The sequence below is a fragment of the Methylomusa anaerophila genome (assembly GCF_003966895.1).
GTDB lineage: Bacteria > Bacillota > Negativicutes > Sporomusales > Sporomusaceae > Methylomusa > Methylomusa anaerophila.
In genome coordinates, this window is sequence record NZ_AP018449.1 from 230,685 (window position 1) to 461,370 (window position 230,686).

232 protein-coding genes, 1 tRNA gene and 4 pseudogenes (2 of these 237 only partly in view) are annotated in these 230,686 nt (G+C 44.7%); 34 read left to right on the plus strand and 203 right to left on the minus strand.

The window, feature by feature from the left end:
- The 17 genes from nifS to MAMMFC1_RS00980 form a co-directional block, all read right to left on the minus strand.
- A protein-coding gene (gene nifS, locus MAMMFC1_RS00910) for a cysteine desulfurase NifS (RefSeq protein ID WP_126305684.1) crosses the window boundary here: on the minus strand, window positions 1-1,109 show its 5' portion. It extends 91 nt beyond the left edge of the window; the window shows 1,109 of its 1,200 coding nt (coding positions 1-1,109); its start codon is at window positions 1,107-1,109; its stop codon lies beyond the left edge, outside the window.
- A gap of 202 nt (window positions 1,110-1,311) precedes the next feature.
- Window positions 1,312-1,503, minus strand: coding sequence for a hypothetical protein (locus tag MAMMFC1_RS00915; RefSeq protein WP_126305685.1), 192 nt, complete (start codon window positions 1,501-1,503; stop codon window positions 1,312-1,314).
- 1 nt (window position 1,504) lies between these two features.
- On the minus strand, window positions 1,505-2,215 hold the full coding sequence (locus tag MAMMFC1_RS00920; RefSeq protein ID WP_232035599.1) for a class I SAM-dependent methyltransferase: 711 nt from the start codon (window positions 2,213-2,215) through the stop codon (window positions 1,505-1,507).
- Window positions 2,216-2,285: 70 nt separating this feature from the next.
- A complete protein-coding gene (locus MAMMFC1_RS00925; protein ID WP_126305687.1) occupies window positions 2,286-2,840 on the minus strand; it encodes a flavodoxin family protein in 555 nt (184 codons plus the stop codon).
- Between the two features lie 405 nt (window positions 2,841-3,245).
- Window positions 3,246-3,842, minus strand: a complete 597-nt coding sequence (locus MAMMFC1_RS00930; protein WP_126305688.1) for a GrpB family protein — start codon at window positions 3,840-3,842, stop codon at window positions 3,246-3,248.
- Between the two features lie 178 nt (window positions 3,843-4,020).
- On the minus strand, window positions 4,021-4,842 hold the full coding sequence (locus tag MAMMFC1_RS00935; RefSeq protein WP_158618589.1) for a GNAT family N-acetyltransferase: 822 nt from the start codon (window positions 4,840-4,842) through the stop codon (window positions 4,021-4,023).
- A 21-nt stretch (window positions 4,843-4,863) separates the two neighbouring features.
- Window positions 4,864-5,001, minus strand: coding sequence for a hypothetical protein (locus tag MAMMFC1_RS21215; protein WP_158618590.1), 138 nt, complete (start codon window positions 4,999-5,001; stop codon window positions 4,864-4,866).
- Entirely contained in the window at window positions 4,998-6,698 is a 1,701-nt protein-coding gene (locus MAMMFC1_RS00940) for an Lhr family helicase (protein ID WP_126305690.1), read from the minus strand. Before MAMMFC1_RS00940 ends, MAMMFC1_RS21215 begins: the two co-directional genes overlap by 4 nt.
- Window positions 6,646-6,828, minus strand: coding sequence for a hypothetical protein (locus MAMMFC1_RS21220; RefSeq protein ID WP_158618592.1), 183 nt, complete (start codon window positions 6,826-6,828; stop codon window positions 6,646-6,648). The genes MAMMFC1_RS00940 and MAMMFC1_RS21220 overlap by 53 nt, the downstream gene beginning before the upstream one ends.
- Window positions 6,829-7,005: 177 nt before the next feature.
- Window positions 7,006-8,103 carry a hypothetical protein gene (locus MAMMFC1_RS00945; RefSeq protein WP_126305691.1) on the minus strand — a complete coding sequence of 366 codons (1,098 nt, stop codon included), beginning with the start codon at window positions 8,101-8,103 and terminating at the stop codon, window positions 7,006-7,008.
- Window positions 8,081-9,103, minus strand: coding sequence for a pyruvate kinase (locus MAMMFC1_RS00950; protein WP_126305692.1), 1,023 nt, complete (start codon window positions 9,101-9,103; stop codon window positions 8,081-8,083). The genes MAMMFC1_RS00945 and MAMMFC1_RS00950 overlap by 23 nt, the downstream gene beginning before the upstream one ends.
- Before the next feature lie 13 nt (window positions 9,104-9,116).
- A complete protein-coding gene (locus MAMMFC1_RS00955) occupies window positions 9,117-9,806 on the minus strand; it encodes an HAD-IA family hydrolase (RefSeq protein WP_158618593.1) in 690 nt (229 codons plus the stop codon).
- A gap of 21 nt (window positions 9,807-9,827) precedes the next feature.
- The gene (locus tag MAMMFC1_RS00960) at window positions 9,828-10,355 is read right to left on the minus strand and encodes a phosphoribosyltransferase (RefSeq protein WP_126305694.1); all 528 of its coding nucleotides are present in this window, start codon (window positions 10,353-10,355) and stop codon (window positions 9,828-9,830) included.
- Complete coding sequence (locus MAMMFC1_RS00965) at window positions 10,352-11,278, minus strand: radical SAM/SPASM domain-containing protein (protein WP_126305695.1); 927 nt, start codon at window positions 11,276-11,278, stop codon at window positions 10,352-10,354. The genes MAMMFC1_RS00960 and MAMMFC1_RS00965 overlap by 4 nt, the downstream gene beginning before the upstream one ends.
- Window positions 11,279-11,902 (minus strand): AAA family ATPase, encoded by a 624-nt coding sequence (locus tag MAMMFC1_RS00970; protein WP_158618594.1) that lies wholly within the window; start codon window positions 11,900-11,902, stop codon window positions 11,279-11,281.
- Window positions 11,895-13,160, minus strand: a complete 1,266-nt coding sequence (locus tag MAMMFC1_RS00975; RefSeq protein ID WP_232035600.1) for a hypothetical protein — start codon at window positions 13,158-13,160, stop codon at window positions 11,895-11,897. The genes MAMMFC1_RS00970 and MAMMFC1_RS00975 overlap by 8 nt, the downstream gene beginning before the upstream one ends.
- A gap of 4 nt (window positions 13,161-13,164) precedes the next feature.
- Window positions 13,165-14,196: a hypothetical protein gene (locus MAMMFC1_RS00980; protein ID WP_126305698.1), complete on the minus strand. Its 1,032-nt coding sequence runs from the start codon at window positions 14,194-14,196 to the stop codon at window positions 13,165-13,167.
- 174 nt (window positions 14,197-14,370) lie between these two features.
- Between MAMMFC1_RS00980 and MAMMFC1_RS21915 the strand changes: the two genes are divergently transcribed.
- Both MAMMFC1_RS21915 and MAMMFC1_RS21920 read left to right on the plus strand, forming a co-directional pair.
- Window positions 14,371-15,297: an IS1634 family transposase gene (locus tag MAMMFC1_RS21915; RefSeq protein WP_197723880.1), complete on the plus strand. Its 927-nt coding sequence runs from the start codon at window positions 14,371-14,373 to the stop codon at window positions 15,295-15,297.
- 19 nt (window positions 15,298-15,316) lie between these two features.
- On the plus strand, window positions 15,317-15,979 hold the full coding sequence (locus MAMMFC1_RS21920; RefSeq protein WP_197723881.1) for an IS1634 family transposase: 663 nt from the start codon (window positions 15,317-15,319) through the stop codon (window positions 15,977-15,979).
- A gap of 889 nt (window positions 15,980-16,868) precedes the next feature.
- Here MAMMFC1_RS21920 and MAMMFC1_RS00990 read toward each other — a convergent pair.
- From MAMMFC1_RS00990 to MAMMFC1_RS01005, 4 genes are all read right to left on the minus strand, one after another.
- A complete protein-coding gene (locus tag MAMMFC1_RS00990; protein ID WP_126305699.1) occupies window positions 16,869-18,161 on the minus strand; it encodes a class I SAM-dependent methyltransferase in 1,293 nt (430 codons plus the stop codon).
- A 144-nt stretch (window positions 18,162-18,305) separates the two neighbouring features.
- A complete protein-coding gene (locus tag MAMMFC1_RS00995) occupies window positions 18,306-19,331 on the minus strand; it encodes a tyrosine-type recombinase/integrase (protein ID WP_126305700.1) in 1,026 nt (341 codons plus the stop codon).
- Window positions 19,321-20,301 (minus strand): tyrosine-type recombinase/integrase, encoded by a 981-nt coding sequence (locus tag MAMMFC1_RS01000; RefSeq protein WP_126305701.1) that lies wholly within the window; start codon window positions 20,299-20,301, stop codon window positions 19,321-19,323. Before MAMMFC1_RS01000 ends, MAMMFC1_RS00995 begins: the two co-directional genes overlap by 11 nt.
- A gap of 118 nt (window positions 20,302-20,419) precedes the next feature.
- A complete protein-coding gene (locus MAMMFC1_RS01005) occupies window positions 20,420-21,490 on the minus strand; it encodes a tyrosine-type recombinase/integrase (RefSeq protein ID WP_197723882.1) in 1,071 nt (356 codons plus the stop codon).
- A gap of 205 nt (window positions 21,491-21,695) precedes the next feature.
- Between MAMMFC1_RS01005 and MAMMFC1_RS01010 the strand changes: the two are divergent.
- Window positions 21,696-22,276, plus strand: a pseudogene (locus MAMMFC1_RS01010) (IS66 family transposase); the annotation flags it as partial.
- Window positions 22,277-22,385: 109 nt separating this feature from the next.
- On the opposite strand, the gene MAMMFC1_RS01015 reads toward MAMMFC1_RS01010, so the two are convergent.
- The 36 genes from MAMMFC1_RS01015 to nifB form a co-directional block, all read right to left on the minus strand.
- Entirely contained in the window at window positions 22,386-22,646 is a 261-nt protein-coding gene (locus MAMMFC1_RS01015; protein WP_126305702.1) for a phosphopantetheine-binding protein, read from the minus strand.
- A 415-nt stretch (window positions 22,647-23,061) separates the two neighbouring features.
- Window positions 23,062-23,613 (minus strand): aminotransferase class I/II-fold pyridoxal phosphate-dependent enzyme, encoded by a 552-nt coding sequence (locus MAMMFC1_RS01020; RefSeq protein WP_232035601.1) that lies wholly within the window; start codon window positions 23,611-23,613, stop codon window positions 23,062-23,064.
- A 27-nt stretch (window positions 23,614-23,640) separates the two neighbouring features.
- Entirely contained in the window at window positions 23,641-24,630 is a 990-nt protein-coding gene (locus MAMMFC1_RS01025; RefSeq protein WP_126305704.1) for an ABC transporter ATP-binding protein, read from the minus strand.
- A 58-nt stretch (window positions 24,631-24,688) separates the two neighbouring features.
- The gene (locus tag MAMMFC1_RS01030; protein WP_126305705.1) at window positions 24,689-25,486 is read right to left on the minus strand and encodes an ABC transporter permease; all 798 of its coding nucleotides are present in this window, start codon (window positions 25,484-25,486) and stop codon (window positions 24,689-24,691) included.
- Window positions 25,487-25,489: 3 nt separating this feature from the next.
- Complete coding sequence (locus tag MAMMFC1_RS01035) at window positions 25,490-26,278, minus strand: ABC transporter permease (protein WP_126305706.1); 789 nt, start codon at window positions 26,276-26,278, stop codon at window positions 25,490-25,492.
- Window positions 26,279-26,302: 24 nt separating this feature from the next.
- Window positions 26,303-27,124 carry an aminoacyl--tRNA ligase-related protein gene (locus MAMMFC1_RS01040; protein ID WP_126305707.1) on the minus strand — a complete coding sequence of 274 codons (822 nt, stop codon included), beginning with the start codon at window positions 27,122-27,124 and terminating at the stop codon, window positions 26,303-26,305.
- 21 nt (window positions 27,125-27,145) lie between these two features.
- Window positions 27,146-28,276, minus strand: coding sequence for a nucleotidyltransferase domain-containing protein (locus MAMMFC1_RS01045; RefSeq protein WP_126305708.1), 1,131 nt, complete (start codon window positions 28,274-28,276; stop codon window positions 27,146-27,148).
- 16 nt (window positions 28,277-28,292) lie between these two features.
- A complete protein-coding gene (locus MAMMFC1_RS01050) occupies window positions 28,293-29,459 on the minus strand; it encodes a MalY/PatB family protein (protein WP_126305709.1) in 1,167 nt (388 codons plus the stop codon).
- Window positions 29,460-29,528: 69 nt separating this feature from the next.
- On the minus strand, window positions 29,529-30,650 hold the full coding sequence (locus MAMMFC1_RS01055; protein WP_145987592.1) for a hypothetical protein: 1,122 nt from the start codon (window positions 30,648-30,650) through the stop codon (window positions 29,529-29,531).
- Between the two features lie 963 nt (window positions 30,651-31,613).
- Window positions 31,614-32,006 carry a hypothetical protein gene (locus MAMMFC1_RS01060; RefSeq protein WP_126305711.1) on the minus strand — a complete coding sequence of 131 codons (393 nt, stop codon included), beginning with the start codon at window positions 32,004-32,006 and terminating at the stop codon, window positions 31,614-31,616.
- A gap of 165 nt (window positions 32,007-32,171) precedes the next feature.
- Entirely contained in the window at window positions 32,172-32,639 is a 468-nt protein-coding gene (locus MAMMFC1_RS01065; RefSeq protein ID WP_158618595.1) for a DEAD/DEAH box helicase, read from the minus strand.
- A 21-nt stretch (window positions 32,640-32,660) separates the two neighbouring features.
- Entirely contained in the window at window positions 32,661-33,380 is a 720-nt protein-coding gene (locus MAMMFC1_RS01070; RefSeq protein WP_145987593.1) for a hypothetical protein, read from the minus strand.
- 263 nt (window positions 33,381-33,643) lie between these two features.
- Window positions 33,644-34,195 (minus strand): DMSO/selenate family reductase complex B subunit, encoded by a 552-nt coding sequence (locus MAMMFC1_RS01075; RefSeq protein ID WP_126305714.1) that lies wholly within the window; start codon window positions 34,193-34,195, stop codon window positions 33,644-33,646.
- Between the two features lie 14 nt (window positions 34,196-34,209).
- Window positions 34,210-36,801, minus strand: coding sequence for a molybdopterin-dependent oxidoreductase (locus MAMMFC1_RS01080; RefSeq protein ID WP_126305715.1), 2,592 nt, complete (start codon window positions 36,799-36,801; stop codon window positions 34,210-34,212).
- A gap of 22 nt (window positions 36,802-36,823) precedes the next feature.
- Complete coding sequence (locus MAMMFC1_RS01085) at window positions 36,824-37,525, minus strand: TorD/DmsD family molecular chaperone (RefSeq protein ID WP_126305716.1); 702 nt, start codon at window positions 37,523-37,525, stop codon at window positions 36,824-36,826.
- Complete coding sequence (locus MAMMFC1_RS01090) at window positions 37,525-38,124, minus strand: pyruvate kinase alpha/beta domain-containing protein (RefSeq protein WP_126305717.1); 600 nt, start codon at window positions 38,122-38,124, stop codon at window positions 37,525-37,527. Before MAMMFC1_RS01090 ends, MAMMFC1_RS01085 begins: the two co-directional genes overlap by 1 nt.
- Before the next feature lie 597 nt (window positions 38,125-38,721).
- Window positions 38,722-39,231 (minus strand): NUDIX hydrolase, encoded by a 510-nt coding sequence (locus MAMMFC1_RS01095; protein ID WP_126305718.1) that lies wholly within the window; start codon window positions 39,229-39,231, stop codon window positions 38,722-38,724.
- A 42-nt stretch (window positions 39,232-39,273) separates the two neighbouring features.
- Complete coding sequence (locus MAMMFC1_RS01100) at window positions 39,274-40,017, minus strand: class I SAM-dependent methyltransferase (RefSeq protein WP_158618596.1); 744 nt, start codon at window positions 40,015-40,017, stop codon at window positions 39,274-39,276.
- Window positions 40,018-40,063: 46 nt separating this feature from the next.
- Window positions 40,064-40,645 (minus strand): NUDIX hydrolase, encoded by a 582-nt coding sequence (locus tag MAMMFC1_RS01105; protein ID WP_126305720.1) that lies wholly within the window; start codon window positions 40,643-40,645, stop codon window positions 40,064-40,066.
- A gap of 357 nt (window positions 40,646-41,002) precedes the next feature.
- A complete protein-coding gene (locus MAMMFC1_RS01110) occupies window positions 41,003-42,388 on the minus strand; it encodes an S-layer homology domain-containing protein (RefSeq protein WP_126305721.1) in 1,386 nt (461 codons plus the stop codon).
- A gap of 810 nt (window positions 42,389-43,198) precedes the next feature.
- Entirely contained in the window at window positions 43,199-44,077 is an 879-nt protein-coding gene (locus tag MAMMFC1_RS01115) for an ABC transporter ATP-binding protein (RefSeq protein WP_126305722.1), read from the minus strand.
- Between the two features lie 57 nt (window positions 44,078-44,134).
- Window positions 44,135-45,652: a nitrogenase component 1 gene (locus MAMMFC1_RS01120; protein ID WP_126305723.1), complete on the minus strand. Its 1,518-nt coding sequence runs from the start codon at window positions 45,650-45,652 to the stop codon at window positions 44,135-44,137.
- Window positions 45,653-45,673: 21 nt separating this feature from the next.
- Complete coding sequence (locus MAMMFC1_RS01125; protein WP_126305724.1) at window positions 45,674-47,014, minus strand: nitrogenase component 1; 1,341 nt, start codon at window positions 47,012-47,014, stop codon at window positions 45,674-45,676.
- Between the two features lie 48 nt (window positions 47,015-47,062).
- Window positions 47,063-48,142 carry a uroporphyrinogen decarboxylase family protein gene (locus MAMMFC1_RS01130; RefSeq protein ID WP_232035602.1) on the minus strand — a complete coding sequence of 360 codons (1,080 nt, stop codon included), beginning with the start codon at window positions 48,140-48,142 and terminating at the stop codon, window positions 47,063-47,065.
- A 378-nt stretch (window positions 48,143-48,520) separates the two neighbouring features.
- Complete coding sequence (locus MAMMFC1_RS01135) at window positions 48,521-48,964, minus strand: hypothetical protein (RefSeq protein WP_126305725.1); 444 nt, start codon at window positions 48,962-48,964, stop codon at window positions 48,521-48,523.
- A gap of 90 nt (window positions 48,965-49,054) precedes the next feature.
- Window positions 49,055-49,609, minus strand: a complete 555-nt coding sequence (locus MAMMFC1_RS01140) for a C40 family peptidase (RefSeq protein ID WP_126305726.1) — start codon at window positions 49,607-49,609, stop codon at window positions 49,055-49,057.
- 68 nt (window positions 49,610-49,677) lie between these two features.
- A complete protein-coding gene (locus MAMMFC1_RS01145) occupies window positions 49,678-52,872 on the minus strand; it encodes an efflux RND transporter permease subunit (RefSeq protein WP_126305727.1) in 3,195 nt (1,064 codons plus the stop codon).
- Between the two features lie 12 nt (window positions 52,873-52,884).
- A complete protein-coding gene (locus tag MAMMFC1_RS01150; protein ID WP_126305728.1) occupies window positions 52,885-54,186 on the minus strand; it encodes an efflux RND transporter periplasmic adaptor subunit in 1,302 nt (433 codons plus the stop codon).
- 31 nt (window positions 54,187-54,217) lie between these two features.
- Entirely contained in the window at window positions 54,218-55,516 is a 1,299-nt protein-coding gene (locus MAMMFC1_RS01155; RefSeq protein ID WP_126305729.1) for a TolC family protein, read from the minus strand.
- Between the two features lie 650 nt (window positions 55,517-56,166).
- Window positions 56,167-56,637: a hypothetical protein gene (locus MAMMFC1_RS01160; protein WP_126305730.1), complete on the minus strand. Its 471-nt coding sequence runs from the start codon at window positions 56,635-56,637 to the stop codon at window positions 56,167-56,169.
- Between the two features lie 166 nt (window positions 56,638-56,803).
- On the minus strand, window positions 56,804-57,922 hold the full coding sequence (locus MAMMFC1_RS01165; RefSeq protein WP_126305731.1) for a sensor histidine kinase: 1,119 nt from the start codon (window positions 57,920-57,922) through the stop codon (window positions 56,804-56,806).
- Window positions 57,915-58,613, minus strand: a complete 699-nt coding sequence (locus MAMMFC1_RS01170; protein WP_126305732.1) for a response regulator transcription factor — start codon at window positions 58,611-58,613, stop codon at window positions 57,915-57,917. Before MAMMFC1_RS01170 ends, MAMMFC1_RS01165 begins: the two co-directional genes overlap by 8 nt.
- Window positions 58,614-58,906: 293 nt before the next feature.
- Window positions 58,907-59,689 (minus strand): ABC transporter permease, encoded by a 783-nt coding sequence (locus tag MAMMFC1_RS01175; RefSeq protein ID WP_126305734.1) that lies wholly within the window; start codon window positions 59,687-59,689, stop codon window positions 58,907-58,909.
- Between the two features lie 6 nt (window positions 59,690-59,695).
- Window positions 59,696-61,123 (minus strand): FAD-binding oxidoreductase, encoded by a 1,428-nt coding sequence (locus MAMMFC1_RS01180; RefSeq protein WP_126305735.1) that lies wholly within the window; start codon window positions 61,121-61,123, stop codon window positions 59,696-59,698.
- A 75-nt stretch (window positions 61,124-61,198) separates the two neighbouring features.
- Entirely contained in the window at window positions 61,199-62,377 is a 1,179-nt protein-coding gene (locus MAMMFC1_RS01185; RefSeq protein ID WP_232035603.1) for a pyridoxal phosphate-dependent aminotransferase, read from the minus strand.
- A gap of 20 nt (window positions 62,378-62,397) precedes the next feature.
- Entirely contained in the window at window positions 62,398-63,639 is a 1,242-nt protein-coding gene (gene nifB / locus MAMMFC1_RS01190; protein ID WP_232035774.1) for a nitrogenase cofactor biosynthesis protein NifB, read from the minus strand.
- On the opposite strand from nifB, the gene MAMMFC1_RS22160 reads away from it, so the two are divergent.
- Window positions 63,559-63,756: a hypothetical protein gene (locus tag MAMMFC1_RS22160; protein WP_232035855.1), complete on the plus strand. Its 198-nt coding sequence runs from the start codon at window positions 63,559-63,561 to the stop codon at window positions 63,754-63,756. The genes nifB and MAMMFC1_RS22160 overlap by 81 nt on opposite strands.
- Here the strand turns inward: MAMMFC1_RS22160 and nifH are convergent.
- Window positions 63,753-64,628 carry a nitrogenase iron protein gene (nifH, locus tag MAMMFC1_RS01195; RefSeq protein WP_126305741.1) on the minus strand — a complete coding sequence of 292 codons (876 nt, stop codon included), beginning with the start codon at window positions 64,626-64,628 and terminating at the stop codon, window positions 63,753-63,755. The two genes, MAMMFC1_RS22160 and nifH, sit on opposite strands and share 4 nt — an antisense overlap.
- A 524-nt stretch (window positions 64,629-65,152) precedes the next feature.
- Between nifH and MAMMFC1_RS01200 the strand changes: the two genes are divergently transcribed.
- The gene (locus MAMMFC1_RS01200) at window positions 65,153-66,328 is read left to right on the plus strand and encodes a MalY/PatB family protein (RefSeq protein ID WP_126305743.1); all 1,176 of its coding nucleotides are present in this window, start codon (window positions 65,153-65,155) and stop codon (window positions 66,326-66,328) included.
- On the opposite strand, the gene MAMMFC1_RS01205 is transcribed toward MAMMFC1_RS01200, so the two are convergent.
- From MAMMFC1_RS01205 to MAMMFC1_RS01350, 31 genes and pseudogenes are all read right to left on the minus strand, one after another.
- Window positions 66,323-67,501: a trans-sulfuration enzyme family protein gene (locus tag MAMMFC1_RS01205; protein WP_126305745.1), complete on the minus strand. Its 1,179-nt coding sequence runs from the start codon at window positions 67,499-67,501 to the stop codon at window positions 66,323-66,325. The genes MAMMFC1_RS01200 and MAMMFC1_RS01205 overlap by 6 nt on opposite strands.
- A gap of 195 nt (window positions 67,502-67,696) precedes the next feature.
- Entirely contained in the window at window positions 67,697-69,061 is a 1,365-nt protein-coding gene (locus tag MAMMFC1_RS01210) for a B12-binding domain-containing radical SAM protein (RefSeq protein ID WP_126305747.1), read from the minus strand.
- 56 nt (window positions 69,062-69,117) lie between these two features.
- On the minus strand, window positions 69,118-69,903 hold the full coding sequence (locus MAMMFC1_RS01215) for an ABC transporter ATP-binding protein (RefSeq protein ID WP_126305749.1): 786 nt from the start codon (window positions 69,901-69,903) through the stop codon (window positions 69,118-69,120).
- A 57-nt stretch (window positions 69,904-69,960) separates the two neighbouring features.
- Window positions 69,961-70,815: an ABC transporter permease gene (locus tag MAMMFC1_RS01220; RefSeq protein ID WP_197723883.1), complete on the minus strand. Its 855-nt coding sequence runs from the start codon at window positions 70,813-70,815 to the stop codon at window positions 69,961-69,963.
- A 68-nt stretch (window positions 70,816-70,883) separates the two neighbouring features.
- Window positions 70,884-71,891 carry an aliphatic sulfonate ABC transporter substrate-binding protein gene (locus MAMMFC1_RS01225; protein WP_126305751.1) on the minus strand — a complete coding sequence of 336 codons (1,008 nt, stop codon included), beginning with the start codon at window positions 71,889-71,891 and terminating at the stop codon, window positions 70,884-70,886.
- A 61-nt stretch (window positions 71,892-71,952) separates the two neighbouring features.
- On the minus strand, window positions 71,953-72,417 hold the full coding sequence (locus tag MAMMFC1_RS01230) for a hypothetical protein (RefSeq protein WP_126305753.1): 465 nt from the start codon (window positions 72,415-72,417) through the stop codon (window positions 71,953-71,955).
- A 110-nt stretch (window positions 72,418-72,527) separates the two neighbouring features.
- Window positions 72,528-73,781, minus strand: coding sequence for a radical SAM protein (locus MAMMFC1_RS01235; protein WP_126305756.1), 1,254 nt, complete (start codon window positions 73,779-73,781; stop codon window positions 72,528-72,530).
- A 136-nt stretch (window positions 73,782-73,917) separates the two neighbouring features.
- Window positions 73,918-74,274 (minus strand): Na-translocating system protein MpsC family protein, encoded by a 357-nt coding sequence (locus MAMMFC1_RS01240; RefSeq protein ID WP_126305758.1) that lies wholly within the window; start codon window positions 74,272-74,274, stop codon window positions 73,918-73,920.
- A gap of 569 nt (window positions 74,275-74,843) precedes the next feature.
- A complete protein-coding gene (locus MAMMFC1_RS01245; protein WP_126310373.1) occupies window positions 74,844-75,884 on the minus strand; it encodes an ABC transporter substrate-binding protein in 1,041 nt (346 codons plus the stop codon).
- A 65-nt stretch (window positions 75,885-75,949) separates the two neighbouring features.
- A complete protein-coding gene (locus tag MAMMFC1_RS01250; protein ID WP_197723884.1) occupies window positions 75,950-77,212 on the minus strand; it encodes a radical SAM protein in 1,263 nt (420 codons plus the stop codon).
- 20 nt (window positions 77,213-77,232) lie between these two features.
- Window positions 77,233-78,069, minus strand: a complete 837-nt coding sequence (locus MAMMFC1_RS01255; RefSeq protein WP_126310375.1) for an ABC transporter permease — start codon at window positions 78,067-78,069, stop codon at window positions 77,233-77,235.
- Window positions 78,070-78,207: 138 nt separating this feature from the next.
- On the minus strand, window positions 78,208-79,260 hold the full coding sequence (locus tag MAMMFC1_RS01260) for an ABC transporter substrate-binding protein (RefSeq protein WP_126305760.1): 1,053 nt from the start codon (window positions 79,258-79,260) through the stop codon (window positions 78,208-78,210).
- A 32-nt stretch (window positions 79,261-79,292) separates the two neighbouring features.
- Window positions 79,293-79,586, minus strand: coding sequence for a hypothetical protein (locus MAMMFC1_RS01265; protein WP_126305762.1), 294 nt, complete (start codon window positions 79,584-79,586; stop codon window positions 79,293-79,295).
- A gap of 158 nt (window positions 79,587-79,744) precedes the next feature.
- Window positions 79,745-79,954: a hypothetical protein gene (locus MAMMFC1_RS01270; RefSeq protein ID WP_232035604.1), complete on the minus strand. Its 210-nt coding sequence runs from the start codon at window positions 79,952-79,954 to the stop codon at window positions 79,745-79,747.
- Window positions 79,955-79,973: 19 nt separating this feature from the next.
- Entirely contained in the window at window positions 79,974-80,132 is a 159-nt protein-coding gene (locus tag MAMMFC1_RS21670; RefSeq protein WP_162499701.1) for a hypothetical protein, read from the minus strand.
- Between the two features lie 163 nt (window positions 80,133-80,295).
- Window positions 80,296-80,469, minus strand: coding sequence for an SMR family transporter (locus MAMMFC1_RS22805; protein ID WP_126305766.1), 174 nt, complete (start codon window positions 80,467-80,469; stop codon window positions 80,296-80,298).
- A pseudogene (locus tag MAMMFC1_RS01280) lies at window positions 80,399-80,614 on the minus strand (TetR/AcrR family transcriptional regulator); the annotation flags it as partial. The gene MAMMFC1_RS22805 and the pseudogene MAMMFC1_RS01280, both read right to left, overlap by 71 nt.
- 68 nt (window positions 80,615-80,682) lie before the next feature.
- On the minus strand, window positions 80,683-81,282 hold the full coding sequence (locus MAMMFC1_RS01285; RefSeq protein ID WP_126305770.1) for a Uma2 family endonuclease: 600 nt from the start codon (window positions 81,280-81,282) through the stop codon (window positions 80,683-80,685).
- 83 nt (window positions 81,283-81,365) lie between these two features.
- Complete coding sequence (locus MAMMFC1_RS01290) at window positions 81,366-82,682, minus strand: nitrogenase component 1 (RefSeq protein ID WP_126305772.1); 1,317 nt, start codon at window positions 82,680-82,682, stop codon at window positions 81,366-81,368.
- Window positions 82,666-84,147 (minus strand): nitrogenase component 1, encoded by a 1,482-nt coding sequence (locus tag MAMMFC1_RS01295; RefSeq protein WP_126305774.1) that lies wholly within the window; start codon window positions 84,145-84,147, stop codon window positions 82,666-82,668. The genes MAMMFC1_RS01290 and MAMMFC1_RS01295 overlap by 17 nt, the downstream gene beginning before the upstream one ends.
- Before the next feature lie 359 nt (window positions 84,148-84,506).
- Window positions 84,507-85,169 (minus strand): Crp/Fnr family transcriptional regulator, encoded by a 663-nt coding sequence (locus MAMMFC1_RS01300; RefSeq protein ID WP_158618597.1) that lies wholly within the window; start codon window positions 85,167-85,169, stop codon window positions 84,507-84,509.
- Window positions 85,170-85,340: 171 nt separating this feature from the next.
- The gene (locus MAMMFC1_RS01305) at window positions 85,341-86,534 is read right to left on the minus strand and encodes a radical SAM protein (protein ID WP_126305778.1); all 1,194 of its coding nucleotides are present in this window, start codon (window positions 86,532-86,534) and stop codon (window positions 85,341-85,343) included.
- Between the two features lie 94 nt (window positions 86,535-86,628).
- The gene (locus MAMMFC1_RS01310; RefSeq protein WP_197723885.1) at window positions 86,629-87,663 is read right to left on the minus strand and encodes an ABC transporter substrate-binding protein; all 1,035 of its coding nucleotides are present in this window, start codon (window positions 87,661-87,663) and stop codon (window positions 86,629-86,631) included.
- 66 nt (window positions 87,664-87,729) lie between these two features.
- On the minus strand, window positions 87,730-88,512 hold the full coding sequence (locus MAMMFC1_RS01315; RefSeq protein WP_126305780.1) for an ABC transporter permease: 783 nt from the start codon (window positions 88,510-88,512) through the stop codon (window positions 87,730-87,732).
- Window positions 88,513-88,536: 24 nt separating this feature from the next.
- Window positions 88,537-89,352 carry an ABC transporter ATP-binding protein gene (locus MAMMFC1_RS01320; RefSeq protein WP_126305782.1) on the minus strand — a complete coding sequence of 272 codons (816 nt, stop codon included), beginning with the start codon at window positions 89,350-89,352 and terminating at the stop codon, window positions 88,537-88,539.
- A gap of 30 nt (window positions 89,353-89,382) precedes the next feature.
- Window positions 89,383-90,729 carry a nitrogenase component 1 gene (locus MAMMFC1_RS01325; protein WP_126305784.1) on the minus strand — a complete coding sequence of 449 codons (1,347 nt, stop codon included), beginning with the start codon at window positions 90,727-90,729 and terminating at the stop codon, window positions 89,383-89,385.
- 1 nt (window position 90,730) lies between these two features.
- Complete coding sequence (locus MAMMFC1_RS01330) at window positions 90,731-92,152, minus strand: nitrogenase component 1 (RefSeq protein WP_126305786.1); 1,422 nt, start codon at window positions 92,150-92,152, stop codon at window positions 90,731-90,733.
- 17 nt (window positions 92,153-92,169) lie between these two features.
- Entirely contained in the window at window positions 92,170-93,045 is an 876-nt protein-coding gene (locus tag MAMMFC1_RS01335) for a nucleotide-binding protein (protein WP_126305788.1), read from the minus strand.
- A gap of 591 nt (window positions 93,046-93,636) precedes the next feature.
- A complete protein-coding gene (locus MAMMFC1_RS01340) occupies window positions 93,637-94,050 on the minus strand; it encodes a NifB/NifX family molybdenum-iron cluster-binding protein (protein WP_126305790.1) in 414 nt (137 codons plus the stop codon).
- Between the two features lie 93 nt (window positions 94,051-94,143).
- Window positions 94,144-95,481: a nitrogenase component 1 gene (locus MAMMFC1_RS01345; protein WP_126305792.1), complete on the minus strand. Its 1,338-nt coding sequence runs from the start codon at window positions 95,479-95,481 to the stop codon at window positions 94,144-94,146.
- Window positions 95,482-95,484: 3 nt separating this feature from the next.
- Complete coding sequence (locus MAMMFC1_RS01350; RefSeq protein WP_126305794.1) at window positions 95,485-96,987, minus strand: nitrogenase component 1; 1,503 nt, start codon at window positions 96,985-96,987, stop codon at window positions 95,485-95,487.
- Between the two features lie 584 nt (window positions 96,988-97,571).
- On the opposite strand from MAMMFC1_RS01350, the gene MAMMFC1_RS01355 reads away from it, so the two are divergent.
- Together MAMMFC1_RS01355 and MAMMFC1_RS01360 are read left to right on the plus strand one after the other, a co-directional pair.
- Window positions 97,572-97,985 carry a MarR family winged helix-turn-helix transcriptional regulator gene (locus MAMMFC1_RS01355; RefSeq protein ID WP_197723886.1) on the plus strand — a complete coding sequence of 138 codons (414 nt, stop codon included), beginning with the start codon at window positions 97,572-97,574 and terminating at the stop codon, window positions 97,983-97,985.
- 174 nt (window positions 97,986-98,159) lie between these two features.
- On the plus strand, window positions 98,160-98,531 hold the full coding sequence (locus MAMMFC1_RS01360) for a hypothetical protein (protein ID WP_126305796.1): 372 nt from the start codon (window positions 98,160-98,162) through the stop codon (window positions 98,529-98,531).
- Window positions 98,532-98,618: 87 nt separating this feature from the next.
- On the opposite strand, the gene MAMMFC1_RS01365 is transcribed toward MAMMFC1_RS01360, so the two are convergent.
- From MAMMFC1_RS01365 to MAMMFC1_RS22550, 5 genes are read right to left on the minus strand one after another with little or no spacing between them, the layout of a single operon-like run.
- Window positions 98,619-100,289 (minus strand): ABC transporter ATP-binding protein, encoded by a 1,671-nt coding sequence (locus tag MAMMFC1_RS01365; protein WP_126305797.1) that lies wholly within the window; start codon window positions 100,287-100,289, stop codon window positions 98,619-98,621.
- Between the two features lie 3 nt (window positions 100,290-100,292).
- Window positions 100,293-101,135, minus strand: a complete 843-nt coding sequence (locus MAMMFC1_RS01370; RefSeq protein ID WP_126305799.1) for an ABC transporter permease — start codon at window positions 101,133-101,135, stop codon at window positions 100,293-100,295.
- A gap of 22 nt (window positions 101,136-101,157) precedes the next feature.
- Complete coding sequence (locus tag MAMMFC1_RS01375; RefSeq protein WP_126305801.1) at window positions 101,158-102,123, minus strand: ABC transporter permease; 966 nt, start codon at window positions 102,121-102,123, stop codon at window positions 101,158-101,160.
- A 26-nt stretch (window positions 102,124-102,149) separates the two neighbouring features.
- Window positions 102,150-103,751, minus strand: coding sequence for an ABC transporter substrate-binding protein (locus MAMMFC1_RS01380; protein ID WP_197723887.1), 1,602 nt, complete (start codon window positions 103,749-103,751; stop codon window positions 102,150-102,152).
- A gap of 2 nt (window positions 103,752-103,753) precedes the next feature.
- A complete protein-coding gene (locus MAMMFC1_RS22550) occupies window positions 103,754-103,882 on the minus strand; it encodes a hypothetical protein (protein ID WP_269471855.1) in 129 nt (42 codons plus the stop codon).
- A gap of 386 nt (window positions 103,883-104,268) precedes the next feature.
- On the opposite strand from MAMMFC1_RS22550, the gene MAMMFC1_RS01385 reads away from it, so the two are divergent.
- A complete protein-coding gene (locus tag MAMMFC1_RS01385; protein WP_126305803.1) occupies window positions 104,269-104,700 on the plus strand; it encodes a DUF134 domain-containing protein in 432 nt (143 codons plus the stop codon).
- 56 nt (window positions 104,701-104,756) lie between these two features.
- Here MAMMFC1_RS01385 and MAMMFC1_RS01390 read toward each other — a convergent pair whose 3' ends face one another.
- From MAMMFC1_RS01390 to MAMMFC1_RS01435, 10 genes are all read right to left on the minus strand, one after another.
- On the minus strand, window positions 104,757-105,956 hold the full coding sequence (locus tag MAMMFC1_RS01390; protein WP_126305805.1) for an iron-sulfur cluster carrier protein MrpORP: 1,200 nt from the start codon (window positions 105,954-105,956) through the stop codon (window positions 104,757-104,759).
- Window positions 105,957-105,981: 25 nt separating this feature from the next.
- Window positions 105,982-106,350, minus strand: a complete 369-nt coding sequence (locus MAMMFC1_RS01395) for a NifB/NifX family molybdenum-iron cluster-binding protein (RefSeq protein ID WP_126305807.1) — start codon at window positions 106,348-106,350, stop codon at window positions 105,982-105,984.
- A complete protein-coding gene (locus MAMMFC1_RS01400; RefSeq protein ID WP_126305809.1) occupies window positions 106,347-107,294 on the minus strand; it encodes an ATP-binding protein in 948 nt (315 codons plus the stop codon). Before MAMMFC1_RS01400 ends, MAMMFC1_RS01395 begins: the two co-directional genes overlap by 4 nt.
- A complete protein-coding gene (locus tag MAMMFC1_RS01405) occupies window positions 107,291-108,142 on the minus strand; it encodes a nucleotide-binding protein (protein WP_126305811.1) in 852 nt (283 codons plus the stop codon). The genes MAMMFC1_RS01400 and MAMMFC1_RS01405 overlap by 4 nt, the downstream gene beginning before the upstream one ends.
- 107 nt (window positions 108,143-108,249) lie before the next feature.
- Window positions 108,250-108,507, minus strand: a complete 258-nt coding sequence (locus MAMMFC1_RS01410) for a DUF5320 domain-containing protein (protein ID WP_126305813.1) — start codon at window positions 108,505-108,507, stop codon at window positions 108,250-108,252.
- A 292-nt stretch (window positions 108,508-108,799) separates the two neighbouring features.
- Window positions 108,800-109,447: a 4Fe-4S binding protein gene (locus MAMMFC1_RS01415; RefSeq protein WP_126305815.1), complete on the minus strand. Its 648-nt coding sequence runs from the start codon at window positions 109,445-109,447 to the stop codon at window positions 108,800-108,802.
- Between the two features lie 418 nt (window positions 109,448-109,865).
- Window positions 109,866-111,893, minus strand: a complete 2,028-nt coding sequence (locus MAMMFC1_RS01420) for a TonB-dependent receptor (protein WP_126305817.1) — start codon at window positions 111,891-111,893, stop codon at window positions 109,866-109,868.
- A complete protein-coding gene (locus MAMMFC1_RS01425; RefSeq protein WP_197723888.1) occupies window positions 111,890-112,048 on the minus strand; it encodes an FmdE family protein in 159 nt (52 codons plus the stop codon). Before MAMMFC1_RS01425 ends, MAMMFC1_RS01420 begins: the two co-directional genes overlap by 4 nt.
- Before the next feature lie 262 nt (window positions 112,049-112,310).
- Complete coding sequence (locus MAMMFC1_RS01430; RefSeq protein WP_126305819.1) at window positions 112,311-113,135, minus strand: class I SAM-dependent methyltransferase; 825 nt, start codon at window positions 113,133-113,135, stop codon at window positions 112,311-112,313.
- 269 nt (window positions 113,136-113,404) lie between these two features.
- Complete coding sequence (locus tag MAMMFC1_RS01435) at window positions 113,405-113,983, minus strand: class I SAM-dependent methyltransferase (protein ID WP_126305821.1); 579 nt, start codon at window positions 113,981-113,983, stop codon at window positions 113,405-113,407.
- 260 nt (window positions 113,984-114,243) lie between these two features.
- Here MAMMFC1_RS01435 and MAMMFC1_RS22555 point away from each other — a divergent pair, with 260 nt between their 5' ends.
- Both MAMMFC1_RS22555 and MAMMFC1_RS01445 read left to right on the plus strand, forming a co-directional pair.
- Window positions 114,244-114,468: a putative sulfate exporter family transporter gene (locus MAMMFC1_RS22555; protein ID WP_158618598.1), complete on the plus strand. Its 225-nt coding sequence runs from the start codon at window positions 114,244-114,246 to the stop codon at window positions 114,466-114,468.
- Window positions 114,455-114,910 carry a YeiH family protein gene (locus MAMMFC1_RS01445; RefSeq protein WP_126305825.1) on the plus strand — a complete coding sequence of 152 codons (456 nt, stop codon included), beginning with the start codon at window positions 114,455-114,457 and terminating at the stop codon, window positions 114,908-114,910. The genes MAMMFC1_RS22555 and MAMMFC1_RS01445 overlap by 14 nt, the downstream gene beginning before the upstream one ends.
- Here the strand turns inward: MAMMFC1_RS01445 and MAMMFC1_RS01450 are convergent.
- Window positions 114,884-115,795, minus strand: coding sequence for a LysR family transcriptional regulator (locus tag MAMMFC1_RS01450; protein WP_126305827.1), 912 nt, complete (start codon window positions 115,793-115,795; stop codon window positions 114,884-114,886). The two genes, MAMMFC1_RS01445 and MAMMFC1_RS01450, sit on opposite strands and share 27 nt — an antisense overlap.
- Window positions 115,796-115,914: 119 nt before the next feature.
- Here MAMMFC1_RS01450 and MAMMFC1_RS01455 point away from each other — a divergent pair, with 119 nt between their 5' ends.
- A complete protein-coding gene (locus MAMMFC1_RS01455) occupies window positions 115,915-116,673 on the plus strand; it encodes a sulfite exporter TauE/SafE family protein (protein WP_126305829.1) in 759 nt (252 codons plus the stop codon).
- A gap of 37 nt (window positions 116,674-116,710) precedes the next feature.
- Here the strand turns inward: MAMMFC1_RS01455 and MAMMFC1_RS01460 are convergent, their stop codons facing one another.
- The 3 genes from MAMMFC1_RS01460 to MAMMFC1_RS22810 all read right to left on the minus strand — a co-directional run bounded on the left by MAMMFC1_RS01460 (window position 116,711) and on the right by MAMMFC1_RS22810 (window position 119,392).
- Complete coding sequence (locus tag MAMMFC1_RS01460) at window positions 116,711-118,396, minus strand: FAD-dependent oxidoreductase (protein WP_126305831.1); 1,686 nt, start codon at window positions 118,394-118,396, stop codon at window positions 116,711-116,713.
- A gap of 244 nt (window positions 118,397-118,640) precedes the next feature.
- Complete coding sequence (locus MAMMFC1_RS01465; RefSeq protein ID WP_126305833.1) at window positions 118,641-118,916, minus strand: metal-sensitive transcriptional regulator; 276 nt, start codon at window positions 118,914-118,916, stop codon at window positions 118,641-118,643.
- 263 nt (window positions 118,917-119,179) lie between these two features.
- Complete coding sequence (locus MAMMFC1_RS22810; RefSeq protein WP_126310379.1) at window positions 119,180-119,392, minus strand: 4Fe-4S double cluster binding domain-containing protein; 213 nt, start codon at window positions 119,390-119,392, stop codon at window positions 119,180-119,182.
- A gap of 136 nt (window positions 119,393-119,528) precedes the next feature.
- Here MAMMFC1_RS22810 and MAMMFC1_RS01475 point away from each other — a divergent pair, with 136 nt between their 5' ends.
- Window positions 119,529-120,455: a helix-turn-helix transcriptional regulator gene (locus MAMMFC1_RS01475; RefSeq protein WP_126305835.1), complete on the plus strand. Its 927-nt coding sequence runs from the start codon at window positions 119,529-119,531 to the stop codon at window positions 120,453-120,455.
- A gap of 64 nt (window positions 120,456-120,519) precedes the next feature.
- Window positions 120,520-120,882, plus strand: a complete 363-nt coding sequence (locus MAMMFC1_RS01480; protein WP_126305837.1) for a RidA family protein — start codon at window positions 120,520-120,522, stop codon at window positions 120,880-120,882.
- Window positions 120,883-120,925: 43 nt separating this feature from the next.
- On the opposite strand, the gene MAMMFC1_RS01485 is transcribed toward MAMMFC1_RS01480, so the two are convergent.
- Both MAMMFC1_RS01485 and MAMMFC1_RS01490 read right to left on the minus strand, forming a co-directional pair.
- Window positions 120,926-121,627: a 4Fe-4S double cluster binding domain-containing protein gene (locus MAMMFC1_RS01485; protein ID WP_126305839.1), complete on the minus strand. Its 702-nt coding sequence runs from the start codon at window positions 121,625-121,627 to the stop codon at window positions 120,926-120,928.
- 28 nt (window positions 121,628-121,655) lie between these two features.
- Window positions 121,656-122,456, minus strand: a complete 801-nt coding sequence (locus tag MAMMFC1_RS01490; RefSeq protein ID WP_126305841.1) for an amidohydrolase family protein — start codon at window positions 122,454-122,456, stop codon at window positions 121,656-121,658.
- 144 nt (window positions 122,457-122,600) lie between these two features.
- Between MAMMFC1_RS01490 and MAMMFC1_RS01495 the strand changes: the two genes are divergently transcribed.
- On the plus strand, window positions 122,601-122,942 hold the full coding sequence (locus MAMMFC1_RS01495; protein ID WP_126305843.1) for a winged helix-turn-helix transcriptional regulator: 342 nt from the start codon (window positions 122,601-122,603) through the stop codon (window positions 122,940-122,942).
- Between the two features lie 83 nt (window positions 122,943-123,025).
- Here the strand turns inward: MAMMFC1_RS01495 and MAMMFC1_RS01500 are convergent, their stop codons facing one another.
- The 4 genes from MAMMFC1_RS01500 to MAMMFC1_RS01515 form a co-directional block, all read right to left on the minus strand.
- Window positions 123,026-123,661, minus strand: coding sequence for an MBL fold metallo-hydrolase (locus MAMMFC1_RS01500; protein WP_126305845.1), 636 nt, complete (start codon window positions 123,659-123,661; stop codon window positions 123,026-123,028).
- Between the two features lie 132 nt (window positions 123,662-123,793).
- Entirely contained in the window at window positions 123,794-124,942 is a 1,149-nt protein-coding gene (locus MAMMFC1_RS01505; RefSeq protein ID WP_126305847.1) for a cystathionine gamma-synthase, read from the minus strand.
- An 11-nt stretch (window positions 124,943-124,953) separates the two neighbouring features.
- Window positions 124,954-126,357 (minus strand): pyridoxal-phosphate dependent enzyme, encoded by a 1,404-nt coding sequence (locus MAMMFC1_RS01510; protein ID WP_126305849.1) that lies wholly within the window; start codon window positions 126,355-126,357, stop codon window positions 124,954-124,956.
- Between the two features lie 222 nt (window positions 126,358-126,579).
- Window positions 126,580-127,218 carry a class I SAM-dependent methyltransferase gene (locus MAMMFC1_RS01515; RefSeq protein ID WP_232035605.1) on the minus strand — a complete coding sequence of 213 codons (639 nt, stop codon included), beginning with the start codon at window positions 127,216-127,218 and terminating at the stop codon, window positions 126,580-126,582.
- Window positions 127,219-127,384: 166 nt separating this feature from the next.
- On the opposite strand from MAMMFC1_RS01515, the gene MAMMFC1_RS01520 reads away from it, so the two are divergent.
- The gene (locus MAMMFC1_RS01520; RefSeq protein ID WP_126305851.1) at window positions 127,385-128,209 is read left to right on the plus strand and encodes a helix-turn-helix domain-containing protein; all 825 of its coding nucleotides are present in this window, start codon (window positions 127,385-127,387) and stop codon (window positions 128,207-128,209) included.
- A gap of 5 nt (window positions 128,210-128,214) precedes the next feature.
- Here MAMMFC1_RS01520 and MAMMFC1_RS01525 read toward each other — a convergent pair whose 3' ends face one another.
- The 6 genes from MAMMFC1_RS01525 to MAMMFC1_RS01550 all read right to left on the minus strand — a co-directional run bounded on the left by MAMMFC1_RS01525 (window position 128,215) and on the right by MAMMFC1_RS01550 (window position 133,991).
- Window positions 128,215-128,997: an ABC transporter permease gene (locus MAMMFC1_RS01525; protein WP_126305853.1), complete on the minus strand. Its 783-nt coding sequence runs from the start codon at window positions 128,995-128,997 to the stop codon at window positions 128,215-128,217.
- An 8-nt stretch (window positions 128,998-129,005) separates the two neighbouring features.
- On the minus strand, window positions 129,006-129,809 hold the full coding sequence (locus tag MAMMFC1_RS01530) for an ABC transporter permease (protein WP_126305855.1): 804 nt from the start codon (window positions 129,807-129,809) through the stop codon (window positions 129,006-129,008).
- Window positions 129,806-130,783 (minus strand): ABC transporter ATP-binding protein, encoded by a 978-nt coding sequence (locus tag MAMMFC1_RS01535; RefSeq protein ID WP_126305857.1) that lies wholly within the window; start codon window positions 130,781-130,783, stop codon window positions 129,806-129,808. Before MAMMFC1_RS01535 ends, MAMMFC1_RS01530 begins: the two co-directional genes overlap by 4 nt.
- 88 nt (window positions 130,784-130,871) lie before the next feature.
- Window positions 130,872-132,242 carry an MFS transporter gene (locus MAMMFC1_RS01540; protein ID WP_126305859.1) on the minus strand — a complete coding sequence of 457 codons (1,371 nt, stop codon included), beginning with the start codon at window positions 132,240-132,242 and terminating at the stop codon, window positions 130,872-130,874.
- A gap of 302 nt (window positions 132,243-132,544) precedes the next feature.
- Entirely contained in the window at window positions 132,545-132,811 is a 267-nt protein-coding gene (locus MAMMFC1_RS01545) for a hypothetical protein (RefSeq protein WP_232035606.1), read from the minus strand.
- A gap of 241 nt (window positions 132,812-133,052) precedes the next feature.
- Entirely contained in the window at window positions 133,053-133,991 is a 939-nt protein-coding gene (locus tag MAMMFC1_RS01550; protein ID WP_232035607.1) for a hemagglutinin repeat-containing protein, read from the minus strand.
- A 6-nt stretch (window positions 133,992-133,997) separates the two neighbouring features.
- Between MAMMFC1_RS01550 and MAMMFC1_RS01555 the strand changes: the two genes are divergently transcribed.
- Window positions 133,998-134,207, plus strand: a complete 210-nt coding sequence (locus MAMMFC1_RS01555; protein ID WP_126305865.1) for a hypothetical protein — start codon at window positions 133,998-134,000, stop codon at window positions 134,205-134,207.
- 672 nt (window positions 134,208-134,879) lie between these two features.
- On the opposite strand, the gene MAMMFC1_RS01560 is transcribed toward MAMMFC1_RS01555, so the two are convergent.
- The 3 genes and pseudogenes from MAMMFC1_RS01560 to MAMMFC1_RS22170 all read right to left on the minus strand — a co-directional run.
- Window positions 134,880-135,359 (minus strand): SMI1/KNR4 family protein, encoded by a 480-nt coding sequence (locus MAMMFC1_RS01560; protein ID WP_126305867.1) that lies wholly within the window; start codon window positions 135,357-135,359, stop codon window positions 134,880-134,882.
- A gap of 14 nt (window positions 135,360-135,373) precedes the next feature.
- Window positions 135,374-137,041: an HNH/ENDO VII family nuclease gene (locus tag MAMMFC1_RS22165; protein ID WP_126305869.1), complete on the minus strand. Its 1,668-nt coding sequence runs from the start codon at window positions 137,039-137,041 to the stop codon at window positions 135,374-135,376.
- Window positions 137,042-137,236: 195 nt separating this feature from the next.
- A pseudogene (locus MAMMFC1_RS22170) lies at window positions 137,237-137,908 on the minus strand (hemagglutinin repeat-containing protein); the annotation flags it as partial.
- Between MAMMFC1_RS22170 and MAMMFC1_RS22175 the strand changes: the two are divergent.
- Window positions 137,867-138,106 carry a hypothetical protein gene (locus tag MAMMFC1_RS22175; protein ID WP_126305875.1) on the plus strand — a complete coding sequence of 80 codons (240 nt, stop codon included), beginning with the start codon at window positions 137,867-137,869 and terminating at the stop codon, window positions 138,104-138,106. The pseudogene MAMMFC1_RS22170 and the gene MAMMFC1_RS22175 overlap by 42 nt on opposite strands.
- 33 nt (window positions 138,107-138,139) lie before the next feature.
- The gene (locus MAMMFC1_RS22180; protein ID WP_232035608.1) at window positions 138,140-138,280 is read left to right on the plus strand and encodes a hypothetical protein; all 141 of its coding nucleotides are present in this window, start codon (window positions 138,140-138,142) and stop codon (window positions 138,278-138,280) included.
- 567 nt (window positions 138,281-138,847) lie between these two features.
- On the opposite strand, the gene MAMMFC1_RS01585 is transcribed toward MAMMFC1_RS22180, so the two are convergent.
- The 11 genes from MAMMFC1_RS01585 to MAMMFC1_RS01630 form a co-directional block, all read right to left on the minus strand.
- Window positions 138,848-139,156, minus strand: a complete 309-nt coding sequence (locus MAMMFC1_RS01585; protein ID WP_126305877.1) for a hypothetical protein — start codon at window positions 139,154-139,156, stop codon at window positions 138,848-138,850.
- A 16-nt stretch (window positions 139,157-139,172) separates the two neighbouring features.
- A complete protein-coding gene (locus tag MAMMFC1_RS01590) occupies window positions 139,173-140,498 on the minus strand; it encodes a hypothetical protein (protein WP_126305879.1) in 1,326 nt (441 codons plus the stop codon).
- A gap of 233 nt (window positions 140,499-140,731) precedes the next feature.
- Window positions 140,732-141,931 (minus strand): IS110 family RNA-guided transposase, encoded by a 1,200-nt coding sequence (locus MAMMFC1_RS01595; protein WP_456299288.1) that lies wholly within the window; start codon window positions 141,929-141,931, stop codon window positions 140,732-140,734.
- Window positions 141,932-142,127: 196 nt separating this feature from the next.
- Window positions 142,128-142,439, minus strand: coding sequence for a hypothetical protein (locus MAMMFC1_RS01600; RefSeq protein WP_126305881.1), 312 nt, complete (start codon window positions 142,437-142,439; stop codon window positions 142,128-142,130).
- 115 nt (window positions 142,440-142,554) lie between these two features.
- Window positions 142,555-142,791, minus strand: coding sequence for a helix-turn-helix domain-containing protein (locus MAMMFC1_RS01605; RefSeq protein ID WP_158618599.1), 237 nt, complete (start codon window positions 142,789-142,791; stop codon window positions 142,555-142,557).
- Window positions 142,792-143,131: 340 nt separating this feature from the next.
- Complete coding sequence (locus MAMMFC1_RS01610; protein WP_174234356.1) at window positions 143,132-143,680, minus strand: site-specific integrase; 549 nt, start codon at window positions 143,678-143,680, stop codon at window positions 143,132-143,134.
- Window positions 143,681-144,121: 441 nt separating this feature from the next.
- Window positions 144,122-144,766 carry a hypothetical protein gene (locus tag MAMMFC1_RS01615; protein WP_126305887.1) on the minus strand — a complete coding sequence of 215 codons (645 nt, stop codon included), beginning with the start codon at window positions 144,764-144,766 and terminating at the stop codon, window positions 144,122-144,124.
- Window positions 144,726-144,899 (minus strand): hypothetical protein, encoded by a 174-nt coding sequence (locus MAMMFC1_RS21230; protein ID WP_158618600.1) that lies wholly within the window; start codon window positions 144,897-144,899, stop codon window positions 144,726-144,728. The genes MAMMFC1_RS01615 and MAMMFC1_RS21230 overlap by 41 nt, the downstream gene beginning before the upstream one ends.
- Window positions 144,900-146,523: 1,624 nt before the next feature.
- Complete coding sequence (locus tag MAMMFC1_RS01620; protein WP_126305889.1) at window positions 146,524-147,054, minus strand: hypothetical protein; 531 nt, start codon at window positions 147,052-147,054, stop codon at window positions 146,524-146,526.
- 12 nt (window positions 147,055-147,066) lie between these two features.
- On the minus strand, window positions 147,067-157,773 hold the full coding sequence (locus MAMMFC1_RS01625; protein WP_126305891.1) for a two-partner secretion domain-containing protein: 10,707 nt from the start codon (window positions 157,771-157,773) through the stop codon (window positions 147,067-147,069).
- Between the two features lie 27 nt (window positions 157,774-157,800).
- Window positions 157,801-159,561, minus strand: coding sequence for a ShlB/FhaC/HecB family hemolysin secretion/activation protein (locus MAMMFC1_RS01630; RefSeq protein ID WP_232035609.1), 1,761 nt, complete (start codon window positions 159,559-159,561; stop codon window positions 157,801-157,803).
- Window positions 159,562-159,754: 193 nt separating this feature from the next.
- Between MAMMFC1_RS01630 and MAMMFC1_RS22815 the strand changes: the two are divergent.
- A pseudogene (locus MAMMFC1_RS22815) lies at window positions 159,755-159,871 on the plus strand (transposase); the annotation flags it as partial.
- 36 nt (window positions 159,872-159,907) lie between these two features.
- On the opposite strand, the gene MAMMFC1_RS01635 reads toward MAMMFC1_RS22815, so the two are convergent.
- The 8 genes from MAMMFC1_RS01635 to MAMMFC1_RS01670 all read right to left on the minus strand — a co-directional run bounded on the left by MAMMFC1_RS01635 (window position 159,908) and on the right by MAMMFC1_RS01670 (window position 167,590).
- On the minus strand, window positions 159,908-160,381 hold the full coding sequence (locus MAMMFC1_RS01635; protein WP_126305893.1) for a GNAT family N-acetyltransferase: 474 nt from the start codon (window positions 160,379-160,381) through the stop codon (window positions 159,908-159,910).
- Between the two features lie 181 nt (window positions 160,382-160,562).
- A complete protein-coding gene (locus tag MAMMFC1_RS01640; protein WP_126305895.1) occupies window positions 160,563-161,099 on the minus strand; it encodes a pyruvate kinase alpha/beta domain-containing protein in 537 nt (178 codons plus the stop codon).
- Between the two features lie 197 nt (window positions 161,100-161,296).
- Window positions 161,297-162,316: an epoxyqueuosine reductase gene (locus MAMMFC1_RS01645; RefSeq protein WP_126305897.1), complete on the minus strand. Its 1,020-nt coding sequence runs from the start codon at window positions 162,314-162,316 to the stop codon at window positions 161,297-161,299.
- Between the two features lie 56 nt (window positions 162,317-162,372).
- Window positions 162,373-163,446 carry a histidinol-phosphate transaminase gene (gene hisC / locus MAMMFC1_RS01650; RefSeq protein WP_126305899.1) on the minus strand — a complete coding sequence of 358 codons (1,074 nt, stop codon included), beginning with the start codon at window positions 163,444-163,446 and terminating at the stop codon, window positions 162,373-162,375.
- A 132-nt stretch (window positions 163,447-163,578) separates the two neighbouring features.
- A complete protein-coding gene (locus MAMMFC1_RS01655) occupies window positions 163,579-164,829 on the minus strand; it encodes a GNAT family N-acetyltransferase (protein ID WP_126305901.1) in 1,251 nt (416 codons plus the stop codon).
- Window positions 164,830-164,914: 85 nt separating this feature from the next.
- Complete coding sequence (locus MAMMFC1_RS01660) at window positions 164,915-165,448, minus strand: HD domain-containing protein (RefSeq protein WP_126305903.1); 534 nt, start codon at window positions 165,446-165,448, stop codon at window positions 164,915-164,917.
- A gap of 150 nt (window positions 165,449-165,598) precedes the next feature.
- Window positions 165,599-166,378, minus strand: coding sequence for a methyltransferase domain-containing protein (locus tag MAMMFC1_RS01665; protein ID WP_158618601.1), 780 nt, complete (start codon window positions 166,376-166,378; stop codon window positions 165,599-165,601).
- Window positions 166,379-166,432: 54 nt separating this feature from the next.
- Window positions 166,433-167,590, minus strand: coding sequence for an aldo/keto reductase (locus MAMMFC1_RS01670; RefSeq protein WP_126305907.1), 1,158 nt, complete (start codon window positions 167,588-167,590; stop codon window positions 166,433-166,435).
- A 292-nt stretch (window positions 167,591-167,882) separates the two neighbouring features.
- Between MAMMFC1_RS01670 and MAMMFC1_RS01675 the strand changes: the two genes are divergently transcribed.
- Entirely contained in the window at window positions 167,883-169,142 is a 1,260-nt protein-coding gene (locus MAMMFC1_RS01675) for an MFS transporter (RefSeq protein ID WP_126305909.1), read from the plus strand.
- A 21-nt stretch (window positions 169,143-169,163) separates the two neighbouring features.
- On the opposite strand, the gene MAMMFC1_RS01680 is transcribed toward MAMMFC1_RS01675, so the two are convergent.
- From MAMMFC1_RS01680 to metK, 4 genes are read right to left on the minus strand one after another with little or no spacing between them, the layout of a single operon-like run.
- Window positions 169,164-169,736 carry a nitroreductase family protein gene (locus MAMMFC1_RS01680; RefSeq protein ID WP_232035610.1) on the minus strand — a complete coding sequence of 191 codons (573 nt, stop codon included), beginning with the start codon at window positions 169,734-169,736 and terminating at the stop codon, window positions 169,164-169,166.
- Window positions 169,737-169,795: 59 nt separating this feature from the next.
- Window positions 169,796-169,984 (minus strand): hypothetical protein, encoded by a 189-nt coding sequence (locus tag MAMMFC1_RS22185; protein ID WP_145987595.1) that lies wholly within the window; start codon window positions 169,982-169,984, stop codon window positions 169,796-169,798.
- A 21-nt stretch (window positions 169,985-170,005) separates the two neighbouring features.
- On the minus strand, window positions 170,006-170,341 hold the full coding sequence (locus MAMMFC1_RS01685) for a uroporphyrinogen decarboxylase family protein (RefSeq protein ID WP_126305911.1): 336 nt from the start codon (window positions 170,339-170,341) through the stop codon (window positions 170,006-170,008).
- A gap of 35 nt (window positions 170,342-170,376) precedes the next feature.
- Window positions 170,377-171,582 carry a methionine adenosyltransferase gene (metK, locus tag MAMMFC1_RS01690; RefSeq protein WP_126305914.1) on the minus strand — a complete coding sequence of 402 codons (1,206 nt, stop codon included), beginning with the start codon at window positions 171,580-171,582 and terminating at the stop codon, window positions 170,377-170,379.
- Between the two features lie 471 nt (window positions 171,583-172,053).
- Between metK and MAMMFC1_RS01695 the strand changes: the two genes are divergently transcribed.
- The 3 genes from MAMMFC1_RS01695 (at window position 172,054) to MAMMFC1_RS01705 (ending at window position 175,575) form a co-directional block, all read left to right on the plus strand.
- The gene (locus MAMMFC1_RS01695) at window positions 172,054-172,551 is read left to right on the plus strand and encodes a DUF6803 family protein (protein ID WP_126305916.1); all 498 of its coding nucleotides are present in this window, start codon (window positions 172,054-172,056) and stop codon (window positions 172,549-172,551) included.
- Between the two features lie 249 nt (window positions 172,552-172,800).
- Window positions 172,801-174,273, plus strand: coding sequence for a nitrogenase component 1 (locus tag MAMMFC1_RS01700; protein WP_126305918.1), 1,473 nt, complete (start codon window positions 172,801-172,803; stop codon window positions 174,271-174,273).
- Entirely contained in the window at window positions 174,274-175,575 is a 1,302-nt protein-coding gene (locus tag MAMMFC1_RS01705) for a nitrogenase component 1 (RefSeq protein ID WP_126305920.1), read from the plus strand.
- A 23-nt stretch (window positions 175,576-175,598) separates the two neighbouring features.
- Here the strand turns inward: MAMMFC1_RS01705 and MAMMFC1_RS01710 are convergent, their stop codons facing one another.
- Both MAMMFC1_RS01710 and MAMMFC1_RS01715 read right to left on the minus strand, forming a co-directional pair.
- The gene (locus MAMMFC1_RS01710; RefSeq protein ID WP_126305922.1) at window positions 175,599-176,426 is read right to left on the minus strand and encodes a class I SAM-dependent methyltransferase; all 828 of its coding nucleotides are present in this window, start codon (window positions 176,424-176,426) and stop codon (window positions 175,599-175,601) included.
- Between the two features lie 255 nt (window positions 176,427-176,681).
- Window positions 176,682-177,287 carry a MerR family transcriptional regulator gene (locus MAMMFC1_RS01715; RefSeq protein WP_126305924.1) on the minus strand — a complete coding sequence of 202 codons (606 nt, stop codon included), beginning with the start codon at window positions 177,285-177,287 and terminating at the stop codon, window positions 176,682-176,684.
- A 224-nt stretch (window positions 177,288-177,511) separates the two neighbouring features.
- Between MAMMFC1_RS01715 and MAMMFC1_RS01720 the strand changes: the two genes are divergently transcribed.
- Window positions 177,512-177,922 (plus strand): hypothetical protein, encoded by a 411-nt coding sequence (locus tag MAMMFC1_RS01720; RefSeq protein WP_126305926.1) that lies wholly within the window; start codon window positions 177,512-177,514, stop codon window positions 177,920-177,922.
- A 115-nt stretch (window positions 177,923-178,037) separates the two neighbouring features.
- Here the strand turns inward: MAMMFC1_RS01720 and MAMMFC1_RS01725 are convergent, their stop codons facing one another.
- Both MAMMFC1_RS01725 and MAMMFC1_RS01730 read right to left on the minus strand, forming a co-directional pair.
- Window positions 178,038-178,574, minus strand: a complete 537-nt coding sequence (locus MAMMFC1_RS01725) for a hypothetical protein (protein ID WP_126305928.1) — start codon at window positions 178,572-178,574, stop codon at window positions 178,038-178,040.
- Complete coding sequence (locus tag MAMMFC1_RS01730; protein WP_126305930.1) at window positions 178,574-179,107, minus strand: hypothetical protein; 534 nt, start codon at window positions 179,105-179,107, stop codon at window positions 178,574-178,576. The genes MAMMFC1_RS01725 and MAMMFC1_RS01730 overlap by 1 nt, the downstream gene beginning before the upstream one ends.
- Window positions 179,108-179,282: 175 nt before the next feature.
- Between MAMMFC1_RS01730 and MAMMFC1_RS01735 the strand changes: the two genes are divergently transcribed.
- Window positions 179,283-179,975 (plus strand): metallophosphoesterase, encoded by a 693-nt coding sequence (locus tag MAMMFC1_RS01735; RefSeq protein ID WP_126305932.1) that lies wholly within the window; start codon window positions 179,283-179,285, stop codon window positions 179,973-179,975.
- A 101-nt stretch (window positions 179,976-180,076) separates the two neighbouring features.
- Here the strand turns inward: MAMMFC1_RS01735 and MAMMFC1_RS01740 are convergent, their stop codons facing one another.
- The gene (locus tag MAMMFC1_RS01740; RefSeq protein ID WP_126305934.1) at window positions 180,077-180,778 is read right to left on the minus strand and encodes a cytochrome c biogenesis CcdA family protein; all 702 of its coding nucleotides are present in this window, start codon (window positions 180,776-180,778) and stop codon (window positions 180,077-180,079) included.
- Window positions 180,775-181,329, minus strand: a complete 555-nt coding sequence (locus MAMMFC1_RS01745; RefSeq protein ID WP_158618602.1) for a TlpA family protein disulfide reductase — start codon at window positions 181,327-181,329, stop codon at window positions 180,775-180,777. Before MAMMFC1_RS01745 ends, MAMMFC1_RS01740 begins: the two co-directional genes overlap by 4 nt.
- Window positions 181,330-181,448: 119 nt before the next feature.
- On the opposite strand from MAMMFC1_RS01745, the gene lgt reads away from it, so the two are divergent.
- On the plus strand, window positions 181,449-182,243 hold the full coding sequence (lgt, locus tag MAMMFC1_RS01750) for a prolipoprotein diacylglyceryl transferase (RefSeq protein WP_126305938.1): 795 nt from the start codon (window positions 181,449-181,451) through the stop codon (window positions 182,241-182,243).
- A 260-nt stretch (window positions 182,244-182,503) separates the two neighbouring features.
- On the plus strand, window positions 182,504-183,484 hold the full coding sequence (locus tag MAMMFC1_RS01755) for a metal-dependent hydrolase (RefSeq protein WP_232035611.1): 981 nt from the start codon (window positions 182,504-182,506) through the stop codon (window positions 183,482-183,484).
- Window positions 183,485-183,577: 93 nt separating this feature from the next.
- Here MAMMFC1_RS01755 and MAMMFC1_RS01760 read toward each other — a convergent pair whose 3' ends face one another.
- The 4 genes from MAMMFC1_RS01760 to MAMMFC1_RS01775 form a co-directional block, all read right to left on the minus strand.
- A complete protein-coding gene (locus tag MAMMFC1_RS01760) occupies window positions 183,578-184,243 on the minus strand; it encodes a TerC family protein (protein WP_126305942.1) in 666 nt (221 codons plus the stop codon).
- 153 nt (window positions 184,244-184,396) lie between these two features.
- Window positions 184,397-185,773: a VWA domain-containing protein gene (locus MAMMFC1_RS01765; protein WP_126305944.1), complete on the minus strand. Its 1,377-nt coding sequence runs from the start codon at window positions 185,771-185,773 to the stop codon at window positions 184,397-184,399.
- A gap of 46 nt (window positions 185,774-185,819) precedes the next feature.
- The gene (locus MAMMFC1_RS01770) at window positions 185,820-186,659 is read right to left on the minus strand and encodes an AAA family ATPase (protein ID WP_197723979.1); all 840 of its coding nucleotides are present in this window, start codon (window positions 186,657-186,659) and stop codon (window positions 185,820-185,822) included.
- A gap of 89 nt (window positions 186,660-186,748) precedes the next feature.
- The gene (locus MAMMFC1_RS01775; RefSeq protein ID WP_126305948.1) at window positions 186,749-187,939 is read right to left on the minus strand and encodes a metal-dependent hydrolase family protein; all 1,191 of its coding nucleotides are present in this window, start codon (window positions 187,937-187,939) and stop codon (window positions 186,749-186,751) included.
- Window positions 187,940-188,113: 174 nt separating this feature from the next.
- Between MAMMFC1_RS01775 and MAMMFC1_RS01780 the strand changes: the two genes are divergently transcribed.
- The 5 genes from MAMMFC1_RS01780 (at window position 188,114) to MAMMFC1_RS22565 (ending at window position 190,492) form a co-directional block, all read left to right on the plus strand.
- Window positions 188,114-188,189 (plus strand) — tRNA-Ala (locus tag MAMMFC1_RS01780).
- A 156-nt stretch (window positions 188,190-188,345) separates the two neighbouring features.
- Window positions 188,346-189,221, plus strand: a complete 876-nt coding sequence (locus tag MAMMFC1_RS01785) for an AraC family transcriptional regulator (RefSeq protein WP_126305950.1) — start codon at window positions 188,346-188,348, stop codon at window positions 189,219-189,221.
- An 81-nt stretch (window positions 189,222-189,302) separates the two neighbouring features.
- Complete coding sequence (locus tag MAMMFC1_RS01790; protein ID WP_126305952.1) at window positions 189,303-189,704, plus strand: hypothetical protein; 402 nt, start codon at window positions 189,303-189,305, stop codon at window positions 189,702-189,704.
- Window positions 189,652-190,116, plus strand: coding sequence for an aminoglycoside 6-adenylyltransferase (locus MAMMFC1_RS22560; RefSeq protein WP_197723890.1), 465 nt, complete (start codon window positions 189,652-189,654; stop codon window positions 190,114-190,116). The genes MAMMFC1_RS01790 and MAMMFC1_RS22560 overlap by 53 nt, the downstream gene beginning before the upstream one ends.
- Window positions 190,007-190,492 carry an aminoglycoside 6-adenylyltransferase gene (locus tag MAMMFC1_RS22565; protein WP_197723891.1) on the plus strand — a complete coding sequence of 162 codons (486 nt, stop codon included), beginning with the start codon at window positions 190,007-190,009 and terminating at the stop codon, window positions 190,490-190,492. Before MAMMFC1_RS22560 ends, MAMMFC1_RS22565 begins: the two co-directional genes overlap by 110 nt.
- Window positions 190,493-190,551: 59 nt before the next feature.
- Here MAMMFC1_RS22565 and MAMMFC1_RS22570 read toward each other — a convergent pair whose 3' ends face one another.
- The 3 genes from MAMMFC1_RS22570 to MAMMFC1_RS21090 form a co-directional block, all read right to left on the minus strand.
- Window positions 190,552-190,773, minus strand: a complete 222-nt coding sequence (locus MAMMFC1_RS22570) for an HAD family hydrolase (RefSeq protein WP_126305954.1) — start codon at window positions 190,771-190,773, stop codon at window positions 190,552-190,554.
- Between the two features lie 215 nt (window positions 190,774-190,988).
- Window positions 190,989-192,215, minus strand: a complete 1,227-nt coding sequence (locus MAMMFC1_RS01810) for an ATP-binding protein (RefSeq protein WP_126305956.1) — start codon at window positions 192,213-192,215, stop codon at window positions 190,989-190,991.
- Between the two features lie 117 nt (window positions 192,216-192,332).
- Window positions 192,333-192,644 carry a hypothetical protein gene (locus tag MAMMFC1_RS21090; RefSeq protein ID WP_232035612.1) on the minus strand — a complete coding sequence of 104 codons (312 nt, stop codon included), beginning with the start codon at window positions 192,642-192,644 and terminating at the stop codon, window positions 192,333-192,335.
- A 199-nt stretch (window positions 192,645-192,843) separates the two neighbouring features.
- Here MAMMFC1_RS21090 and MAMMFC1_RS21235 point away from each other — a divergent pair, with 199 nt between their 5' ends.
- Window positions 192,844-192,987, plus strand: coding sequence for a hypothetical protein (locus MAMMFC1_RS21235; protein ID WP_158618603.1), 144 nt, complete (start codon window positions 192,844-192,846; stop codon window positions 192,985-192,987).
- 98 nt (window positions 192,988-193,085) lie between these two features.
- Complete coding sequence (locus MAMMFC1_RS21240) at window positions 193,086-193,226, plus strand: hypothetical protein (RefSeq protein WP_158618604.1); 141 nt, start codon at window positions 193,086-193,088, stop codon at window positions 193,224-193,226.
- Between the two features lie 48 nt (window positions 193,227-193,274).
- Here the strand turns inward: MAMMFC1_RS21240 and MAMMFC1_RS01820 are convergent, their stop codons facing one another.
- The 44 genes from MAMMFC1_RS01820 to MAMMFC1_RS02030 form a co-directional block, all read right to left on the minus strand.
- The gene (locus MAMMFC1_RS01820) at window positions 193,275-194,159 is read right to left on the minus strand and encodes a CvfB family protein (RefSeq protein WP_126305960.1); all 885 of its coding nucleotides are present in this window, start codon (window positions 194,157-194,159) and stop codon (window positions 193,275-193,277) included.
- Window positions 194,156-194,527, minus strand: coding sequence for a ribosome silencing factor (gene rsfS / locus MAMMFC1_RS01825; protein WP_126305962.1), 372 nt, complete (start codon window positions 194,525-194,527; stop codon window positions 194,156-194,158). Before rsfS ends, MAMMFC1_RS01820 begins: the two co-directional genes overlap by 4 nt.
- A gap of 155 nt (window positions 194,528-194,682) precedes the next feature.
- On the minus strand, window positions 194,683-195,693 hold the full coding sequence (locus MAMMFC1_RS01830) for an LCP family protein (protein ID WP_232035613.1): 1,011 nt from the start codon (window positions 195,691-195,693) through the stop codon (window positions 194,683-194,685).
- Between the two features lie 352 nt (window positions 195,694-196,045).
- Window positions 196,046-196,612 (minus strand): bis(5'-nucleosyl)-tetraphosphatase (symmetrical) YqeK, encoded by a 567-nt coding sequence (gene yqeK / locus MAMMFC1_RS01835; RefSeq protein ID WP_126305964.1) that lies wholly within the window; start codon window positions 196,610-196,612, stop codon window positions 196,046-196,048.
- Between the two features lie 184 nt (window positions 196,613-196,796).
- Window positions 196,797-197,078 (minus strand): RNA recognition motif domain-containing protein, encoded by a 282-nt coding sequence (locus MAMMFC1_RS01840; RefSeq protein WP_232035614.1) that lies wholly within the window; start codon window positions 197,076-197,078, stop codon window positions 196,797-196,799.
- Between the two features lie 108 nt (window positions 197,079-197,186).
- Window positions 197,187-197,807: a nicotinate-nucleotide adenylyltransferase gene (gene nadD, locus MAMMFC1_RS01845; RefSeq protein ID WP_126305968.1), complete on the minus strand. Its 621-nt coding sequence runs from the start codon at window positions 197,805-197,807 to the stop codon at window positions 197,187-197,189.
- Between the two features lie 126 nt (window positions 197,808-197,933).
- A complete protein-coding gene (locus MAMMFC1_RS01850; RefSeq protein ID WP_408631236.1) occupies window positions 197,934-199,202 on the minus strand; it encodes a glutamate-5-semialdehyde dehydrogenase in 1,269 nt (422 codons plus the stop codon).
- Between the two features lie 40 nt (window positions 199,203-199,242).
- Window positions 199,243-200,370 carry a glutamate 5-kinase gene (gene proB, locus MAMMFC1_RS01855; protein ID WP_126305970.1) on the minus strand — a complete coding sequence of 376 codons (1,128 nt, stop codon included), beginning with the start codon at window positions 200,368-200,370 and terminating at the stop codon, window positions 199,243-199,245.
- Window positions 200,371-200,393: 23 nt separating this feature from the next.
- Window positions 200,394-201,665 carry a GTPase ObgE gene (gene obgE / locus MAMMFC1_RS01860; protein WP_126305972.1) on the minus strand — a complete coding sequence of 424 codons (1,272 nt, stop codon included), beginning with the start codon at window positions 201,663-201,665 and terminating at the stop codon, window positions 200,394-200,396.
- Window positions 201,666-201,845: 180 nt separating this feature from the next.
- Window positions 201,846-202,073 (minus strand): Spo0B domain-containing protein, encoded by a 228-nt coding sequence (locus tag MAMMFC1_RS01865; protein WP_126305974.1) that lies wholly within the window; start codon window positions 202,071-202,073, stop codon window positions 201,846-201,848.
- A gap of 135 nt (window positions 202,074-202,208) precedes the next feature.
- Entirely contained in the window at window positions 202,209-202,520 is a 312-nt protein-coding gene (gene rpmA, locus MAMMFC1_RS01870) for a 50S ribosomal protein L27 (protein WP_126305976.1), read from the minus strand.
- Between the two features lie 6 nt (window positions 202,521-202,526).
- On the minus strand, window positions 202,527-202,847 hold the full coding sequence (locus MAMMFC1_RS01875; protein ID WP_126305978.1) for a ribosomal-processing cysteine protease Prp: 321 nt from the start codon (window positions 202,845-202,847) through the stop codon (window positions 202,527-202,529).
- A gap of 375 nt (window positions 202,848-203,222) precedes the next feature.
- Window positions 203,223-203,534 carry a 50S ribosomal protein L21 gene (rplU, locus tag MAMMFC1_RS01880; RefSeq protein WP_126305980.1) on the minus strand — a complete coding sequence of 104 codons (312 nt, stop codon included), beginning with the start codon at window positions 203,532-203,534 and terminating at the stop codon, window positions 203,223-203,225.
- Between the two features lie 172 nt (window positions 203,535-203,706).
- The gene (locus MAMMFC1_RS01885; protein ID WP_126305982.1) at window positions 203,707-204,414 is read right to left on the minus strand and encodes a TIGR03936 family radical SAM-associated protein; all 708 of its coding nucleotides are present in this window, start codon (window positions 204,412-204,414) and stop codon (window positions 203,707-203,709) included.
- Window positions 204,414-206,264, minus strand: a complete 1,851-nt coding sequence (locus MAMMFC1_RS01890; protein ID WP_126310387.1) for a TIGR03960 family B12-binding radical SAM protein — start codon at window positions 206,262-206,264, stop codon at window positions 204,414-204,416. The genes MAMMFC1_RS01885 and MAMMFC1_RS01890 overlap by 1 nt, the downstream gene beginning before the upstream one ends.
- Window positions 206,265-206,906: 642 nt before the next feature.
- Window positions 206,907-207,779 carry a M50 family metallopeptidase gene (locus MAMMFC1_RS01895; RefSeq protein ID WP_126305984.1) on the minus strand — a complete coding sequence of 291 codons (873 nt, stop codon included), beginning with the start codon at window positions 207,777-207,779 and terminating at the stop codon, window positions 206,907-206,909.
- Window positions 207,780-207,882: 103 nt separating this feature from the next.
- Window positions 207,883-208,650 (minus strand): M23 family metallopeptidase, encoded by a 768-nt coding sequence (locus tag MAMMFC1_RS01900; protein ID WP_126305986.1) that lies wholly within the window; start codon window positions 208,648-208,650, stop codon window positions 207,883-207,885.
- Between the two features lie 119 nt (window positions 208,651-208,769).
- The gene (gene rodA, locus MAMMFC1_RS01905; protein ID WP_126310388.1) at window positions 208,770-209,876 is read right to left on the minus strand and encodes a rod shape-determining protein RodA; all 1,107 of its coding nucleotides are present in this window, start codon (window positions 209,874-209,876) and stop codon (window positions 208,770-208,772) included.
- 232 nt (window positions 209,877-210,108) lie between these two features.
- The gene (gene minE, locus MAMMFC1_RS01910) at window positions 210,109-210,387 is read right to left on the minus strand and encodes a cell division topological specificity factor MinE (RefSeq protein WP_126310389.1); all 279 of its coding nucleotides are present in this window, start codon (window positions 210,385-210,387) and stop codon (window positions 210,109-210,111) included.
- Between the two features lie 35 nt (window positions 210,388-210,422).
- Window positions 210,423-211,214, minus strand: a complete 792-nt coding sequence (minD, locus tag MAMMFC1_RS01915) for a septum site-determining protein MinD (protein WP_126305988.1) — start codon at window positions 211,212-211,214, stop codon at window positions 210,423-210,425.
- 18 nt (window positions 211,215-211,232) lie between these two features.
- Window positions 211,233-211,874 carry a septum site-determining protein MinC gene (gene minC, locus MAMMFC1_RS01920; RefSeq protein WP_126305990.1) on the minus strand — a complete coding sequence of 214 codons (642 nt, stop codon included), beginning with the start codon at window positions 211,872-211,874 and terminating at the stop codon, window positions 211,233-211,235.
- A 186-nt stretch (window positions 211,875-212,060) separates the two neighbouring features.
- Window positions 212,061-212,546 carry a rod shape-determining protein MreD gene (gene mreD, locus MAMMFC1_RS01925; protein WP_126305992.1) on the minus strand — a complete coding sequence of 162 codons (486 nt, stop codon included), beginning with the start codon at window positions 212,544-212,546 and terminating at the stop codon, window positions 212,061-212,063.
- Window positions 212,543-213,442 carry a rod shape-determining protein MreC gene (gene mreC / locus MAMMFC1_RS01930; RefSeq protein WP_126305994.1) on the minus strand — a complete coding sequence of 300 codons (900 nt, stop codon included), beginning with the start codon at window positions 213,440-213,442 and terminating at the stop codon, window positions 212,543-212,545. Before mreC ends, mreD begins: the two co-directional genes overlap by 4 nt.
- A gap of 172 nt (window positions 213,443-213,614) precedes the next feature.
- Window positions 213,615-214,649: a rod shape-determining protein gene (locus tag MAMMFC1_RS01935; RefSeq protein WP_126310390.1), complete on the minus strand. Its 1,035-nt coding sequence runs from the start codon at window positions 214,647-214,649 to the stop codon at window positions 213,615-213,617.
- A 27-nt stretch (window positions 214,650-214,676) separates the two neighbouring features.
- Window positions 214,677-215,366, minus strand: a complete 690-nt coding sequence (gene radC, locus MAMMFC1_RS01940) for a RadC family protein (RefSeq protein ID WP_126305996.1) — start codon at window positions 215,364-215,366, stop codon at window positions 214,677-214,679.
- Entirely contained in the window at window positions 215,363-215,938 is a 576-nt protein-coding gene (locus MAMMFC1_RS01945; protein ID WP_126305998.1) for a Maf family protein, read from the minus strand. Before MAMMFC1_RS01945 ends, radC begins: the two co-directional genes overlap by 4 nt.
- A 96-nt stretch (window positions 215,939-216,034) precedes the next feature.
- Entirely contained in the window at window positions 216,035-216,322 is a 288-nt protein-coding gene (locus MAMMFC1_RS01950; RefSeq protein ID WP_324332298.1) for a DUF4321 domain-containing protein, read from the minus strand.
- A gap of 30 nt (window positions 216,323-216,352) precedes the next feature.
- Window positions 216,353-216,865 (minus strand): Gx transporter family protein, encoded by a 513-nt coding sequence (locus tag MAMMFC1_RS01955; protein WP_126306000.1) that lies wholly within the window; start codon window positions 216,863-216,865, stop codon window positions 216,353-216,355.
- A 14-nt stretch (window positions 216,866-216,879) separates the two neighbouring features.
- Window positions 216,880-217,275: a NusG domain II-containing protein gene (locus MAMMFC1_RS01960; RefSeq protein ID WP_126306002.1), complete on the minus strand. Its 396-nt coding sequence runs from the start codon at window positions 217,273-217,275 to the stop codon at window positions 216,880-216,882.
- A 92-nt stretch (window positions 217,276-217,367) separates the two neighbouring features.
- A complete protein-coding gene (gene rnfB / locus MAMMFC1_RS01965; protein ID WP_232035617.1) occupies window positions 217,368-218,228 on the minus strand; it encodes an RnfABCDGE type electron transport complex subunit B in 861 nt (286 codons plus the stop codon).
- A 30-nt stretch (window positions 218,229-218,258) separates the two neighbouring features.
- The gene (locus tag MAMMFC1_RS01970) at window positions 218,259-218,837 is read right to left on the minus strand and encodes an electron transport complex protein RnfA (protein ID WP_232035618.1); all 579 of its coding nucleotides are present in this window, start codon (window positions 218,835-218,837) and stop codon (window positions 218,259-218,261) included.
- Window positions 218,837-219,502, minus strand: a complete 666-nt coding sequence (rsxE, locus tag MAMMFC1_RS01975; RefSeq protein WP_126306006.1) for an electron transport complex subunit RsxE — start codon at window positions 219,500-219,502, stop codon at window positions 218,837-218,839. The genes MAMMFC1_RS01970 and rsxE overlap by 1 nt, the downstream gene beginning before the upstream one ends.
- 11 nt (window positions 219,503-219,513) lie before the next feature.
- A complete protein-coding gene (locus tag MAMMFC1_RS01980; protein WP_126306008.1) occupies window positions 219,514-220,092 on the minus strand; it encodes an RnfABCDGE type electron transport complex subunit G in 579 nt (192 codons plus the stop codon).
- 5 nt (window positions 220,093-220,097) lie between these two features.
- On the minus strand, window positions 220,098-221,072 hold the full coding sequence (locus tag MAMMFC1_RS01985) for an RnfABCDGE type electron transport complex subunit D (protein WP_126306010.1): 975 nt from the start codon (window positions 221,070-221,072) through the stop codon (window positions 220,098-220,100).
- A 12-nt stretch (window positions 221,073-221,084) separates the two neighbouring features.
- Window positions 221,085-222,407: an electron transport complex subunit RsxC gene (gene rsxC / locus MAMMFC1_RS01990; protein WP_126306012.1), complete on the minus strand. Its 1,323-nt coding sequence runs from the start codon at window positions 222,405-222,407 to the stop codon at window positions 221,085-221,087.
- 47 nt (window positions 222,408-222,454) lie between these two features.
- Window positions 222,455-222,874, minus strand: coding sequence for a SoxR reducing system RseC family protein (locus MAMMFC1_RS01995; protein WP_126306014.1), 420 nt, complete (start codon window positions 222,872-222,874; stop codon window positions 222,455-222,457).
- A 578-nt stretch (window positions 222,875-223,452) separates the two neighbouring features.
- Window positions 223,453-223,854, minus strand: a complete 402-nt coding sequence (locus tag MAMMFC1_RS02000) for a biotin/lipoyl-containing protein (protein ID WP_126306016.1) — start codon at window positions 223,852-223,854, stop codon at window positions 223,453-223,455.
- A 76-nt stretch (window positions 223,855-223,930) separates the two neighbouring features.
- Window positions 223,931-224,197 (minus strand): hypothetical protein, encoded by a 267-nt coding sequence (locus MAMMFC1_RS02005; protein ID WP_126306018.1) that lies wholly within the window; start codon window positions 224,195-224,197, stop codon window positions 223,931-223,933.
- Window positions 224,198-224,243: 46 nt separating this feature from the next.
- Complete coding sequence (gene mmdA / locus MAMMFC1_RS02010) at window positions 224,244-225,773, minus strand: methylmalonyl-CoA decarboxylase subunit alpha (protein WP_126306020.1); 1,530 nt, start codon at window positions 225,771-225,773, stop codon at window positions 224,244-224,246.
- A gap of 176 nt (window positions 225,774-225,949) precedes the next feature.
- Complete coding sequence (locus tag MAMMFC1_RS21245) at window positions 225,950-226,102, minus strand: hypothetical protein (protein ID WP_158618605.1); 153 nt, start codon at window positions 226,100-226,102, stop codon at window positions 225,950-225,952.
- 454 nt (window positions 226,103-226,556) lie between these two features.
- On the minus strand, window positions 226,557-227,198 hold the full coding sequence (locus MAMMFC1_RS02015) for a redox-sensing transcriptional repressor Rex (RefSeq protein WP_126306022.1): 642 nt from the start codon (window positions 227,196-227,198) through the stop codon (window positions 226,557-226,559).
- A gap of 266 nt (window positions 227,199-227,464) precedes the next feature.
- Complete coding sequence (locus tag MAMMFC1_RS02020) at window positions 227,465-228,694, minus strand: O-antigen ligase family protein (protein WP_232035620.1); 1,230 nt, start codon at window positions 228,692-228,694, stop codon at window positions 227,465-227,467.
- 189 nt (window positions 228,695-228,883) lie between these two features.
- Window positions 228,884-230,164 carry a bifunctional folylpolyglutamate synthase/dihydrofolate synthase gene (locus tag MAMMFC1_RS02025; protein WP_126306024.1) on the minus strand — a complete coding sequence of 427 codons (1,281 nt, stop codon included), beginning with the start codon at window positions 230,162-230,164 and terminating at the stop codon, window positions 228,884-228,886.
- 287 nt (window positions 230,165-230,451) lie between these two features.
- Window positions 230,452-230,686: the end of a valine--tRNA ligase gene (locus MAMMFC1_RS02030; RefSeq protein ID WP_126306026.1), read on the minus strand. The gene runs 2,414 nt beyond the window's last position; 235 of the gene's 2,649 nt are visible here — the last part of the coding sequence; the start codon falls outside the window, past its right edge; it ends in the stop codon at window positions 230,452-230,454.

Below are 230,686 nucleotides of genomic sequence, written 5' to 3' on the forward strand. Positions count from 1 at the left end.
AGCACATAGTCAATATCCTTCTCCGTTGTGCCACTTCCCAAAGTAAGCCGGAGCGAACCGTGAGCCACTTCATGGGGGAGGCCGATTGCCAGTAATACATGGGACGGATCCAGCGATCCGGAAGTGCAGGCGCTGCCGCTGGAAGCGGATATGCCTTTGTTATCCAGCAGCAAGAGCATCGATTCGCCTTCAATAAATTTAAAACATATATTCACATTTCCGGGCATTCTTTTCTCGCCGACCGGCCCATTTAATTTGCTGTATGGTATACGGGAAAGTCCTTTAATCAATTTATCCCTTAACTGCACCAGCCGCTTGTTTTCCGTGTCCATTTCCTCTACCGCCAGCTCAAGAGCTTTTCCCAGCCCGACAACGCCGGCAATGTTTTCCGTACCTGCTCTTTTGCCTCGTTCCTGCCCGCCGCCATGAATGAGACTTTCTATTTTTACGCCTTTGCGAATATAAAGCGCCCCTACTCCCTTGGGTCCGTAGAATTTGTGGGCAGCCAGCGAAAGCAGATCAATATTCATTGCTTGTACATCGATCGGCACGTGTCCTACTGCTTGTACCGCATCCGTATGAAAATATACATTTCGTTCGCGGCATATTTGGCCGATTTCCTTTATCGGCTCAATTGTGCCAATCTCATTATTCGCAAACATGACGGAAACCAGTATTGTTTTGCCGGTAATCGCCTGCCGCAGCGTATTTAGGTCAATAAACCCTTCGGCATCGACAGGGAGATAAGTCACCTCAAACCCATTTTTCTCTAAAAATTCACAAGTATGTAGAACGGCATGATGCTCAATCTTGGTAGTAATGATATGATTTCCCCGGTGCTTATTGGCAAAAGCAATGCCTTTCAAGGCCCAGTTATCAGCCTCGGAACCACCGCCGGTGAAAAAAATCTCGTCTTTGGCGGCAGCGTTGAGAGCTTTTGCCACTTTTTCTCTGGCTTGGTCGACAGCCTGCTCGGTCACCCGTGATATAGAATAGATGGAAGAAGGATTGCCATAATAAGTATTTAAATATGGGAGCATTTCGTCAAAAACTTGCGGTTTAATGTAGGTTGTTGCGGAATGATCCAGATATACCTGCTTGTCACTCATATTTTGCATCTCCTTATTGTTTTACTGCATTTAATAATCTATCCTGTTTATATATGTCGCCTTAAAGAATTGACATCCGGGTATTAGGATAAGCTGAGGTTAAGCGACAGCGTCGAAGCCGTTCCTAATACCCGGATATAATTTCAATTCTTTAAGGCGTTCCATATAGATAGATCTACTGCTTCACCAGATTGCCAGCAGTTTACTTGATATTAATTATAACAAATCCTATCGGCATTGTCAACATTATTGTCATCTTAGTAATAGACGCCATGGAAAAAATTTCGGTCAGGAAAGCCAGAATCTGGGCTTGCACCAGTACATCCGGGCTGCTGACCGCCTCGTCAAGGACAATCAGCTTGAGGCGCAGGGAAATGGCCCGGGCGATATACACCTTATTTCTCGGTCAGCACGAAGCGGAATATATACGACTGTTCATACGTCGCCTGCATTCGGTCGGCAATGCTTAAATAGCCGCTTTCCCTGCGGGACAAATCAACGAAACCCGAATGGCGGCGGCGCTGAATCCCGGCCTTGAAGCCCTCGGCGGCAAACGTTTCAACGATAAAGTCCAGGGTATGGGCATTGGACTCCACCAGGCTGTTGCGGTTAATCCACTCGGTAAAATGCGTCAGACTGGGATTGCCATTCATGTCCGTATATGTGGCATAATACACTCCGCCCGGTTTCAACACCTGTTTTACTTTCCAGGCATGGGTTTTCAGGTCTTTGATCAAATAAATGACGGCTTGGCTGATAACCAGGTCAAAGCGGTTGGCAAGCTGCTCCGGCGTCGTTGTTGCCAGATAAGTCAGCGGCAGATCCCCTTTGCGGGCATTGGCAACCGCAATGGATTCCTGCGCCAGATCAATCCCCACACCTTCTTTAAACGGTTTTGCCTTATACAAATGCCGTAAAAACCCACCCTGATTGCAGCCGAAATCAAGCACCGCCATCTGAGAAAGATCCTGTTCCTGAATTAAGCCAATCACCTCCTGCCAGCCGCTGAGATGCCTGTCTTCCATTTGCTGCTCGCCTTCGGCGTGGTTTTGCCACCATACATCATAAAGCTTGTCTGCCTGTACCATGTTTTTTCCCCCATTCATGTATAATTAATATGGCCTGGTCCACACCCAGCATCGCAGACAGGGCCAGCGTATAACGCCGCCGCCCAGTTCATCTTTTGAAACTGCGGACAAGGCTTTTAGCGGCTTCCTTAATAGTTTCCAGCTTGTATTCCCGATTTCGCCTGGTAATGTTGATAAAGTCAAACTTAACTGCTCTTACCTGGTCGGCGAATTTTTCCATAGAAGTTAAACATGAAATGCAGCCGTTGCCTGTGCCGCCCGCTGCCGCCACACAAATCACTGGTTTACCTTCTATCAGACTAGCCTCTGTATTCCGGGCCTCACACCGGCGCAGGCGGTCAAGGAAGGCTTTTGCAGACTCACTCATTTCTCCCCAGTATACCGGCGTAACCAGTACAATCCCTTCCACATCCTTAATTGAACTATGAATCTCCTGGAAGCTGTCGTTGACCTGGCAGGTATGCTCTTTCAAACATGACCCCCATCCGTTGCCGCAAGCTTGGCATTTCCCGACATTCAAGCCATTCAGGCTTACGATGTTGACTTCCGCTCCCTCGCTTTCAGCCCCCTGTTTGGCTATCTCGCCACAAGACGCGGTTAACCCCTCCTCGTTAGGGCTGCTGGTAATAATCAGAATTCTCATCCACAGTCACTCCTATCCCTAAAATTAAAGGCTGCATTCCAAAATCGTGGAATACAGCCTCTAGTCTTATTGACTAGTCAGTTGCTCGCAACTCTAATTTAGATTTTATTACAGATTAACATATTTTTCAATATTCTACCTCTTGTAGTTTAACAATTTATTATAACCCCTAACGATTGAAGCGGCAAATTAAGAATGGTATTACAAATCATCTATACCCGCCTTGAAGGCTATTAGGTTAACTCTCCCTGTATTTCATAATCCAGCAAAGCATTATCGAAAATACAATAAAAGCTTAATAAGACAATTCCCATGCCGGCATCTATAAAAATCCATCTTGCCGACAACCAATCAATGAAGATACCGGATAAAGCACTAGCTATCGCACATAGCACGCGCCCCGATTTAAACGTCAGTCGGGCCTGGCTGCCAACCGCTGCCGGAAGCCCATTCCTCAGCGGCGCTCATGATTATATCACATATTGGATCCTTAATTTCAACATAGACCATGCGGTCGGAGTCACATCCGTGATACTTGGCCAGACGACGCTTGACTTCAGCATAAGCATTGGCAGCCTTAAGATGGGAACGAAGATAATCCCGAAAGAGCAATGCATATCGTTGATTTGGGCGCCCAATAACTCTAACATGAAGATGAGTATTTCGTTGTTCAGTTGAAGATCTAAAGTAACGTTTCTCCCAGTCGGGGTCCGGAGGATACGTTCCGGAAGGACCGTGGTACGCCGGACAGTGGTCGAAAACAATTTCAGGCTGCAGCACATAGCCGGCAGATTCAATGGCAGTTTGAACAGCGCTAAAAGATTCGAAAGATTGAACCGTCAATTGAATGTCAATTATATCCTTTGCTGCCAAACCGGGTACAGAAGTCGATCCAATATGGTCGATCCTTACTGCCAGTTCGCCCAGCGCATTTCGTAAAATGGCGCCTATCTTTTTGAATTCTTCCGCCCAGCTTTCTTTATAGGGAATAATCGCTATCATTTATGCGCGCCTCCTCCGCCTCGCAGGACGAAAAATCTCCCGCAATTCATCCTATAGTTTTAGAGTTTACAGACCACTAGAGGCTGCATTCCAAATTATGGAATGCAGCCTCTAGCAGATTGGCTAGTCGGTTGCCCGCAACTCTACTTTAGATTCTATTACACGCAGTAATATTTTGTCAATTATTACTGCCATATAGATTATTGTTGATATTTTGATTTTGATCCAATTTGTATACCTCGTAGCTCCCTTTGCAGGTATAACCTACCTTTTCAGCCAGTTTACGCGACATGGTATTGGCTGCATCCCAATGTGGTTCCATACCGTTTTCCAAACAGTGTAATACCAGTTGTGCGGCTGTAAGGAGCGCAAAGCCTCTCCTTCTATACTTTGGCTGAGATATTATACATATTTCTATACCTTTTTTACATACAAGAGCAGTGGTACATGCCGATACAACGTTATTATCAACTATAGCGCAGTAGCCAAAACCTTTTTCTATAAAATGCTCAGGAGAGTTATAGTTAATAAAGTGAAACTTATTTAATGAATCACGATTCATCGCATGAGCTTTTTTCAAGTCAATTCTTGTTATTATACTGCTGTTCGGATTACTGTCAATTATTTGTCTTAGATGACTTTCTCTCAGACTTTCACTTGAAAACGAATAGCGTTTAACAGAATATAGATTGTCTTTATGTATCTCTTTTAATAAGTCTAACCAATCGTCATTTGCCGGTTGTACAGCATATTTCGGTAATAAACCTTTAACAAGCTCCCTGGCTGAAGAACAATTTGCGTCCCCGCCAAAAAATGTAAATGTACCTTGAATAATCTGCACAACTTTAGGATTCTCTTGGTTGTCAAGGACAATTTGAATATTGCCGCCGGCTTGTCCTTCCAGGATACTATCAACCGACATATCATAACACCTATTATTCACTAATAGGCACTCGACTTTATTTCTATTTTCCGGAGTAACTTGATATAAAGTAACCATTCTCATAACCTCCTTTTCGGTTTAACCTTCACGCCAAAGTACTCCTGTAAAACCATTAGTTCTTTTTAACAAAATAAATCTCATTCCCATTCCGATTACGATGAAACTGCGGTTGCCAGCAAGTTTTGCCCATACTCCGATTGCCAGTACTGAAATCATCGTATGACGGATTTCCCTTGTTTTTCGTAATATTTAAATTCCTTAAATAATTCAATTCCTCTATATGACGACTGAAAACCCAACTCCCTCATTTGTTCGAAAATAGGTGACGTATCTATATCCTGTCCTTCTTCCTGCCAGTACAAAGTCGAGATGGTGGAATGTTCAATCCAGAGCCGCCGGTTTTGAAATGTTTCGACAAAGTCCTTGATTGCTCCTACCAGAACCTCCTGTTCCTCGGCAACAGGAACGATGATTTTTCCATACTGCCTTACCATTAAAACCGGACGGCCATTGTAAAAGACCACCGCTGTTCCGGGATTCCGCGTTACTTTTACCCTATCCTCTTCATCTTGAAAGAGGGGGAGAAGATTCACCGGGTCACACGCTGCTATCGTGATAAAACCGCTATTTTCTAAAGATGCTTCATGTAAACGCAGACTTTCGATGACTTCATCTTTGGCATACTGAATCCCAGAAATTTTTTCCAGGAAGACACCCCGCTTCACGCCGCTAAAGAACTCACTCTGTTTTAGAAACTCATACACTTCCGTCCATTTGACCGGGGGCTTTTCAAACTGGATGATCTCTTTGGAAAGAATGCCGTATCTACCCAGCAACATAGAAACATAGTATTGCAGCTGCTCACGATCATCCGCACTCTTTGACCAATGAATCACCGACCATCTCCCGGTTTTAGGGTTTGATCCATACTTAACCCATAGATTTTTCTTCCTCACTTCCTGATAATACCGGACCGGAGAAAAGAGATCGTTGGTCACGAGTCCTTTCCAGACAAGACCTTCTACGCTATGCAAGAATTCGATTTGATCCATCTTTAGCTCCAGGGCGTATTCGTAGGTAAATCCGGCAGGTCGTGATTTAAGCAGTTCGTACACTCTCCGTTCCGGCTCCGTTATTGCCGGATCAGGCACACCGAAGGAGATGATCCGGGCAAAGTCTTCCCCCGGATAAAAAGCCACTTCTTTGGTCTTTTGGCGCAAGCGCCCAATCCAGCGTATGACTCCCATGGAACAAAGGGAATCCAACAGTTTCGGATCATACTGTTTCACCCGGGACGGCAGAACAGAATGCTCCCAGTACTCAACAGGTAAAAAGAGGCCCTGCAGCTGTTTGATCACCGCTTTTAACTGCTCCTCGCCCTGTTCCAGATTCTCATTGACCCTTTGAAATTGACAAAGAAAAGAAAGATATGTTTCCGGCCGCTTTGGCTTAATATCCAAGCGTGCCAGTTCCACTGTCTTCCGCCGGATTCGTTCATAAACCTTACTGTGGCAATAGATCACCGCTGCCGCCTTTTTGCTCTCCTGCAGCCGCACAACTTCACCCAGCATGATCAACTTTTTTAATGTTATCTTCAACAGCTTCGCAGAGATGGCATACTGTTTTTGAATATTTTGTATTGTAAACGGCCCGCTAAAGCGAATCCACCGTCTGAGAATACGCATCGCCGCGGCAACCGGGTCGGGATCAATTCCCATAATGTAGCTGCTAATCCAATCGCCCGCCGTCACTTGCCGCTCCTCGCCCGGCAGCCCTAACCGGATCATAACCTTATAACGCTCCAAATCCATTGCTTTACAATACAGGGGAAAATCTTCAACAGCAATCCAATATTGTTCATCACGCTCGGTGAGTTGCAGCCGCATCAAGCGCCGCAAGAGCTTTCGCGGCATAGGGCTCGGCTTTCAATTCACCGAGGGAGAAAATAAAGTAATACAGGTCATTCACGTTTTTTATGCTTCGGTCATACTTTTGGCTCAGCAGATCCTTCGTCACAGCTTGAATGGCCCGTTCGTCCAGCAAGGCATACTCGCTTGCGTTCTGGTGCTACTGTGAAATAATCATGGCAGTCCATAGTGATTGCCTCCTCATTGGTGATGGTTGTGTGGAAACTCCATTCTACCATGTGAGGAAAAGTCACCATGGACTTTTTTCTTAGGTGTTCAATTTCATTTTACAATCGGCCTTTTAAAAACTTTGCTAAGCTCTAATATGACTATTAAATATATCATATTTAAAAAATTTATTTAAGTGATCTATCTCTGACCATTTTATTAAAATAAAATCAATATCGTCCAGATGGTCGTAATATTTATAATCTATATTTGGATAAAACCACCCCAACCATCTAGGCCTTTCCTCAAGTTCTCTCATTGTTAAAACAAAAGAGTCAATAATTCTAATCTTATCCACGTTATCAACAACTTTAGTTGTCAACTTATCAATTTCCTTATCATATTTAACAATTATAATTTTTCTTAAGTAAACGTCGTTAAATTTTGGAGCTAGATTAAATAACTTAAATATATCTCGCCACTGGAAAGTAACTTTATTTCTTTTTGTCCAACAGCCACTTTCTTCCTTCTTTTCAACTTGCTTCTGTGTCTGTTGAAATCTTAATAGTATACCTGGCAAAATTCTAATCTGTGTAGGAATTGAATAGATTTTTGACCGATTATTTTGAGGAAATAAAAGAGTATTTTCAAAAGAGTACGCATAATACTTATTACTCATCGCACTTAGCAAAGTAGTTGTTTTTCCATCACCAGATTGACCAAGTATGAGTGCTCCATCACCAGTACCATTCGTAATTGCTGCTGCATGCAATACCAAGGCTCCTTGTTTTTCCATATATTCTATTAGAAGTTGGTTTCGTACAAATAAAACAATTTCTTTACTGCATTTCTCGGGATTAGGATTAATTACTTTAATTTCTCTTTTTAAATCATCTATCTCAAAAATTGAGCCACTTTGCTCGACATATACTATTCTTAGCTTATTATAATAGCCATATTTCCCTGTAACAAAATTGTCAGAGTACTCACCTTTTCGTAATATTATATCTCTATCTAAATACGATTTATATTTTTCAGAACTGTAATCATATAAGTCTTGATCACTATCGTAACAAACTGTCGCAAACACTTGGGAACTATATTCAAGTCGGGTGCTAACACCATAAAATTCCCCAAGGTAATAACAAAAAGCTTCGTATAAATTATTGTTTCTGTTTTCTATCTCTACATAATAATTATGAACTCCAACATAAAATCTATTAATATAAGTCACCACCTTCATATTGCATAATTTCTATTACTTCCTTGATAAATTTTAAAACCCGTTCAGGGGTAGGGTTTCTAGAAGTTTCATCACATAACATAATTCCATCAACATTATCCAAAAGCATATTTGTAAGATCTAACACATCAGATCGCTGAGGAATATAAGACTTAGATAGACTTTCAATAATCTGAGTTGAAATTATAATTCCCTTATGATTATTTTTAACTATTCTTGTAAGCTTTTTTTGATTAATTCCTAATTTTGTAATCGGCGTGCGTACACCCAAATCACCTCTGGCCATAATTAACGCATCAGAAACTTGAGATATCTGATCTGCATTATCAATTCCTAGTTGAGTTTCGATTTTTGAAATTATCAGTGGTCTCCATGTTCTGTTCAATTTCAATTTATATGTACAATCCGTTAGCTGACTTGCACTCTCTACAAATGAAAATGCTATGCAATCAGGCTTCCATTTGTTTAGGATTTGAGAGTATTCATCATATTTTTCATTCATTATTACTTCACAATTAACTGAACTATATTTTTTTATGTATCCACTATTGATAAATTTAACTACAATAGTATATTCATCAACAATCTTCAGCACTTCAAAAGCAACTTGTCCATCGCCAACCGTAATAATTTGATTATTATTAACGAAATTACCAAGTTTACAGTAATTTGTTTGCAAACAATCATCGGAAAACTCAAAGGAGCAGGATGATGATTTGATAATTTTTATATCTCCAGAAGAGACACAAAGCGTTGGCGTTCGAAACTCGCCGAATCTAACCTTTTGGGCTGGAAACGGAATATCAATTAAAATTTTTTTTGAATTATAATTAGAAATAACGTCTTTGGCGACCTCAAGTTTATTATCAAAGTTATCAAAATCATTGCTACGGCCTAAATTGTATCTTAATATGTCCGCTCCATTAAGTAGAATATTATTGATTTTGTTTTTGTCGGTAGCACCCGTACCTATTGTTGCAATAATATATGGGCGTGTCATATCATACACCTTCCTACGAGATAATATTAGTAATATCCTTAAGCGAATCCGAATGATAGCGAGCTCTCATGTCATAATTATGAACTAATATTGCATTAATACCAGCATTCTCAGCTCCAATTACATCTGCAATCACGTCATCCCCTATCATCCACATTTCCTGGGGACTCCCTGACATTTTTTTTGCAGAATTATATATCATCTCATTTGGCTTTTCGTAACCTATGTTCGCAGAAGAAATAACAAATTCCATATATGTCCCTAATTCTAACGAATCTACGATCTCTGGTAATTCCGGGATATGATTGGACACAATGGCCTGCCTCCATCCCCTCATCTTAAAGTTCTCAAGAACATTTATTGAGTCCGTAAACAGCTTATAATTAACTGGACTGGAATATAATTTCCGAGCTTCATGTGCATAAATTTTTGCTTTAGCAGAAAAGCCCAGTCTTTCAAATACATAAGTAAATACCCCTTCTACATACTCCCACCAACGGTTAGATTGATTTAAATGTAAATGAGGCTTATTTGAGTGATGCCAGGGAAGGTTTCCTTTAAGATGATTTAAAATTTCTTGCTTCTTTACTATATGTTGATTCTCATTAATATTTAGCACCTCTAAAAGAGCGCCACTAATTCTCAAAGTAGAAAAGCCAAGAGTATTTTCAAAATCCCAAAAAATTATTCTTGAGTTATCCAAATATATTTCCCCCTTCTTCATTTATACTTGGAACACGGTGTAAAGTTTCGCGTCTCTATTTTCTAATAGTATTCTACCGTTTCTCCCATTTTCGATATAAGCTACAAAACAATTAACTACAAATCCTTTTGAATTTAATTCTTTATACACATTCAAAAAAGTATTTCCAGAAGTAATTTCATCATCAACGATACATATTCTTTTATTTTCAAACATAGAATTAATATAAAAATATAGATTTTTATTCCTTGAATGTTCTTCAGTTACAATTATCTCGTTTGGTAAGGATAGGCGATTTTTGTAAGCTATTTGTAGTGGTTTTTTTAGTTTTTGAGCTAAAATAAATGCTGGAATAATACCACGTCCCGCTAATCCTATTATTAAGTCAATTTGGTCAGAATTCATTTTTGAAACAAGAATATCTGAAGCCTCATCTAACAATTTATAATTAACCGGAAATAACGCCCCTTCAATATCACTATTAATTTTCATTCCTATTCCAGATGAATTATAACCTTTGATCTTCTCAATTTGAATCTGCGGAATCATATAGTATTTACCCCGGTATAGTTTTCTAATGCTCTATTTATTAGATTATTATTTATATGGTTATTATCACATTTTAAACATATCTCCAAGAAGTTTCCAGCTAAATGTTCTTTTCTGACTTCTGAATATAGACTGCTATTAATGATGTCCCTAATATGATTATTATAAACATTTCCCAAATTCAGTTGGCCATCATAATCCATACAACACAAAGGTACATCTCCATTCCAATTAATCGTAAAAGAATTCCATAATCTATGACAGTAATTATATTTCAAAGCATTAATATTGCTTGTTGCAAAATTATGGGTTATAAGTTTTTTTCTTATTTGAAATCCCAAATTGTCTAAAAATTGTTCAAATTCTTCTTCTTCTTTTTGAGTATGGTCGGCTCCAATCATATCAACTATAAGTCTCTCTTTATAATTGCTCCTAGCAATTTCATTTAAATTATTTTCAATAACACCAAAATCTCTATTTCTTGTCTTTTCAAATTCAGTTCTAGGGGAAAGTGACAAAATTATATAACTAATTCCAGCCTCACATAACTCATTGAATAAATTAAAATTAAGTAAAAAACCATTAGTATGAGTATGAACTTCAAATCCTAATTTAGAAGCAGCCTGTGTTCTATCTACCAATTTTTCATCTAAGAGAGGTTCTCCCATATTTCTTATATCAATTGTTTTTATACCAATCTCTTTAGCCTCTTTAAGAATTTTATTGAATAAATCGTCCTTCATAAAGCCTTTTTTTCTTTTCATTATTTGATGTGCACAAAAAGAGCATTCAAAATTACAGCAATTAGTGATTTCAGGTCTTAATTCAATATGTGAATAATCTTCTAAAATCTCGCTTTTACCTAATGTTTCTTTGAAATATTCATTTTGTTTTGTATTAGATATTAGTATTTTTTTATACATTTAAACATCTTCCCTTCTAAAGTTATATAAATTATTTAACTCATCAAAATATAAAGAATTATAGACAACCCATTCATTTGCCATTTTCTTATACTTTGCCACTTTTAACGGTTGAATAACATTTTTTGAATTATAATATAAATAACATGTATCAAAATTAGAGATTAAATCAGAAAATTGGTTTAACAGTAATAACTGTTTTGTATATATTTTTTCAATACTTGTAACTTGTCCAATAAGTTTTTCCCTTTTAAATGCTCGTTCAACAGCTAATGATACGTCTGTATGGCAATAATAATTAATTAAACTATAATTGTATTTTTGACAAAGATTTAATATACATTTATATCTTGAACTTATAGAACAATGGTCATAAATTATATTATATTTATTTCGAATACAGTTTATCAAAATTCGATAAGCGTAACGTACAGCTATTTTCATTGATTTTTTTTCAAGCTTACTAAAGATATCATCATGATTTATTAAGATAAATTGATCTTTAAGAAACAACTGTTTAATCAAAGTAGTTTTACCTGAAGCTGGAATTCCTGATAAATTTATTAGAATTGGTTTTTGTTTATAATTTCCTTTTATTAAATAATAATGAATTAAATCATTCAATTGATATACCATATATTTTGTCCATAAATTTTTTATTAATATAATCTACAGTTTCGAATAAAAAAGAAGTTTGCATAGGAAATCTTGCTCCTTTTTCACAAACAAAAGCTGCTAATTTTATACGTTTTCTTTCTAGTGAAGCTTGAGTAGAATTTATATGTTTATGAGTATGAATTAAAATTGGAATAAACCCCCCCCCAAGAAAAGAATTACTACAAATAATAATTCCACCATTAGTTTCTAACATAAAAGATTTCCCAAGTATCACATCTCTTCCAATAAAAAATATACTTGGATTACTTGTCGTATGTTCTGCTATAAAAGCACCTGAATTTAAACCCAATATAACTCCTCTAGAAATTTTTAAAACAGCTTTGTAAAATTTAGATTTTAAAAATTGCATTGAAAAATCAGGTAAATTAAATTCATTTAATTGCAAACAAATTTTACATAATTCTGCTATTGAATAATTTTCCTCTCCAAAAGAAGCAACTTTTTGATCCCATTTCACTACATAATCAGACCAATTAATTAAAGAATTGTTCAAATCTATTTGAATAATTCTTTCTCCTTTTGCAGAATAAATTCCGACTTTAAACAAATCATAATTTCCAATTTGCAACTTATTAATTATTTTGGATAATATTAATACTGTTGATTCTTCCATTTTGTAAGCAATAGCTTGATTAAATATATAAAATATATTTTTAATGTCTTTTGGAATATCTATTAAATGATCAACTTCATTAGATGGAAATTTTAATTTTTCATCCCATTTCTTATCCTTTTTTATATTGAAATTATTAATGCGTTCTTTAAATTTATTAATATCACTATTTTGAAGTTCAATTATACCTGAATTTATTGCTTCAATGAGTAAAGTTGCTAATTCTAATTTAAAATCAAATGTAATTAAAGCATTATTTAAAAGTATATTATTAATAATTATATTTTTTACTTCACTTATCTTTTGTTTTTTTTTCAAAAATTCTTTCAATATTTCTATAGAATAAAAATTTAATTGTTCATTACCAAATAATACCCACGAATCATCATATAATTCTCTATTACTTAAAACCTTATTTATTGCATTAAGTGAAGAATTTAATATTTCTTCATTATTTATAATAAAATTATAAATATTATCCCATAAATTTAAAGGTAAAGAAGCATAATCAATAATATTTTTGGGAGCTGTTATTACTAATTCAATATTATCTGAAGTTATATTTTTATCATATTGATGAATAATATTCATAAGATTAATAGCAAATTGTCTTTTCACATTCCCACATTTCCTTTCCAATTATTTGTTTTAGCTTAATTCCAGTATTTAAATACCGTTTTAACCTATCATTATTAATTTTTTCATTTGTATTTAACTTAATTAAATAATCTAGCAACATAGTATACATCATATCATCATTTTCTATACGCTTTTGATATATAACTTCACCATAATTATTCAATTCAGTGAATCCATATTCGTTTGAATTTGGATTTGAATAATTAAATATAATAGAAGTTTTATCGGAATAATCAATTTTCAAAAATCTTTTTTTTTGGGGGTAACTTAAATTTGATACCAATTTGAAAATCGTTTTTAAATTTGAAAAGTGTACAGTTCCACTATTATGATTTTTCAAGATTTGATTATTTATAATTAAATCTGACGAGCTTGAAAAAGTAATTTTTCCCAAATTGCCAAATAAATAATTACAAAGATAAATCATATGAGGAAACTCTAATTGCCAAACTAATGGTGCTTTCCCATTATAAAAACCGCGTTTATTCAAAGAATCAGTTAATCTATTTTTGGAAAACTCTATTGTAACATTATCAGGAAGGGATGCTTTATTTTTTAAATAAAGCATCCCTTCTTTTGTAACTTGTGAATATAAATAATTCTCAATAATGAAAAGTTGTATTTTCGAAAAAATATTTTTAAGTTTATTAGATTCAACAATACATGGTTTTTCCACAATTAATTTGGTAAATCCAAAGGAAATAATATTATCCATAATGTCTTCAATAATTGGCGCTGGAACACAAATATCTACAATACTATTGGGACTTACTTTATAAAGTAAATCTTTAAAATTAGAATAAAATTCAATTATATCTATTTTTTTATTATCCAATAAATTTGTATTTATATAATTATTTTTTTGAGGATCAAAAATATATATTTTATTAATATTGATTTTATTGATTTTATTGTTTTTAATTATTTTTAAATATGAATTTAAATGTAAATATCCAGCCTTTCCAGCACCAATTATTATAATTTCCATTTTCAAATTCTCCTTTCTGAATTAAAAAATGAATGAAGCATTCCATAAAACCTGAGTTCCCGTAAAGTGTAACGATGCAACATCAGACAACACCAGATAAACAGCGGGATTATGGCATTTCTCGTTGCCTCTCTCCTCGTTATATATTATAATATATAATGAGGAGAGATTGCGATGGCTAGGATCTATCAGACAAACAAGAAGACCGGGATTACGTATGCATACTCGAATGAAGCGTATTGGGATAAGGAAAAGCAGCAGTCAAGAGCAAAGAGAAAACTTATAGGGAAAGTTGATCCTGTTACCGGCGGGATCATTCCAACACGAGAACATAATAAATCTAAAGCGTCAATCCAAACTGGGGCAATAAAACCAGGACCTGTTGCAATGATGAAAACGCAACGGAGTTTCTTCGGTGCAAGCTACCTGCTTGATGCGATCGGAAAAGAGACGGGTGTCGAAGCCGATCTAAAAGCCTGTTTTCCTGATCGATACAAGAAGATATTATCCATTGCCTACTATCTTATCCTGGAAGAGAACAACTCCCTTAGTCGTTTTTCCCACTGGCAGAAGTTGCACATTCATCCTTATGGAGACGATATCGCGTCCCAACGCAGCAGCGAGCTTTTTCAGTCCATCGACGAGAAGGCGCGAATGTCTTTCTTTGAAAAGCAAGGCAAACGTCGGATTGAGAAGGAGTATTGGGCTTTTGATATTACAACGATCTCCAGTTATTCTGAAGTCCTTAAGCAGGTCAAGAATGGCAAGAACAAGGAAAACGACCGATTACCTCAGTTGAATCTAGCGCTCCTCTTTGGTGAAGAATCCGGGCTACCCTTGTATTATCGAAAACTCCCCGGAAACATCAACGATGTAAAGACCATAAAACAGTTGATGCATGAGTTCGATGTCATGGGCTATAAGAAAGTCAATGTCATCCTGGATCGTGGTTTCTACAGCAAGAAGAATATTGATGAACTCTATAAAAATCATCAGAAGTTCGTCATAGGAGTCAGGCTGGGACTAAAGTATGTTAAGGAAATCATGGAAGGGGAACGGGAGAATCTTAAACTTCTGGGGAAACCTACAGACGCAATTTAGCGCTTACGGCCTTTGTAGGATGATTGACTGGGAGTATGAGCAGGAACGACCGTACAAGGGGGATGTCCTGACCGCTAAGCGGAGAGCCTATCTTCTACTTTACTATAGCCCCGAGAAAGCCGCAAAGGACCAGGTGGACATGAATAACTATCTGACGAGTCTGTTTAGCGATCTGAAGGAAGGTAGCGAACGGGAATACTGCGCCAAAGATTATGCCAAATATTTCGAAGTCACCCAGACGCCTAAGAGAGGCCGACAGGTGAAACCCCGGGAAGATGTTATACGGGAAGAAGCCAGGAATTATGGCTACTTTGCTCTGTTATCTAATGAGGTCAAAGACCCCTGCGAGGCACTGTCATTATATCGAAGCAAAGACATCGTTGAAAAAGCGTTTGGTAATCTCAAAGAACGATTGAATTTCAGAAGAATGCAGGTGTCCTCTGAATTATCCTTAAACGGGAAATTATTTGTTGAGTTTGTAGCATTGATCTATCTGTCCTATGTGAAGAAGAAAATGCAGGATGCTAAGCTGTTCGAAAAGTGGACAATGCAAGGTTTGCTGGATGAACTGGACACGATAGAGCTGTTTGAGGCACCCGGATACGGTCGTGTCCTCGGAGAAATCACTGCAAAGCAACAGGCTCTCTTTGAAGCACTAAGTGTGAAATGTCCCTCGTTATAAATTTCGGGAACTCAGGATAAAAGCAGAGGCGTCTTTTCCTTTCTCTATGATACTGCCATTATATCTGTCAACTTTTGGACAGGCAATACCATCAGCTTTCCGGCCTTTTGAATCAGCGGCAACAAAAAGGGTCATATTCCATTTTTACAGGAATATGACCTCTTATCTTTTGTAAGTCAGTCATTAAATACAAAATATCATATCTTTTATATTATCAGGCATTTAACATTTTTTTACATATAGTTTATATTATGTATTATATATGGAATTATCACCAATTTCAACCACTTTTTATCGACAACTTCTTATCTGTACTTACATATATTTTTATAAAATGATAAATTTATCTATATTCCGACTCAATTGATACCAGTCTATTTGCTCAACCTGTAAAAAAAATAACCCAGATGTAGAATGGTACTATATTTTTTGATGTTTCAGTTATTAAATTTGCGGATTATGGGCACCTGCTATAGCGTAGTATTTTTAGATGATTTCACTTCATAAATCTACCGCCATATTCTCTCCTGCTTGATTTCTCTGTTTTCCATCCTTGTCTTCGGGAACATAAACCATTTCCTTCCATCGTCCACAACCTCAGGCCCCATCTAGCATTAAGCCATGTGTTTCCTTTCCACCCAAACTACGCACTCGATGTGCGTTTTGATAGATAGATAATACTAATACGCGAAATGATTGAGTTTTGCGAAAAGGTGCACCCCCCCCCCCCCCAAAAATTGAGTGGGGGGTATTTTTCATTAGGAATTAAACCTTACGCAAAAATCGCTATTTTTCCATACGCAACTAGATTTTCAATAATTTTTTTTTACAATATCTTTTCGCTCCATTATTTCCCATCTTCCATTATATAAATTATAGTTAATCAATCTTAAACATTTCGTTTATAGATATTTAAGCCATATTGATATTTGTATTTTTTTAAATTAATTACCCTCTTTTTCTTCTTATTAATTTCAATTATTACATCGTACCTAAATTTGGTAAGCTCATTTTCTATTGAATAAATTTTATTATAAAAATTAATTTTTCTTATAAAAAGAATCTCAAGTTGTAAATCACAGAAAAATTCTTTCGAAAGAAAAAGTTCTTCATTTAAATCAAGTTTTGTATTGTATTGAGGATGATTTTTCTTAAATTCAAATAAAGAATTCATAAGATCTGATTTTTTATTTAAATCCATAACATCACCAATAAATATAATTCCTTTTTCCCCCAAAAGCTCAATTAATAATAAAAGTATTTTTCTCAAATAATTGACTCCACTAAAGCAGTGAATAACACTATTCATAATGGCAATATCAAAGTTTTTTTCTTCTAAATTCCTTATTTCATGAGCCGGAACGCATTGCAATTTAACATTGCTCAGGCCTATTTCCGCAGCTTTTTGTATATTTTTTTCAATTGCAATCTCTGACAGATCAGTCCCAAGATACATACCCACATATGGCGCAATCTTAAACATACTGATACCCGAAGCACAACCTACTTCTAAAATTTTTTTATCCTTATTAAGGTATTTTTCAAGTTTAAGAAATATATTATTTGCATATTCATCCATTTCTGGTTTAGAAAAGTATTCCCTTGTGTAACTATTAATCCAGCCCCCACCTTCTATTTCATTCTTTGCATTCATGCCTACTAATTCCCATAGTTTTTTATTCATAAGTTTGCTATTTTGAGGCTCATTTTGATAGACATCTGCTGAATCAATGCAAATGTAGCTTTTTACAGATGGACATTCCCATAAAAGTTTGTTAAGTATTCTCAAATATTTTTTAACTGAAAGAATCACATTTATATTAGCTTTATTTATTACTCTAACTATTTCTTCAAATGTTATCTTAGATTCAATCAATTTAAATTTTTGTCCATTTTTTTTCAAAGTTAGAATTGAGATAATCTGACTGACGGAACCATATTCATCAAAAATTGCAATATTTTTTTTATGAGTTTTAGGTTCACAAGTTAAAATATAATCTTCAAGTACATTGCATATTCTGTCAACTTTCTTAAACGTTAAATTTGAGGTTTCATGAGCTAATGCAATTTCATCAGGATATTCTTTAACATAATTACTAAACTTTTGAATATCAAGAATACCTCCATTTTCACTATATTCTTTTTCCCAAACTCCTAACGGATCTATTTCTAATCTGCTCATATTCCCACCGTTCTTTTGCCATCTCCCTGATAAATTTGCTTAATCATCCCTTATCCCAGATGTATGATTATCCGAGAAAGTATGCTTAAAGCTAAAAAGATAGGTAAAGTTTTAAAACCTTCTCAGATAATCATAATGAAACAATCAGCGTAGAAAATCAGGCACCTCATTGCCACGAACAGTGCTATGATCAGCATTGGCTGGTATTGAGAACCACCGCTCATTCCATTCCTTCAAATGCTTATCCACAGTATTCTGAGATATCTCAGCATAAATCTGAGTCGACTGTAATGACGAGTGCCCCAGAAAGTTCTTAATCACAGCAAGCGGGACACCTGCTTCTAACATATGGCTTGCTGTCGAGTGCCTCATTGAATGGGGCGTATAACTGTTATCAATAAATAAGCCAGGATTCTTCTGCTTTGCTATCCAGACATATTTTTTGAAGATTTCTTCGATGCAGAATACGGTCATCTTTTCGTGTGTCTGGCTGGAGAATATATGCCTTTCCGGAAGCGATGCTATCTTCCTGTGATCAATGTAACCCTTCAAGAGAGTCGCGCATGCATAAGAAATCCCAATCCTTCTCTTTTTGTGTCCCTTTCCAGTGATGTTAAGAGAAGCGCCTCTTTCCGAGAATTGAATGTCCTTCACAGTAAGGTCACATATTTCCTGAGCCCTTGCGCCACTAGCATACATGAGACTCAGAAGCACTTTGTCCCTAAGACCGATCACATAGTGATCGTCCGGAAGCCTCAGTAGGATTGTGACCTCTTCCCTTGTGAAGATCGCCCGATTCTTATGTGTGGCCTTCTTCATCGGAATCCTTGTGACACTGCTTCTGAATGTCGATGCAGCTGCGGAATCCCTGTTTTGTGCATAAGAGGAGAATGACGCAAGTGCTGACAGACGCTGGTTCTTGGTGGTTGCACTACATCCTCGGGACTTTTCAAGCCACGACAGGAAGTCGATCATTGTCTGGTAATCGAGAGCCTCAAAAGATATCTGGTCAGCTGAGATACCTTTCTCCTGATACATATATTTCAGAAGCAGTCTGAAAGCTGCTTTGTACGATTTTATCGTATTCGGGCTGGCACCTACCGCACCCGGAAGGTATTCTGTTACAAAACTGTTCAGCAGTTCAAGAAATGGGGAGGCTTTACGTTTCATACGCCACCTCCGGAAATACATCTGCTGAATAATCAGAGAACAACTCCATCGCCTCAGGAAACAGTTCACTGCTGAACTTCATATATTTTTCGGTTTCCTGTAGGCTGTCATGCCCAAGGTATATGGAGAGATAAAGTACCGAATCATCGATCCTTCTCCCGGCTTTTACTGCAGCAGCAAAGGACTTGAAGACGAAAACATGACGCATGCAATGCAGGCAGGGACCGCGTTCATGCTTTTTCCGTCCAGGAAAAGATATCTCCGCAAGACGGAGTATCTTCTTAAACCAGTGCTGAGTATCCTTCGGCGTCATTGATTCATCTTTTCCAGAAATGGGAAACAGCCAAGCATCTGGAACCCCAACGATTCCCATTGCCAGACAGTAACGTTCCAGAATCTCAGTCAACAAAGGATTCATCGGCACTAGACGCTGCCTGTCACCTTTTGTATGCCTCATAATCAAGATCCCACCAATCAGGTCGACATCCTTCATCTTTAAGGCAAGCGTCTCTCCTATCCGGAGCCCGCAGCCATACATGAGCCTGATGACCATAGGAAACTCGTACTGAATCAGCGGATTCTTCTTTGTGTTTGCGACATCAAGGTTGTCTGCCTGTAGATATATCCGGTCCAGTTCCTCATCCGAGAAGATATATGGGACATAGTCATCAGCGACCTTGGGTATCGGAGGAATGTAAGCGGTAATCCCGATACTGTTAAGGTACTTCATAAAAATACGTATGACTATGACCTCATTTGCTACGGAACTGCTCTTTCCGTTCAGGGTATGAATCCAGTTATTAATCAGGGTTTCTGATACGAACTTTTCATTTGTATATCTAGCTGAAAACGTATCAAAATCTGCAAGATAATGACAGTCATGGGCATATGCGCTCTTACTGAGTGATGCCTGTCGCAAGGTCAGAAAATCTTCAAGCTCTTTCCGGAAGGGGCTATTGAATGTCCTCATAACTGCCACCTCCCTTCCAGAAACTCTTTGAAACAACCGGAAGGTGCAGGAGGTTCAATAGCATACTCGCGAAGCCTCTCGATATCAACCCTTGCATAGTGCTTGACGGCATCAGGGTCTATATGTCCAAGGATTTCCGTACTACATCGTATGACACCAGATGGTTTATCATTGAGCTGGCCAGAGAAGAACGAAACACATGGGGGCCATGCTTCTTATCAGTGATATCGATGTCGGCTTTACCGAAATATTTGTTAGTCTCGAAGCGGACTACAGAAGTAGTTATCTTCTCGAATGGGGCATTTGCTCTCAGGAATACATAAGGCTGACCTGATTCCGGCCTTCCATTCTTAAGATAATCAGCTAATGCAGTTTTTACTGCCGGGATCATGGGAAGGACAAGAGGCTCATTCGTTTTTTCCTGTGTAATACTGATAGTGTCGTTACCGAAGTCAAGCGACGAAAAAGTGAGGTTTGCTATATCGCCGGATCTCATATCAAGCCGAGTTGCGAGAAGCAGCATCGCATAATCGCGTTTTCCGATTTTGGAGTTAGTATCTATCGTTTCCTCAAAACGGTTGACTTCATCCTCTGTATAGGTACTCGGAAGGCGAAACGCTCTTTTAAAATGAGGGATGATAGTTGAGAAATCATGATTTATCAGACCGGCATAATTCAGATACCGCAGAAACATCCTGATGACAGCCCATCCGTCTTTGTTGTTCTGCATGAGGCATGCCCTGCCAATGATGGCAGCATCCGCACCCCTAAGGTCATGGCATCCAAGGGATTCGAGATGGCAATAGAATTCCCGAAGGGAATAGCTCTTTCCAATGATTGTTGATTCCCTGTTTCCATCATCCCTGCATTTCTGCAGATATGCATCCATCAATGTGGTGTAGCTTTCGGGCAACGGGGTGAGTTCCGGTTTTCGCTGGATTTGATACTTATCAACACAGTAATCATCTAAGCGATGAATGACTGTATTCATGTATTGCCGATTGCCTTTGCTGAGCGCATGCGTTGAAAGATAATCGTCAATAAATTTCTGGCCGACAGACGGGTCATAAGTGACGATGTCATTCGCGATCATATATCGCTCAAGCTGGTTCAGCTTCCGGTGATAATTATTGATGGTGTCATTTCCGTAGGCCTTGCCATGAAGTAGTTTCAGTAGACCCTTCTTCAATGAATCAAACGACTGGCATCCGTATTGTCTTGTACTCATAACTGTCTCCTTTCACAACAGAAATATCAAGGTACATTTCTATTGTAATAGGAGAAGGATTATTTGAGAAAAATGACGAAAATACAGCAGTTATGCAGCCTGCGCATAATCTCCTCGGATAATCATATATCTGGGATAATGTGCCTTATCTTACTTCTCGAATAGGGCACACCTGCGAAGGTATTTTGTAGATGCTCTCCCGAAGGACACGAAAAGTCCGACAGCTACCTTTGCCAGCCAAGGCATTGAATACTGCAATAAGCTATTTGAGATCGAAAAGGCTCTTAAGGATCTCAGTGGCGAAAATCGAAAGATAGAGCGTCTGAAACAGGAAACACCTGTTTTAGATGCCTTTTGGGCGTGGGTAGAATCCGCGAGAGGAGAGGCAAACTTCTGCCAAAATCAAAGTCAGCCGAAGCCGTAAACTATGCCCTCAATCATAAAGAAGGTTTGATGAACTACCTTCTTTATGGAAATTGCTCCATCTCGAATAATCTCGTCGAGAACAGTATACGTCCTTTCACGGTGGGACGCCGAAACTGGTTGTTCAGCGGAAGTCCCAGAGGTGCGGCTGCAAGCGCAATTGTTTACAGCATTGTTGAAACGGCCAAAGTCAATGGCCTCAATCCCTATAAATACTTGAAATTTATTTTTAGTGAATTACCCGGCGTTCAGTTTGGACAACATCCTGAATTCCTTGATGATTATCTACCATGGAACCCCGAAGTTCAACAACTCTGCAAATAGGGCAATGCCTTGAGTATATCTCGGGTATTGCCTTTTTTCTATCCACTATGTTATTAGGCGCTTACGATAAAACAGGGTAGATCAACCTGCATTGCGCTCATATTGCGATCTATAATTCTAATCCCACACGCTTCTCTATGAGATTGACTAAACTATTAATGTTTTCAAAATTACTCAAGTCAAGTTCAATGTAATCAAACTCAAATTCAAATTCCTCTTCGCAATATATAATAATGTCTACAAAACCAAGAGAATCAACTCCATATTCATTTGATAAGGATGCATCGAGATTAACATTATAAAAATTATGTATAATATCTTTTTGTATTAAATATTTTACAATTTTATTTGTTATATCTTCTCTTTTCATTATCGCTTAACCATCCATTCTGCAAATGATTGTTCTTGAATACAGTTATAATAAATTACCAAATTATGTTCGTTCTCTTTTATGTACATAATATAGTTTTTTAATTGACCATGTTATCCACCTCTAATATTTTTACTATGCCAACATAATGAAAGCAAAGCTGTGACTTTTAACAAAATGAACCTTACCGTAGGAAGCTTCTGTGAATTCGAGCCTGAGAGATTAAATTCACTTCTCAAAGCTATAGAATATAGAAGATTTATATCTAAGGATAGTCTAGTATTTCATCAATTTATATTATTCACGGCTATCTCTATTCTTTTTAGCCCTTCCGTTAAAACCGATTGAGGACATGCAAAATTCATTCTTTGAAAACCTGAACCATCCTCACCAAATGATTTTCCATCATTTAATTTTACTTTCGCGTAATAGGTGAAAAAATTCTTGAGTTCATCAAGATTAATCCAATCTCTCTACAGTCAAGCCAAGCCAAGTATGTACCTTCCTGTTTGATAACTTTAATTTTTGGAATTTTCTCAGAAATGTATCGAACCATATATTTATAATTTTTTTCCATATAATTTAATACATCTTCTAACCACTCTTTACCATATGAATAGCCTGCTTCAGCTGCAACAATGCCAAAAATACTAGGCTCATGAACTCCAGCTAATTTAAGTTGTTTATTAAATTTTTCACGGATCTTTGTATTAGGAACAATTGCATATGATGCAGATAATCCAGATAAATTAAATGTTTTACCTGCTAACATAAATGTAATAGAAGTTTGTGCTATTTCAGATGACAAAAAAGCTATTGGAATGTGTTTGTATCCTTTAAATACGATATCAGAGTGAATTTCATCAGAAACTAATATCACGTTATAATATTCGCAATTTCTTTCTACAACATCTTTTCGTTCCATTATTCTTAAACACACCTCTATTTTCACTATTTTCTTTTCCAAAATCCTACGGATCTATTTCTAATCTGCTCATATTCCCACCGCTCTTTTGCCATCTCCCTGATAAATTTGCTTAATCATCCCTTCAACTCCCGGTTCCTCTACAGTCAGATCCAAGATTTCGTATTTTTTCATTAATTCCGCAATAATCTCGGAAGGGGATAAATCATCTTTATTGAACCTCAGCCACTTTTGGGGGCCATTTTCTTTCATTAAGACGACGTGATTCATGGTTAAATTAAAATCATTCTCCTTGATTTTAACGACCAGAGTCCGGTACTTGCCTAACCTTTCCCGCATCGTATCCAGATTGCCATCGTAAACGATTTTTCCATTATCAATAACAATCGTTCGCGTACATAACCTCTCAATATCGCCTATATCATGGGTCGTTAGGATGACGGTTACTTTTTTTTCTCTATTAATAGTAGTAACAAATTCACGTATTTTCTCTTTAGCGATCAGATCAAGTCCGATGGTAGGTTCATCCAGAAAAAGAATAGGCGGATTATGTACCAATGAAGCTGAGAAATCAGCTCTCATTCTTTGCCCAAGACTCAGTTGTCTGACCGGCTGGTTTAAAAACTCGCCAATTCCTAATACATCATGAAATAATTCAAGGTTTCTTTGATAGGCTTGCTTGGGTACTTTATAGATATGCCTTAATAGATTAAGGGAATCAATAACGGGCAGTTCCCACCAAAGCTGGGTTCTTTGTCCGAAAACTACTCCGATGTTTTTGGCATGCTCTTTGCGTTTTTTATGGGGAATCAACCCGTTAACTGATATTTCACCTGACGTGGGTACTAAGATTCCGGTCAGCATTTTTATGGTTGTGGATTTGCCTGCTCCATTGGGTCCAATATAACCTACTATTTCCCCTTTGTGAATTCCAAACGAAATTTCATCCACCGCTTTTTTTATTTCAAATTGATTGCTAAATAAATAGGAAAATACGCCCTTTTGTTGTTTGGTAATTCGGAATTCTTTGCACAGTCGATTGACTTTGATAATATCCAATAAACTCTATCCTTTCATGGATTGTCGCGAGATATGCAGACGATTCTTATTAAATTGCCTAACTGCCGACACTTTGGTATTTTGATATTCCTGTATTGGTTATCCACAACGACAGGAGCAATATAAACAAGCCAACAACCGGAGTATAGAGATAAAAGCCGTTTTGCTCACTTGGTTTATCCAATATGTACAAGGCGGGATAATAGTTGATAAACGCCCACGGCAAGATATAAGTTAAAACGAATGAAATACCACCGCCAAAAATAGATACCGGATAGTTAATAAAATTGCGCAGCGTGAAAAACAATACATTGCCTAAATTCATGGATTTTTTCAGCCAAAAGCTTAACGATCCGAAAATAATCATCGCCCCGGCCTGGATCAAAATTCCCCCAATGATGCAAACCAGCAGTACGATAATTTTATAAGCAGTCCAATCTATCCCTAAGCTAAAAATACTTGCTCCCAAAAATATTCCCGAAACAATAATTTGACCAAAACCCGTCCAATCAAAACCGTAGAACAACATGCTGATAAGAGGATGTAAAGGACGAATCAAGAATTTATCGAAGTTCCCGTTATTTATATTTTCGCCCAGTTGGTAATAATGTTTCCAAAGTGCAGTAGTAGCTACCGCATAGGAAAACAAATTCAGCGCCATTAAAAAAACAAGTTCCTGGTAATTCCAGCCGGCGACTGATTGAAATCGATGCGTCAAAATCCAAATGGTTAGATACATCAATAAATAGGTATAAAAGTTGGCAAAGATGCCACTGATGAAATTCGCTTTATATTGACTATCCGCTTTAATAAAATAGCCAATGTGAAGACCATACAGTTTTAACAAGTACAGCATCGTCTAACCTCCCTGTATGATCAGCTTTTTTATGCCCGTCTTCCACAAATAGAATGTCCCGAAGCCGAGCAGCACAATCCAGGAACAGGCCGCCGTAAGGTTAAAAAGCAACTCGCCGGTAGATATTTTATTGACAGATAAGCTTTGAGGAAATTGATATAGAAGCTGAAATGGAAGAAAATAAGAGATTTCTCTTAATACGTCCGGAAAAAACCATAAGGGAATGACCCCTCCCCCCAGGATACGAACAGTATCCCGGAGTATTCTGACAAACCACCCCGCGTTTAAAAACGTAAAATGCAGCAAGCCAATCATATAATGCAGCAGCCAATAGATAATGATGTTTAAGACCAGCGCAACCATCAACAACAGGACATTGAGTAAACTTATTTTTAATCTAAAATTTAAAACAATCACGGCAAATATAATAACCGCTATGCCTTTCGCAGCAAAGCCGCTGAGTGTATCTCCCAGGGTTCGGGAAAACATGCCGGCCGCAAAATTGTAAGGTCGGAGCAGTTCCAGAGAAATAGAACCGTCCAAAACTTTCCCTCCTACTTCTCGAGCAACTGTATCCGTATACAGAAGACTTAAAATAATTCCCATGATTTGATAAGTAATCATATCATGAAGCGACAACTGGCTTATGCGATAATCCCCATACAGCGATCTCCACAAGTAAATTTGAACATACAAAGCAATAATGCTGCCCAAAATACTAATTAGGGTATCCAAACGGTAAGCAAGTGAATTTTTCAAGGCTATTTTCATGATTTCATAATAGGTTCTCATCTGTTCAACCTCAAATACTGCTTTTTAATAGGTAACTTTGTCCAAATGAATGTTATTTTCATTGATTACAGCTAACCAACGTTCTAAGCCAAATCCCACACAGCCTGTTACAATCTTGCCTCCATCATCAAAATTGAATGCTTTGCTAAAATGAGTATCATGAAAATTAAATGAGGCAATCGCTACTTGTTTTTCTTTAATTTGTAATGATAACTCGTGTTTTAGTGAGTTTGCTTTTTGCAGCTTAGCTTTAATTATATTTTTTTGCGATGGATAAAACTGATCATTAGCTTCAATAATATCAGCAGATAATCCTAATTTTTGGGTAAATTCTAGTGCCAATTGTTTTGTCTTTTCTAATTGCCTCAGCACATAATCACTAGCTCCAACAAATACAATTTCCCTGACAGTAAAATCCCACAGCCGAGTAATCCCATCAAAATTACCATGTTCATATCTATACACTCTAGCAAGGGTTGTAATTGCCGTATTTTCTTTAATATTGTCTCCTTCAAGCATTGGGTATATATGTAAGCAAGCAGCCGGGGTAAGATATTGTTCTTTCATAGCAATATACTCATCTTTCACTTCAGAATCTGTGGCAACGTTAGGATAAAACTCCGGTTTCACAAAACCTGCTACCGTAAGATGCTGAGGAAATGAAGAAAAATACCCGCATTTTTCCAAAACATTTCTATTTATTAATGCAGGGACATGATATTCTTGGCCTCCCTGAGCTAGTATCCAATTTTTAAAATAATCATCAATGAAATTTAAGGTTTTGGTTGAATCACTTGAAAAACATAGGTAACTGTTATCCAAGTAGTCCTGGTGAAAACAACACATTATATCTCCTCCACAGATGAATTATAAAATTCCTTTTCTTTTTATTTCAAAAAATTTCTCTTTTATCTTAAACATCCTATCGAATAAATCAAGTTCCCAGTATTTAGATACTCCATCTTTATCATAAAATTCATTAATAACCATTTGATTGATATTTAGATTAATTAAGAAATCGTCAGGCACAATATTTCCAAATAAAATATTTACTATTTTTAAAGAGTAATATATAGGTTTTTCAATTTTATTTTCAATACAAATATCATATAATTTGATCCATGATATATTTTCACTAATAATTAGTTCATGCAAATCACAAAATTTATATAAAGAAATTTCAGCTTTATCCCTCAGCCAATTTCCTTCCCAACAAAAGTTAACTGCTTCTCCATAATGATGAGCACACAAATGAATAATTTGATATTCAGCAGACAACATATATACTTTAGAATGATTGAGATCTATTAATCGACTTTCTTTTATTATTTTTTTGGTATCAAAAAAAAATTTATTTTTATTTTTTATACTCCCATTCCAAAATACACTAAAATTGATATCAACATGAACAGGAATGCCAGAGTTATCATTAATTTTTACATGAGGAAATATTTCATGGCTTGTGAGCCTACGATTTAATTTTTCATCTTTAGTAGCAGGTATTATTTTGCGCTTAACTTTATCATAAGTTCCTTGGATAAATCCGCTTTCTTCTAATATTTTTGTTACTATGGATATATCGTCCATATCAACGAGAAAGTCAATATCTCCAAATTGTCTAAGAGAAATATCTTTATAAACGAATGGCGCCAATATTCCTCCTTTTAACATAACTGCTTTTATTTCATGATTATAAAATTGTTTGTTGATAATATCTATTTCGGTATAATAAATTATGTTTTTTCTCTTTACATGATCGCAAATTGATTTCATGGCATTATATACATTTATTTCTATAGAATTAATTAAATTAAGCTGCCAAAAAGTTTTCAGTACCAGAGGCGTTACTCTATGATGACAACAATAATATAAAAAAGTTCCCCAATCAATTTCGTTATTGATAATTATCTCAGTTATTTTACTTTTATCTGACTCTGTAATGTTTAATCTTGAACTATATAATACGAGTTCCGCCTCTTTATTAGGTTCAAAAGGCATAGTTTTATACTCCTTTTTATATACTAATTTTATTTACAGCCAGTTGAATTCTATTTAATGCTTCTATTAAAATTACTCTGGAACATGCGAAATTTATTCTTTGAAAGCCAGTACCATTTTCACCAAAAGCTTTCCCATCGTTCAACTTTACCCTAGCTTTATTCGTAAAGAAATCGTTTAATTCGTTGCAATCTATATTAATTTTCCTGCAATCAAGCCATCCCAAATATGTACCTTCTTGATTAACAGCACGTATTTCCGGGATTTTTTCTGAAAAAAATTTAGACATAAAATCATAATTATTCTGTAAATAATCTAAAACTGCTTCCAACCATTGTTGGCCATAAGAATAGGCCACTTCTGCAGCGACAATTCCAAAAATATTAGGTTCGTGAACTCCTGTAAGCTTCAATTGTTTTTTGAATTTTTCTCGCAGAGCAGAATTGGGAGCAATTATATAAGATGCACCTAAACCAGATAAATTAAAGGTTTTACCAGCGGACATAAATGTAATAGAATTTTGCGCTAATTCAAAGGACAATGAAGCAATTGGAATATGTTTGTATCCTTTAAAAACAATATCCGAATGAATTTCATCTGAAATTATTAAAACATTATATAGCATACAAAGTTCTCCAAGTTTTAAAAGTTCATCTTTTGTCCAAACCTTTCCAATAGGATTATGAGGGCTGCAAAGAATGAATAATTTTACACCTTCAGAAAGTTTTTTCTCGAAATCGTCAAAATCTATAGCATAATTCTCTTGTAAAATCAATGGACTTGTTACTAATTCCCTGTTATTAAGAGTAATACTATAGCTGAATGAACCATAACAAGGTGTTAATATTAAAATTTTATCACCAGGATCCGTAAATGCCGGAATAATATTACGAATTGAAGCTGTAACCGTATAACTATATAATAACCATTCTTCATCTATATCCCATTCATGGCGTCTATTGATCCAACTTTTTATAATCTTCTTAAATGTATCTGGCACACCAACGTATCCATACAACCCGTGTTTAGCTCTTTCAATAATTGCATTTTCAACAGCCTTTGGGGAATAGAAGTCCATGTCTGCGATTGACATAGGCAGGATATCATGCTGCTGAAAATTAAAGTCCCACTTAAGTGACCATGTGTTTTTACGATTAATAATCTCATCAAAATTTCTCGACATAATTATCTCCCCCTTTACTCAACTTATAATGATGAATCAGCTGATATAATTGTTTTGGGATATGTTCTGTCACTTAACGATATTACGTAAGTCATAAAAAGCTTTTTCTTCTAGTATTGAAAGGTTATTGATTTCATCTGCAATGGAATCCAAAGTTTGCCTGCTTAATCTGTTTACTTTAAATCCTTTTAAAAAAATAATTTTTATATTATCCCATTTGTTTCGAATTTCATAAAAATCGTTAATGAAAGGAGACAACTGGTTGGCATCAAAATTCCTAACAAAGTACTGCAATACTTTTGCAAATTGTTTACGTGCTCTCCCAATATTCATTATTCTATCCAGCAAAGGAATATCTGCTAAATACAAATCACTTAATCCATTTCTTTCACTGTTTAAGTCCAAATCTACATTTTTCAAATGAAGAGCCAATTCTTTCATATTTTCAAAAACATTTTCAGTAAAAATATTTTGATTAGTATATTCAAGCGATCGCTTTATACTTTTTTTCCAATCAAAATTGTTTCTCGGACCACTTTTATCTCCTTTTTCAAGCAAATTTAACTTTTTACAGCCATATATAATATCATTGAATGTAGCAAAAACAAATTTATTATCCGTATTTTTCTCTTTGCAATAAACAATTTTTTTATCAAAATCTATACCTATGATTATGATGTTATCGCAATCCTCGGGATGTATTCGTTTGTCTGGATAACGCGACTCTTTTTTATACTTTTTCGACCAGGGGCACCAATATAAATTCGTACCTACTATGACTGGCTTGTTCTTTAATAATTCATTATGAATTATTTCAATAATTTCATTACTAAAATCTTGAGAGGTATCAATTTGTTGAAATTGAATAGAAAAGAATGAATTTAAAATATCTTTCATTTTATCATTTTTCCTACCTATCCTAAGACCAATCGGGATATCGCTATTTTCTGAATTAAACCAAAATGACCAAGTATATAAAAACAAAATTTTGTAATCCAATTTATACCAATTTACGATTGAACAATAAAGACTCTGACTACACGAATTTTCTGATTCTATTAAATCAAAATCTAATATCATTTTGTTATCAGCCCCAATTATTTTATACATTTGTGTTATAATATAAATAGCAAAGGTGAATAGCATAAAGCTATTTGTTGCTACTAGCCCATAAATCATCATTTCCGCCAAGAAGCCTATGATTTATGGATTTTTGTCGTATTTTTATTCTGAATTACTCTAAAGTCTCACTTTGGGGTGATAATCTTACAACCACTTTGCTATTTTATAACAATTGTAAAATTTAAAATTACATTCATATACGTCAAATTTTTGTATTGTTCTCTTCCGCTTCTTAAAAATTGTTGCTAAATTTAAAGAGGTCATATTCCATTTTTACAGGAATATGACCTCTTACCTTTTGCTAAGTCAGTCATTAAATACAAAATATTGTATCTATAATGTTATCAGACAAAATTTCAATGCAAATTGGCATTAATAGAAAAAACAGTTTACATTATGTATTATATCTGGAATTATCATCAATTTCAACCATTTTTTATCGACAATTTCTCATCTGTACTTACATATATTTTTACAAAATGACAAATTTATCTATATTCCAACTCAATTGATAACAGTCTATTTACTCAACCTGTAAAAAAATAACCCAGATGTAGAATGGTACTATATTTTTTGATATTTAAGTTATTACCAGTTACCAGTAATATAGTTCACTGCCGACTAATCTTGAAAAGGCAAAATGCTATGCGATTACGCACATAGCGAGGAATTGATAGTTTTGCGGAAAAAGAACAAGCGCCTGCGTTGGGCACTATATTGAACATATGTAAAAACTCCGCAAAGTGTCGATCTCCTGCTAAAAAACAAATTTGCGGATTATGGTGTTACCAGCCGGATTATTTGGCGGCCAATCACTCAGAATTAGTAGCGGCTAGATGAAAGTGGCGGTTACCATAAAGCCGAAAAATAGATTCAAATAGTTAGCGATCATCGCCCGAAACCCAGCCCGTACGCATTGTAGTGGGGATAAGCTGTCCACAGAATGCGCACAGGCAAAGTTTACGGCATAGTATTACCGATCACCCGGTATGGCTGAAACGCTCTACAAGGGTGAGGATGTCGGAACCTGAGCTAACTGCTTATCGTAATACGCACAATAGCTATGCAATAGTGACGGCATCTCAGGCATTCCGCTTGCAACGCAGCTTCGTTGTTGCCTACAGCCCAAAGCCTTTCAAGAGATATGATACAGTGCTCCAATATGCAATTGATGTTAATATAGTCACAAGATTTTTTGTGATTTTCCAGCGATTTGATGATCTTTACGAGCAGTTCGTCGCAATCATAAATATGAGCCATTTCATAAAGCAAGTCTTCGTTTTGGGTCAATATCGCCAATTTCGCATGGGCCTTACAGGCGTTTCTGCCCAGGTAAGTGACCGTAGAAACTGTTTGTTTCAATTTGGGGTCCCACTTGGATTCGCGTAAATAATAAGTTCCGTTGGCCCGTTTTTCAATGTACATAGTCACAACCTCCCGTGTGACTATGAGGGCTATTAAACACCAAATTCATTTTCCACCACCACCCGGACCATATGATCATCAATTAATTGTCGTTTGGTCATGGCTGCGTTTAAGAGGGTGGCGGAACAAAGGTTGTTAATCTTTCTGGCGATACCGCCTGTTGCCTCATGAATCAGGGCGACAGCCCCTTCGGTAAACAGTGATCAGAATATCCGGTGGATTTGTCAATAACCCTCGCCGTTCTTTTGGCGATGTATCCCCCGTTCTAACTGCAACCTTGATCGCCGGCAGTGGAACCGAAGCATGTTTTGCCGTCTCCTCAATCCCCTTGATCGGGATCTCCAGATTCCGGTAAATATCATTGTTTAAAGCCTTTAACGGCGATATGTACACCACTCGGAATCCCGGATTTTTTCCCTGAGTGATTTTCTTGGTTTGGTACATGATATCCAGGCATTTTAAAAATGCGGCTATGGTCTTCCCAGACCCTGTAGGAGCGCAAATCAACACATTTCGGCCCGCATTGACTTCCGGCCACCCCAGCTCCTGCGGCATACTGGGGCGGGCGAAGGTATGTAAAAACCACTCTTTGACTATTGGGTGAAAACTCTCCATACATGCATAGTCTGGCATAACCGGCCTCCAAAACATCCACTAGGAATCTATTGTAAAACCTCCAGTTGTATCCTCGTTAAATACTGCTTCATACAGTAAGGTCGGCGGTTCTTTCTTAATGACTCGACTTTTCAGCTCATATCCGGCGATAAAATCCTGCAACTCTTTTTCTTTATTAAAAGCTTCTTCCAATGTTTTTGCCGTTTTCTCAATCTCCAGCAGCAAGGGGTATTTGAGAATTGGGCATGACAGTAGTTTGAGTGATAAATCCTCATACTTACCGGTTAAATTAGTTCCCGCAAATGACATAAACTCTTCATATCCCAGTGATCTCAACACTTCATCCACATTGCCGGGAGTAACCAAAACGCCATTTCCTTTCAGAGTTTTTACTATTGAACTATCCTGAATTCCATCCGTTATTTCCTCATCTTGTTCAATCCGGATATTATACAATTTTCCTATATCAGGTTCTTTGTATCCCAAAAAATTTTTTTTGCTATTGTTCCAATTAATTTCCGAGACTCTAAGTAATTTGCCTGATTTAAATAAGTCTAGGCCATAGCTGCCTGTTTTCCATTCTATTTCATTATCTAAACTTTGTTTTAAAAAAGGCAAGGCAATCATGGCTTCATCGGGATTATCAAAGTAAACTCTGGTTTCTACTTCATAAATAACATTATTATTCATAGAAAAATCTTCAGCCCTTCGTTTAGAAATAAGTGCCAACTTATCACAGTCAATTTTTAAAGGCTGCATTCCGCAACCATGAAATGCAGCCTTCAGCTGGATTACTGGTCAGTTGCCCGCAACTCTAATTAGATTCTATTATATTTAGATATTTTGTCAATGGCCGCTTCCATATGTTGAGAAAATACGGGAGCAAGAACGGTGCAGAGATGGAGTGAAAAATAGCCATAAAATGTAAAACTGCAAGATGCAAAGACCCCGCAATACAGTTTCAAAGTATCGCAGAGTCTTTTTAGTTGCAAGTGTTGTATCCGGTGCCCCTGACCAAAGGATTAGCGCCGGGCTTGCTTGTTAGGCTTAATGGCCAGCGAAGGGGAAGTTAGGGAGGAATCCGGCAACCCCTTCACATCGGCGGTGCCGCCATACTTCTTTTTTAGATCTTTTATATCGCCATATTGTAAGGTCCGCATCAAACAAGCGTCCACACAAGCCGGATTTTCCCCTTTATCGATTAAATCGGCACATAAGTCGCATTTTCCTGCTTTACCTTCTTTGGCAATATATTGAGGGGCTTTATACGGGCAAGACCGGATACACGCCCCGCAGCCGATGCATTTTTTTCTGTTTTGCGTGACGATACCGTCCTGGGGGCGCTTGGCAAGAGCACCTACGGGGCAGCTTGGCACACACTTGGGTTTGGCGCAATGGTTACAGGAAATCGCCAGGGGATACGCCCAGGGATCCGGATATTTGCCGCCTTCGAAGTAATCGACTTTACGGAAAAGGACGCCCACTTCCAGGTTGTTTTTATCCTTGCAGGCAATCTGGCAGGTTTTGCAGCCGGTACAAACAGTCATGTCATAAAAGAAACCTTTTTGTGCCATATCTCTCACACCCTTCATAAAACAATTCGCTGCGGCCACTCCACATCAGGCAGGAGCTCTTGGTCATATTTCTCCACTTTCACGTTGCAGGAATTGGCGCCCATGTGGCCTTGGCCGGTGGGAATCCCGCCTTCAAGAATATTGACATTGCCGCTTTTATCCACGCTATTTTCCTCATCAAGCTCAATCCAGGCGCCCTGACCGAGGGTTACCACTCCGGGCATCATCCTTTCCGTTAGATACAAAGGCCGGACGACGACACCGTGGCGGCTGGCGATTTTAACGATATCCCCCTGTTTCAGGCCCAAACTCCTGGCATCGCTGGTATTCATGATAAATTCTTGCGGGAAAGCTTCCCGCAGCCAGGGGACATTGTCAAAGAGGGAATGCGTTCGGCGGGGATAATGAATAGTATATAACTGAAGCGGGTATTCCCCTTTTACTTTGTTATTCCAATCTTGAAAAGTGTCCTCGTATCCTTCTTCCGGTTTCTCATATTTGGCAATCGGCGCTTTAACCGTCCACCCGTAGCTGGTGATTTTATCGGCCAATTTTTGGGAGTGAATCTCAATTTTTTTACTTGGCGTCGCCCGCGGATACTTCTCAGGATTATTGCGGTAATCCTCCAATTCGGTGAAACCGAAATGATCGCCCGGTGCCCGTTGTACCTGATAAATCCCCTTTTCCCGGAATTCCCGGAATGCAATCCGTCCGGTTTGCGGTTTGCCGGTAACCCCCAATTCTTCGATATCTTCTTCCGTAATCGTAACAAGCTTTTCATAATCTTGGCCGTTATCGGCAATAACCATGGCGCCGGCAGCCTGGTTAAATACTTGTTGTTTCAATGGAACGGGGTCGATTTGTTTTGCATCAAGACCCAAACGTTTGCCGATTTCCACAGCGACCCAAATATCATCTTTGGCTTCAAAGACGGGATCCACCACCTGACTGAACCACAGAAGAATTTCGCGGTTGCTGCTAAAGGAAGTGCCGTAACCGATAAAACCGCCGTACTTTTCCCACTGCGTGGTTATAGGCAGCACAATATCCGAAAATTTTGCCTGCGTATTCAAATTGAAGGCCTGAGTTACCACGAATTCCAGTTTTTCCCGATGGGCTTCGATACCTTTGGCGGCGCCCATTTTTTGATTGAGGGTGGCCACTGCGTCATAATAGACGCAACGGATGTCAATATCTCGCCTGTCATTCTTGCCGGCGGTGTATTTTCCCGTTAACACGGCATCCCATAACTCATTCTGATTGATAGATGAAGTTAGAGGGTTTTTGATTGCCGGAACTCCTGGGTCGCCGGCTTTGACTAAACCAGGACCGGCATTGCCGGCGCGATTATGGCAGCTTAATCCCGTTCCGGCACCGGGAACGCCGATATTGCCGGTCATGCAGGCTAGGGTTATAAATGCTTGCGCCGTTTGCTCGGCCCGATGCGTCCGGGTGGAGGCGCCGCCGCAGATGACTGACGCCGGTTTTGTCGTAGCATACTCAATGGCCAGCCGCCTAATCTTTTCGGGAGCCACGCCGCAAATTTCGGCTGCCCATGCCGGTGTTTTGGGCTGGCCGTCCTCAATTCCTAATACATAGTCCTTAAAATTTTCTTTCGGATCCGCTCCTGCCGGCATATGGCCGGCGTCAAAGCCAACAGTACATTTGTTGAGAAATTCCCAGTCAATCAGAGGCCGTGCCGGTGAATCCTCAGTAATCATCACATACGCCATCCCCAGCAATAACGCCGCATCGGTAGCCGGCCGGATGGGAATCCATTCATCCGCCAGTACTCTGGCTGTGTCGGTGTAGAAAGGATCAATGAAAATAAATTTTGCGCCGGCCTTCCTGGCCTGCAAAAAATTGTACGCCGGGTTACCCCCCGAACTCCAGGCCGGATTTGCTCCCCACATAATGATCAATTTGGATTGTCTCAGACGCAGCCGGTCGTTGCCGGTGCTTGAGTACGCATCCCCATATGGTCCCATGACCGCCGGGCCTACGTCAACCCAAGTGCCCCAGGAGGTGGAACCCCAGGAGGTAGTATAACCGCCAAAAAGAGATAAGGTCCGTTCCATCCCTTGCCTGACCTGCCCCAGGATGGCCTGATTACCGTAGGCCGCCTTGATACGCTTCAATTCATCGGCCACAAGGTCTAATGCCTCGTCCCAGGAAATTCGCACCCACTCGTCCCTGCCGCGCAATTCCTTATTGCCGCCGCCAGGTTGCCAATGCTTCCGCTTCATGGGATATTTAAGGCGGTCAGCCCCCAGAACCTGCTGCCGCTGCGCCCGCCCGCGCCAACAAGCTCTTTGTTGCGGAAAATCAGGCGAATCCGGGTGCGTATCATCAGTTTTTTGCCGGACCACTACCCCGTCTATTACGTAAGCTTTGAGTACACACCGTCCGCCGCAATTGTGCCAGCAGGCGGCGTTAACCCACCGGCCTTCCTGATTGATTCCGTTTGCGAAAGCAGCTTCCGCCCGGAAAAGTCCGCAAACGGGAAATGTCATGACGGCAACGGTACCGGCAACGGCTGTTCCGGTCATTTCAAGAAAAGTTCGACGGCTAATGGGATAGTACTTCGCTTTTTCCAACAGATTCATACCATTATCACCTCCGTAATCATTAAGATTGGATCACCTCAACATTGATCAGTTCCCCGAGAGCTTCGAGATCAATCTGCAGATAACCGTCCAGAATGGCCGCCATTCCCTGGTAGAAACCTGTGCCGGCATGTTGACGGATATCCCGGGCTAAAGCCGGTACCCAGTTTAATAGGTGATTTTTTAAAAACAGCTTGCTGTCGCGGAGAATTTCCCGGATTTCCGGTGATTGGGCATTGGACTTCTCTCTGGCCAGACAGGCCAACTGGTACATAAAATCCAATTCAAGACCCAGATGATCATCCGCTTCCTGGCGATAGTTCCTGGGTAAAAAACCGTATTGGAAATAAGCGCACCGGACCGCAAAGGTTGATTCCTGAAAAAGCAAACGTTCCTCAGACAAATAAGCCGACTCCCAAAGCGGCGCCGGCAACTGGTAAGGGCCAATGAACAACTTGGTGTAATCCCAACGCAACCGGTCATAAATCTTCTCATTCAAAACATCATACTCCCGCAGGTAATCCGCAACCTGACAGACTCCCCGGCCAATCATTTCACTTTCCCGGGAAAAAGGGAAATCTTCCATCAGACCTGCTTTCACTATGGTCTTCAGGTAGATTGCAGAAGGTTCCTCCAAAAATATCCGGCGTAAGAAATCATAGGCAAAAATTCTAACGTCCAGGGCAGGGTGAATATGCTCCCACTGGGGTTGACTCTGAATCATTATCTCGCGTTTTCCTGCGCTAATTTTTCTTTTACTTCCTCTATGTTCAGCGGATTAAGAGGCTTGCAAATAATTTCGTTGACGCGAAGGTTTTTAAAACTTTGGGAAGAAGCTGCCTGTATTACTAGGGCGGTGTCTGCTCCCTTGCCCGTCCCGGCCACCGCTATCACCTGTTCGCCGCTTTTTAGCAAGCCTGCATCTACGGCCGAAAAAACTATTTCAAAACAGACTTTAAATCCCTGGGAAAAGGTACGCAGCAGATTGGCTAGGAGAGTAGGGGTATTGGATCCGTACAATTGATCAGTATGAAAAAGCATGGTGCCAAAGTGCACTTCATGTCCGGATTCCCGCAGAGTTTTAGTTAATTCCGGGGGAAAACGATTTTCTCTTTGCTTAAAATCAAACTGATGCGGCACTACAATCAATTTAACGTCTCTGCCGGCAAATAAATCCAAAGCTTTTCGGGCCGTGGCGCCGGTTGTGGAAGCCAGCACCACACTCTGAATTCCCGAATCTTTCAGTCTTTCTTGAACCAGGTTAAAAGTAATTTCAGTATTCTCCGGTGTAATCTCTTCGAAATAGACAATCTTTCTTTCCATAATTTTTGATTTTCTCTCCTTCCAAATAAAATAAAACAGGCTGTATTCCAAGTTAATGGAACACAGCCTCCAGCTTTTTGCCAGCCAGTTGTCCGTTAATTCAAACTCCATAATGCATTTAGAGGAAATAGCAGTATAATTTAGAACTTATTTCCGTATTAGCTTAGTCCAAATTATATTACACATCAAGATTGTTGTCAATATTTAAGAAAAAAACTTGTATATTCAAGAAAAAGTATAATCCTGGCGGATCTTTTGTCAACTCTTTTTAGTGATTAAATAACCCAGTCCGGAATATTATCTTGTTTAAATTCCTGAGGAGCTTGACCTTTAAACAGCAATTCCGGGTGATTGCTTTAGTACTTTGGTTGACGTCAGGTTAGGGTATACTTAAAATTGACAGTATGCTATTACTATGGATTTAATTCTCCTCAGCAAAGAATGCGGGGGCAATTCATTAATCAGTAATAATCTATACATAACACTATCAAATTTCGGGCGTTTAGGCTTACAACCCCGAAATCGCAAATTATAACCGGCTGAAGTTCTACGTGTTTGGCAAGCCATTTATTATTAGTCATAAACCCTTCTCCTCAGTTAAATTGATTGCCCCTGTATATTTTTTAGAAAATTGAGGATTATTTGTTTATAGTTATCCTCGCGGTATTCCGCCGAAAAAATGATTTTTATCATGTCGTCGGCACTCACGAATTTAACCGCATCAACCTCGCCAGCCTGCATTACCACATCCTCCAGGGAAACATCTATAGAGGTTGCCCAAATATCGATAAAGTTACTTTTTCTTTTGAGTCTGGCTATCATAGAAAGCTTTTTATGAGAAAGGGCAATTCCCAATTCTTCTTCGACTTCACGAACAGCTCCTGTTGCGCTATCCTCGCCGGCTAGTACGGCTCCACCGGTCATATCCCACATGCCGGGCAGCACGCGCTTGCTCAGTGAACGCTTCTGAATTAAAAATTCCCCTTTGGCATTGATAAGGTAAACGTGTACTACCAAATGATATTCTCCCTCGCGAAACGGCTGACCCCGCTCAATTGTTCTGCCTGTTTTATTGCCGTTCGCGTCTAAAATGTCCCAAAGCTCCATGTTACACCTCTGTTCAAACCTATACTTCTCTCGATAAAGTATTTACACTTCGCCAACATAGCTATGAGTATTATTTAATAATAAGATCTTCCCATTGATGCTATATTTTTCAAACACTGCCGTCAAACTATCAATAAACGTTCTAAAGTTTTTGTCTTTTTTGTTCAGAGCGTATGATGCAGACAACGTATTGCCAATATAACTTTCCAGCGATAATATGCTATTGTTTTCAAAAATCCTGTAATCATATTGTCCCTTCCGGAAAAAGGCATTACATTTTTCGGCGTTTTCGCTAATACCCTTATAATCAGGACAAAGCTTGCTGCATAACTCGTTATGTTCTTTAATAAAATTATTACTGCTGTCCCGTGTATTCCATACTAAAATAACCTTGCCGTTTGGCTTTACTATCCGCTGAAACTCTTTTTTAGTCTTGTCAGCATCAAACCAGTGAAATGCCTGGGCGGCAGTAATGAAATCAACGCTTTGATCGGGTAATGCCGTATCCTCGGCACTGCCGTTAACAGCCAAAACACTGTCATAGCCTTGGCAGTAATCTATACAGGCAGCCCGCATATTTGCATTTGGCTCAACCGCATAGATGGTTTTTACCTTGTCGGCAAGCTGCTTGGTAAAAATGCCTGTCCCAGCACCAACATCAGCGACAACTGCGCCTGAAGATACACCAACGTCCTTCACAAGATAATCAATAAATTCCCGGGCATAAGCCGGACGATACTTGACATAGTTATCTACCCGGCCGGAAAAACGCATTTTACTGTCCATCCTGGTTGCCCCCTTATATTTTCTGAACAATGCCGGCTGTAATCGGCTATGCAAAATCCGCATCCACCGGCGCTCCGTTCGTTCTGGTTTGACGGTATCTCTCGATAATATGCGCATCGGCTTCAAAAGCCATTTCCGGCAGCGGACCGGCCAGCGGAAACCATTCCACCGCTGCCACGTCATCGCCCGGTCTAAGTTCTCCGTCTATGGCCCTGGCTAACAAGACGACTACCAATGTATGTAAATTTACGGCCAAATAGTTGGACATAACGCTGAGGATTGATTGAATTTTTACCGTAAGCCCGGTTTCTTCCCGTACCTCGCGTCTGGCAGCCGTAAGAAAGTCTTCATCGAATTCAATAAACCCGCAGGGCAGGCACCACATTCCCGCCTGAAAAGCGCCCTCCGCCCGTTTGCCCAACAATACCTGATCCTCTTTTACAATTAATACGGATACTGCCGGGGCAGGATTTTTATAATGTATAAAGCCGCATTTCAGGCATGCGCTCCGCCGGCGTCCTCCCTCCTCTGTTTCAGCGCATTCCGCGCCGCAGGAAGGGCAATATTTAAAGTCACTTGTTTCATTTGATTCAAGTTTATAAGAGACAAAAACCTGTTTATTTCTCAATGTATTTTCATTCTCCTTACGTGGCTTTTCTCTCAACAATGAAAAATATATGGTTGGAACAGAAGAAAAGCCAATTGAAAAGAGATCATTTTCTTTTGTAAAAAGAAGATGATCTCCAGCAACCAACCGGTCAATCCAGATAGTATTAATTATTTTTTATTGTAATACACTATTTGGCAATTGTCAAGTTAGTGAAATCGCCAGTGAAATCACCAAACAATGTACTTCTTCACAAATATTTTCTATATGAAACGCATTAAAGAAAAGAATTGAAATTAGCGAGAAATTACAAACACTTTGAATATGTCAAAAGGACTGTCTCATTGCCTAAGACAGCCCTTTTGACATATTCAACAATTAGAAGCGGTAATTGGTGATGAACTGATAGCCGTCTTTATAGTCGTCGAATGCAGCCCCCGACTGATTTTTATCATAGGGCTTGAGTTTGTAGTATCTGGCTTCAAAGTCGGTATTTTTGGCTATGGTAACATTGACGCCGAGGCCAAAGCCTTTTGCACCGTCCCCGGCTGTATAAACGTTGGTGTCCCAGTTATAAGTGCCATTACTGCCGGCAATATTTAGGTTATGGCCGAAATTCGCAGAGTCAATCGCCCAGTTGCCCAAGCGGAGATAGTCAAGGTACAGGAAATAACTGCCCGGCTTTTGGAGGTTTTGAGTCTTCCACTGCAATCTTGTAAAGAACCCGTTCTTTTCCGCATTGGAAGGAAGATTGGCGGCATTGTTTCTCACACCTTCAGCGATAATGGTGAACTGACCGGTTCTAAAGGTTGTGCCGTAAGCCAACTGTTTGAACTTGTAACCGGTTTGTTCAGGCTGGAGGGCATTCAGGTAGCCGAGAGTTACATTGGCATTTTTATCAAATTGGTATTTTAGGCTGGCCAAAGTCACATTGACGCTGGTAAAAGCTGAACCAGTATTGCCAAGAGAATTTTTCCAGTTGCTGGTTAAATCGGCGTAACCGGCAGATAAACCGAATTTGCCAAATTTCTGGCTGATGTAGAAACCGTCAATTGCGCCAGTCCCCCACAGCAGTTGGTTTTGACCAAGGGAGGCGGCAGAGGAGAACGGGATAAAGCGACCTACCTGTACGGTGGTATCGCCTCTATTCCATTCAAATTCAGCCCGATCAACCGATACCGGATCGGTACCGGAAGTTTTTATGCCTGCGTTAACAGCGCGATTATTGCTTCGGTTTGAGGCCTCCAGCCGGCCCAAAAAATTCAGATTATCGGCCACGTTTGCGGTCAGGTTCACACGGATCCGCTCCTCAAAACGGGTCGGAGCAGATTTGCTGGTATTATTAGCTGCTAGCCCCCAGTTATTTTGATAACGAATACGGGCGTCACCGGTGAATTTGATGGAAGAAGCATTCTTCTCCAGGTTGGCGACGCGAACTCCCAAATTGTTCAGTTCGGTAGCAAATTCTGCTTGAAGTTTATCCAAAGCAGCCTTGGTTTCAGCGTCGGCTTTTTCCGAGTTAGCCAAAGCTTTAGCGACGATAGTAGCAATTTCGTAACGGGTAAGGGCTCTGTCGCCTTTGTAGGTGCCATCGCCATAGCCGCTGACTAAGCCGGCTTTAACCAGTTTGTTAACAGCGTCATAGGCCCAGTGCTGGGCGGGAACGTCCACGAAAGGATTGGCGGGAGCAGCCAGCGTGGTGCCGACAACGCTCAGACTCAACGCGGCTGCAAGAGCTAAAACAAAATTCTTTTTCTTTTTCATTTTTTATTCCCCCTTAAAAATATGTAAGATTTCAGATACCAGTTAAGCAGTTTAAGAGGGTAATGCCTATTGAGCGTCCAGGTTTTCCTCAATAAATATATACCCTTTTTTTGCTCAACCTATCTTACCGCCGACCAAGGAGCCGCAATAACAGCATCCTCCCCCCCTTTCTTATTCAGCCTTGGTTTTTTTGGCGAAAGACCGCATAGTTTAGGCTAAGTAGAAATGAAAAACTATCATGAATCTATGTCACATTTTGTAAATTAATCTAAAGATAAAAATAACTCCCCTTGCCAAAACCTTGCATGAGGAGGTTAAACGGTGCTATACTTATAGCAAGGTAGACCTCTTCTCTGAGGTTTGCTGGGCAGGAAGTCGCTCAACTCTTGGTCGGGGCGGGCGGCTTCCTTTTATTCCGGCGAAAGTATTCCAGATAATTCCAGGTATATAATAAAAAAATACCTCCGTCATGCCAAACCTTGCATGCGGAGGTTAAACGATGCTATACACATAGCAAAGTAGACCTCTTCATGAGGTTTGCTGGGCAGGAAATCGCTCAACTCTTGGTCGGGGCGGCGGCTTCCTTTTATTCCGGGTTGAAATTTCTTTGATAAAAATAAGAGGCCGTATTCCAAGTTGATGGAACACAGCCTCCAGCTTTTAGCCAGCCAGTTGTCCTTTGTTAAACAATTTGTTAATTAAGGTCAAAAAGATTATATCACACATTTAGATTATTGTCAATATATAGAATAACTTATTCTGTATATTTTGTGCAACATTTTGTTTTAGCATCCTGATGATTCAGGCAGTTTATAACGCAGCGGATGAAGATATGGATTCGGCTATACTGGAATCTGCCGGCTTGGCCTTCTTTTCCTGGGATTGCTCATTCTGCAGCAACTCCCAAACCTTATGCCGTATCCAGCCGAACTCGGCTGACGAACGGATGCCGTCGCGGGGCCTGGGCAGATTAATGGTGACTATTTCCTTAATGGTGCCGGGATGGGCGGTCATGACCGCGACCCGGTCGGCCAAAAACACGGCTTCGTCTATTCCGTGGGTAACGAAAACAATGGTCTTCTTAGTCTTTTCCCAAATACGGAGCAACTCTTCCTGCAAGGTCTCTCTGGTCTGGGCGTCCACGGCCGCAAACGGTTCATCCATCAGCAGGACTTCCGGATCATAGGCCAAGGCCCGGGCAATGGCCACCCGTTGTTTCATACCGCCCGACAACTCGTGGGGATAACGGTCTTCAAAGTTTTTCAACCCCACCAGTTCAATGTACCGCTGACTAATTTCCTTTCTCTCTTTGGAAGGAACTTTTTTGATTTCAAGACCAAACTCCACGTTTTTTCGTACTGTACGCCACGGAAACAAAGCGTAGCCTTGCAATACAATTCCTCTGTCCAGAGCCGGACCGGTGATTTTTTTGCCATCCATAAATATTTCGCCGGAACTAGGGCGCGCCAAACCGGCAATCATATCCAGAAAAGTGGATTTGCCGCAACCGCTTGGTCCGACGATTGCCAGAAATTCACCTGGCTTTACGGTGAGGTCTAATTGCTTGATAGCCTCAAATTCAGTGGGTTTGTCATCACCATTACGTTTGATCTGAAACACCCTGCGAATATTACGGGCAACAATTTTGGCGTCTGTTATCGCCAAAGGCCCTGTTTGACTGACCGACATCTACCTCAACTCCCTTCTTTGCTAATAGGACGAAACATATGATGATTTTGGCCAAAACTATGCCCGTATCTGCAGATCTCCTTCGTCAATGTAGGAAAATGCATCTTTCTTATACCAGTTGTCAAAATAGGGCAGCTGACTGTTGGCGCCTAAGCTACGGTTAAAAGAGGGGTTTTTGAGTATCCTGGCCACCCGTCTGGCAAATTCATAAATACCGGCGTAGCCCAGGAACAACTGGCTCTGATGAAATAAAGGCGCACAAGGAATCCCCTGCTTGGCCGCCCAGACATTGCCGCCCACATGACCGACAAATAGGTCGGGCTTTAATTTGGCAATAAGGTTTGCCTGTTCAAAAGGCTGTCCGGTGGCAACATTAAACGTTGCTTGCTCGATGGCTGCCTGCTCATCCAGCATTTCGTCACCAAACTGGTCGTAATGGTACGCCCTGAGTCCTACCACTTCAAACCCCAGATAAGTCAGCAGCTCGGCATTGGCGATAACGCGGATCTCCCCGCCGCCGATCAAGGCGCGTTTCCCTTTGAATATTTCCCGGAAGGGGGCCAGCCCTTCTTCCAGAAGTTTTACTTCCTGGTCAATGAATTGCTGCGCTTGCTTCTCAATGTCAAAAAATTTGGCTATATCCAACAGCCAGCGATTGGTGTATTTTACTCCAATCGGGATGGTGCGAAGAATAAACGGAATGTTGAATAAAGTTTTCAGATGTTCGGAAAAGTAATCGTCATGAGTAGCGCAAATACTTACGTTAAGGGCAGACTCCGTAGCTTTTTGGAAGTCCTCGGGATGAGCATAGCAAGGCAGTATATTCAAATTCAAATCCAGCGCTTTCAGCAAGCGGACCAGTTCGTATTCGTCAATTCGGCTCATGGACGAAACATTCAACACATTGATCGTACGGCTGGCCCGGTATTTTTCCTGTAAAATTTCAAACTCATCTCTTGTATCCTGCACTTGGGCCGGCTCGGTTGTAATCAAACTGCGCAATATGCCGTGGTATACGGCGTCATAGGCGGTTGCCGCGATTTTGGTTTTGAACCCTTCGCAGTGCACCGGTACAATTTTGGCCTCTACTTCTTTTTGCGCCTGCTCCACCACGCTGTCCACATCATCGCCGATAATAGCCGGTACACAACTGTTGACAATGACGATGGCGCTGGGACGGAATTCCTTATCGGCATAAAGAATAGCTTCCCGCAAATTGTTTTCCCCGCCGTTGATAACTTCATTTTCACCCAAATTGGTGTTGACCCACAAGAGGCCGCGGGAAGTGCTGTCCCTGAGTTGTTTGAAGTTTTTATTGACCCCGGCCTGGGCCAGACTGCCGCCGGCGCAGCCAATGGGTCCATGGACGATAACCACGATATCACGGATGGTATTTATAATGGCCAAACTTAAGTTTAACTGACATATCTGGGTCTGGGCAAATTTTCTGTCGATGCCGTTCAGGCAGCCCTTTCTTCCTTTATCCACCAGGCTGCAGCAGGAGCCGCCATAAGCGCTGCAGGCTTTCAACCTGTCTTCCCGCACCGGCGGCGCTTTTTCTCTAATGTAATCCATTTAATATTTCCCCCCTTGTTTTTATCTGCTCCCTACTAAAAGTCCCAGGGCATCTTCTACCAATCGCAGGGCGCCGCTGTACCCTGCATACGCCCGGTCAAGCACAATCCGGTTGGAAATGGGATAGGACACGCTCAAATGAGGAGCGCCAATGGCTTCGGCGAAGTCCCGGTCCAGACTGCTGCCGAAAACAAAGGCCGGACTGAATGAATTGTAATAGCGGGCGTTATTATTGCGCGGCCATACGGAATTCAAATGTTTATGGACATTGGTTGTGTCGGTGTCAAACACCACCTTGGGCCGGATGCCGGAAGCAAAGTCGTTGAACCGGCTGACCACCAGCCGCTGCTCTTCCTCGCTAAGAACATCGGTAATGACCACCAATTCCGGCAGCCATCCCAGATCATCGGCCAGAAATTTTGCCAATGGCTGGGCATAATTGGCGTCGGCTACCACTACGCAATAGCGCTGTAAATCCAAATCATTGTAGACATCGCCCAGTCGTTCCACATAACCGTAATAGCGGGCTTTTTCGTCGGCAACCACCTTATCGACAAATTTTCGTTCAATCCCGAGGGCTGCTCCCACTTGGTGCAAAAATTGTTCCGTGCCGGCAGGGCCGATGGGCAGCGGTACGACGATATACGGCACGCCGTGAGTTTCCTCGAAAATTTTGGCCGGCTCAATCCCATACACATCCGACACCACGATATTCAAACCGGCTGCCGCCGATTTTTTCAGATTCTCAATGGTTTCTCCTTCGCCAAAGAAGGTGTTGACTTTATATCCCAATTTATTAATTAATGCTTTCAGTACGTTTAAATTTCCCTTCCAAAATACATCCTGGATGGGAACAAGACCGAATAAATTGACCGTTTGTTTGTCTTTTACCGGGTTCTTCTCGACAAACTCGGCGAACAATTTGTTTAAAACAATATCATACCCTTTAAAGGAATTGCCCTTAAAGCCGCCTGTCTCGGCGGCAAATACCGGTTTGCCCTGCTGCCGGAACCGGTTGGCTACAGAAATGGAGTCGTCGCCGATTATATCCACCATGCAGCCGGTAACTACAAAATACAAGTCACCGTCAACCACATCCAGCGTATTGGCTATTTGCTCCTCCAACCGGTCTTCGCCGCCAAATACGATGTCCTTTTCATGGACATTGGTGCTTGGCAGCGCTTGTCCGGCGCAATAGCCGCTGCCCAGATAACCTGTCGCACCATTGAGGGCATTGGCAAAGTTGCCGCCGCAGCCGGCCGACGCATGGAGAATGGATATTGCCCTGGGCAAGGCTTTCAGGGTCGCAACCGCACCTCCCATGGTGCAGAGATAACGTGGTCTTTCAACAAATCTGCTCATTCATTTGCCTCCATGTAATTCCATGTAATTCCATGTAATATCAAATCTTTAGTTCAATCTTTCAGGATCGATCGGATATCTGCCATACTCTCTTGCCGCCCGGAAGATGGCATGAATGTTCTCAACCGGGGCGCCCAAAGGCATTCCGCAGCCAAGCGCCAGTATATAACCTTTCGGATTGTCATGCGCCTTGCGCAAACATTCCTTGGCGTCGCGGATCACGTCGTCCGGTGTTCCCAGATACATGGTCGCTGTCGGCTTGACATTCCCCAATATCGCCACCCGGCCACCGACTTCCTGTTTAGCGGCCGCCAAGTCGACGGTATCATCCAGACTAAGGATGCCGGCCCCGGTATCGGCCATATCCTGCCAGATTTTTTTGGTGTTGCCGCAGATGTGCAGCGACGGGGCTTTGCCGGTTAATTCCGTAACGATCCTGGTCAAGTCGCGTAAATAAGGAAAAGCAAATTCGCGAAATTGTTTCGGGCTGATCAACGTGGCCGAAGCAGTAGGATCAGCTATATTTATTGTAGCGCCCAGTTTCGCTGCTTCTTTCACATAGACGACAGTACTATCCAAGGCAAACTTGAGCAACCGGTGGACAAACTTAGGATTGTGATAAAGGTCCCGCAGAAAGGCTTCTGTTCCCCGGATATTAGCGGCTGCGGTAAACGGTCCGCCAACGTTGCTAACCACCGGGACGCTTTCTCCCAAACGCTCACCCAAAATCTGAAGAGCGTTTAAGTGTACCGGCAGGCGCCCCCGGGTCCAGGGGTCGGGAATTTCAAGCCGGTCTAAATCGGTATATTGTCTTACTGCATGCTCGGTGATGTATGGCGAATTCTCCGCTTTTGGATATACAACCTTACTCCCGGCAGCCTCGGCAATTCCATGGAGTCCCGGGCCGGTGCCCACCGATTCGGCACCGAACACCCGGTGGGCTTCAATTTGAGTCCGGGCTGTGTATTCAGCCGAGAAATAGCTTTCCCAATGATTAATTCCCGCCAGTTTCCCTGCTTGATGGCTGGCATTGATACTGCATGGCACCCTGTCATACGGCTTGCCGGTCAATACTGCTTCCAACCGCTCTCTCGGCGTCATTTCATCATGAAATTTTGCCGCACCCACTTTTTTGCTCCTCCTTTACAATAGCGCGTACAGCGGACCGGTTTCCGGCAAATAAAAAAGGCAAAGACGGCTTCCTTCAAGGAATCCTTCTTTTGCCTTCAGTATTTGCTACTGATCAGTCAAATCCGCTCTATGCTGCTGTCAATCGCCGTCTTTTGCATTCCTCGGGATCTCTAATCCAGTCGGACATGCACGGAGATTAAAAGAAAAAGACTAAGACGTATCTCCAAACGGATAGCCATCTTAGCCTTCAGTCCTTCTGATCAGCTAGTAATAATAAAAATTTTATCTTGCCCTTAATTATACTGATTAATATCGATTTGTCAATATATATTAATTTTATATATTAATTTTCCCTTATTATCAATCATCTTTTCTTTAATTGGAGGAATGGTGATTGCTGTGGTCCATCCCCCCAGGTGGGGGCGTAGAAGCATCAGCCGGCGATGCCTGGTTGTCAGTCTGAGCGTTGGGATCTACTGAATTCACCAGGTCCGATATGATCTGGCGGAATTCCGGGTCATTGGTCAGCATCTGTTTCATCATCGCCTGCATTTCAGGCTGCTTCATCATATTTTTCATGGTCTTCTGCATTTCGGGACTTTTCATCATTTCCAGGCACTGTTTCTGCATTTCCTGCGCATCCATCATGTTGTGGTCCATGGCTCCCATCTGACCCTCATTCATCACACAGTCCTGCTTGGCAGGAGGCTGCTCAGCGCTTTTTTCCGCCGCCCTCCCGATGTTTGTGCCAAAAGCCAGTCCCATGGCGGACACTGCAATGAGACCGCCCACAATCCAACCTGTTATTTCTTTGCTCATAATAAAATTCCTCCCTTTTTTATTTATACATTCGAATCGTAAAAAACCTTATCTTTCTTTATCCTTTTTTATCCTTCTTCACAGTTATTTTTACAATACCCTTTTGGCCCCGTAATAACGCTGCCCAAAATAGTTGTCATTCATATCCCCGATAGCCACCACGCCTTTAGAGAAAGAAGTATGGATAAACTTATCGTTGCCCATATAAATACCCACATGAGAGGCTCCTGGCTCATAGGTAGTGAAATAAACCAAATCCCCTGGCTGAAGGGCCGATATGGCCACCGTTTTTCCCACCAGAAACTGCAGGTCGGCCGTGCGGGGCATGGTAATACCTGCCTGACGAAATACGTACTGTACCAGACCTGAGCAGTCAAATCCCTGGATCGGCGAAGCACCGCCCCAGACTACGGGATAACCGAGCAGTTCGTTAGCTGCGGACAATACTTGCCCAGCCTGCCCCGGGGCCAGGAAACCGGTTCGGCCCGTCACCTGCCGCTCATCGGCTACCGGCAAGGTGGCTCCCGACAAAATGGAATCCAGCGATTCAATAAACTGGCTGTAACCGGAGGCCGGAGCAGCCTGAACAATTCCTGGGCCGCTGAGCAATATCCCGGTAAACAGCGCAAGCATCAACTTTTTCACGCCTCGCTCCCCCTGTCGAACCGGCTAATGTTTCATTGTTTGTTCATAGTAGAGACCTCCTGAATTGTTTATAAATTCATTTTGGGTTCGACCGTTGTCTTTGCGGCGCTGCCGGCCAATCGTTTACGTTCCTGCCGCTCATTCCAGACGTAATAGATACTGGGCAGAACCACCAGGGTCAACAGGGTGGCGGTAACCAGGCCGCCTACCACAACAGTGGCCATGGGGCGCTGGACTTCGGCCCCGGTTCCACTGGTGAAGATAAGGGGGAATAAGCCGAGGCTGGCTACCAGCGCCGTCATCATAACCGGACGCAGCCGGGCGCTGGCGCCTTCGATAATGGCTTCCTCCAGGGACTTTGTCTCCCTGAGGTGCTTAATATACGTCACCATGATAACTCCATTCTGCACAGCGATACCGAAGAGGGCAATAAACCCGACGGCCGCCGCCACCGTAAGGTACATGCCGGTGGCATAAACGGCTACAATGCCGCCCACAAGGGAAAAAGGAATGTTCATTAGGATAAGAAAAGCATCCCGGGCCGAATTAAAAGTTATATACAGGAGGAAGAATGTCAACACGATAACCGCCGGCACCACCATCGCCAGGCGGGTTTTAGCCCGCTGCTGATTCTCGTATTGTCCGGTCCATTTGATGGAATAGCCGGGGGGAAGCTGCACTTTTTCCTTAATTACCTTGTTGGCCTCATCCACGAAGCTTACGACGTCGCGTCCCCGGGTATTTAGCTGAACAATAACCCGGTAGGCGCCGTTTTCGCTGCTGATCATGGACGGACCGTCCACTACCCGGAACTGGGCTACTTGACCCAAAGGCACGTACGCCCCGCCCGTTGCGGCGGCATTGGCGGCGGCGTCACCCATACCGCCCATTCCGCCTCCGGCGGCAGCTTTGGCCGTACTGCCGCCGGCCACGGGAATGAGGATGTTTTGCATGGCGTTGATGTTTTCCCGGTTATCCCGGTTGTAACGGAGCAGTACGTCAAAGCGCTTCCGCCCTTCGATGGTGGTGGTGGCTGTCCGCCCCCCCACCGCCAGTTCCAAAGCGTCCTCTACATCATTGATGTTGAGTCCATAGCGCGCCACTTTGTCCCGGTCCACCTCCACCTCCAGATAAGGAGCCCCGAAGACGCGTTCAGCCAGAAGATCGCTTACTCCGGCTACGCCGGCTAGCGCTTTTTCAATTTCAAAAGCTTTTTGCTGTAATACCTTCAGATCTTCGCCGTATAGTTTAATCCCAAGTTCGGTACGAACACCGGTGGTTAGCATGGACAAACGACCGGCAATGGGCTGGGTAAAGGCTAAATTCAGACCGGGAATACCGGCCAGTTTAACCATCATTTCCTGCTCGATAGCAGCCTTGGTGTACCCAGGCCGCCACTGGTCCTTGGGCTTTAACGTCACAATGGTTTCAATCATATTGACGGGTGCCGGGTCCATGGCCGACTCGGCCCGGCCTACCTTGCCCGCCGACATGTCCACTTCGGGAATTTCCATGATGAGTTTATCCATCCGTTTGGCCGCTTCCACCGCTTCCGTCAAAGATACGCTGGGCAGCATGGTTGGCATGATCAGGAAGGTACCTTCGTCCAAAGACGGCATGAACTCGGTGCCAATTAAGGGCAACAGGGAGAAACCGGCAATCATGACGATGAGTGCTGCGGCGATAGTGGTCTTGCGGTATTTGATGGCCGTCTTCACAACCGGCAGATACCAGTGATGCAGTTTTTTGACAATCCAGGTATCTTCTTCTTTGATTTTTCCCCGCAGGAGTATGGTGCAGAGCACAGGAACCAGCGTAAAAGCCAGAAGAAGCGACCCGGTCATGGCGAAGGTTTTGGTCCAGGCCATGGGGGTATAAAGTTTGCCTTCCGTCCCGGTCATGGTGAATACCGGCAGGAAGGTGACGATGATGATGGTAATCGAGAAGAAGATGGGGGCGGCCACTTCTTTGGCCGCTGCCAGCGTCACGTCCACAATATTCCGTCGCCCGCCGTCTTCGGCCAGATGGCGGTAGATGTTCTCCACCATGACGATGGCTGCGTCGGTCATAACGCCGATACCAATGGCAATACCGCCTAAGGACATCAGATTGGCAGAAAGATGGATGCCTTTCATCCAGATCAGGGCAATCAATATTCCAATGGGAATGGCACTGGTGACGATGAGACTGGAACGGATATTGCCTAAAAAGACCAACACGATAATGGATACCAGGATGAATTCTTCAATTAAGGCCCGGGTCAGAGTGCTTGCCGCCTTTTTGACCAGGTCGGTCTGGTCATAAAAGGGCGTAATCTTCATACCCTCGGGTAAAGTCGGCTGGATTTCGGCGATTTTTGCTTTTACTTGGTCGATAACGTTCAGTGTGTTTTCGCCCATCCGCTGGATGACAATGCCGCCGGCCGCTTCCTGGCCAAATTTGGTGAGCACGCCCCGTCTAAAGTCCGGGCCAAGAGTTACCCGGGCCACATTTTTTACGTAGACCGGTATGTTATTGTTTTGTGTTATCACAATATTTTGGATGTCATCAACCGATTGCACCAGCCCGAGGCCGCGGATAACGTATTCCTGGCCGTTTTGTTCCACCACCTTGGCGCCGATGTTGGCGTTGCTGGCGCTGACGGCGCCAAACACCTGCCCGACACTCACCCGGTAAGCTTTCAGCAAATCCGGGTCGATATTAACCTGGTACTGGAGCACATAGCCGCCGATACTGGCCACTTCGGCCACGCCGGGCACGGCGCTCAACTGCGGTTTGATGAAGAAATCTTCCACGGTTCTAAGTTCCGCCAGGTTATGCCGGTCGCTTTCCACCGTGTACATGAATACCTGACCCATGGGGGTACTGACCGGACCCAGGGATGGTTGCACGCCCCGCGGTAAACGTGGAATAGCTTGCTGGACTTTTTCATTTACCACCTGCCGGGCGAAATAAGTGTCGACATTATCTTCAAAGATAACGGTAACCATGGAAAATCCGAAGGAGGAAGACGAACGGACATCCTTGACCTTGGGCAGGCCGCGCAGCGCCGTCTCCAGCGGATAGGTCACCTGATCCTGCACTTCTTGCGGCCCCCGTCCCATCCAGTCGGCGTAGACCAGTACCTGGTTTTCGCTTAGGTCCGGAAAGGCGTCAATGGGTGTGTCCAGCACCACAAAGCCGCCGTAGACAATTAAAAGTGCCGCAAAAGCCAGGATAAGAACCCGGTTATTCAGTGAGATTTCAATCAGCTTATTGAGCATAATTCATCCCCCCTATTGGCCGGTGTGGCCGGTGTGACCACTGTGTTCAGCGCCCGAAGCCGCCGGAGGGGCACCAGGTATGGCCGGTGCAGTTTGGGTTCCTGCCGCCGGAGCCGGCGCCGCGCCTGAGGAGGCGCCGCTGTGGCCGCCATGGCCGGCATGGCTGCCGAACTGGCCTAGCTGGGTCTGAGAATCAATCAGGAAGGCCGCAGCCGTCACCACGGTGTCACCGGGAGATAAACCGGAAAGAACCTGGATATAGCCGTCGGCTTCCTGGCCGGTAACAATATCCCGTTTGACAAAGGTGTCTTTTCCCTGGGTCACATACACGATTTTGCGCGTACCGGTATCCAGGAGACTGGAAACAGGAATTACCAGGCTTTCGGGTAAAGGTACATTTATGACTGCGTTAACAAACAGGTTGGGTTTCAGTTTTCCCGCCGGGTTGTCCATTTCCACCCGGACTTTCACCGTGCGGGTGGCGTCATCCAAAACAGGGTTGATAAAAGTCACCCGCCCGCTGAATGTTTCGCCGGGATAAGCATTACTGGTGACACTGACCTCCTGACCGACTTGAACGCCGGCAATATCTTTTTCGTACAAGTCGGCGTACATCCAGACGGTGGAGAGGTCAGACAGGGTATATAATTTTTCGCCTGGCATGATATACGCGCCAGGGAGCAGCAGTTTCTCCATAACCGTGCCGCCGAACTGGGCCCGGACGGTCATGTAGGTGTTGGACTGGCGTGTGTGTTCAAGGTGGGCGATGTCGCCGTCCGGAATTCCCAGTAACTGAAGCTTACGCCGGGCGGCGTCAAGCAGGCGGTTGTTGATTTGCACCACATCTTTGCCGGCGCCCCTAAGTTTTTGTACACTGTCCAAAGCCAGGATATACTCTTCCTGGGCCGCAATATAAGTAGGACTGTATACGGCGGCAATAGCCTGTCCCGGGGCGATATAGTCTCCTTCCGCCGTAACGTACAATTCATCTACCCGGCCTTCCACCCGGGACGTGATGTACGCCCGGCTGCTCTCATTCAGCGCCACCTTGCCGGTGGTCTTGATTTCTTTGTTGAGTTGCCTGGCTACTACCTGAGCCGTTTGCACTCCGGCCAGTTGCCTGGCCTGGGCATCCAGCCGGACCGTATCGCCGGCCACTGCCGCGCCGGCCGTCTGGTGGGCAGAATGGTCCACTGCGCTCACTGCCGGCTTATTGTGTACATACATATAATAGCCCGCCGCCGCACCGGCTGCCAAGATTCCGGCGGCCACACCGATGATCATTCCCTTTTTGGTGCGTAGTGTCTCGATCATGCTGTCATCTCCGTTCTGTTGATTCTGTCAGTTAAGGCAGCGTTCCGCCTGTAAACAGCGGTTTGCCGACGGCTTTTTCCAGATTGGCGGCCGCTTTCTCGTAGTTTATCCTGGCTTTATAGTAGTCGAGTTTAGCGTTGCGCAGGGCATTGAGGCTATCCAGCACAGCCATAAAATCCACTTTGCCGTTGGTATAGCTGACGATACCGGCCTGGTAGGTTTGTTCGGCCTGAGGGACAATGGTGTTTTTATAGAGATCAATCTGCCGCCAGGCCGTCTGTGCGTCAACCAGCGCCATCTGGATATCCAGCGCCGTCATGTTCTGCATATTGGTCAGTGAGGCTTGGGCGGCGTCCTTATTGGCAGCAGCGGCTTTGATCTGACTTTGGTTTTTTCCCTGCCAGATGGGCAGCATGACCATAAATCCGACTTTCCAAGTGTCCGGCTGGGTTTCCATCTCGGTTTGTTTTCTGTCTTTATAGGCGATCTGGAATTCATAATCCGGCAGGGTTTGCTTCTTGGCCAGGTCTATGCCGTTTTGGGCCATGTCCACCTGATATTTCATTCCTAATACGGCCGGCTTTGTTTCCAGCGCTGTTTTTTGCAATGCCGTTAGATCAAAGTTAGGAGGCGGAGCGTTAAATTCTTCCTTTACAGTAAGCACAGCATCCGCCCCACGGCCCATGGCGGTATTCAGTTTGGCTTTAGTCACAGCTTCCATGGAAGCCATGGCGAGCAAATCGGTGGTCATTTTGGAAAATTCGGTCTGGGCCCGGAGGGTATCCTGGAGAGGCACCATACCGGTGGAGTAATTAATCTGGGCGATCTGGACCAACTGCCCCATAAGCTGCTGGTTTTCTTTGCCGATCTCCAGGGCCCTGGTAGCGTACAGCAGGTCATAGTAGGCCTGTTTGGCGGCAGTATAGACCTCCACCTTTTTATCTAAAAAGTTGGCCTCAGCCATCCGCGCATCACTGGCGGCCATCTTGCCCATGGCCTTTAATTTGGCCGGGTTCATAATCTCCTGGGTCAGGCTGTATTCGGTCATCATGGCGTCAAAAGGATTTAAGTTGTTATTGGGAATATCATCTTTCATAATACCGAGTTTGGGATCGGGCCAGGCGGTGGCCGCAGGAATGCGGGCCGCTTTTTCATCCCGGCGTTTCTGGCTTTCCACAACCGCCGGATTATTTTTCATAGCCGTATCGACTATTTGATTAAGAGTTAACGGTTCCTGTGTTTCGGCGGCCATGAGCGGTGATATCACACTAAAACTCAGCAAAAAAGTCAATACAAGCGCTTTTTCTTTTAGTCCTTTTCCTGTTTTCATTGTTCTCTCCTTTCCCTGGTTTTCTTCCGGCTTAAGTCCTGTCCCTTAGTATACATTTAAATTATGAAGATGTTATGAAGATACTTTGAAAAACTTCTGAATTTTTCGCCGGACACACACCGTCATGTCCTGGATGCTGTGTAGCAGTTGGTTCTTATAAATCTGAAAAATGCCGAAGAGGCGGTGCCAATGTTTCTTGACACCGCCTCTTCGGCAGTAATTACATTTTCATTATCTTGCCAGGCGACACCAGCATATGATCGTCGCTATATTGATCATCTTCCGGCGCCTTCACAACTGCTATTTTTTTGTCAATCAATTGCCGGTTTTTCGTGAAATTCCTTTACTATGAATACCTTCCTGATTATTGTTTTGCATATCTAATCCACTCCTTTCGCAATTTCTAATTATCTAATATAATAGCAGAAAAATATGAATTTCCTGTGAATATTAAAGCGGAATAACTTATTTTTTGACCTGCCTTTTAAGGCTGTGCCATGATAAGCTTTACGATTTTCCTGGAGAAATCCTCTATAGTTAGGATGGAGATACCCAGTTCCGGGGGGTATTCGACAAAAAGAACCAGCCTTCAAATTGAATGGCTGGTTCCACCGCTGTTTTGAATTCAAATTGTGTTGTGCATGAGAATCTTAATCCTTCTTGGTAATGACTCCGTCAGTTTTGGTATAAACTACCCCGTCTTTGATCCAGCCCTCAACGCTATGGCCTCCGACTACCTGTTTGTTATATAAAGTAGGATTGTGGTCAATCACTTCATATCGGGGACCGCTTTTACCTCCTTGGCGGCCGACCTTTATTGTTTCGAGATCCTTATTGATGCGATAAGCCTTAGTAACGTTTCCGTCAACTTTGGTGTAAGCTACCTTGTCTTTGGTCCAGCCTTCAACAGTATGGCCTCCGACTACCTGTTTGTTATATAAAGTAGGATTGTGGTCGATCACTTTATATCGGGGACCGCTTTTGCCTCCCTGGTGGCCGACCATTATTGTTTCGAGATCCGGTTTAATTTTGTTTATTTCCGGAAGAACCTGATTGGCCGAAGCCACGCCTGCCACCATCATGCTCATTAGTAAAGATGCGGTTATAAAAGTCTTTTTCATTTTCACTACCTCCTTGATTTTTTTGATTTTTTTGTTTTCTTTACCCATATAATACCGCGATAATATGAATATCCAATGAATAACCTATGAAAAACTTGTGTGTTTTTAAAGGACAAAAATACTACTCCCAGGCAACGCAAGGCTGCCTGGGAGTCTTAAAAGCGCTTTAGAATTTCACGTTAGTAGTAACGGACCGGCATGGCAAATACAGGTAAAATATAGTCCCGGCGCCCGGAGTACTCTCCACGGCTACCCTGCCGCCGTGAAATTCCACCAGTTGTTTTACGATGGCCAGTCCGAGGCCTGAACCGCCGCTTTTTCGGTCCCGGGACTTTTCGCTGCGGTAAAAATGATCGAAAATGTATGGCAGGTCCGCCGGCGCTATGCCGGGGCCATTATCTGCCACCGTTATTTTGAGCCATTCTTGGCCTGTGCTTTTTTCACTGGAGGTAGTTACTTTAATATCCCCTTCGTCGTGAGTGTAGCGTAACGCATTTACAAAGATGTTGTAAAATACCTGGCTAATCCGGTCAGCATCTACCGTTATTTCAGGCAATTTATTGTCCAGATTGCAAACAACCGTTATTTTTTTCTCCTCAATTGTGGTTTTCGTTAACTGAATTGTCCTGGTGATAAGCTGGTTGATGTTGGTAAGCTGCATATGCAATGAGAGTTGACCAACTTCCGCCAGGGAAAGATCTCTCAAGTCGGTAATCAAACGGTTCAATCTTATAGTTTCCTCATGCAGCGAATTCACTTCCTCCCTGTTCATATTAATGACACCATCCAGCATGCCTTCCAGATGGCCTTTGATAATGGCAAGGGGAGTTCTTAATTCGTGGGCAATATTGGCCAATAACTGACGCCGTAAGTTCATATTGTTCTCCAGTGTCTTGGCCATCCGGTTAAATATTTCGGCTAGATGCCCAACCTCATCTTTTGATTCAATGGGAACCCTTTGTTGAAAATTGCCCTTTTCTATCTCCTCGGCGGCAACGCTAATCCGCCGGAGCCGTACGGTAATGCTGCGGGCCAAAAAGTAGCTTGCCGCCAAGCCTATCAGCAGCAGAACCGCCCCGACCCAGATTAATGACTGGTGAACAGACGCCAGAAAGGTGAGTTCCGCCTGACCCATTGGCTGCATTATACCGCCACGGCCCATAACTATCAAATACTCGCGAAATAATTGGTTCATTTGTAAATCGGCAAGAAAAATAAGTACAAAAACGGTTAGCGCGATAGACAAAAACATCAGCCCAGTAATGCGGTAGACAATGCTATTCATCCTTAATCGCCCCGGCTAGCTTATACCCAATCCCGTACACCGTCTGGATATAAGTCGGCTCTTTCGGATTTACTTCCAGTTTGCGCCGCAGGTTCTTGATGTGGGCGTCAATAGTGCGTTCATACCCTTCGAACGAATAGCCGTGGGCTTGCTCGACTATTTGCAGACGGCTGAACACTTTACCGGGGTTTGCCGCCATCATCTCCAATATTTTAAACTCCGTGGGGGTAAGCTCGATAAGTTCTCCATCCCGGGTAACCTGATACATCTCCAAATTGATGGTGAGACTGCCGACTTTAATCGGTTCCTTGCGCACAACCGCCCGGTTGGTGCGGCGCAGGATGGTTTTGGCCCGGGCTACCACCTCCTTGGGGCTGAAAGGCTTAGTGACATAATCATCCGCCCCTAATTCCAAGCCTACCAGGAGGTCACTTTCATCATCCCGGGCGGTAAGCATAATAATCGGCATGTCGTTATCCTTGCGGACTCGCCGGCATACTTCCCAACCGTCAATACCAGGCATCATCAAATCAAGCACCATAATGTCGGGCTTATGTTCTTTAACCGCCATTAGCGCGTCCACCCCGTCAGCAGCCGTGTACGCAATATACCCGTCTTTTTCAAAATATGTCTTTAAAAGTTTAACCAGTTTGGCATCGTCATCCACAATTAGTACCGAATGCTGTGCCATGTTGACCGTCTCCCCCGTTAGTCAGCCGTTTCTTTTTATTATCGCTATGTCTTGTTCTGATCTTGTTCTGATATAGTTATTTTAGTATACAGAAGTAATATGAAAAACTTATGAAGAAATTATGAAAAACTTATGTATATTACTAATTTCGCAATGTCTTAAAACTCATTAACCTCCGCAAAACCATGGCCCGGCAATAGCCGGGCCATCTCATTCCAATGGGTTTATGTTTAATTAATTATAAGTACAATATATCAAAAAAAAGTCAGCTTGTCAAAAAGTGGAATATATTTTCATACTACAGCGGTTTCTTCTTTCCATCTGGTAACTCTTTTTTCAATAGCTACCAGAGTATAATTCACTATCAGTCCCAGCATCGACATGGTTATTATGGATGCATACATCCTGGGAATTTGGTACTTAACTTCGGCGTCGTACAGCAAAAATCCGAGACCGGCACTGGCACCTATCATCTCGGCGGCTATCAGTATTAAAATGGATGTTGTCGCACTCAGGCGTATTCCTGTGAATATTGAGGGAACAGAGGCGGGTATTATTACCTTTACAAATAGTATAAAAGGTGACGTACCCATGGACTTTGCCGATTTTATCAACAGCGGATCAACATTTTTCACACCGGCAATGGTATTCAAAAGAATTGCCCACTGCACGCCCCAAAAGATGATAGCTACTTTTGATAACTCCCCTATGCCAAAAAGAAGAATAAACACTGGAAAAAGCGCCAATGTTGACGTCTGCCTGAAGGTCTGCAGTAAAGGATCAATAAGATATTCAAATCCCTTAAACCAGCCAATAAGCAAACCCAACGGAACGGATACCGCCAACCCCAGGCTGAAACCCAGAATGGAACGGCGGAGGCTGACGTAAAGATGCTTAAACAATTCACCAGTACTTATCAAATCAATAAACGCAGTGAAAACTTTGGAGAATGGGGGAAGAAAGGTTGGATCCGCCAAGCCGATACGCGGCGCTACTTCCCAAATGAGCAAAAAAACTGCTACAGCAAGTAAGCGGTAAGATACTTGCAGTATCCTCTTTATCCAATTATGGACCATAGTAAATTACCTCATCTCTGTAGTTATATCTTTATCTACATCAAAGATTTTTCCCGGGTTCAGGATAAGGTTGGGGTCGAAAGCTTTTTTTACAGCTTTCATCAGTTCAAGTTCGCATGGCTGGATAACAGAACGCAAAAACTGTTTGCGTTTCAGCCCGATTCCATGCTCCCCGGATAGGCGGCCGCCAAGAAGATAGGCCGTTCTATACAGTTGTTGCCGGAATACAACAAGCTGAGCCTCCCAATCAGACAGCGGGACGGCTCCGGGCAGGATGCGCAAATGCATATTGCCGTCACCTGCATGACCGGCAATACGGTATTCAAAATGAAACTCGTTAACCAGAGCCTGAAGCTTCTCAATAAATGTCAAAAGTTCATCCACCGGGACAACGATATCCTCAGAAGCGCCAACCGGGTTCCCGGCCTGTATCGCCTTCCCCCATATCCTTCGCGCCTGCCATATTTTCTCTCCCTCAGCTTCCTCAATGCTTATACAACCGTAAGAATGACAAATTTCCTTAAGGCGGCCTTGTTTTTTCGCTAAATCGGCCGGATCCTGCGCCTCAAATTGTATAATCAGGCAGTCGCTTTCATGGCCGGCAAATGTGTTTTCCCGCTGGTAACGTTCAATGTCTGTTACTGTCTGCCTGTCCATCAGTTCCACCGAAATAGGATCAATTTCACTGTCTAACAATATCCCGACTAAATTAACAGCCGTAGATAAATTAGGAAAGGTTGCTAAAAAATTGGGTAATAACGGTGCAAGCCGCTGGAGTTTGAGCGTTACCTGGGTAATTATGCCCAAGGTACCCTCAGAACCGATAATCAGTCTAACCAGACCATACCCTGTGGCGTTCTTTTTCAAGCGTCCACCCAGCGTGACTATCTCGCCCTGCGGGGTTACTACTTCCAATGCATATACCTGATCGGCAGTGACCCCGTACTTTACAGCCCGGTTGCCGCCGGCATTAGTCGCCACATTCCCGGCGATAACGCAGTCATCACTGCTGCAAGGGTCCCCGGCATAAAGCAATCCATGTTTCCGGGCTTCCTGCTGTATTGTTAGTGTACGGACTGCCGCTTCCACTACCATATATCTTGCTGCCGGATTAATTTGAATAATCCGGTTCATGCGGCGTAAATCAATGACAATGCCTCCATTCACAGGTACTGCCCCTCCCGCCAGTCCGCTGCCGCCGCCACGGGGTGTTACGGGAATAAGTTGCCTGTTGGCCAGACGGACAATTTCAGCCACCTCCCCGGTGCTGGCCGGAAAAACAACCGCCTCAGGTGACTGCGACGGACCATCTTTGGTACCGGCATCATATGCATATTCAACCGGGACGTCCGAACCGGAAAATACATGATCGCTGCCGACAATTTTTCGTAATTCGGATAAGATTTCACCCGTAATTTTTTGGTAAATAGGCATTGGGTACCCCTTCCCGATCTCACCATTATTTGTATTTACTCAGGTCATGGATTGTCTCGAATTCCTTTAGGCTGATCAGTTGCCATATTTAATTCGCTCAATATGTTCAAGTCTTTGGAGTGCCTTATGTAAAGTCTCCTCCGTCTTGCAAAAGGCAAATCTCAATATCAGCCGCCCTCTATTGGGATACACCCGGTAGAAGCCCGATAATGGAACGGCCGCCACGCCAATTGTTTCGATGAGATGTTTGGCAAAAGCCACGTCATCGGACCAACCAAAGCGGCTAAAATCCGCCAAAAGAAAATACCCTCCCTGCGGCAGCAAGCATGGAATGCCTAAATGTTCCAGTCCGTTGATTAATAGATCGCGCCTGGTTGTATACTCACTTTTTAACTTTTGATAATAAGAGCCGGGCAGCCGGATGGCTTCAACAGCCGCCTCCTGCAACGGGGCGGCGGCACTAATTGTCAAATAGTTATGAGCTATCCTGATACCCTGGGTAAGCTGCGGCGGGGCTACGACATAGCCGAGCCGCCATCCTGTAACGCTATAAGTCTTGGAAAAGCCATTAACAATAATGGTCCGTTCTCTCATGCCGGCTATTGTCCATAGCTTTGCCGGCGTAATCCCGTCAAAAACTATTTCATCATAAATTTCATCGGTTAAGGCCGCGAGGTCATGCTGCCGGCAGATATCCGCCACAATGGCAAGCTCGTCAGGGTCAAAAACTCTCCCGGTAGGATTATGGGGTGAGTTTACAATAATAGCCTTCGTTCGCGGTGATAAGACTGCCGCAAGGGCATCACGTTCAATTCTGAAATTGGGCGGTCTGAGCTCAACATATACCGGCTTACCCCCGCAAAGAACAACGTCCGGCGCATAGATGGTAAATGCGGGCTCCAAAATTATAACTTCATCACCCGGATTAACAATTGTCAAAAGCGAAGCCGCCATTCCTTCCGTCGCGCCACAGCAGACGGTAATCTCTGTTTCCGGGTCAAATTGCCCTCCATGTTGCCGGTGTAATTTCCCGGCAATACCTTTCCTCAATTCCTGGATGCCTTGTGAAAGAGCGTATTGATTGTAATCAGACTGTACTGCCGCTACAGCGGCGGCTTTTAGTTCCACCGGCGCCGGAAAATTCGGTGTCCCCCCGCCCAGGTCGATTGCGTTCCGGCTTTTGGCTAAAGTGGCAATCTCCCGAAATACAGGCAGTTGCAGGCCTCGAACCCGGTTAGCTAGAGATACCGTCATACACATCTTCCTTCTCTATGTTAAAGTGCGTTATCAGCTAATTGACTGGCAGCATATCGCAAACCATTTTCCACTGTGTCGCAATACTCTACACTATATACTCCGTGTCTGCGCAGTTGCTCCTTGGCCTGATACCCGATACGCATTGTCAAAACCGCATCACAGTCCTGCAATGTCTGGAAAACTCTATCCCGGTTGGTGTCTTCCTCATCGCATTCCGTCATGCCCTGGCAATATTGATCCGCTGTCCGGGTCTCCGCCACATGAAATTCCTGACCATCGCCCTGATAAATAAGGAACTGCGATGCGTGCCCGAAATGCTGATCAACTATTTTGCCGTGTTTGGTTGTAACCGCAATCTTATATTGCTTTCTTTCCAGGATTTGTGCCGCCGTCTCGGCCGGCGGACGGTTGCACATGCGAAATTCCTGCGAGCGGTCTTCATGCAAAAGTCCTACAGCGTCGGCCCGGCATTGCCGGCAATGCCGCATTTGCTGAATGTCAAGCTGACAAATATTCCGCATCTCATTGATTTCTTTCATACTGGTTTGGGGATAATCTTCAAACGCACTGCCGGGGGCGGGAATCAGGGGCATAATATTGGTAATAAACGCTCCCAGTTCTTTTACTTTTTTAACCAGATCGGGAATATGGCGGTCGTTGATCCCTTTGATCAGGACGATGTTGACTTTTACCAGCACCTCATGTTTAGCCAGGTATTCTATGCCGGCCAGCTGGTTTAGCGAAAGCAGCTCGGCTGCCTTGGCCCCTTCATATTTTTGTCCTTTGTAGGATACATGTTTATAAATTTTGGCGCCGATTTCCGGGTCCAACGCATTGGCGGTAACCGTAACATGATGAATGCCAAGATCAACAATTTCCGGGGCATATTCCGGCAGCATCAAGCCATTTGTGGATAAACAAAAAGTAACGTCGTTATCGATTTCTTTTATCTGTTCGATAGTTTCGCGGGTAAATTGCCAATCAGCCAGTGCATCGCCGGGTCCAGCTATCCCAACTACACTAAGTTCGGCAATTTGTTCTTTAACCCACTGGAATTTTTCCTTAGCAAGTTGCGGTGTCAAAACCTCGCTGGTTACGCCCGGCCTGCTTTCGTTCACACAATCAAATTTACGGTTGCAATAGTTGCACTGAATATTACACCTGGGGGCCACAGGTAAATGAATGCGGGCATATTTATGATGCGCATCGGCGGAATAACATGGATGCTTTTTCGTTCTCTCCAGAAGGTCCTGACTTATGGTGCCCGGGCAAACGCAAGCCATGATTTTCACCTCTTCCTTTTAAACATGAAGGCCACAGAAACAGTCTCATTTCTGCAGCCTTCAGCTCATCTGATCAGCTTTGCTGCTTTTTAGATACCGGCAGCTTTGCTGCGTACTTCTCCTGTCTCCATCGCCAGCAATTGGTCAGCCCATTGGGCAGCCCATTCTCTTAACTCGGATGTGGTCAAAGGCGACGGTACTTTGGATACGGTGGTTTCTACCACTCTTTTCGCCAATCTGCTGTAAACCTTGGCCTGCTCCGAGTTAGGCGCGGATTCTATTGTGGTTTTTCCCTGAAGTTCCGCCTGAGTAACTGTTACTGAGCGAGGAATGTATTCCACGACTTGAGTCTTGGTTCGATTCACAAAGTCATCCACGATTTCTTTTGCATAAGGGGCGTTGATGGAGTTGGCAATTAAGCCGCCTAAAAGAGCGCCGCCCGAATTGGAGTATTTCTGAATTCCTTTAAACAAGTTGTTGGCGGCATAAATCGCCATAAAGTCAGCCGAGGATACGGTGAACACATGCTCGGCAATTCCTTCGCGAATGGGGACGGCAAAGCCGCCGCAGACCACGTCTCCCAAAACATCATAAATGACCACATCCAGGTCCAGTTCGTCATATACTTTTAGCTGTTTTAAAAGTTGTACTGCCGTAATAATGCCCCGGCCGGCGCATCCCACCCCGGGAGCCGGGCCGCCGGCCTCCACGCAGTAAACTCCATTATAGCCTTTAAAAATCACGTCATCAGGCTTTACCTGGCTTTTCTCCCGCAAAGTATCGAGAACGGTGGGAATGTAGGTGCCGCCCCTTAAAGTATTGGTAGAATCCGCCTTCGGATCGCAACCAAACTGCATCACTTTATAACCCAGTTTGGATAAAGCCGCGCTGATATTGGAGGTAGTGGTAGATTTACCAATGCCGCCTTTGCCATAGATTGCAATTTGTTTGATTTTTTTGCTCACGTTGTGTCCTCCTGTCATTTTTTGTAAAATAAAAAAGGCCAGACAACATTTCTGGAGAAATGTGTTCTGACCTTTGGTCTTTTACCAATCAGTCATGCAGTTCATTACCTTTTCCATATTATACTTAATATTTTTCAAAAACGCAAGTTAATTTCAATAATCTTAACACTGCCAAATGATTCCGCTACTCATTTAACTAATTTCTTGACAAGTTCCGTGGCTAATGATAGCATGAAAAAAATAGCACCTTCATTTTAGGTAATTCCATATGCAATGGCTGATCAGGAAACTGAAGGCAAGTATAGGTTATAACAAACTATAAACTATGCTTGGCCTTTTTTGTTGAGCGAGAGCGAGAGAATAGTTCCAAACGCCCATCTGCGTCGTTGCCTGAAATTTCGCGTCCTCAACGTACACAATTCGTACGCCTCCGGCCTCGAAATCCCAGGCGCCTAGCATCTGAACATTTTGAACTATTCTCTTTGGAATAAGGAATCAAAATCTATAGAAACAGGGTGGTTAATTTGAAGGCAGTATGTTTTGATGATGTAGTAGACCGTAAAGGCAGCGGCAGCGCCAAATGGGACGATGCCGCCAGGCTTTTTGGCTCGGAGGATGTTTTACCAATGTGGGTTGCCGATATGGATTTTCCGTCTCCTCCCGCGGTGCTGGAAGCGCTTGCGGCCCGGGTTCAGCATGGGATTTTCGGCTATCCCTCCCCCCATTCCTACGCGTATGACGCCGTTGCCGACTGGCTTGACAAGCGCCTTGACTGGAAGGCAGATCCCGGTTGGATGGTCAGTACTCCCGGCGTGGTTACAGCCATTACTTTGGCTGTGCAAACCTTTACCAAGCCGGGTGACAAAATTATCATTCAGCCGCCGGTATATCCGCCGTTTTTTTCCTGCGTGTTGAATAATAACCGGACTTTGATTGAAAATCCTTTGATTCATCAGGCGGGAGAATACCGGATGGATTTCGACGACCTGGCAAATAAAGCGCGGGATGCAAAAATGCTGATTTTGTGCAGCCCGCACAATCCGGTTGGCCGGGTCTGGTCACGCCCGGAGCTGACCACTTTGGCAAAAATCTGCGCGGATAACGGGGTTTTAATAGTGTCGGATGAAATCCACGGCGATCTGGTATATGCCGGCTATCGCCATATCCCTGTGGCGTCGCTGGAATCCGCCATTCCAAATCAGGCAGTAACTTTCATCGCCCCCAGCAAAACCTTTAATACCGCCGGTCTGTATACCTCTGTGGCCATTATCCCCGACAACAACCTGCGCCGTGAATTTGCCAAAACCGCCCAGCTACTGGGAATCGGTAAAAACAACGTATTCGGAATAACAGCCCTGGAAGCCGCTTACCGGTATGGCGCTCCCTGGCTGGACCGTTTATTGCCTTACCTCGCCGACAACGCCCAATATCTTACCCGGTATATAGCCGATAATATTCCGGCAATCAAAGTCGATAAGCCGCAAGGCACCTTTTTGGCCTGGTTGGATTGCCGCGACTTAGGGCTGGCGCCGGCTGCCCTGGCCAAATTTTTTGTGCAAAAAGCCAAAGTGGGGCTTAATGACGGTCTGACCTTCGGCAAACAGGGAAGCGGTTTCATGCGTCTCAATTTTGGCTGCCCCCGCCCCGTTCTCACGGAAGGACTTCACCGGATCAGGCAAGCGGTTTCTTCCCAATTATAATCCGCATTTCTCGAATGACTGTTTCAGGTCGGCAATAATATCAGCGGCTTCTTCCAGACCTACACTAAATCGAAGATGACCGTTTTTAAATTCCGCGGGATAGAAGTGATTTCTTTCATCATCCGGGCCGACATAGACAATGAGGCTCTCATCATGGCCGATGGAAACAGCCGGAACAATTAGCTCAAGGGAGTTAACGAATTTATTGTGGGTAGCTGCATCGGCCTTCAGACCGAAAGAGAGAACTCCCGAATACAGGCTCATTTGTTTTTTCGCAATTTCATGCTGCGGATGGCTTTCCAGGCCGGGATAGGCAACAAAGGCCACCGACGGATGCGCCGCCAGAAACAAGGCAACTTTCATGGCGCTTTCGCTATGTTGTTTCATGCGCAGCGGGAGAGTTACTACCCCGCGCATAATCAGCCAGGCGTTAAAGGGGCTGATAGCGCCGCCCAGATTAACCATTGCCTGACGTTTTATCTGGTCAATCAGTTCCTTGCGGCCGATGACGGCACCGCCCATGGAATCCCCATGACCATTAATATACTTCGTTAAACTATGTATAACAAGGTCGGCTCCAAGTTTGAGAGGCTGTTGTAAAAAAGGAGTGGCAAAAGTGCTGTCAACCGTAAGTAACGCTCCCCCAGACTTGGCAATTTTCGCTATTTCAGCAATATCGCTTACTCTTGTCGTAGGATTGCCGGGGGTTTCAATATGAATAATTTTTGTATTGGGACGTAATGCCTTCTTAATTTCCTCCAAATCGGCAGTGTCTAAAAGAGTCGTTTCCACGCCGTATTTACCGGGAAAGTACTCTTGCAGCAGTCTGTAGACGGCAATATAGGAAACGTTGGAACAAATGATGTGGGCATGCTGGTCCAAAAATGTAAAAAATACCCCGGCCAGGGCAGCAACGCCGCTGGCCAGCACTACGCAGTCCTCACCGCCTTCAAGGGCAGCCAGTTTTTCTTGCAGATAGATCTGGTTCGCTGACGTATTTCTGGTATAAATCAACTGATTCGGATCACTCCAGTTAAGCGTTGACGCATCTTCCGGCAGCCGATAGCTGTTTGCCATCGTGATCGGGCGCCTTATGGCGCCTGTTTCTTTATCAATGCCGTTCCCCACGTGGATACATTTTGTCCGGAAAGAAATCTTTGTTTTGTCAGCCATGATTCACCCTCTTTTCCTCTTAACGCTTCTGAACAAACAAATAAGACCAGGGAAAATACCCAATTGTATCTTCCCTTGGCCTTCATTTTTATGATCAGCCATTACAGAGCTTAAACTATATATCAATTTCGAATTTTATAATATAGTAATACTATTTTAGGACAATGTCAATGCGGTTTTTGTATTTCATTATACTTAACCTGCTGACGGAATCATTGTGCCGGTATAAAAGTATTCATTGATTTCCCGGTAAAGCTCTTTCAACCGCTCTGAGGGAATTTTGCAAATCCCTTCGTACGTTTCCGTAAAATGAATGCGCTCGTAATCAAGCTGATACGGTTTGATTGTACCTGCTTGCACCAAATCATCGTAGAAAGTCGAGCCAGGCAACGGACTGTATATACTCCAGGTGCTGCGGTCCAACTTGAGCTCTTTAGCCAGCTCAAAGGTCTTGACCACATCTTTTTCCTCCTCGCCCGGAAGACCGATCATAAAAAAGCCAAAGACTTTTACATATTTTCGGGCCAGCTTAACCTTTTCCTTAATCTGGTCCACGGTTATCCCTTTTCCCAATTTGGCCAGGCTCTGCGGCGAACCGGATTCGATTCCAAGGTCCACTTGCGTCAGGCCGGCCCGCTGCATCAGTTGCAATTCTTCTTCATTTATCAGGTCAATACGCGTGTTGGCCTGCCAGGCTATATCCACCTTACGCTCAATTAAAATTTGGGAAAAGTCTCTGGTCCATTGGCGATTAAGATTCAAAATACTGTCTTTAAACCAAATACCGTCCAGATGGTATTTATTTTTCAAACCGATAATTTGATCTACAACCAGATTGGCTGATTTTACCCGCCATTTTCGTCCCATTGTCTGATGCACTGCGCAAAAACTGCAGGGAAACGGACATCCTCGGGAGACAAGCATGGAGACTCCGCGTATATCCCGCAATAATTGGTTATGCTGGATATACCGTTCAACGGGGAAAGAATCATAGGCTGGCGCCGGTAAACTATCCTGGTCGATAATTAATGTCTTTTCCTTAATAACGCTTTTGTCACCTTCGCGGTAACATAGGCCGGCAACGTCCGCAATGGAACTGCGGCCTTCCAAAGCAGCGACAAGTCCGCCTAAAGCCTGTTCGCCTTCGCCGCGGATAACAAAATCAACACTGTCGTTCGCCAGCACCCCGGCAGGATCAAGGGTGGGATGCACTCCCCCCAGGACAACTTTCGCCGCCGGGGCCGCTTGCCGGGTTAAAGCGGCTACTTTCAGCGCTGCCGGCAGCGTGGTGGTCATCGCACTTACTCCTACCAGACCGGGCTGGCGGTCGGCTATCGTCTTAGCCAATTCGGCGCTATCCATTAACAAACCTTGCATATCAATTAATTCAACCTGATAGCCTTGTGTTTTCAGATAGGCATAAAGGGAGGCAAGTCCCAACGGTGGTTCAAAGGGGGCAACGTAAAGGTTGCCGCCCTTAACCCAGTCAAGGTAACTATTATATCTGTTACTGAATTGTTGCCCATCATAAAATGCCGGATTAACCAATAGGATTTTCACACATCCATCCTCCTTCGCGATTCACTGTTTAGGTATGCACCACTCTCTACTCTTGCTTAAATTGCATAGACGAAAGGCTTGTCAGTTTCAGTAAAAAATTCTTTAAAAATCAACTTGCGAATTTGAACAAACTCGTAACTGCTGCGGTCACGCGGCCTTGGCAGTTCAACCGGAACAATCCTCTTAACCGTTCCCGGCCGGTTGGACATGACCACAATTCTGTCCCCCAAATAAACAGCCTCATCTATATCATGAGTCACCAAAATCATTGTGGTCCGCTCTGTTTCCCAGATGCGCAAAATCTCTTGCTGCATCTGAATTTTGGTCAAAGCATCCAGGGCGCCGAAAGGTTCATCCAGCAGCAAAACTTCCGGCCGGTTGATTAGCGCCCTGGCAATAGCCACACGTTGCGCCATTCCCCCTGATAATTGGTGGGGATAGGCTTTTTCAAAGCCGGTTAGACCAACCAGATCAATATGTTCCTGAACCATTTTATCTTTTTCCGTTTTTGAACCGTCTTTCAAACCAAAAGCGATGTTGCCCTGTACCGTAAGCCAGGGCAGCAACCGGTGTTCCTGAAAAACGATACCCCGATCCAGTCCCGGTTTCGAGATTGGCTGCTGCCCCAGAACAACCACGCCTTCATAATCCTCCTCCAACCCGGCAATAACCCGCAGCAAAGTACTTTTACCGCAGCCGCTGCTGCCCACTATACTGACGAATTCGCCGCTATGAATGTCAAGATCAATGTTTTCTAAGACACTCACCGTACCTGCCCGGCTGGTAAACCTTTTATTAATGCCCTGGATTGTCAAATTGCCGCCGCCAAACGTCCCACTCATTACGTCACCCCCGACCGGATTTTTGCTTAACTATTCACCTTAAGGTGGGAACTGCAGTTAGTCTCCCGCATAGGTTGTTTTCCAGACAATCAGCCTGGTCTCCAGCCTTTTCAGCAAATCATCCATCACCTTGCCGATTACGCCGATGGTAATCATTCCGACCAGCACAACATCAGGCTGCGAAAGTTGCCGCGCATCGTTGATCAGGTAACCGATACCCTGAGTAGCCGCGATCAACTCCGCTGCCACTACGCACATCCAGGCCACTCCCAGTCCTACTCTAAGTCCGGTCATAACGGCAGGCAGCGCCCCGGGAATGACCACCTGGCGAATAAATTTTCCCTTGCTCACTTCCAAAACCCGGCTCAGTTCAATAAATTTGCTGTCGGTCTGCCGAATACCGTCCAAGACATTAATCAATATGGGGAAAAATGCCCCCAAAAAGATAATATAGATTTTCGACGGCTCGCCGATGCCGAACCACAGAATAGCCAGTGGAATCCAGGCAATAGGCGGAATAGGTTTGACCACTTGAATCAATAAATCTGTTAAACGATCTAAGACTTTGGACAAGCCGATGCCGATACCCAGTACAATACCCGTCAAGGCCGCCAATCCGAACCCTTCCAATACACGTAAAATACTCACCCCAATATGCTTTAGCAACTGGCCGTTGCCGGCAAGTTCCAGGAAGCTGCGGGCAACCTTCGTGGGCGGCGGCATTGTAACCGGTTTTATAATACCAATCTCAAAGAGCAGTTGCCATATAACCAGCAGCAATACCGGTAAAATTACAAACTGCACCGATTTCATCAACTTAACTTTCTGCAGCGAATTTACTATACTCAATGACCGTGGCCGCAACTGCAGCCGCATACCGGCTGCCCGTAAACTTTGTTCTTTCTGCGGCATAATTATCAACCTCCTCTCAATTTATCTGATTCATAAGAGGTAGAAACAGCCTCCACCGGCCTGACAAGTCACTGAATGCCGGCTGCTTTCAGATAGCTGGAATCAATAAACGCGTTTATATCCACCGGCGATTTGATAATGCCGGCATTGCGCATAAATTCTTCGCCAAGCTTCAACTCTTGAATGTCGTCGTCATGCAATACGGGACTATAATCAAACTTCGGCAGTATTTTCACCAACTGTTCCGGCGATATTTTAACTTCATCAGCAATTAATTTAGCAGCTTCCTGGGGATTGGACTTAATAAATTCACTGCCCCGCTGATATGCTAACAGAAATTCTTTGACAATTTCCGGATTTTTGACAGCAAAATTGTTGGTAGCAACTATGACCAATAGGCCCTTTTTAATCCCGGTACCATCAACCAGGACTTTAGCTGTTCCCTGATCTTCCAACCTGGTAATCAACGGCTCCCATATGGCAGCGGCGTCAATATCACCTTTGGCCAAAGCTGTGGCACTATCAGCCTGACTTAGATTAAGGAACTGGATATCGTCAACTGTCAGGCCGTTGTTCTTCAAGACCAGCACCAACAAGTGATGGGCAAATGACCCTTTAACAACAGCTACCTTTTTACCCTTTAAATCCTTAGCCGAAGCGATTTTTGAATCTTTGGGCACCACTATTGCCAGTCCTTGCGGTGCGGCGGCGCAAAGTCCGACAATCCGGGTATCCTGTCCTGCCGCTTTTGGAATAATTGCCGCGGAGTCTCCCAAAAAGCCGATATCCTGTTGCCCGGCGGCAAAGGATTCATTCATCGGCGGCCCGGCGTCAAAAGAACTCCATTTGACCGTTACACCGGCTTGTTTAAGTTTGTCTTCCAGCCACCCCTGTTTTTTGGCAACGAAGATAGGTGCATACGCGGGAATAGGCTGGGTGGCGATTCTTAGTTCTTTGGCTGTTATGCCGGCAGTATTGTTAGGTTGTTCCTTAGCTCCGCTTTCTTTGCCGGTGCTGCAGCCGGTAAACAAAATGACAGACAGAATAAGCATTAAAATGAACTTTAGCTTTTTCATGGCAAACAGTCTCCTTTACCTATTAATCTTAAAATAATCCCTTATCGCCCTGACCCGGGATTCACCTTGCTAACCGGTCCAGGTGTATAAAAATAGGATGCGCTTCCTCCTCCCGGGACTTCCGTACTTTGAATGTTTGGTTGCGCACTTCTTCCGGCTCGATTATCCAAACAGCGGCCAGATCCACATCGCCCAGCTTTTCACGGATACTCACATAATGTTTTTGAAATATCGGGCCGGCCACGACTGCTTTAATTGGGCTGCCGGTAATTTGATAACTAATTCCGGTTTTACCTTTAATGGCTATGGATACTTTCTTTTTAAACCAGATGCTGCGCACCAGGTTCTTGTTGGTTACGGAGGATTCCAGCAACTCAAGATAAACCAGATTGCCATTTTCGTCGGCATGAATTGTCTGTTTTATGACCGCATGCGGAACTCCCTGGGCGTCAATTGTCGCCAATACCTTCACTGTTTCCTTATCCGCAAGCAACTCAGCAACTTCATTATCAAGCTGTACAGCCATTGTTTTATCCTCCCTTAAACTATCTATTATTTACTAAAGCTTGGATTGTCCCTAACTGCCTAAAAGATGACGATTGTTCAGCAGTTCCCCTCTTAATGCGAGTAGTCTCGTTACAATAATCTGGACAAGTCAGTGTCGGGATGATTGCCGCAACGCCGGTAATCATCATAATCAATCGGCAGGTTATATTTCACTCTGATCTCATGCAAGCCTTTCGCCAGGCGAACGAAATACTCCAGCGAAGGATTTTTCTGATCACGGAAATCCGAACCCGGCTTGGGTACCCAGACAATATATACACTGTTGACACCATGGCCGGCCAGATGCTCCGCCTCTGCCAAAGTTGACGCAAGGGCTTCCTCTTCGCTCTTAAATCCCCGGGGCTGAGCCAACTCCACCCCGCCGACGATACCGGTGCTGACGTTGCCGCGACCAAAGATATCCACGGACCGGATCAGGCGGTTTTTCCATTCTTGATAACCGATCCATTCTGCTTTCCCGGGGCAAATCCAGTTGAATAGCTCCTCATTTAACACTTCCAAGTCGGAAGTATAACTGGTAAGACCGGTTTCCTCATAGAGCCGCGCCAACTGTTTTTCATTAAAAGATGTGGCAATTAACTGGCTGGGAAACTTCTTGGATTTGAAGTTTTCGCCGATAGCCTGCAATATCTCAATATAAAAATCCACCTCCTGATCGAAAGGCTCCGGCCCGTTGGTGTTGGACCCGGACGTAAGGCAAATGCCGGTAAATCGCCCAGGTTCTTTTAATGCTTCCCGAATGGTCTCCGAAACATCACGAGGGTCCAGTTTGGAAGGAATACCCAGTTCAGATCTCTGTTGTTTAAAATGAGTCACAATATCGCAATAGCGGCAGCCTTTGTCATTGGCCCAAAAGTGGCAAAACCCGGACTGAAACACATTTAACCGTTGTGGCCGCGCGCTAACAATGTAACTCATCGGAATGCCTGAACCGGTTTTTTTGTCGTAGTAAGCCGGCTTCGGCCAGTATTCCACCTCTTCCAATACCTGTTTATTATCCGTCAGCACCGTTTTACCGTCCACAACATCAACAATATACGGGTTCTTTTCCGGCGGTGTCGGATCAACAATTATCGAAGTACCGTCCCTTAACAGCAAAGATTCGGGAACAGGAGTAAGTTTAGCATCACGGGAACCGAAAATATAAGGACTGCGCACCTGGTGCAGTGAATTATCCATCGCCTTTAAGGCACGGTCGGTATAATGTACTCCCCGGCGCTGGACATCAATTTTTAAAATAATGAGCGCCGGTATTTCCGGATATTTAGCGATAATTTCATTCAAAGTTAATTCGGCCTTTGCCTTTGGTAAAATAACAGCCATTTTCCCATACCCCCTAAATAATTTTATTGTTTTTATTTGTATATAATAAAAAAGAACAGACTACTACTCGGAAGTAGTTACCTGTTCTTTGTTAAGAAGAATAACTATGACAATGATAGATTCGCCTTGTCAGGCTTTAATCCAAATATATTGTCCAGCAAGCTAAGTTTCTTTCCGGAATCCAACTGGGGAAAAAAAATCTGATTTTCTTCTTTAGTATCAACTGAAGAATTTCTTCAATCCCATTGACACATTTAGTTACATACAAGCAACGATAGACCATAACCTTATCCCAGTGCCCGGATTCCACAATCAATTCCTCAGCTTTGGTTAAAAATCCGTCAATCAAACAAATTACTGTATCATTGGCTATTTTTACTTCTATCTTTTTTGGCCCCCTGCTAATTTGTTCTTTGATAAATTTGGCGAATTCTCTCTCCAGTTGTTGCTCCTTAGAAGCAAGATTCCGCCCCGGATATTGTTTAATATCCATCAAACACCCCCCAGGTAAGGAAAACCGTTAACGCTACCCGCCCTTTGCATTCAGCAATTGGCCCTTGGCTCATAAAAAATTTCTAACCGACAAGGGCGCCAAGGGATTTTTTAGTTATCCCTGTTAGGATTAAACAAATTCGATACCGATAAAAAGAAAAGGCCAAAGAGTTAGTTATATACCAACTTCTTTGGCCTTTAGTTTTTTTCTAATCAGCCGTATATTCTTTTTAACATATTATCATTTTGCAAACCCTTTGTCAATAATATCTGCTATATTTCCATATTTTTAATGTTTGCTATCTGTATGTATCCAGTACTTTGTCATAGATATCCTCTATGACACTACCTGTAAGTACTAATTTGCCAAAAAAAACAGAGCTCTCTAGTCAGCCTATTTGCTTGACTAGCAGAGCTTTTTCAACTTATTTTACTGCAAAACTCAGGTTTCTGGTTTAATCAATTATCATGCCATTATATCGCTGCTGATACCGGCAATCCATTAATAGTAACGGCAGCATGACTCACAGCCTCCCTGAGCAGTTTTTGGCTCTGACTTGTGACACACTGTCAGCGGTCACGAAACGGATTAAAATCATTTGTATACACACTGCTCACTTTTACCTGGCCTTCTTTAAGTTTTCCTTCCTGCACCAGCCAGTCAATCCAGATTTTAAGATCACCCTCGGAAATTACGCCGCCTTTGCTGGCTATGCCTGTATGCCGCCAATATTTTACCCCTTCAGTATTTTCATTACGTTTTCGCTTGTTAATAATATTTTCCATCCTGTCTACAACTTCATCCCGCGGCGTAGTATTCGCCCATTCAATAGCTTTAGCCAGCCCTTCGACAAATTTTTTGACCGTGTTAGGGTTCTCTTTAATAAACTTTTCCGACATAACAAGGCAACTGGAATTGAAATTACCAAATAGTTGATAGTCAGTAACAACAGAACGGACACTACCCCGTTCCATGGCTTTGTCCCGCCAGAAACCTGTCATAAAGGAGGCTTCAACCTGCCCCTGCCGCAGGGCCTGTTCGGTATTGGCCGGTGGCGTAACAACCAGTTCTACTTTACGAATTTCATCTTCTGTTAAACCCGCTTTACGCAGATACGATTTAATCATAACTTCATGGTGGGCACCAAGGGTATTAACGGCAATTTTTTTGCCGATTAGATCCCGGGCCTCTTTGATCGGGCTGTCTTGCAACACAACCAGCGACCCATGCGATTTTTCATTCACGCCATTACTGCTAATAACTGCTTTAACCGGCGCATTGGCTGCTTTCAAGCCAATAACTGAACCGGTAAAAGCCGAGCCAAAATCAATATCACCGGTTGCCGTCGCCTGGATGTCCTGCGGGCCGCTGATGGTATTACCAACCCATTTTAGCTTAATAGGAGCTAAATAGCCCAGGTCTTCCGCCAATTCCGCCAGTGTAACCTGGCCCGTCCAGCCCTGGTAGCGCAATTCAGTTATCTCCACTACACCCGGAGTAGCGCTCTTGGCCGCCTTTTCATCTTTCTGTCCGCAGCCTGCCACAGCAAACGCAGTTGCCAGAACCAGCGCCAATAAAACAATATTCCTGCTAAAAAGCCTATGGTACATAGCGATCACATACAAAACCCTCTTTCTAATTGTACTTGCACCGGGAATTTTATCTCCTACAGTTTCTACAGCTGAGGAAACTTGTACTGAGACAATTGAAGACCTTCAAATTGTTCGGTTTCAATCCGGTAAGCATCATGTATTGCGGTACTGTTGGCCGAACAATCATATAACTGGTCGATTGTAAACCCATATTTACGATGAATGGCTGCTGCCTTTTTGGTCAAATCAAAATGCCATGCCGTTTCAGGTGTCCGGTGTCCTTCGAGCTTGGACCCCGGATTGGGGCACCAGGCGCCGGCAAAGCAAATCACCCCTTTGGACGCAAGATATTCCACACCTTCAAGAATAGACTGCTTTGGTTCAATGCCGGCCACGATATTAGAACGAACTTTCCCTTTGCCAAAGACCTCTGCGGCATATTCCAGCGCTTTCACCCAGTTAGTCCGGCCACCACAGCGCTTCTCCTTCCCCGGGCAAATAGCTTTGAAGATGTTCTCCTCCCAAATCTCAATATTCAAGGCGATAGTCCGGTAGCCGGCTTCTTTATATTTTTCCACACCACGATAATCCACCGGAGCGCCAATGACTGCCGTGCCGTTGAAATCATCAAGCCCCGTGAGTTCCTTTATTTCTTCCGCTACATCGGCATAGTAATCCAGTTCCCGGCGTTCCGGGATAAATCCACCAGTAACATTGACATGATTGCCACGCCCTTGCTTATAGGCTGCAGCTACAACCTCGGCTACCTGTCGGGGAGTTTTTATGAAAATGTTTTCCTGGCTGTAGGCTCCGGCAGTTGAATTAATATTGCAATACAAGCAATCTTCGTCTGTTTCCTTTAACGCACACTCATTACTATAGCAAACACCTACGCCACCCTCCGGAATAAACGCAGCGATATGTCCGAACGGTTCCCCGTCGCTGGTTTTATAATCAAGCAACTCCGGTCGTTTGTAAAATTCGATTTCGGCAATTCGCTCTTGCTGTTTATAGATAACCGGCCTCCCGTTTTCCGCAACCAGCCGATACTTGGATTGCGGATCCCAGCGAAAATTAACCCGAAGCCCGTGCGGCAAATAGAAGATAGCAGGCAGTAAAAAGCCTGAGTGATGGGCCTTATCCATATCAAAAAGGATATGAATTTGTTCCTGGTACTTTGTACCGATTTCGAACTGTTTTACATCATCGGCCTTAAAGCTAATGCCCTCGACAAACAGTTCAATTTTCAGTTCAAGTTCTTGATATAACGCTTTCTTAATGGCTTCTTGCGAAATATCCCCGTTATAATTATCCATTTCATTTTTTTTCACAGTAGTTATTGACATGATTCTTCACTCCTAATCTTTTAAATACTAACCTCGGGTTTCCATATGGTAAACTTTTTTTCCAAATAAATCAGCGTTTTATTCACAAGCAACCCAATGATAGAGATCGTTATAATCCCGGCATACATATTGGGAACTTGGAAGCTGTATTGGGAATAAATAATCAAATAACCAAGACCGGCTTTGGCGCCAATCATTTCAGCCGCCACCAGTACCAGAATGGACGTGGCTCCTGACAGCCTGATCCCGGTAAAAATTGACGGAACGGCTGCGGGTAAAATAACCTTATAAAAGAGTGTAAAATGGGATACTCCCATGGACCGGGCTGATTTAATCAGTAAGGGGTCAACATTTTTCACCCCGCCGATGGTGTTCAACAGGATAGGCCAGGAGCAGGCGTAAACTACAATGGCAATTTTGGACACTTCGCCGATTCCCAGTAACAAAATAAACAGCGGGAATAAGGCCAGGGCCGCGGTATTTCTAAAAGTTTCGACAAGCGGATTTAATACCTCGGAAACCACTTTATACCAGCCCATGGCAATTCCAAGGGGGATACCATAAGCTATGGCCAAAAAGTACCCGCCCCAGGCCCGTACCAAACTAGATATAACATGATCAGCCAATTCGCCTGACTGCAACAGTTGCCACCATGCTTTAAGTACATCTGATAGCGGCGGAAGAAAGGTTCTATCAGCCAAGCCTGTTTGCGGTGCTACTTCCCAGAGAATAAGCAACACTAAAATCGCCACAGTTTTTTTGAGCAATGTACCAGCCAGTCTAAATCCCTCGATTCCCCTAATTTTATAAGCCGTATTTTTTTCCTGTAAAACACCAACTACTCTGACATTAGTCATCATCTGCCACCTCTTTCTGTTCTCAAATTAAATACTGCAGGCCACATTATTTCTAACGGAATTACTGGCCTGCAGTATTTTCTGCTCAGCCCACTCTCTACGCTGACCTACCACCAGCGGCAAAATTACATCAACTTATTATTTTTCATTGACATACGGATTGAATTCATTTGTATATACATCCGACGGTTTAATCTGGCCTGCCTTAAGCTTACCCTCTTTTACCAACCAGTCAATCCACATTTGTATTTCCGTATCGGAAGCCAGGCCGCCTTTGCCCGATACCCCTGTACTCCTCCAATAATTTACTGTTGAAGCATCTTCATTTCTCTTTCTCTCTTTAATGATCTTCTCCATACGGGCAATCACTTCTTCCCGCGGAGTAGCTTTGGCCCATTCGATTGCTTTAGCCGTTGCTTCAACAAATTTCCTCACAGTATTGGGGTTGTCCCTAATAAATTTTTCAGTAAAAACATAGCCACCGCCGGTAAATTTTCCGAATATGTCATAATCAGTGAAAACTGTGCGAACACCGCCTCTGTCGAAAGCTTTGTCTTTAAACATTCCGCCTAAAATCGCCCCGTCAACCTGCCCTTGCCGTAATGCCTGCTCGGCATTTACCGGTGGTAGAACCGCTAAAGTAACCTGCTTGATTTCTGCTTCTGTTAAACCTTGTTTACGCAAGTACTCTTTAATGATAAATTCATTATGCGCAGCGGGAGTATTAACGGCAATCTTTTTACCAATAAAGTCACGCCCGTCCTTCAGTGGACTATCTTGATTAACCACCAAAGCATAATAAGATTTATCATCCACACCATAGTAACCAATAACATATTTTATTGGTGCATTTGAAGCTTTTAAATTTACAATAGCCCCGGTAAAAGCGCCACCAAAATCAATATCTCCGGTAGCTACTGACTGGATATCCTGCGGTCCACTGATGGTATTTCCAACCCATTTGAGTTTTAGTGGGGCCAGGTAACCCAAGTCCTCTGCCAATTCAGGAAATAGTACCTGGCTGGCCCAACCTTGATATTTTATTTCAGTTTTCTCCAATGCGCCTTTATCATTTTGCACTACCGCATGTTCTTCCTTTTTACCGCAGCCTGCCAATACAAGCATAATCATTAGAGCTAACAAAATTAAAACAGCAACCTTGCTTCCCAAAACTTTTGTACGCATGTTCATCGGTAACGACCTCCTCTTCAGTCTTTGGTTAATTATTTATAATCGACAAGATAAGGCTGGTACTCGGGAGGTGTTGGACTTGATAAAATAAAGGTACCGTCACGCAGGGTTAGAGATTCCGGCAGCGGCAACAATTTACCGTCACGCGATCCAAAGATACTGGGAGCTTGAATCTGGTGTATCGTCGGATTGACATGCTCAAGTGCCGCAGCACTGTAGGCTACGCCTCTGCGATAAACGTCAGTCTTAAGAATGATTAATTCAGGAATATCCTGATATTTTTCTACAGTATGTAGATAATTTTTTCGTTGGCTGGATTTTGGCATACGCCTCATCTCCTTCTGATTCTTATTACTTTTGGTAATACTTGCAAGCGCTTTTATTTTCATACGTTTCACTGCGATTCTGGGTAGTTTAAAAGAGGCTCTTACCTTTTGGGTAAGAGCCTCCGTAAGTCCTACGGTCAGCCTGATATTTTTAAATTTTACTTTACCGATTGCAGATTGCTTTCAGCATTTACTCCAATATAACCGATAGCATTGTACTTGTGGGCATATATTGATGCCCCTAGGGCTCCAGCATAGGTTGGATCCATTTTAGTCTCGCCTATTTCAACGCCGAGAAGCTCTTTTAGCGCAAGTTTCATGCCAATATTATTAGAAACTCCTCCTGTGAAAATAAAGGTTGGCTCCATGCCGATTCGATTCAGTAAATTACGAATACGCCGGGCAGTGGCATAATGAATCCCTGCCGTCCGCACGTTTCGTGCCTTTGGCCTTAAGAGATATTACTTCAGATTCGGCAATGACCGGAAAATAAAGCCGTTCTTCCAGCGTCAATGCGAACGCCAGTGCGGCAATCCCGTTTTTCATTCTCTGTGGTGTCGCTTATGCAGCATGGGAGTCTATTTGGTAAAAAAAGCCAAGTAATTCCTTAGTGGAATGACTTGGCCTGCAGTATAATAATCTGCTCAGCATGTTACTTGATTGCCCTACCATAAAAACAGGATACAGATCGCCCATTTACCGACGTTTACTAATCTCTTAGAAATATTATATTTATAATAGCAGCTAACTGTCCCCATGTAAGTCGCCCACACGACACGATGGGAGCAGCATATATCATTTTTGTAAATCCATCAGACAGTTTCATTAAAGTTGTTCCGCAAACTTCCAGCAATATGGCGATACCCAAAAATACCCATTGCATTTAATTTGTCAGCAACCGACTCATATTGAACAGATATTTTTTCCCATTGCTCCCACCATTCCAAAAAGCATTGCTCAGCTAAATGCAGAAATAACCCCTCCTTATTCTCAAAATGGTAATACAAATTGCCTTTGCTGCATCCCGTCGCAGCAACGAAATTTTTATCGAACTACACTGCCCAAAATACCGACAAAAACAAAAAGCAGGCTGCACTTAGCCCTGCTTCTGTGTTTCCGGAAATATGTCTTTAAGGTTTATTTGCAATTCGGGGAAGATTATTGGAGTTATAGTATTGTCGCGGCTGAAATACTCTGATTCTCTATATTTGGATAGTTCCTCATTCAAGTAAAGCCTGCTTATTATCTGATGTACCGGATCCACGATCCAATATTCCAAAACACCGTTTTGTTCATAGAGTCTGCGTTTCTTAATGATATCAATGCTGGCTGTTGCGGGTGACAGAACTTCAATAATTAGATCCGGACTGCCTTTGCAGCCTTTCTCTGTGATATTAGACTTATCACAAATCACCGTTATATCCGGTTCTACTGCATAAGTATTTTTGTCATTGCTGGTTTGTTTATCGAAGGTAACGCCAAAAGGCGCTATGAAAACCTCGCATGTTTTACCTTTTAAATTTAAATGGTTGGCAAATTCATTAAATAACCTGCCTACAATTCTTTGATGCTCGGTTGATGGCGGAGCCATCATGTATGCTACGCCGTCAATAATCTCCCACCGTTCATTCTCGGGCCAATTTAGGTAGTCGGCATAAGTATAAACTCTATCATTCCTGATGGCGTTACTGCCCATGTTCTCATCTCCCCGAATCGTCCTTTCCCTTAGTATAACAAATTATTGGAAAAGTAAATAGGAGCAAAGCCATGATGCGTTTGTTATCTGTATGTATCCAGTACTTTGTCATAGATATCCTCTATGACTCTAAGCCCCCCGTTGTAACCGGCATAGCCGCAATTTAAAATCAGCCGGTAAGCAACAGGGACACTGACTATCAGAAGATCGGCGCCTATCTCGCGGGCCAAATCCCTTTCCCAGCCGCTGCCGAGAATCAATGCCCTGTGTTTGTGGGCATCGGCCCTGATTTCTTCTTGAATAGCACCGGCATCCACTAAAAAACCAACCGTAGCCGAACGCAATTCAGAGATATTTTTAAACTGCTCTTGAATAGCCGCCTGAAATTCTTCCGGCGTATCATCAACAATAAACTGCCTGGCCGGAAGAATGCCAAGCTCGTTCAGCAGATATTTGGAAAGGCCGACAGCGTAAGAAGCATCTAGAATTGTATAAAACCGCCGGGGCAGGCCGTATCTGAATTCAAGCATGAAGTCGGCCATTCGCTCAATATGCATGTAGAACTTTTCTTCTTCCTTTTTTATAAAAGCTTCCGTTTTATCTTTGTCAAGAGCGGCAAAATCAGCAACCTGCCGCAAAAATTTCGTTGTTTCCACCCCGCCGATTGGCAGATAGGGAAAATGAATATAGGATGTGCCGTATTTATTTTCCAGATGTTTGGCAATCCCCAGACCCGGCCAGGCGCTGACAACAATATTAAACTCGGCCTGCGGGATGGTCTTCCACTCCTGTACCCCCCGGGATTCTGAACCAAAAAGGATATTGACTTTAAGTCCGATGCCTTCCAATATTCGTTTGATTTCTTCCAAATTACCGTTCCAAAAGGGATCTTGATAGGGAATAGTGGCGAATACGTTGGCCAGACCTTTGATTTTCCCGGTCCCCGCCTTGAATTTGTCCACATATTGGTCGATAATCGCCTTAACCACCGTCTCATGGCTTACATAATTATTGCTTTTGAAACCGCCTGTTTCCGCATATACAATCGGTTTATCCAGGTCTTGATATCTACTGGTTACTTGTCCGATGTCGTCGCCGATAATATCGGAAGTGCAACCGGTGAGTACTACATAAAGGTCGGCATCGATCACCTTAAAGGCGCCTTCAATCACGCTTCCCAATTTCTCTTCGCCGCCAAAAACAATCTCCGCTTCACTGGCGTTGGTGCAAGGCACGGTGTTCCCGCCGGCATAGCCTTCGCCTTGTCCCAGCAGCCTGTTGATTTTGTCACCGCAGCCAGGACCGGAATGCAAAATAGGCACAGCTCTTTTTATGGCTGTTACCGACTGTTGCGCGCCCAGCGCGCATGAATATCGCGGCTGCTCAATAAAACCCGACATCTAGGTCACCCCTGAGAAAAGAGAATGGATTTTGCTCCAACCACCATTTGCGGTAAGGCATGGTACTGTGTTTGGCAAGATTAGTTACAAATTCTTTATTATCAAGGGTTTCCAGGATTCGTTCCGCATAATTGAGCACCCCCTGATAGCCAAAGCCGAACTGCTCATCCCCGATTAAAAGAGTCGGAATCCCCAGCTTTGCCCCCCACAACGTCATGCCGCCGTGCCTGGCAATCATGATGTCCGGTCTCACCCTGTTCAAAATATTGACCAGTTCATAGGCTTGCTTGTTGCAAACATTATAATTGGGAACGTCGCCATAGGTATTCACATCATGGGCCAGGGCATCGGAAGCAATATCCCCGCTGTCATAAATGGGGTCATGATGGAAAATAGCGGCGCCCTGGACTTCCATACCCAGTTCTCTTAAAACAGCGATCAACGAGTGCCCGTGCGCGGCTCCTGCCGTAAGATAGGCCGTCTTCCCCTGAAGTTTTTCACGATATTCCCTGAGCTTTGGCAACACGCGCTCATGTTCTTTGGCAATAATTTCCTCTATCTCTGTTTGCCGGTCAAGAACTCTGCCCAGTTCCCGCAGCCATTGATCCGTACCCGCTATCCCGTAAGCCGGGGGCGACTTGATTTCCGGCACGCCATAAACCTGCTCCAGCGCGGCGCCGATATAAGTGCCCAGAGTCGGACAAATCTGAATGGTAGCCGCTGCTTCGGAAATATGCTCCAGTTGGGCTATGGTTGAAAATGGCACTATATAATCTGCTTCATACCCTAACGGGTTTAACAATTCATCGAATATACGGCTGCCCCAAAAATTTATAATGTTAACCTTATTGGACTTTTTTTGCGGCGGCTTTACTATCTTTCTGACGATGGAATGGTATGCCGAATCAAAGCCTGTCGTCCAAATTTTTGATTTAAATCCTTCACAAAAGCAGGCGACAACAGGAATGCCAAGCTCGGCCGCCAAATCGTTCGCCACCCCTTCCACATCATCGCCAATAATTCCTGAAGCGCAGGACGTTGTAATGAATATGGCGTTGGGGCCCACTCTTTGGTAGACCGCCCGGATGGTATCCGCCAGTTTTTGCGTCGCCCCGAAAATGGTATCCTGTTCCTGAATATTGGTGCTAAAATACCTTCCGATTGCCGGCGGCAGCTTTCTTTCCATCTGCCCTACCCGGTATACAAAATTAAAACAAAAAACATCCCCCGCACATCCCACCGGAGCATGATTAATAACGGCAGCATCCTGGATCATACAAAGCTGGCAAAAAGCATTGATGGAACTGCAGCCCATACACTGGCTGAAACTTCTTACGCTGTCTTTAAGGCTGCCGCTCCGCGCACATTGAACCAGTTGGCCGGCGGTTCCCTCAAACCCTGTGATAGAGCCAAGGCGAACTTCCCGGACTTGGACCTCTGATTCTTTGAGGTTAATGACACTCATATTGAACCCCCTTGTCGATTTCCCATTAGAAAAACGCTAATGCGTCTTTTGACGACCGGCGGACAAAGGACAGCCTTATTATAAGCGGAGGGTTAAGCGACAGTGTCGAAGCGTTAATAAGGCTGTCCTTTGCCGTCCTAGAACATATACTTTCTTGTATAATAAAAAAGGCCTTGAGTAAACGCGTACTTTACTCAAAGCCTCTGTTTCTTCACAGTCAGCTTCCTAAAATCCACAATATAAAAGTTTATTAAATTATAGTATTTTATAATATTGAACTTCTAAATTATAACATTGAACTTTGTGAATGTCAATTTGCATTGACTGTTTATGCAATGACTATTAGGGGACATACTGTGTTACATATTGCTCAACTTATTTAAGTCTATAATTTCGATATATCGTTTACCTACATTGATAATTCCGTCTTCTTTCAATCGCCCCAAAGCAGTTGTTACTGTCTGGCGGCATGTTCCGATCATACTGGCAATATCCTGATGAGTTAATTTTACAGCAATTCTGAGCTTTTCCCCGTCCGGATTCGAAGCTGTAGCGGCTAAATCCTTTAACAGCCAGGCCAAACGCCGGTCCACTTCCATAGATGTCAAATTGGCTATGGCAATTTCGGCATCGCATAAGCGCTTTCCCAGCAGAGCAGCCACCCGGACAGCGAACCGGGGGCGTGCGTACAGCAGTTCGATAAAAGATTCCCCTTTCATTCGCCATATTTTACAAATATCAATGGTCTCAGCAAAAACGCAGCGATACCTTCCTGTCAATACCCCGGCTATTCCAATCACATCACCCGGCTTGCGTATTGATAACGTAATAATCTCCCCCAGGCTGGTACTTTTGTAAAGCTTAACATGTCCGGTTTCAATAAAGTAGATATAGTTCGAGTAATCCCCCTCACTATAAAGCACATACCCTGCTTTTACCTGCATCGGGTAAGCTAAAGCCTTAAACTCTGCAATCTCATCGGGCGGCAGTGTCTCCCTCAAAATCGCTTCCGGCTTATCCAAATGCTCATTCCTCCCCCCTGCTTTATCAGGAAATAAATATCCGACCCTCATTTCCCGCAAAGGAAAAGGCCAAAGATCCGGCAACATGCCAACTATCTTCGGCCTTTAGCTTTCTTCTAATCAGCCATTATAAATTACAAAGCGAAATGTTTACTGCTAAAATAAATTCTTTTAAGCGGTTTTCTCTTGAAACACCGGTAATAATTCATCTTCGATTTTATAAATATCATGGCACAAAGTGGTTGGAGCCGCTGAGCAGTCGTATAGTTGATCATAAGTGAAACCGGCCTTTCTGAAGATTGCGGCAACTTTCCTGGCCAGATCGAAATGCCACTCGGGCTCGGGCGAACGGTGACCCTCCAGGGCGGAACCGGGATTGGGACACCAAGCTCCGGCAAAGCAGGCCACTCCTTTGGCGGCAAGGTATTCGATACCTTCCAGGGTTGATTGTTTGGGCTCAATTCCGGCTACAATATTCGACCTTACCCGCCCATGACCAAAAACCTCCACGGCATATTCAAGCGCCATGCGCCAGTGATCCCAGCCGCCACATTGGGCTTCTTTCCCCGGGCAAATGCTCTTAAAGATATTCTTATCCCAAATCTCAATGTTCATGGCTATGGTCCGATAGCCCGCTTCCTTGTACCTGTCGATGACGTCAAGATCTAAAGGAGCTCCAATAACCCCTGTGCCGTTAAAGTCGGCCAGACCGGTGTGCTCCCTAATGGCCTCCGCTACATCTATATAGTAGTCCACTTCTCTGCGCTCGGGTATAAAGCCGCCGGAAATAGTGATGTGCCTGGCTCCTTCGTTGTAGGCGGCAGCGGCGGTCTCGCCAATTTGCTTCGGACTCTTCCAAAAAATCCCTTGTTTTTCGGCATAAGTATCTTTGGTGGCATTAATGTTGCAATACAGGCAGTCCTGGCCTTTTTCTTTCAGGGAGCATTCATTACTGTAGGCAACAAAGATAGCGCCTTCCCTATTGTACGTAGCCACCTGGGACATTTCCGCACCGTCGGATGTTTTTAAGTTATAGTACTTGGGACGTTTTAAAAACTCAGTTGGGAAAAGTTCCTGGCCATTATGAGTCAGGTAATATTTCCCATCATCATAATGAATTGCGTATGGGGACCGGGTATCCCACCGGAAAGCCAGCTTTAACCCGCCGGGAGAAGTAAACCCAACGGGAAAATCGATTCCAACATGAGGGTGATGGTCCATTTCAAACAAGACATGAACCTGCTCCTGATACTTACCACCTAAATCAAGATTTTGAAAAATCATCGGGTTGACATTGACGCCCTCAACAAACAGGGCGTTTTTAATTTCCAATTCTTTGTAAAGTTGCTTTTTCAGGTCGCTCATTTTCATTCCTCCCTAATTTAATCTCCCTAATTAATATCTTCTGCTGACCGGGTTCTCAACTTTTCTGACCAAGTCGGCAGCTTCTTCTTGTTTATCATTTCGCCGGATCATAGGCTAATTTCTGCGGGAAAGTCTGTTGCAAGGGGTCAACCACTATTTTGTCTTTCAATTCAAAGCCACCTTTAATCAGCTTGTTTTTGATCGCATATTCATAAACGTCTTTCAACTGGGCAACGTCTTCGGCAGTTAACCGGATTTCGTTGGTAATATCTTTAATATCCCTGGCTACGGCCTCTTTAGGCAGCTTTACAGCTTTAAAGGCAATTTCACCTGTCTCTTCCGGGTGTTCGTTAATCCATTGGGAAGCTTCATCAAGGGCCAGAAGAATTCGTTTGGCTGCTTCCGGTTTTTCTTTTAACAGTTTTTCTTTGACTACCAGGAAGCCCCGTGCTTCGAAGGGAATGTCGGCCTGTGAACCTATAATCCTGGCTCCCGGGACCTTTACAGCTTTATCTAGCCAGGTGCCGCTAAAGAAGGCAAGGTTGATGTCTCCCCGGTCAAAGGCAGCGAATATTTCCGCCGCCGAAGTCAAGCCGACACGATTTACCTCCCCTTCTTTATATCCATTTTTGTCCAAATACCTGGAGACGATGTACTCCTGCACAGTAGCTTTAGAAACACCGAAATTTTTGCCTTTTATGTCCTGGGGGGAATTAATGCCATCCCGGGCGACAACTTTTGTTTTATCAGCTTTACCTGTCTGGATAAAGCTGATGATCCGCAGGTCGCCGGTGTTGAATCTGGACAGAGCGGCAAAGTCCATTGCTTCGCCTACGTCCACCTGATCGGCCAGCGCCGCGTTTAAAGTATCAATACCAAAAGAATAAGTACTTATCTGCGGTTCTATGCCATGTTTCGCAAAAAAACCTTTTTCCCTGGCCACATGGAACTGCAGGCTAAAGGTACCTGCGTCCACCCCGAACCGCACAGGTATTGGCTTTTGATCAACAGATTTTCCGGATGCATTCTTATCGGCGGTTTGGCTCCCACAACCGGCAAGGATAATCGTTAACAGCGTAATTAACAGTAAGCTTAATAATTTGCTTTTCAATTTGCTTTTTTGTTTCATTAACTCAGCTCCCGCCCCGTACTTTGTATTTTTTAATTTCCCAATATATCCATTTGTTTAGCGAATTCACTTGCCGCCAAAACGATTTTCAGTTGTGATGCCGTATCTTCCCAAAGCTTGGGCGCTAATGACCCGGATAAGCTTATCGGTAAAGAACCCCATCAGCCCCAGGGATATCAAGCCGATAAATACCCAGTCGGTTTTAAAATAGAGCCGTGACGTCCAGATCAGGTAACCGATGCCTTCGTTGGCCGCAATCATTTCCGCGCCCACAATTGCCATAAAAGAGTTTCCCATGGCCAGCCTTACACCGGTGAAGATATAAGGAATTGTAGCCGGAATAACAACATGGAAGAAAATTTGAGTCTCCGAAGCCCCAAGGCTTCTGGCAGCCCTGATTTTTTCTTCATCCAGGGCCAGCACACCTGATGCCGTATTTAGCATGACAATAAACGATGTACCGTACATGATAAGGATCAGTTTCGATTCCTCGCCGATGCCAAACCACAAAACAAATAAAGTAATGAAGGCAATTGAGGGAATAAAACGGAAAAAGTTAAGATATGGATCAATCAACTGGCGAAAAATCTTAACATGGCCTATGAGTAAACCAATAGGCGCTCCCCATAAGCTTCCTAGCAGCCATCCGGCTAAAACCCGGCGCAAACTAACAAGAACGAAGTTTAACCAGGAGCCATCGGCAAGTAATTCCATTAATCCGTGCACAACGTCCAGAGGACCAGGCAGAAAATCAGGCTTGCCAAATGTAAGCGAAGCAAGCTGCCAGATACCGATTGCAGCCAGCCAGGACGCAACACCGATTTTGAGTAAATATTGTATGAAATTCATGAACCTCCACCTTTAACTGCCGATTTAAACAACTAACTTTTCTTGATTCTCACATACTGATATTTCTTCGAAAAAGTTGGCTGCAATTTTCTTATAAAGATCATTGAACTCCCTGGCGGTTATGTCTCTGGGATAAGGAAGTTTTACTTCATGAATTTTATAAATTGTGGCATCCGGGGACTTGGACATAATGCCAATTCGCTGACCAAGCAGTATTGCTTCCTGGATATCATGAGTGACAAAAACTATGGTTTTTTTGGCCTGGATCCAGATACGCACCAACTCCTGCTGCATACTGCGCCTGGTCATGGCATCCAGGGCGCCGAAGGGCTCATCCATCAGTAATATGGCCGGGTCATTAGCCAGTACTCTGGCCAATTGGACCCTTTGCTTCATCCCGCCGGAGAGTTCGCGGGGAAATTTATTTTCATGCCCTGCCAGCCCGACCAGCTTGATGAATTTATTTGAGATCTCCTGCCGCTTACCTGGATTTACCTTCTTCATGCGCAAACCAAATTCAATATTCTCTCTGACATTAAGCCAGGGGAACAAAGATGCATCAGGGTGTTGAAACACCACGGCCCTTTCCCGTCCGGGCTCACAAATAGGCTGGTTGTTGAGCAACAGGCTACCGGCTGTCTTATCAAAAAAACCAGCGATAACATTTAGTAACGTGGACTTGCCGCAACCGCTTGGTCCCAACAGCACAAAGAATTCTCCGCCATTTATCCGCAGGTTGATATCCTTGAGCACGTTATGAGTATTCGGTCCGGCCGTTGCAAATGTTTTAGCCAGATTCTCAATCAAAATGCAGTTGACCTGATGTTGACCAGTTAACATTTTTTCTTTCCCTGCCTTTTATTAGTTTAATTAGCCGACCTTGTCTCTTAGCCCGTGATTAAGCCGGCTTTGCCAGGACAATATCCGACCGGTTAAGTCTTCCACTAAAGTAATTGCACCATTAAAACCAATATAACTTTTGCTCAAAACGGCTGTATCGGTAATAGGAAACGAAACTTGCAGTACCGGAACATTTAATTCTGCCGCTATCTCTTGTTCCAGGACGCTTCCCAAAATCAACTCGACGTCATTTCTGCGGATGATGTCATTAATCCGGCCCCGGTCTTCATTAAAGAAAACTTCTGTTTTAGAGCCCCGAACCAGTTGCTTTATCTCTTCGCTTAAACGCTCTTGACAGGACTGGGGCGGGTTATCCGTTATGATCACTACTTTGGGAATCAGCCCAAAGGATTTGCTTAAAAACCTGGCCAGGCCAAGGGCCAACCCGGCCTCCCCGGCCAGCGCAAACTCTTTTTGCAAGTCGTATTCAAAATAAGCGTCAGTAATTCTCTCCAGGTAATGGGCCAGACGCTGTTCTTCCCGTTGTTGCACTTTTGCCAACTTGCGGTCATCTAAATTCAACTTTTCCCTCAGCACCTGAAGAACCACACTGGTATCGTCAACCCCTACCGGCAGACTGTCAAACGCCAGAAACGGGGTACCGAATTTGTTTTCCAAATAATCGGCAATTCCTGTACCCCAGGGAGAAAATATCAGATTAAGCTCTGCCTGGGGAACTTGCTGCCAGGTTTTGATGCTTTGACCAAAACCAAAAAGAGTATTGGCCGTCAAACCTACTTCGGCTAGTATATTTTGCAATTCCCAAAGATGGCCTTGCCAAAAAACGTCCTGCCCGGGAATGATTCCCAGAATATTGACAAATCGAAAATTTTCTTCTGCCGGCACTTGGGCCAATTTAGGCAACTGTTCAATAATTCTTTTTACCGTTACTTCATAGCCGGTGTGGACATCCCCCTTAAAACCCGGGGTTGAAACATGAATTACCGGCAACCCCTGCTCCTGGGCTTCTTTGGTCATTGCCGGAATATCGTCACCGACAAGTTCGGTGGCGCACCCTGACAAAACCACGTACAAATCAGCCTTAACAATCTTCACCGTATTCTTAATTTGTTCCCGCAACCGGGATGAACCCCCAAAAATGACCTGTTTTTCCATAATGTTGGAAGACGGTGTTGCTACCCCGCCGGTATAGCCGGCACCGTTCCAACCGCCAACCCTGCTCCCGCCAAGATATTGCTGAATTCCGCAGCCGGCGGTAGAATGAACAATAGGTACGATCCCCTTTACCGCCTGAACAGTCTGAAGTGCGCCGGCAAGTACACAATGATTGCGCGAACTCTCAATTGGGTGGCCCATACTATTTTACCTCCAGCTTGATGTACCAGTTGGGACTTTTATGATACCACCCCTGTTGGTAGAGCGATGCCGAATTTTTCTTTAGCTTCTGGACAAAAGACTTGTTGAAAAGTGCTTTTTTCAACCGGTGACTAACTTCAGCTACTCCCTGATATCCCAATATTGATAAATTATCCACCGCTATTGCCGCAATACCGAGCTTAGCCGCCCAAACCGCATTTTCCGCATTGCCAATATAGACGTCCGGTTTTAGCCGTTCGAGAATATTAGCCTGTTCAAAAGGCTGACCTTGAGCCACGTGTACTTGCAGAGCCGGATTTTTATCTGCCACTTCGGCTAGTTTAAGCTGATGCAATTTATCGATATGATGAACGGTTAAACCTACCACTTCCGCTCCCAATTCTTCCACCAAACTTGCCATACCGCAAGCAGTTGAGGTCGGCAGGTTAATATAAGCCTTTACATTTGTAAAATCACACATCCCCATCGAAGGCCCGAGCTGACTCATCCCCGCCACATTCAACTCATCCGCTTCCCGTTCCAGCCCTACAGCCTTACCCAGAGCAGCAAGCCAGTGGTATGTTCCCTTTATCCCAATAGGCGGCGCCGGCTGCAAAAACTGTACCCCGTAATTTTCCTCAAGTATTTGCCCTAAATAATGACTATAATCGGAATTAATACTGATCGAGACTTTGGCCCGGGGAGCCTTAGTGAAATTTTGGATATCAGCAGTGCGGGGCAGGATGTTAGCTTCAAGCCCCAGGCCATTGATCATTCTTTCGATTTCTCTGATATCCTGGCATCTTTCCGTTATTGAAAGTAAGTTAATAAAATTGCCTCGTTCACAGCCCTGCTTAAATGGCAGGTATTTAATCAAAGCATGCAGGGCGGTATCATAACCTGTAATGCCGGTTTTGGATTTGAAACCGTCAGAATAAACGGGTACAATGATGAGCCCCAGTTCCGCCCGCAACTCTGCAACAACAGAAAAAATATCATCATTGTTAATCGCCACAACCGGAGTGGCAATAACGAAAATTATCTGGGGTTGATACCGGCGGTTGAGCGTGATTATGGCTTCCCGCAAGCTGGCTTCGCCCCCCATAATTGTGTCCCGTTCATTCAGATTGGTTAACGCCCACCGGTTTTTAAACTCACCGGAAGTTTCGAAATACAGTTGGCTGGCGCTACACCCCCTGGGTCCGTGGACAATGGCGACAACATTATTGATCCCGCTAAGCAGGCGCAAGACACTGACAACATCATCAACCGCAGTCTGGGAGAAGGTTCTGACCCGCTGTTTCATATCCTCCTTCTTAAGCTCCTGCAACAGTAAGCCGGCTTCGCCAAAGTAGGCGCTTAGCGTATTCAGCCTTTTTTCCCTGACGGAGACGGTTTTTCCCTGCAATGAATTTGGCTTCATTCCATTCCATCCTCCCCCTAAATTGCCGCTTCCTGTCTAACGACGCCTGCTTCCATCTCAAATATCCTGTCGCCCCAATCCCTTGCCCAATTTCTTAATTCAGTGACACCCAGCGGTTTAGGTATGACGGTCTCATCATTTTCCACAATATAGTGCGCCAACTGTCTGTATATCCGGGCATGCTCCGATTCGGGCGAAGCTTCAATAACTGTCTGCCCATACAGCTCACTTTGAGAAACAATAAGGGAGCGCGGCACATATCCGGCCACTTTAGCGCCGGTCCGGTTGGCAAAATCATCAACAATACCCTGGGAATACACGGCCGACAAGCCGTTGGCGATTATCCCTCCCAGTAGAGCTCCGTCGAACGACGCATATTTATTGATAGCCTTAAACAGATTATTGGCAGCATACAACGCCATAAAATCAGATGAACTGACTACAAACACTTCATCGGTAATACCTTCCCGGATGGGTACGGCAAAGCCGCCGCACACTACATCGCCCAGCACGTCATATAAAACGAAGTCGGGTTTGAATTCCTCAAATAATTTCAGTTCCTGCAGCAATTCCACCGCCGCGTTAATTCCCCGTCCCGCGCAGCCTACACCGGGAACCGGCCCGCCGGCTTCGATGCACAACACCCCTTTAAAACCGACTGCCGAAATATCTTCCAGCCTGACTTTGGTTTCATCTCTAATACTATCTAAAACTGTCGGCAAATATTTGCCGCCGCGTAAAGTATTGGTCGAATCACTTTTGGGATCGCAGCCGATCTGAATCACCCGGTAACCGGTTTCCGCCAGGGCCGCGCTTATATTTGAAGTGGTTGTAGACTTGCCTATGCCGCCCTTGCCGTAAATGGCAATCCGTTTTGGGTTCTTTTCCCCCATGTAAACACTCCCTTAGTTTCAAGTATTTGGCTGCCAATAATGTGAAAATACTGCAGGCCAAGTATATTCCTTGCGGAATTACCAGCCTGCAGTATTTCTGCTCAGCACAAATTGTTAAAGATTGGGTTTATTATAGCACCTGATAATAACCGCGTAAGTCACCCAGACGACATTTGCAAGAAAATTTACAGCATGCTTTATCCAATTACGGCTACCCCCGCTTTGATAAGTATCGTTACATATGTTAACTTATTGCAATAAAGCTTGCTAATTACAGTTCGACTATCATAGCCACACCATTGTTGCATTAAACTCTGCAATTAATGATTTGATTATCATAGTCGCACCGTGGGCTGCCGCTTCCGGACTTCGGGGAGGGGGAGGGAGAAATTCCCCTGCCGAAGCCCAGTACCTTGTTACCTCTAAAAGCAAGGGTAAGTTTGCAGGATTTTTCCGCCCTGCTTCGTTGTCGTCGCCTTACATATTCTCGATATGCGCGGCTCCTCCGCCTCGCAGGCCGAAAAAATCCTTGCAAACTTATACCATGTTTTAAAGGTAACAAGGTACTAGTTTTGCGGAAGCTAAACGAATTTACTTGCACCCTTGCGAGCATCCGCAGGAGCCGTTATTGCCTTCTGATGACCGACAATCCACAGCTGTCTTAAGAATGCTGTTCTTTATGAATTTGCCTCTTTTCCCATAAGCCTTTAATGCTTTATCAATGGAACCGGTCACAGGTAAAGCAATAACCCCCTGCCTTCGTAATTCTCTCTCCGCCCTGGGGCCAATTTGAATCACCAGCACTACTTCGACGTCAGCCAGCAATTCAGCTGTAGCACCGGCAGTGTGCCCGGTGGCATCCTGGGTGCAATGGGGACCGTTTTCCCGGCGTTCCAAAAACGTGTACGCGCTTTCATCAACTTCATAAATCCAGAATTCTTTTGCTTTGCCAAAATGTTCATTGATTGATATTCCGTCGGTAGTGGCGACAGCAACTTTAGACATGTTTTTCACTCCTCTTAATTAATGAATAAGCTGCATCCCAAATTTTTGGAATACAGCTTCTGGCTAATGAACTCATCCGTGCTAATCTCTTGATTATAGCGGTCCGCCGTATTTAACCATAAGATCCTCCATCAGGTTCAATCCGCCCCGATAGCCGACATAACTGCGATCTACAATAAGCCGGTCGTAAGCCGGAAAACCCACACTGAGGAATAAGGCGCCGCCAAGTTCCTTCTCCGCGATATACCTTTCCATAGAGCTGGCGAACACGATCTGAACGGTATAATTACGGAGCAGCAGTCTGATTTTATGGGAATCGATTTCAAAAACGACTTTGGGTTTCAATACACTTTCCAAATCCTCGGTTAAATCCCGGATAATTCCTTCCCGATATTCTTGCGGCGGATCGTCGGTGACAATCACAATTTCAGGATTAAACCCAAGTTCATTGGTGGCATATTTTGTAACCGCTATCGCCGTGCTGCTGTCGGCTACCACTGCATAGTACGCGTGGGGTATGGCGACAACCAATATATTCCCTACATACTCCGTAAAACGGTAAGCGTCCCTTTCCTCCCCGTTCACCACTCTGTCAATGACATCCGGGGATATTTTAAATTTATCGCCAAGTACTTGCAGGAATTTAGTCGTATCTTTGGGCCCAATCGGTAAAGAGGGAAAAATGTGATAGGGAGTGCCAAAGCGCTCTGCGAGCTTTTTAGCCGGGTTGATACCCCACAAGGAAAATACCAGATTTAATTCAGCGGCGGGAATCCTGTTTAAGGCTTCCAAGCCGTTTAAATCACCAAATATAATGTTCGCCTCAATGCCGACTTTTTCCAGCAGTTGTTTAAGATTGCGAAGATCCCCTTTCCAGAAAATATTCTGTGTGGGGACGACTCCCAAAATATTTACCGTTTTCTTTTTGACCGGCTGTTCTTTTAGCAGTTGATCAATAACGGCGTCAAAATAGAGTTCATACCCCTTATATGAATTCCCGGCGAAACCTGACGTTTTGACATGGATAAGAGGTGCACGGTCACGAAATTCCGATATTACCGCGTCTACATCGTCACCGATCAAAGCAGGTACGCAAGCCGAGATTACCGTATATAAATCGCCAGGCATCAGCTTAATCGTACTGTCAATCAGTTTTCTTAATTTGTCCTCGCCGCCGAAGATAACATGTTCCTCAACTAATGTGGAGCATGGCGTGCTGGCGCCGCCAACCGGACCGGGGCTGTTAAGCCCGGAAGCAAAACTCTGGCCAAAATTTTGGGCAAAGCCGCAACCGCCCCCGGAATGCAGGATAGGAACAGAGCCAAAAGTGGCCAAGGCTGCCGCATAGGCTCCGCCCATGGCGCAGGAATATCTCGGAGCCTCAACAATCTCAGGAAATAATTGCGGCTCATCTTCTTTTGCCAACGCCATCGATTATTTTGCCTCCCCGTTTGCAAAATAAAGCGGATCAGGCTGTTGATACCACCACTCGTTGTATACATCCGGTGTCTTTTCCAGCATCGTCTTTTGGAACGAGCGGTTTTTTGTGGACTGCAGCAGGAAGTTGCCGGCAGCTATTGCTCCTTTGTATCCGGCCTGCGCGCTCCAGGGACGGGCATCTCCCCGGGCAGAGTGGATTCTGGTTGCTCCTCGGTCGCGTTTATAGGCGCTTCCCTGGAAGGGGCAGGTCAACGCGATGTCCGGATCATATCTTCTGGTGTGATGGGCCACTTCCGCCGCCTGGAAAGTATTGACCAAAACGTCAAAATCCCCGACCTCTTCGATCAGTTTTTCCGTTTCATCCACTACCAGGTTATCAAAATCAAGACAAATGGCAGCCGGCGTTTTTACCCCTAATTCATTGAAAAACGGAACTTGGGTAAGCATTCTTCCCTGTCCCAAAGAGCCAAGAACGTTAATATCTTGGCCTTTGCCAATTTTGTCAAATTCCTTCTGTATGACCTCCAGTTTGGGCAGCCACTCATCGTGTTCTTCCACGATTAATTTTTCCACTTCTTTTTCTTTACCGGTATAGTAAGCGATGGCCCGCAGCCACTCATCCGTATGTTCTATGCCGATAGGCGAAGGATATAAGAAGTAAGGTACACCGTACTCCTGTTCGAGACCCCGCGACAGGTAATCGGTAAATGAGGAGCAGATAGGAGCGGTAACAGCCGCCTCCGACAGTATTTCAAACTGCTCAACTGTGGAAAATTCAGGAACAAAGTTGGGCCGTAATCCTATTTTCCCCAGCAACCGGGTAATTTCTATCCGGTCCTGCCAGGTATAAGATAACATACTGGCCACATTGACAAGATCTTTTTGCTTCTTGGCAGGCTTTTTCACCAGGTATTTGAGTATACCGTGCCAAAAAGCATCATAGCCGGTTTGTATAAGCTTGGAGCGAATTCCTTCGCAGTGGATGGCAACTATTCTTGCATCTATCTCCGGCTGAACCTCGTCCACAATTCCCGCGATGTCTTCCCCGATAATGCCGGTGGTGCAGGATGCCAAAACAAATATTGCTTTGGGGTTATATCTCGCTTGCGCCTCCTGGATGGCGTATTTCAATTTGTCGCCGGCTCCGTAAATAACATCTTTTTCGTTCAGGTTGGTAGTCAGCCAATGAAAATCATAGTTTTCCGGGCGCCCCAAAGAGGTCGGAACCTTGCGGAATATTTCCCGATATCCCAAACCAACCACAGAGCAGCCCACCGGCGCATGGACAATCATCACCGAATCACGAATTGTCATAACACGCTGGGTTAGATAGAAGTTTAAAAGACAACCCGACGACTGTTGAAAGGAACGTTCCCGGTTTGGTACCGCCCCATCCTTTACCTCTTTAATGAGCTCACTGGCTTTGCCGAAAAACGCGTTAATGCCATTACCGCGTTGTTCCCTGGTGGGGCAGGTATTCTCTTTTAGATTGATCATTGTACAAACCTCCTGTTCTTTTTAACTTTTATCCAATTGCAACTATATGAAAAAAGAGATCATTTTCTTATGAATAAAGAAAATGATCTCCAGCAACTCACTGGTCAATCCAAGTCAGTATATTACGTTTTTATTATTGTATTACACTATTTGGAAGCTGTCAAGTAATTTATCGCGGCTAATTTATCGTGGCTAGCAATTCTATCGCTATTTGCTCTGCTGTTTCATCCATCCTGCTTTTTAATGACAAAGTTAGCTTCGCGTTATCTTGGTTGTTTTATAGAACCCTAGATGCAGCCCTCAATATGTTTTCCCATCAGGTTGCGACATAAATATTTTTCTCCTTTACTTCTGTCTTCAAGGGAGAAAACTCATAATGGATTTCTTTGCTGACATTTCTTTTATTTCTACTTTATCACAGTTGCAGCAGACAGTTTACTGATATTCCAGAATCATGATATTCCAAAATCATCTTGACGAAAACCGGTAAGGGTGTTAAATTGTAATTGTTAATATATTAACAATTACAATTGGGGGTCGTAATAATTCAAGAAAACGGAAATACACCGGAGAGGTATCTTTCCATGCAGGTGCTCCATGAATTTAATTTGCTTCAAAATATTTTTGAAGATGTTTTTTCTATGCATTTTGCGCGTTATGGCCTGTCGTGGCCGAAGTATAAGGTTTTAATTAATCTCTATATGTCGGGTGACTATGGATTGATTCAGTCGGAATTAAGCGCGAAGCTGCTTGTCTCCAGGGCAAATATAACCAGCTTGATAGAGCGGTTGGAAAAAGAAGATCTGGTAATTCGCAGAAACGATTCCGCCGATAAACGAGTGTTTCGAGTTTACCTCAGCAACAGGGCTGTTGCACTTATGCATGCATTTCTTCCCATACATAATGATTTTGTGCATAAAGCCATGTCATCGCTTAGTACATCGGAAAAAAAAGAATTGATTTTTCTGTTAAAAAAACTAAATACGGGATTGGATTGAATAAAGAATGTTCTGCGGCGGTGTATATATGCAGGCCTTTCCCTTGAAACCTTGGGGTTAAATGTTGAGAAAGTGTGTTCTCAGGCGGTTTTTACCGCTGGATTTATTGCCGGTGAATCACAGTAACCGGCATGTTGTTGATTGACTTGAAAAGAGGAGAGGAGATGGAAAAAGATGAATTGTGAAAGGTGCGGCGAACCCATCACGGAAAATGAAAGTTTTAAACATCATGGTAAGCTCCTATGCGAAGATTGTTATATTGGAGCCTTGCAGCCGCCGAAAACTTGCGACGTGGCCGCAGTGCATGCGGCGAAAAAGCACCGGGAGATGTTTGGTCAGACTGGTACCGAAGGGCTTACGGCTTTGCAACAGGAAATTTACAATTATATTAAGGAGCAGGGCAAAGCAACCAGACCGGAATTAATGGCTCATTTCAAACTGCCGGAGTGGGAACTGGAAAAACAGTTTTCTATCTTGCGTCATTGTGAACTGGTAAAGGGAAGAAAAGAGGAAGACCAGATATACCTAGTTCCCTTTGACTCTTAACTTTCACCAAAAACCGTTCTTACTTGGGATGATTATGGCAAAATTACCGTTCCACAGGTCTTAGGGGTCAATTACTTAAATAATTTGTTAAGCCAAGTGGGCTGCAGCATGCAGTAAGCTTTTGGTATAGTTGTTTTCCGGTTGGTTTATAATCTTATGGGTAAAACCTTGTTCCACGATGCTGCCGTTTTTCATTATTGCCAGGCGGTCACTGATTTTTCTGGCCAGAGCAATATCGTGGGTAATAAACAGAACCGCCAATCCCCGTTTATCCTGCAAGTTGAGAAGCAGTTTCACGATTTTAGCCTGAACGCTGGCATCAAGGGCTGAGGTAGGTTCGTCGGCGATTAATATTTTCGGACTCAAAGCCAGCGCCCGGGCGATAACCACCCGTTGTGCTTCGCCGCCGCTGAGTTGATGGGGGTATTTGCGAAGAAACTCGTCGCTGGCCGGGAGTTCAACTTCCGCCAGCAATAGCTTTACTAACGTCAGTCTTTCCTTCTCGCTGCCGCGCCGCTGGATATCCAGCGGCTCTTTTATTGCCTGCAGTACATTCAGCCGGTGGCTAAGGGCCTCCTTGGGATTTTGGAATACCATTTGCACTTGTTGATAAAACCAACTGTCATGGCAGGCTACGATTTGACCGTCAAGGGCAATACGGCCGGCTTCAGCCGTTAGCAGGCCCATGATGGATTTGGCTACCGTCGTTTTGCCTGAACCGCTTTCCCCCACCAGGGCGAGAGTTTCCCCTTCGTATAATGTTAAACTAAGATTATCGACTACTTTGCGGTTACCAAAAATCTTGGTGAGACCGGCTACCTCCAGCAAGGGGACAATACCGCCGCGATGGCAAGCCAGCAACCGACTGCTGTCAAGTTTAAGCTGGGGGACCACGGTCAGGCATACCGGCAGATGCTGAGTACATCTGGGGTGAAACGGGCAACCGGAAACACCGTGTTCCATTTGTCCCGGGATACCTTGCAAGTCCTTGACTGTGGTCATATTGGGAAAGGATCGGAGCAGACCCCGCGTATACGGATGACGCGGGTTATCCATTACCACGGCGATAGGTCCGGTTTCAACAACCCTGCCGCCATACAGTACAGTGACGGAATCGGCCAACTCAGCGGCAGTGGTAAGGTCATGGGTGATCAAGATGGTTGCTATTTCCGCCGTAACCCGTTTCAGTAAAGTGAGTATTTCCTGTTTGGTAAGGGGATCTAAAGAAGCTGTGGGTTCATCAAGAATCAAGATTTGAGGCTGATTGACAAGCGCCATGGCGATTAACGCCCGTTGCTTTTCGCCGCCGCTTAGTTCATGAGGGAAGGATTTTCCCTGGCGTTCATTCAAACCGATATTGCTTATCACTTCCCACGCCCGCTCAGTGGCGGAAGCCGGCGTAATATTTTCGTGGACTAAAATAGCTTCCGCCACTTGTTCAACGATGGAGTATAAAGGATGAAGATAGTTATCCGTATTCTGAAAAACCATGGCGATTTGTTTTCCCCGGATATGTCGGAGTTCCGGTTCGCTAAGGGTTAGGAGATTTTGACCTGACCAGTAAATTTCGCCGCCGGCTTGCCCGCCGGTTAAGCCCAAAATGCTAAGGCCCAAGGTGGTTTTACCTGCTCCCGATTCACCGATAACAGCCATTATCTGATTTGGTAACAGTGTGAGATTTATCTCCCGTAAGACGGGGATCTTATCAAAACATACAGTTAAATTTTTGATAGCCAGAAGTTCTGCCGATACTTGCATAATTTACCTCTTTTCCATGCGTAAACGCGGGTTGAAAACGGTTTCAAAAGTGTAGCCAGTAAAGACCAGACCGGTGATTGTCAGCGAAACAGCCAAACCGGCCGGTAGCAGACACCATTGCCAGACGTCCAGATAGATAAAAGGCAGCGCCTGTTGTATCATTTTACCCCAACTGATTAACGCCGGGTCGCTGACTCCCAGGAAAGATAGGCCGGCTTCCATAAAAATAGCCCGTCTGGCATTATTGATGATAATGGCAATAAGGATTGGTCCCAGGTCAAGCAGTATATGCCGTAACAGTAAATATCGCCAATTAGCGCCGAATGTTCTGGCAGCGGCATAAGACATACGGCTTTTGAGACTTAAAGTTTGCGCTCGGATGATCCGGGCCCCGGACGGCCAGACAAAGGTTGCGAGGAGAAGAATTAGCAAGAGAATATTTGGTTTTAAATAGGCGGCTGTCAGGATCATGAGGATTACCGGCGGTATGACTAGCAAGATATCAATGAAGCGCAGGCAAAACTCTTCATAGACGCCGCCAAACATGGCTGACGTGCCGCCAATAAGAAGGCTTAACGCGGCGCTGAGAAAAGCGGCGCCAGCTGCCACCAGCAAAGAGGTTCGGGCGCCATATACAAGCTGGGACCAGATGTCTTGGCCTACATCATTGGTACCCAGCCAGTATTTAGCGGATGGCGGGTGGAATATATCGCCGGTGTAAGCTGAAGGCCGGAATTGAGTTAAAAACGGAGCCAGCGTAGCTGCCAAGATTACCAGGGTAAGGATACATAGACCAATCTGACCGAAACGGTTGTGAAATAGTTCTCTATTGTAACGAATATGCACTCTCCGGTCCTCCTGCCTCCTGTTAACTTTGGGTTCTTGGGTCGAGTCTCGCGTATAAAAAGTCTGTTAAATAATTAATTATCAGCACGATGATGGTTATCAACAGCAAAATGCCTTGGAGTAGGGGATAGTCGCGAGTCATTAGCGCTTTGTAGAGCAAAGTGCCCATGCCGGGATAGACAAACACGACTTCAATTAATAACACGCTGCTTATCAGGTGGCCGAAATTAAGTCCGGTGGCTGTGACCACCGGCAGCAAAGCGCAACGTCCGGCGTGACGGTAGCGCAAGGAATAATCCGGGCAGCCTTTGGCTCTGGCAGTCCGGATGAAAGCTTCACCCATTACGGTTACCATAGTATTGCGGGTCAGCAAATAAGTTGCGGTCAGGTGGACCATCACCAGGGAAGTGAGCGGCAGCACAAGATGGTGCAGGATATCCAATGCAATAGCCGGTCCCGTATAGCCGCTGTATGGTGTCATCGCTCCGGACAAAGGAAGCAAACGTAAAGAGACTGAAAAAGTCAGCAGTAAAATAATGCCGAAGAAAAAATTAGGCAAGCCGCTGAAGATCATTATTCCGCCTAAAAAATACCGGTCCAGACTACTGTTACGGCGATAACCCGATTCAATGCCGAGAATAATTCCGGCCAGGGTGGAAAGAATAAGGGCCGAACCAGCCAACAGGACGGTCCAGGGGAGGAACCCGGCGATCAGGCCTGTAACCGGGGCGTTATAAAAATAGGAATATCCCAAGTCAGCTCTGGCTAATGATAATATATAGGCGGCAAACTGTTCGTCTAAAGACCGGTCAAGGGAAAAATGCTGAATTAATTCTGCCTGCAGTTCCGGCGTCATATTGGTTAGCGCTTCGTCGCCATATATTGCGTGCAGCGGGTCGCCGGGCAGCAAACGCGGCAAGAGGAAGTTCAAAACAAAAATGATACATAAAGCAATTAGATAGTTAGTTGTGATTTTTGCATTTGGCATTGTATAAGCTCCTGTGATTCTTGCAGTTATTTAATAAACGACAGCTTGTTCAACGGCATGGGAACGCCGGAACCAATACCTTGTTTGGTAAAGAATAAGGTTGTTTTGGGATTATAGGCATAGTACCATGTGGGATAGTACAAAGGCAAGGCGGGGACTTCACTTGCATATGCCGCCTGCACTTGGTCAATCAACTGCCGGCGTGCAATTATGTCCATAACGGCCACCTGTTTGCTGAGCAGGGCCGCCAATGTTTCGTTCGCCTGGAAGCGGGCGCTGTTGAAGCCTTTGCCGATAATGTTTTTTGTCAGATAATCCGGGTCGGCGCCCAAGCCGCCGTGTCCATTTAAAGCCAGTTCAAATTTCCAGTCATTGAGGCGGCTGTCGAGGGTTTTGGATTCCAATGTACGCAGGCTGACTTTGATGCCGATTTTCTCCAACTGGGACTTAACAAACTCTCCCTGACGCTCGCCGGGATAGCCGATTATACCGCCATTGCCCACCAGTAGTTCAACCTCCAGCGGTACGCCGTTCTTTTCCAGGTACGGACCGTTTTTGGCATAGCCTAGACTGCTTAAGATATTTTGAGCTTTGGCTGGGTCATAGGAGTAAAGATCTTTTAGCGACGGATTAAACCAGTCGTTGTCGGACGGGACTAAACCGGGACTTGCAGCTAGTCCCTGACCGCGTAAGGTTGTTTCAATGAGAGAACTTCGGTCAATGGCATCGGCCAGCGCTTGACGAAATTCTTTATTATTGAAGGGCTCTTGTCGGTGATTAATAACCAGCTTGGCCACCCAGTCATGAGGCATGGTCAAAATTTTAAGACCGGTCTGCGCCAATGGTTTTACAAGTTCTGCCGGCACTTGGGCCATATCGACTTGGCCCTGCTTGAGCGCGGCGGCCGCCATCTCCATGTTCATTTTGACCATTTTTATCCGGCGGAATTTAGGCTTTCCCTGATAGTACCCGTCGTAGGCTTCATATAAATAAGAGCCGTGTTCCTTGCTGTAATCAATGGCTTTAAACGGGCCGGCGCCAATTAAGGCTTCTTTTTGTTGGAAATGCACCGGATCATTCACATTCTTCCAAATATGTTCAGGCAGGATCGGCACCGTGCCGGCGATGACGTCGAGAAAAGGAGCATAGGGACCATGCAGGTAAAACTTCACTTCATATTCATTTAAGGCTTCTATTTGTTTGATCATACTGGTGTCGGTAGTTTGGTAAGGATGGATCTTCAGATATTCATACGTAAATACCACGTCTTTGGCCGTGAACTTCTGACCATCATGCCAGGTGGCATTTTTTTGCAAATGGAATATATAGGAGATTTCATCCTGGTTATAGTCCCAAGTAGCCGCCAAAGCGGGAATGTAGCCTTGGTCATCCTTCCATACCAAGGTATCAAAGATAAGGCTCATACGCACATACCCGGGACCGCGGGCGTAGTGGGTGAAAGGTGAGGGAAAACCATAATCGCCTGTAGGATCGGCAACGGTAAATATCAAATTGTCGGCGCCGGTTGAAGCGGTATTGTTCGGTTGCTGATTGCCGCAGCCCTGAACCAGGAATGAAAAAGCGATCAGGCATATAAAGACTAGTATTGTCTGCCGCTGATAATTCAACCTTACCACCCCCTAGTGTATTCTTCAGTACAGGCCAGGCAGGCAATTTTGCCCTTCGTGAGACGGGCGCGGGAGCAGTGGCCGTGAAATTCGATAGCCTTTTGGTAGTCGGCAGGATGGTTTGAATGCATTTACATACCTCCGGTTGTCATGTAATAAAAATAATGACGGGAAATAAAAAAAGGCATGAACAACTACAGGAGTGTCTGCTCCGGTAGAAGGCTTCATACCTTCAATTTCCGCATATTAATCTCTTATATTAATTATCCTATGAAATACTCGGAAATGTCAATGATTTTTGTGCTATTTTGTGTGCTATCTTCAGACTTCCGAAGACCTTACAAATTGATCAAGACGGATGATTTTTCTGTTGAAAAAACTTAATAAAGGAAAGTATTTTTTATGCTTAACTTGATGCCAAACGCTTAAAGCGCTATAAACATATCACACCTATTGACGTAAGCCCATTGATTATATACAATATTCATGAAATATATTTCTTAATTTGAGGTGAACTATGTCCCGCCCATTCAAGGAAAAAACCGTTCGACTTTTACCGCCTATATCCGATTTTAAACCGGCTGGTATTCCGATGCGGCAAATGGAAACCGTTATACTAACCATTGACGAAATGGAAGCTATCCGTCTGGCTGACGTCGAAAAGCTGAGCCAAGCCGCAGCCGCCGAACAAATGGGTGTGTCCGGTTCAACATTCAATCGTGTTTTAATGCGGGCGCATCAAAAAGTTGGCATTGCCCTTTGGCAAGGAAAAGCTTTACGGATTGAAGGTGGAAATTTCCGTGTTTCTCATTCCTGTCATAACAAGTTACGCCATTTTATATGTCAAAACTGCGGTAATGAGTGGGCAATACCTTATGGGAACGGACAGCGGGGCTCTGACCTTATTTGTCCGTTGTGCTCTTCTGCTGATGTCATGAGAAAGGAATGATATAATGATAAAACCATACTCCTATACTAAGCTTTTTTCATTCGCCTGTTGCTTGTTTAGTGGTGGCAGCTATGGCCTTCATGGTCATGGTCGCAAGCATTGCCGGCATCGGTAAGTTCACCGCGCAGATAGAGGGCGGCAAGATTTTCCGGTGTGTCTGAAGGTGCGCCGCACAGGACTTTTATACCGCGTTGGCGGAAAATGGCCTGGGCTGCTTCGCCCATACCGCCGACCAAAATATCAGTGCAGCCTTGGTCTGCCACCCAGTTGGGGATGATGCCGGGGGCATGGGGAGGCGGGTTTAAGGTTTCGTGATTCGTAATTTTGCCGTTAGATACAGTTATGATGGCAAATTGTTCGCAATGGCCAAAATGGGCGCAAAGTTTTCCGCCGGCTAGGGGAATGGCAATTTTCATAGTTGAGTCAACACCTTTCTGTTTATTGGGACGTTGATGAATTATACGATCTACAATACGCTGCATTTCTTCTTTGGTATGACTGGCTAGACTGTCCATGGTCTGACCGGCATCGCCGGCGGTCACTACACCAGGGTCGATCGGCAGTCGTCCCAAAAAAGAAATACCCCAGTCGGAGGCGGTTTTTTCGCCGCCGCCGCTTTTGAATATGGCATGCAAACTGCCGCAACCGGGACATACAAAACCGCTCATATTCTCAATGATGCCCAAAATCGGCATATTAACTCTTTGACAAAATTGAATGGATTTTCGTACATCCGCCAAGGCAATTTCTTGCGGAGTGGTTACTATGACAGCCTGACAGCCGGTAACTGTCTGGGCTACAGTCAGCGGCTCATCGCCGGTTCCGGGCGGACTGTCAATAATGAGATAATCCAGCGGTCCCCAATTTACATCCGCCAGAAACTGACGAATGATACCGATTTTTACCGGGCCACGCCAGATGAGGGGATCATCAGGATATTCCAGTAGTCCTTGAATGGACAATACTTTCAGATTCTCGGTATAGAGGTAAGGCTGAATCTGATTATTCACCGTATTCATTCTTAGGCCGGTGAGCCCTAAAAGTCCGGCGATGCTTGGACCATGCACATCTACGTCCAGCAGGCCGACTTTATAGCCCTGTTTGCTCAGAAATACAGCCAGGTTTGTGGCGACCGTGCTTTTGCCGACGCCGCCCTTACCACTCATAACAACTAATTTGTGATCTACATTTTCCAGAAACCGGTTGATTTTTTGGCTTTGTAGTTCAAATTCTTGATCAGATGAGTTGCATGACATGCTAAAATCCATCTCCTTACTTATTCTACTTATTTATATCCAGAGCATTTGGTGCGGCAATAGGACTCAACTTACCATCCAGAAAGGCTGCCAGGACATCTTCTACAGTACCGCGGGTATCGTTGGACGAATACATTTCGACTTTTCCGGCCGTAAGCACTTTATAGGCTTTAGGGCCGACATAGCCGGTAATGAGTATGCCGGCGCCTGCCTTTGCCAGGGTTTGGGCCGACTGAATGCCGGCGCCGTGGGCTGCCTCCAGGTTTTGCGTATTGGGGAAACTTTCCCAGGCGCCATTTTCCTGATCATACACCATGAAATAAGCAGCCCGGCCAAAGCGGGAGTCGACTGCAGCCTGACGGACATCGCCGTGAGACGTGATGGCAATTTTCATAGAGTGTTTTCCTCGCTTCCCTTTTTGATACCAAAAGAATTTATTTTGCGAAAGATCCGGCTGATGATAGAGTCGATAGGGTTAATATCTAATAACTTCGAAAGATTGTACCATAACTCTAAAATTTTTTCCTGTACTTCGGAATTATTTGTGTCCATTACTGTTTTTTCAGCTTGCAAAGCTGTATTGAAAACATCGCTGTAAGGAATGTTCCCGACTACCGGTACTTTTTTTTTGCTGCACCAGGCGATGAGAGTATGAGTATTTAGAGAATTTAGGGTGGATTTATTTATGCATACGGCCATTGGTAATTGAAAATGCCGGATCAGTTCCCACAGACGTTGTAAATCATGCATGCTGGCCAAAGTGGGTTCGACAACTGCCAACACTAAACTGGCACCTGACAGAGCGGCGATGGCCGGGCAGCCAATGCCGGGCGGTCCGTCGGTGATAATGAGTGGCAAGTGATGAGCTATTGCGATCTTCTTTGCTTCTTGCCGCACCTTACTGACCAATTTACCCGAGTTTTCCACCGACATACCCGGTTCAGCGTGGATTAACCGGCCCAAGCGGGTATCAGAGACAAACCATTGGCCGGCTTTCTTATCATGCATGGCAATGGCATGTTCCGGGCAGTTAAAGGCGCATACGCCGCAGCCCTCGCAATGTAAAGGAGTAGTAATAATACCGGCGGTGATGGCTCCGAAGCGGCATAAACCGGTACATTTGCCGCAGTGAGTACAGTTCTGTGCGTCGACATGGGGTTCAAAACCGGCTGTGAATGGATGGATTTCCCGGATGACAGCGCTGCTGATTAAATGAAAGTTAGCGGCATCAACATCACAGTCAGCCAGGACCTTTTGCGGCGCCAGAAAAGCGAGAGCGGCGCTAATGCTGGTTTTGCCGGTACCGCCTTTGCCGCTGACAATAACTAATTCTTTCATGCTCCCATATTCCTTTCCTTCACCAGTTGCTGCCAGATGGCAGCGGCAATAGCCTGAAATTCGTCGGGTATCATGCCGGCAGCATACTGTTGGGCCAAAGAAAGACTGTGGGGGATTTTGGCCAATACCGGTATTTGACGGTTATGACACAAAGCTTCGATGCTTTCATCGCCGGCGGCTGTATCGCTTTTATTAATAACCACGCCTGCCGGTAGCTGAAGCAGGCGGGTAATGTTCATAGCTAATTCCAGGTCATGTCCGCCGAAAGGCGTTGGCTCCGTAACCAGTATGCAAAAGTCGCTGTCGATGATAGCATTGACCATGGAGCAGGCGGTACCGGGCGGACAGTCCAGCAGGATATCACCGGCGAGAAGGAATGCTTTGGACTTGACTGCCTTTATCAACGGTACGGCGCTGGGAACGCCAACGTGCAGTGCGCCACTGACGAGATGAACGTTCGGCAGTGGCGTGGCTACTCCGGCGGTGATGGTGCCAATGCGTTTTTTGTCTTCGAAAATTGCGCCACTTGGACAGGCAAGCAAACATCCGCCACAGCTGTGGCACAATTCGTCAAACAACAAAGCTTTACCACCGGCAACCGCAATGGCGTTAAACAGGCAGACTGCCGAGCAAGCGCCGCATCCGTTGCAGCGGTCGCTGTCAATGTGCGGGACCATGATGGCAACATCCTGTCCGGGAGTTTGCCATTCCGGTTTGAGAAACAAATGACAGTTCGGTTCTTCCACGTCACAGTCAATCAAGGTAATATGAGGGTGAGCGGCAGCGAGCAGTAGGGCCAGTGTCGTTTTACCAGTTCCGCCCTTGCCGCTGGCAATGCTGATAAGCATGGCTTTCTCCTTATGAATAAAAAATAGGCTCTTCACCCTGTAAAGGTAAAGGTGAAATGGGTTAAGTCCGTTCCTGTTTATGCGGCGAAGAGCCGGCAGCCTGCCGATTACTCAACCTTACGGTTTTTACTTGCTAAGTTGCGCAGGTTAGCTGCTTGTTCTTCCAGACGGGCTGCTTGTTCTTTAAGTACTTCCGGGTTGGTAGCAGTATTGCCGGCCAATCCGAAACAACGACCGAACCCACGCCCAAAACCGCCTCTCATGCCGCGAACAAAGCCGGAGAAAATGCCCATGCCCCGGCAATTGCCACACATTTGATCCATAGATCCGGTACCCCAAGGTCCGGTTCCATCTCCTCTAGGCATAGTATTCACCCCCTTTCAGACAATTATGAAATATATATCATAATCGAAATAAAAAAAATTATATATCCGCTAAATGAATCCTGCACACCTCTTGCGATTAAGAGATATATTTCATAATCAATATATAATACATTAAGAAAAATGTCAAGGAAGGAAGTGGATTTATTATATAAAATGCGGGGTATCTGTATGCAAGGTATAATTCCACAGTTTTGCAGCAACATAGGTTCGGTTGCAGATGAAAATCACTTTGGTATTTTCCCCATACGCTTCCTCTCCTTTATACTGCTCTTTATTTCGCATTCCTGTTAAACTGCAAGGCTTGCTTGGGACAACGCTCGACACAGCGGTCACATTTGAGGCAATCACTATGGCTAAAGCCTTCGGTACTGCCTTTTGCCGTATAAGGCGCTAGTTGCATCGGGCAGGCTTTCGTACAAAGCTTGCAATTGATACAGGAATTTTCCACTATTAACGGAAATGATTTTTTTCGCTGGCTAATCCAGCTAGCCAGTGTTCCCATCGGGCAAAAAGAACACCAAGCCCGCTGGTGATAAACCAGCCCTAAAACAACACCCACTATAGTCGTAATCAAAATGATCTGCACAAACACCCTGCCCACGGCTGCCCAATCTTCCCAGGCATAAACCATTTGCACTGTAAAGACAGAGATAATGAATAAAACCATAAACGCGCGAAAGGCGGTATGGGAAAAGGGCGCGGGAATTTTCCGTTTTGGCGATAGCTTGGCCAGAACATGATCGTAGAAGCTGCCCCGCGGGCAGTAATTGCCGCACCAGTACCGTCCCCGAAACGGGGCAACGGCAACAGGCGCAATCATACAAGTCAAAGCAATGATGCCGATTGCAGGGTAAACCAGCCCGACGCCTAAAAAGGCTAATAAAATCCAAAATAAATAAGGCCGAATACGTTTTCTCATAAAAGTTCCTCCTTTTTATTGCCCCCCCCGGTAGGGATGGGATAATATCATTATAAATCATAGTAATCCGGTGAGCAATAGGTGATCGACCACAAACTAAAAAAGACGTATCAACGTCCCTTTTGAGGAAATAGCTCACAAACGCTATCGTCAAATCGTATATCTTCTATACTCCATTTCACAAACCAGGACCGCCCGCTAAAGCGGGCGGTCCTGGTTTGACCGCTCTATTTTCTGCCCTAATCGAAGCTCGTACTTTATTTGACCAAGCCAGACTTCTTAAACGGATTGATTCTTGCTTGAAAGTAGTTCAGAGGAGTTTTTGCAGCAGCGCTTCCAGAAATTAATAAAGATTTACGGTTGATTCAAATGTTCTAAGTTCCAAAGCACAGTTTAACGAGCAGCCACCTTATTTTTTTCAAAAACTGGTTTGATAAGAAATACTGTAGTTAATTCCTGGCATTGGAAAGTCTTTGGTTTGCTGATAATCTACGTCAAACAGATTATTGATCGCTAAAGCGACCGTCTTATCATTTCTGGTATACGCCAACCCCAGGTTAAAGAGCATGTAGCCTTTGGTTTCAGCACTGGCTACCGTTTGGATTCTTTGCCCGTCCAAGGATGCCTGAAACCCTTTTTGATTATTGTACCGAAACCCCAGATTGATCGTCTCTTGCGGTATAGTGGTCAATTCACTCCCGGTAATATCTAGCCGGTCTCCTGTCTTACTGGCATGCTGGTGGGTATAGTTGAACACCAATCCCAACGTTTGGGAAAACTGATAATCGGTGGCCAGTTCCACGCCCTTCACTTTAGCATTGCCTATGTTGTAAGTCGGTGGCCCGGAATTAATACCAGAACCCATGTAAGTAGTAACATAATTATCAATGTCATTCAAAAATCCTGTGATTTTAACACCAAAATTGGGGGGAAATTGTTTTTTCCAGCCTAATTCATAAGCCATACCCGTTTCCGGCTCTAATTGGCCAATAATATTCTGCCAATCTGCAAGCGTCCAACTCAGGCCATTATAAGTTTTATATTTTGTATAGTTAGAATTGGCTACATTGCTCGGGTCGTAATTCATTTGCCAACGAACATAGTCCGACACAGTCGGCGCCCGGAATACCCTGCTGGCACTGGCATAAACGGCTTCCCTCGGATTCACCTGATACGTTATATTGACCTTAGGGCTTAGCTGCGAAGCATCGGTAAATTCCTTGCCGCTTCTTCTGTCCTCCGATTGATACTGATCATAACGCAGGCCTAATCCCACCAAAGTCTTTTTATTTACCTGCCAGTTATCCTGAAGAAAATAACCATTCAATTCCGCTGCCAAAGAGTTGTTGGAACTGCTGCTGGCTACATCGAATCTCAAATTACGGTAATCCAGGCCTGTAGTCAGGCTGTGATTGCCGATTCGCCTGTTTTTTTGCCAGCTATAGCCGCTGTTGTCCGTCTTGATCTCCGGTGTATCCACACTGCCTGTATACCGCAGCCAGTCGTTTCTGGTCTGCTTATTTTGGTAAACGCTCAATTTCCAGTCATGATCGTAATAGTTTAAAGAGTAATTTTTTGTATTGAATTCACGATAACTGCCGTCCAGATATTGAGAACCAGATTTTGCTGTTGAAGTAGGAGCCACCGGCACTTCGGGGTAGCCGGGGTCCCAGCCGTTTTCATTATTGACAGACCGGTTATTACCGACCAGTATGCCTTCTTTGCGGTAACTGTCAGTCAAAGCGAAAGACACCTTCTTTTTCTCAGAGAAATTATAGGTCATATTTAAATTAATATCATCACTGTTTAAGAAATTGTTGCGGTAATACCCATCATCTTCCCGTCTGTTAGCGTTGATCGTCCAGGAGAATTTGCCGTCGTCGGTAGTACCCTGATTAGTAAAGGAATATTTTTCGTTATGATAGCTGCCATAGCTATACTTTAGAAAGCTTTTGTTCTCTCCCGGCTTGTCGACTGTCACAATATTGATAATCCCGCCCCAAGTCCCGCCGTAAATAGCTGAACTGGCGCCTCGGATAATCTCGATTTTTTTGACATTACTGACCGGCAGGGAGTCCCATTCCAAAGCCCGTCCCCGGTACAGTCCTCCTTGATTTTCAATAACATTTCCATTAATAGCAACCAACAGTCTTTCATTGGTCATTCCTCTTATAGCAACCGAAGTCCCTGATTGGGGATCTTTAGTGACCACTATACCCGGAACATCCTGAAGCAAATCGGTAACACTGTTAATTTGTCCGGCATCAATTTTATCTTTCACGTTCAAAGAGGTGACTTTCGTCGTTTCTCCCTCGCCCACGATTCTGCTATCTGTCACCACAATGGTTTCCAGTGTAAAATCTTCGGGCGCGCTGTCTTCCGCATAAACTGCCGGAGCAAAATTCAGCAACGCAATCAGGGTCAAACCCAAAGACGCCTTGTTCATCCCTTATCATCCCCGACCATAGTCAGCAGAGCAGTCAAGGCATACTTTTTTTCCCTGACGGCCTCGTAGGCTTTAAAACCGATCGCCAATCCCGGGCACTCATGCCCGTGGAATTGCACACATTTGTCCCCTTGCTGTTTGTCTTGTTTGTCCATAATACCCTCTCCTCCTCCTCAACTTCGGAAACGTCCCATCTTTCCGCCGCCAGGGGATGTAGCCGTGTTCCCCCCGTTCCAGTAGACTGTCGAAAATCATTGCATCTTAAAAATACCGGGCCCTGCGGATAGTGACTGTACGGCGTGGAATACCCGGCATCGCCGCCGGCTAGGCTTATGGTCAGATGGTTCGTCCCACCGGAAGCCGTAGGCTTTTTTCTGCGCCTTGTTTATCGACTTTATCCGGCACTCCCTCCGCATATCAGCTTACTTTCCAGCCAATCCAGGCAATTTTAGCCTGCACCTTTTCCCTGATCATTCCCACAACCGCCTTCTTATGGAGATACTCCGCGATTTGGTTTTCCCTGTTAACGTCAGTGCAATTTTTGCTTTTCAACTGACGGCTATATATCTCCACCGCTTTTTCAACCGGCCACAGATGTTCGAACTCAGCGTCATGATAGGTGATTTCCGGATAGTAGCCTGATAACCAAAGAATATTGACGGTATAATATAGATTTTTACCCCACCGGTGCTCCGGAGCACTGCCATAGATTGCCCGGTGCAGTTCATCCCGCAATTCATCGCTTCGCTGCACAAAGCTGCTCATGAAGCAGCTGCCCCTGCTTGCCTCGCACATTTTCAGCAGGGCATCGCTGCTGTTGATACCGGGACACATAGAGGCAAAAACCAGATCGAACTTTTTGCTCCAGCCTTGTTCTTCGAGGCACAAGGATTCCCATGCCATCAACTTAAAACAAGTGTTGTCCCTATTTTCTTCGGCAGCATTTTCCCTGGCATACTGAATCATCTTGGGCGAAATATCAATGCCAACTACCCGCTTTGCCTGTGCGGCAAATGCAAGGGAATACTTTCCCGGGCCACAGCCGATATCAAGGATTTCGCCATGAGCGGGCAACATATCCCGGGAAACTAAAAATTCAATAACTTTTTCCCGCCGTTTGCTATCTTCGCTTTGATTACTCCGGTTGTTAAAGTCATCTGCCCGCAAATCCCATAATTTTTGCAATTCCCCAGAGTCTGTCAAGTCGCTTTGCCAAAGTTTTGCAAAATTATTAATTTCCATTTTTAACCTCCAGACTTATTTTTGTTTTTTTTCCCAAAAATAAAAACCACAAAGTTCAGCCTCATCATGAGACACCCTTCATGGTTTTGTCTTCATCGTATAAAGTTGTATTGCTGCGGATTATGAATCACAGTCTAATCATACGGCCTGCCTTCGCAACGGCACAGGTGATCTTCAGATCACCTCTATTGCTTTATATTTTAAACAAATTGTTTTTTCCTGTCAATAATTCTATTAAACATAATTCTATAAAACTTAGCAACCTGCCCCTAATTCTCTCGTTCGGCTATCACTGCATACATCTCGGCATTCACGGCCATCTGCTGGATATTGGTAAATCCACACTGACGTAACAAGGCAGCCACATCGCCATTATCCAATCTATGCTCCAGGGGCGGTCCCATCATGCTGTGCTGCTTGTTCCACTCAATAATGACTACCCGTCCTGCTGGCTCAAGTATTCTTGCCGTTTCCCGGAAAAAAGCCGAAAGGTCTTCCGCTTCATGCGCAACTAGGCAGGCAAAAGCATACTGCACCGTTTGGTCGGCCAGCATAAAATCATTCTCCTTTACCTGCAGGAGTTCCACGTTCGTCAAGCGGTTTTCTCTGACCTTGCTTTTTGTCTCTTCAATCATTGCCGCCATAATGTCCAGGGCGTAAATTTTGCCCTGGCTGCCGACAATTTGGGCGGCCGGCAAGGTGAAATAGCCGATGCCGCAACCGATATCGGCCATAGAATCGCCGGCTTTGAGGCCCAGACGACGTAGTGTTTCTGCCGGCGGCAGGAGCCTTCGCCGCTGCGGGTTGTCCAGCTTATGCCTACTTTCCGGGTTAAATTTATGAACCATATAATCCTCATCCTCTCACTATCGGTTTCACTCACTGCAGTTATGGCCAAAAATACCATGCCGCTCTAACGCTAGGCACCCCACGACTGTACAATCTCATTAATCCGGGATGCAAACGGTGCTGCGGCGAAAAGCCTGTATCGTTTTTTTAAATCACTTCTTCTATTGTGATGGCTAATAAGACTCATTATGAAGAATAATTTTACACCGTAGGCTCATCCGTTGTATGCTATTGGCGATGCATCACAAGGAGGAATGTTGTGAATAACGTATTGGGTCACAAGTTTCATGTCACAAATAAGCTGGCCGCCTTGGTAGCCGTCGGGACCGGCATATGCGGCGCAGCCGCCATTGGCGGAGTAGCACCGCTCATTCGCGCCAAAGAGGAAGATGTCTCGGTGACGATTATCGCCATACTGGGGACGATATTTACGGTAGCTTATACGGCGCTATTGCCCTTACTAGGTTTGTTTGTCCCCGTATGAATTTGGCATTTTTTCCGGCGCAACCTTGCATGAATTGGCCCATGTCATTGCGGCGGCAGCACCAGATGGTCAAACCAGCAGTGATATTGCCATTGTAGTAAAATTAGGCCGGGTTGCTTTTTTAGCACCGGTAGCCATCATATTCGGCTGGGTATATGCCAGGCAGGGTCAACAGGCTATTGCGCTAACCCGCCTGCCTATACCCTGGTTTATCTTCGGTTTTCTAATCATGGCCGGCTGTAATACTTATCAACTTTTTCCCGGCAATTTGGTTGTGTTTCTGAGTAGCGCCAGCATTTTTCTCCTAACTATGGCCATGGGGATGAATGTAAAGTTATCGGAACTCAAGCGTGCCGGTTACACCCCGGCAGTCATCGGCTTCATTGGGTCGATTCTGCTCAGTATTTTCGGTCGTTTACTCATTTGGCTGTTGCACATTTAGCTTACTTAACGCAAAAGCAAGAAATGTTTCCACTGTATATGTGCGGAATTTATCTTTATGATACACCAGCGAAAATGGGCGGGTTATTTCGCCTTCTGTCAATTGGACCGCTTGGAGTGCGCAATGATTGAATTCCAGACTGACGGCCCGGCGGGACACAACGGAAATGCCCAGCCCGGCTTTTACCGCTTCTTTGATAGCCTGGGTACTTCCCAGTTCCATAACTATATGTAAAGCAGACGGCTCACAGTCATGTGCCCGCAAAAACTCCTCAAATACCCGGCGAGTGCCGGAAGTCGGCTCACGCATCACCCACTTTTCTTGCATCAGTTTTACCAGCTTGGTGGCCGGCTCCGGTTGTGCCATCGCCCCGGCAGCGATCACAACTAGGCTGTCACCACCGCAGGGTTGGCAAATCAAGTGATCAGACGGCAAAAATGGCCCTTCAACAAAGCCTACATTAAGAATCCCGTCACGAACTTTCTCAACCACTTCTTCCGTGTTACAGACTTCCATGGCAATATCCACCCTGGGATACTGCTGCTGAAACGCAACCAAAATTTCCGGCAAGACATATTCGCCGATTGTCAGGCTAGCCCCCAGATGCAGCCTGCCGGAAATATCGCCGGCAAATTCCTGCAGCATCCTTTCTGCTTCTTGATACAACCGGTCAATATGCACCGCGTAAGGATATAATGCCTCTCCCGCTGGTGTCGCATGAATCCGCCGGTAAAACCGGTCAAATAATTTAACATCATAAAAATCTTCAAGATGTTGAATTTGCTGACTGACTGCTGATTGTGTCATATGTAGAACTTCGGCCGCTTTGGAAAAACTATTCTGTTCCACAATAGTTTTAAATATCTTCAACTGTACATCAAGCATTTGTTTACCATCCTTATCCCTGTTAAAAACACTGACATCAGCAATATTGCGGCGGTACGTTTTACACTTGCCTCTGCAATTTGTTGTGTTGCAATACAAATATTTCCAGGAGAAATGTCATGTTTCTATCACTATTATTCCTATTAGGCCTTAGCGTCGGCACAATCGGCACATTAATCGGCGTTGGCGGTGGGTTCATTCTGGTACCCGTATTTTTGCTGCTCCTGCACTACTCGCCGCAGCACGCGGCCGGCACTTCGCTGGCAATCGTCTTTTTTAATGCCTTGTCCGGCACGGTCGCTTATGTCAAACAGAAAAAAGTATATTATGACGCAGCCATCCGGTTTAGTCTGGCGACTCTGCCGGGAGCTATACTGGGCAGTTACCTGGCGCACTATTTTAGCAGCCGCAGTTTTTATATCAGCTTTGGCATGTTACTGGTGATGATTGCTTTCTTACTCTATCTGCGCTCCACAACTGAGGCAGAGCCTGTCGATGATCAGGCTCTCTTTCCCTACAACCGCTTTCTCGGAATATCGTTTAGTGTGCTGGTCGGCTTTCTATCCAGTACCTTCGGCATCGGCGGCGGCATTATTCATGTCCCCGTCATGATTGCCCTGCTTGGCTTCCCCACACATACGGCCACTGCCACTTCCCACTTCGTGCTGGCAGTTTCCGCCTTATTCGGCGTTGTTACTCATTATTTGTTAGGCAGTATCCTGCTTGTTCCAGCACTGCTCATTGGCAGCGGCGCAGTGCTGGGCGCACAACTTGGCGCCTATATCGCACCGAAAACAAAATCCCGGTCAATTACATTCCTGCTGTGTTTATTTCTGTTTGTCCTAGGCTTTCGTATGATATTGGGCATGCAACAATAAATATGACAAATTACTCTTGACAATCATAACTGCCCGGTCAGCCTTTTTCACACGAAAATGGCCAGGCCGCAACACCGCCTTCCATAACCTTGACATTTTCAAAGCCTGCACCTTCCAAAATTCCTTCTGCCTCATAGCCCCGCAGACTGATTTTACAAAACGCCACGATTTCATCGTCTTTGTTCAATTCCGTTAACCGGCTACGCAATTGCCCTAACGGGATATATTTAATATTCGGGCAGCCAGCCAGACGGATTTGCTTACATTCGTCCGGAGTGCGCACATCAAGAAAAACCGTTTGTTCCGCTGTCATTTTTTCCTTGGCCGCAAGCGAAGAAATACCTTTTAGCTTGCCGGCCAGTTTATTCATGACCGCATTGGCCGCCACCGCCACATTGTCAATCGGCGAATTATAAGGCGGCGCATAGGATAGATCGATATCAAACAAATCATCAATAGTACCGCCGAGAGTCAGCACTGCTGCCACCACATCCACGCGTTTGGCTACTTCTCCTTCACCGACGGCCTGCATCCCGAGAACTTTACCCGTTTTAGCCTCGGCAATTAGCTTTATAGTAATTAGCTTGGCGCCGGGCATATAGTGAATCTTATCCGGACCGGCAACCATGGCGGTAATATACTCATAACCAAGCTGCTTGGCGTCCTGTTCGCTCAGCCCGGTCTTTCCCACAGTAAGGCCGTGTAATTTCACAACTACCGTATTGAGTATCCCTTTAAATTTGGCATGTCCGCCGCACAGATTTTCCCCGATGACCCGGCCGTGCTTATTGGCCGTAGATCCCATAGGGGCAAACACTTTTTGCCCCGAGATTATATTGACGTTTTCCACACAGTCGCCGCCAGCAAAAATATCCGGGTCACTGGTACGCATTTCGTCATCCACCACAATGGCTCCGGTTGCCCCGACTGTCAGGCCTGCGTCCTCAGCCAGTTTTGCATTGGGATGCGCTCCCATTGCCAGCACAACAAGATCTGCAGGAATGGTGCGTTTATCCGTTTCAACTGCGGTTACGTCTGTCTCGCCAATAAACCGTTCGACTTTTTCGCCGGTCAACAGCTTGATGCCTTTTTCTGCTGCATACTTGGCGGCTATTCCCGCTATTTCCGGGTCAAGAAAGGCCGGGAATAGCTGCTCCTTCATTTCTACTACAGTCACTTCCAGCTGCCTTTTCGTCAACGCCTCGGCCATTTCCATACCTACCAGGCCGGCGCCGATGATTACAGCCCGCTTGAACGTTCCCTTCCCTAGTCCTTGCTGGATGGCCCGTGCATCATCAGGGTGCCAAAGCGTATAAATATTCCCCAGTTCCACCCCCGCTAGCCGCGGTTTGATGGCCGAAGCCCCCGTGGCGATGACCAGTTGATCATACGGTATGCTATCCGTTTCGCCGGTAGCAAGCTTTTTCACTTTTACTGTTTTCGCTTGCCGGTCAATTACGGTGGCTTCCGTTTGCGTCAATACAACAATGTCCTTCACATTTTTGAAGTATCCCGGGCCGCGCACAATCCCTACCGGCGTCTTCATTAAATCTTCGATGTCATGCACGTCGCCGCCCACGTAATAAGGCAGGCCGCAGGCGCCGTAAGAAATGATTTCACCTCTTTCCAGCACGGTAATGCCAGCCTCAGGGTCGCACCTGCGCGCCTTTGCGGCAGCTTTCAGCCCAGCCGCCACGCCACCAATCACCACGATTTTTTTCACAATGATCCCTCCTATCATTTCTATATATGTCGCATCAAAGAATTGAAATCCGGGGTATTAAAATGCGCTAAGGTTAAGCGACAGCGTCGAAGCGTTCCTAAATACCCGGATATAATTTCAATTCTTTAATGCGTTCATATAAATTTTTATAAAGTAGACTTAGCTTCAGGTGGAGTTTTAACCCCATCTGAAGGTTAGTCGCCCTTATCCAGGGACTTATCCGCTCTTAACTTAAGGGTTATCTTCACTTTCTTACCATGGTAAGCATCATTTTAGTTAAATTCTCAATTCGCTGACGCACTTTGTCATCGACGATGCGGGCTTCCTCTAGGCATGCGTCTGCATAATTTTCAAGAATATGAGCACTTAATTTGTTCACTGCGCCCGTGACAGCGCTTAGTTGAACAAGAATCTCCTCACAATTCTTGTTTTCCTCCACCATTCTCTCAATACCGGCAACATGCCCCTTAATCGTACCTAATCGTTGCTGCACACTTTTTTTTAATTCTTCCTTCGTCATTTTATTATACCCCTTAGTCCCTCCCGTAGGGGGAGGGTTTTATTATTAATATAACCGAGTATTTGCCTAAAATCAATCCCTACCATAAAATAAGCTTCAACTCCCTCGGTACAATTTTACTGCAGAAGCAGGTGTCCAATTTTTAAATTTGCGTAATGCGATCCGCCCCGTAAAGAAAGAGTCCAAATAAAAAACGGCATAAGCCGCCTGCAGGCGAAACCCTCGTTCCGCACCGGCTCATACCGTATTATCCTCATTATCCCTCAGTTTCCTAATCTCCCATATGGACAAGCATAAACACACATACCGCATACTGCCAGCCGATCTGCGCCTTTAAGTTCCTCAAAATACTTTTCGCACTTTGACACATCCAGTCGTAGAAAACGAGATTCATGCTCAAAAAAATTCCTTCCTTTAATAGCTTGAGCAGGGCAGGCTTTAACACACTGGTTGCATGTGCCGCATCGACTTTCCATAATGGTTTGATTTTCTTCCAAAAGCCAATTCACTATTTTTATCTGCAATATTATCCAAATAGTTTACATGTTATGATAATCTTAATCAATACCTTTATGTATAAGTAATATTTTGGTTGAAAGCCTGGTGAAGAAAATGAAAATAGACAGGTTGCTCGGGATAGTAATGTACCTGTTAAACCGGGACGTAGTCAGTTCGCGAATTTTAGCGGAAAAATTCGAGGTCTCCCATCGGACAATACAGCGTGATATTGAAGCCCTAAACCTTGCCGGAATTCCTGTCCTGTCAATAAAAGGTTCTCATGGCGGGTATGGAATAGTTGAAGGCTTTAAAATGGACAAGCAAATAACCAACACAGACGATTATCTGTTTATTATTACGGCTCTTAAAGGGTTATGTTCCGCCTATGACAGCAAAAGACTTAACACTACCCTGGAAAAGCTGCTGTCTTTATCATCACCGCAGCAGGGTCTAAAGCAAAAGGTATATCTTGACTTTAGTGTCTTGCGGGAAAATAGCGATATTAATAACTGGGTAAAGCTTGTTGAAAAAGCAATTGATACCGGAAGGGCAGTTGAATTTGCTTACACAAATGCGGACCATCACACATCTCATCGCTTGGCTGAACCGCTTGCACTGACCTACAAGTGGTATACATGGTATATGTTCGGGTATTGTTGTAAAAAGAAAGCTTATCGATTATTCCGTCTTTCAAGAATAGGCAACCTATGCATTACAGATAACCCTTTTTCAGTCGAACACAGAAATGCTGAGGAGTTAATGGCCGAACAAGAGAGACGAGACAACCGCAGTTATATTGACATAAAACTACTCTGCAAAAAAGAGAGCAGAGTTATGGCTGTTGAACATTTCCCTGTCAGCCATATGAGTGAACTTGGAAATGGCGATATTGTCATTGAAATAAGAGTTCCTGAGAATGAAAGAATGTGGTTTGCTTCTCTTATGAGCTTTGGCGACAAAATAACGGTTCTTGAACCGGACGGACTTATTGCCCGGCTTAATGAAAAAGCGCAGGAAATAATAAATTTGTACAAAAAATGATGACATACAGTTGTCCGGTATCCTCCCGTATAATTAAGCTGTATTTTGCAAGGGAGGATTGATTATGATTAAAAGAATGCCAACCAGTTACGGTGACGTCACATTACCCGCCTGTGTCGTAGCCGGAGACTACATCTTTCTTTCATGCCATGCCGGCGGGCATGAATCAGCTGATATTATATACCAAATGGAGGCCAGCTTTGACAGTTTGGGAAAATCATTGGAATCTGCAGGGGCTTCCTTTGATGATATTGTCCAAATCAATTTATATCTGAAAAATATCGAAGATTTCAGAACGGCAAGAGATGTGTTCTATAAGTATTTCAAAAACGGATTTCCTGCCAGAATGACGACTACGACAGATTTTGTATCTCCGCCATGTCTTTGTATGCTTGATGCAATTGCATATAAACAGCAAAATACTTAAAACAACTGCCAGGATTAAACCAAGGCCTCAAAACCCTACTCCCCTATCCTCCATATGGACAAGCATAAACACACATACCGCATACTGCCAGCCGATCTGCGCCTTTAAGTTCTTCAAAATACTTTTCGCACTTTGACACATCCAGTCGTAGAGAACGAGATTCATGCTCAAAAAAATTCCTGCCTTTAATAGCTTGAACAGGGCAGGCTTTAACACACTGGTTGCATGTGCCGCATCGACTTTCCATAATGGTTTGATTCTCTGCTAAAGGAGCATCTGTTAAAACAGTAGTCCACCTTATTCCCGGTCCATGAGTCGGGTTAATCAACAAGCAATTCTTGCCTATCCATCCGAAGCCGGCCAAACGGGCAGTTATTTTATGGGAAATAGAAGCACATATTCTGTCACTGTCAATCCGTTCTGCTGCCGGAACCGGCATCACGCGGTGGCCGTTTTTCTGAATGACGGAACTGACAATTGAGGCAAAACTGTCAAGCCGGGTATTAATGACAGTATACGCATGGGTTTCATATTGAAGAGTGTTTTCGTATGTATTTCTATCTTCCAATAGCTTAATTATACTTTTTGGCAAGACAATTCCTATAGATAATGCCCGGGAAAAATCACTTGCTATTAAACCTCCCGTACTCTCAATTTCCTTTTTGAATGCTGCGATTCCCGCCACGCCGATAAAATCTATGCCATGTATATCTCCCAACTGCTGTATTCTCTCCAAGAGATCCATAGTTTCCCCCTTCAAACATGTTTCCCCTTTATTGGCTCATATTAAGCAATCCCATAATATTACCGCCTAACACCATCTCGGTTACTTTATCATTCGGACTTATTACTTCAACCATTTTTCTTGCAAGTAATGGGTTGCCGTAAGGAGCGTCCGAACTGAAAAGGGTCCGGTCCGGCAATTCGCTTATTGCCAGTCTTGGAGCTATCGTTGTAAAAACGGCAGACAAGTCAAGGTACAAATTTTTTTGTTCCCTGGCAATTTTTATTGTATCCAGCCAGTTTACTCCTCCCATGTGTCCAAGTATTACCGGAATGCCGGAAAATTTCGCTGTCAGAGCCGCAATATCCTTTATATCAGCCAAGGTTAAGGGATGAAAAGTGTGTATCCAAACAGGCATTGCCCTGAATTCCAGTAATGCTTTAAAGACGGTTTCAAGCAATCCCACATTACCGGTACCGAATGTAAACTCACCAATCCCGGAAAAGCCGTTGGCTATAATATTCTTTTCCATCCATTCACAGGTTTCCTCATAGGATAAAGATAGCGGCACCAGGCCGAAACCTAAAAACTTGTCCGGGTGTTTCTGTATAGTATCATACAGTTCCGATGCGGCATGGCGAATATTCCTCATTCGTTCTTCCAATGTGCATTTGCCTGACAAAATATTAAACAGAAGTTTTATTTCCTTCTCAAAGCCTGCTAAATCGTTGGCTTTTTCAGGGTGGGGCGTTGTTGAAAACAGTATGGTTTTGTCTACGCCGGCTTCCTCCATCATTAATATCTGATTTTCTGTTGGCAATATCACATGAGCATGGCTGTCAATTATCATATAAACCATCCTTTCTTAGACTGCAGACTGCACTGTTAATTTTCTAATGAAAGAATAGCATGAATTGTAATGCAGTTAAAGAACGCACAAAATTGAAACATAGTGTAATACATGATACTATAATAAAAAAACAAGGAGCCCGGTATGGCAAAATCAGAAAATTTAACAGCAGAATGCCCAATGGATATTGCTATCAATATATTAAGCGGGAAATGGAAAATAGCTATTCTTTGGCATTTAACAAAAGGAATAGTCAGGTTTAACGAATTGGAAAGATTACTTCGTAATATTACACACAAGACATTAACACTTCAATTGAGAGAACTGGAAAAAGACGGTATGATTTACAGAAAAGTTTATGCGGAAGTTCCGCCGAGAGTTGAATATGGGCTTACTAAACTGGGTGAAAGTATGAAACCTATACTTACTTCAATGTGCGAATGGGGAAAAACTTATCAAAAGACATATAGCTCAAAGCCGGATTAGCGCCGGTAATGACATTAGTCACAAAGCAAGAATAACCGGGCGTCAAACCCGGTTTTCTTATATCCTGATTTATTCTTTTTTGGTTACCTTAATTCTAACACTACCACCTGCAGTTCCTTCGGCAGTGTCGATTTATCCAGCTTTAGCACCGCTTGTTTTTCAACTTTAGAATAGAAATGAAGAAATTCGTCTACTGTTGCAATAGGATATTTCAGTCTGTCATCCAACTTGTAATGCATGGGCAAAACCACCGCCGGTTTTAGTTGTTGCACTGTTTCATATGCTTGCCGGGCATCAATAGTATAGAAGCCGCCTACCGGCGTCAGCAATACATCCACCGGTCCGATCTCCGCCACTTGCTCCGGAGTCAATGGATGACCCAGATCACCCAAATGGCAGATATTAAGTTCATCCAGGGAAATCACAAAAATTGTGTTATTTCCCCGTTTTGCCCCCTGCTCCGCGTCATGATAGGTGGCAATCCCCCTGATTTCAATTCCTGCCGCCAGATGTTTACCGGCGCCTTCCACTATGATCGGCTTTCCCGGCAAAAGACCGGTGGCATTGTGGTCACCGTGCTGGTGACTTACTGTTACCGCATCCACCTCAACATTGGGTAGCGGGTAACCGACTTTCTCATCAAAAGGATCGGTTAGCACCTTTACCCCTTTGTCGCCGTGCAGCAAAAAACTGGCATGCCCTTTCCATTCCAATTGCATAAAATTCCTGCCTCCTGTTTTTGAAGGCCAAGGAAAAATGCCATTTGCATCATCCTTGGCCTTCATTTTTTCTTTGATCAGCCATAATATCAACTTACCCTAAATTTTACAATATGATAATACGTTTAGCAACTACAAAGCATTATCCAAATCTGCAATCAAATCCTTAACATCCTCAATCCCGACCGATAATCTTACCAGATTATCATAGATGCCATTTTGCTCTCTAACTTCTTTAGGAATAGAGGCATGAGTCATAATTGCCGGCGCTTCTACCAGACTTTCTACGCCGCCCAGGCTTTCGGCCAGAGCAAATAATCGGGTTTTTTCCAGGAATTTTTGCGTCTCCGCCGCGCCGCCTTTTAAGTAAAACGACACCATGCCGCCAAAATCATTCATCTGGCTCTTGGCGATTTCATGATAAGGATTGGTTGGCAGGCCAGGATAAATTACTTTTTCCACTTTTGGATGCTGCTCAAGAAATTGGGCAATTTTTTTTGCGTTTTTGCAATGGGCATCCATCCTTACTGCCAATGTTTTTAAGCCCCGCAACAGTAAAAAAGAATCAAAAGGCGAGAGTACGGAACCAATGGCATTCTGCAAAAATTTTATTTTTTGCGTTAATTCATTATTATTTTTTGTAACAATCAAGCCGCCAATAATGTCGGAATGTCCGTTCAAATATTTGGTCGCGGAATGAATGACGATGTCAAAGCCAAAGTTTAAGGGTTTTTGCAGGTAAGATGAGGCAAATGTATTGTCGCAAACACTTATTATATTGTATTTTGCTGCAATTGAAGCCACTTTTTTTAAATCAATAATTTTGAGCAATGGATTGGTTGGCGTTTCAACCCAAATCATCCTGGTATTTGTTTTTACAGCTTTTTCCACAGCTTCGGGCTCCGTCATATCCACATAAGATATTTCCAGGTTATGCGTATCTTTTTTTACTTTTTCAAACAGACGGAAAGTTCCCCCATAAAGATCATTAGTGGCAACGATATGTGAATCCCTCGCCAAAGTATCAATGATTACCGATTCAGCGGCCAGTCCGGAAGAAAACGCGAATCCCGCCGTTCCTTCTTCCAGTGAAGCGATGCACTCTTCCAAAGCCGCCCGCGTGGGATTTCCGCTGCGCGAATATTCGTATCCTCTATGTATTCCCGGACTTTCCTGCACAAAGGTTGACGTAGCGTAAATGGGTGTTATGATTGCGCCGGTAGCGCTGTCAGGTTCTTGCCCGCTGTGGATGGCTCTTGTCGAAAATTCATATTTACCCATATTGACCTCTCTTATTTTAGCTTTCGCCGCAAATAATTCAGATAATCCATTTTGGTGATTAAACCATAGAATCGATCATTTTGCTTGACGATTACCAAAAAACCTTGCTTTAAGATAGATACAACCTTGCTCAATTCATCGTTAACGGAGACAGAAATGACATTCTGTGACATATAACCGGCAATTGGTTGTCTTAAAATGGTCTCATCGCCGTTTTCAACAGCCGTTAATATATCCCACTCGTCAATAATCCCTATGACATCGTCCTCGTTTACCACTGGAATTTGCGATATTTCAAACATACGCATTTTGGCATGGGCATTCAATAGTGTATCGTTTGATTTTACGGTAATTATGCTCCGTTCCGAGTATTTCCGCGTTATCAGATCCTCAAGGTTGCCCTGTTGTTCTTTGAGAATAAACCCCTGGTCTGTCATCCAAAAATCGTTAAACAATTTAGTCAAATATTTATTGCCGCTGTCGCATACAAAGGTAACGATGTTTTTCGGTTCCCTTTGTTCCTGAGCATATTTAACAGCAGCGCTGATGAGCGTTCCACTGGATGAACCCGCAAGGATGCCTTCCCGCCGCAATAATGTCCGGGCAGTGACAAAACTTTCCTCATCGCTTATCGAATAGGCTTTTTTGAGCAGCGTCACATCAAATTGCGCCGGTATAAAATCTTCACCGATTCCTTCGACAAACCAGCTGCCGGCTTTCGGTATTGCCCGATGATTCACATAAGCGGCTAAGATTGATCCTTCCGGATCAGCCAGAATGATCTCCAAGTCCGGTTTTACATTCTTAAAATAGTTTGTCAGTCCTTTTAACGTTCCCGCCGAACCGACACCGACCACAATGGCATCCGCACCATGGCCTGTTTGCTCCCAGATTTCCGGCGCCGTCGTCAATTCATGGGCCAGCGGATTGGCTGGATTATTGAACTGGTTGATAAAAAACGAATCCGGAATTACTTCAGACAACCGTTGGGCATAATCCTGATAATATTCCGGATGGCCTTTTTCCACATCGGATCTGGTAATGATGACTTCGGCGCCAAGGGCTTTTAAGTGATTAACTTTTTCCGTACTCATTTTATCAGGAATGACCAAAATCAATTTGTAGCCTTTGGTTATGGCGGCAAGAGCCAGGCCAAGCCCGGTATTTCCGGCTGTTGCCTCAATCAAGGTATACCCCGGCTTAACTTTGCCTTCTTTTTCCGCCTGCTCTATCATGAATAAGCCAATTCTGTCTTTAATCGAACCGCCGGGGTTTTGACATTCCAATTTTAAAAACAAGCGGCACACACCTACATCGAAGCACGTTACCTCAACCAGGGGAGTATTCCCTATCAAATCAATGGTCCTTTTGATACTATTCGGTATTTTCCGGTTATTCCCTGCTGTTAAAGCCATACTTCACCCCCGAAAATCCAGTTTTTCTGTATATGCCGCATTAAAAATCGACATCCGGGTATTAGGATAAGCTGAGGTTAAGCGACAGCGTCGAAGCGTTCCTAATACCCGGATATCATTTCAATTTATTAATGCGTTCCCTATATTTTATTCACATTGCCCGATTGCGTGAATTCTTCCAGAAAATATAAAAGAATGCTGCTCCTATGGATCACCAACCACTTACTCTTGTTTTTTGACAGCAATCTCCCAAAGGATTTTGTCTTTTTTATACCTGCATATTTCATATTCTTTAATGTATTTGACTTCCCAGGCGCTAAAAAGTTCATCCAACTGCACTCTGTCAAAAAATCTCTTAAAACTGCCATTGACATTATAGTAATTTTCCTCGATGACTGTGCCCAGACCGACGCCGTGGTTGATATCCTTCACCGAATTAACCCGTGCTAACAAAAACCCGCCGTTTAGCAAAACCCGTCTTATTTCCGTCACGATTTTTTGGGTTTCCATCCAAGAGAAGTAATGTAATGAAAGATCGGCAATAATTATTTTTGCGGTTTCGTCTGCAAAAGGCAACCCTTCTTTCATATCAAAGAGTTTGGTAACCGGTTTATTGATGAAATATTCCAGTCTTTTCAACGCCTCCGGCGAAAAATCGCAGGAAATCACCTGATAACCTCTTTCATACAAATATAAGGTATCATTGCCAAACCCGCACCCCAGATCAATAATCGGCATATCCCGGGAATCCCTTAAAATATCCGTGTATTTTTCCAGCCACAAATCGTAGGCGGGCTTTTTATCGCCAAGGGATTGGTATAATTCATTCCAATGTTTCACTTGATCGTTCATTTTTACCATTTTCCCTCCCCCCAAAGACGAATGATGAATAGAAGGATTTGCATCAGTCACTATTCAACCGCCGCTTGAGTTTTTCCTGTTATTCAATTATAAGGTTATTGTTCTGCCGGTCGCCCCGCGAATATAATTAAACTAAAATACAATTCAAAGGAGTTTTACGAAGAAAATGAAGCTCACCTTTGGTAAAAATATCAGCAAGTACCGCAAGCTAAAAAACATAACCCAGGAGGAACTGGCCAGTAAGTTGGGTATAACATTCCAGGCGGTGTCAAAGTGGGAAACAGGTCAGACATACCCGGATATTACCCAGTTGCCCAATTTGTCAGACATACTGGAAGTAAGTATCGATAAACTGATGGGGCATGCGGTCTATGAAAAGAAAGTCTCCATTTATGAGGATGAATACGCCCGGGATGATTATTATTGGGGCCTCATCCCATCAACAATGTGTTATAAAGTACTATCTATATTACCTCCTGCCAAACCGTTTAAATTATTGGATATTGGCTGCGGCGAAGGCAAGGATGCCGTCTTTTTTGCCCGCAACGGCTATGATGTCACCGCCTTTGACATCGCTGACGCCGGAATTGAGAAGACAAAAAGATTAGCAGATAAACTTGGCGTACACGTAAATGTCTTCAAAGCGGATATACTCGACATGAGATTGGACACCTGTTACGATATTCTTTATTCCAACGGTGTATTGCATTATATTAAACCCGGGCTAAGAGAGGAAATTTTTACAAATTACCGGCAATATACGGCGACAAACGGCATTCACGTTTTCTCCGTATTTGTCGTAAAGCCGTTTATACCGCCGGCGCCGGAAAACGAATCCAACGCCCATACCTGGATTTCCGGCGAACTTTTCTCGCACTACAGTGACTGGATGATAAAGGAATGCGAAGAAATAATATTTGACTGCAATTCCGCCGGCATCCCCCATAAACACGCTATGAACAGAATAATAGCCGAGAAAATACCGTGGTAGCCGGACTAGGAACCGGTGGAAAGATAGTGCCTGACACCGAATTCCCATACAAACAGACAGGGAACAATGAAAAAAATACCGTACAGGGGGGACAACATATATATTATGCTGTTTCCTTCCGCCTTGTCCAGGACAAACATCAGCGGCAAATAATTCACACAACCAAAGGGAATCACAAAAGTAAAAAAGCGCGTCACCCATTTTTGGTATATATTAAGCGGATACTGGGCCATTTCTTTGCCGCCGTCGGTAAAAATATTCGCTACTTCAAGGCCCTGAATGGTCCAAAAACATAACGTCGCCGCCAGAATAAATATTCCTGTAAAAATAAAGGCACCACTTATTATCATCAATATCACGGTTACCACCTTGAGTATATTCCAGGCGACAGAAAGATTGGCCACCGTCCAGATTAAAACGCCCGCACTCTGCAACAGCCTCCCAATTCTCGTGAATTCAAACTTCGAGCCCATTACCTGGACTACCGTGTTTCTTGGACGTACCAGCACCCTGTCAAATTCACCGCTGATTACAAGGCTGGAAAAAAGATCAAAGCCTCTGGCAAAACATTCACTGATGGCGAACGCCATGTGAATGACGGCAAAGCACAAAGCCACCTCAAAGAAATCCCAGCCTCTAATCGAGCCAAAGCGGGCAAAAAGAAAGTATAGCCCGGCAAAAACAAACAACGGGGTAAATAATTGTCCAAATGCGACCAAGCAGAAAGAAGCTCTATATTGCATCTGCACTTTCAACAAAATCCTGAGATATTTGAAATATAGTCCCATTATTCAATTCAGCCTCCCTGTACCACAACCCGTCTTACAGCTTTATTGATGGCGATTTTACCCAATAAAACCAGCACAGCCAGCCAAACTGTTTGTATCAGTATCCCAACCAGCGCCTCTTTTACCGGTATATTGCCGCTATAAACCCGGAAGGGCAGATCCGACGCCAGACGGAAGGGCAGCATATATACTATCGTTTGCAGCCAGGAAGGCATCAGCGGAACCGGAATAATTCCCCCGGCGAAGAAATCCCCCATAACGGCAATTATAAAGAGGGACCCCATAGGTGACATGGTTATAAATACTGAAATGTAAATAAACATAGATATTGAAACAAGTACCAGCAGACCAAGGGCCAGAGTGATGATAAATAACCCAAAAGCAGCAAAATTCGCCGGCAAAGATAACTGATACGGTTCAGGCATCAAAAATGCGGCAATAAGAATGGGAACGCACCGCAGCAAGGCTCCGGACAGCCGCTGGGCAATGAGCTTGGCATACCAGAATCCGTATAAACCGCATGGCCGGCAAAGCTCATAAGCAATATTGCCGCCGGTTATCAGGCTGAATATTTCATTGTCTCTGACCCACAGCATGATAAATACCAAAAATGCCTGCTGCAGCCAGACATAGGCTACTAATTGATCCAGCGCAATCGGCGGAGTCTCTGCCGCATTCAGGTAGAACGCTTCATAAATCATCGTAAACATGAAACCAAAGAAAAACTGCGTTGCCACTCCGGCTAATGCCGCAACTCTGTATTGCATGCTATTAATCAATCGCATGCGAAATACGGAAAAGTACGCTTTCATATCTCGTACTCCTTGTATAACTGAACAATAATTTCTTCTATCGGCGGATTTTCCACCGTAACATCTAATAATTCAAGCTGCTCCGCCAGAGTTGCTATAACCCGGGAAACACCGGCCTGGTGAGTATCAACCAAAAGAGTCGCCCTCTCAGGCGACCAGACAAGCATTTCCGTTCCCTTTATCGCCGGCGGCGGGCTATTTTCCCTAAAGTCAATTGTAATCGTCTTGCAGGCGCCAAACTGGCTTCGCAGGCTATTCAAACTTCCATCGTAAAGAATTCTGCCCTTGCCAATGAGGAGTATCCTGTCAGCCAAAGCCTCTATATCCCCTAAATCATGCGTGGTAAGTATGACGGTAACCTTTTTCTCCTTGTTAATACTTTTTATGAACTGGCGTACAGCGATCTTCGAGACGGCATCCAAACCAATAGTTGGTTCATCCAGAAAAAGTATTTTCGGGCTATGGAGCAGGGATGCCGCTATTTCACACCGCATTCTCTGCCCAAGGCTCAGCTGGCGAACCGGATTGTTGAGAATACTGCTTAAACCGAGAGTTTCAACAAGCATATCGAGATTGTTTCTATATTTTTCTTTCTCTACTTCGTATATGTCCCGCAGCAACTCAAATGAGTCTATTACAGGCACATCCCACCACAGCTGTGACCGTTGCCCGAAAACCACACCTATATTTGTTACATGGGCAATTCTTTCTTTCCAGGGGGTACGGCCCAGTATGCTGCATTTGCCTTTGTCAGGCACTAAAATACCGCTCATGACTTTAATGGTTGTGGACTTGCCGGCGCCATTCGGGCCGATATAGCCAACTATTTCGCCCTCATTAATATGAAAGGACACATCCCGCAGAGCCTCAATCGCAATGTATTCCCGCCGGAACAGGGATCGGAGAGCCGCCTTAAAACCGGCAGAACGCTTAGCGACTTTAAATGTCTTACATAAACCCTCAACCGTAATCATCTTCCGCCTCCCCAAATTTCACCCATTGCCCTCGTCCCTACCGGCACTTTCCCGGATTCAGCCGATATTATATGCCGTTTTCAACTCTTTATCTACGTTCCAGACAAGCCTCCTTTTTAGATATTTGACTCTCATCCCTTAGAACCTCTTCATAGGCTTTATCGCTCATCATATTTTGTTCATCCGTTTTGGTGTATCTTTCTATATCCCGCAGCTTGCTAATAAAAAGCATTGCCCCGGTAACACAGATCAAACCGCCAATGCCTATTGTTGCCGCGGCGCCGATGTAACTCGCCATTACGCCAGCCAGCAAATTGCCAAAGGGAGTCATTCCAAACGACATGGAATACAGGCTCATAACACGACCGCGTTTATCTTCGTCCACCAGGGATTGCATCAAAGTACCGGAGGATGCAATGTGCACAATTGATCCCAAGCCGGTAAAAAAAAGAGCTATCAGCCCAATTAAAAACAAATTCGTCTGCGAAAAAACTATCAATGTTATTCCCAACAAAGCAACTGCCCAGGGAATCAATCTTTCCAGGCCCGCCGTGCTGGAACGGGATGCCAGGAATGCCGCCCCGCAAATGGCTCCCAATCCTGTAACCCCCATCAAAATCCCCAAGGTGTGCGAGTCGCCGGCAAATACGTCATGGGCAAAAACGGGCATTAGCGCAATATACGCCGTCCCTGTCAAATTAACCAGCCCCAGGAGCAGCACAGTATAACAAATCGGCGGAAAACGATAGGCATACAGATATCCTTCATGCATCTCATGAAACGGCGAATTTCTTACCTTTTCCCTGTCATCTGATGTCCGAAGGCGCATGGACAGCAATGCTGCCAGCACGGGAATAAAACTGGCAGCGTTTATTAGAAAACATACTCCTTCACCCACTAAGGCAATCAATATGCCGGCTATCGACGGGCCAACCAATTTTGAGCCGCTGATAATAATGGAGTTCAAGGCTATGGCATTAGATAAATCATCCTTTTCTTCAACCGTATCAACAACAAACGCTTGCCGGGCAGTCAAATCAAAGGCATTAATGCAACCCAGTACAAAACCTAACCCCAGCAAATGCCCGACCTCTATTTTCCCTGTTAGTACTAAAACCGCCAGCAATACCGCCTGCAACATGGCTAATGTTTGAGTTACGATAAGAATTTTATGCCTGTTAAACCGGTCGGCAACTACACCGGCTACAGGCCCCAGGAGAAAACCCGGCACATGATTGAAAAAATTAAGGGTGCCCAGCATGAAAGCCGAATCTGTTAATCTATACACCAGCCAGTTCATAGCAATCACTTGCATCCAAGTGCCAGTTTGGGATATAATTTGGCCGCTGAAAAATAAACGATAGTTACGATACCGCAACGCCCTCACCATGAATTTTACATTTGCAGACACTTTATTCACGCTTAACGCGCACCCCACTTCTTCCCAAACTATTCGCATTTCACCTTCAGAATAAACCCGGCATCAAAAACAAAAAAAGCTAAGGACATTTACATTCCTTAGCCTTCAGTTTCCTACTGATCAGCAATGGTATCGCAATGGCAAATCCTATTTTACATTACCAATTACCCATGTATGTTGGCAGTACCGCCCGGATGAGATCGATTCCTTCATTACTAAACTACCACAAATTAGTTGATCACGCAACTGTTTTGTGGCAGTCAGCAAAAAGCGTTTTCCGGTTTTAGAATCTATGGGGGTTTGTCAGACGTTCTAAATCCTCTTCTGCGCGAGGGGTGATATTAACCGTATACTTTTTGTGTTGTCGAGTTGAAGGCGTCTAACTTCTCCTGAAACTTTTTATCAGATTTTTTTCTGGCAGATTCCAACGGTTGAGATTTGCCCTGACGGATTTGCGCCTCAGAAATTAAAAGACTCTCATACATTGACAACTTGGCAAGCATACTTTTAAAAGTATCACTTCCCATAATAACCATGTGCTCTTTGGAATTTTTAGCCAACTGAATAATCTGGCCTTCCTCAATAGCAAGTCGTTCAATTTCGGTCATATTCCTAGATAGATCAGATATAGGGCGAATCGAAAACATATATATTCACCTACTTTTGAATTTGTCTATACTAATATATCCCGAAATCAGAAACAAATCAAGAAATAATTACGAATACTTTCGTAAAATTATGTTAGCAGTCTCGCTGACCACTCGAAATCCATTAGTATCCTGTCACTAGTAGAATGTCTTTTCATTAATGGAAGTTACCATGTTCCTTGAAGAATGCTACATGTACTAATCAATAAATTGCAAATGCAATTTCCAACCTTGTAAACCGATGGCGGAAATTCTGTCCGTCATTTGGTTTTATAGTAATTTGGAAGTAGATGTTGGTGTCGTTGCCGGATCTGAGGGTTACGGTGTCGCTGGCGTCGATGACGCTGCCGGTATGGGTCGTGGTGTTGCCGTTTTCTGTGCCGTGGCCGGAGCTGAAGCCGCCGGTCAGGCCGGTAAAGTTGCTGGCAAGGCCGAAGGATGCTCCTAAAGACCAGGAGGAGGAACTGGTTTTGGTGTCGATCTGTTGTTGGTTTTGGGCGGCATCCAGGTTGATGTCGTTTTTGGCGTCCAGGGTGACGTCAGTCGCAGTGATCTTGGTTCCCTTGAGGTTGACATCCCCGTCGGTGGCGGTGATGTTGACGTTGCCGCCGGCAGTGATGTTGGACGGGTTGACGGTTTCAATGTGTATGGTCTGATCAACAGTGGTTTGGCTGTTGCCAATGCTGACGTTGACACCCGCTCCTTTTGCCAGGTTGCCTTGGAAGTCCTTCAGCTTCTCAAGATCTTTAACGGCTTTGTACTCATACAGAGTTTTAAGCCGGTCGTCCTGTACCTGGCCTGAGCGCTGGATGTCGTTATATGCACCCGTGGCAGCATCAATTATGCCGCCACCCAGGGATACGCTGAGGCCGCTTTGCTTGAATTCATATTTGTACTGGCTGTCGTAGGTGCTCACCGTGTTGTCGATGGTGACGTTCTTGCCGGTGATGTTGGTGTCCTGGCCGCTGAGAATGGTGGTGCCGGCGCTGTTGACATTGTTGCCGGCGGTAATGTTGACGTTGCCTTCGATGGAGCCGATGGTGCTGCCGATCCGGTCGAGGGTCTGTTCGTTCAGGCTGCTTTTCTCGCTCTTGCTGCCGATGGTGAAGCCGAGGCCGCCACCGCTGAAGAGGCCTGACATTTTTTCTTGGCGGTAGTGTTCGTCGCTGCCGGTTTCATCGGCGGCGGTAATGTTGATGTTGCCGCCGGCGGTAAGGCCGACATCGTTGGTGCCGACTATGTTGCTAATTTCATAGAGTCACGGAACCGTCCCCCGACTCTTGCGTCCCCCGACTCTTGTATGTTTTTCCGTTTTTTAAATTTAATATTTAAATATTACAAAACTGGGAAAGTGTAACATCATTTTGGTGATTTTTATAAAAATATTTTTATCCGTGACAACGTGACATGTGACAGATGTTTGTCATTTGTTTACCGGGTGATCTCTGTTGGATGATTTTCATCTGGTAATATATTCTATTGTACCCGTTAATAAAAAATCATCAGAGGTCACGGAAATAACTCTGATGATAAACGGATGCATATTTGATTATTATTTAAGGAACCAGATTGATTTAAACGTTGATTTTACTGGATTTATGATAAATTACATGAAAAGAACCTCTGCGACGAAAACCCCGTTTTCGTCATCACCGACAGGTGATATAGTAAAATTATTATTACTGAGGAGGTTTGATTGATATGTATGATAATGTAAGGAAATGTCCGAATTGTCATAGTGATGCACCTTGTATGGGAGCTTTGATGAAATGTAAGGATTGTGGCGGTACTTATTGTGGCAACTGCTCTGGTAATGGATATGGGGGTAGTTGTCCTTTGTGTGGAGGGAATGAGTCTAAGTCATTCTGATTCACGAGATTTGATTTTTAGGGATAATTATCAGGTAATATTATCCAAATTAATTTTGATCACGAGACGACACCCTGAGAAAAAGAGAGGTCAGCGGATTTTACGTCCACTGACCTCTCTTTTACCTTTTTATAGGATTAGTTTATTATAAAAAATTGTTTTATGAGATTCCTAACTCCAATTTAACTCTCTGGAGTAAAAATTCACCAAAATCATTCGAAATAACTTCGTAGCTCTGATATTGCAAATCAACTCCAGGAACAAATACAACTACTTTAGGTTCACCTTCAAAATTCAGTTTATTAAAATCTAAACAAAAGAGTTCCTCACTTCCTGTGTCATAAAAAACTAGTAAATGAGCTGGTAGATTTACCTTTTTCCTCTCTTCCAAAGTATACCAAATAGCATCTGGAATTCGCGAATTATCGAAATCCTCTCTAACAATTCCATAAAATTCTTCTGCTCCAAAGCTCATTGCTCCAAATCTAAGCAAAAAATCCTTGTAACTTTTTGAAAAAGATAAATTTAATTTTTTTTCTGCTTTTTTAATTAACAAATCTGATGCTCCGCCAATAAAACTGGTAATTTCATTACCTGTTTCAATTAGCCTTAACGCCTCTTCATAATCTCTAAAACTCATAAGCATCTCTCCTACTATTTAAAATCATTTGCTCTATTCTTCCAATAAGTCTTCTTCCAAGTATCGAAAGCACTTCTATCAATTCCAGATGGAATCGTATTAGGATTAATGTGTATAACTTTTGTATTTTCTTGATGAAAAGACTGGGTTATCTCTGCTATGGCACTATCATTGGTTTGCGTCATATGGTGCAAATTTATAGATTTACCATCTGGGCCAATTGGAGCAATTCCTTGTTGCATTCTTTGTAAATTTGTTCTCCCATAATCATCTACAAGATTTGGGTTTATTAGATCATTTCTTTGATAAACCTTAACTCCATTATACTCAGTTGCTTGAGTCCAATATTTACGTGCTTCTCCAACTACAGAAACACTATCTGAACCTTTAACAACCTTAACAGCATCCTCTCCAACATGCGTTACTACATTTTCTCCCGCTTTTACTTCTTTTGTATAAGCCTGTACAAATTTTATCGCTTCTTCTGCCTTGGGAACAAGCTTTATTACACCGTTCGCTACTTTAACGATTTCCATGCCAGGAATTGCTGCAAAAGCTGACATCACTGCCGCTTCATTGTCACCTTCTGCTAGGTAGATAATGGCATTCACGCCTTCACTGATAGGAGCTAGTGGTGTAAATCCACCTATACTTAACAGCTTATGCGCATTTTCTGTAGCAGTAGCATTGGGGTCATAGATAAAGGTTTCTATAACGCTGGGACTCTTATCTATTATGACTGCACCAGGTATTAAATAAGCGTCTGTTCCATCTAGATTCACTCCAACCTTTTCTAGAGAAATAGTTCCTGGATTTTCATTAATATCGCCTAACGTTACTTGATGCTCTTTTTGCCATTTTTCATTTTGTTCTTTATCTATTTTTTCGTATTCTGCTTTGATATCCGCTTTTGCTTTTTCCTTTTCTTCAGGTGACTTATCACTCTTATCGACCGCCTCAAGTTCTTCAAGCATCTTTTGATATTGCTCATGATATAAGAAGTTATTCTTCGTCTCACTAGCTGCTACACTAGCACCTGTTTGTGCATTACCGCCTATTACTTTAGCAGAGGCTGCACCTACAATCGCACTGGCCCATTGCAGTAATGCTGGATCTTTTATATCGGCTAATTCTTTCATCACAAGCTGCGTTATACCACCACTGGCAGCGCCTGATAAGAAGTCTCCACCACCTAGTTTGGCCATTAGCCCACCCACGAAGAAATCAATTGCAGCCTTTTCAGAGCTACCTTCTTTTAGCTTAAGATCGCCAACGGCTTTAAATACTTCTTCACCAAATACCTTAGCTAATTCTTGTTGTTCTTGAACCGTTTTCTTATCAAAGATTTTACCTAAAGTATTTAATGAATTATTCGTATCACGACTGAGGGTAGATAGATCTTGATCTGGATTGCTACGTATTTCAATCGTACCTGGAGAAATGGCAGATTTAGTTGTACTGTCTGCATCACCTTTAGCTGTTACACCAATATTAGGAGTGACGCCTTGCTCGTTACGTTCTGCACTAGGATTTGTATTGACATTGACTCCAACACTACTTGAATCATACTCCGCATGGTTTTGGATATCGGAGTACGTAAGAGTATCGGTAGAGAGTATGTTTTTATCTGGAGTCGCGTCGCTAGCAATGACCGCACCCTTCAGGTCGGTATTTTTCCCCACGTAGATATCAAAGCCTTCCTCACCGGCAAAAATCCCTGCCTGACTGGTGACACTGTCATAGTTGGAGTTGGTCTTGCCGGTGTTGAAGGAGCCGGTTGTACCGCTGATCTTACCGGTACCAAAACCTAAGCCGCTGCTTTGATTGTTCGCCGTGTAGTCGTCACTATCCTGCGTACTGGCGATGTTGAGGTTGCCGCCGATGTCGGCCACGACTTTGTCGCCTTTGACCTGGGAGCCGGTGATGTTGGTGTCGTTGCCGGATTTGAGGGTTACGGTGCCGGCGGCGTCGATGACGCTGCCGGTATGGGTCGTGGTGTTGCCGTTTTCTGTGCCGTGGCCGGAGCTGAAGCCGCCGGTCAGGCCGGTAAAGTTGCTGGCAAGGCCGAAGGATGCTCCTAAAGACCAGGAGGAGGAACTGGTTTTGGTGTCGATCTGTTGTTGGTTTTTGGCGGCATCCAGGTTGATGTCGTTTTTGGCGTCCAGGGTGACGTCAGTCGCAGTGATCTTGGTTCCCTTGAGGTTGACATCCCCGTCGGTGGCGGTGATGTTGACGTTGCCGCCGGCAGTGATGTTGGACGGGTTGACGGTTTCAATGTGTATGGTCTGATCAACAGTGGTTTGGCTGTTGCCAATGCTGACGTTGACACCCGCTCCTTTTGCCAGGTTGCCTTGGAAGTCCTTCAGCTTCTCAAGATCTTTAACGGCTTTGTACTCATACAGAGTTTTAAGCCGGTCGTCCTGTACCTGGCCTGAGCGCTGGATGTCGTTATATGCACCCGTGGCAGCATCAATTATGCCGCCATCCAGGGATACGCTGAGGCCGCTTTGCTTGAATTCATATTTGTACTGGCTGTCGTAGGTGCTCACCGTGTTGTCGATGGTGACGTTCTTGCCGGTGATGTTGGTGTCCTGGCCGCTGAGAATGGTGGTGCCGGCGCTGTTGACATTGTTGCCGGCGGTGATGTTGACGTTGCCGCTAACCGAGCCGATGGTGCTGCCGATCCGGTCGAGGGTCTGTTCGTTCAGGCTGCTTTTTTCGCTTTTGCTGCCGATGGTGAAGCCTAGGCCACCGCCGCTGAAGAGGCCTGACATTTTTTCTTGGCGGTAGTGTTCGTCGCTGCCGGTTTCATCGGCGGCGGTGATGTTGATGTTGCCGTCGGCGGTAAGGCCGACATCGTTGGTGCCGACTATGTTGCTAATTTCATAGAGTCACGGAACCGTCCCCCGACTCTTGCATAACATTGAAATTGCACTTTTGTTTAAAATATTTTTAAGTGCTTCTGTTGGCGGTTGATAAGAAATTACCTCAACTGTTATGAAATATGGCTCTGATTGTGCTGGGGTGCGTAAATAATTATTATTTTGTGGCAGTATGAATGGTTGCTCTTAACTAAAAGAGAACAGATGGGGAACTACAAGATAACTATGAAGGAACTGGATAATTTATTAGTTCTTCTTATGGTTTGTAATTATTTAAAATGCTTATATATTGGTGGTTGGTGCAACTATATATAAATATTTTTCCATTTTTTTGATTTAATATATAAATATTACAAAGTCGAGAAAGTGTAACATCATTTTTATGATTTTTATATAAATATTTTTTATCCGTGACAGTGTGACAGAGATTTGTCATAAGTTTACCGATTAATAGGTAATATTATTCCAGTACATTATGATCACTAGAGAGCACTCAGAAACAAACGAGGTTAGCGGATTTTACATCCACTAACCTCATTTTCTTATTTACCCGTTATTTTTCATCACGTCGTCAGTTATATCTTGTCCTTGCCCCTGCTTTTTAAATTATAGGCTGTTTTTATAATCATCCATAAGTTGGATAAATTCATCAATACCAAGACAAAATCTAGTCTGTGAGAAGTCATTTTTAAAATTCTCGGCATCAATATCAATTATCATAACTTCCCCAGTATTAACCTTTTTAATTAAATATTGATTTCCTTCATACTCACCACTTCTAAAATTTTGGAACTTAATAAAATTATATATCATTAAAAAGGTTTCTTCATTAACCTCAGTTCTAAAAAAATCTTCAAGCATATGGTACAAAAACTCATTATTCTTTTCAATAAACCTATCTTTATTAAAAGCCATTATATATATCATCTCCTTATTTTGGTAATTTATCAGGAAATACCGTCCATATATTTCCTAACTCATCATAGACTATTCTTACAGCAGTTTCACCTTTTGTTCCAATTACCCTACCTGCATCAATCCACACTTTATATGACTGCTGACCTTGAGAACCCGCACCGTTATCTACTACACTTTTAATCACATTACTATTCGCCCTAGCGCTATTAAGTACAGAATTAACAATCGCATTTGCTTCTTCAACAGTCCCCACGTTGAATTTATTCCATGCAGATGTGTTATTAAAGATATCTAAATGCTTGCTTTTGATTGTAAAATCAACAATATTAATTTTGTTTAACGCATTAACCCCGCCAGTAAATAGAGCCCCACTTCCCGATGCAGCACTTGCATATTTTACCCATACTCCATCAATTAAGACTACTATAGCCCCTGCCATAACTACGGTAGCAGCAGCATATTTTACTACTGACGAATCAACAATCGGAAGTTTTTCAATAAATGAAGTTTGGAAAGCTGGGTCCGCAGCTAATTCTTGAGCCTGTACTGATACTTTTTGCAATAACTCTGAGTTTTTTGGATCTTCCCAATTTATCGAATTAGGGTTAATACCCATTCCATTGCATACTTGATCTTGAGCCTTATCAATAAGATCCCAATAAGCCACTTTATCCCAATCTTCATTTGCAATAGCATCATCTCTTTGCCCAGTTTGCCAATGTGATAAGAAATTATATTTCGTCCCATTTAGCGCAGTAAACGCACCTGTTCCATCACCGCCGAGTATTTTATCTGCTGCTGTTCCCACAAGAAGACTTGCCCACTGATGTAAAGCAGGGTCTTTAATTTTCTTGAGTTCTCCCTGTAGAATTTCATTGAAACCTGCACCTGTAGCACCAGACAAGAAGTTTCCGCCACCAAGTTGCGCTGTCAGTCCACCAACCAAGGCATGGAATAGATCTTTGTTAGTTCCTCCTTCTACCCAAAGTGCATATTCCTTTTTCAATGCTTCTCTTTCTTCATCACTCTTAGCATTAACAATCTTGTTTGCAATTCTATCTTTTTCTCTATCAGCAATATCTCCAACTAGTTTATTTGCTTCTTCACTAAACACCTGAGCTAATTCCTGTTTCTCTTGAACACTTTTCTTGTCAAATATTTTACCAAGAGCGTTTAATGATCCTGACGGATCACGACTTAATTTACTTAGGTCTTGCGTTTGATTACCAGTAATCGTGATAGTACCTGGAGAAATAGCTGATTTAGTAGTACTATCTGCATCGCCTGAAACTGGCATACCTGGAGTAGGAGTAGGCATACCTAACTTGCCATCTTTCATACTAATGCTATATCCTGAACTGCTGGCGCTGTACTCGGCCTTATTCTCAATATCCGAGTAAGTCAGGGTATCGGTACTAATCTTATTCTTGTCCGCGTCGGCATCGCTGGCTATGACCGCACCCTTCATAAGACAGAGAAAATAGCAAAATAAAAGTCTTTTACTTGTCAGAGAACACAAATATAGCGTGATGTTTCTCTATATCATTTTCAACGAATTACCAAATTAATCCTTTATAGCTTGTACGCGGTCTTGTTTTTCATCATCCCATAGATGATGTTAATCAATCGTCTTTGGATACAAATAATCGCCTGGGATTTCTTTTTACCTTCCTTCACCTTACGCTGGAAGTATTCATGAAATGCAGGATTCCTTGGTTTTCCACCTTTAACGGATAACAGTTGTACAGCCAGAAAATATAATGTAGCATTTAATACGCGATTGCCCTGTTTACTGCGCTGTTCCTTACCTTTGCCCGCAGAAGAAAATAACACGGGTGCTATTCCTGCAAATCGTGCCAGTTTATCAGCACTCGTAAAGCGGTTAATATCGCCAATCTCGGAAGTAATACGACTAGCGGTAATTAAATTAATACCTGGCATGGTTTCTAACTGGTAGCCTGTTTGGGGTAGAATAATGGCTAATTGCTCATCTACATCTTTAATGGCTTCTTGTTTATAACGAATTTCCTTCACCATGCTTTGGACAATAAAATCCCGTTCCAATTGATATGCTTTTCCCGTTTGTCCGTCTAATTCAATCAAAGAGAGAATTTGCTGCGCTTTTCTGGTGGAGCAGGTATTGCGTCCGATCTGGCGCAATTCTTTGCCCAACCCTTCCGCTGTTATATGTTCCAAATGCTTTGGTGAAGGATACTTCTCCCAAAAGTAAAGTGCTGTGGTACAGGTTAACAACGTGAAGAATTTTTTGTAACTGGGATAATGGCTGACCAGTTGGACATGCAGTTGATTTTGCAGCATTTTGGCGCTGTTAGCTAAGGTATCTCTCCGTTTCACCAGTTGACGTATGGTCCAAAATATATCTTCCTGATTGGCATCGGGTAATTTATTATTCATATCGCGTAAGGTTTTGGCAATACAAAAAGCATCGTAGCTGTCATCTTTATAGACAGTAGGTGCGCTGCGTCTGGCGGAACTGGTGTATGCAGGATTTACCTGTTTGACAATGAATTTATGTCCCGTCAAATACACAGCCAGATTGCGTCCATAGCCTCTGGTATCCTCTAATCCAAAGATGGGTTGTAAATTGCCACTAATTTGTTTAATCTTTTTTAAAAAAGAGTCAAACTTTCCCGGTCGATTCTCAAAAGTGATTTCTCCTAAAGGGTTGAGCCAACAGTCTACGACTTTGGCGGTATGCGTATGTTTATGGGTATCAATCCCACAATACGCCAGTTGGTGGATGGTTCTCACTCTCCTTTACTTGATCAGCATAAATCATACCGGCAACCTTCATAGTGGAGCGTCAGCTATTACTAGCCCGCAAGGGTGCGGCAGCCTATCCATGTCTTTACGTGATCGATTGATAAGGACAAAAAGTCCTTACCCTTGCTGATGAAAGGATTCATCAACAGGAGTAAACACTTTTTTTGTGTTAATGGATTATTATTTAGCTTCCGAGGTGCATTTTAATGTATTCCCGTTCGTCTTTCCTAAGATATCTTATAGATCGTTCAAAAATGTAAAAATAAGTGGCTTTTAGTTCCCTCAATTGTTCCGGGGATTGCTCCTGAATGGCCTGTTTCATGGCGGGAATGAGTTGTGCATTACTTACACCAAATTTTCCCGGTTGTACTAACTCTTGTTTTAACAATGGCTGACTAACAGTGGGTCTACATGTTTTACAGAGTCCTGAACCATCATCGTCATTAGCAGAATAAAATTTCTTACAAATACCACATTGCGGAGTTACGGTTTCCATGATTACCACTCCCGTTTTATGTAAATATATAAATTTATCGTATCCAGTCGTGTGTCCCGCGTAAACGGTTGTTATAAAAAAATAACCTTCGTCAATGCGTTGACAGAGGTTATAGTCAAAGGCAACCTAAAAATATAAGTACATCAATTTCCAATGCATCGGAAATGGCAAATAATAAATCAAGTGGCCAGGAGAAGTCACTGTTTATGTCATAGTTTTCGATCTGGTTAAGGTATTCTGTACTACAGTTGATTTGTAGTGCCAGTTCTTGTTGAGTCATGCCCCTTCTCTTGCGATAAAAGGTGATTCGTTCCCCAACTTCCTGATAATAGCTTTTGTATTTGTCCTTCATCCCTCTTTGCTCCTCATACCATTTTCCATAATTTGTTTTATTATAAGTGGTCGATGAGATTTCGGACATTACAATATTAAAAAGATAATCCTGGTTGTTATAGGATTATCTTTTAGTCACTCAGGGTCACTTCTGACACCGTTTCTAATTGAGTTTTATATAAATTACCTATTCTATGAAAAATTACGACAGACGACACTAATAACATCAAGAAGTGTAAACTGAATCTGTTTTCCTGATTTTTTAACACTTGTTACACCTAAATTGCCATTACTGGTGTTATGACCTCACCAGTACATGAAAAGACGTAGAACAGTATAAAAAATATACTTTCCACGTCTTAGAGGTTGAGACTAATATAAATATTGTCCAGTTCTTCCTTGGTGATGCCAATATAGGATAAAGTTATGTTAGGTGCTGAGTGATTTAATAATTTTTGAATCCGGGTCACGTCGGTTCCATTAATGTATGCATGATAGCCAAAGGTTTTGCGTAAGGTGTGAGTTCCGATAGGTTCTGTAATTCCTACGGTTTTGGCTGCTTCACTTAAAATGCGATATGCCTGTACTCTGGTAATGGGATTCTTACCTTTACGACTGGTAAATAAATAACCGTCAGTTAAATTTGTTGTTTTTAGGTATTCATGAATTGCCTTTTTACAGGTTTCGGATAAAGGAAAGTCTTTCATCTTGCCTGTTTTCTGTTCGCGGATAGTAATTCTATCTTGCAGTTTTACATCTTCGACGGTGAGTTTAAGTAAATCCGATATTCTTAGTCCACTATTAATGCCAAGGACGAATAATAAATAATCTCTTAGGTTTTGTCCTCGTAAATAGTTTTTTAACGCTGTTATTTGTTTTTTATTACGGATGGGTTCCACCAGTTCCATAATGTCACCTCTAGATTGGATGTAATATTTTGTAAATTAATTATATATTGTATTACATTCAGCGTAAACGGATTCTAGCGGTTTTGCTGGACATGTTATACGAAGGTATACTCTGGTTATTCTCGTGATTATTTTCCCAAAGTAACAGAAGATAAGTGTGATACTCGCAAGTGCCACCAAAAATGTCCCGCGATTTGAGGGACATCCTTTGTGGCGCCTGCGGTTGTTGTAATTTTTTTCTATGATATGTGAAAACTGTAAAGTCTAAATGATAATTATCTTGTCATTGAGGTTCAACGATGTTTGCGAAAGGGAATGATTGTGATTTCGTTATCTTGTTCCATCTTTTTTAATACCCTCATGATGTCCAGTTCCGTCGGATTACTCCGACAGTCCTGGATAATTTGCTCAAAGGAAATCGTTACCACATTGTGACTGTTTTTAAAGAGTAGTCGTATGGTTTTCATGTTGACTGGCTGCCTTGTCATTTTTACGGATAGCTTGTTGAATGTCGGTTTCCTTATGATTATTGGCGACATATTTTTCATACGACATGATGAATTTATATTCTCTCTTGCTACTTTCATCCACTATCAATGCTTGTCCGTCTATTTTGGTCGTTTTCATAAAATTAATAAAGTCGCGGTAGGTTCTTTCCTTACAGCCTATTTCCTGTTGAAGTTCTGGCGGACTTTTGAATGTGGTAAAGTTTTTAAGGTCAATGATGCGTTTTAGTCTGGCGTAATATTGGCGGTAGGTTTTGGGGATGGTTTCATCGGTCATAATGGTTAACGGTACAATCACATAGTATGTATCGCTGGTGGTTAAGGTAATGGTGACTGCTCCTAGTTTACCGTTTTGTTTAAGATTTGGCTCTGATATTTGAATAAGTCCTGAATCCATTAATTCCTGCAGATAGGTTTTTATATGGCGAATGTGAATGTTCATTTGCTCCGCCAAGGTTTCGCAATGAATTTTAATGGTTTTGCTGCGTTTATAGCGGTTGGCGATTAAATGGATATAGGTGGTAAATACTGCAGTGGATTTATTGAGGACGGTTTCCGGGATTTTTAGAATTTGAATCATTGTAGATGACACCGCCTTGTAAGTATTGTTTAATGGCCTCATTAGTGATGACTTGTAATGTGGTTCCCCGTTCGAGGGCGATACCTTTTAATTGCTTGATGTGTTCATAGTTGACGTAAATTTGTTTTACCATTATTCTTTCACCCCTGTGTCAGTTTAAATAAATGTTTAAATATTTATTACGTTTTTATAATACGGGAACGGGGGTGAAATATAATGGATAATTTATATTTTTTATGAAAATGCAAGTTTTGTCACGGAAAAGTGCAATGTTTGTCACCAAAAAGTGCAAGTTTTATCATGGAGTGATTTTATCTGGTGATTGGAAGAGTATGAAATAATGAAATTGTTATGTTGACTCTAGAATATCTATTACTAAAATATCTTTTTCTAAAATATATACTATTGTTCACTACGTTCACAATAGTCTGTGAGACAAGCTCACAGGTAAGTTTTGTTTTTTGAGAAGCAAAGCTTCTTGAGAGAGAGATTAACAAGTGGATTAAGAAACTAAAAACAACGGTTAATCGCTGAGGAAACCGGAACGGAGTGAAGGTTTCATTGTATGTACTTGTTCCGGTTTTTCATACTCTTATTTGATTATTATTTAGGGGTCTGGATTAAATGATATCGTGATTTTTTAAATTTGAGGTAATTTCATTATATTGGTTAAATAATGACAAAATGATACCCTGGGGAATTTTTTCTCCAGGGTACTTGATGGTGATTGATTTTCAATTTGGGGTTGTTTATTTCTCAATGGAAGATTATAGGATGTTATTTTATCTGTTGGCGTTTGATAAGTAATTACCTCAACTGTTATGAAATATGGCTCTGATTGTATTGGAGTGCGTAAATAATTATTATTTTATGGCGGTATGAATAGGTTTCTTTTAACTAAAGAGGAACAAGTGGGGAACTATAAGAGAACTATAAAGGAACGGGATACTTTATTAGTTCCTTTTATGTTTTGTAATTATTTAAAATCCTTATATATTGGCGGCTGGTGTAACTATTAATATATGTTTTTCCGTTTTTTAAATTTAATATTTAAATATTACAAAACTGGGAAAGTGTAACATCATTTTAGTGATTTTTATAAAATTTTTTTTATCCGTGACAACGTGATATGTGACAGAGAATTGTCATTTGTTTACCGGGTGATCTCTGTTGGATGATTTTTGTCTGGTAATATATTTTATTGTACCGATTAATAAAAAATCATCAGAAGTCACGGAATTAACTCTGATGATAGACTGATACCTATTTGATTATTATTTAAGGAGTCAGATTCAATGAGATATTGATTTTACTGGATTTACGATAAATTACATGGAAAAGAACCTCTGCGACGAAAACTCCGTTTTCGTCATCACCGACAGGTGATATATTAAAATCATTATTACTGAGGAGGTTTTATTGATATGTACGATAATGTGAGGAAATGTCCAAATTGTCATAGTGATGCACCTTGTATGGGAGCTTTAAGAAAATGTAAAGATTGTGGTGCTACTTATTGTGGAAATTGTTCTGGTAATGGTTATGGAGGTAGTTGTCCGTTTTGTGACAGTAACGAATCGAAGTCCTTCTGATTCACTAGATTTGATTTTTAGGGATTATTAATAGGTAATATTATCCAGTCGATTATTTGTTCACCAGACGACACCTGAGATACAAAGAGAGAGGTCAGCGGATTTTTACGTCCACTGACCTTTTGATTTAACCAGGAAAGGTATTAATAACTTCGTTCCCTGGATTTACAATATTTTAGCTACTGCTAATTCATTGAATTCTTCTTCTGACAGACTTCCAAGCATTAATCCGATATATGTACCATTACAATCTACCAACAACGCATTCTTTTCATCCATATAAATTCTACTACAATTATAAGCATCTCCAGAAATCAAGAATAAGCAATTATCGGCTATATATGCTTCAACATCCCCCACCTCAAACCTCTGATATACTTTTTCACTATAGTTACTAATGTCAAATATAGGCAATCCATTCTGGCTATTAACACACGTTAATGTGTTGTTTTTTCGTGATAGTTTTTCATCTTGAAAGAAAAATTTTATATAATTTAATACACTGTTTTGTGGATTTATTGCTATGTCAAACGGAGGCTTCTTATTGTTTTCTAGAAACCAGTGATGTGGCGAATTACTCCCTAACGGTAATACCTCAAGTGTAACTAGCAACAAATTATCTCCCATCGCTTCGAATACTCTATTAATTGTAACGTCAGATGGCTTTTTTTCTATTCCTAAAATTTTTAATGCCATGTTCTTCTCCTATTATTTATATAATGCATGGTATATTACCCCCGTTTCGGTGTTAATGCCCAGCTCCCATCCACCTACATTTATGAAGTACCTTCCTGGTGCTGAAGTTGCCAAATTCGCCATCCCCTGTTGAACTGCTGAATTAAAACTGGATAACATCGCTTGACTTCTTATTTCTGCTGTCCAACTTTCAGCGCCAAACCTATTAATATTTTCTGCCATATGCTTCGTAGCGTTCGAATTAACATATAGAACCCTCTGTGCAGTTTGAAGTTGGAATGTTGCTGGTATAGCCGTACCAGGTAAATTACTAGCTATTGGGGTTATTTTGTCCCAAACTGTACCTGTAACAGTACCAGTTGCCGCTGCTTTATACCAGTTACCCGCTACATAATACAGCGTCACACCAGCTACTACAGCAGTTGCAGCACCAGCTAACAGTGTTCCAGTACTAATAGTCGGAACATTATCCGGATTAGAAGGAATCATAGCTTGTCTAAATGATGCTAAGTTATCAGAAAGACTACCACCTTCATTATAATTAAAGTCAATTCCTAGTTGTTGCGCAGCTGCATTTAAAATATTAATTGTATCTGCATCTTTATCTGCTGCTTCGCCTAATCCTGAATTATTTGGATTACGATTATTATTTGTATTAACCGTACTCCAATCTAAAATTGCTTTTACTATATCTTCTGTGTTTCCTGTATTCTGTGCTTTGACTATTGCATTTGACAAGTCACTGTACATCTTCATTTGCTGATCGTGCATCAATCCATTATTTACGATACCCGATACAGCGGTTGATGCGCCTGTCTGACCACTACCACCTGCAATTTCGGATGCAGCTGCCCCAATGATCGCACTGGCCCATTGCTGCAAATCAGGAGATAAATTTTGAAGTTGTCCGTGTATAGCTTCACTTACCCCAGCGCCTACTGCCCCAGAACCAAAGCTATTGCCACCAAGATCAGACATAATACCGCCGGCTAAAGCGTGTAGAGCTATTTCATTCGCTCCACCTGGAGCCCATGCATCTCTCCGGGCTAAAGCTTCGTTATATGCGTCCGTTTCCGGTGTAGCATTTGCAAGATCAGACGCTGCTTTTTTGTATTGTGAAAGTGCCAAATCACCAATTGCTTTATATGCTACTTCGCCAAATAATTGAGCTAATTCCTGTTTTTCCTGAACTGTCTTTTTATCAAATATCTGGTCGAGTGCATTTAAAGCACCGGCGGGGTCACGACTTAAACCACTCAGATCCTGATTCGGATTACTCCTGACTTCAATAGTTCCGGGTGAAATAGCTGATTGGGTTGTACTTGAGGCATCCCCACTAGCTGATACTCCAAGATTAGGCGTTAGTCCCAGGTCTTTCTTTTCTACGTCGTTACCATTCGCATCTTTTCCTGCTGCGTAGCCAATACCTTTGCTGCTTGCTGAATACTCCGCCTTATTCTCAATATCCGAGTAAGTCAGCGTATCGGTACTGAGCTTATTCTTATCCGGCGTAGCCTCGCTGCTAATCACCGCACCCTTCAGGTCGGTATTCTTCCCCACATAAATATCAAAGCCTTCCGCCCCGGCAAAAATCCCTGCCTGACCGGTGACACTGTCATAGTTGGAGTTGGTCTTGCCGGTATTGAAGGAGCCCGTTGTACCGCTGATCTTGCCGGTGCCGAAACCAATGCCGGTGCTTTGATTGTTCGCCGTGTAGTCATCGCTGTCCTGCGTGCTGGCGAGGTTGAGGTTGCCGCCGATGTCGGCCACGACTTTGTCGCCTTTGACCTGGGAACCGATAATGTTGGTGTCGTTGCCGGATTTGAGGGTTACGGTGCCGGCGGCGTCGATGACGCTGCCGGTATGGGTTACCGTGTTGCCGTTTTCCGTGCCGTGGCCGGAGCCGAAGCCGCCGGTCAGGCCGGTAAAGTTGCCGTCAAGGCCGAAGGATGCTCCCAAGGACCAGGAGGAGGAACTGGTTTTGCCGTCGATCTGTTGTTGGTTTTGGGCGGCGTCCAGGTTGAGGTTTTGCTTGGCGTCGAGCAGGACGTCGATGGCATGGATGTTTGTCGCTATCAGGTTGATATCCCCGTCGGTGGCAGTGATGTTGACGTTGCCGCCGGCGTTGATGTTGGACGGGTTGACGGTTTCGGCGTGGGTTGTTTGTTCGGCGCTCATTTGGCTGCTGCCGATGCTGACGCCGACACCCACTCCTTTTGTCAGGTTGCCTTTGAAGTCCTTCAGTTTCTCAAGATCTTTAACGGCTTTGTACTCATACAGCGTTTTAAGCCGGTCATCCTGTACCTGGCCCGAGCGCTGGATGTCGTTATAAGCACCCGTGGCAGCATCGATTACGCCGCCGCCTAAGGATACACTCAGGCCGCTTTGCTTGAATTCGTATTTGTACTGGCTGTCGTAGGTGTTTACTGTGTTGTCGATGGTGACATTTTTGCCGCTGATGTTGGTGTCCTGGCCGCTGATAATTGTAGTCCCGGCGCTGTTGACTTGGTTGCCGGCAATGAGGTTGACGTTGCCGTCGATGGAGCCGATGGTGCTGCCGGCTTGCTCCATGGTTTGTTGATCGAGGGTGGTTTTTTCGCTTTTGCTGCCGATGGTGAAGCCGAGGCCGCCGCTGCTGAAGAGGCCGGAGGTTTTTTGCTGGCGCATGTGTTCTTCCTGGGAGGTTTGTTGGGCGGCGGTAAGGGTAATGTCGTTGCCGGCCTGCAGGGTTACGTCATGGGTGGCGGCTACGTTGCTGCCGCTGATGTTGATGTCCCGGCCGGTTTGGACACTGATGCTGTCGGCCGAAAGGGTGGTGCCCTGGCTTAGGGTTTCCTGAACTTGGTCGTGGGTGGTGTAGGTGGTGCTGGAGAAGAAGCCGCTGGTGCCTTTGTGCTGATGGTTTTCCTCCACATTGTCGCTGCTCTGGCCTGCTGTCAGGTTGACGTCGCGGCCGGCGGTGAGGGTGAGGGGGCCTTGGCTGTCCAGGTAGGCGGCTCTGGCGTTGAGGTCATTGCCGGCTTGCAGTTCGGTGCTGCCCTGGGTTTGGATGGTGGTGCCGGTTTCGCTGCTGAAGCTGTCGCTGCGCCGGTTGTTGCCATCCCAGACCAGGCGGTTGCTGCCGCTTTGCCCGACGGTGCCGAGGTTGAGGTCCTGCCCGGCGGCAAGGGTGGTTTGGCTGTCGGTGCCGCTGTTGTTGATTTCGGCGGCGGTGAGGTTGACGTTGCGTTGGGCGCTGGCCAGGAGCAGCCCGTTGCTGCCGGTGACGTAGAGGCCGGCGATTCGGTCGATGACGGTGCGGCTGCCGTTGTCGTTGGCCGCGGCCGTGGTGGTGGTGACGAGATTGAGGTCTCTGCCGGCCTGGGCGGTAAGGCTGCTGACGGCTTCCAGCCGCCCGCCGATGTTGTCAAGGTCGGTTCGGGCTTGCAGGTCCAGGTTGTTGCCCCGGATGCTGCCGCCGAGGTTGCGGATGTTTTCGGCGGTCAGAGCGACCAGGTTGTTGCCGGCGATGCCGCCGCTGTTGGTGAGGTCGCCGCTGAGGTTGAGCTTTACGTCATAGCCGGAGAGCAAAGCTCCTGAGGCAGCTAGGTCGCCTTCTTTGAGGGCGCACACGTAGAGTTGGGGTACCAGCGCCCGCGTTGTTTGGCCGTCCGGCAGGATCACGTCTTTTTCCACCAGCCAGACCAGGTCGCTTGTCAGTTCGGCCATCTGGTCTTCGGTGAGGGGTGTGCCAACGGTCAATTGGTGGTCTTGGGCATAGGCTAAGGCGTTGTTCAGCAGGGCTTGGTACTGGTCCTGGTCGTTGGTGAAGTCTTTGAGGAAACGCCTGCCGGTGAGTTGTGTTACTTGTTGCTGGATCATTTTTTGTTCATAGAAACCGTCGCCTAACCGTGGGGGCGGGTCGCCGCGTTGGAAGGAAAGGTTGTTGAGCAGGTATTCGGAGGAAAGCCATTGCTGGTTGTTGGCGAATTGGGGGTCTACCCCGAACAGGAAGTTGTTGTTGGGGTTTTTGTTGATTGTAAAGAGGCTGTTGTTGGCTAGCTGGATGTTAACTCCGCCCGTGCGGATGATTTTGCCGGTAGGGGTCGTAACCTGGACGCCGGGTAGGACGGCAGCGCCGCCGGGTGTGACGACTGCGGTGCCGGCTGTGGCGCCGGCTGCGACGGCAGTGACGCCGGCGGTGACGGCAGCGCCGCCGTTAGTGGCGACACCGGCAGGATTTGCTCCGGCTGCCGTTTGCTGGACGCTGCCGCTTGATCGGTCGCCTGGTTTGGCGCTGTCTAGTGATGGGGCCGCGTTTTCTTGATACTCCCCTTCCGCCAGTGTGATATTCTGAATCACGTCTGGCGGGTTATACCCGGTTGAACTGCTGCCGGTATCATCGCGGCCGCGGCGGTGGTTGCGCCAGTAGGAGGTGACGGTGCCGCTGTCGGTAGTGATGCGCTGTCCCTCGAAGCCGATGTTGTTTAAGGCGCCAATGCTGCCGCTTATGGTGCCGCCGGCGATGATTTTGCTCTTGTCGTTGGTGACGGTGTCGGCGATGATTTGCATGGCGCCGCCGGATAAGATTTGACCGGGGTCGGAGGTTTCTACTTTGCTTTCCATTGTCGTCCGGGTGTAACGGTAGGCCAGCCAGCTCTCAAATCCGCCTGCGGGAGTTTGGAGATGGTCGGATTCGTCGTTATAGATGTAGACGCCGGGGGTGCCGGCAAGGTAGCGGTTAGGAGATCCGCTACCTTGGTATTCTTCCATTTGTTGTTCCTGGGTTTTTTCTATGACGGTGCTGAAGTGTTCGTTGGTGTTGTTGATTTCATGGCTAAAGAGGCTGAGATTGCCCCGGGCTTCTATGGTGGCGCTGTTGTTGTTGACTACGGCTGCCTGGCCGGTTGCTGTTTTGTCTGCCGCCAGGCTGCCCCCGACAGCCATGTCGCCGTCACTGTAGATGAGGGCGTGTTCCCGGTTAACAAGGGTCTGGGCGCCTATATCCAGGCGATTGCGGGCGGCGATGGCGGGCGCCGTGCCATTTTCCACATCGTTGGTGAGGGTATTGGCCTCAATGGCCAGTTGGTCGCCGTAGATACGGCCGGTTCCCAGATTGTTGAGGGTTCCTGCCTCGATCAGGGTTGTGCCGCCGTCAATGAGTCCCCGGTTGGTAAGGGTATCGGCGGCAACGGCGGTGTTTTTGCCGCTGATTTGACCGTCTACGGTGTTGTCGATGCTGCCGGCGATGACGGTAAGGCTGTTCCCGGCTTGAAGGGCTGTTTTGTTGGTGAAGGCGCCGGCGGTTTCCAGTTTGAGGTCGCCGTTGGCTTCCAGTTCACCGGTGTGGGTATAGTCTTGGGTGAGTTTAATGGTAAGATCGCCCTGGCTTACGATTTTGCCGTCGCCTGTGAGGCCGGCGCTGTTGATATTGAGTTGCTGCCCGGCGATCAATGTTCCGCCGCTGTTGTTGATCTGCAGGGTCTTGTTGTCCAGGTTGGCATCTTGCAGGGTAAGGGTTTTTCCGGCAGAGACCAAGCCCTGGCTGTTGTTGATCTGACCGCTGCCGGTCAGGGTCAAGGTTTCGTTGGCCCGGATGGCGCCCTGGCTGTTGTCGATTTGGGCGGCGGTAAGATTTACCGACCGGCCTTCGATCCCCTGGTTTGTCTCCTGGGTATTGGTGTTGTCGATGGCGGCGGCGCGGATGGTGAGGGTTTGACCGGCCCGCACCAGGCTTTGCGCATTGCGGAATGTGCCGCCGAGTTGGATGCCTACATTGCCCAGGGCCTGGATTTGTCCGCCCTGGTTGTTTAGCGAGGCGGCGGTGATGTCCATTGCCCCGGCGCTGGTCAGCAGACCGCCCTGGCTATTGTTGATGTCGGCGCTTTTTACTGTAAGTGTATTTTCGCCGTAAATGTAGCCGGCCTGGTTGGTAAGGCTGCCGGTGAGCAGGTTGACGCTGCCGCGGCCAATGATACCGCCGGTGGCGCCGGAATTGGTGTTGGCAAGGGTTTGCCCGCCGGTGTCGAGGATGAGATCGCCTGCTGCCTGAACCAGGCCGGCTTCGTTGATAAAGATGCCGCTGCGGATGGTGGCCGGGCCGGCGGCGGCGATACTGCCGCGCGTGTTGTCAGTCCGTTGGTTATTGGTGTTGACGTCCAGGCTGCCGCCGAGGATGACACCTTCTGTGTTGTTTAAGCCAATGGCGAAGATGCGGGTTTCCTTTTGGGCTTCCACCCGCCCTGCCGTGTTATCAAGAATACCGGTGGTTGCGGTGACGTCGGCTTGCCCCTGTACGGCGGCGATGGTACCCTGGGTGTTGTGGATCCGGCCGGCGCTGACGGCGACGTTTTGGTTGGCCGCCAGTAGTCCTTGCGTATTGGTGATGTCTTGGGTAACCGTTGCGCTTAAGGTTTGACCGGCGGTAATTTGTCCCTGGCTGTTGTTGAGGCTGTCGGCGGTTATGGTTGTGCTGCCGCCGGCACTGATGATTCCCGCCTGTCCGTTATATAGGCTGTTGTTGATGCTGCCGCGGGCATCAAGGACCAGATTGTTATTATCAAGCCCGGAGGTTTGGATGCTGCCTCCCTGGTTGATAAGTTCGCCGACTTTTATCTTGGCGGCGCCATTGGCGGCAATCTTGCCGCCGCTGTTGTCGAGGGTATGGGCTGCGGTTATGGCGGCTTCTTCGCTGCCGGTCTGCAGGATGCTGCCGCCTCGGTTGGCTATGTCGGCGGCGGTTATGGTTACTTGACCCGCCTGGATTTGTCCGCCCTGGTTGTTTAGCGAGGCGGCGGTGATGTCCATTGCCCCGGCGCTGGTCAGCAGACCGCCCTGGCTATTGTTGATGTCGGCGCTTTTTACTGTAAGTGTATTTTCGCCGTAAATGTAGCCGGCCTGGTTGGTAAGGCTGCCGGTGAGCAGGTTGACGCTGCCGCGGCCAATGATACCGCCGGTGGCGCCGGAATTGGTGTTGGCAAGGGTTTGCCCGCCGGTGTCGAGGGTGAGATCGCCTGCTGCCTGAACCAGGCCGGCTTCGTTGATAAAGATGCCGCTGCGGATGGTGGCCGGGCCGGCGGCGGCGGCGATACTGCCGCGCGTGTTGTCAGTCCGTTGGTTATTGGTGTTGACGTCCAGGCTGCCGCCGAGGATGACACCTTCTGTGTTGTTTAAGCCAATGGCGAAGATGCGGGTTTCCTTTTGGGCTTCCACCCGCCCTGCCGTGTTATCAAGAATACCGGTGGCCGCGGTGACGTCGGCTTGCCCCTGTACGGCGGCGATGGTACCCTGGGTGTTGTGGATCCGGCCGGCGCTGACGGCGGCGTTTTGGTTGGCCGCCAGTAGTCCTTGCGTATTGGTGATGTCTTGGGTAACTGTTGCGCTTAAGGTTTGACCGGCGGTAATTTGTCCCTGGCTGTTGTTGAGGCTGTCGGCGGTTATGGTTGTGCTGCCGCCGGCACTGATGATTCCCGCCTGTCCGTTATATAGGCTGTTGTTGATGCTGCCGCGGGCATCAAGGACCAGATTGTTATTATCAAGCCCGGAGGTTTGGATGCTGCCTCCCTGGTTGATAAGTTCGCCGACTTTTATCTTGGCGGCGCCATTGGCGGCAATTTTACCGCCGCTGTTGTCGAGGGTATGGGCTGCGGTTATGGCGGCTTCTTCGCTGCCGATCTGCAGGATGCTGCCGCCTCGGTTGGCTATGTTGGCGGCGGTGATGGTTACTTGACCCGCCTGGATTTGTCCGGCGGTTCCCCCGGCATTTTTGTCATTATTAAAGGTCTTGGCAGCGCTGATGTCAAGCTTGTCGCCCACATCCAGGCTTGCGCCCGTATGGGTGATGTCTCCTGTTGTGGCGCGAAGGGCGGCACTGCCTCCTGCCTGGTTCACGGCCCCGGTCAGGTTAATGGCTGTTCCTTGCAGGAGCATATTGCCGGCGGCTAGGTTTTGGCCGGTGGCGGTGAGGGTGTCTTGGGCAGCCACCGTGAGATTGCCACTGCCGCCAAGTTTACCTTCACGGGTAACGCCTGCCCCAAGGGTACCGCTGGAGGATACGGTGTTGGCCGTAATGCCGGTGTTGCCGCCGGCGGTGATGGCGCCGGTATTGGTGAGGGCGCCGCCGGCGCCAATGGCAGCATCTTGGCCGGCATAGACGGTACCTTGGTTATTTATATCGCCTTGGGCGGCGAGGGTGATGTTTTGATTGGCGGTGGTCGCGCCGGCCAGGTTGATGACGCCGCCGCTGTTGATGGCAAGGGCGCCGCCGGCAGCGATGGTGCTGGCCTCATTACTGTCCAGTCTTTCCCCTACATTGATGGTTATGTTGTTTTGGGCGGCAAGGGTGCCGGTATTGGTGAGGGCGCCTTGGGCGGCAAGGGTTGCATCTCGGCCGGCGTAGACGGTACCTTGGTTATGAATGTCGCCTTGGGCGGTGAGGGTGATGTTTTGATTGGCGGTGGTTGAGCCGGCCAGGTTGATGACGCCGCCGCTGTTGATGGCAAGGTCGCCGCCGGCGGCGATGGTGCTGGCCTCATTACTGTCCAGTTTTTCCCCTACCCGGATGGTTAGGTTGTTTTGGGCGGTGAGGGTGCCGCTTTGATTGTTGACTGTATTGGCTGTGAGCTCGGCCTTTCCGTTGCTACCGATTTGGCCGCCTTGATTGTTGATGTCCTGACGGACGGTGATGGTCAACAGGCCGCTATCCAGGTTGGCCACCCGACCGTTTTCATTTTGCAGGGATCGGGCTCTTATATTCAGTCCCTGGCCGGCCTCGATGGTTCCCCGCCGGTTGTGGACGGTGTCGGCAGCCGCTATTTTCACCGCGCTGCCGCCGCGAATGACACCGGTTTCATTGATTAGACCGGAACCGAGGCGGATGTCCATGTCTTTTTGGCTGTTGATTTGGCCGCTGGAGTTGTCAAGGTTTTGGGCGGTGAGGGTAAGTTGTCCGTTCGTGTCAATTTGTCCCCCGGTGTTGAGGGTGTCTCCTGCCGTCTTGAGTGTTAGGTTTTGGGCGCCGGCATGGACGATTGACCCTTTGGTGTTGATGAGGTTTTGAGCTTCGATTGTCAGGTTGGCGCCGTTGGCGCCGATTTGTCCGCTGGTGTTTATCGTGTCGCCGCTTGTCCGGATGGTTAATTCTTGTCCACCGGCATGGATGATTTTCCCTGTAGTGTTATTTAGTTCTGCGGCCTCTATTGTCAGTTTGTCGCCGTGAGTCCCAATTTCTCCCTGGGAGTTGTTGATCGTGCCTTGAGCTGTTATCAGGGTGGTTTTTGTTCCGGTTTGGCTGATTACGCCGCCCATGTTGCTGACGGATCCGGCGGTTATGGTGATTTGGTCGGCCTGGAGCTGTCCTTTGGTCCCGATGGGGTTTTGGTCGTTGTTGAGTGTTCCGTTAGCTTTGGCGTTAAGGCTGCCCATGGCTTGTATTGTCCCGCCGGTGTTGGCAATGTCCCCTGTCCGGGCTGTGAGGTTTATGTTTTGACCGGCGTAGGTGTTGGCGCCGCTTAAGTCGACGGCTGCGGCCCGAATGGTTAGATTACCGGCGGCTGTGTTCTGCCCGCCGGCTTTTGTGCTGCCGGTTGTTGTGATGTTGATGTCGCCGTTTGGGGCGATGGTTCCGTCGCTATTTATGCCGGCGCCGATTGTGCCGGTTGAGTCAACGGCAGCTGCGGTAAGGGTGGTGTGCTCTCCGGCGGCAATGAGTCCGGCGTTGGTGAGTCCGGCCGGGGTGGTAAGGTTGACGCTTTTTGCGGCGTATACTAGGTCCTGGGTATCGAGGCCGCCTTGCGCGGAAATATAGATATTTTCCCCGGCGGTTGTGTTGCCGGCAAGGGTGACTTTGCCTTCACCGGTGACGGTTAGGTCGCCGGTGATTGCCGAAATTATTCCCTGGCTGTTCACCCCTACCCCTTGTTCGGTGCCGACAAGGTAGATTTTGTTGGCGTACATGCCGCCTAAAGCGCCTACGTCTATGGCTACGGCGGGTTTGTTGCTGGCGGCGCTTATTTTATCTGTATAGAGTGTGTCGTATTGGACTTCATTTGTGCCGGTAACGACGTTGAGTTCGTTGGCCCAGATACCGGCATTGGCGGTTACCGCCCGGCTGATGAGGTCCACCCGGTCGGTGTCGCCGCCGTTGAGTCCGGCACCGTCAATGCTGATTTGGCCGCCGCTTACCCGGAAGGCGCTTAGGCTGCCGTCGCCGCCGAATACCGGGGCGCCGGTGGTGAGGGTGGCGTGGCTGGTGTTGATAAAACCGGCTCCATTTACAAAGATGCCGTTAGGGTTGGCCAGAATGAATTCGGCTTTTTGGCCGGCGATTTCGGTATAGCCGTTCAGATGGCTGGCTTGGGGCCCGCTGACTTCGCTTAAGATAATTCTGGCTGATCCTTTGAGCAGGAACGGATTGCCGGCGATATAGCCGGCTAACTGGGTGTTTATTATGTCGCGGGAGTTGTTTAGTATGAGTCCCTGGGAAAAGACGTCGAATTGCCGAAAGATGTTGCGGGATACGCCGGCGGCTGACGGGGTGGTGATTTGGACGACCGGCAGGCCGTTGGCGGTGAATTCTACGTAGGGCCGGTTGCTTCCCGGCGCGCTTTTGTCAACGATGGCGCTGGCGCCGGCCAGGGTTGGCTGGCACAGCTGCAGGATGGCGGTGAGCCAGATCAGCCATTTTTTTAGGCTTTGGCACCCGAAGGCGGATGTGTGGCCAGGACGTTTTGGGTTAAGCATGGTTTTCACCTCTTTGTTGTTTATTGGTTACAGGAGATAGGTAAGATTAAAGCCAAAGGTAAGATTTTCGGTTTTGTAGCCGGCCGGTTTTTTCACCGGCCGGCCGGCGAAGACGTCATAGCTGCCGTTCTTGACTTGGCCGCGAAAGCCCAGGGTCATACCGGCCAGTTCGGTTCCCGCCAGGTATTGGGTGTAGGGTCCGTAAACCCGGCCATAGTCCAAGCCCAGATAGACTTCGTCCCCTTTTTGGTTGAGCGGCATTCCCAGTTCGTTACGCAGGTACCAGCCTTGCTCGGCGGTCAGAGTCTGTTCGCCGTCAAAGCCGCGCACGGTGTAGCGGTTGCCGATGCTGAAGAACTCGGAGGGAAATAGGGTGTCCCTGGTGGTCTGGCCGCGCAGCTCCAGGGAGTACCGCCCTTCCCGGTTGCCGATTTTCACCGGTGTGGTCAGGTTGATATCGGCAGTCCAGATTTTATAACGGGTGGTTTCGGGGAAGTATTCCAGGTCCGTTTGGGCATGAAACCAGGGGGTGCCCCACTTGTAGGCCAGTTCGGCGTCGATGACCGTCTGGCCGCGATATAAGCGGTGCAGGAGTGCTGCTTGGGCGACGGTTACTTTTTTGCGCTGCACTTCGATTTCGGTGTCGTCAATATAGCTTCTGGTTTCTTTGCGGCTGACCCGGAATTCCAGACTGGTTTTGCTGGTTTGATCCCGCCTGATCAGGCGCTGGATGCGCAGTTCCTGGCTGTCGCTCTTGCCGGAGGAGGTGAAGGTCTGGTTATATCCTTGAATGTTTTGGTGGTAGTTGTAGCTGTTGGCTGCCAGGGTAAAGGTCCAGTAGCCGTAGGGAAAGGAGTAGTAGAGGCTGCTGCCCCGCGTGCCGTGGAATTGGTCTTCCCGGTCGACGTCCTTGTTGAAGGATACGTTGAAGAGGTCATTGATGCCGAACAGGTTGTCCACGGCGGCCGTGACCGAGGATTGCAGCTTGCCGGTTTCCCGGCTGCCGGAGTTGTCCAGGGCAAAGAGGAGTTTCCAGGGCTTAGCCTGTTTCAGGGTGATGAGGATGTCGCTTTCGCCGGGTTTGCCGCCAGGGGCGATTTTGAAGTCCACGTCCTGAGAGGGTACTCGTTTCATTTGTTCCAGGCCTTGTTCGATGTTGCGAAGGTTGAGGAGATCGCCGGGACGGGTGGGAAAAGCCGTTTGCCAGTTGCCGCGCATGGCCGGGTCGGCGAAACGGATGTGCCGGATGGTACCGGGGATGAGGGTGAGTTTGAGGGTGCCGGTTGACAGGTCCTGTTCCGGGATGCCGATGCGGGTGGTAACGTATCCTTTGTCAATAAAGGCTTCGGTCAGGCGCTTGACTATGAGATTGATTCCTTGTTTGCCGACTCGCTGCCCGTGATATTGGTTGAGGATGTTTTTGGCCCACGAAAAGTGATCGACCTTGTCTCCTTCGAGGACAAGGTCGTTGATGAGGAAACTGGGTTCCTCGGGGGGTAAAACGGTTGTTTTCTCAGCCGGCGACTGCTGTTGTAGAAATACGTCTTTCTCCTGTCCCTTGCGTTGCCGTTCCCAGGCTTCCGCTTGGGAACGCCGTTTCAGTTCTTCCTTGTCGGCAGGGTCGATTTCTTTGGCCTGGCAGATAGCGGTGACAGAAAATAGGATGATTGCCGCCAGGGCCATCCTGGCCTTATTTGATTTTAAAATTCTGGTGATTGCATCACAGCATCCTTGCTTGTTCATGCTCGCCTCCCTGGCAATTATAATGAATTTTAGCGTATTATGCATGAATTCATTGTTTATAACAGGTCTTCCAATATTATCCTAATATCACTTTATTTATAATACCAAAGTTTTAATCCTGTTTCTATAGGACTTTCGTCCAGTTTTATGCTTTAAATGTTAATTTAATATTAAACTTAAAGAAAACACCTGCCGGTTCGTCCAGCAGGTTCGTTCTTTAATTCTAGCTATAGTATTCCATATTCACCCACATTGGGAAATTACAGAAAACAACCAATGGCGAAACAGCAATAAAAAGTTTTTTATCCCCGTAAAAGTAGCAGCCAAAAAGTTTCGCGGCAAATTTCTCCACCACAGTACTAATCTCTAAAACCCTTGCTTCAAGCCTCTATTAAATCAGGCGCAATATCATCGCCTTATCTTCCGGCTCGGCGAACCCACATTTTCCATATAGCGGTTCTCCCATTTTTGTTGCATTGAGAAACAACCTGCTTATTTGCTTTTCTTTGGCCTTTTCAATTATAAAGTCCATTAGTCCTTTGCCGTAGCCTTTACTCCTGTATTCCGGATAAGTAAAGACATTTAATACATGACCTTGGGTTCGGATTATTGGCTGATATAATGGCGGTAAACTGTAAACAAACAATCCGGCCCCACAAACAGTCTTTTCATCAATAAAACCGATAAAGCCAAAATATTGATTTTTGGCAATAAGGCCGGAAAAATAATCTTTTGTAAGGCGGCTTACTTCTGCAATCAAACGACTATCATTACATGGTTTAATATCGAGGATAAAATCGATTCTTAATTTTACCAACAAATCCAAATCATCCATGGTTGTCTCTCTATACTTAACTGAACTCATTTTCTCGTTTCTCCTATCCTGGTAAATCCGCCTCGCTCGGTTTATTAGCGCAAATAAAAAATCAGTTATTCCTTAGTCGCAATAGGTTTTTACCGCTTCAACATTGTCACTGTTGGATTGAGCGTAATGCTGCCGCCGCAAGCCATTGTCGACGACGGCAGCCTTGCCTCCACATGCGGGATTACGGTTTACAAATTATTTCTGCAATGTAAGTGTCCAATATATTGGCGGCATGCGCCGGGCGTATCACCACGGCCGTATCGGCGCCCTTACCGGTACCGCCAATGGCAATGATGTCTTCGCCAAAGGGAATTAACCCTGCATCAAGGGCCATGACGGCAATCTCCACGGTAACCTTAACCCCCTGGCCAAAGATTTTGAGCGTATTCGCTATGATCTCAACGGGATAAATCCCGCCGAATTTCCGGCTAATTCCCCGCTCTGCCCCTGATAACACATGAGTGGTTGTCAATATTCTTACATTTTTCCCAGTCAGCAGCTCACGTTGTTCAGGAGCCAGTTCATGTACGCCCGGCTCTTTAAAACCGTTGGCATGAGTAACACATACCACGTTCTCAACTTTTCCCGCAAACAATTCAGCCGTTTTGCCGCTGTTGGACGCCACCACAATTGACTTGATGCCATATTCCTCAGCTTTTCGCAATGCTAATTCCACTGTTTTTTCAGTATGAATAACGCCTGCAGATTTCCAATACAAACCTCATCATCTCCATATTATAAATTTCTTTCAAGTCAGGGTTCGATCCTCCGCCCGCAAGAAAAAAGAAGGCTACACAAGGAGTATTTCCGACCGTATCTTATTCGATTGAACCGTCGATTAGCTTGCGGTCCTGATACAGCAGTTTATTCTCATTCATAATACCGTCTCCCAAGGCTGTCTCCAATCTTGTGTATTTACAACCCTAATTTATCACGGCCCCAAATAGCCATGTTTCTAATATTTTCATTACTGTCATTGCAGGCCTTGATAATATACTTATGATAATTTTCATCATTACTGTTCACCATGGCCCGTAAAGCGTTGCATTTCCAAATCCAGAGGCCGTCTTTTTTTATATACGAGAACCTCGGCTGCACAATGCTGAAAAACGTTCCTTCATCCATCTCTGCGATTTTCTCCAGGGTTATATATTCAGCCAATTCGTCCACCCTGGGAAAGGTATTGCCAGCATCCCATCTGTTCTTATTCAAAGGGCAAACATTCTGACAGACATCACACCCATACAGCCATGTTCCCATTTTAACCCTTAAATGCGCAGGTGTAAGTCCAGTTGGATAATAGGAGAGCTCTGCCACGCAAATACCTCTGTTCATCATGAACGGTTCGCACAAAGCCTGCGTCGGACAGGCATCTATGCATTTTCTGCAATTGGGCGGACAGATACTGCTTTTATTGGCCGGTTCATCATATTCCATTTCCTTATCAACTATCCATGTATTTATCCGTACCCATGACCCGAATTGGGTGTATATAAAATTGTTTTTGCCAAAAACACCCAAGCCTGCTTTTACTGCCGCCCAACGCGCTGCAACGCCGTCTTTGTGCATAAGCAGGCCAGCATCTTTCAAAAAGGAATCGAATGCTTTAGTATTGGAGTATTCCTGTGAATATTCCAGTCTGCTGTCAAATAAATATAGTTTACCGATGTATTTGCTCATTTTTTCCGGAATCTTGTATTTACCATATCTTCGGATGCAGACAATTATAGATTTTGCCCACGCAGCCCGGTCTTGCGGGTAAGCAAACTCATAAAGATCGTCATATAAGTGCCGATATTCGGGATAACGTACAATACGCTCATCAAGAGCAGTCACATATTCAGCAATGGGATCGGCTTTAATTATCCCGCATAAGTCATACCCTAATTCATATGCCTTATTTTTAATTCTTGTTTCTAAATGTTTTGAATCCATCTTTCTCCTCCTGACAGTAAGTGAACCGGCCTTGGTACATCGGCATCGGCCTGAAGTTAAGGACAAACAGCATCTATAATCTCCGCTAACGCCTTCAAGAAATACTCCATTTCCTCATCCGAACCAATACTCACCCTTAAAAAGTTGTCGATCCTGGGTTTGTTAAAATACCTTACCAGAATACCTTTCTCCCTTAACTGTTGATAGATATCGCCGGCGGAAGTTAGCGGGTGGCTGATAAAGATAAAATTCGCTTGCGAAGGTATAACAGTAAACCCTATTTCGAGCAGCCGAAAAATTGTTTTTTCCCTTGTAGCGATAACCTTTCGCCGGGTATTCTGAAAATACTCCTCGTCTGCAAAGGATGCCATCGCCCCGGCCAGCGCCACGCGGTCGAGAGTATAGGAATTGATGGAATTCTTCACTCGGTTGATACCTTCAATTAAATCTTCATGCCCCATGGCGAACCCTACCCGTAAACCGGCAAGCGAACGGGATTTAGAAAGAGTCTGTACGACTAGGAGGTTCGGGTAGTTGTTGATCAGTTTGACTGCCGACTCTCCGCCGAAATCAATGTAAGCCTCGTCAACGACAACCACTTGATTAGTGTTTTGCTTCAATATATCTTCAATGGATCCGAGTGTTATGTATTTTCCGGTAGGAGCATTGGGATTGGGAAAAATGATCCCGCCGTTTTTCTTGAAAAACTCTTTGATAGGAATGGAAAAATTTCCATCTAATGGAACAGGCCTGTAGTCGATATGAAACAAAGAGGCGTACACAGGATAAAAGCTATAGGTGATATCGGGAAACAGAATAGGCGAACCGGGGTTGAAGAACGCCAAAAAGACAAACGCCAGCAGCTCATCAGAACCATTTCCCATAAAAACTTGTTCCTTATTAGTCAGTCCGTAGTATTGAGCAATACATGAACGCAGTTCGTCGCAGGTAGGAGTAGGATACAATCTTATATTTTCATTTGCCGCCTGCTTCATAGCCTCCAGAACCTTAGGCGATGGGGGGTATGGATTCTCATTGGTATTTAATTTTATATAGGTTTTGTCTTTGGGTTGTTCCCCTGGAACATATGGCTCTATATTTCGAACTAGTCCACTCCAGTATTTACTCATTAATGATAGCTCCCCTCAACTATGTTTCAGATCCACTTAACTTTTCTTCCTACCGAATTTTATGGAACTTCAATGATTAGACGTCAGATCTTCATAGAATTTTGTCCATAAGGTGGACCCGGCAGCCTTGCATCAGAATCTAACTGTGCAAACCGGCTTTTCTTCCACCATAAACATCTGATTAATTATTTCCAGATAGGATTGGTCTGAAATCACCGCCAACCCATGCCGGCAAAGTTGTTTCACAGTGACTGCGCCCATTAAAAGTGAGGAGAATTCGCCGATGTTCAGCGACATGGCCACCTCATAATCATTCTCTTCCGAAACGGTAGCCCTGCCGCAATTGCAGTGGAGAATGACAGCCCCCGAGTTAGCAGGATAAAAGTTGTCTTCAACATCAATTCTCAATTTACAGCTCTGATGGCCAAAGTCGTGCTCTCGCAGCACTTGAAAAATACCTTTGATGTTAATAACCCGATACATGATCCCCAATCCTTGCTTATTGCATTCATGAGCAATACATGGCAGCAAATTTTCCGTACCATTGCGAGGATCAGCCAGCAAGTAATGAAATGATTCATCCTGGGTGTGTAAATAAATAGAACGTACCTGGTCGGACTGACTGTGCAAACAGGAAAACAGTTCCTGCGTCGCTGCCGGGGTTTCATAGATCATTTCGATGATTTCCATGTCATAAATCATGGGGGATTTCCCCGGCTCCGGTACAAATTTGAAGGCAACATACCCCCGAAGCTGCCCATCTTGTCCATAGCCTATCACCCTAATCCCCGGATCACGAAAAAACCTCTCCATCATGACGGAATCCTGTTCAATCATGCCGTGTGTCTTGGCAGAAACACGGTTATGGCAAGACACCAGTAACGGGATGTCCTGCTTGGTGCAGAATCTTAGATTCTGCTTTGTATGGCCGTGGGGCAGACTTTCCGGTTTTACCCGGTATAAATTCGTTTTGGTGCCGTAGCCAAAGCCCATTTTTTTATAGAAATCAGGCCGGAATGGGTGCAGTGCCGCCAAAACATACTCCTTGCTCCGGTAATGATTTATAAAAAAAGTGATAATTTCTTTGGCGACTTTTTTTTTCTTATGGAGAAAATCCGTAGCTACTGAGCCTATGCCTCCCAACGGGATTCTGGTGTCGTGAAACCGGAGGGTAAAATCGTACAATTGCATGCCGCCGACCAAACCGCCGTCTTGGAATACACCATAAAATTTTCGGATAGGATCCTCCTTCTGAAGCTGTATGAATCGTTCTTCCATCTCCTGATGTGGGAAAGGCACAATTGAATAGAAGCCGGGATAAGCGGTTCCCTGCAATTGAACATAACCAGGAAAATCCGTCTCATCGAGTTTACGAATTAGCATGGCGCCCTCCTTATTTTTTCCTTTAAATATTCCTTCACTTGCCGGAAAATTTCATCCTTGGCTAATTATTTGACCGTAGCTCTCCTCACAGCCCTGCTTGCAAATCATCAAGAAACTGGCGGGCAAAACCCTCCTTCTCGCTGTAAATGCTTTGTGCCTCCGGCAGAAAGCAAGACGCCTTGCCCAAAATATTTTTTTCAATATACTTAATGGTCTGTTCCAAACTTTGTCCCCTTACAGTGCCTGTAATCAGCGATTTTACTATCAAATACGTTTTCCCGCCTTCGATTAAATGGGCATCATGAAGGATCTTGCCTTCCAGAGAATTCGGGATCTGGTCTTTTTTGGATTCCCAAGAAACTTGAACGATTTTATCGACCTGTTCTGGCGGTATGCCTCGGCTTGCGAGATATTCTCTTATTGGCTCTTCCTGGCAGTCAATAAGTCCGTGAAAATAACTCCCGTATATAATTAAATCTCCATTAACCTGCCCTTTATAATATTTCATTAGACTTTGAGCTGCTTTGATCATTCTGTATATATGGGAAAGATTATGCATCTCATCCTTGTTGCTGTAAAACGGAGATGCAAACTCCAGAAGCTTATCCAAGTTAACCATCAGCCTGCCCTCCAAAAAGTAATCGGAATTCTCCCTTTATACTTAAGAAACTGTTTAGCAAAACTCTCCTTTTCATTTCTCTTCTCACTGTACGTTCTTTGTGCTTCCGGCAGACAGCATGACAGCATTCCTAAAATATGACTTCCTTTTTCATTTTAAATTATAGGCTGTAAAAAATATCCTCGTAAAGGGAAATAATATGTTCCCGTCTTTCTGAACTTCATATTCCTTTTCAACAATCTTCAGCACATCATTGGCGAATTCAGCTCTTAGATTATCGTTTGGCAATTCATCAAGATAAGGTCTCATTCCTGTAGATTTATACCAATCAATTATATTCCGGTGGCTGCTCATGACATGATAGTAGTTTGTTCGCCATAAATAAACCACCGGCGTTAATTTGCATAGAATATCATAATAAAATTGCGGCGAGTAATAAAATATCTGCTGTTTAGCTGATTCCAGGTATTTTTCCCACTTTTTATTACTTACTGTCGTTTTAAGCGCTTTATTGATTGCCATCTCGCTGACATTGGGAATCTGTATTGCTAAGACTCCTTTTGCATTAAGCATGAAAAACAGTTTGCGAAGTAAACTTTCATGATTTGGAATCCACTGAATTGCCGCATTCGAAAAAACGATATCAAATTTCCCCAAATGCGTTAAATCTGTGCTTGCATCCGCTGGAACCCATTCTATATCCGGTAAATTGGCCTTTGCCTTTTCTATCATATTGGGTGAATTATCTAAGCCGATAATATAAGCTTTGGGCCACTTAATTTTAAGCTCTTTGGTACTATTTCCGGGACCACAGCCAATATCCAGTATACGTGAAGGTTCCTCTATTTCGATTCTCGCCGCTAAATCCTTAACAGGTTGCGTGCGTTCTTTCTCAAACTTCAAGTATGAGTCCGGATTCCAATCCCCCACGAAAACTCCTCCCTCATGTTGCAAATTTTATGACAGTCGCGTTATTCCGCTGCGTCAGCCTGTATTCTCCAATTCCAAAACAACTTCCTTGAGCATATCCTTAATAGGAATGTGTTGTGGACATGCCTCTTCACACCGGCCGCATTTCACACAGTTGGATGCTCTTTGCTGTTCTTTCAGGAAGTTATTGTAACGGAGCCTGGCAGTCTTGTGATCATTGTAAATAAGCGCGTTATTTAATTGCAGAAAACAAATAGGAATGTTCACGCCCTGGGGACATGGCATACAGTAATGGCAGCCGGTGCAATCAACCTTGGTCCGGGCCTGGTATATGCTTTTTACTTCCTGAATCAGCGCCAGTTCCTTATCAGTCAATGACTGGGCAATTCCTTCGCTGGCAATCCTGATATTCTCCACGACATGCTCCATTTCCGTCATGCCGCTAAGCACCACATTAATTTCCGGCTTGTCCCAGAGAAACCGCAATGCCCATTCCGCAGGAGTTCTTCCAATATCTGCCGCATCCCAAATTTTTTGTACATTTGCCGGCAGTCTTGCGGTTAAACTTCCGCCGCGTAAGGGTTCCATAATGATTATCCCTAAATCCTTAGCCGCGGCATATTGCAATCCCTGGCGCCCGGCTTGATAGTTTTCATCCATATAATTATATTGTATCTGGCAGAAAGACCAGTCATAGGAATCCACGATTTCCCTAAACAGCGGGAATTGATCGTGAAAGGAAAACCCGGCATATTTTATCCTGCCATCCGCGAGGGCAGCTTCTAAAAAACCCGTGACATCCAAATTACTGAGAATCTTCCACTTATCGGCATTCATGCCGTGCAGCAGATAAAAATCAATATGATCGGTTTGCAGCCTTTCCAGTTGGTGGTCGAGATAACGGTCCATGTCGTCCCTGGTCTTAATTAACCAAGAGGGCAGCTTAGTCGCCAAGTAAATATTTTTCCGTTCATGTTTTAGGGCTTTTCCCAGAAAAACTTCGCTCATGCCGGCATGAAATTGAATTTCCGAGTGGTAGACATAGGCAGTATCGAAATAATTAACACCATTACGGAGCGCGTAATCCACCATAGCGGTCGCTTTCTCTTCGTCAATAAGGTGGTTCTTACCGTTGATTACAGGTAAACGCATGCAGCCAAAACCAAGTATGGAGGCTTTCTGCCCGGTCTTGCCAATTTGTCTGTACAGCACACTGTTCTCCTCCTTTGCCGAAGTATAATATTGGACCTTGATCCACTGTCTGAATTTCTCTGTTGATTCTTTTTATTTTATGTATTCAGAATACCTGATATATTGACTACATAATCTATTGTCCGGAATTATATAAATCCTATATAATGGGAGAATAGGCGCCCCCCATAACTGCTGATTAGTATTAAACTAAAGGCAATATTACCGAAGGGTAGTTTTGTCTTTAGTTTTATTTTTACGGAAATTCAGTGTTCCGCATTACCGGTTTGATATTTGATATAGGAGTTTCATTATGAATTTCGGCAATACGCAGCTCATAAAATTTAATAGTCCCGTCCACTATGGCTGGATTGTAGTGCTAACAACGCTACTGGTATTAATAATAGCGGCAGGCGTCCGTTCTACGCCCGGCGTGCTTATCGTCCCCTTTGAACATTATTTTGGCTGGAACCGGGCTGTAATCAGTTTTGCTCTGGCGATAAATCTGTTGCTGTATGGCCTGTGCGGCCCTTTTGCCGCCGCATTGATGGATATATATGGGCTTCGGCGCGTCATGGCTTTGGCCTTGCTTTTAATAGCTGCCGGAGCCGGCCTGACCCCTTGGATGCACGCAGCTTGGCAGTTGACCGTATTGTGGGGTATGGTTATCGGTACCGGAAGCGGTTTTTTGTCGCCGGTACTGGGCACAGTTGTCGCCAATCGGTGGTTTGTTAAACGCCGCGGGTTAGTTGTAGGAGTATTCAGTGCCGCCGGATCGGCCGGACAACTTATATTTCTTCCACTGTTTTCAAGATTACTCGAAATATACAGCTGGCAAATCGTAACCTGTTTCATTGCCTTTTCAGCTTTGCTTGTCATGGCGATTGTTGGTTTGATTATGCGGAATAATCCGAGTGATGTTGGACTTTTGCCATATGGCGCTGAGCCGGCAAGTGTAGTTGATTCCGCAGCTAAGGATAAAACGTTTGCGTTAGTATTTACAGGATTAAAAACCGCTTTATCCCGTAAGGACTTCTGGTTATTGTCAGGCAGTTTTTTGGTCTGCGGCGCCAGTAGCAACGGACTGATCGGGACCCATTTCATCCCTGCCTGTATGGATCACGGAATGCCGGAAATTATCGCTGCAGGGCTGTTATCGATATCCGGAATCTTTAATCTGCTGGGCGCAGTGGCTGCAGGCTGGCTTTCCGACAAATTCGATAATCGCTGGTTGTTATTCTGGTTCTACGTTCTGCGGGGAACAACCCTCGCCTGGCTGCCGTTTGAATTAGAGTCAGCCGGCTTTAATCTGGCAATTTTCATTGTCTTATACGGATTAGACTGGGCTGCGACTATACCGCCGACGATACGTCTGACCACCGATCTTTTTGGAAACCGGAGCGGAATTGTATTTGGCTGGATGATGACTATCCATCAACTGGGTGCAGCGGTTGCCGCGTTTTCCGGCGGTGCTTTTCATATCTTTTTTGGCAGTTATCAATGGTCTTTTATCGCCGGTGCAATACTTTGTTTAATTGCCGCCGGGCTGGTGATTAAGATTCGTAAATTTTGAAGATAAGTGTTAATTAACCTATTATTCTATTATTATATCTTTTAATTGCCGTTTCGGCACGTGATGAACCTGGTGTTCATCACGCCAATACCGGATATCGTCATCGGCCTCAATTTTTTCGATAACAACCGTTTCTTTGGGTTTGCCCAGCGCAATCACCAGCAATATCTCAAAGTTGTCCGCCAGGTTTAATACCGCCTGCAATTTTGCATGTTGAATATTGCCGATCATACATCCGCCCAGCCCTATTTCCGTTGCTCCAAGCAAGATGGTCTGAGCGGCAATACCCGCGTCGAAACCGGTCACCATCTTATAGCTTTTATCCTGAACAAGAACAATATAGGCTGCCGGCCTTTCGCCGGCAACAGGACCATCCCACTCTTTTAAATAGCCTGCCCAGCCTAAAGCAGCAAAAATTTGTCCGTTAAGGACTTGTTCACAGGCGATATAATATCTAAGCGCCTGCTTGTTGCCGCCTGACGGAACCAGTCTGGCATAATCCACAAGCGTAAGCAAAGTGTCTCTCGTAACCGTTTCCTGTTCAAAGAATCGCCTATAGCTGCGGTTTGCCTTTACAATATCACTGAGCATCATGTTTTTCCCCCTATCTTCCTCATTTCCGTGGACTTTTCCTTCATGTACAAATCAGCCGGCTAGCCGACTTCCTCGTGCAGCAGCATCCCTGACTGATGTAACCGCCAATAGTAACCCTGCCGCCGTAAAAGCTCACTATGGATCCCGGCTTCAACAATTTTCCCCTGGTGGAGGACAACAAAACATACCGGTAAAACCCAACCGGTATGTTTGCATATAAGGTAAAAGCTGGCCTTTGGGACTATCATAGGTTTTTGCCAGGCACTCTTTCACATTTTCAGCCACATCTGCCGGAGTCCCCAACAGCATTGTTTCGCCACATAAGGCGTACTCTGTTCGGGATAGATAACTTTAGCCCCTATGGCCGCGATAATATTCGGATGCAGCCCGACAGATTCCGTTCCGTACTTCTTATAGGCCGCGACTTGGGCTTCAACCAGCCTGTCAGCTGATTGATGATATTCCGAGACCTTTATTCCTATAACCCTTGCCGCGTGAGCGCCTACATTCAAACTGCATGGTATGCGATCATAAGGTTTTCCCTCTTTGAAGGCTTTTATCCTTTCTTTTGGGGTCATCTGCTCGGTCAATCCGCAAAAACTCATTTTTTTATGGCCCTCTCTTTTAAAACAATACTCAATTATGCCCCTACTTTTTTATAAGCGGCCTTAGTTAATTGCAGCGCCACATCGGTTCGTTCCCACGGCACATCCAGTTCAAGTCTGCCAAAATGACCATAAGCGGCAACCTGCTGATAAATCGGCCGGCGCAAATCCAGTTGTTCAATAATTGCCGCCGGACGCAAGTCAAAATTCTGTTTAATCAGTTCGATCAGTTCCCCGTTGCTAAGTGTTCCGGTACCAAAGGTATCAATAAAAACCGAGACGGGTCTGGCCACACCGATGGCGTAAGCAACTTGAATCTCAGCCCGCTTAGCCAATCCGGCGGCAACAATATTTTTGGCCACATGCCTGGCAGCATACGCGCCGGAACGGTCAACCTTAGTCGGGTCTTTGCCGGAGAAAGCGCCGCCGCCATGACGGGAATAGCCGCCATAAGTATCAACAATGATCTTTCTGCCGGTCAAACCTGCATCGCCATGAGGTCCGCCAATTACAAACCGCCCGGTGGGATTAACCAATATTTTGGTCTTATCATCAAAAAGCTGCTCCGGTATAGCTTCTTGGATTACCAGGCTTTTCACATCTGCATATATCTGTTCCAGTTCAACCTCAGGCGCATGTTGGGCTGAAATAAGCACGGTGTCGATCCGGACAGGCTCCAACCCTTCGTATTCGACCGTAACCTGGGTCTTGCCGTCAGGCCGAAGATAGGGTACGCGTCCGTCTTTGCGCACCGCCGCCAACTGGCGGGCCAAACGGTGAGCCAGTGCAATCGGTGTGGGCAGAAATTCCGGGGTTTCATCGGAAGCATAGCCGAAAACAATACCCTGGTCACCGGCACCAATGGCATCCCACTTTTCGTCACTGCTGCCATAACGGCTTTCCAGCGCCAGATTCACACCCTGGGCAATATCCGGTGACTGTTGATCAAGGGAAACCAATACGGCAGCAGTTTCAGCGTCCAAGCCGTATTCGGATTTGGTGTAACCGACCTTGGCAATCGTATCCCTGGCCACTTTGCTGAAGTTAACGTTTGCCTGGGTTGAAACTTCACCGGTCAACAGAACCAGTCCGGTGTTTACACTTGTTTCGCAGGCGACGCGCGCCAGTGGATCTTGGGCTAAGACGGCATCAACCACACCGTCGGAAATTTGATCTGCCAGCTTATCCGGATGCCCCTCTGTGACTGATTCTGATGTAAAGAAGTAACGTTGCTTCGCCATGTAAAACACTCCCTTTATTTTTAAATAGATGTTCCGAATCCTAAATTACGTCAAGTTGACTCCTGGAAGAGGCCTCTCAATATTCACATATCCGCGCGCGTATAATGAAAAATACTGCAGGCCAAGTCATTCCTTGCGGAATTACCAGCCTGCAGCAGGTCCTGCTCAGCGCACTTTGTAAATTGAACTTAAAATTGATATAACTTCTACTAAAAAGTAGTTTATTATTTTATTATAGCATTTAATAACATTACTGCAAGTCGCCTGGACGACATTTCCGGAAAATATATCTGGGAGAGGCGGCTTATAAAATTATAAATTTCAAATTTTCTTCACAAGTTCTTCATAAGTTATTCACAATTGTTTTTTATAATAAAGATAACCTTATTGCAACGGGATGAGGAGGTGGAGAAAGCCTGGTTTTGCCGGATAATGCTCCCTAAACCGACTAAATAATAGGAGTTGATTCATATGAGCATGACCCATTACATGGAATTGTTAATGACCAACCAACCTTGGAATCTGATTATTTATATGGTTATCCCGGTGGCGTTAGCTGAGGCCCTCGTCGCTACAGAGTTTTTTACAGTTTATTTGCGGGGATCCAATGCCGGCAGTTGGCGAACCTGGAATAAGTGGTTAGGAACTGTTTTGGGATTTTATTTTCTGGGGATTTTCCTTAATTTAACCATCACTGTGGTTCCCCATATTGAATGGCGTGGCATAGCAGACATACTGGCAGTCGGTTCCTATCTCAGCGGCGTAATCCCCTTATTCGGCATTGCGTTATTGGAAATCGGCGTTATTGGCGCAGGTAAGTCGGTTGACGAAAAGATGAAAATCCATTTCATACTCATAATTGTATTCCTTATCGTTGCCCATATCGCAATGGTTTTCGGCATGGTCGATCCGGGTATAACGGGGTGGAACCCTCATCCTGCCGGGCATATGCAACACCAAGGACGTTAATAGTTAATACGTTAATAAATGTGTTTTATAAATACTGTTGCCGGCGACATGGGTATTAAACCGGTCTCCTTTCAGGCAAAATTCTTGACACATTTCAAAATAGCCGATTATAATAGAAGAAGCAGAAGAAATATATAAATTGCTGATTAGTTAAAGAACTAAAGGCTAATGAAACACTCGAGGTTAATAGACACTCGAGGGGTGTTTCATTAGCCTTTTTTATTTTTGAATGACGGAGGAGGAGATTTTATGCCCATCAACTTAACTGTTACTTCGGCCGGTACCCGCGAAACCAGGCTGGGATCCATTACCGGCTATGCCGGCGACCTTCAGGACTTGGTTAACCAGAGCAAGTGCGGAACACTCAAGGAAAAAGAGCGGTGCTTCAGCCAGTCAAGTTCTTGTGATGCCGGCTGCGCCCTGGGCCAGCTTGCCAGCATCACCGATGTGGCCGTGATCAATCACGCGCCCTCGGGCTGCACGGCGATGTCTTCCACGGTTATCGTCAATCATACTCAGTTGGCGGCGAAAAGAGGCGTGCCCTATGATACTGTTTTCCTGGGAACGGATATGGATGAATCCGATACGATTTTTGGCGCCACCACCGATCTGAGGGAAATCATTATTCAAACCTATAACCGCTACAAACCCAAGGCGATTTTCGTGGGAACCTCTTGTGTGTCCGGGATCATCGGCGAGGATGTGGACAGTGTGATTGCCGAGCTGAAAGCCGAACTGCCGATTCCTTTGGCGCCGGTCCATTGCGAAGGCTTCAAATCAAGAGTGTGGGCCTCCGGCTTCGACGCCGCCGATCATGCTGTTCTTACCAGTATTGTAAAGCCGCCGCAGACGAAAAGAAATGTGATTAACTTTAAGAATTTTAATGAAAGCGCCCGCAGGGAAATCATCGATATCTTTGCTAACTTTGGTGTTGAGCCCTTTTTCTTTTATGCCAATTCCACCATTGAAGAGCTTTCCCATCTGTCGGAAGCCCTGGCCACCGTGTCCATTTGCGGCACGTTGGGGACGTATTTGGGCAACGGGCTGGAGCAGGAGTACGGTGTCCCTTATATTAAGACCATCAATCCGTTAGGCATTGTCGGCTTCGAAACGTGGCTGCGGGAAATTGGCCGGGTAATTCAGCAGGAAGCGGCCGTAGAGGCTTATATTGAACGGGAACGGGCCTTTTATCTGCCGAAGATTGAAGAAATAAAGAAAGAGCTCCGGGGCATTCGCGCCGTCCTGGGAATGGGGGCAAGCTTTGCCTTTCAGGTATCGCGGGTCCTGCAAGAGCTGGGAATCGAAGTGGTATGGGTGGCTTCCTGGCATTTTGACAGGAAATATGACAATAATGAAATCCCCCCTTACCTGGAATATTTGTTAAAAAATAACCCGGATTTAAAAGTAAGTGTCAGCGATCAGCAAAATTTTGAAATTCTAAATATCTTACATACCCACAAACCGGATATTTATATCGCCAGACACCCGGGCACCACGGTCTGGGCCATTAAACAGGGAATCCCGGCCTTTTTTCACGCCGATGAATATAAGTCTTTCGGCTATCGGGGCACCTTGGATTTTGCCCAGACAATCCTGGATACCATCCGCAACCGAAGTTTTGAGAAAAATCTGGCCGCCCGCATTACGCTGCCCTATTCCGACTGGTGGTATAAACAGGATAATGCCGCATTCCTGAAGCAGGATAAGGAGGATTGGAAATAGATGCCGAAGATACTGGATCAACCCCGCTATAAATGCGCCATGGCCGCCATGCAGACAGTCCAGGCCATCACCAAAGCTTTGCCCATATTACATTCAGGTCCCGGCTGCGCCGATAAGCTGCAGGGAGGAAATTACGGCGGTTCCGGGCATTTTGCGCCCCGGATTTTTCCCTGCACCAATCTCAACGAAAAGGACGTGGTGTTCGGCGGCGCGGAACGGTTAAGGGAAACCATTGAAAATGCTCTTAAAGTAATCAATGCCGACCTCTATGTGGTGTTGAGCAGTTGTTCTTCCGAAATCATCGGCGATGATATGGAAGAGGTGGTCCGTTCCTTCCAAGCGGCGGCAAAGCCGGTAATTTTTGCCTCCACGGCAGGATTTAAGGGAAATAACTTTTCCGGACATGAGTGGGTTGTTCAGGCCATCATTGAGCAGTATTTAAAGCCGGCGCCGCAAAAAACCAAGGGGCTGGTGAATATATGGGCCAGTGTTCCCCAGCACGACCCTTTTTGGTATGGCAATTTATTCGAACTGGAAAACCTGGTTGCCCAGCTCGGCTTAACCCCGAATACCATTTTCGGTTATAACCGGGGCATGAAAAATATTGATAAAATCCCGGCGGCGGAATTTAATCTGCTGGTATCGCCCTGGGTGGGTCTGAAAAATGTGAAGCTTTTAGAGGAGAAATTCGGCACGCCTTATTTGCATCTTCCCACTCTTCCCATCGGCTCCTTTGAGACAAGCAAATTCTTACAGGCAGTGGGCGAATTTGCGGGTGTGGATAAGCAAAAGGTGGAAGACATTGTTACCGAGAATGAAAGAAAGTATTATTATTTCATTGAACGCTTTGCCGATGCCTTTCTGGAAACCCGGGTTATGTCCAAACGGTTTGTGGTTGTTTCCGATGCCCAATATGCTTTGTCCATAACCAAGTTCCTGGTCAATGATGTGGGCTTATTCCCTTCCAAGCAGTATATTACGGATAACACGCCAACGGAATATCAGGAGCAGGTGCGGGAGGAATTTAAAAAATTGAATTACGGTATTGAGGCGGAGGTGGCTTTTCTCTCGGATGGCTATCTAATACAGAATGAAATCAAGGATACGTATTTCACCGGCTATCCGTTAATCATCGGCAGCTCATGGGAAAAGACCGTGGCGCAGAAAACTCAGGCCCATTACCTGGCCGTTTCCTGGCCTGTGAATGAAAGACTGGTTATTAACAGTTCCTATGTGGGTTATGGCGGCGGGCTTAAGCTGCTTGAAGATATTTATTCGGTAGTTTTGACCAGGTTCAATTAGCAACTATATGGCAGATAAAGCTTTCAGAATCCCTGTTGCCCTTTTTTGGCTATGGCAAATATGGTGTATCCTTTAAGTTTTATTCCATCTTTGGTTCGATGCTTTTCAATCTCTGCTGCAACATCCGCCTTGGCCTGTTCCCGCAGGGAGTCGGGGACATGATTCAGGTAATTGCCAAAGGAACTCGCCTCACTGTGGATGATAACATCCTTTGCCGTCTGATGAGTTCGCTTGATCTCCTTTATTTGGATGTCTTTTACTTTAAAACCGGTTTTCGTCAGCAGCTCTATAAGTGCAGTAGTCGTCAGTCCATGCTGCTTCTGGACACTATCCTCCAAGCGTACAAACTTGTCATACGGTTCCCGCGTCAGCACACTTTCTGTAAGCAAACTGAGTCCTGAAACCAGGTTCAGTTCTTTGGCGCCTGTCGTAATCCCAAGCTTTCCTCCCGGTTTGAGAACCTTAAATATTTCCTTCAAAGCGGTTTCCTTGTCGAGTACCCAGTGAAAAACCGCATTCAGATACACTGCATCAAAGTTGTTATCCGCTAGGGAACTGAGGTCCTCAGCGTTGCCAATCCGAAACACCGCGTTTGAATGTTCGTTCTGTTCGTTGGCGAGCTTGACCCGCTCCGCCAGCGGATCGATGCCGACATACCTGCCGGCCGGGCCGATTATCCCGATAACATGTCGGCCCAGTCTGCCTGTGCCGCTGCCAATATCCAAGACCGAATCGCCGGGCTTTACTCCCAGTTTTTCAATCAGAATGAGCCCGCTGTTAAACTGTGTATTGCTTACCTCGTCATAGGTTTTTGCCAGATCCTTGTTGTCAAGGGCAAGATTTACTGCCATTGTAAAGCTCCTTTCTGTTTTTATGTTTTTATGATAAAAAAACTGCAAGCCAAGTTATTCCTTTCGGAATTATTGGCCTGCAGTTTTTCTGCTCAGCATACTGACGATACTGATCTAGCACCATGGACTCAAATATAGACCCCAACTTGCAATCACATTCAAATTTAAGGTTGGATTTATTATAACATTTAATAGCATTCGCGTAAGTCGCCCACAAGACATTACTCAAAAAAATTTACGTTATCCGGTTTGTTTTTATCGTGTAAAATATATTTTCCCAAACCATCTCTGCCAAATAGACCCGGACCTTTTCGCCTCCATGATTTGTCTAAGTCTATTGTCAACTAACTGATAATGTTCAGTCAATTGATTCTCAAAACGTTCTTCCCATTTTGATATCTCGTCCTTTAAGGTATGCAATTCCTCCTGTTGCGCGTTGATCATGCTCACAGTCGCTGCTATCTGCTGCATTGCCTGATTTTGCTTTGCAACAACTGCCAATATTGTAGCATTATCCTGCGGCAAAATAGAAGCTAAAGCATGTGGTTCATTCATTTCGTCATTTTGCGGATATGTTGCGCCGTCATCCTGCGTTTGTTCTGCATCTGTATTTGAATTTACTTCAATGAAACGGGCAAATTTTGTATCCAGCTCAGCCGCTATCTCTTCGGCATTCTTGTTTTGCTGCATACCTTTGGCTATTGCAGCAAAAACATCAATCGCTTCAGGAAAAAATCTTTTCTTTTTGCCTTCACCGGAAGAAGGCAAATAGTCCATGAATATGTCCCGATAATATCGAAGGGTACTTTGAGGAATTCCCAATTTCTGTGATATCTCTTTTATACTGAGTAAATCAACCATTCGCCAAACCTGCCTTTCATTAATTTTCGTACATTTGTATTGCGATCTTATTTCGCGGTCATATGATCTTTTTCCTTCCTCGTATTGTAATTTTTGTAAAAAAATTACAATAATGACAAGTATTATTGTAATTTCTCAAATATTTTCCATATACATTTTGTTACGGGGAAAGTAAGTTCTATATCTGGGAACTGATCATAAAATAGTTCTTAAGGAGGTGCGTTATGTATAAACTCATTATAGGTAATGTTAAGGTAACGATAACAGATGATAATATCAGTCGTGATCAGGCGACCGCACTTGCCAAACAGGCCATTACTACTGCCGGCCAGCATGGCAAGCTACTAAGTCATGTAGAAATCGATACCGGCGATACAGGCGTTGAAATTAATACGACTGAAAAAACCGGCTATCGTTCAGTAAGAAAAACCATTAAACAAAGCTTATTAGACGGCATTTATGCCGCCTCTAAAGAAAAGTTTTTTCCAATGGGAACCTTTTGCCAAAAAGATTTGTGGTTTGACAGTGACACTGGTCAGGAATGGCGGGGCCAAGAATGCGAGTTAGCGCGTGAAGAGGTTTTGAAAAAACTAAAGGAATGGATAGATTCCCAAGATGTTCAAAACCATACGTAACTTTCGATCGTGAACTTGCCAAGAATGGCGGGGACCGGAAGTTAATAATACCCGAAATGAGGTGCTTGAGAAGCTGCAAGAATGAATTAAATCATCCTACTCCAATAATTAATAATTATGTTTCTAAAGGAAGATTCGATATTATATCATCACAAATTTGATACACAACGTCAACATCGCACAGCACTGTTTCTTCCCAGATTCTCCCATGAGCCAACCAATTTCTATATTTCAAAAACCCCCTGTAAGCCCCTATCTTATGTCTATACTCAGGATAAAACTCTTTCCAAGCAGACAAAATAGTCCCATCCAAAGAAACTTTCCCTTTAGTTTTTTTATAGTCTTCCCGAAAAAATTTACTAATGGTTTCTCTCTTTTTGCCTTCTGCTCGTATAAAATAATCTATTTTTAAAGCCGCTTCAATAGCAGCCAATAAATCTAAACAAACCATTTTTTCAAGTTCGTCTTTTACATATTTAAAATACTCTTCTACTTCCTGTTTTGTTAATCCAATAAATTGTTTAAGAGTAGTATTTTTATTGGAAATAATCAACTTTTCATTTTCATCTAAAGAATTTTTAGTGATTTGATACCACTCAAGTATATCTTCAATGTTTTTATTTTGCTTGGAAAGATTCACCCTTCTTCCCATTATAACACCGCCATTAAAGCATCAGAAAAAACATCCCCATCAATATCATAAAATTTCACTTTAGGGGCTGGAGTAGCTATTTTCCATACTAATTCGCTATTGCCTGCCTCTTCAGTTTCTGGTAACAATGGAGGAATTTCACCTTCATTGCTAATTCGTACAATTACTTTTGGTCCTTGAGATTTTTTCGGAACTAAAACGAATTTTACAGTTCCTTTTTTTCCCTTTAGGTCTATTCGCCCATGGGCGCCTATCAAGTTGGTACCAATAGGCTCCAAGGTTACATTTTGATTAAGCATGGTAATAATCATTTTTTTTGTCTCATAATGACCTATATATTCTTCCTTAATCGTAATTGGCGTATAATCAATTTTTAAATTAGGTAAATTTCCTACCCAACACTCAATATCATGAAAAAAATCAGCAACTGCATTTAACCATTTATTTTTCTCTGCTTCCCAGTCTATTTCAACATTATTACCTTTGTTTTCTCCTTTTTCTTTTAAAAGCTTTTCAAGGTCTTTCAATCCCATAAACAATCTTCCTCTCATTTTTTAATTATAGTATAACACTATATCAGGAATTCCAGTTAACTGCGACCTATCCAGTTCCGCCACTTTCCAAAAAGATTGCTATTCCAATCAATTTGGGATAAAATAGTGTTCCAAGGATTACATATCGGATATAAGTTGTGAGGATATATATACTATGAGAATTTACGCCATAGCCGATTTGCATTTGTCCGGGAATCCTCCTGCAAAACCTATGGAAGTCTTCGGCACTAACTGGCTTAATCACTGGAGTAAAATAAAGACGGCTTGGCTAGAACAGGTTTGCATAGACGATATTGTCTTACTGGCCGGCGATATTTCCTGGGCAATGAAACTAAACGAAGCTTTGACTGACTTAAACACCATTATCAGGCTGCCGGGGAAAAAAATACTGATCCGGGGTAACCATGATTATTGGTGGCAGACAGTAAGCAAGATGACCAAAGCAGTAGCAGGCCAGTTATCTTTTTTGAATAATTCTTTTGAACCGGCCGGTGAATGGGCAATATGCGGCAGCCGGGGCTGGACCTGCCCGGAGGATCCTCTATTTTGTGATACCGACTTGCCTATTTTCCAGCGCGAGCTACTCAGGGTTGAATCATCTCTGACCCAGGCAACCAAAGCCGGTTATGGCAATATCATACTAATGCTTCACTATCCGCCATTTTATGGCAATAAAGCCAAGGGCGGATTTACCTCCTTAATTGAAAAGTACGGAGTAAAAAAATGTGTATTCGGTCATTTGCATGGTGAAGCTGTATCTACTGCCGCAACCGGTATTATTAATGGCGTTGACTATTGCTTAGTGTCCTGTGATGCCCTCAATTTTGGTATCCAAAGAGTTATTTAACACAAGTTGCCTACTTGAAAAAAACCAGATATAACCTATAATCAAAATTAGACAGTAGGTAACTATTTAGGTATTCAGAACTCAGTAGTCAGAATTCAGATCTAAAGAATATCTGTAAGGAATCCCAAAATCCTGGGGATTAAATCCAGATACATTATGGTGCCGATAATAGCAATAAGCAGGCCGGAAAGGCGCCGTATTACAGTTAAATACTTATAATAACCTTTTATTCTTGGAAGCACGTGGTTCAGCAAGAGAGCCGCAGCCAAAAAAGGCACACAAAAACCCATTGCGTAAACAAACAATAAAAACGCACCTTGACCGACCGTACTGCTTGCGCCGGCATAAAGGAGAATGGTTGTCAAGATTGGCGAAATACAGGGCGTCCAGCCGCTGGTAAAAGCGATGCCGAGAAAAAATGCCCCCCCTGAACCTTCAAATGTTTCATTTAGCAGCGGGCGATAATCCCGTTCTAAGACAGATATCTTTACAATTCCTGACAGATGTATCCCCATCAGGATCATGAAAATAGCTCCTGCTTTTCGTATAACTTCCTGATAATGAAAAAACAACTGTCCCAAAAAAGAAGCGGTTGCCCCCATAATCATGAACACTACGATGAATCCGGACAGAAAGCATAACGTGTTTGTTATCAGTCGCCGCTGGCTGCCTTTCCCGCTGGTATTTATTCCGGTTCCTGCCAGCATAGCTGTATAGGTAGGCAGTAAAGGAAGAACACAGGGAGACAAAAAGGATACAACGCCCGCACCAAAAACAGCAACAAGCGTAAGGCTGGTGCTCATAAGCCTTTTAGTACTCCTTCCAACTCTGCCAACGTTACCGTGCCGGCTGTTCTGTATCTAATAATCCCGGCTTTATCAATTACAATCGAAGTGGGAATGGCATTTATCCGGTAGGTCCTTGCCACAGCCCCATCCCCATCTAATAAGACTGCCGTACGGAATGTGTATTGATTATCTTTCATGAAGCCTGCTACCTTGTCAGCAGGTTCCTGAATATTAATTGCGTAAAATTGGACTGTTGAACCATAACGTTTATAAAACTGCTCAAGTTCCGGCATCTCCTCCCGGCATGGCGGACACCAGGTAGCCCAGAAGTTGAGCACTATTACCTGGTCTGATTTTGCAACTGTGACTCTTTGACCATCAAGGGACATCAAAGAAAACTGAGGCATCATCTTACCAACAGTGATACCGGTTTCTATAGTCGAAACCTTTGCTGAATTGGATATTGGGGAACTTTCCGGGTTACGTATAGCCCAATTCCAAGCTCCATAGGCCATAGCCATAATTACGACAATAACGGCCCCGGTAACGATAACTTTCTTATTCATCATCTGTTCCTCCTTAATTCGTGATTCCGCCACCAGTCAACATTAATAAATTATTATTCGCAAAAATTAAGTTTTATCCTTTACGTAATAAACAATTATTTTGTCAGGAGGGATCAAATATGCACCAATATCTATTTTATATCGGCGATTTTCCGGTACGGGCCTATGGCCTTATTCTCAGTCTGAGTATTATTTTAGCTACAGGCGCTGCCTATTTTTTTGCCAAGCAAGACGGACGCTGGCATCAGCATATTCCTGATATGGGGATTTATTGCGGTCTGGCAGGAATTGTGGGGGCCCGTCTCTGGGATGTATTCTTTTTTGACTGGAATTATTATCAGCACCATTTGCTGGAAATCCCTTTTGTATGGCAAGGGGGGATGGCCATACAGGGCGGAGTATTGTTGGGAGTCATTGCCGGAGTTATTTATACGAAAATCCACAAAATTGATACCTGGGCATTCGCCGATATCGTAGCCGCACCAGCAATTATTATGGGACAGGCGATCGGACGTATGGCCAATTTAATGAACGGCGACGCTTTTGGCCACCCGACCGGCGGTAATTTCGGCATTCTCTATCCTTCAACCACCTTAGCCTATCAGGTTTACGGAAATCAACCCTTATGGCCGGCGGAAGTCTGGGAAGGTCAAATTGACGTAATTATTTTTGTTCTGCTTCTCATTTTTAGGACTACCAACCACGCCAAAGGCCAGGTCTTTATCCTTTACGCCATATTATACTCAACTGCCCGCTTCTTTTTGGAATACTTGCGCGGTGACTACGGGACCTTGATATTTGGTCTAAAGTCGGCTCAGCTTACCAGTCTGACTGTAATTCTAATAGGAATTATATTATTTATTCGTCAAGGCAGATATGCGGAAAGAATTGGCCTTAGATCAAAAGAAAATTAAACCGTTGTATAGCAATTAATAAATTAATAAACCAAATCAGTAAATTAAAAAGCTGAACCATCCCTGGTTCAGCTTTTACTTTTTTTCACTTGGAAATATTGCCACAAGTTCAATTTTACCCATACATCTTTGAAGACATGAGCAACAGGCAGGCGGTTCGTTTAAAATGTCTTTTCCACCCTATAGTCCGTTAGGGTGACAATAATTACCTTGAGCCTCCGGCTACCCTATATGGTATAATGTATAATCGTTGATACCTTATGTTAATTACTAAATCAAGATGGGAGCGTTTTATGGACACACTTACTCACGCCTTAGTGGGCATAGCCGTAGCCGGAATATCAGGAGAACCGTTTTCTCTCAGCAACCCCATTTATCTGGCTTCCCTCATCGGCGCCCAAGCACCCGATTTTGATATTATTGCCCAGTTGGGAGGCAATGTGACCTATTTAAAACAACATCGCGCCTTTTCCCATTCAGTGCCGGGGTTATGCATTTGGGCTTCGCTTATAACGGGAACATTTTATCTTGTCATGCCCGGGGTTTCATTACTGCAAGTATTCTTTTGGGCGTTTGCCGGTGGTGTTTCCCATATATTGATGGATTATTTTAACGCCCATGGCGCCGCAATTATTTGGCCATTATCAAAAAGCCGAATTAGTTCGCATCTTTTAAATGTTTTCGATCCATTATTGCTAGCTTTGTTACTGATGGTCTTTATCCAGCGATGGACTCCCGGCGAGACTTCGATTGCGGTTTTTGTCATCTTGTCTGTATATATTTACCTGCGATATCATTTACGCAAACGATCGGCAGAGTGGCTGAAACAGCAATTTTCCACTGATGAAATCGGCCGTATGCTCATGATGCCGTCATTAACGCGAATCTTCTTCTGGGATTTTGTTATTGAAACCGAGCAATATTATTTCGTCGGTCAAGTTGGCGCCATGCGCCCGATAATAAACATCCATGCGCATCTAATCAAACAAAGGGTGTCCAGTCTTACCTTGGAAGCACAAAAAACAGCTGTAGGCGAATTTTTCGCCGCATTCACTCCGTTTAGCTATTATGTTGAACAAACAACCGGCGAAAGTATGGAAAAGCAAGTTTGCATCTATGACTTACGTTATTTTTTCCGGTCTAAATTTATGCACAGCGCCATAGTGCTCTTCGATCAGGATGAACTTCCTTATGATTCCTACATTCACACTTACGGCAAAATAATGAAACATCCTTTGTAAAATCTTGTCCTTAACACTATAACACGATGAGCAGAATTTATTCGATAAAGGGTATATAGGCTATTGCTTAACCGTTCTTACATACATTTATTCCTATATATTCTCCTCCCCTTTTGCTAGTAACAACATCTCACCTAATAGGATGACAAAAACGGCAAATGTCAACGGAATAGCCCAGTCCAGCCATGGATATGAAACAAGCAGCGGTTGAAGTTTCTGATCTGTTATTGCCATGCCTCCCGCTGTCCATCCCAGGAACGCTGCCCCAATTGTAATGACGACCGGCCATCTGGCCATAAGAATATGAATGACCTTGCTTCCCCAAATGATAATCGGAATACTAATAGCCAGTCCAATAATTAATAAAACAATATTTCCTTTAGCTACTCCCGCAATTGCGATGACATTGTCAATACTCATTACCAAATCAGCAGCAATGATGGTTTTTACCGCCCCCCACAAATTTGGATTCGCGTCCAGACCCGTATGCTTTTCCTCTTCCCCGGCTAAAAGTTTCACGGCAATCCATAAAAGCGCGAATCCGCCTATTAACTGTAGGTAAGGAATGTTTAACAGAATAATTGCCAGGAGTGTGAGCACGACTCTTAGAACAACAGCACCTGCTCCACCCCAAAAGACAGCCCGCTGTTGCTGCGCCGGGGGCAAACTCCGGCTGGCTAATGCAATTACTAAGGCGTTATCACCGCTGAGTAGAAGATTGACAGTAACAATGCTGATTAAAGAAACAAACAAATCCATGCCGCAACCTCCATCCCAGTATACGCGATTTCAATATATAGTATTCCATCACAGTCATAATATATTAACCCTTCGGCGATATTCAATGATATTTAACGATATTTGATGTACCTCCAATACGAAACTTTTTACAAAAAGCAGCCAACCGGATAATTATAATATCCGGTTGGCTACTTCTGTTAACTGTTCTAAATTGCGACATTCGAATATTTGGCGGCAATAAGGCTGGTATTCCTTCATAAGGCAATCTCCCTGCAGCCACTGATCAGATGGCAGCGGATTCAACCAATAAATGGCCTGCGCTCTTTCTCCGATCTTGGCGAGTTCGTCAGCCCCGCTTGCTCGCCAGTTATTTCGACCGTCACCGAAAATAATAATTTTCGTCTTTGATGATATGGCTGACAATTCAGAATGAACGATCTGCTCCAGTACCAAATCGTAACGGGAAAGTCCTACCCGGCGACTAAACCTGTCTCTAAGATGTCTGGCTTCTAAAAAATCTTTTACGTCCTGATGCCGGAACCATTCTGTTACTTCAACAGCCTCATCAATAAAGACGAAAGAACGGACGGCGGCATATCGCCTTTGCGCAGCTTGAACCAACTGGAGCATGAAACGGCTAAATTGCTCAACGGAATTTGATACGTCACAGAAAAGCCATAAATCAACTTTACTTTTTATTCTGTCGCGGAATTTTAGACGAATTGGATAGCCGCCCGTTCTAACAACTTCTTGAAATGTACGGCGAAGATCTACTTTGCCCCGTTTGGCCCGGCGAAGACGAATGCCCGGTTTTTCGGCCAGCTTTTTGGCTAATTTAGTGATTTCCTGTTCTATCGCGCCGACCTCAACCAAAGACAATTCGCCAAACTCCCGTCGCCGGATATTGGCAAATTCGACCAAAGGCAAAATAGCTTGACGTCCAAATTGCCGAACGGCTTTTTTTTCAAGCTCTTTTCGCATGCTCTGCTCTAAAAGTTTAAAAGCATTCTGCCATTCTCTAAATACCGATTCTTTTATCTGACCGGTGAGATATCGCCGTTCGACGCGGTTTACAGCCTCAAACCAGCGGAGACCAACCTGAGTTTCTCTGAGTTTCACCGATATCTCCTGCGGTGATGCACACTCCAGTTTCACCTGCATTATAAAATTCCGGGCCAGTTCCTCCAAAACCGGCGGCGGCTGGCTTTCGATCCGCTCTAATAATCCGTCGGCATCGCCACCGGCGCCTGAAGATCCACGTCCGCTGCCATCAGCGGTGCCGGCCCGGATGATAAGAGGATCGGTCCAATCCTTCGAAGAATCCGGCTGATGGTCAGGAGCAAGGTCAAAAAACAAGTCAAACAACGTATTGAAAATTGGGAGCTCCCACATACTTTTAACCAGGGTTGTCTCCATGACAGCCTTGATAAGCTCCAGGCGAAAGCCAACTAATTCAAGGGCGGTCAGACAATCGGCCGCCTCCATGGTAGTTACGGAAACCCCGGCTTCCCGCATGAGACGAACAAATTCAATTATCAGATGTTTCATGTCATTTATCCTTTTAAACTTCTTAAACTTCTTCAAGCTTTCCGTTTCACTTAAGCAAAAAAGGCAGCTTCTCTACTACATAGTCCCGGTCTTTGGTATACTTGAGCAGCGCTGTCAGAGTCATACGCACATTGTCCGGGATAATTTCCTGTCCAATAAGACTCATCGCCCTCACCCAGTCCACGCTCTCTGTAACGCTGGGCGGCTTCTTCAGCGGTTGTTTACGTATATTTTGTATGAATTCTACCAGTTGCTCCATAAATTTTCGTTCAAGTCCGGGAGCATGCAATTCAACAATAGCCATTTCCCGCTCAAAATCGGGGTAATCTATATAAAAATGCAAGCATCTTCGCCGCAAGGCATCGCCTAATTCGCGGGTACTGTTGCTTGTTAATACAACATGAGGTTTGGTTACCGCACTGATTGTACCCAGTTCCGGAATGGTTACCTGCCAATCGGACAGAGCTTCCAATAAAAAACTCTCAAATTCGGGGTCACTCTTATCAATTTCATCGATTAAGAGAACAACAGGCTGAGGGCTTGTCAGTGCTTCCAGCAGTGGCCGCCGCAGTAAAAACTCCTCGGTAAAAATATGTTGACGCCCTGCTTCCCACCCCTTATCAGACAGAGCCTCTATTTGTATATACAAGAGTTGTTTCTGGTAGTTCCATTCATACAAGGCCTTGCTTTCATCCAATCCTTCATAGCATTGCAGTCGTATCAGACGTCGACCGTCCATCCTGGCCCACGCTTTGGCCAGTTCCGTTTTACCAACACCGGCAGGTCCTTCCAGCAATAAAGGCTTTTCCATCTGTTCTGCCAGAAAAAGAGTCATAACCAAAACATTTTCCGCTAGATAGCCGCTGTCGCCTAATTTTTTTTTCATAATTTCAATGGCGTCTGTCATTTTAACCAACTCCAGAAAACAATATCAATATGATTGTGAATTTTTCGCGATAGATGCCAAACCAAGGCTCACTGATACACCAAATGGCCGTCTTTATATACTTTGTTTATCTTGTTTAAGTTTTTGATCTCCTGTAAAGGATTGCCGTTAACCACAATGAAGTCGGCTCGCTTACCAACCTCCAGAGTACCCACTTCATCGGCAATTCCGATGGCTTGAGCGGCTAAACCGGTAGCGGCATGAATAGCCGCACCGGCAGACAGGCCGCATTCAATTAACAGGCTGATCTCCCACCACAAGTCTCCATGCTCAACCCCTAAAGCGCCGGCATCTGTCCCCGCAACAATTCTTGCTCCCATCTTTGCAGCCCGGCCAACCATTTCCCGATGCCGGGCATAGACAGTATGAATCCCGTCATAGGGCAGCGATTTTGTGTTATACTCTTCACTATAATCCAGCATACGCTGAAAAGGTATTAATGTCGGAATCCAATAAGCAGAACTCCTGACAATCTCTTCAACTGTCTCTTCCTTCAGAAGTGCTCCGTGTTCCACAGTCGTTGCCCCACAGGCCAGCGCTTGGCGGACGCCTTCTATGCCGTTAGCGTGAACGGCTACCGGTTTGCCTAATTTACTCGCTTCTTTAAACAGCATTTCAGCCTCAATTCGGGATAGCTCGACCGTTCCGGCGTCTTGCCGGTTAAAATCCACGCAGCCGGTCATCATGACCTTTATGCAATCCGCCCCGGCTCTTGCTTGCTCCCGGACGGCTTTAACCATCTCTTCTGCTCCGTCCGCTTCCCGTCCGCCTGCGTAATGAAAGTGACCGCCGGTAATCGAGATTGCCCTATTGCAGGTTAGCACGCGGGGCCCGGATATTACGCTCCGTCGAACGGCCTGTTTTAACACAGTGTTTATATTATGCGGTCCGCCTAAATCCCTAATGGTGGTAACCCCATGTTGAATGGTTCTGGCAATATTCTTTACTGCCCTGATCAGGGTAATGTCTTTTTCATCTTTCCACCGCAGGCTCCGTTCCTTTAGATCAAATATCCCCTCCAAGAATAAGTGCACATGAGTATCAATTAACCCGGGCAATACGGTAAAACCGGAATAATCTACGGCATTCGCAACTTGCTCACTGGAAAAATCCCGTATTCTCCCTATAGCTATAATACGCCCCTTCTCTACGGCAAAACAAGCATCCGCCTGGGGTTCATTTCCCGTACCGTCTATCAGTAATCCTGCCTTTACCAACATGATCCGTTCTCCTTCCAAGCTGCATTCATTCCTATTAGGTATATTTTCTATGTAGAACTGTGGATTCCCCCCCCTTTGCTTAAAATTAGCGTTTTAAAATTATTTACTCTTTATCTTGACATAGAATTTTGGACTGAGTATAATAACAATTGTCGGAACAATTCCGGAAATCATGGGGGTATAGCTCAGCTGGGAGAGCGCTTGAATGGCATTCAAGAGGCCAGCGGTTCGATCCCGCTTATCTCCACCAATAACAATGAACCACAAGGCCAAAAACCTTGTGGTTTTTTCATACCCAACAAGACCGGGCACTTGGTACAAATTCAAATCCGGCGAAACTAAGCAGACAATGTCGGGAAAGCTTCTGAGCATTTTGATATTTTATAGATAGACAGGAGGCGATAGAATGGATTGGATAACGGGGTTGCAAAAAGCAATTGACTATATCGAGGAAAATCTGATGGATGATCTCGATTATGAAAAGATTGCTGCCAAGGCATGTGTGTCGAGCTTTCATTTTCAACGTATCTTTAGCATTATGTGCAATTATTCTCTCGGCGAATATATTCGCAACAGGCGTCTGACGCTTGCCGCTGCTGAGTTGAATCAGACCAGCATGAAAGTCATTGATGTTGCGTTGAAATATGGCTATGAATCGCCAGACAGCTTTGCCAAAGCATTTACCCGCTTTCATGGCATCACTCCATCTGCTGCGCGCGAGCAGGGAGCAAACTTAAGATCCTTCAGCCGTCTGTCAATCAAAATATCTTTGGAAGGCGGTAATATTATGGATTATAGGATTGAAAAGAAACGCGAATTCAAGGTCATTGGTAAATCGGAAATATTCGATACGTCGGATGAGTTTAACAGAGTTGATATCCCTGAGTTCTGGAGCAGATGCCATAAAGACGGAACAGTAAAAACGCTTTATGAGTTGTCACGGAATACTCAAAACAGCGGCATGGTTTTCGGAGTCTGCTGCGAAGATAGTTCAGCCAATGCACACCAATTCCCGTATTTGATTGCGACAACATATGAGAGCGGTGATATTCCTAAAGGCTATACAGTAAAGGAAATCCCCGAATATACATGGGTGGTATTCAGATGCGTCGGTGCTATGCCGAAAGCCGTTCAAGGTTTGTGGCGCCAAATTTACACTGAATTCTTCCCGACTTCGGAGTACCGCCCAGCTCATGGAATTGATCTGGAGGCGTATTATGAAGGCAATATGGATGACATAAATTATGTCAGTGAAATCTGGATACCCGTTGAGAAAAAATAATATTTTATCACGGTAGAAACCTTTCCTGAAGGCTACGCTCCCGGCATACCGACAAAAAACTTATACCGCAATTTCGGCTTTGTGGAAACCGAAAGCGACCTTGTGGGGCTACATAATCTGCCTATTTGCCGCATGACAGCGGACTTATCGAGCGAGAAGCGCGGCGGGAGCTTTCACTATCGCTATTTCGAATTTATCAAAGAAGCGGATAAAAAATATTGCCCCGTCTGCAATAATGAGCCTGCTCCCGCTGGACAAAGTGACATCGTTGTGAATGACAAGGTTTGGATTTGCGGGGAATACCCCGGACAAGGGCGGCTGTTTGGGCGTATTCCGCCGCAAATGCAGATTGTCAACGACTCAATTGGTAAAGTGGAGTTTACAGATGGCAAGCCGACCGTCTGGCAGAGATTAAGAGAGGGTGAAAATCATGCGAACCGAGCAGGAAATGATGGACTTGATTTTGAGCGTAGCCAAGGCTGATGAGCGCGTTCGCGCAGTATTGCTGAGCGGTTCGCGGGCGAACCCTGCCGTGCCAAAGGACAGCTACCAGGATTATGACGTCACCTATTTTGTCGCGGACATTGCGCCCTTTTACAACAATCCCGCCTGGGTGGAAGCTCACTTTGGCAAGCCGCTGATTATGCAGATGCCCGAAGCTATGCGTTATCCGACCGGAGACGGCAGCTTCAATTATATGATGATTTATCCCGATGGAAATCGCATTGACTTGAGGTTTGAGTTTACAAGTTACATAGATGAGGGAGAGCCTGCTGTTGTTCTGCTTGATAAAGACAACGGCAGCGGGTTTTTGCAGACCCTGCCTGCCCCCGGCGATAAGCACTGGCATATCAAGCCGCCCTCGCCACTCTTTTTTTTACTCCTGCTGCAATAACTTCTGGTGGTGCCTCAACAACGTAGCAAAAGGTATCGCGCGGGATGAACTTCCTTACGTCATGCACATGCTGAACGAGGTGGTTCGCGCCGAGCTGCATTATATGATTGAATGGTACATCGGCATACAACATGGCTTCAATCTCTCTACTGGCAAGAACGGCAAGTATTTTAAGCAATATCTGCCACCGGAGCTCTACGCGCAATACGCTGCGACCTATTCCGGTAGTAATTATACCGATATTGGGACAGCGGTTGATGTGATGTGCGATTTGTTCCACACGATAGCATTGGCGGTAGCGGCGCATTTCGATTTCATCTACCGGCAGGAGGAAGAGGACGGGATGCGGGAGTATCTGAGGATGGTGAAAGAATAGTATAATGTCCGGAATATTATCTCGAACGAGTTTATTATACAGCCGTTCATCTTGTTGCATCATAATACATTCTCCTCCAGCCACCGGGCCACGCCATCCTCATCGCAATCACCGCATATGTCATCGGCTACCGCCTTAACCTCGTCTATCGCGGTGGATACAGCCACGCTGATACCGCATTCCCGAAGCATTTCGACGTCGTTGTAGTCCTCGCCGAAGGCGGCGACAAGGAGCAGAAATTTTATGATGACATCAGAGCAATCGGTCACTTGACGATACATTGACGACGGAGTTTCGGGAACGAGTTTTCACCGTCCGGGCTTCGACCGGATGATTGAGGACGCGAAAGCGGGGAAAATCAACGTACAGTAACAGAAATAATAAAGCGTTGCGTTTTATAAAATTACGGCGATCTCCAAAAAAAATAGCCGGCTGCCGCCGGCTATTTTCATTATTTTCATGCAGAAATCAACTCATCAATACCATCGCATCAGGTTTATTTCTCAAGCAGGAAATCTACGATATTTTTCACCTTGATGCCCTCATATGAGTTTACAAAGCTTCTGTCCATTGACAATACGACTTTTTCGTAGTTATCGTTAATACCGCGCAGCGGTTCAAGCTCTCGTTCCCGAGTATGCCCGCCGGTTATGGTTTCGGTAATCTGGTAATACACCTTCTCATCGGGCCTGATGGCGATAAAGTCAACTTCCTTTTCCCCGGCTTTACCGATGGAAACATCGTATCCGCGCCGGAGCAGTTCAAAATACACAACATTCTCAAGGATGTGTCCTCTGTCCACATCGCGATAGCCCAAGAGCATATTGCGAATACCTGTATCCACCATATAATATTTGCTCTGCGTTTTAAGGTATTGCTTTCCCTTGATGTCATAGCGGCCAACGCCATAAAACACGTAGGCTTTCTCAAGGGCGGAGATATATCCCGCTATGGTTTTACTGGCAGGGTTCTTCTTCCGCTTGCCTTCATCCAGATCTCCCTCATGCACCAATACATTTCCAATATTGTTGGGAGATGTGAGGTTGCCGATATTGTCGGCCATGAACAGTATGAGCTTACGAAGAAGCACCTGATCGGTTATCTTATTCCTCTCAACGACGTCGCGAAGGATGACGGAGGAATAAATACCGTCAAGTGCGGCGTTGATATCTCGCTGTCGAAAATCATAGGCGGCAATAGAAGGCATACCGCCATATTTAAGGTAGGTTTCAAACTTCTGCTCATCGCTCGTCCCCGATTCAAAGGTATTGAAGTCAAGAAACTCCTTGAAGGAAAGCGGCAACATTTTTATCTCCACATACCGACCAGACAGGAACGTTGCAAAATCAGAGGAAAGCAAATAGGCGTTAGAGCCGGTGATGTAGATATCAACATCGAAATCCACGCGGAAGGAATTGACCGCGCGCATCCAGCCTGACACCATCTGCACCTCGTCAAGTATAATGTAATTCTTGCCGGTCTTTGATATCCTGCCGGACACCTCCTTATACAGGGCGCGGTAGTCTTTGATTGCTTCGTACTGCAGAGATTCAAAGTTCAGACAGATAATATTCTCCACAGGGACGCCGGACTCCAATAAATTGTCTGAGAACATATCCAGCAGGGTGGATTTACCGCAGCGTCGGATGCCCGTAACGATTTTGACTATGTCCTTATCCTTGAAAGACATCAGTGTATCCATATAGATATTTCTTGGTATCATCAAACTCACTCCTTTGCGAAGATGATATACGAATATCATAAGCAAGTCAAGAGTTTTTGACCTATAAGTTAAAAACAATATTATTTCGATAACTTTTTGACTTAAAAATGCTTAAAATCAAATATCCTCTCGCTTGTGGGATAGCACACCCGATATATTAGGAGAGCGCTTGAATGGCATGCAAGAGGCCAGCGGTTCGATCCAGCTTATCTTGTCATCCGGCGAGAAGTTGTCGTCGAAAAAACCCTGCTCGCTTGGCAGCAGCCGGATTTCCAGTTCAGCCTCTATGGGTTTCTCGAAATCAGCGAAGTCCTTCTCGTCGAATCCCTTGCCGCTGCACACAGTGCCGAGGAGGGAGAGAAAATTGCTCTTCCCCAGATTGTTCTCCCCCGATAATGTAGTTGCACTCCGGGTTGAAGCTGACGGCAATTCCGTCGATGTTTCTGTAGTTGTACCCTAACGCAGCCGCCTGTCGGTGCGGATGAGCATAAAGGCGGTCACGGGCCGATCTGGCTGATCAAGACGGTGATCTCATCGAGAGACATTTTCTTTCCTCTTATTGACAAACATTGTTCATTATTGCATTGGGAAAACTAAAATTATTATAGGAATGGAGGTGAAAATCATAATGCCTGATAAGAAAGCCGATTCCAATAAATCTAATGCCGGCAATCGCGAACTGATAAGCGAAAGACCGCATAAAAAACAAACGGAATCGAAACATGACGTTAGCAACAATACGTTGTCGGCAGATGATCTGCGAAAAAAATGACCGCTAACTCAGCGGTAGTTTACCACTAAACTTCGAAACTTCCAGTTTCTAAACTTCTTGGTAACTTACCGCCAAACTTCTATATAGGGGGCGATAATATGGCAACGAAAGATAAAGATTTATGGAAATCCTCAACTGAAAAAAAAGATAAAAGCGCCGCCAACTCATTAAATAATGACGTAAATGAAAAGGGCAGCGGCAAAAAGCATATGCCATGTAAAAATTCTCTGCCCACTTAAAGTCAGTATAAAAGCAGGAATAACCAAGAGGGTCAAATACTCTCTTGGTTATTCTTCTTTTGTTGTATCACCGGTAAGATACGTCCAGGCTTCTTTCTGTTCCACTTTACCGGACCTTATTAATCGGCCTATAGCCCGTTTAAAGGCTGCTTTGCTAATATTGAACTTTTCCTTAATAATTTCCGGCGGAGTATCGTCGCTATAAGGCATCTTCCCGCCGCGTTTTGATAAAAAATCAATTATGTTGGCAGCATCCGTCTCAATAGCATCTTCTTTTTGCGGGCGCATAGATACATTGACCCGGCCGTCATCCCGGATATACGTCACCCGGACTGTCAGTTCCTCGCCAACCTGAGGTCTTTTGATCATCTCATTGTTATGCAAAAAGGCAATATATCTTTCCTGAGTAAAGAGGAACGCGCCCTGATCGTTATAGTTATAGACCGATCCGGTCAGCAGATCTCCCACCTTGACATTCTCAGCCGGTTTGGACGCCTGCCTGAGTTCATCCTCCACTTCCATAGTGACTGCCAGGCGGCCCGTTTTGTCCCGATACAGCTTAACCCATACTTTATCTCCTTTTCGCACCTTGCCGCGCATGCCGGCAAAAGGCATAAATACTCCCCGTTCGGCGCCAATATTGACAAAGGCGCCATCCTTCGAAGTGTTTATTACAGTTACTTTCGCCACTTGCCCCTCCCGCATTTGCGGTAAACGCATACTGGCTGTCAAACGGCCCTTGGGATCTAAATACAAATAAACTTTTATCTGCTGCCCGATGGCTACTTCATCAGTTTGTTGAGCCTTGTGCAATAAAATGTCATCATTACTGTTACCCGTCCCGGCATCTAAAAAAGCGCCTAGTTCGGATACCCTGGCAACTGTTAGAGTAACTACCTCACCCGGTTTATATGCTGCTGCCCGGTTTGTCATACTACATCCTGGGCCGTTGTCTCAAAGACTATCGCTTTAGCGTCGTTCCATAAACGTTCCAATTGATAAAACTGCCGGTCTTCTTCAACAAAGATGTGGGCCACACAAGAGCCGTAGTCCAATAAAATCCAATGAGATTCGCGATAACCTTCCTTGTGCAGCGGCTTTATACCTTTCGCGGCAAGTTTTTCCTCAATATGATCAGCAATGGCTTTCACTTGGGTAGTAGAGCCAGCACTGCAAATCACGAAGTGATCGGTAACAGGGGAAATATTCGTAAGATCCATGATCAAAATATCCCTGGCCTTTTTGTCACTGGCAGCCTGGGCAATATCTTGCGTTAATTCGTTGACCTTAAAATGGTTCATCAACTGACCTCCTGAACATGTGCTCCATGCCTTTATTGTCTTTATTATATTTTTACAATATGGCTTTTTCTATATGAAATTATTCTATTTGACTTGTGTCTTTCCTGCAAAAATAATGGAAAAGCCTGCCGCGAGTCCTGCTGCAGACTTTCATGTCAATTTTTCCGAATTGAAGCACCACCGGACCCATTCTGATAAACTCCACTCATTTTTGTATTCGTAGATAATAACATCTTTTCGACAATTAGCTTAGCCTGGTCTTTATCCAAAATCCAATAACTTGAGCCGTCAATTGTTGCAAAGTTACCAGGCAGCATTTCAGCATGTACGCTGTCAGTTTTAAAATTTGCCAGGTTGATGGCTAATTTGAACAACGTAAAAAACGACATGTCGGTATGAATGTGCTGTTTGGCGGCAGATGCCAATGCAGGCATTTTAAAAATGCTACCAAATTGCATTGATTCTTTAACAATAGCTTTTAAAAATCGCTGCTGACGCTGCACCCGCCCTATATCACCAAGTTCGTCGCTGCGATACCGCACATATTGCCCGGCTTTGTTCCCATCTAGATGCTGATACCCTCTGGCTAAATGAATCTGTAAGTCTGCATACGGGTCATCATAGTTCATATCATGCTCGACATATAAGTTGACACCGCCGAGAATATCACTAATCTTTATGAATCCTTCCCAATCCAGTGCCACATAGTAATTAATCGGAACGCGCAAAAATTGTTCAACCGTGTTTCGAGCCAGTTCCGGCCCGCCGTAAGCATATGCATGATTGAGTTTGTCAAGTCCTTTATGGCCTGGAATGCTCACTTCTGTATCACGAGGCAAAGACAGCAGATTCATTGTCCCGTCTTCCGGATTGAAGCTGGCTATTATCATGGAATCAGAGCGTCTGGCCGTATTCCCGGGATTATCGCGGTCCAAATCATCTAAGCCGAGGATGAGAATATTCACTCTGTTATTCAGAGTCTGGACCGGTCTTTCTGCCGTTGCCGCCACTCTTGCAGCCGGCTCGCGCGTTAGAATTGTATAGACATATATTGAAGCGCCGGCCAACGATGCAATCACCAGCAGGAACAGTACCAGCACCAAGAATACTCGATCCCATCTAATCTTTCGCCGCCTGCCCCTGGCTCGCAAATTCATATCTCGCATCCTAGGAAAACTCCTTTCCTTATACTTGTATCCACCCAGCTATCATATGCACGAACTATCCTGAAAAGCTAAAACGTTATAAGACAAAGAAACCGGAACCACAGAGATGCCGAGGACACAGAGAATGGATAACGAAGAGTGTTGAAAAAACATAACAGATAACGTTTTCCAGCACTTTCTATCTTAACGAGCAGTAAGCTTGTATCCGCCAGCCCACCAACTGCCTCGAACTGCTTAGAAGTCGTCAGCTGCTAGGCGCGACGAGGACCGGAACTCCAGCGTACTGGGCGTACGCTGGAGTGAGGACCACAGGAGCAACAACGCAGATGGCGGCTTCTAAGCAGTTCCCTGCTTAAAGTAATTGACGTATTAACCAATTACGCCCCTCAATTGTAGCAGGATGAATAAGATTACCTTGGGCTATTATGTATTGCAGCGACTGGTCAAATGCAGCCAGCACAGCCGTATCCAGATCCGCTGCCGCCAAACTCCGCAACTTGTCCACCCCTGGGAAATTCCGTCCAGGTTCGATGAAGTCAGCCAGATAAATAATTTTATCAAGTACGTTCATGCTTGGTCCGCCGGTAGTATGCAAAGAAATGGCCCGCAGTATTTCCGGGTCATCTGTATTGTATTCAGTTTGAGCTAAATACGAGGCGACCGGAGCATGAAGCAGCGTGGGGTGGTATATATCGACATCAGTCGTCACTATTGCAAAATCTTTAGCTAATTGTAATAGTTGCTTGTCAGTTATGTCTCTTGCACAATCGTGTAATAGTCCGGCAACGCGTGCCTTTTCTTCATCAGCATCAAATCGCTTTGCCAGGATAGCCGCCGTTTCGCTTACCCGCAGCGAGTGCTGAAAACGCTTGGGCGACAACTTTGCCGCCAGTTTTTCTGTATTCTTTTGTAAAATCATGTATATCACCTATCTTCTCAGTTCTAAAGGTTCGCCAAAAATGGTCATTTTCCTTTAAGCGGGAAAATAAAAACCTCCTTATATCTTATATAAGGAGGCTGATGCATCAAAGCACATCTAAACAACGCTCGCTTCATCCTATGAATGAACTATAATACAGCCTATAGCTGTCAGCAGCACTTTTCTAACCTTGCCGCGGCTTAGCTTCATTTACAACAATTTGGCGACCGCCTACTTGGGCGCCATTCATGGCCTCAACCATCTTTTCCGCATCGGTGTCTTCTACTTCCACAAACCCAAAACCTCGCGACCGACCCGTTTCCTTATCAGTAATAATCCTACTGGAAATAACCGAACCATGAGGACGAAAAGCCTCGGCAAGGGCGGTATCAGTGGTATTCCAAGGCAGATTACCGACGTAGAGAGTTTTTGCCATCAGAGAAATCACCTCTCTTTCCGTGATCAAGATACTGAGAACTAAAATTTTACGTTAACATTATCTGCAAATTTGCTTTATTTATGCCCAGTCTCGTCTGCCTTTATTTGGAACGTCCGTCCGCTATTGAGAAAAGGCTCAATCCAGATATAAACCTTCTTTTAGTATATAACATTCAACGCTTTCGGGAACAATATATTTTATGGATAGTCCTCTTTTAACCCGCTCGCGAATATCGGTTGAAGATATTTCCAGTTCTGGAGTCGCAAGTCTTTGAATTCGCTGGCGCCCTTTGACACCAAATTGTTTTATCACCTGATCAATATAACTAATGCTCCCCGGCCTGGTAGCAGCAACGAAGTAACATAAATCCAGCAATTGGTCGATATCTTTCCATGTGGATAAATCTCTGATTGCATCCGCGCCGGTAATAAAATAGAACTCTGCCTGCACCCCGTAACGATTAATTAATTCTCTTATGGTATCAATCGTATAGGAAGGACCGGAACGTTCCAGCTCAATTGCCGATACATAATAATATGGGTTAGAATAAGTAGCCATAACGGTCATAGTATAACGATGAACTGCGGGAGTCACACGAGAACCTTGTTTATGGGGCGGATTGCCGGCAGGAATGAATAGCACCTTGCTGAGATCATACTCCATGCGTACCGCCTCCGCCGTAACCAGATGCCCGATATGAATGGGATCAAAAGTTCCTCCCATGATTCCTATTTTTATTTTTTGATGAACCGCCATATTATCTGCCCCTCTACTCTATTTAAATGCAATCTCTTGCCAGTTTATTATAAAATAAGACTTGTCAGTGCCAAACCAGGTAAAAGAAATCTTAATGTATTATCAGGGTAAGGAGCAGGTAAGGATTTATCTTATTTGCCCATTGCCATCAATGATGTATTTGATACTTGTAAGCTCAGGCAGCCCCATCGGCCCCCTGGCGTGAAGTTTTTGCGTACTGATACCAATCTCGGCGCCGAAACCAAACTCAAAACCGTCAGTAAACCGGGTGGAGGCATTAACGTATACTGCGGCAGCATCCACTTCATTCTGAAAACGTTTTGCGCTATTATAATCCCGGGTAATAATGGCTTCTGAGTGACGGGTACCATAGGCCGATATATGCTCAAGGGCATCATCAAGGCTATTAACAACTTTGACGGCGAGGATAAAATCCAGATATTCCGTAGCCCAATCCTCTTCCGTGGCCGTTTTAACGGAAGGGTGATACCCTATGGCCGCCGGGCATCCTCTAAGCTCCACTCCTGCTTGGTGGTACCTTTCCAGCATGCTGGGCAGAAACTGGGCAGCCACATCTTTATGTACCAGCAGCGTTTCCATGGCATTGCAAACTCCCGGACGCGATACTTTTGCATTGAAGGCCACTTCCTGAGCAATATCTAAATCGGCGGTGCCATCAATAAACGTGTGGCAAACTCCTGTACCGGTCTCAATAACAGGTACGCTGCTATTTTCAACTACTGTCTTGATTAGCCCGGCTCCTCCCCGGGGAATAATAACATCGAGATATTGGTTAAGCCGTAACATGGCATTAACCGCCTGCCTGTCCGTAGTAGCAACCAGTTGAATGGCGCCTTCCGGAATATCCGCAGCTTTTGCAGCATCTGCAATTACCTGAGTGATCGCCGTGTTAGAGACAATGGCTTCTGACCCGCCGCGCAATATTACCGCATTTCCCGCTTTAAGGCAAAGTCCGGCTGCATCTACCGTTACGTTAGGCCGGGCCTCATAAATGATGCCAATAACCCCAAGGGGCACACGAATTTTATTAATCTTTAATCCATTAGGTCTTTGCCACCCCGCAATTGTCTCGCCGATAGGATCAGGCAGCCTGGAAATCTGTCGCAAGCCTTCAGCCATATCTTTGATTCTGGCGTCATTGAGCATAAGACGGTCAATCAGGGAATTCGGCAAAGAATTCTTTTTCCCTCTGGCAACGTCTTCGGCATTGGCCGCTATAATACAAGAGTTCTCTCTCTCCAGAGCATCCGCCATATTATTAAGAGCCTTATTCTTAACACTGGTTGGCACAGTAGCCAGCCTCCGTGCTGCCGCTTTTGCCGTTATGCCCTTATGTGCCAGTTCAGCCAGGTAATCCTTTTGGTCCAAACTAATTCCCTCCTCCTATATGAGACGGTTCACCAGTCTCTTCAAGCTAAACCAATAAGACCATATTATCACGATGAACCACTTCATCGTAAGGCTTGTAACCTAATATGTCGGAAATCTCCTGAGTATGAGTTCCCATAATCTTCAATACGTCTTCCGAGTTGTAGTTGGTAATGCCCCGCGCGATTTCCCGTCCTGCTAAATTAACGATTCGCACCGTATTCCCATGCTCAAAGTCTCCTTCCACCTTAATCACACCTGCCGCCAGCAAGCTTGATCCGCAGGTAAGTATAGCTTGCTCACAGCCTGAATCAACAGTTACTGCACCGTTAACCGGCGCACCGAAAGCCAGCCATCGTTTCCGAATCTGCAGACGGTTTTCCTTCGAAACAAAAAAGGTGCCGATAGCAGCTCCGCCGATAATGTCGCGCACAACCCCATCCCGGACGCCGGAGGCAACGACCATGGTTATGCCGGAGTTCACAGCAATTTTCGCTGCTTGTATTTTTGTATACATACCGCCGGTACCCCGCGCGGTACCAGGTCCGCCTGCTAACGCCTCAGTTTCCGGCGTAATATCGGTAATTTCCGAAATAAGTTCGGCTGTCGGGCATGTTTGCGGGTTGGCGGTGTATACTCCGTCGACGTCAGACAAGATCACCAGTAAATCCGCATCAATAATACCTGCCACTATAGCTGATAACGTGTCGTTTTCGCCAATTCTAAGTTCGTCGACAGCTACCGCGTCATTTTCATTGATAATGGGTATGACACCTTGGCTTAAAAGGGTCGTCAAGGCATTGCGGGAGTTAGTATATTGCCGTCGATTATCGGAGTCTGCCCGGGTCAAAAGCACTTGCGCGACAATCTGACCGTATTCGCCAAACATTTTTTCGTAAATATGCATCAATATGCCTTGTCCTACAGCCGCAGCCGCTTGCTTTTCCGGAATGGTTTTAGGTTTTTCTTTCAGGCCTAAGCGGTCCATTCCCGCGCCAACCGCCCCGGATGTGACCAGAATTATTTGTTTTCCCTGGTTGGCAAGATCGGATAATTCCCGTGCCAGCTTTTCAATCCTAAGTAAATTTAGTTTACCTGTACTGTGCGTTATCGTGCTTGTTCCCACCTTAACGACAACTCGCCTTACACTGAACAAGTTTGTCCTGGTAAGCATCTTCCCCCTCCCCATCACAATACTTACTGTTTAAATTCAAATTCCATATCCCGAATTCGAACTGTATCGCCTTCTTGAATACCACGGGCCTTAAGTTCATCCTCAATACCCATTTTGCGCCAAATAGTCTGAAACCGGCGTAAGCCCTCCTCATTGGCAAAGTTCGTCATTGCTACCAGTTTTTCAATACCCTGTCCGGATACAAGGTAAGCGCCGCTGTCATCTCTTGTAATCACAAATTCATCATCCGGATAAGCATCGTATATTTTTACTTCTTCAATTTCTTCCGGCTCTTCCACATATTCGGACAACAATTGAGCCGCCCGCTGCATCAGCTGTGGTAAGCCGCTGCCAGTGGCAGCAGAAATAGGATATATTTCATGGCCCAGTTCTTTCATGTAATCAGCAATTTGGGGATAGTTATTCCTAGCTTCGGGAAGGTCCATTTTATTTGCGGCTATAATTTGGGGCCGTTTGGCTAAACGTTCGTTATATAACTTCAGTTCCTTATTAATTTTATGATAATCATCGATTGGATCGCGTCCCTCAATCCCGGAAGCGTCGATTACATGTATAAGTACCTTAGTTCTTTCAATGTGGCGAAGAAAATCATGACCAAGGCCAACTCCCGTATGAGCGCCTTCAATCAGTCCCGGGATATCAGCCAAAACAAAATTCTGGCCTTCTCCCATGCTAACTACCCCGAGGACGGGAGTCAGGGTAGTAAAATGATAGGCGGCAATTTCCGGTTTAGCTGCCGAAACCTTAGCCAAAATGCTTGATTTTCCAACACTGGGGTATCCTATAAGACCAACATCGGCAAGAAGTTTCATTTCTAACAGCAAGGTTCTTTCTTCCCCTGGTTCTCCTAATTCCGCAAAAGTAGGAGCACGGTGAGTGCTGGATACAAAACGAGCGTTCCCGCGCCCGCCGCGACCACCTCTAGCCACAATAAATTCCTGTCCGGGATTAACAATGTCGCCGAGGATCTGTCCGCTTGCTTCCTCTTTGATAACCGTTCCGGGAGGAACTTTGATATATAAATCATCGCCGCTCCGTCCGTGCATGTTGCTAGTCTGACCGTTTGCCCCGTTGTCTGATTTAAACAAACGCTTATAGCGAAAATCAACTAATGTATTTAGGCTATCGTCGCCGACTATTATTATATTACCGCCTCGCCCGCCATCACCACCGCTGGGTCCGCCTTTGGGCACATATTTCTCCCGGCGGAAACTAGACATGCCGTTTCCGCCGGTGCCTGCCTTCACGGTTATTTTTGCTCTATCAATAAACATTGATATTCCCCTTTACCTTCCCATACCAGATGGCGGACGAATTCTCCTAACATCTGAGATACTGAGATTTTCATACTACAATAAGTAATATATGCGTTAACTCAAATAATTATAGACCGTCGGAAATCTTATAACTTCTATATACTAATCTCTTGTATCTTGCTATATCCTGCCGCTTTCTTAATCGTCGGTAGTTTGACCCGTTTCATAAGCAGCCAAAGGATTGGTTACCAGTTTAGGGTCCTGAGCCAGTTTTTCAATATACTGTAAAGCTTTGTCGGATTTACCCAACTGTATCATTGCATGAATCACTTGTAAATGATTGAGAAAGTCATGCCTTTGAACACGAAGCAATTTCATTACCTCAGCGCAAGTCGCCACATCTGTGCACTCGACATGTTTACCCATGCGTAATCAATCCCTTCTATAAGATACAATTAGACTTCACTTCGCCCTGACACTGTGAAATACCTGTCTCATTTTGATGTATCCTAAAAAAATACCCGCAGCCTTTATCTAGCCGCGGGTACGCACGTCTGTCTATTACATTGCTTCGTCTGCCGGATAAACGCTAACTTGGCGATCATCGCGACCTTTGCGCTCAAAGGAGACTTTGCCGGCAACCATGGCATATAAAGTATCATCCTTGCCTATCCCTACATTATGGCCAGGGTGGAAATGTGTACCGCGCTGGCGAACCAGAATACTGCCGGCAGTTACGACTTCACCGGCGTGACGCTTGACACCAAGGCGTTTGGCTTCGCTGTCACGTCCGTTGCGGGAGCTGCCCACACCTTTCTTATGAGCAAACAACTGCAAATCAAAGGAATTAAATTTTAATTTCAGATCTTTCATGTTTTCTCACCTCCTGTAGTCAACAATACGAACACTCCTTGGATACAATTTAGCTATTTCGGTGAGTCCTAACACCATTGTTTCAAGCACAGCACCTGTCAACTGGTCAGGTTGCCCAACAAGCTCTATGGACAATCCATCTTTGGATTGTTTAACTTCAATATCACGGTGTAAATAACGTTCCAACCCCATAATTGCCGATTGCGTCAACGCCGAAACACCTGCACACACAATATCATGCCCATGGGGGCCGGCGTCTGCGTGTCCGGTGATACGGAATCCCTTGATATCATGAGGGGAACTACGCATAATTTCTGCTGTAATCATACCAAACCATTCACCTTTTAGTAGGGAACTGCTTATAAGCCGCCATGCTGCGTCGCCGCACAATCTGCGTTGCTATTATCTGCGACAAGTTACTTGCGTTGATAATACTAACGAAATCAGAATCGTGCTCCTGCGGTCCTCACTCCAGCGTACAACCAGTACGCTTGCGTTCCGGTTCTCGTCGCGCCTAGCAGCTGACGACTTCTAAGCAGTTCGAGGCAGTTGGTAAACGGGCGGATACAAGCTTACTTACTACTCATTTCTCTGTGTCCCTCGGCGTCCTCTGCGTCTCTGTGGTTCCGGTCTTTGGTCTTATGACGTTTTAGTTTTTAGGATAGTTCGAGGCATTTAATAATTTGAATAGATACGGCAGCCTTAAGCTTCGATCTTTTCAATGCGAACTTTGGTAAATGGCTGGCGATGGCCTTGCCGACGACGATAATTGGATTTGGCTTTATATTTAAATACTAGAATCTTCCTGCCTTTACCATGCTCGACCACTTGAGCGGTTACTTTGGCGCCGGAAACAACCGGCTTGCCAATGACCACTTCGCCGTCTTTAACCACGGTGAGAACACGGTCAAAATCCACAGACTCGCCTTCAGCCGCTTCAAGTTTCTCAATCGTAAGCACATCGCCTTCACTGACACGATATTGCTTGCCACCTGTCTCGATGATAGCGTACATTGTTGCACCTCCCCTACTACTAGACTCGCCGGATACGGTACGAATTCGGTTTAGAATCGGTTTAAAACCTCTCCGAGCGGTTGGCGCAGGCGACTTGCCTACAATCATTAATTTTAGCATACCGGAAATGCTATGTCAATAAATCAACAATCTTCTATGCAACAATCCTCTATCACATTTTTAGCGGGGAAAAGCGTAACATTCCATCAGTAACAAATAAGCCGGTCCTCTCAATCAACACAGCATCCTTTTTTACCGGCAGGCCAAATGAAATTATTAGGGCATCAACCAGCTCCGAGGGTTTGACACTTCCCTGCGGAGTAATCCTTAAAGCAACATCAAGACTGACGCTGTCTGTCAACAGATTATCCCCAGAGATCCTGACATCCTCGCCCATAAATTCTTTAATGTCAATCTCCCGTCGTCCTTTAGGCGATTCTTTCGTATATGGAACGCAGGACGCCGAATTAAACTGCCGAATACAATTCGTAACCTTCTCCCTATCTTCACCATTAGAAAGAGGTGCAACAACCCGATAAGCAGCCAAATTGACTATGGCCATAAGCGCCGGACTATGCTTTTCGATATATTTTGCCTCATTGAATGAGATTCCTGCCGGCAGCATTGGTTCCAGTCTATTTTTTATTTCTTGTAGATCTAATTCCCCGGTAAGCTCCACGTCCATATACTCTGCTAGACTGGTAACCCCGACCGCAAGGGCCGACGCAAAAGCCAGTTTCATGTGCGGATTGAACCCTTCTGAGTAGGAAACCGGTAACTTGGCCCGCCGCAGCGCGCGTTCAATGGTTCCGGCATAATCCAAATGCGATATGTAACGAATGGCTTCGCCTTTGGTAATCTCAAGTCTCAATTTCGCCACTACCTACACCCCCAGTCAACCGGATCAACGCCCAGTCCAGGGCACACGCCACAATCTGCGCACAAATCCCGCCGGCAGTCTTTTGTTACAGATTCGCTCAGGGCCTGTCCGTACTCCCGGACTAAAAAGGACTTGTCCACTCCTGAAGAAAGGTGATCCCATGGCAGTATTTCATCAAACTGCCGCTCCCGGTTGGCGTAAAACGCAGGATCTATGCCGGTTGCAACAAACGCCTCCATCCATACGTCGAATTTAAAATGCTCCGACCATCCGTCAAACCTTGCCCCATTCTGCCAAGCCTGATACAGAACCCGTCCTAAACGCCGGTCTCCCCGCGAAAATACTCCTTCCAAAAAGCTGGTGCGAGCATCGTGCCAATTCAGAGTAATATTACGGTCTTTGATCAATGACCGCAACAGTCTCTGTTTACGTTCGATTTCCTCTACCGGGTTTTGCCCAAACCACTGGAAAGGGGTATGGGGTTTGGGTACAAATGAAGAGACGCTAATCGTAACTTTAGCCCCGCGACGGCCTTTGATCTCTTTATACAGATTCATAACTTCCTGGGCTAAGTTGGCAATTCCGCTCACATCTTCATCTGTCTCGGTTGGTAAACCGATCATAAAGTAAAGCTTAACCGAAGACCAACCGGCGCAAAAAGCAGCGCCAACCGCAGTCAGCAAATCTTCGTGGGTAACTCCTTTATTGATTACATTCCGCATACGCTGAGTGCCGGCCTCGGGTGCGAAAGTCAGGCCGCTTTTTCGGACCTGTTGCACCTGTTTGGCCAACTCTATGGAAAAACTGTCAATTCTAAGGGAAGGCAGCGAAATACTCACTCCCTGATCTTTAAACCTGTCTATCAATGAATGAATTAGATCGGATAAACAGGAATAATCGGCAGAACTTAAGGATACAAGTGAAATTTCATTATAGCCGGTGTTGTCCACCAGTTCCTGCGCATGGGCCAGGAGTGTTTCCATTTTTCGTTCCCTGACCGGTCGGTAGATGGTTCCCGCCTGACAAAAACGGCACCCTCTGGTACAGCCGCGAAACAATTCCAGCATAATCCGGTTATGTACAATTTCAATGTACGGAACGATTGGCTTAGTTGCGAAATCGACGGCGTCCATATCTCTAACAACCCGCTTGCTAATAACCGGCTTAACTTCCGGGGACAATGGTTTTACCATGCTTACTCTACCGTCACTATGGTAAGAAACATCATAAAAGGCGGGTATATAAATGCCGTTAAGCCGGGCTAAATCTTTAAGCACTCCCTCCTTGCCGCCTGGTTTTCCCCGTTTTTTCCAGGCAGCTATTACTTCAACAGTTTCCTTGATTACTTCCTCCCCTTCTCCCAAAACAAAGAAATCGGTAAAATCCGCCATTGGCTCAGGATTGAACACGCACGGTCCGCCGCATGCCACCAGCGGCTGCCGTTCATTCCGTTCGCGGGCCAAAACGGGGATTCCGGCTAAGTCCAGCATATTGAGCACATTTGTATAACTGAGTTCATACTGCAAAGAAAAACCCACTACATCAAAATCCGCTACAGGACGCCTGGATTCAAGGGTAAACAAAGGGATGCCGCCAACTCGCATCTCCCTTTCCATATCCACCCAGGGAGCATACACTCTCTCCGCAGCAGTGTCTGATCGATTATTGAGAATCTGATACAATATTTTCAGTCCTAAATTGGACATGCCAACTTCATACACATCCGGCATAGCCAGGGCAAAATTGACAATAACAGCTGCCGGGTCTTTCACTACGCTGTTCCATTCATTTCCGGTATATCGGGCAGGTTTGGCAACGTGATTTAAAATAGCAGGGCTAAGTGCAACAATGGAACTCATCATCTACCTCCGCTGATTCATGGATAGTGGTTGTTTATTCAGGTATTCAGAAGTCAGGAGTCAGGAGTCAGGAGTCAGGAGTCAGGAGTCAGAATATATCTTGACGAGCGTTCTTTTATCCTGAAACCTGACTTCCGAATCCTATTTACTGACAAACATAGCATCAGGAATATTATGTATTTTCCCGCCGGAAATATCAAGAAATATTTCAACATGCTGCGCAAATTCTTATTTACTCAGATGATATACTGCCACGAACTATCCTGAAAATCTAAAAGACAAAGAAACCGGAACCACAGAGACGCCGAGGACACAGAGGAACACAGAAAAAAGATAACGAAGAGCGTTAAAAAATATAAATAAATCCCTCTGCGTTTCTCTGCGCCCTCGGCGCCTCTGCGGTAAAACGTTCTCCATTTTCCTTCCTTGAAGCATCGCAGATGTCGGTTTTTCATGAGTAATAAACGTGTATCCGCCAGTTTACCAACTGCCACGAACTGCTTAGAGATCGTTAGCTGCTAGGCGTGACGAGGACCGGAACTCCAGCGTACTGGACGTACGCCGGAGTGAGGACCGCAGGAACAACGACGCAGATGACGGTCTCTAAGCAGTTCCCCCCTTTAAGTTGACCAGTTATAAAAACTCTTTTATTTTGGCTTTTAGCCCCCGCGCAGGCAGCTCTTCCCAAACCTGTGTCTCTGTCAGCGTACCGCATAACCGGAAATTGTCATCAACAACCAGCACAATATAATACTGCTCCGGACCAAAAAGACGAATGATATCCCCCACGACAGCATTAGGAACGGCAGTAAAATGACTGGTCGGCAGTAAGCCATTGGCTGATAACGCGGCTTTTTTGCGCGCCATAACCCGCATAGTGCGAAACCCGGCCAGTTTTTGCTCAGCCTTAGCGGCCACACATAAAAATACCGCAGCAACGATCATTGTTATATTGATAGTCTTATCCAGCCAATAAGTTACTACCACACTAACAAGCAAAACCACACTGATCATTTTACCTATAGTAATTACCGTTGCTGTTGCTTTTTGGTAATCTTGCTTTTGAGCTAAAAGAGCTCTTACAATTCTTCCTCCGTCCAAAGGCAAAGCAGGCAGCAGATTGAATCCGGCAAGCATTGCATTAACATCAAAATAAAACCGATAAAAATCCTGCCACAAGCCTGCTTTGAGTATTCCGACATAACTGACAGCCGCCAGAGCCAGACTTATGAACGGTCCGGCGGCTGCTATCACAATTTCACTGGACGCACTTTTCTCCGACAGACGATCAATGCGGGCAATTGCCCCAAAAGGAAGGACCTCCACTTCCTTCACCTTGTATCCAAGGCTTCTTGCCATGAAAACATGTGCAAGTTCATGGAATATGACCGCGCTGAAAACAATTAAAACTTTTCCCGACATGCCGGCAACTACAAATAAGGAAATAATTAGCAAAAACCAGTTGTTCAGAATAATCTGAATACCAGCAACTTTACCAACCCTCATATAGCACTCCCTTGTGTTCTATTAGGTATTCAGCATTCAGAAGTCAGAATTCGGAATACTCGCGACAGCCGCTCCCTCTGACTTCTGACTCCTGACTTCTAAATCAGTTGACATCAGATTGGGGAAATTGCCCTTTGATGCGAGTCATTGGGTCTATCGCTGTACCGTTTTCACGCACCTCAAAATATAGAACCGGTGTATCGGTCATACCCGTCTGTCCCACTCTTGCAATAACCTGTCCCTGGCTAACGTTTTCTCCATCTTGGACCAATACCTCATTTAGATGCCCATACAAAGTCTCAATATTTTGACCGTGTTCAATTATTAATACTTTCCCCAACTGAGCACTTTCCGTAATTAATTTAATCTTTCCCGGCGCTGCAGCCTTTACACTCGCGCCCGCAGGAGCAGCGACGTCAATTCCTTCATGAAAGTTTTCCTGTTTCAATACCGGATGGCTACGCCAGCCGAAGGGTGACACAAGTTGTCCTTCCACCGGCTTAGTCATATACATCAAAGGATCCGCCGGTTTGGCAATTGTGTTTCGGATTTGCTTTACTACCGGCAAACTGGGCCAGTTTAGGGCATGGGGGAAGTACTTAGACCCGTATTCGGCCGCTCTGTCTGCCCAATAATCAACATCCACGTTTTGGGAAAGTATGTACCGTACGGCATTATCTGTTTGTAATCCAAGCCAGGTATCGGATAGGTGAGCCCCATATAGGACGACAAAAAGGCAAACTGCCGCAATCGGTTTCTTAAGCCACCCGTAATTAATTTTTTGGCAGTAGTAGTACTGCCAGGAGCTTTTATCAGAAGTTCTGAATCTTGACCTCAAATTAGATACTATGCGATTCCATATTTGTGCCATATTTACCTCCATAAATGGCTTAAGTACTCTTATGGAATATATATGACAAACCACATGAAATATAACAAGAAAAGGCGGGACGATCACCGCCCCGCCTTGAACATTATCCCTGTTGGAATCTAAAATAATATTTTTTGCCGTCGCATATAGATATTCAGCAATATCCCAATGCCAATCATATTGGTCGTTAATGAGCTTACCCCATAGCTCATTAACGGAAGGGGAATACCGGTAACCGGCATAATTCCTGCGGTCATGCCTACATTTATAAGAACATGGAAGGCAAGCATCGACGTAATTCCCGTCCCCAGCAGAGTACCGAAGTTATCCCGGGCGGCGCCGGCAATCTTAATGCAGCGATAGAGCAAAATGAAATATAATAATAAGATAAGAGTTGCCCCAACGAAGCCTAATTCTTCCCCAATAACGGCAAAAATAAAGTCGGTATGATTTTCAGGTAAAAAATTCAACTGACTCTGAGTACCGTTAAACAATCCCTTTCCGAATAGCATGCCCGAACCAATGGCTATTTTAGACTGAATGATATGATAACCGGAGCCTAATGGGTCAACATTGGGATCAAGGAACACGGTTAAGCGCGTTTTCTGATAGTCTTTTAAGAAATGCCAAAAGATCGGCATAACGGCTGCGCCGGCGCCAAAAATAGTCATTAAATAACGCGTACTAATGCCCGCCACAAAAATCATTCCAAACAAGATGGATAAAAACACCAGGGATGTTCCCAGGTCCGGCTGCTTTAAAACTAATACAAATGGTATACTTACGTAAATAAATATTGGAATTATTTCCTTAAAAGAGTTGAGTCTGCCGGAGCGCTTATCTAAAATTTGCGCTAAAGAAATAATCATAATTAGTTTGGAAAACTCGGATGGCTGTAAATTAATCGGTCCAATTTGAATCCATCTTTGGGCTCCCAAAGCTGACTGCCCCACAAACATTACGGCTAATAGCATACCCAAATTAATAATGTATAGTAAACCGGCAACCTTTTCCAAAGACCGGTAATCAAAGTTCAACATAAAAAATACAATAATTATGTTAGCCACGGCGAACACCCCCTGCCGTTCTACATACCAGTAACGGTCTTCACTGGGGTTGTTCACATGAGTCGCGCTGCCGATAATGATAAGACTGACCGCTACGATCAGTAGCGTTACACCTATCAGCACAAAATCTAAATTTCTCAGCAATCGCTGGTTAAGCATTATCACCCAAACCTTCCTGTGTTTATTCAATGCCTTATATATTATAATAGTATTTATCTAATGCGTCCAGTACTATATGGGGCGCATTAAAGAATTAAAATTATATCCGGGTATTAGGAACGCTTCGACGCTATCGCTTAACCTCAGCTTATCCTAATACCCGGATATCAATTCTTTAATGGGACATATCATATAACATTTACTTTTGGGACAGCCTCTTTATGCAACGACCTTATTCTGTCGGCATAACGCCGCGTTTCATCCGGTTTACCGGAATGTTGGCTATAAGAGCAACGGAAGAATTTGTTTTGGTCAGATTAATTTCCATTTGACTCTCATTTATTTCCATATAATTAGATATCACTTTGATCATATCATCTTTGATAATTTCCATAAATTGAGGTGATACGTTAACCCTGTCGTGAACAAGCACCAAACGTAAGCGTTCTTTAGCAATATCTTTCGAACCGGACGGTTCTTTGCCAAAAAACTTTTGTATCAATTCAAGCACCACACTGTTCCCTCCTTTTATGAATCGCACTAAGGTTAAAATCCCAATGCTTTTTTGAAGCGTCCCCAAAAACCTTGATTGGTCTCCAGTGTCATTAAAGGTACGTTTTCCCCCATTAACCGCCGTACAATATTTCTGTAAGCCACGCCGGCCAAGGATGCAGGATTGGCAATCGCCGGTTCACCCCGGTTAGTGGATATAACGATGTACTCATCCTCCGGTATAATACCCAGCAAATCTACTGCCAAAATCTCAATGATGTCGTCAATGTCCATCATATCGCCTTTTTGAACCATTAACGGGCGAATACGATTTACTATTAATTTGGGGTTATGTTTTCCTTCCGATTCCAAAAGTCCGATAATTCTATCCGCATCCCGTACTGCAGATACTTCAGGCGTCGTTACAATCACTGCTTTGTCGGCACCGGCGATAGCATTGCGAAAGCCTTGTTCAATTCCAGCCGGACAGTCAATAATAACATACTCGAACTCCTGGGCCAGTTCGTGACAAAGTTGTTTCATCTGATCAGGAGTTACTGCATTTTTGTCTCTGGTTTGAGCAGCAGGAAGCAAATAGAGTGTCTCATAGCGTTTATCCCGAATGAGTGCTTGTTTTAAACGGCAATTTCCTTCCGTAACGTCAATAAGATCGTAAACAATTCGGTTTTCCAGTCCCATAACCACATCCAAATTTCTGAGGCCGATATCAGCGTCCAGCAATACAACACGTTTGCCTAAGAGAGCAAAGCCGGTCCCGATATTTGCCGTCGCAGTGGTTTTACCTACACCGCCTTTACCTGAAGTTATGACAATTATTTCTCCCATATTTCTCCTCCTGTCATCTCACACCTTCTTATCACTCGGTTCGATAACTACTATGCCGCGGGCAATTCGAGCTGTTTCAGGATAATCCGGTTCATCGGAATTATCCGGCGCCCGTGCAATAATTCCAGCTATTCTTAATTGTGCCGCCATAAGTTTGGTAGCGGTAACCCTGGCTTTTTCATTGCCGCAAGAACCGGCATGCGCCAAGCCCCGGCAAGTCCCATGCACTGTAATGTCGCCGCCGGCAACCACTTGCGCCCCGGGATTAACATCACCCATTATTATTACGTTTCCATCGTAAACGATTTTTTGACCACTACGTAACATTCTGGTAACAATTAGGGTTTTACTGCCATCCGCTTCCTGCTGGTATTCCAACGGAACCTCTGTCGCAAGTTTCGTCTCAGCCTTAACGGATTCGATGATTTCACCGGGAGATAATCCATAATCTGCCAGGAGATTAATCACCTGCCACCGTTCTTCCGGAGTTAAGTCGCCACATTCAGGTGTTAAATTGACAGTAGCACCACTGGTGAAAAAATGTGCAGCCGATTCCAGTTTAGTTTTGAGTTGATCTAATATGTGAGAAAAATCGGCAGAAGCATTAAGAATTAGTTGCAACCCACCTTTGCTACCTTTGAACACAACATCTTCGCGCATACTGTCTCCTAAATTTTACCACATGATACTATCTATATGTCAACTAAAATTCGCCTCTCTTACCACTTTTCCTTCAAAATAGGAATAAAATCTTAACAAAAAGCGAAGGATTAAAGAATTAAATGACTGGGTTCCCATGGGAACCCAGTCGAAATGGTCTTATTTTTTCCGGCGATATAATCTAATCTATCCGCGGCCGAGCAGTAGCCGGAAAATAAGGCGATGAATGGGAATACTAAACGCTAAATTATACGCCAATGTGGGCAGCACCTGATTAAATACGAGAAAAAGAAATTCAACTTTGTATCCCCAAAAATATATTAGAGTGAATACAAAACAAGCATTAAAAAACGTAGCCATTGTTACTGCAAGTAAAGGCAGCAGTATGTTTTCCTTAAATACTTTGCCTTCCGCCAGACCGGCGATATATCCGGCAGCCATCTTCGCCAAAGTGTTCAAACCAAATATGTTGCCGGAAGCCAAATCTTGCAAGATTCCGGCAAAGAAACCGACGCCGACGCCAATTTCTTTTCCGCGCAGAAGTCCGGCAGATACTACGATAATAAGGAGTAAATCAGGCCTTGCACCGAAGGATAGAAATAGGGGAAGAAAAGCTGCCTGAAAGGCTAGACAACTTAAAAGTAAAAGACTCCAAAGCACTGCCATTCTCATTGCCCAGTCGCTCCTTTAGGCTGAACAGGGGACGGCGTCTGCCCCCCTTGCGGCGGCAGCGTTGGGATAGGTTTACGGGACCGGGTGATAATAAAGACCTCTTCCAGTTTGTCAAAATCCACAGCCGGTCGCAAGATTGCGTATTTTAGCAAACCGCCTTCTTCATTTACAATATCACCCACTTCGCCGATTAGAAGGCCTTTGGGATAGATTCCTCCGTATCCTGAAGTGACAATTTTATCGCCCTTAATGATATCTGCGTCCCGGGATAGGTTAACCATACGGGGAGCTAACGGGTTTGCGCCATTACCCTCAACAATAGCGGCTACTCTTGACTCCGGTCGCTGCACCAGGCACCCCACAGCGCTGCGAGGATCAAGAATAAGTTGAACTTTGGCGGAATGAGGATAGACATTTACAACGCTTCCTACTAAACCTTGGGGAGTTACCACTGCCATATCCTTGGCTATACCGTCTGCTGTGCCGCGATTTAATACTATGACACTGGTCCATGTACCTGGATCACGGGCAATGATCTGCGCTATAACAAAATCAAACTGCGGAGCCGCCTGTTTATAATCCAGCATAACCCGCAGCCGAGCGTTTTCAGCCAAAACCTCAGTGGAATTAATATTATTTTGACGAAGCTCTTCAATTTGTGCTTTTAAAGTCTGGTTATCCCGGTACACCGTAAATATTTCCCCGGTAAACGAAGCAGCTTCACGTATGCTGTGTCCAACCTTTGCCAAGACATATTCAACCGGTGCCAACACTGTGATGATAACTTGTTCTACGAAATAGAACTGATGTTTTCCAGTTGCAACCGAACCTGCCAGCAAAAAGACGGTTAGCACCGCCACGATCAGGATGACCGCCTTTTTGTGAAATAACTGCACTATCCGGCCCCCCCTGTCTATATATGTCATTAAGAATTGACATCCGGGTATAGGATAAGCTGAGGTTAAGCGACAGCGTCGAAGCGTTCCTAATACCCGGATATAATTTCAATTCTTTAATGTATTCCCTATAGTTAAATGAACTTTGTACACTCCCTTTGCGAGCTACAGGCTAGCTGAGTTTTTTAGGCGACATAAGAACCCGCTTCAATAGGTCGATGCTTTCCATGGCGCCACCTGTGCCTATTGCCACACAAGATAAGGAATCCTCGGCGATGTGCACCGGCATGCCGGTTTCCTTATTCAATAAGGTATCCAATCCTTTTAACAGCGATCCACCGCCGGTCATTACAATGCCGCGATCCATGATATCGGATGCAAGTTCCGGCGGCGTTTTTTCCAAGGTCACTTTTACAGCTTCAATTATACCGGCGACAGGTTCACTTAACGCCATCTGAACTTCGCTTGCTTTAATCGTTAGTGTTTTCGGCAAACCGGACACGAGGTCCCGCCCGCGAACATCCATCTGCTCGTCCATGTTTGGAGGTATGGCTGAACCTACGGAAATCTTCACCTCTTCCGCTGTTCGTTCACCAATCATGAGGTTATAAGTCCTTTTAATATATTGAACAATAGCTTCATCCATCTCATCGCCGCCAAGGCGAATGGAACGACTGGTAACAATACCGCCGAGGGAGATGACTGCAACTTCGGTGGTGCCGCCGCCAATATCCACAACCATATTACCGGTTGGTTCGTGCACAGGCAGGCCGGCGCCGATAGCGGCTGCCATCGGCTCCTCAATCAGATAGGCCTCCCTGGCTCCGGCTTGAATCGTAGCGTCAATTACCGCCCGTTTCTCAACTTCGGTTACACCGGAAGGAACCCCGACAACGACTCGCGGTCTGATAAATGACTTAGAATCCATGGCCTTGCGGATAAAGTACTTAAGCATAGCCTGGGTAACATCAAAGTCGGCAATTACTCCGTCTTTAAGAGGTCTTATGGCAACAATGTTACCAGGTGTACGACCAATCATCTGCTTAGCTTCCTCACCAACGGCCAGCACTTCGCCGGTGTCTCGCTGGATAGCAACAACGGATGGTTCTCTAAGTACAATCCCCCTGCCTTTAACATGCACTAACGTATTGGCAGTGCCAAGGTCTATTCCCATGTCCCGTGACAACGAGCCAAATAAATTCATTATCAGCAACCCCCTTAATTTCAAAACCCATTATATTATTCCCTTTTCCTTGAAACTAACATACTTACCATCGCCGATTATTACATGGTCAAGAACTGAGATGTCAAGAAGCAAACCCGCTTCTATTAGCTTTTTGGTTAAAGCAATATCCTCCTGACTTGGGGTAGGATCACCGCTAGGATGATTATGTACCAGTATTACTGAAGCTGCACTGTGGGTAATTGCCTCGCGGAACAGTTCCCGCGGGTGCACAATCGATGCGTTTAAACTTCCAATTGATATGGTAGAGCGGGCAATAACCTGATTTTTAGTTGACAATAGTAATGCTATAAAGTGTTCTTTAGCTTCATAACGCAAATTGGGCATGATCAATTCCGCAGCGTCTTTCGGCGAACGAATTACCGGCCGTACATCGGGAACCTTGCTGCTTAGCCGCTTGCCAAGTTCAATTCCCGCAACCACAGTAACGGCTTTAACCAATCCGATTCCTAAAGTTTTACTAAGTTCCTGGGGGGAGATACTTCCTAAACCTGATAAATCATACTTTGCCAAGAGATATTCGGCCAGCCGGTGTACCGGCATATTTTTCATTCCGGTACGAAGGAGAATTGCCAGAAGTTCAGCCTCACTCAGAGAGTAAGCCCCCTTGGCCAGCATCTTTTCCCTGGGTCTTTCGGTCTGAGGCAATTCTTTCATCATCAATGTCTTTTCGGAACTCATAAGAACCTTACCCCGGCTTTCTCCATAAGACGGGCTAAAGTAACCAAAGGCAAACCAACAACGTTAGAATAACAGCCGCTGATACTTTCCACCAAAAGAGCACCCTTACCTTGTATCGCATAAGCACCGGCTTTATCCATCGGCTCACCGGTAGCGATGTAGCTTTCTATCTCATGGCAACAAAGCTGTTTAAGATGTACTTGGGTTACTGCAAAATCAGTCCATATGCGGCGCCCTTTGATTACGGAAACGCCAGTAATCACGTGATGCTCCTGACCGGATAATTCGGTAAGCATGTTAATAGCATCTTCTTTATCTTTCGGCTTACCAAAGATTTTTCCTTTATGTACGACAATGGTATCCGCGCCAATAACAATATCGTCGTCCGCGACCAATTTTTGACCCGCAACCGCCAAGGCTTTGTCCCTGGCGTGAAATACCGCCAGTTGCGCAGGCGGCAGCTTTTTTTGATTGTCCTCTTCAACCTGACTGGCAATTACCTCAAACTGGCATCCAATCTGTAAAAGTAACTCATACCGGCGAGGAGATGCTGAAGCCAAAATAATTTTCATACAAGGACCCCCTACTAAAGAGGCTGTTTCAAATAGTTACATAGTTATTCATAGTTATTCATAGTTATTCATAGTTATTCATAGTTATTGTTTATTTTAAAACCGGCGAAATAGTACAATAGCGGCAATAATCCCTAATATACTCATTAAATTGGGATAAAGAGCAAAACCGAGGACAAATTTAATGACATACAAATTAACTGTAACAGGCGGAAGGTCAAAAATGGGAAACTGTTTAACCAGATAAGGCGCCACACCCGTTAAAAAACTTGAATTGGCGGCAAACTCCCCCAGTATACCGCCCAGTACGGCCCCGGTGATTAGAAATAAGGCCATCATTCCCCAGCTTTTACTGCCGCTTGAATTTCCCCGATCATTTTTCAATTTTGCTACCTCCCTCATGATATAACATAACTAACGCCGTAACTGCATAGGAGCCTTGTCCAACAGGTAAATGACTACTGCTCCGGTAAAAAAACCGGTAGGAACGGCAAACAATATCAGATACGGTGTATACCATAGAAGGCTTGCACTGGATACCAGAATGGACGCAAATACAACTTGCGCAATATTATGGACCGTTGCGCCCAACATGCTAACTCCCACTACCGAGAACATTCCCCGGAAACGGTTGTAACTATAAGTCATAACTGCAAGACTGGTAAGGGCCCCCCCCATACTCATTACAAAAGCCGGACCGAACAAAGCCCCGCTAAATAATGAACCGAGAATGACCCTAACAACTGCTATGTATAAAGCGTCCCGCCAGGTAAACACAACTATAGCGTATAATGAAACAATGTTAGCTAAACCTAACTTGGCGCCAGGTAATGGAAGCAATAAAGGCAGCCAGCCTTCCATCACATGTAATATGCCAGCTATGGCAACCAGTAAGGCCAATAAAACTATACGCCTGGTATTACTCATTAAATATCCCCGGTTCATCGTACAATATCATCTATCTCGGTTGCTTTGGCAGACACAATCTTGATTACAACGCGATACGGCAAACATACAATTTGCTGCGGCGGAACACTGATCCAGCCGGTTTTAACACAAATCTGATCAGGACAGTCGGCTTCGCGGACATGTATTTTCCGTCCATCCACCTCGATAATGTCATAGTTTTCCTTACCACCAATCCGGATTTCTTCATGATAACCATCCCTTAAAGGTATGGTTCTAAGCCACTGGCCGGCAACACTTATTTCCGCCCTTTGTTCGGCATTGGCGGTAAAAAAAATTAAGTTAAACACTATTCCCATAGTGGAAAAAACAATCAGGCAAAGGATTAACCATTTATCAGCTCGTGTCAACTTAAAAGCTATTTTGTCCATATTCTATTATATTTTACATTAAAAAAAAGTAATATGCAAATAAATAAAATACGAGGAGGCATACGCCCCCTCGCAACCAAATTTGCCACTATTTAGGCCGAAATAGGCTCTTCATTACCAGGAACGACGCCGAGAACAGCCTTGCGGATGGCTTTAGTAGGACACTTGGCAAGGCACTTGGGATCGGAGCATTTCTCCATACAAACCTTGGCATCAACAACAGCAAGATTATTATCCATCTTAACCGCGCCATAGGGGCATTCTTTCATACATAGTGTGCAGCCGATACAAGCGGCACTGCAAGCCTTCTTGGCAACTGCGCCTTTATCATGAGACATACAGTTGACGCGGACGTGAGCGCCGATCGGCATCATAGCAATAACACTTTTCGGGCAAACTGTTTCGCACTTGCCGCAGCCGGTGCATTTATCCGGATCGATGACCGGAATGCCGTCATCACTCATAGTCATGGCATCAAAAGGACAACTGCGCACACAGGTTCCAAGCCCCAGACAACCGTATTTACAAGTTTTGGGCCCGCCAAACAAGAGATTGGCAGCTACACAGTCTTGGACACCCTGATATTCACTAGCCTTCACTGCCTTGGCCCGGGTACCGGCGCATTTTACCTGGGCAATACGCGGTTCAACTGCTGCGGCAGCTTTACCGGTAAGATCCGCAACCAGTTTGGCCACGGTATCTTTGCCCGGTATGCAAAGATTGGGCGGCACATCCGGATTCATTACCACCGCTTCGGCATAAGCCATACAGCCGGCATAACCGCAAGCGCCGCATTGCCCTTTAGGCAGTACATCTTCCACGATGTGGATCAAAGGATTTACTTCAATGGCAAACTTTTTATTGGCGTAAGCCAGGACAAGCCCAAAGATTACACCCAGACCAGTCATAACAGCGAGTATTACGATCGCCTGTTGAATAAGTGATTGTTCCATTTCTTTTCTTCGCTCCTTTCTATACCAGTCTTATAGCGGAATCATGCCGGAAAAACCCAAGAAGGACAATGCAAGCATGCCTGCCAATACAAAGGCAATTCCAAGACCTTGCAAGGTTTTGGGAACATCCGCGTACTGCAGTTTTTCCCGCAGACTGGCCATCAGGATAATCGCCAGGGCGAAACCGGCGCCTGAACCGAAAGCATTGATGACACTCTTGATAAAATTATAATTGGCTGAGGCGTTTATGAGCGGTACGCCCAAAACGACACAGTTGGTAGCAATCAACACCAGGTAAATGCCCCACATTTCATAGAGGGCAGGCGCAAACTTCTTAATGACAATTTCCAGAAATTGTACGAAGCTGGCAATCAGCACGACGAAAACCACAATTTTCAGAAACACCAGATTATAGGGAACTAACACGAGGTTATAAGCCACCCAGGCCAGAGCCGACGATACGGTAAGAATGGCAGCTACCGCCATACCCATACCCACTGAGGCGCTTAAACTCTTGGAAACTCCAAAGAAAATGCATAGGCCGAGAAAACGCGTTAATACAAAGTTATTTACGATTACCGCTCCCATAAACAGGGTAAAATATTCCATTATGCCTCACCCCTTTGCACTGCAAGTTTAACGGCCTTTCTTTTTGCCTCAGCCTGCTTATCCTGATGCTCACCGATAACATTGAACAAGCCTATCAGTAATCCGATTACCAGGAAAGCCCCGGGCGCAAGAATCATGATCATGGGACCGTTATAAGTCGGAGGAAATACCTGGAGCATTAAAGGAGTTCCCGCGAGGATGATACCGGTGCCAAACACTTCGCGAATCGCACCAATTACCAACATCGCCAAAGCAAAACCGGTTCCCATGCCAAAACCATCAAAGAAGGAAGATACTACACCATTTTTCATCGCGAATACTTCCGCTCGCGCCAAGATAATGGCAAATACCACAACCAGTTCGAGGTAAAGTCCCAATTCCTTATAAACTGCCGGTGCATACGCCTCAAGGATCAGGATTGTCAAAGTAACAATCGTCGCAATGATTGTGATGAACATCGGCACGCGGACTTTGGGATTAACAAAATTTTTAACAAGCGATACGACCACATTATTTAAAGTAATAATGAACATAACACAAAATCCCATGCCCAAAGCATTAAACACCGTTGAGGTAACCGCCAGTGCCGGACAGAGGCTTAGGGCAAGACGGAATATAGGGTTCATTTCGAAAATACCCTTTTTAAAAATCTCCCAGTACTTCATACTCGCACACCTCACTTCTTCTGGCTGGCCGAATACGCAGCAACAGCTTCTACAGCTTCCCTTACGCCTTTAGTAACGGCACGGGAGGTAATCGTTGCTCCGGTCAGCGCCTGAACGTTTTTCTCAGTGGGAACTTTAACTACTTCCAAATCATTCGGAACTTTATTGGCAAATTGCTTGCGAAACTTATCTTCAACCATTTTATCGCCCAAGCCGGGAGTTTCATTATGTTTCAAGACTTTAAAGTCAACGGCTTTTCCATCCGGCGTCACGGCGGCAAGCATTTCAATAGTACCGCCATAACCTTTACTGTTGGCAGGAACCACGTAGGCAATAACCTTGCCGTCTTTTATACCCTCATACCAGCCTTCCTTGCCTTCTACAGCTTTAAAACTGTCGGCATTTTTAACAAGTGCCTTCATGGCGTCATCTTTCGCTTTAACGCGCTGGGCCGCCGCGGCCGGCTCGGTAATTGTGTACGCAGCCGCGAGGATAACCCCGGAAAGGAAGCAGGTTGCAGTCAAATACAAAGCTGTCTTAATAATGCTATCATTCTTCTCCTCTGCATGTGCGTGTGCATCATGTGCCATGGTTATTACCTCCTTGCCCCGAATTTTGCAGGTTTAATCCAAAGGTCAATGAGGGGCGTCACACAGTTCATTAGCAAGATAGCATAACAAACACCCTCGGGATAACCACCCAATAAACGGATCAAAACAGTCAGCGCACCTGCTCCAACGGCAAAAATAATCTGACCTTTAAGCGTAATAGGAATAGTTACCATATCAGTAGCCATGTAAAACGCACCTAAAATAAGTCCGCCTGACATCATATGCATGATGGGATCATGCCCGAATGCAGCGGTTAAAACGCCGACCGTACCAATCATAAATACCGGAATCTGCCAATTGATATAGCCGCGGTAAATCAGAAATATACCGCCAAGAATCAGAAGCAATGCCGAAGTCTCGCCCATGCTGCCGCTACGGTTGCCAATAAAAAGCGACTGATACATGGTTGCCTGGTCCCCAAAAATCTGTACCAGCTTCTCATATCCCTGGAGCTTTAAAATACCCAGCGGCGTAGCCGCAGTCATACCGTCAATTTTACTCGCCATTTGCGGCCAGGTTGTCATGGCTACCGGCCAGGAAGCAAGAAGGACAGCCCGTCCGACAAGGGCGGGGTTGAAGATATTGAATCCCAGGCCCCCCATAGTGTGTTTGGCCACGGCAATAGCAATCACAGTCCCAAACACCGGCATATACCAAGGTAGTGTCGCCGGAATGTTCATAGCTAATAAAAGGCCTGTCAGAAAAGCACTGCCATCTTTCACTGCAATTGGTTTATTCTGCCATTTTTGAACCGCATATTCGGTTGCCATCGCGACAATAATGCAAATGGCCATGGTAGAAAAGGCCGGGAGACCAAAACGGTAAATTGAAAAAATAGCCGCAGGCGCCAATGCCAGGTTAACCGCCCACATAATTTTGGAAATTGATTCGTCACACCGGATGTGCGGTGATGCCGAAACCGTTAAAGTACCAACATCGAGTTTTACTTCCGTGCTCATACCGCCCACCTCCTATTTCTTAGCAGCGGCTTTTGCCGCGTTATGTGCTTTGGATAATTTGATATAATGAACAATATTACGTTTAGCGGGACACACATACACACAGGAACCACATTCCACACAATCCAGAAGATTATATTCTTCTTTAGCTTTTTCAAAGGCGCTGCGCTCGCCAAGTACGCTCAACATGCTGGGAATAAGGCCCATGGGGCAAACGTCCACGCAACGGCCGCAACGGATGCAGGGACGTTCCGGTCCCTCATTAACGTCCGCAGCGCTAAGCGCCAGAATACCGGAGGTACCTTTGATAACCGGAACATCAAGAGTACGCTGGGCCATACCCATCATCGGTCCGCCCATAATCACTTTGGCCGGTTGTTCTTTAAAGCCGCCGCAAAGCTGTATGGCCTGGGCAAAAGTTGAACCAATCCGTAAGAGCAGGTTCTTAGGCTGGACAATAGCGCCGCCGGTGACGGTAACAATACGCTCAATGAGAGGAATCCCTTTTTCCGCCGCATCAGCCATGGCCACCAAAGTACCCACATTTTGTACAACAACTCCGACATCCATCGGCAACCCGCCTGACGGAACCTCACGGTCAAGGATTACTTTGATCAAAGTTTTTTCCGCACCTTGCGGATATTTGGTTTTCAGGGGAACAACCTCGATATTTAAGCCGGTGCAGGCTTTACGCACGGCGTCAATAGCATCCGGCTTATTTTCCTCAATGCCGACATAACCGTTTTTAACCCCAAGAACTTTCATGGCTATCTGTATGCCGGTGATAATCCGGTCAGTTTGTTCCAGCATGACACGGTGGTCAGCGGTCAGATACGGTTCGCACTCTGCACCGTTTAAGATAAAGGAATCAATGGGTTTTTCCGGTGGCGGCGCCATCTTGACATGAGTCGGAAAGGTTGCTCCTCCCATACCGACAATACCTGCCTGCCGGATAATTTCTTTAAGTTCCTTGACGTCAAGAGTTCCCCAGTTCCGTGTAAGCGGTAAACCTTCAGCCCATTCATCTTTACCATCGGACTCAACTACTATTGCTTGGCATGTTCCAAATACAGGATGAGGATAATCGGCAATTTCCACTACCTTGCCGGAAGTCGAAGCGTGAACGGGACTGGCAACAAAGGCTTGCGCCTCAGCAATTATCTGTCCTTTTTTAACAAGATCCCCTACTTTTACTGTTGGTACGCACGGCGCGCCCAAATGTTGCCTGGTAGGAATGATCAATTTTTGTGGTATCGGCGCAACTTCAATTGCTTTAGCAGCCGTGTACCGTTTGCAGTCATCAGGGTGAACTCCCCCGCGAAAGCTTTTTGCCATACTTTCACTCCTTTGCTTCTGCAATTCATCGCCTATTTAAACCTGGGCTACTCTGACAAAATCCGGGTAATGACCGGCTGCATTTTGACATTTGACCTGGCATTGCGATCAAAATACTTAATGTAAAACAAGGCAGCAATAAAAGCAATTGCGCCGCCGCCAATTTGAAACCAAAGCGGGTCGAAATGAAACTGTCCGCCAATATAACTGCCGGCAACGACACCAATAACGGTGAGGATTAAAGGAAGAACATAAACTACAAATGCAGCTTTCAGCATATTGGCTTCCTGAACTTCTATGGCTACCCGCTGGCCTTTTTTGGCGCCAAGAGGATTCCGTGCGTCAAGTACCAGTGCAGTATTGCCAGGACATGCACCACAGTTTTCGCAGTCGCTATGCCGGCTTGTCCTAACTTTAGCCATATCACCAATAATTTCTAAAACAATTCCTTCTTGCTGCTTATCCAACTAAGGTCACCTCCTGCTGTCAGGTCCTCAAAAGTAGCATACTCATTGGGGATCAGCATATACTATTTTAATATTCTGCTGAAACCATAAATCCCCTGCCGAGTAGCTTAAATTACTTTCTGCGGCTGAATATTCTCGCAATTTGCTAATTTTATAATTTTGGCTCAAGTATAACAATATCAGATTTCCCATAAAAATACTATATATTTTGTGAAATTTAGTACAAAATTTAGCGAAAAATTAATTATTTTAAATTTATCTATCATTTCTATCATTCCATCATTATCGCATACTGTTAAAATTATCGCAAAGTTCAATTTTTGCTATAAAGCCATATTTTCCCTATATGAACGAATAAAAATCTCTTTCGCCGCCAAAAAGTAATTTCCTTCTCATGAAAAAGCACCGCTTGTCCAAACGGTGCCTCGGCACAATACTTTATATTATGGGAAGGAAGCCGCCAAAATCCCTGTGGTTACAGTTACAGGAATCCACCTGTGGGGAATAAATAAAAATAAGAATAACACCAATTTTCTTATCCTCAATATAAACATTTAAGGCACTTCCCTAAGCAGGCATTAGCCGATAACAGCCATAACTTCGCCTGGTTTAACACTTTGACCTGCATCGACGTTGATTGATTTAACAGTTCCGGCCGTGGGGGCACCGATTTCATTTTGCATTTTCATAGCCTCAAGAATGAGAATTACGTCACCTTTCTTAACACTCTCACCAGCTTTGGCAAGAACTTTCATTACTTTTCCCGGCATAGGTGCGGTAACGGGGGTATCACCGGCGCCAACTTGGGCAGGGGCAGGAGCAGCATCTTTAGGCGCGGAAACAGCAGGAGTCGGCGCGGGAACAGGAGCAGTTGCAGCAGCGCGAGCCGCTGCCGGACGGGCAGCAGAAGCGGCACCGACTATTTCCTCTACCTCGACCTCATAAATAGTACCATTTACAGTAACCTTAAACTTTTTCATCCTGTCGAACCTCCATTTATTGGTCATGTTGACGGTTTATACCACTCACAAAAGCTATATTAGGCAATTATACAATTTAGGCGAATTGGCGGCTATCCATCAGTTTCTGCCGCCCCACTTGGGCCCACTGGTTACCGGTATGGCTAATTTTTACAGCTAGATTTGCTGTGCCCAGCATGGCGTATACACTGGCTGTAATCACAGCAACTATTTCCGGACTGATGCCGTCCGCTTTCACCTGCATGCCGGAATACGAAAAAGTTGCGGCAGGCAGATCTTCTTTCGTTCTGCTTTGCGGTTTTCGCGGCTTCGGCTTGTCAAACAAAAAATCAGATAAGCTCAAAGTTAACATCCCCCTCTTTCTCTCAAAGCAGCCAATACATTCCACATTACAGCGGAATATTGCCATGCTTCTTGGCCGGACGCTGTTCACGCTTGGTTACAAGCATATTCAGGGCAGTGATGATACGCGGTCTCGTCTCTTTCGGTTCAATGACTTGATCGACAAAGCCGCGTTCTGCCGCTTTATAAGGAGTGGCAAATTCCGCAACATATTTATCCGTTTGCGCCTGAGCGTCGGGATCGCCACGGAAAATGATGTTGGCAGCCCCGGCCGGACCCATAACCGCAATCTCCGCCGTCGGCCAAGCCAGCACCTGGTCAGCACCCAGGTCTTGGCAGCACATGGCGAGATAAGCTCCACCATAAGCTTTGCGAATGATAACAGTAATTTTCGGCACAGTAGCCTCGGAATAAGCGTATAACATTTTTGCTCCATGGCGAATAATGCCGCCATACTCCTGGTCGGTGCCGGGCAAAAAACCGGGAACGTCAACCAGGTTGACAAGAGGAAGATTGAAAGCATCACAGAAACGGATAAAACGGGAAGCTTTATCGGCAGCATTAATATCAAGGCATCCGGCCATAACATTGGGCTGGTTGGCAATGATGCCGACAGGTTGCCCATCAAAGCGGGCAAAACAAACGATAATATTTTGCGCGTAATGGGTATGCGCTTCGTAAAATTCGCCGTTATCCACGATTGATTTGATGATGTCTTTCATGTTATAAGGCTGGTTCGGGTTATCAGGTACCAGAGTGGTCAAAGTGTCCTCCATGCGATTGGGATCATCACTGCTGGCAATGACCGGCGGATCTTCCAAGTTGTTACCGGGCAGGAAACTCAGCAGATAGCGGACCTGCCGCAAGCAATCTTCATCATTCTCGGCGACAAAGTGCGCTACACCCGAAGTAGAGTTGTGGGTCATGGCGCCGCCCAAATCTTCCGTAGTCACTTCTTCTGCGGTAACAGACTTGATGACTTGTGGACCGGTAATGAACATTTGGCTGGTGCTTTTGACCATATAAATGAAGTCGGTTAAAGCCGGAGAGTATACCGCCCCGCCGGCGCAAGGACCCATAATTACGGATATTTGGGGAATTACCCCGGAAGCAATTGTGTTTTGAAAGAAGATTTTGCCAAATCCGGCCAAGGCGTCAATTCCCTCTTGAATTCGAGCGCCGCCGGAATCATTGAGACCAATAAGCGGCGCACCCATTTTTAACGCTAACTTCTGTACTTTAATAATTTTCGCCGCGTGCATTTCCCCAAGAGAACCGCCAATAACGGTAAAATCTTGGGCAAATATGTACACCAGACGGCCGTCAATAGTGCCGTATCCGGTTACGACCCCTTCCCCGGGAGCCTCTTCCTTCTCCATACCAAAATTGGTACAGCGATGACGAACAAACTGATCAAATTCAACGAACGATCCCTGGTCAAGAAATTTTTCAATACGTTCCCGGGCGGTAAGTTTGCCGCCGGCGTGTTGCTTGTCAATCCGCTTTTGACCTCCGCCGAGCTTCACTTTTTCCTGGCGTTGTTTTAACTCTTGAATTTTTTCCTGGACTGTAGCCATATTACCCCTCCGTCGCTTTCGGTTGGTTATAAACCAGTACGCCATATCTTTCACAGCAATGCCAATATGATCAACTTTCAGAACTTTAAACCTGCGTTATTCCATTTTATACCCCCTTTATTATTAGGCTGGTATTAAAACCAGGCCTCAAATTAAATTATACCACAATCATCCATCTAGCGCAGCAAAATCTGCATCAGCATGTCGTCAGCGATGCTGTATGGGTCTTTTTCATGTTTCTGCACGGCAGCTACTATCTGGCAGAATTGACCCCTTTCGTTGCGTTTTCCTAAAACATGCCGTCTTATTTGCTCATCAAATAAAACCAACAATTCTTCTCCGGTATTCTCCGGGAAGCAGTAGAACCGGCTTCCCGGATATGATAACCGGATATGGAAATAGTATTCTCAAAGAAAGCATGATCAAAAAAAGCACCCGAGCTTATTTTGTCTCTTGAACAAAACAAACCAGGTGCGTGCTTATTAAGCCATTTGTTGCCGGGTACGCAAAAAACAATAAGCATACAATGTTTGTGTAAATACTTTCAGCGTGGACGCAAGGCCCATACTGTCCATAACGGCTATTAAGTTGCACACAAAAAGGTTAGCAATAGTGAACATATCTCCCTTGCTGCCATCACTCTATCAGTACTATACCATCCTTATACACCAGCAATATTATACACCAGCAATAAAAAATCCTGCCAACTAAATTATGTTAATGTAATCTTAGTGTTAATTTTGATTATAATATTATTTATTTATCTATCGATTGAGAGAAGTTTCACAAACTTCGGGACAAATGAAAGGATAAACTACTTAAACCAACGGATAAATCTTCGTTCACGATGTGTAAACGCTCGGGAACATCAATCTTAACAGGAGTAAAGTTCCATATTCCCTTAATGCCGGACTTTATCAGTTTATTTGCCACAGATTGGGCGTATTCAGCCGGAACGGTTATAATTCCGATTTGAATATCCCGTTCGGCGACAATCTCAGGCATCCGATCACAATCAAAAATTTCTACGTCATTAATATATTTCCCAACTTTATTGGCGTCCACATCAAAAATAGCCTGTAATTGAAAACCTTGGGACGCAAAGTTCGCATAATTCGCCAGCGCCCATCCTAAATGCCCCACTCCGACAATGGCAATATTCCATTGTCGGTTTAACCCTAATATCTCGCCTATATTCCTTATCAGTTCGCTTACATAATAACCTACGCCCTTCTTGCCAAATTCACCGAAAGCCGATAAATCTTTCCTTATTTGTTCAGGAGTAACACCAATACGACGTCCTAGCTCTTCTGAGGATATTATTGCAACACCCTCCTCCTGACTTAGCTTTAAAGTGCGGTAGTATAGCGGCAGCCTATCAATAGTGGCTTTCGAGATAACAACATGTTGCTTGTTCTCTTTCATGCAATAACTCTCCCCTATAACCTATAAAATGTTATCTCTAGTCAGTGAACTCGTTTCAGCATCGCTGAAACATCGGGGATTCAGGTGGAGAGTCTACTCCACCTGAATTAACGCCGCCTGTAGAGGCGGGAGTCTTGACTCATTATCAGGATAAATAATTCTCACTTTTTATTGAAAACTCCTGCCGCTAAGATGAAATTTATAATAATTGTTTTACCTTTGCCCTCTCATTATTCTTACTCTCGCCAAATTATTAGAAAACCCGGCTACCGGTTATAACGACAATCGGATTGCCATACTGTAACAACAATGGCGTTTAGTAACCAAAACAGCATGGACATTTGAATATTATACATGATATAATCCGTTAAGCCACTAATCGCTATCCCTAAGATAGATGCAACAACCCCTAGCATTAGTCCCGCTACCCAGCAGTTTTGGGTAAGATTCAAAACAGTCATAGCTTTACGGGTATGCCCGTATAATATAGCCAAAAATACCATTAATCCCGGAATACCAATTTCGGCGGCTATATGTAAATACATATTGTGAGCATGAAACATCTTAATAGTGGGATCACTTAGGAAAAAGTCATACTTCGGGTATACCATCCAGTATGCGCCCCAGCCAATACCGAGAATCGGCTTGTCAATTATCATTGCCAATGTACTCTCCCACAAGGCAATACGCAAGGCCGATGAAGAATCGGTGGTAGGACTGGCAATAGATACAAACCGTTCCAACACTCCGTTATGAAACAGGACTAGTGCCAGCAGCAAACATAATGTTATGACAAAAATTTTACGGTTGTATAATTTGCCGTAGATTCCGATGACGACCAGGATGCTCAGCCAAGCGCCGCGGGAATAAGTAAGCACAAGACAACCGCCGAGAACGATTACGATACTAAAAAGCAGCACTTTCAGCTGGGCTTTCTGGCTATGAAAAGCCAGACCGGCAGTTAGCGACATGACAATAACCAGAAAACCCGCTAATAAATTTGGATTCCCCATTGTGGAAAATATCCGTGTTTTAAGTTCGGGAAATTGTTCTCCGTCTACCCATTCGAAAGCGGAAATATCCACTCCATGCAGATATTGATAAAAACCGTATAAACTAACCAGCACCGCTGAACTTAATAATGAGAAGACAAGGCGTTTTACCTGATCAATAGAATGAATATTATTGATTACCAGATAGTAAAGTAAAACATATCTTCCCATTAAATGATAGTAATTATAAAAACTAAATTCCTTATTCGGGGACATCCCGATGGAAGCGGCGGAGATAAGCACCAGCAGCATAACCAACTGGTCAAACGGAGTTCTTTTGAACAAAATTTTGCGGCTGGCCAGCATTTTACCCAGCCATAAAACCGTTGCACATCCTAAAAAAATTGTAGCCAGGTGTAATGATAACGGCAAAAAAAAGGCCACCGCCAGTATGCAGTGTTCGGTTAAATACTCCAAACGATATTGAATTTGGTTGCGAAACAAATATGTTATATACACTATGTCACCTATAACATGTTATTATTGGGTTCGTTTTAATATTAGTATAATACTGTGATGCTTTTTTGATGCTTTTTTTTATAACCATTTCAGCCAAACCGGCACTTGGCTGAAATTTTGGCCAAGTGCCAGTAATTATTATAACCAACAGTCTTGCATTTGTCTATAAATGCTCTACTTGTAGATGACTTGTCTTGCTTCGCCAATCAAATATAGCGAACCCGCAACACAAACAATTCCCTCCGGTCCGGCCAGTTCCTTGGCCCTTTCAATGCCGGCGTCAATAGAAGCTGCCGCCTCTACGTGCTTTGCCTCTATCACCTGCGCAATTTCTTCCGGGGTAGCTGCTCTGTAAGACAGCGGCTGGACAGTAACCACTGTGTCATTAGGTTTTATCAGTTCCCGGATGATGCCGGTAACATCTTTGTCCCGCAATATTCCCAGGGCAAAGGTTATATTCTTTCCCGGAAATACTTCGTCCAAATTCTTACGCAGAACTCTGGCACCATCCGGGTTATGAGCTCCGTCAATAACAATTATCGGCTTCCCGGCCACCAGTTCAAACCTGCCGGGCCAGGTTACCGTCCTTAAACCTTTTTGAATGGCGTCAAAGGTAATGCGCTTATCCTTTTGGGCTAATACAAGAGCTGTAGCAATGGCCATAGCACTATTATCCACCTGATGAAACCCCAGGAGATTAACTTGTGCGTCAATATTACCCAGAGTGCTGCTTTGGAAAGAGATCTTCTGCCTTCCGTCCATCATGCCGTGATAGGAATTGGAAAATTCCCTCCCATAAGTGTAGACCTTGGCCTGTTTTTCTACTGCCGTGCGGGTAATGACGTCAAGCGCCGCACCGCCGGCTCCGGTTACCACGGGGATACCTTCTTTGATAATACCGGCTTTGTGGGTTGCGATTTCAGCTACCGTGCCGCCGCAACGGTCGGTATGTTCAAGTGTGACATTGGTAACGACAGACACTTCAGGCACAATAACATTGGTCGAGTCTAAGAGTCCCCCCAATCCCACCTCGACAACAACATATTCTACACCCACGGCGGCAAAGTAATAAAATGCGGCGGCAGTCAGTATTTCAAATTCCGTAGGATGCTCATACCCTTCTGTAAGCATTTGTTCAACAAATTTCCGGGTATAATTGATGGCTTGCGCAAACTCTTCCCGTGCAATTTGTTTGCCATTTACAATCATCCGCTCCGGATAGTCGTCAAGATGAGGCGAAGTATACATACCTGTTTTTATACCGCTGGCAGTCATAATGGCGGCAAGCATAGCGGTGGTAGAACCCTTTCCATTGCTCCCTGTCACATGGATGGACTTAAACCGGCGTTCAGGGTGCTGCATAAGCTCAACCAGGCGGCTGATACGCTCCATTCCCAGGCTAATACCAAATTTGGTCAATGAGACAAGGTAGTCCATGGTTTCTTCATAAGTCACTATAAATACCTCCTTAAGTGGGGAACTGCTTATAAGCCGCCATCTGCGTTGTTGCTCCTGCGGTCCTCACTACAGCGTACGACCAGTACGCTTTCGTTCCGGTTCTCGTCGCGCCTAGCAGCTGACGACTTCTAAGCAGTTCGAGGCAGTTCGTGAATTAACGGATACAAGTTTACTTACTCGTTAAGTATTGAAGGGGCTAAATACCCAGTTGCGTCGCTCAACCTGTGGTTGACGTACGGGTGGGTACGCCTAATTAGCAGTTCGAGGCAAGCCAAGATTTCGTATTAGAGTTTGGCCAGATAGGCCAGGCGGTCGCGGATGGCGGTCTGCTTTTCTTCGTATTCGGCTTTTTTCGATCGTTCTTTTTCAATGACGTCCGGCGGGGCCTTGGCGATGAAACCGGGGTTATTGAGTTTGCCTGCAATGCGGGACAGTTCTTTGTCTAACCCTTCCAGTTCCTTGGTTAGGCGGGCAGTTTCCCTGTCAACATCAATTAAGCCTTTTAACGGCAGATAGATT

Coding starts and splice junctions, on each gene's coding strand:
- hisC (WP_126305899.1), bottom strand. CDS start 163,446: ATGAGTAAATACTGGAGTGGACTAGTTCGAAATATAGAGCCATATGTT.
- MAMMFC1_RS01335 (WP_126305788.1), bottom strand. CDS start 93,045: ATGGGGGAAAAGAACCCAAAACGGATTGCCATTTACGGCAAGGGCGGC.
- MAMMFC1_RS01520 (WP_126305851.1), top strand. CDS start 127,385: ATGAAGCTCACCTTTGGTAAAAATATCAGCAAGTACCGCAAGCTAAAA.
- MAMMFC1_RS22550 (WP_269471855.1), bottom strand. CDS start 103,882: ATGCATTCAAACCATCCTGCCGACTACCAAAAGGCTATCGAATTTCAC.
- MAMMFC1_RS01035 (WP_126305706.1), bottom strand. CDS start 26,278: ATGAGAACCTATTATGAAATCATGAAAATAGCCTTGAAAAATTCACTT.
- MAMMFC1_RS01250 (WP_197723884.1), bottom strand. CDS start 77,212: ATGTCAATAACTACTGTGAAAAAAAATGAAATGGATAATTATAACGGG.
- MAMMFC1_RS01600 (WP_126305881.1), bottom strand. CDS start 142,439: ATGGAAACCGTAACTCCGCAATGTGGTATTTGTAAGAAATTTTATTCT.
- MAMMFC1_RS01310 (WP_197723885.1), bottom strand. CDS start 87,663: ATGAAACAAAAAAGCAAATTGAAAAGCAAATTATTAAGCTTACTGTTA.
- MAMMFC1_RS01685 (WP_126305911.1), bottom strand. CDS start 170,341: ATGAGTTTTTGCGGATTGACCGAGCAGATGACCCCAAAAGAAAGGATA.
- MAMMFC1_RS21240 (WP_158618604.1), top strand. CDS start 193,086: ATGGCAACGAAAGATAAAGATTTATGGAAATCCTCAACTGAAAAAAAA.
- MAMMFC1_RS01830 (WP_232035613.1), bottom strand. CDS start 195,693: ATGCGAGATATGAATTTGCGAGCCAGGGGCAGGCGGCGAAAGATTAGA.
- MAMMFC1_RS01775 (WP_126305948.1), bottom strand. CDS start 187,939: ATGTTGGTAAAGGCAGGATTACTGATAGACGGTACGGGAAATGAACCC.
- MAMMFC1_RS00945 (WP_126305691.1), bottom strand. CDS start 8,103: ATGAAGGTGGTGACTTATATTAATAGATTTTATGTTGGAGTTCATAAT.
- rsxE (WP_126306006.1), bottom strand. CDS start 219,502: ATGAAGTACTGGGAGATTTTTAAAAAGGGTATTTTCGAAATGAACCCT.
- MAMMFC1_RS01235 (WP_126305756.1), bottom strand. CDS start 73,781: ATGGCTGTTATTTTACCAAAGGCAAAGGCCGAATTAACTTTGAATGAA.
- minD (WP_126305988.1), bottom strand. CDS start 211,214: ATGGGAGAAATAATTGTCATAACTTCAGGTAAAGGCGGTGTAGGTAAA.
- MAMMFC1_RS01395 (WP_126305807.1), bottom strand. CDS start 106,350: ATGAAAATTGCCATCACGTCTCACGGCGATGTCCGTCAGGCTGCAGTC.
- MAMMFC1_RS01145 (WP_126305727.1), bottom strand. CDS start 52,872: ATGCTCAATAAGCTGATTGAAATCTCACTGAATAACCGGGTTCTTATC.
- MAMMFC1_RS01365 (WP_126305797.1), bottom strand. CDS start 100,289: ATGCAAGTATCGGCAGAACTTCTGGCTATCAAAAATTTAACTGTATGT.
- MAMMFC1_RS01000 (WP_126305701.1), bottom strand. CDS start 20,301: ATGAGGACATTCAATAGCCCCTTCCGGAAAGAGCTTGAAGATTTTCTG.
- MAMMFC1_RS01660 (WP_126305903.1), bottom strand. CDS start 165,448: ATGGTTAACTTGGATAAGCTTCTGGAGTTTGCATCTCCGTTTTACAGC.
- MAMMFC1_RS01100 (WP_158618596.1), bottom strand. CDS start 40,017: ATGGACAGTAAAATGCGTTTTTCCGGCCGGGTAGATAACTATGTCAAG.
- MAMMFC1_RS01065 (WP_158618595.1), bottom strand. CDS start 32,639: ATGCCAGACTATGCATGTATGGAGAGTTTTCACCCAATAGTCAAAGAG.
- MAMMFC1_RS01610 (WP_174234356.1), bottom strand. CDS start 143,680: ATGGAACTGGTGGAACCCATCCGTAATAAAAAACAAATAACAGCGTTA.
- rsxC (WP_126306012.1), bottom strand. CDS start 222,407: ATGGCAAAAAGCTTTCGCGGGGGAGTTCACCCTGATGACTGCAAACGG.
- radC (WP_126305996.1), bottom strand. CDS start 215,366: ATGAGTTCCGAAAAGACATTGATGATGAAAGAATTGCCTCAGACCGAA.
- MAMMFC1_RS01865 (WP_126305974.1), bottom strand. CDS start 202,073: ATGGGTAAACATGTCGAGTGCACAGATGTGGCGACTTGCGCTGAGGTA.
- MAMMFC1_RS01900 (WP_126305986.1), bottom strand. CDS start 208,650: ATGGCACAAATATGGAATCGCATAGTATCTAATTTGAGGTCAAGATTC.
- MAMMFC1_RS01070 (WP_145987593.1), bottom strand. CDS start 33,380: ATGCAGCCTTTAAAAATTGACTGTGATAAGTTGGCACTTATTTCTAAA.
- MAMMFC1_RS01485 (WP_126305839.1), bottom strand. CDS start 121,627: ATGGATCTCTTGGAGAGAATACAGCAGTTGGGAGATATACATGGCATA.
- MAMMFC1_RS01705 (WP_126305920.1), top strand. CDS start 174,274: ATGCCGAAGATACTGGATCAACCCCGCTATAAATGCGCCATGGCCGCC.
- MAMMFC1_RS01255 (WP_126310375.1), bottom strand. CDS start 78,069: ATGACTAATGTCAGAGTAGTTGGTGTTTTACAGGAAAAAAATACGGCT.
- MAMMFC1_RS01375 (WP_126305801.1), bottom strand. CDS start 102,123: ATGCCAAATGCAAAAATCACAACTAACTATCTAATTGCTTTATGTATC.
- MAMMFC1_RS01655 (WP_126305901.1), bottom strand. CDS start 164,829: ATGCTAATTCGTAAACTCGATGAGACGGATTTTCCTGGTTATGTTCAA.
- MAMMFC1_RS01060 (WP_126305711.1), bottom strand. CDS start 32,006: ATGTACATTGAAAAACGGGCCAACGGAACTTATTATTTACGCGAATCC.
- MAMMFC1_RS01405 (WP_126305811.1), bottom strand. CDS start 108,142: ATGCTTATCAGCATTGCCAGCGGCAAGGGCGGAACTGGTAAAACGACA.
- rpmA (WP_126305976.1), bottom strand. CDS start 202,520: ATGAAAGATCTGAAATTAAAATTTAATTCCTTTGATTTGCAGTTGTTT.
- MAMMFC1_RS01625 (WP_126305891.1), bottom strand. CDS start 157,773: ATGCTTAACCCAAAACGTCCTGGCCACACATCCGCCTTCGGGTGCCAA.
- MAMMFC1_RS01540 (WP_126305859.1), bottom strand. CDS start 132,242: ATGCGAATAGTTTGGGAAGAAGTGGGGTGCGCGTTAAGCGTGAATAAA.
- MAMMFC1_RS01635 (WP_126305893.1), bottom strand. CDS start 160,381: ATGAGTTCAGTTAAGTATAGAGAGACAACCATGGATGATTTGGATTTG.
- MAMMFC1_RS01340 (WP_126305790.1), bottom strand. CDS start 94,050: ATGTCTAAAGTTGCTGTCGCCACTACCGACGGAATATCAATCAATGAA.
- MAMMFC1_RS01415 (WP_126305815.1), bottom strand. CDS start 109,447: ATGAGAAAACGTATTCGGCCTTATTTATTTTGGATTTTATTAGCCTTT.
- MAMMFC1_RS01150 (WP_126305728.1), bottom strand. CDS start 54,186: ATGATCGAGACACTACGCACCAAAAAGGGAATGATCATCGGTGTGGCC.
- MAMMFC1_RS01345 (WP_126305792.1), bottom strand. CDS start 95,481: ATGGCGTTGGCAAAAGAAGATGAGCCGCAATTATTTCCTGAGATTGTT.
- metK (WP_126305914.1), bottom strand. CDS start 171,582: ATGGCGAAGCAACGTTACTTCTTTACATCAGAATCAGTCACAGAGGGG.
- MAMMFC1_RS00965 (WP_126305695.1), bottom strand. CDS start 11,278: ATGTATAAAAAAATACTAATATCTAATACAAAACAAAATGAATATTTC.
- MAMMFC1_RS00960 (WP_126305694.1), bottom strand. CDS start 10,355: ATGATTCCGCAGATTCAAATTGAGAAGATCAAAGGTTATAATTCATCT.
- MAMMFC1_RS01490 (WP_126305841.1), bottom strand. CDS start 122,456: ATGATAATTGACAGCCATGCTCATGTGATATTGCCAACAGAAAATCAG.
- rodA (WP_126310388.1), bottom strand. CDS start 209,876: ATGCTTAACCAGCGATTGCTGAGAAATTTAGATTTTGTGCTGATAGGT.
- MAMMFC1_RS01500 (WP_126305845.1), bottom strand. CDS start 123,661: ATGCAATTGGAATGGAAAGGGCATGCCAGTTTTTTGCTGCACGGCGAC.
- MAMMFC1_RS01420 (WP_126305817.1), bottom strand. CDS start 111,893: ATGAACAAGGCGTCTTTGGGTTTGACCCTGATTGCGTTGCTGAATTTT.
- MAMMFC1_RS01535 (WP_126305857.1), bottom strand. CDS start 130,783: ATGATTACGGTTGAGGGTTTATGTAAGACATTTAAAGTCGCTAAGCGT.
- MAMMFC1_RS01265 (WP_126305762.1), bottom strand. CDS start 79,586: ATGCCAAAATCCAGCCAACGAAAAAATTATCTACATACTGTAGAAAAA.
- MAMMFC1_RS01080 (WP_126305715.1), bottom strand. CDS start 36,801: ATGAATCTGTTGGAAAAAGCGAAGTACTATCCCATTAGCCGTCGAACT.
- MAMMFC1_RS01090 (WP_126305717.1), bottom strand. CDS start 38,124: ATGGAAAGAAAGATTGTCTATTTCGAAGAGATTACACCGGAGAATACT.
- MAMMFC1_RS01985 (WP_126306010.1), bottom strand. CDS start 221,072: ATGAGCACGGAAGTAAAACTCGATGTTGGTACTTTAACGGTTTCGGCA.
- MAMMFC1_RS02015 (WP_126306022.1), bottom strand. CDS start 227,198: ATGAAAGAGAACAAGCAACATGTTGTTATCTCGAAAGCCACTATTGAT.
- MAMMFC1_RS22160 (WP_232035855.1), top strand. CDS start 63,559: ATGAATGCGGGCATATTTATGATGCGCATCGGCGGAATAACATGGATG.
- MAMMFC1_RS01675 (WP_126305909.1), top strand. CDS start 167,883: ATGAATTTCGGCAATACGCAGCTCATAAAATTTAATAGTCCCGTCCAC.
- MAMMFC1_RS01735 (WP_126305932.1), top strand. CDS start 179,283: ATGAGAATTTACGCCATAGCCGATTTGCATTTGTCCGGGAATCCTCCT.
- MAMMFC1_RS01050 (WP_126305709.1), bottom strand. CDS start 29,459: ATGTCGAGAAATTTTGATGAGATTATTAATCGTAAAAACACATGGTCA.
- MAMMFC1_RS22185 (WP_145987595.1), bottom strand. CDS start 169,984: ATGATAGTCCCAAAGGCCAGCTTTTACCTTATATGCAAACATACCGGT.
- MAMMFC1_RS00995 (WP_126305700.1), bottom strand. CDS start 19,331: ATGAAACGTAAAGCCTCCCCATTTCTTGAACTGCTGAACAGTTTTGTA.
- MAMMFC1_RS01820 (WP_126305960.1), bottom strand. CDS start 194,159: ATGACAAACCGGGCAGCAGCATATAAACCGGGTGAGGTAGTTACTCTA.
- MAMMFC1_RS01085 (WP_126305716.1), bottom strand. CDS start 37,525: ATGATTCAGAGTCAACCCCAGTGGGAGCATATTCACCCTGCCCTGGAC.
- MAMMFC1_RS01515 (WP_232035605.1), bottom strand. CDS start 127,218: ATGGTAAAAATGAACGATCAAGTGAAACATTGGAATGAATTATACCAA.
- rsfS (WP_126305962.1), bottom strand. CDS start 194,527: ATGAACCATTTTAAGGTCAACGAATTAACGCAAGATATTGCCCAGGCT.
- MAMMFC1_RS01185 (WP_232035603.1), bottom strand. CDS start 62,377: ATGACGGTATCTCTAGCTAACCGGGTTCGAGGCCTGCAACTGCCTGTA.
- MAMMFC1_RS01710 (WP_126305922.1), bottom strand. CDS start 176,426: ATGGCAGTAAATCTTGCCCTTGACAACAAGGATCTGGCAAAAACCTAT.
- mmdA (WP_126306020.1), bottom strand. CDS start 225,773: ATGGCTACAGTCCAGGAAAAAATTCAAGAGTTAAAACAACGCCAGGAA.
- MAMMFC1_RS22560 (WP_197723890.1), top strand. CDS start 189,652: ATGCGAACCGAGCAGGAAATGATGGACTTGATTTTGAGCGTAGCCAAG.
- MAMMFC1_RS21670 (WP_162499701.1), bottom strand. CDS start 80,132: ATGAAAAACGGGATTGCCGCACTGGCGTTCGCATTGACGCTGGAAGAA.
- MAMMFC1_RS02000 (WP_126306016.1), bottom strand. CDS start 223,854: ATGAAAAAGTTTAAGGTTACTGTAAATGGTACTATTTATGAGGTCGAG.
- MAMMFC1_RS01305 (WP_126305778.1), bottom strand. CDS start 86,534: ATGAGCGACCTGAAAAAGCAACTTTACAAAGAATTGGAAATTAAAAAC.
- proB (WP_126305970.1), bottom strand. CDS start 200,370: ATGCTTACCAGGACAAACTTGTTCAGTGTAAGGCGAGTTGTCGTTAAG.
- MAMMFC1_RS22570 (WP_126305954.1), bottom strand. CDS start 190,773: ATGTATCGTCAAGTGACCGATTGCTCTGATGTCATCATAAAATTTCTG.
- MAMMFC1_RS00935 (WP_158618589.1), bottom strand. CDS start 4,842: ATGGTTACTTTATATCAAGTTACTCCGGAAAATAGAAATAAAGTCGAG.
- MAMMFC1_RS01075 (WP_126305714.1), bottom strand. CDS start 34,195: ATGGCACAAAAAGGTTTCTTTTATGACATGACTGTTTGTACCGGCTGC.
- MAMMFC1_RS01525 (WP_126305853.1), bottom strand. CDS start 128,997: ATGGGACTATATTTCAAATATCTCAGGATTTTGTTGAAAGTGCAGATG.
- MAMMFC1_RS01945 (WP_126305998.1), bottom strand. CDS start 215,938: ATGAAAATTATTTTGGCTTCAGCATCTCCTCGCCGGTATGAGTTACTT.
- MAMMFC1_RS01740 (WP_126305934.1), bottom strand. CDS start 180,778: ATGAGCACCAGCCTTACGCTTGTTGCTGTTTTTGGTGCGGGCGTTGTA.
- MAMMFC1_RS01040 (WP_126305707.1), bottom strand. CDS start 27,124: ATGTGTTGTTTTCACCAGGACTACTTGGATAACAGTTACCTATGTTTT.
- MAMMFC1_RS01435 (WP_126305821.1), bottom strand. CDS start 113,983: ATGGTTCATAAATTTAACCCGGAAAGTAGGCATAAGCTGGACAACCCG.
- MAMMFC1_RS01125 (WP_126305724.1), bottom strand. CDS start 47,014: ATGAGCAGATTTGTTGAAAGACCACGTTATCTCTGCACCATGGGAGGT.
- MAMMFC1_RS01215 (WP_126305749.1), bottom strand. CDS start 69,903: ATGAGTGGGACGTTTGGCGGCGGCAATTTGACAATCCAGGGCATTAAT.
- MAMMFC1_RS00925 (WP_126305687.1), bottom strand. CDS start 2,840: ATGAGAATTCTGATTATTACCAGCAGCCCTAACGAGGAGGGGTTAACC.
- MAMMFC1_RS01980 (WP_126306008.1), bottom strand. CDS start 220,092: ATGGCACATGATGCACACGCACATGCAGAGGAGAAGAATGATAGCATT.
- MAMMFC1_RS01165 (WP_126305731.1), bottom strand. CDS start 57,922: ATGAATAGCATTGTCTACCGCATTACTGGGCTGATGTTTTTGTCTATC.
- MAMMFC1_RS21920 (WP_197723881.1), top strand. CDS start 15,317: ATGATTGACTGGGAGTATGAGCAGGAACGACCGTACAAGGGGGATGTC.
- MAMMFC1_RS01895 (WP_126305984.1), bottom strand. CDS start 207,779: ATGAGGGTTGGTAAAGTTGCTGGTATTCAGATTATTCTGAACAACTGG.
- MAMMFC1_RS01240 (WP_126305758.1), bottom strand. CDS start 74,274: ATGGATATTAAACAATATCCGGGGCGGAATCTTGCTTCTAAGGAGCAA.
- MAMMFC1_RS01355 (WP_197723886.1), top strand. CDS start 97,572: ATGCAGGTGCTCCATGAATTTAATTTGCTTCAAAATATTTTTGAAGAT.
- MAMMFC1_RS01725 (WP_126305928.1), bottom strand. CDS start 178,574: ATGGGAAGAAGGGTGAATCTTTCCAAGCAAAATAAAAACATTGAAGAT.
- MAMMFC1_RS01175 (WP_126305734.1), bottom strand. CDS start 59,689: ATGGTCCATAATTGGATAAAGAGGATACTGCAAGTATCTTACCGCTTA.
- MAMMFC1_RS01700 (WP_126305918.1), top strand. CDS start 172,801: ATGCCCATCAACTTAACTGTTACTTCGGCCGGTACCCGCGAAACCAGG.
- MAMMFC1_RS01410 (WP_126305813.1), bottom strand. CDS start 108,507: ATGCCTAGAGGAGATGGAACCGGACCTTGGGGTACCGGATCTATGGAT.
- MAMMFC1_RS01645 (WP_126305897.1), bottom strand. CDS start 162,316: ATGGATTCAAAACATTTAGAAACAAGAATTAAAAATAAGGCATATGAA.
- MAMMFC1_RS00930 (WP_126305688.1), bottom strand. CDS start 3,842: ATGATAGCGATTATTCCCTATAAAGAAAGCTGGGCGGAAGAATTCAAA.
- MAMMFC1_RS00980 (WP_126305698.1), bottom strand. CDS start 14,196: ATGGAAATTATAATAATTGGTGCTGGAAAGGCTGGATATTTACATTTA.
- MAMMFC1_RS01160 (WP_126305730.1), bottom strand. CDS start 56,637: ATGAAAAAGACTTTTATAACCGCATCTTTACTAATGAGCATGATGGTG.
- MAMMFC1_RS01455 (WP_126305829.1), top strand. CDS start 115,915: ATGTTTCTATCACTATTATTCCTATTAGGCCTTAGCGTCGGCACAATC.
- MAMMFC1_RS01550 (WP_232035607.1), bottom strand. CDS start 133,991: ATGTCAGGCCTCTTCAGCGGTGGCGGCCTCGGCTTCACCATCGGCAGC.
- MAMMFC1_RS01475 (WP_126305835.1), top strand. CDS start 119,529: ATGAAAATAGACAGGTTGCTCGGGATAGTAATGTACCTGTTAAACCGG.
- MAMMFC1_RS01260 (WP_126305760.1), bottom strand. CDS start 79,260: ATGAACATGCGTACAAAAGTTTTGGGAAGCAAGGTTGCTGTTTTAATT.
- MAMMFC1_RS01720 (WP_126305926.1), top strand. CDS start 177,512: ATGTATAAACTCATTATAGGTAATGTTAAGGTAACGATAACAGATGAT.
- MAMMFC1_RS00940 (WP_126305690.1), bottom strand. CDS start 6,698: ATGCCGCGAAAGCTCTTGCGGCGCTTGATGCGGCTGCAACTCACCGAG.
- MAMMFC1_RS01680 (WP_232035610.1), bottom strand. CDS start 169,736: ATGATGCTCAGTGATATTGTAAAGGCAAACCGCAGCTATAGGCGATTC.
- MAMMFC1_RS01770 (WP_197723979.1), bottom strand. CDS start 186,659: ATGAAAAAAAAATTAGGCGACAGCGGCTATCTAGCGGAAAATGTTTTG.
- MAMMFC1_RS01225 (WP_126305751.1), bottom strand. CDS start 71,891: ATGAAAAAGCTAAAGTTCATTTTAATGCTTATTCTGTCTGTCATTTTG.
- yqeK (WP_126305964.1), bottom strand. CDS start 196,612: ATGATTTTACAAAAGAATACAGAAAAACTGGCGGCAAAGTTGTCGCCC.
- MAMMFC1_RS21915 (WP_197723880.1), top strand. CDS start 14,371: ATGGCTAGGATCTATCAGACAAACAAGAAGACCGGGATTACGTATGCA.
- MAMMFC1_RS01270 (WP_232035604.1), bottom strand. CDS start 79,954: ATGGAGCCAACCTTTATTTTCACAGGAGGAGTTTCTAATAATATTGGC.
- MAMMFC1_RS01465 (WP_126305833.1), bottom strand. CDS start 118,916: ATGACGAAGGAAGAATTAAAAAAAAGTGTGCAGCAACGATTAGGTACG.
- rnfB (WP_232035617.1), bottom strand. CDS start 218,228: ATGGAACAATCACTTATTCAACAGGCGATCGTAATACTCGCTGTTATG.
- lgt (WP_126305938.1), top strand. CDS start 181,449: ATGCACCAATATCTATTTTATATCGGCGATTTTCCGGTACGGGCCTAT.
- MAMMFC1_RS01290 (WP_126305772.1), bottom strand. CDS start 82,682: ATGTCGGGTTTTATTGAGCAGCCGCGATATTCATGCGCGCTGGGCGCG.
- MAMMFC1_RS01620 (WP_126305889.1), bottom strand. CDS start 147,054: ATGGCATTAAAAATTTTAGGAATAGAAAAAAAGCCATCTGACGTTACA.
- MAMMFC1_RS01120 (WP_126305723.1), bottom strand. CDS start 45,652: ATGGATTACATTAGAGAAAAAGCGCCGCCGGTGCGGGAAGACAGGTTG.
- MAMMFC1_RS01155 (WP_126305729.1), bottom strand. CDS start 55,516: ATGAAAACAGGAAAAGGACTAAAAGAAAAAGCGCTTGTATTGACTTTT.
- MAMMFC1_RS01545 (WP_232035606.1), bottom strand. CDS start 132,811: ATGACCGAAATTGAACGACTTGCTATTGAGGAAGGCCAGATTATTCAG.
- MAMMFC1_RS01180 (WP_126305735.1), bottom strand. CDS start 61,123: ATGCCTATTTACCAAAAAATTACGGGTGAAATCTTATCCGAATTACGA.
- MAMMFC1_RS01605 (WP_158618599.1), bottom strand. CDS start 142,791: ATGAAGGACAAATACAAAAGCTATTATCAGGAAGTTGGGGAACGAATC.
- MAMMFC1_RS01875 (WP_126305978.1), bottom strand. CDS start 202,847: ATGATTACAGCAGAAATTATGCGTAGTTCCCCTCATGATATCAAGGGA.
- MAMMFC1_RS01400 (WP_126305809.1), bottom strand. CDS start 107,294: ATGAAAGAATTAGTTATTGTCAGCGGCAAAGGCGGTACCGGCAAAACC.
- MAMMFC1_RS01330 (WP_126305786.1), bottom strand. CDS start 92,152: ATGAAGCCAAATTCATTGCAGGGAAAAACCGTCTCCGTCAGGGAAAAA.
- MAMMFC1_RS01695 (WP_126305916.1), top strand. CDS start 172,054: ATGAGCATGACCCATTACATGGAATTGTTAATGACCAACCAACCTTGG.
- MAMMFC1_RS01585 (WP_126305877.1), bottom strand. CDS start 139,156: ATGGCTTTTAATAAAGATAGGTTTATTGAAAAGAATAATGAGTTTTTG.
- MAMMFC1_RS00950 (WP_126305692.1), bottom strand. CDS start 9,103: ATGACACGCCCATATATTATTGCAACAATAGGTACGGGTGCTACCGAC.
- MAMMFC1_RS01430 (WP_126305819.1), bottom strand. CDS start 113,135: ATGGAAATTAATAATTTTGCAAAACTTTGGCAAAGCGACTTGACAGAC.
- MAMMFC1_RS01510 (WP_126305849.1), bottom strand. CDS start 126,357: ATGGCTTTAACAGCAGGGAATAACCGGAAAATACCGAATAGTATCAAA.
- MAMMFC1_RS01245 (WP_126310373.1), bottom strand. CDS start 75,884: ATGTACCATAGGCTTTTTAGCAGGAATATTGTTTTATTGGCGCTGGTT.
- MAMMFC1_RS01960 (WP_126306002.1), bottom strand. CDS start 217,275: ATGGACAAAATAGCTTTTAAGTTGACACGAGCTGATAAATGGTTAATC.
- MAMMFC1_RS01135 (WP_126305725.1), bottom strand. CDS start 48,964: ATGAGCAAAGAAATAACAGGTTGGATTGTGGGCGGTCTCATTGCAGTG.
- MAMMFC1_RS01450 (WP_126305827.1), bottom strand. CDS start 115,795: ATGCTTGATGTACAGTTGAAGATATTTAAAACTATTGTGGAACAGAAT.
- MAMMFC1_RS00975 (WP_232035600.1), bottom strand. CDS start 13,160: ATGAATATTATTCATCAATATGATAAAAATATAACTTCAGATAATATT.
- rplU (WP_126305980.1), bottom strand. CDS start 203,534: ATGTACGCTATCATCGAGACAGGTGGCAAGCAATATCGTGTCAGTGAA.
- MAMMFC1_RS01760 (WP_126305942.1), bottom strand. CDS start 184,243: ATGGATTTGTTTGTTTCTTTAATCAGCATTGTTACTGTCAATCTTCTA.
- MAMMFC1_RS01785 (WP_126305950.1), top strand. CDS start 188,346: ATGGATTGGATAACGGGGTTGCAAAAAGCAATTGACTATATCGAGGAA.
- MAMMFC1_RS01390 (WP_126305805.1), bottom strand. CDS start 105,956: ATGTCATGCAACTCATCTGATCAAGAATTTGAACTACAAAGCCAAAAA.
- MAMMFC1_RS01295 (WP_126305774.1), bottom strand. CDS start 84,147: ATGAGTGTCATTAACCTCAAAGAATCAGAGGTCCAAGTCCGGGAAGTT.
- nadD (WP_126305968.1), bottom strand. CDS start 197,807: ATGGCGGTTCATCAAAAAATAAAAATAGGAATCATGGGAGGAACTTTT.
- minC (WP_126305990.1), bottom strand. CDS start 211,874: ATGCGCGAAGATGTTGTGTTCAAAGGTAGCAAAGGTGGGTTGCAACTA.
- MAMMFC1_RS21235 (WP_158618603.1), top strand. CDS start 192,844: ATGCCTGATAAGAAAGCCGATTCCAATAAATCTAATGCCGGCAATCGC.
- MAMMFC1_RS21230 (WP_158618600.1), bottom strand. CDS start 144,899: ATGGTAAAACAAATTTACGTCAACTATGAACACATCAAGCAATTAAAA.
- MAMMFC1_RS01030 (WP_126305705.1), bottom strand. CDS start 25,486: ATGCTGTACTTGTTAAAACTGTATGGTCTTCACATTGGCTATTTTATT.
- MAMMFC1_RS01285 (WP_126305770.1), bottom strand. CDS start 81,282: ATGGGCAGTAACGCCATCAGGAATGATAGAGTTTATACTTATGCCGAC.
- MAMMFC1_RS01970 (WP_232035618.1), bottom strand. CDS start 218,837: ATGGAATATTTTACCCTGTTTATGGGAGCGGTAATCGTAAATAACTTT.
- MAMMFC1_RS22805 (WP_126305766.1), bottom strand. CDS start 80,469: ATGCAATGGGTATTTTTGGGTATCGCCATATTGCTGGAAGTTTGCGGA.
- MAMMFC1_RS01045 (WP_126305708.1), bottom strand. CDS start 28,276: ATGCCTTTTGAACCTAATAAAGAGGCGGAACTCGTATTATATAGTTCA.
- MAMMFC1_RS01730 (WP_126305930.1), bottom strand. CDS start 179,107: ATGGGATTGAAAGACCTTGAAAAGCTTTTAAAAGAAAAAGGAGAAAAC.
- MAMMFC1_RS01110 (WP_126305721.1), bottom strand. CDS start 42,388: ATGAAAAAGAAAAAGAATTTTGTTTTAGCTCTTGCAGCCGCGTTGAGT.
- MAMMFC1_RS22810 (WP_126310379.1), bottom strand. CDS start 119,392: ATGGAAAGTCGATGCGGCACATGCAACCAGTGTGTTAAAGCCTGCCCT.
- MAMMFC1_RS01810 (WP_126305956.1), bottom strand. CDS start 192,215: ATGATACCAAGAAATATCTATATGGATACACTGATGTCTTTCAAGGAT.
- MAMMFC1_RS00990 (WP_126305699.1), bottom strand. CDS start 18,161: ATGAGCAGATTAGAAATAGATCCGTTAGGAGTTTGGGAAAAAGAATAT.
- MAMMFC1_RS00920 (WP_232035599.1), bottom strand. CDS start 2,215: ATGAATGGGGGAAAAAACATGGTACAGGCAGACAAGCTTTATGATGTA.
- MAMMFC1_RS01350 (WP_126305794.1), bottom strand. CDS start 96,987: ATGATCAATCTAAAAGAGAATACCTGCCCCACCAGGGAACAACGCGGT.
- MAMMFC1_RS01615 (WP_126305887.1), bottom strand. CDS start 144,766: ATGATTCAAATTCTAAAAATCCCGGAAACCGTCCTCAATAAATCCACT.
- MAMMFC1_RS01230 (WP_126305753.1), bottom strand. CDS start 72,417: ATGGCTGTACAGCTTGATAATGAAGTTGCTGAGTTGCTTGCGGATAAG.
- MAMMFC1_RS01745 (WP_158618602.1), bottom strand. CDS start 181,329: ATGAATAAGAAAGTTATCGTTACCGGGGCCGTTATTGTCGTAATTATG.
- MAMMFC1_RS01715 (WP_126305924.1), bottom strand. CDS start 177,287: ATGGTTGATTTACTCAGTATAAAAGAGATATCACAGAAATTGGGAATT.
- MAMMFC1_RS01220 (WP_197723883.1), bottom strand. CDS start 70,815: ATGCCGCAGAAAGAACAAAGTTTACGGGCAGCCGGTATGCGGCTGCAG.
- MAMMFC1_RS01385 (WP_126305803.1), top strand. CDS start 104,269: ATGTCCCGCCCATTCAAGGAAAAAACCGTTCGACTTTTACCGCCTATA.
- MAMMFC1_RS01205 (WP_126305745.1), bottom strand. CDS start 67,501: ATGGCTGACAAAACAAAGATTTCTTTCCGGACAAAATGTATCCACGTG.
- MAMMFC1_RS01480 (WP_126305837.1), top strand. CDS start 120,520: ATGATTAAAAGAATGCCAACCAGTTACGGTGACGTCACATTACCCGCC.
- MAMMFC1_RS01560 (WP_126305867.1), bottom strand. CDS start 135,359: ATGAGTTTTAGAGATTATGAAGAGGCGTTAAGGCTAATTGAAACAGGT.
- MAMMFC1_RS01325 (WP_126305784.1), bottom strand. CDS start 90,729: ATGGGCCACCCAATTGAGAGTTCGCGCAATCATTGTGTACTTGCCGGC.
- MAMMFC1_RS01530 (WP_126305855.1), bottom strand. CDS start 129,809: ATGAAAGCGTACTTTTCCGTATTTCGCATGCGATTGATTAATAGCATG.
- MAMMFC1_RS01955 (WP_126306000.1), bottom strand. CDS start 216,865: ATGAGTAATACCAGGCGTATAGTTTTATTGGCCTTACTGGTTGCCATA.
- obgE (WP_126305972.1), bottom strand. CDS start 201,665: ATGTTTATTGATAGAGCAAAAATAACCGTGAAGGCAGGCACCGGCGGA.
- MAMMFC1_RS01360 (WP_126305796.1), top strand. CDS start 98,160: ATGAATTGTGAAAGGTGCGGCGAACCCATCACGGAAAATGAAAGTTTT.
- MAMMFC1_RS01755 (WP_232035611.1), top strand. CDS start 182,504: ATGTTAATTACTAAATCAAGATGGGAGCGTTTTATGGACACACTTACT.
- mreD (WP_126305992.1), bottom strand. CDS start 212,546: ATGAGAATGGCAGTGCTTTGGAGTCTTTTACTTTTAAGTTGTCTAGCC.
- MAMMFC1_RS01505 (WP_126305847.1), bottom strand. CDS start 124,942: ATGGGTAAATATGAATTTTCGACAAGAGCCATCCACAGCGGGCAAGAA.
- MAMMFC1_RS01095 (WP_126305718.1), bottom strand. CDS start 39,231: ATGGAGCTTTGGGACATTTTAGACGCGAACGGCAATAAAACAGGCAGA.
- MAMMFC1_RS01015 (WP_126305702.1), bottom strand. CDS start 22,646: ATGAAAAGAGAAGATATAACAAATAAAATTGTAAAATATTTAATACAA.
- MAMMFC1_RS01320 (WP_126305782.1), bottom strand. CDS start 89,352: ATGTTAACTGGTCAACATCAGGTCAACTGCATTTTGATTGAGAATCTG.
- MAMMFC1_RS21215 (WP_158618590.1), bottom strand. CDS start 5,001: ATGATTTCAGTACTGGCAATCGGAGTATGGGCAAAACTTGCTGGCAAC.
- MAMMFC1_RS01495 (WP_126305843.1), top strand. CDS start 122,601: ATGGCAAAATCAGAAAATTTAACAGCAGAATGCCCAATGGATATTGCT.
- MAMMFC1_RS01315 (WP_126305780.1), bottom strand. CDS start 88,512: ATGAATTTCATACAATATTTACTCAAAATCGGTGTTGCGTCCTGGCTG.
- MAMMFC1_RS01630 (WP_232035609.1), bottom strand. CDS start 159,561: ATGCATAATACGCTAAAATTCATTATAATTGCCAGGGAGGCGAGCATG.
- MAMMFC1_RS01170 (WP_126305732.1), bottom strand. CDS start 58,613: ATGGCACAGCATTCGGTACTAATTGTGGATGACGATGCCAAACTGGTT.
- MAMMFC1_RS01765 (WP_126305944.1), bottom strand. CDS start 185,773: ATGAAACATCTGATAATTGAATTTGTTCGTCTCATGCGGGAAGCCGGG.
- MAMMFC1_RS01425 (WP_197723888.1), bottom strand. CDS start 112,048: ATGGACAAACAAGACAAACAGCAAGGGGACAAATGTGTGCAATTCCAC.
- MAMMFC1_RS01590 (WP_126305879.1), bottom strand. CDS start 140,498: ATGAAAGATGGCAAGTTAGGTATGCCTACTCCTACTCCAGGTATGCCA.
- MAMMFC1_RS01115 (WP_126305722.1), bottom strand. CDS start 44,077: ATGTCGGTCAGTCAAACAGGGCCTTTGGCGATAACAGACGCCAAAATT.